The organism is Vibrio sp. JZG10 (assembly GCF_054064075.1).
This window is the reverse complement of record NZ_JBSUGE010000013.1, coordinates 1-193,749: the sequence shown is the minus strand read 5'-3', so window position 1 is coordinate 193,749 and position 193,749 is coordinate 1. Positions and strand designations below refer to the sequence as shown.

163 protein-coding genes, 1 tRNA gene, 1 rRNA gene, 1 other RNA gene, 2 pseudogenes and 2 other annotated features are annotated in these 193,749 nt (G+C 45.1%); of the genes and pseudogenes, 106 read left to right on the top strand and 62 right to left on the bottom strand.

Annotated features, from left to right (window positions below; all coding sequences use genetic code 11):
• Nucleotides 1–105: 105 nt before the first annotated feature.
• The 7 genes from ACWYVB_RS15695 to rpsU form a co-directional block, all read right to left on the bottom strand.
• Entirely contained in the window at nucleotides 106–1,512 is a 1,407-nt protein-coding gene (locus ACWYVB_RS15695; protein ID WP_457529412.1) for a HipA domain-containing protein, read from the bottom strand.
• Nucleotides 1,505–1,840 (bottom strand): helix-turn-helix domain-containing protein, encoded by a 336-nt coding sequence (locus tag ACWYVB_RS15690; protein WP_005395989.1) that lies wholly within the window; start codon nucleotides 1,838–1,840, stop codon nucleotides 1,505–1,507. Before ACWYVB_RS15690 ends, ACWYVB_RS15695 begins: the two co-directional genes overlap by 8 nt.
• 335 nt (nucleotides 1,841–2,175) lie before the next feature.
• A tRNA-Ile gene (locus tag ACWYVB_RS15685) sits at nucleotides 2,176–2,251 on the bottom strand.
• 155 nt (nucleotides 2,252–2,406) lie between these two features.
• On the bottom strand, nucleotides 2,407–4,269 hold the full coding sequence (gene rpoD / locus ACWYVB_RS15680) for an RNA polymerase sigma factor RpoD (protein WP_005395986.1): 1,863 nt from the start codon (nucleotides 4,267–4,269) through the stop codon (nucleotides 2,407–2,409).
• 99 nt (nucleotides 4,270–4,368) lie between these two features.
• The gene (gene dnaG / locus ACWYVB_RS15675; protein WP_005379719.1) at nucleotides 4,369–6,135 is read right to left on the bottom strand and encodes a DNA primase; all 1,767 of its coding nucleotides are present in this window, start codon (nucleotides 6,133–6,135) and stop codon (nucleotides 4,369–4,371) included.
• A gap of 149 nt (nucleotides 6,136–6,284) precedes the next feature.
• A complete protein-coding gene (locus tag ACWYVB_RS15670) occupies nucleotides 6,285–6,728 on the bottom strand; it encodes a GatB/YqeY domain-containing protein (protein WP_005395984.1) in 444 nt (147 codons plus the stop codon).
• Between the two features lie 27 nt (nucleotides 6,729–6,755).
• Nucleotides 6,756–6,971, bottom strand: coding sequence for a 30S ribosomal protein S21 (gene rpsU / locus ACWYVB_RS15665; RefSeq protein WP_001145625.1), 216 nt, complete (start codon nucleotides 6,969–6,971; stop codon nucleotides 6,756–6,758).
• Nucleotides 6,972–7,201: 230 nt separating this feature from the next.
• Between rpsU and tsaD the strand changes: the two genes are divergently transcribed.
• Both tsaD and ACWYVB_RS15655 read left to right on the top strand, forming a co-directional pair.
• Nucleotides 7,202–8,218 (top strand): tRNA (adenosine(37)-N6)-threonylcarbamoyltransferase complex transferase subunit TsaD, encoded by a 1,017-nt coding sequence (gene tsaD / locus ACWYVB_RS15660; RefSeq protein ID WP_031780510.1) that lies wholly within the window; start codon nucleotides 7,202–7,204, stop codon nucleotides 8,216–8,218.
• Between the two features lie 173 nt (nucleotides 8,219–8,391).
• A complete protein-coding gene (locus ACWYVB_RS15655) occupies nucleotides 8,392–9,207 on the top strand; it encodes an alpha/beta fold hydrolase (protein WP_005395980.1) in 816 nt (271 codons plus the stop codon).
• A gap of 34 nt (nucleotides 9,208–9,241) precedes the next feature.
• On the opposite strand, the gene plsY is transcribed toward ACWYVB_RS15655, so the two are convergent.
• Nucleotides 9,242–9,853: a glycerol-3-phosphate 1-O-acyltransferase PlsY gene (gene plsY / locus ACWYVB_RS15650; protein ID WP_005379857.1), complete on the bottom strand. Its 612-nt coding sequence runs from the start codon at nucleotides 9,851–9,853 to the stop codon at nucleotides 9,242–9,244.
• A 250-nt stretch (nucleotides 9,854–10,103) separates the two neighbouring features.
• Here plsY and folB point away from each other — a divergent pair, with 250 nt between their 5' ends.
• Genes folB through ACWYVB_RS15635 form a run of 3 tightly spaced genes read left to right on the top strand, consistent with a single transcriptional unit; the run spans nucleotide 10,104 to nucleotide 11,761 of the window.
• Nucleotides 10,104–10,463, top strand: coding sequence for a bifunctional dihydroneopterin aldolase/7,8-dihydroneopterin epimerase (gene folB / locus ACWYVB_RS15645; RefSeq protein ID WP_005395977.1), 360 nt, complete (start codon nucleotides 10,104–10,106; stop codon nucleotides 10,461–10,463).
• The gene (gene folK / locus ACWYVB_RS15640) at nucleotides 10,460–10,948 is read left to right on the top strand and encodes a 2-amino-4-hydroxy-6-hydroxymethyldihydropteridine diphosphokinase (RefSeq protein WP_005395976.1); all 489 of its coding nucleotides are present in this window, start codon (nucleotides 10,460–10,462) and stop codon (nucleotides 10,946–10,948) included. The genes folB and folK overlap by 4 nt, the downstream gene beginning before the upstream one ends.
• A 9-nt stretch (nucleotides 10,949–10,957) precedes the next feature.
• Nucleotides 10,958–11,761 carry an undecaprenyl-diphosphate phosphatase gene (locus ACWYVB_RS15635; RefSeq protein ID WP_005395974.1) on the top strand — a complete coding sequence of 268 codons (804 nt, stop codon included), beginning with the start codon at nucleotides 10,958–10,960 and terminating at the stop codon, nucleotides 11,759–11,761.
• 218 nt (nucleotides 11,762–11,979) lie between these two features.
• On the opposite strand, the gene ACWYVB_RS15630 is transcribed toward ACWYVB_RS15635, so the two are convergent.
• Nucleotides 11,980–13,200, bottom strand: a complete 1,221-nt coding sequence (locus tag ACWYVB_RS15630; RefSeq protein WP_005395966.1) for a multifunctional CCA addition/repair protein — start codon at nucleotides 13,198–13,200, stop codon at nucleotides 11,980–11,982.
• A 138-nt stretch (nucleotides 13,201–13,338) separates the two neighbouring features.
• Here ACWYVB_RS15630 and ACWYVB_RS15625 point away from each other — a divergent pair, with 138 nt between their 5' ends.
• From ACWYVB_RS15625 to ggt, 3 genes are all read left to right on the top strand, one after another.
• Nucleotides 13,339–14,955: an ExeA family protein gene (locus ACWYVB_RS15625; protein ID WP_005395952.1), complete on the top strand. Its 1,617-nt coding sequence runs from the start codon at nucleotides 13,339–13,341 to the stop codon at nucleotides 14,953–14,955.
• Complete coding sequence (locus tag ACWYVB_RS15620; protein WP_005395951.1) at nucleotides 14,955–15,638, top strand: general secretion pathway protein GspB; 684 nt, start codon at nucleotides 14,955–14,957, stop codon at nucleotides 15,636–15,638. The genes ACWYVB_RS15625 and ACWYVB_RS15620 overlap by 1 nt, the downstream gene beginning before the upstream one ends.
• 279 nt (nucleotides 15,639–15,917) lie before the next feature.
• A complete protein-coding gene (gene ggt / locus ACWYVB_RS15615; RefSeq protein WP_005395950.1) occupies nucleotides 15,918–17,648 on the top strand; it encodes a gamma-glutamyltransferase in 1,731 nt (576 codons plus the stop codon).
• A 91-nt stretch (nucleotides 17,649–17,739) separates the two neighbouring features.
• Here ggt and ACWYVB_RS15610 read toward each other — a convergent pair whose 3' ends face one another.
• The 3 genes from ACWYVB_RS15610 to ACWYVB_RS15600 form a co-directional block, all read right to left on the bottom strand.
• Nucleotides 17,740–18,351, bottom strand: coding sequence for a TIGR04211 family SH3 domain-containing protein (locus tag ACWYVB_RS15610; RefSeq protein ID WP_031780509.1), 612 nt, complete (start codon nucleotides 18,349–18,351; stop codon nucleotides 17,740–17,742).
• 178 nt (nucleotides 18,352–18,529) lie between these two features.
• Nucleotides 18,530–19,789, bottom strand: a complete 1,260-nt coding sequence (locus tag ACWYVB_RS15605; RefSeq protein WP_005395948.1) for an inorganic phosphate transporter — start codon at nucleotides 19,787–19,789, stop codon at nucleotides 18,530–18,532.
• A gap of 131 nt (nucleotides 19,790–19,920) precedes the next feature.
• Nucleotides 19,921–20,601 carry a TIGR00153 family protein gene (locus ACWYVB_RS15600; protein WP_031780508.1) on the bottom strand — a complete coding sequence of 227 codons (681 nt, stop codon included), beginning with the start codon at nucleotides 20,599–20,601 and terminating at the stop codon, nucleotides 19,921–19,923.
• A 212-nt stretch (nucleotides 20,602–20,813) separates the two neighbouring features.
• Here ACWYVB_RS15600 and ACWYVB_RS15595 point away from each other — a divergent pair, with 212 nt between their 5' ends.
• Entirely contained in the window at nucleotides 20,814–22,346 is a 1,533-nt protein-coding gene (locus ACWYVB_RS15595) for a CYTH and CHAD domain-containing protein (RefSeq protein ID WP_005395946.1), read from the top strand.
• A gap of 40 nt (nucleotides 22,347–22,386) precedes the next feature.
• On the opposite strand, the gene ACWYVB_RS15590 is transcribed toward ACWYVB_RS15595, so the two are convergent.
• The gene (locus ACWYVB_RS15590) at nucleotides 22,387–23,160 is read right to left on the bottom strand and encodes a potassium channel family protein (protein WP_317410748.1); all 774 of its coding nucleotides are present in this window, start codon (nucleotides 23,158–23,160) and stop codon (nucleotides 22,387–22,389) included.
• A gap of 105 nt (nucleotides 23,161–23,265) precedes the next feature.
• Here ACWYVB_RS15590 and ACWYVB_RS15585 point away from each other — a divergent pair, with 105 nt between their 5' ends.
• The 3 genes from ACWYVB_RS15585 to hldE all read left to right on the top strand — a co-directional run bounded on the left by ACWYVB_RS15585 (nucleotide 23,266) and on the right by hldE (nucleotide 28,977).
• The gene (locus ACWYVB_RS15585) at nucleotides 23,266–24,522 is read left to right on the top strand and encodes a methyl-accepting chemotaxis protein (RefSeq protein WP_317410747.1); all 1,257 of its coding nucleotides are present in this window, start codon (nucleotides 23,266–23,268) and stop codon (nucleotides 24,520–24,522) included.
• A 113-nt stretch (nucleotides 24,523–24,635) separates the two neighbouring features.
• A complete protein-coding gene (gene glnE, locus ACWYVB_RS15580) occupies nucleotides 24,636–27,479 on the top strand; it encodes a bifunctional [glutamate--ammonia ligase]-adenylyl-L-tyrosine phosphorylase/[glutamate--ammonia-ligase] adenylyltransferase (protein ID WP_457529403.1) in 2,844 nt (947 codons plus the stop codon).
• A 67-nt stretch (nucleotides 27,480–27,546) separates the two neighbouring features.
• Entirely contained in the window at nucleotides 27,547–28,977 is a 1,431-nt protein-coding gene (hldE, locus tag ACWYVB_RS15575; RefSeq protein WP_012842166.1) for a bifunctional D-glycero-beta-D-manno-heptose-7-phosphate kinase/D-glycero-beta-D-manno-heptose 1-phosphate adenylyltransferase HldE, read from the top strand.
• A gap of 178 nt (nucleotides 28,978–29,155) precedes the next feature.
• Here hldE and tolC read toward each other — a convergent pair whose 3' ends face one another.
• A complete protein-coding gene (gene tolC / locus ACWYVB_RS15570; RefSeq protein ID WP_012842165.1) occupies nucleotides 29,156–30,484 on the bottom strand; it encodes an outer membrane channel protein TolC in 1,329 nt (442 codons plus the stop codon).
• A gap of 229 nt (nucleotides 30,485–30,713) precedes the next feature.
• On the opposite strand from tolC, the gene nudF reads away from it, so the two are divergent.
• The 6 genes from nudF to parC all read left to right on the top strand — a co-directional run bounded on the left by nudF (nucleotide 30,714) and on the right by parC (nucleotide 37,723).
• On the top strand, nucleotides 30,714–31,364 hold the full coding sequence (nudF, locus tag ACWYVB_RS15565) for an ADP-ribose diphosphatase (protein ID WP_330944577.1): 651 nt from the start codon (nucleotides 30,714–30,716) through the stop codon (nucleotides 31,362–31,364).
• Entirely contained in the window at nucleotides 31,364–31,807 is a 444-nt protein-coding gene (locus ACWYVB_RS15560; RefSeq protein ID WP_005395930.1) for a DUF1249 family protein, read from the top strand. Before nudF ends, ACWYVB_RS15560 begins: the two co-directional genes overlap by 1 nt.
• Nucleotides 31,808–31,868: 61 nt before the next feature.
• The gene (cpdA, locus tag ACWYVB_RS15555; protein ID WP_005395929.1) at nucleotides 31,869–32,675 is read left to right on the top strand and encodes a 3',5'-cyclic-AMP phosphodiesterase; all 807 of its coding nucleotides are present in this window, start codon (nucleotides 31,869–31,871) and stop codon (nucleotides 32,673–32,675) included.
• Between the two features lie 47 nt (nucleotides 32,676–32,722).
• Complete coding sequence (gene yqiA, locus ACWYVB_RS15550) at nucleotides 32,723–33,307, top strand: esterase YqiA (RefSeq protein WP_457529400.1); 585 nt, start codon at nucleotides 32,723–32,725, stop codon at nucleotides 33,305–33,307.
• A 249-nt stretch (nucleotides 33,308–33,556) separates the two neighbouring features.
• On the top strand, nucleotides 33,557–35,437 hold the full coding sequence (parE, locus tag ACWYVB_RS15545) for a DNA topoisomerase IV subunit B (RefSeq protein WP_005395924.1): 1,881 nt from the start codon (nucleotides 33,557–33,559) through the stop codon (nucleotides 35,435–35,437).
• A gap of 3 nt (nucleotides 35,438–35,440) precedes the next feature.
• Nucleotides 35,441–37,723, top strand: coding sequence for a DNA topoisomerase IV subunit A (gene parC, locus ACWYVB_RS15540; protein ID WP_203346667.1), 2,283 nt, complete (start codon nucleotides 35,441–35,443; stop codon nucleotides 37,721–37,723).
• A 41-nt stretch (nucleotides 37,724–37,764) separates the two neighbouring features.
• Here parC and degS read toward each other — a convergent pair whose 3' ends face one another.
• From degS to zapG, 3 genes are all read right to left on the bottom strand, one after another.
• Nucleotides 37,765–38,829: an outer membrane-stress sensor serine endopeptidase DegS gene (degS, locus tag ACWYVB_RS15535; protein ID WP_046873999.1), complete on the bottom strand. Its 1,065-nt coding sequence runs from the start codon at nucleotides 38,827–38,829 to the stop codon at nucleotides 37,765–37,767.
• Between the two features lie 190 nt (nucleotides 38,830–39,019).
• Nucleotides 39,020–40,387, bottom strand: coding sequence for a Do family serine endopeptidase (locus ACWYVB_RS15530; protein WP_005395920.1), 1,368 nt, complete (start codon nucleotides 40,385–40,387; stop codon nucleotides 39,020–39,022).
• Between the two features lie 203 nt (nucleotides 40,388–40,590).
• Nucleotides 40,591–41,034, bottom strand: a complete 444-nt coding sequence (zapG, locus tag ACWYVB_RS15525; RefSeq protein ID WP_005395919.1) for a Z-ring associated protein ZapG — start codon at nucleotides 41,032–41,034, stop codon at nucleotides 40,591–40,593.
• Between the two features lie 195 nt (nucleotides 41,035–41,229).
• Here zapG and zapE point away from each other — a divergent pair, with 195 nt between their 5' ends.
• From zapE to sspB, 8 genes are all read left to right on the top strand, one after another.
• A complete protein-coding gene (gene zapE, locus ACWYVB_RS15520; RefSeq protein WP_005395918.1) occupies nucleotides 41,230–42,333 on the top strand; it encodes a cell division protein ZapE in 1,104 nt (367 codons plus the stop codon).
• Between the two features lie 250 nt (nucleotides 42,334–42,583).
• Nucleotides 42,584–43,012 carry a 50S ribosomal protein L13 gene (gene rplM / locus ACWYVB_RS15515; protein WP_012842158.1) on the top strand — a complete coding sequence of 143 codons (429 nt, stop codon included), beginning with the start codon at nucleotides 42,584–42,586 and terminating at the stop codon, nucleotides 43,010–43,012.
• A 15-nt stretch (nucleotides 43,013–43,027) separates the two neighbouring features.
• Entirely contained in the window at nucleotides 43,028–43,420 is a 393-nt protein-coding gene (gene rpsI, locus ACWYVB_RS15510) for a 30S ribosomal protein S9 (RefSeq protein ID WP_005372876.1), read from the top strand.
• Between the two features lie 618 nt (nucleotides 43,421–44,038).
• On the top strand, nucleotides 44,039–44,629 hold the full coding sequence (petA, locus tag ACWYVB_RS15505; protein ID WP_005396462.1) for a ubiquinol-cytochrome c reductase iron-sulfur subunit: 591 nt from the start codon (nucleotides 44,039–44,041) through the stop codon (nucleotides 44,627–44,629).
• The gene (locus ACWYVB_RS15500; protein ID WP_005372880.1) at nucleotides 44,629–45,894 is read left to right on the top strand and encodes a cytochrome b; all 1,266 of its coding nucleotides are present in this window, start codon (nucleotides 44,629–44,631) and stop codon (nucleotides 45,892–45,894) included. Before petA ends, ACWYVB_RS15500 begins: the two co-directional genes overlap by 1 nt.
• Nucleotides 45,891–46,628 (top strand): cytochrome c1, encoded by a 738-nt coding sequence (locus ACWYVB_RS15495; protein WP_053808569.1) that lies wholly within the window; start codon nucleotides 45,891–45,893, stop codon nucleotides 46,626–46,628. Before ACWYVB_RS15500 ends, ACWYVB_RS15495 begins: the two co-directional genes overlap by 4 nt.
• Before the next feature lie 96 nt (nucleotides 46,629–46,724).
• Nucleotides 46,725–47,360, top strand: coding sequence for a stringent starvation protein SspA (gene sspA / locus ACWYVB_RS15490; RefSeq protein WP_005372897.1), 636 nt, complete (start codon nucleotides 46,725–46,727; stop codon nucleotides 47,358–47,360).
• 17 nt (nucleotides 47,361–47,377) lie between these two features.
• Entirely contained in the window at nucleotides 47,378–47,863 is a 486-nt protein-coding gene (sspB, locus tag ACWYVB_RS15485; protein WP_031780550.1) for a ClpXP protease specificity-enhancing factor, read from the top strand.
• 70 nt (nucleotides 47,864–47,933) lie between these two features.
• Here sspB and ACWYVB_RS15480 read toward each other — a convergent pair whose 3' ends face one another.
• From ACWYVB_RS15480 to ACWYVB_RS15465, 4 genes are read right to left on the bottom strand one after another with little or no spacing between them, the layout of a single operon-like run.
• Nucleotides 47,934–48,599, bottom strand: coding sequence for a BON domain-containing protein (locus ACWYVB_RS15480; protein WP_005396458.1), 666 nt, complete (start codon nucleotides 48,597–48,599; stop codon nucleotides 47,934–47,936).
• 21 nt (nucleotides 48,600–48,620) lie between these two features.
• Nucleotides 48,621–49,211, bottom strand: a complete 591-nt coding sequence (locus tag ACWYVB_RS15475; protein ID WP_005372901.1) for a phosphoheptose isomerase — start codon at nucleotides 49,209–49,211, stop codon at nucleotides 48,621–48,623.
• A gap of 3 nt (nucleotides 49,212–49,214) precedes the next feature.
• Nucleotides 49,215–49,583: a YraN family protein gene (locus ACWYVB_RS15470; RefSeq protein ID WP_046873997.1), complete on the bottom strand. Its 369-nt coding sequence runs from the start codon at nucleotides 49,581–49,583 to the stop codon at nucleotides 49,215–49,217.
• Nucleotides 49,570–51,381 (bottom strand): penicillin-binding protein activator, encoded by a 1,812-nt coding sequence (locus tag ACWYVB_RS15465; RefSeq protein ID WP_203346665.1) that lies wholly within the window; start codon nucleotides 51,379–51,381, stop codon nucleotides 49,570–49,572. The genes ACWYVB_RS15470 and ACWYVB_RS15465 overlap by 14 nt, the downstream gene beginning before the upstream one ends.
• 68 nt (nucleotides 51,382–51,449) lie before the next feature.
• On the opposite strand from ACWYVB_RS15465, the gene rsmI reads away from it, so the two are divergent.
• From rsmI to lpxC, 16 genes are all read left to right on the top strand, one after another.
• A complete protein-coding gene (gene rsmI, locus ACWYVB_RS15460; protein WP_203346664.1) occupies nucleotides 51,450–52,313 on the top strand; it encodes a 16S rRNA (cytidine(1402)-2'-O)-methyltransferase in 864 nt (287 codons plus the stop codon).
• A gap of 167 nt (nucleotides 52,314–52,480) precedes the next feature.
• Nucleotides 52,481–52,908, top strand: an RNA gene (gene rnpB / locus ACWYVB_RS15455) — RNase P RNA component class A.
• A 229-nt stretch (nucleotides 52,909–53,137) separates the two neighbouring features.
• A complete protein-coding gene (gene rsmH / locus ACWYVB_RS15450) occupies nucleotides 53,138–54,088 on the top strand; it encodes a 16S rRNA (cytosine(1402)-N(4))-methyltransferase RsmH (protein WP_203342982.1) in 951 nt (316 codons plus the stop codon).
• Between the two features lie 5 nt (nucleotides 54,089–54,093).
• A complete protein-coding gene (gene ftsL, locus ACWYVB_RS15445) occupies nucleotides 54,094–54,411 on the top strand; it encodes a cell division protein FtsL (protein ID WP_012842154.1) in 318 nt (105 codons plus the stop codon).
• The gene (locus ACWYVB_RS15440) at nucleotides 54,408–56,201 is read left to right on the top strand and encodes a penicillin-binding transpeptidase domain-containing protein (protein WP_134647748.1); all 1,794 of its coding nucleotides are present in this window, start codon (nucleotides 54,408–54,410) and stop codon (nucleotides 56,199–56,201) included. The genes ftsL and ACWYVB_RS15440 overlap by 4 nt, the downstream gene beginning before the upstream one ends.
• A gap of 62 nt (nucleotides 56,202–56,263) precedes the next feature.
• Nucleotides 56,264–57,745 carry a UDP-N-acetylmuramoyl-L-alanyl-D-glutamate--2,6-diaminopimelate ligase gene (gene murE / locus ACWYVB_RS15435; RefSeq protein ID WP_203346663.1) on the top strand — a complete coding sequence of 494 codons (1,482 nt, stop codon included), beginning with the start codon at nucleotides 56,264–56,266 and terminating at the stop codon, nucleotides 57,743–57,745.
• Nucleotides 57,742–59,106, top strand: coding sequence for a UDP-N-acetylmuramoyl-tripeptide--D-alanyl-D-alanine ligase (locus ACWYVB_RS15430; protein ID WP_104969059.1), 1,365 nt, complete (start codon nucleotides 57,742–57,744; stop codon nucleotides 59,104–59,106). Before murE ends, ACWYVB_RS15430 begins: the two co-directional genes overlap by 4 nt.
• Nucleotides 59,106–60,188, top strand: coding sequence for a phospho-N-acetylmuramoyl-pentapeptide-transferase (mraY, locus tag ACWYVB_RS15425; protein WP_282174567.1), 1,083 nt, complete (start codon nucleotides 59,106–59,108; stop codon nucleotides 60,186–60,188). Before ACWYVB_RS15430 ends, mraY begins: the two co-directional genes overlap by 1 nt.
• Before the next feature lie 39 nt (nucleotides 60,189–60,227).
• Nucleotides 60,228–61,541: a UDP-N-acetylmuramoyl-L-alanine--D-glutamate ligase gene (gene murD / locus ACWYVB_RS15420; protein ID WP_104969060.1), complete on the top strand. Its 1,314-nt coding sequence runs from the start codon at nucleotides 60,228–60,230 to the stop codon at nucleotides 61,539–61,541.
• An 18-nt stretch (nucleotides 61,542–61,559) separates the two neighbouring features.
• A complete protein-coding gene (ftsW, locus tag ACWYVB_RS15415) occupies nucleotides 61,560–62,756 on the top strand; it encodes a cell division protein FtsW (RefSeq protein ID WP_005396444.1) in 1,197 nt (398 codons plus the stop codon).
• A complete protein-coding gene (gene murG / locus ACWYVB_RS15410) occupies nucleotides 62,743–63,810 on the top strand; it encodes an undecaprenyldiphospho-muramoylpentapeptide beta-N-acetylglucosaminyltransferase (protein WP_104969061.1) in 1,068 nt (355 codons plus the stop codon). The genes ftsW and murG overlap by 14 nt, the downstream gene beginning before the upstream one ends.
• Before the next feature lie 22 nt (nucleotides 63,811–63,832).
• Entirely contained in the window at nucleotides 63,833–65,290 is a 1,458-nt protein-coding gene (gene murC, locus ACWYVB_RS15405) for a UDP-N-acetylmuramate--L-alanine ligase (RefSeq protein ID WP_005396442.1), read from the top strand.
• Between the two features lie 192 nt (nucleotides 65,291–65,482).
• Nucleotides 65,483–66,265 (top strand): cell division protein FtsQ/DivIB, encoded by a 783-nt coding sequence (locus tag ACWYVB_RS15400; RefSeq protein WP_005396441.1) that lies wholly within the window; start codon nucleotides 65,483–65,485, stop codon nucleotides 66,263–66,265.
• The gene (ftsA, locus tag ACWYVB_RS15395) at nucleotides 66,258–67,520 is read left to right on the top strand and encodes a cell division protein FtsA (RefSeq protein WP_005396440.1); all 1,263 of its coding nucleotides are present in this window, start codon (nucleotides 66,258–66,260) and stop codon (nucleotides 67,518–67,520) included. Before ACWYVB_RS15400 ends, ftsA begins: the two co-directional genes overlap by 8 nt.
• Before the next feature lie 30 nt (nucleotides 67,521–67,550).
• Nucleotides 67,551–68,789 carry a cell division protein FtsZ gene (gene ftsZ, locus ACWYVB_RS15390; protein WP_005396438.1) on the top strand — a complete coding sequence of 413 codons (1,239 nt, stop codon included), beginning with the start codon at nucleotides 67,551–67,553 and terminating at the stop codon, nucleotides 68,787–68,789.
• Between the two features lie 101 nt (nucleotides 68,790–68,890).
• Nucleotides 68,891–69,808, top strand: a complete 918-nt coding sequence (gene lpxC / locus ACWYVB_RS15385) for a UDP-3-O-acyl-N-acetylglucosamine deacetylase (RefSeq protein ID WP_203346662.1) — start codon at nucleotides 68,891–68,893, stop codon at nucleotides 69,806–69,808.
• Between the two features lie 114 nt (nucleotides 69,809–69,922).
• On the opposite strand, the gene ACWYVB_RS15380 is transcribed toward lpxC, so the two are convergent.
• A complete protein-coding gene (locus ACWYVB_RS15380) occupies nucleotides 69,923–70,381 on the bottom strand; it encodes a DUF721 domain-containing protein (protein ID WP_005396436.1) in 459 nt (152 codons plus the stop codon).
• Nucleotides 70,382–70,789: 408 nt separating this feature from the next.
• On the opposite strand from ACWYVB_RS15380, the gene secA reads away from it, so the two are divergent.
• The 3 genes from secA to dapB all read left to right on the top strand — a co-directional run bounded on the left by secA (nucleotide 70,790) and on the right by dapB (nucleotide 75,004).
• A complete protein-coding gene (gene secA / locus ACWYVB_RS15375) occupies nucleotides 70,790–73,519 on the top strand; it encodes a preprotein translocase subunit SecA (RefSeq protein ID WP_005396435.1) in 2,730 nt (909 codons plus the stop codon).
• A gap of 166 nt (nucleotides 73,520–73,685) precedes the next feature.
• A complete protein-coding gene (gene mutT, locus ACWYVB_RS15370; RefSeq protein ID WP_317410735.1) occupies nucleotides 73,686–74,084 on the top strand; it encodes an 8-oxo-dGTP diphosphatase MutT in 399 nt (132 codons plus the stop codon).
• A gap of 110 nt (nucleotides 74,085–74,194) precedes the next feature.
• Nucleotides 74,195–75,004 carry a 4-hydroxy-tetrahydrodipicolinate reductase gene (gene dapB, locus ACWYVB_RS15365; protein ID WP_006742699.1) on the top strand — a complete coding sequence of 270 codons (810 nt, stop codon included), beginning with the start codon at nucleotides 74,195–74,197 and terminating at the stop codon, nucleotides 75,002–75,004.
• Between the two features lie 8 nt (nucleotides 75,005–75,012).
• Here the strand turns inward: dapB and ACWYVB_RS15360 are convergent, their stop codons facing one another.
• Nucleotides 75,013–75,240 (bottom strand): hypothetical protein, encoded by a 228-nt coding sequence (locus ACWYVB_RS15360; RefSeq protein ID WP_192943671.1) that lies wholly within the window; start codon nucleotides 75,238–75,240, stop codon nucleotides 75,013–75,015.
• A gap of 245 nt (nucleotides 75,241–75,485) precedes the next feature.
• Here ACWYVB_RS15360 and carA point away from each other — a divergent pair, with 245 nt between their 5' ends.
• On the top strand, nucleotides 75,486–76,625 hold the full coding sequence (gene carA, locus ACWYVB_RS15355) for a glutamine-hydrolyzing carbamoyl-phosphate synthase small subunit (RefSeq protein WP_005396428.1): 1,140 nt from the start codon (nucleotides 75,486–75,488) through the stop codon (nucleotides 76,623–76,625).
• A gap of 16 nt (nucleotides 76,626–76,641) precedes the next feature.
• Entirely contained in the window at nucleotides 76,642–79,875 is a 3,234-nt protein-coding gene (carB, locus tag ACWYVB_RS15350) for a carbamoyl-phosphate synthase large subunit (protein WP_203346661.1), read from the top strand.
• 529 nt (nucleotides 79,876–80,404) lie between these two features.
• Here carB and ACWYVB_RS15345 read toward each other — a convergent pair.
• Together ACWYVB_RS15345 and ACWYVB_RS15340 are read right to left on the bottom strand one after the other, a co-directional pair.
• On the bottom strand, nucleotides 80,405–80,827 hold the full coding sequence (locus ACWYVB_RS15345) for a hypothetical protein (protein WP_074192040.1): 423 nt from the start codon (nucleotides 80,825–80,827) through the stop codon (nucleotides 80,405–80,407).
• Nucleotides 80,824–81,615, bottom strand: coding sequence for a hypothetical protein (locus ACWYVB_RS15340; RefSeq protein WP_074192041.1), 792 nt, complete (start codon nucleotides 81,613–81,615; stop codon nucleotides 80,824–80,826). The genes ACWYVB_RS15345 and ACWYVB_RS15340 overlap by 4 nt, the downstream gene beginning before the upstream one ends.
• Before the next feature lie 237 nt (nucleotides 81,616–81,852).
• Here ACWYVB_RS15340 and ACWYVB_RS15335 point away from each other — a divergent pair, with 237 nt between their 5' ends.
• From ACWYVB_RS15335 to ACWYVB_RS15325, 3 genes are all read left to right on the top strand, one after another.
• Nucleotides 81,853–82,632 carry a TSUP family transporter gene (locus tag ACWYVB_RS15335; protein ID WP_203346660.1) on the top strand — a complete coding sequence of 260 codons (780 nt, stop codon included), beginning with the start codon at nucleotides 81,853–81,855 and terminating at the stop codon, nucleotides 82,630–82,632.
• 258 nt (nucleotides 82,633–82,890) lie between these two features.
• Nucleotides 82,891–83,313 carry a hypothetical protein gene (locus tag ACWYVB_RS15330; protein ID WP_203346659.1) on the top strand — a complete coding sequence of 141 codons (423 nt, stop codon included), beginning with the start codon at nucleotides 82,891–82,893 and terminating at the stop codon, nucleotides 83,311–83,313.
• Nucleotides 83,310–83,729 carry a hypothetical protein gene (locus ACWYVB_RS15325; RefSeq protein WP_104969066.1) on the top strand — a complete coding sequence of 140 codons (420 nt, stop codon included), beginning with the start codon at nucleotides 83,310–83,312 and terminating at the stop codon, nucleotides 83,727–83,729. The genes ACWYVB_RS15330 and ACWYVB_RS15325 overlap by 4 nt, the downstream gene beginning before the upstream one ends.
• 32 nt (nucleotides 83,730–83,761) lie before the next feature.
• On the opposite strand, the gene ACWYVB_RS15320 is transcribed toward ACWYVB_RS15325, so the two are convergent.
• The 10 genes from ACWYVB_RS15320 to gltB (ACWYVB_RS15275) all read right to left on the bottom strand — a co-directional run bounded on the left by ACWYVB_RS15320 (nucleotide 83,762) and on the right by gltB (ACWYVB_RS15275) (nucleotide 100,901).
• Complete coding sequence (locus ACWYVB_RS15320; RefSeq protein ID WP_104969067.1) at nucleotides 83,762–84,646, bottom strand: LysR family transcriptional regulator; 885 nt, start codon at nucleotides 84,644–84,646, stop codon at nucleotides 83,762–83,764.
• Nucleotides 84,647–84,775: 129 nt separating this feature from the next.
• A complete protein-coding gene (locus ACWYVB_RS15315; protein ID WP_005387377.1) occupies nucleotides 84,776–85,396 on the bottom strand; it encodes a TRIC cation channel family protein in 621 nt (206 codons plus the stop codon).
• Between the two features lie 69 nt (nucleotides 85,397–85,465).
• Nucleotides 85,466–86,290: a vitamin B12 ABC transporter substrate-binding protein BtuF gene (gene btuF / locus ACWYVB_RS15310; protein ID WP_005396326.1), complete on the bottom strand. Its 825-nt coding sequence runs from the start codon at nucleotides 86,288–86,290 to the stop codon at nucleotides 85,466–85,468.
• The gene (locus ACWYVB_RS15305; RefSeq protein WP_203346658.1) at nucleotides 86,290–87,243 is read right to left on the bottom strand and encodes a cobalamin biosynthesis family protein; all 954 of its coding nucleotides are present in this window, start codon (nucleotides 87,241–87,243) and stop codon (nucleotides 86,290–86,292) included. The genes btuF and ACWYVB_RS15305 overlap by 1 nt, the downstream gene beginning before the upstream one ends.
• Nucleotides 87,244–87,254: 11 nt before the next feature.
• Complete coding sequence (gene mtnN, locus ACWYVB_RS15300) at nucleotides 87,255–87,950, bottom strand: 5'-methylthioadenosine/S-adenosylhomocysteine nucleosidase (RefSeq protein WP_005396324.1); 696 nt, start codon at nucleotides 87,948–87,950, stop codon at nucleotides 87,255–87,257.
• Nucleotides 87,951–88,013: 63 nt separating this feature from the next.
• Nucleotides 88,014–88,442, bottom strand: a complete 429-nt coding sequence (locus tag ACWYVB_RS15295; RefSeq protein ID WP_031780533.1) for a DUF1499 domain-containing protein — start codon at nucleotides 88,440–88,442, stop codon at nucleotides 88,014–88,016.
• A gap of 91 nt (nucleotides 88,443–88,533) precedes the next feature.
• Complete coding sequence (locus ACWYVB_RS15290) at nucleotides 88,534–89,946, bottom strand: FAD-dependent oxidoreductase (protein ID WP_005396322.1); 1,413 nt, start codon at nucleotides 89,944–89,946, stop codon at nucleotides 88,534–88,536.
• 20 nt (nucleotides 89,947–89,966) lie between these two features.
• Nucleotides 89,967–94,430, bottom strand: a complete 4,464-nt coding sequence (gltB, locus tag ACWYVB_RS15285; RefSeq protein WP_005396321.1) for a glutamate synthase large subunit — start codon at nucleotides 94,428–94,430, stop codon at nucleotides 89,967–89,969.
• 451 nt (nucleotides 94,431–94,881) lie between these two features.
• Nucleotides 94,882–96,351: a glutamate synthase subunit beta gene (locus tag ACWYVB_RS15280; RefSeq protein WP_005396320.1), complete on the bottom strand. Its 1,470-nt coding sequence runs from the start codon at nucleotides 96,349–96,351 to the stop codon at nucleotides 94,882–94,884.
• Complete coding sequence (gene gltB, locus ACWYVB_RS15275; RefSeq protein ID WP_203346657.1) at nucleotides 96,351–100,901, bottom strand: glutamate synthase large subunit; 4,551 nt, start codon at nucleotides 100,899–100,901, stop codon at nucleotides 96,351–96,353. Before gltB (ACWYVB_RS15275) ends, ACWYVB_RS15280 begins: the two co-directional genes overlap by 1 nt.
• Before the next feature lie 552 nt (nucleotides 100,902–101,453).
• Between gltB (ACWYVB_RS15275) and ACWYVB_RS15270 the strand changes: the two genes are divergently transcribed.
• The 4 genes from ACWYVB_RS15270 to ACWYVB_RS15255 all read left to right on the top strand — a co-directional run bounded on the left by ACWYVB_RS15270 (nucleotide 101,454) and on the right by ACWYVB_RS15255 (nucleotide 107,243).
• Nucleotides 101,454–102,413 carry a TIGR01212 family radical SAM protein gene (locus tag ACWYVB_RS15270; RefSeq protein ID WP_005396316.1) on the top strand — a complete coding sequence of 320 codons (960 nt, stop codon included), beginning with the start codon at nucleotides 101,454–101,456 and terminating at the stop codon, nucleotides 102,411–102,413.
• Between the two features lie 35 nt (nucleotides 102,414–102,448).
• Nucleotides 102,449–104,197 carry a sensor domain-containing diguanylate cyclase gene (locus ACWYVB_RS15265; protein ID WP_317410734.1) on the top strand — a complete coding sequence of 583 codons (1,749 nt, stop codon included), beginning with the start codon at nucleotides 102,449–102,451 and terminating at the stop codon, nucleotides 104,195–104,197.
• A gap of 240 nt (nucleotides 104,198–104,437) precedes the next feature.
• Nucleotides 104,438–106,792, top strand: a complete 2,355-nt coding sequence (arcB, locus tag ACWYVB_RS15260) for an aerobic respiration two-component sensor histidine kinase ArcB (RefSeq protein WP_457529380.1) — start codon at nucleotides 104,438–104,440, stop codon at nucleotides 106,790–106,792.
• A gap of 1 nt (nucleotide 106,793) precedes the next feature.
• Nucleotides 106,794–107,243, top strand: a complete 450-nt coding sequence (locus ACWYVB_RS15255) for a putative periplasmic lipoprotein (RefSeq protein WP_005396313.1) — start codon at nucleotides 106,794–106,796, stop codon at nucleotides 107,241–107,243.
• A gap of 83 nt (nucleotides 107,244–107,326) precedes the next feature.
• On the opposite strand, the gene arcA is transcribed toward ACWYVB_RS15255, so the two are convergent.
• Nucleotides 107,327–108,043 (bottom strand): two-component system response regulator ArcA, encoded by a 717-nt coding sequence (arcA, locus tag ACWYVB_RS15250; protein WP_005381824.1) that lies wholly within the window; start codon nucleotides 108,041–108,043, stop codon nucleotides 107,327–107,329.
• A 361-nt stretch (nucleotides 108,044–108,404) separates the two neighbouring features.
• Between arcA and ACWYVB_RS15245 the strand changes: the two genes are divergently transcribed.
• Nucleotides 108,405–108,812, top strand: coding sequence for a DUF3293 domain-containing protein (locus ACWYVB_RS15245; protein WP_031780532.1), 408 nt, complete (start codon nucleotides 108,405–108,407; stop codon nucleotides 108,810–108,812).
• A gap of 55 nt (nucleotides 108,813–108,867) precedes the next feature.
• A complete protein-coding gene (locus tag ACWYVB_RS15240) occupies nucleotides 108,868–109,350 on the top strand; it encodes a putative 4-hydroxy-4-methyl-2-oxoglutarate aldolase (protein ID WP_005396309.1) in 483 nt (160 codons plus the stop codon).
• On the opposite strand, the gene ACWYVB_RS15235 is transcribed toward ACWYVB_RS15240, so the two are convergent.
• Nucleotides 109,347–109,817, bottom strand: coding sequence for a ribonuclease regulator (locus ACWYVB_RS15235; RefSeq protein ID WP_192943672.1), 471 nt, complete (start codon nucleotides 109,815–109,817; stop codon nucleotides 109,347–109,349). The two genes, ACWYVB_RS15240 and ACWYVB_RS15235, sit on opposite strands and share 4 nt — an antisense overlap.
• A gap of 425 nt (nucleotides 109,818–110,242) precedes the next feature.
• Between ACWYVB_RS15235 and thrL the strand changes: the two genes are divergently transcribed.
• The 5 genes from thrL to ACWYVB_RS15210 all read left to right on the top strand — a co-directional run bounded on the left by thrL (nucleotide 110,243) and on the right by ACWYVB_RS15210 (nucleotide 115,917).
• On the top strand, nucleotides 110,243–110,320 hold the full coding sequence (gene thrL / locus ACWYVB_RS15230) for a thr operon leader peptide (protein WP_074192076.1): 78 nt from the start codon (nucleotides 110,243–110,245) through the stop codon (nucleotides 110,318–110,320).
• Nucleotides 110,256–110,375: a sequence feature (Thr leader region), on the top strand. Its footprint overlaps the gene before it by 65 nt.
• Nucleotides 110,376–110,428: 53 nt before the next feature.
• Nucleotides 110,429–112,888, top strand: coding sequence for a bifunctional aspartate kinase/homoserine dehydrogenase I (gene thrA, locus ACWYVB_RS15225; protein ID WP_074192050.1), 2,460 nt, complete (start codon nucleotides 110,429–110,431; stop codon nucleotides 112,886–112,888).
• A gap of 20 nt (nucleotides 112,889–112,908) precedes the next feature.
• Complete coding sequence (gene thrB, locus ACWYVB_RS15220; protein ID WP_046873972.1) at nucleotides 112,909–113,865, top strand: homoserine kinase; 957 nt, start codon at nucleotides 112,909–112,911, stop codon at nucleotides 113,863–113,865.
• A complete protein-coding gene (thrC, locus tag ACWYVB_RS15215; RefSeq protein ID WP_301616200.1) occupies nucleotides 113,862–115,142 on the top strand; it encodes a threonine synthase in 1,281 nt (426 codons plus the stop codon). Before thrB ends, thrC begins: the two co-directional genes overlap by 4 nt.
• 115 nt (nucleotides 115,143–115,257) lie before the next feature.
• Entirely contained in the window at nucleotides 115,258–115,917 is a 660-nt protein-coding gene (locus ACWYVB_RS15210) for an NADPH-dependent FMN reductase (RefSeq protein ID WP_203346654.1), read from the top strand.
• A 92-nt stretch (nucleotides 115,918–116,009) separates the two neighbouring features.
• Here the strand turns inward: ACWYVB_RS15210 and grcA are convergent, their stop codons facing one another.
• Nucleotides 116,010–116,387 (bottom strand): autonomous glycyl radical cofactor GrcA, encoded by a 378-nt coding sequence (gene grcA / locus ACWYVB_RS15205; protein ID WP_005381814.1) that lies wholly within the window; start codon nucleotides 116,385–116,387, stop codon nucleotides 116,010–116,012.
• A gap of 326 nt (nucleotides 116,388–116,713) precedes the next feature.
• Here grcA and nfo point away from each other — a divergent pair, with 326 nt between their 5' ends.
• The 3 genes from nfo (at nucleotide 116,714) to ACWYVB_RS15190 (ending at nucleotide 119,229) form a co-directional block, all read left to right on the top strand.
• A complete protein-coding gene (gene nfo / locus ACWYVB_RS15200) occupies nucleotides 116,714–117,601 on the top strand; it encodes a deoxyribonuclease IV (RefSeq protein WP_457529378.1) in 888 nt (295 codons plus the stop codon).
• Between the two features lie 283 nt (nucleotides 117,602–117,884).
• A complete protein-coding gene (gene ung / locus ACWYVB_RS15195) occupies nucleotides 117,885–118,565 on the top strand; it encodes a uracil-DNA glycosylase (RefSeq protein WP_005396298.1) in 681 nt (226 codons plus the stop codon).
• Nucleotides 118,566–118,677: 112 nt separating this feature from the next.
• Nucleotides 118,678–119,229 carry a hemerythrin domain-containing protein gene (locus ACWYVB_RS15190; RefSeq protein ID WP_005396296.1) on the top strand — a complete coding sequence of 184 codons (552 nt, stop codon included), beginning with the start codon at nucleotides 118,678–118,680 and terminating at the stop codon, nucleotides 119,227–119,229.
• A gap of 234 nt (nucleotides 119,230–119,463) precedes the next feature.
• Here ACWYVB_RS15190 and ACWYVB_RS15185 read toward each other — a convergent pair whose 3' ends face one another.
• Complete coding sequence (locus ACWYVB_RS15185) at nucleotides 119,464–119,649, bottom strand: DUF3545 family protein (protein ID WP_005396294.1); 186 nt, start codon at nucleotides 119,647–119,649, stop codon at nucleotides 119,464–119,466.
• Between the two features lie 721 nt (nucleotides 119,650–120,370).
• Here ACWYVB_RS15185 and ACWYVB_RS15180 point away from each other — a divergent pair.
• The 7 genes and pseudogenes from ACWYVB_RS15180 to ACWYVB_RS15150 all read left to right on the top strand — a co-directional run bounded on the left by ACWYVB_RS15180 (nucleotide 120,371) and on the right by ACWYVB_RS15150 (nucleotide 129,474).
• Nucleotides 120,371–121,804 (top strand): alanine/glycine:cation symporter family protein, encoded by a 1,434-nt coding sequence (locus tag ACWYVB_RS15180; protein WP_005396293.1) that lies wholly within the window; start codon nucleotides 120,371–120,373, stop codon nucleotides 121,802–121,804.
• Nucleotides 121,805–121,990: 186 nt separating this feature from the next.
• Entirely contained in the window at nucleotides 121,991–123,217 is a 1,227-nt protein-coding gene (locus ACWYVB_RS15175) for a site-specific integrase (RefSeq protein WP_457529376.1), read from the top strand.
• Nucleotides 123,214–124,959: a hypothetical protein gene (locus ACWYVB_RS15170; protein WP_457529374.1), complete on the top strand. Its 1,746-nt coding sequence runs from the start codon at nucleotides 123,214–123,216 to the stop codon at nucleotides 124,957–124,959. Before ACWYVB_RS15175 ends, ACWYVB_RS15170 begins: the two co-directional genes overlap by 4 nt.
• 2 nt (nucleotides 124,960–124,961) lie before the next feature.
• A complete protein-coding gene (locus ACWYVB_RS15165; protein ID WP_457529372.1) occupies nucleotides 124,962–127,124 on the top strand; it encodes a site-specific integrase in 2,163 nt (720 codons plus the stop codon).
• Nucleotides 127,124–127,531 (top strand): hypothetical protein, encoded by a 408-nt coding sequence (locus ACWYVB_RS15160; RefSeq protein WP_112404662.1) that lies wholly within the window; start codon nucleotides 127,124–127,126, stop codon nucleotides 127,529–127,531. The genes ACWYVB_RS15165 and ACWYVB_RS15160 overlap by 1 nt, the downstream gene beginning before the upstream one ends.
• A 195-nt stretch (nucleotides 127,532–127,726) precedes the next feature.
• Nucleotides 127,727–128,270 (top strand): annotated as a pseudogene (locus ACWYVB_RS15155) (AraC family transcriptional regulator); the annotation flags it as partial.
• A 16-nt stretch (nucleotides 128,271–128,286) separates the two neighbouring features.
• Nucleotides 128,287–129,474 carry a hypothetical protein gene (locus ACWYVB_RS15150; protein WP_257888661.1) on the top strand — a complete coding sequence of 396 codons (1,188 nt, stop codon included), beginning with the start codon at nucleotides 128,287–128,289 and terminating at the stop codon, nucleotides 129,472–129,474.
• Nucleotides 129,475–129,522: 48 nt separating this feature from the next.
• Here the strand turns inward: ACWYVB_RS15150 and ACWYVB_RS15145 are convergent, their stop codons facing one another.
• Complete coding sequence (locus ACWYVB_RS15145) at nucleotides 129,523–129,930, bottom strand: tyrosine-type recombinase/integrase (protein ID WP_412035018.1); 408 nt, start codon at nucleotides 129,928–129,930, stop codon at nucleotides 129,523–129,525.
• On the opposite strand from ACWYVB_RS15145, the pseudogene ACWYVB_RS15140 reads away from it, so the two are divergent.
• A pseudogene (locus ACWYVB_RS15140) lies at nucleotides 129,879–130,187 on the top strand (type I restriction enzyme endonuclease domain-containing protein); the annotation flags it as partial. The gene ACWYVB_RS15145 and the pseudogene ACWYVB_RS15140 overlap by 52 nt on opposite strands.
• Before the next feature lie 426 nt (nucleotides 130,188–130,613).
• Nucleotides 130,614–131,390 carry a peroxide stress protein YaaA gene (gene yaaA / locus ACWYVB_RS15135; protein ID WP_012842137.1) on the top strand — a complete coding sequence of 259 codons (777 nt, stop codon included), beginning with the start codon at nucleotides 130,614–130,616 and terminating at the stop codon, nucleotides 131,388–131,390.
• Between the two features lie 109 nt (nucleotides 131,391–131,499).
• Here the strand turns inward: yaaA and srmB are convergent, their stop codons facing one another.
• Together srmB and ACWYVB_RS15125 are read right to left on the bottom strand one after the other, a co-directional pair.
• A complete protein-coding gene (srmB, locus tag ACWYVB_RS15130; RefSeq protein WP_005396291.1) occupies nucleotides 131,500–132,723 on the bottom strand; it encodes an ATP-dependent RNA helicase SrmB in 1,224 nt (407 codons plus the stop codon).
• A 107-nt stretch (nucleotides 132,724–132,830) separates the two neighbouring features.
• The gene (locus tag ACWYVB_RS15125) at nucleotides 132,831–133,550 is read right to left on the bottom strand and encodes a tRNA1(Val) (adenine(37)-N6)-methyltransferase (protein ID WP_134647773.1); all 720 of its coding nucleotides are present in this window, start codon (nucleotides 133,548–133,550) and stop codon (nucleotides 132,831–132,833) included.
• 329 nt (nucleotides 133,551–133,879) lie between these two features.
• On the opposite strand from ACWYVB_RS15125, the gene brnQ reads away from it, so the two are divergent.
• Nucleotides 133,880–135,190, top strand: coding sequence for a branched-chain amino acid transport system II carrier protein (gene brnQ, locus ACWYVB_RS15120; protein WP_301639815.1), 1,311 nt, complete (start codon nucleotides 133,880–133,882; stop codon nucleotides 135,188–135,190).
• A gap of 85 nt (nucleotides 135,191–135,275) precedes the next feature.
• Here brnQ and fldB read toward each other — a convergent pair whose 3' ends face one another.
• Complete coding sequence (fldB, locus tag ACWYVB_RS15115) at nucleotides 135,276–135,794, bottom strand: flavodoxin FldB (protein ID WP_005397338.1); 519 nt, start codon at nucleotides 135,792–135,794, stop codon at nucleotides 135,276–135,278.
• A 158-nt stretch (nucleotides 135,795–135,952) separates the two neighbouring features.
• Between fldB and xerD the strand changes: the two genes are divergently transcribed.
• The 7 genes from xerD (at nucleotide 135,953) to ACWYVB_RS15080 (ending at nucleotide 144,685) form a co-directional block, all read left to right on the top strand.
• Nucleotides 135,953–136,870 (top strand): site-specific tyrosine recombinase XerD, encoded by a 918-nt coding sequence (gene xerD, locus ACWYVB_RS15110; RefSeq protein WP_005397336.1) that lies wholly within the window; start codon nucleotides 135,953–135,955, stop codon nucleotides 136,868–136,870.
• A 59-nt stretch (nucleotides 136,871–136,929) separates the two neighbouring features.
• On the top strand, nucleotides 136,930–137,718 hold the full coding sequence (gene dsbC, locus ACWYVB_RS15105) for a bifunctional protein-disulfide isomerase/oxidoreductase DsbC (protein WP_301582549.1): 789 nt from the start codon (nucleotides 136,930–136,932) through the stop codon (nucleotides 137,716–137,718).
• 44 nt (nucleotides 137,719–137,762) lie between these two features.
• Nucleotides 137,763–139,502 (top strand): single-stranded-DNA-specific exonuclease RecJ, encoded by a 1,740-nt coding sequence (gene recJ, locus ACWYVB_RS15100; RefSeq protein ID WP_203346651.1) that lies wholly within the window; start codon nucleotides 137,763–137,765, stop codon nucleotides 139,500–139,502.
• 173 nt (nucleotides 139,503–139,675) lie between these two features.
• Nucleotides 139,676–140,774 (top strand): peptide chain release factor 2 gene (prfB, locus tag ACWYVB_RS15095; RefSeq protein ID WP_100068604.1). Its coding sequence is split into 2 segments (ribosomal slippage): nucleotides 139,676–139,750 and nucleotides 139,752–140,774, totalling 1,098 coding nucleotides; the frame shifts between segments, so codons are not numbered across the junction.
• A gap of 34 nt (nucleotides 140,775–140,808) precedes the next feature.
• The gene (gene lysS, locus ACWYVB_RS15090; RefSeq protein WP_005397328.1) at nucleotides 140,809–142,326 is read left to right on the top strand and encodes a lysine--tRNA ligase; all 1,518 of its coding nucleotides are present in this window, start codon (nucleotides 140,809–140,811) and stop codon (nucleotides 142,324–142,326) included.
• 244 nt (nucleotides 142,327–142,570) lie between these two features.
• Nucleotides 142,571–143,905, top strand: coding sequence for a cyclic-di-GMP-binding transcriptional regulator VpsR (gene vpsR / locus ACWYVB_RS15085; protein ID WP_104974479.1), 1,335 nt, complete (start codon nucleotides 142,571–142,573; stop codon nucleotides 143,903–143,905).
• 528 nt (nucleotides 143,906–144,433) lie between these two features.
• Nucleotides 144,434–144,685: a hypothetical protein gene (locus ACWYVB_RS15080; protein ID WP_005397324.1), complete on the top strand. Its 252-nt coding sequence runs from the start codon at nucleotides 144,434–144,436 to the stop codon at nucleotides 144,683–144,685.
• Nucleotides 144,686–144,819: 134 nt separating this feature from the next.
• Here ACWYVB_RS15080 and ACWYVB_RS15075 read toward each other — a convergent pair whose 3' ends face one another.
• Nucleotides 144,820–145,854 (bottom strand): NADP(H)-dependent aldo-keto reductase, encoded by a 1,035-nt coding sequence (locus tag ACWYVB_RS15075; protein ID WP_109168799.1) that lies wholly within the window; start codon nucleotides 145,852–145,854, stop codon nucleotides 144,820–144,822.
• Between the two features lie 154 nt (nucleotides 145,855–146,008).
• Here ACWYVB_RS15075 and ACWYVB_RS15070 point away from each other — a divergent pair, with 154 nt between their 5' ends.
• Nucleotides 146,009–146,320, top strand: a complete 312-nt coding sequence (locus tag ACWYVB_RS15070) for a DUF6482 family protein (protein WP_005397320.1) — start codon at nucleotides 146,009–146,011, stop codon at nucleotides 146,318–146,320.
• Nucleotides 146,321–146,335: 15 nt separating this feature from the next.
• Here ACWYVB_RS15070 and mutH read toward each other — a convergent pair whose 3' ends face one another.
• Nucleotides 146,336–147,016, bottom strand: a complete 681-nt coding sequence (mutH, locus tag ACWYVB_RS15065) for a DNA mismatch repair endonuclease MutH (protein WP_301639813.1) — start codon at nucleotides 147,014–147,016, stop codon at nucleotides 146,336–146,338.
• A 619-nt stretch (nucleotides 147,017–147,635) separates the two neighbouring features.
• Here mutH and rppH point away from each other — a divergent pair.
• The 5 genes from rppH to ACWYVB_RS15040 all read left to right on the top strand — a co-directional run bounded on the left by rppH (nucleotide 147,636) and on the right by ACWYVB_RS15040 (nucleotide 152,974).
• Nucleotides 147,636–148,157, top strand: a complete 522-nt coding sequence (gene rppH / locus ACWYVB_RS15060) for an RNA pyrophosphohydrolase (protein ID WP_005381953.1) — start codon at nucleotides 147,636–147,638, stop codon at nucleotides 148,155–148,157.
• Nucleotides 148,158–148,159: 2 nt separating this feature from the next.
• A complete protein-coding gene (ptsP, locus tag ACWYVB_RS15055) occupies nucleotides 148,160–150,406 on the top strand; it encodes a phosphoenolpyruvate--protein phosphotransferase (protein WP_047009107.1) in 2,247 nt (748 codons plus the stop codon).
• 6 nt (nucleotides 150,407–150,412) lie between these two features.
• Nucleotides 150,413–151,204 carry a sulfite exporter TauE/SafE family protein gene (locus tag ACWYVB_RS15050; protein ID WP_006743341.1) on the top strand — a complete coding sequence of 264 codons (792 nt, stop codon included), beginning with the start codon at nucleotides 150,413–150,415 and terminating at the stop codon, nucleotides 151,202–151,204.
• 87 nt (nucleotides 151,205–151,291) lie between these two features.
• Nucleotides 151,292–152,113 (top strand): prolipoprotein diacylglyceryl transferase, encoded by an 822-nt coding sequence (gene lgt / locus ACWYVB_RS15045; protein WP_005381948.1) that lies wholly within the window; start codon nucleotides 151,292–151,294, stop codon nucleotides 152,111–152,113.
• 9 nt (nucleotides 152,114–152,122) lie between these two features.
• The gene (locus ACWYVB_RS15040) at nucleotides 152,123–152,974 is read left to right on the top strand and encodes a thymidylate synthase (RefSeq protein ID WP_301639811.1); all 852 of its coding nucleotides are present in this window, start codon (nucleotides 152,123–152,125) and stop codon (nucleotides 152,972–152,974) included.
• A 71-nt stretch (nucleotides 152,975–153,045) separates the two neighbouring features.
• On the opposite strand, the gene ACWYVB_RS15035 is transcribed toward ACWYVB_RS15040, so the two are convergent.
• Together ACWYVB_RS15035 and ACWYVB_RS15030 are read right to left on the bottom strand one after the other, a co-directional pair.
• Nucleotides 153,046–154,188 (bottom strand): flavohemoglobin expression-modulating QEGLA motif protein, encoded by a 1,143-nt coding sequence (locus ACWYVB_RS15035; protein WP_301639810.1) that lies wholly within the window; start codon nucleotides 154,186–154,188, stop codon nucleotides 153,046–153,048.
• A gap of 148 nt (nucleotides 154,189–154,336) precedes the next feature.
• Nucleotides 154,337–155,482, bottom strand: a complete 1,146-nt coding sequence (locus ACWYVB_RS15030) for a Na/Pi symporter (protein WP_031780616.1) — start codon at nucleotides 155,480–155,482, stop codon at nucleotides 154,337–154,339.
• 386 nt (nucleotides 155,483–155,868) lie between these two features.
• Between ACWYVB_RS15030 and nhaR the strand changes: the two genes are divergently transcribed.
• Both nhaR and ACWYVB_RS15020 read left to right on the top strand, forming a co-directional pair.
• Nucleotides 155,869–156,759: a transcriptional activator NhaR gene (nhaR, locus tag ACWYVB_RS15025; protein WP_262634220.1), complete on the top strand. Its 891-nt coding sequence runs from the start codon at nucleotides 155,869–155,871 to the stop codon at nucleotides 156,757–156,759.
• A 289-nt stretch (nucleotides 156,760–157,048) separates the two neighbouring features.
• Entirely contained in the window at nucleotides 157,049–157,351 is a 303-nt protein-coding gene (locus ACWYVB_RS15020; protein WP_005397309.1) for an ArsR/SmtB family transcription factor, read from the top strand.
• A gap of 306 nt (nucleotides 157,352–157,657) precedes the next feature.
• Here ACWYVB_RS15020 and rpsT read toward each other — a convergent pair whose 3' ends face one another.
• A complete protein-coding gene (gene rpsT / locus ACWYVB_RS15015) occupies nucleotides 157,658–157,918 on the bottom strand; it encodes a 30S ribosomal protein S20 (RefSeq protein WP_005381938.1) in 261 nt (86 codons plus the stop codon).
• 305 nt (nucleotides 157,919–158,223) lie between these two features.
• Here rpsT and murJ point away from each other — a divergent pair, with 305 nt between their 5' ends.
• The 6 genes from murJ to ispH all read left to right on the top strand — a co-directional run bounded on the left by murJ (nucleotide 158,224) and on the right by ispH (nucleotide 165,845).
• A complete protein-coding gene (gene murJ / locus ACWYVB_RS15010; RefSeq protein WP_046873949.1) occupies nucleotides 158,224–159,786 on the top strand; it encodes a murein biosynthesis integral membrane protein MurJ in 1,563 nt (520 codons plus the stop codon).
• Between the two features lie 70 nt (nucleotides 159,787–159,856).
• Complete coding sequence (ribF, locus tag ACWYVB_RS15005) at nucleotides 159,857–160,792, top strand: bifunctional riboflavin kinase/FAD synthetase (protein WP_046873948.1); 936 nt, start codon at nucleotides 159,857–159,859, stop codon at nucleotides 160,790–160,792.
• A gap of 64 nt (nucleotides 160,793–160,856) precedes the next feature.
• Complete coding sequence (gene ileS, locus ACWYVB_RS15000) at nucleotides 160,857–163,685, top strand: isoleucine--tRNA ligase (RefSeq protein WP_182019269.1); 2,829 nt, start codon at nucleotides 160,857–160,859, stop codon at nucleotides 163,683–163,685.
• Between the two features lie 73 nt (nucleotides 163,686–163,758).
• Nucleotides 163,759–164,268, top strand: a complete 510-nt coding sequence (gene lspA / locus ACWYVB_RS14995; protein WP_005397302.1) for a signal peptidase II — start codon at nucleotides 163,759–163,761, stop codon at nucleotides 164,266–164,268.
• A 156-nt stretch (nucleotides 164,269–164,424) separates the two neighbouring features.
• On the top strand, nucleotides 164,425–164,856 hold the full coding sequence (gene fkpB / locus ACWYVB_RS14990; RefSeq protein ID WP_301639806.1) for an FKBP-type peptidyl-prolyl cis-trans isomerase: 432 nt from the start codon (nucleotides 164,425–164,427) through the stop codon (nucleotides 164,854–164,856).
• 23 nt (nucleotides 164,857–164,879) lie between these two features.
• The gene (gene ispH / locus ACWYVB_RS14985; protein ID WP_047009110.1) at nucleotides 164,880–165,845 is read left to right on the top strand and encodes a 4-hydroxy-3-methylbut-2-enyl diphosphate reductase; all 966 of its coding nucleotides are present in this window, start codon (nucleotides 164,880–164,882) and stop codon (nucleotides 165,843–165,845) included.
• 46 nt (nucleotides 165,846–165,891) lie between these two features.
• On the opposite strand, the gene ACWYVB_RS14980 is transcribed toward ispH, so the two are convergent.
• The 4 genes from ACWYVB_RS14980 to ACWYVB_RS14965 form a co-directional block, all read right to left on the bottom strand.
• Nucleotides 165,892–166,365, bottom strand: a complete 474-nt coding sequence (locus ACWYVB_RS14980; RefSeq protein WP_193447659.1) for an arsenate-mycothiol transferase ArsC — start codon at nucleotides 166,363–166,365, stop codon at nucleotides 165,892–165,894.
• 71 nt (nucleotides 166,366–166,436) lie between these two features.
• On the bottom strand, nucleotides 166,437–167,165 hold the full coding sequence (gene btsR, locus ACWYVB_RS14975; protein ID WP_006743107.1) for a two-component system response regulator BtsR: 729 nt from the start codon (nucleotides 167,163–167,165) through the stop codon (nucleotides 166,437–166,439).
• A 31-nt stretch (nucleotides 167,166–167,196) separates the two neighbouring features.
• The gene (locus ACWYVB_RS14970) at nucleotides 167,197–168,867 is read right to left on the bottom strand and encodes a sensor histidine kinase (RefSeq protein WP_301639805.1); all 1,671 of its coding nucleotides are present in this window, start codon (nucleotides 168,865–168,867) and stop codon (nucleotides 167,197–167,199) included.
• A gap of 193 nt (nucleotides 168,868–169,060) precedes the next feature.
• Nucleotides 169,061–170,545 (bottom strand): carbon starvation CstA family protein, encoded by a 1,485-nt coding sequence (locus tag ACWYVB_RS14965; protein ID WP_005381914.1) that lies wholly within the window; start codon nucleotides 170,543–170,545, stop codon nucleotides 169,061–169,063.
• A 280-nt stretch (nucleotides 170,546–170,825) separates the two neighbouring features.
• On the opposite strand from ACWYVB_RS14965, the gene ACWYVB_RS14960 reads away from it, so the two are divergent.
• Together ACWYVB_RS14960 and ACWYVB_RS14955 are read left to right on the top strand one after the other, a co-directional pair.
• Nucleotides 170,826–171,167 carry a DUF2799 domain-containing protein gene (locus ACWYVB_RS14960; protein ID WP_012842128.1) on the top strand — a complete coding sequence of 114 codons (342 nt, stop codon included), beginning with the start codon at nucleotides 170,826–170,828 and terminating at the stop codon, nucleotides 171,165–171,167.
• A gap of 113 nt (nucleotides 171,168–171,280) precedes the next feature.
• Nucleotides 171,281–171,553 (top strand): hypothetical protein, encoded by a 273-nt coding sequence (locus ACWYVB_RS14955; RefSeq protein WP_005397515.1) that lies wholly within the window; start codon nucleotides 171,281–171,283, stop codon nucleotides 171,551–171,553.
• A gap of 51 nt (nucleotides 171,554–171,604) precedes the next feature.
• On the opposite strand, the gene murQ is transcribed toward ACWYVB_RS14955, so the two are convergent.
• Nucleotides 171,605–172,534, bottom strand: a complete 930-nt coding sequence (gene murQ, locus ACWYVB_RS14950; protein WP_005397513.1) for an N-acetylmuramic acid 6-phosphate etherase — start codon at nucleotides 172,532–172,534, stop codon at nucleotides 171,605–171,607.
• 20 nt (nucleotides 172,535–172,554) lie between these two features.
• Nucleotides 172,555–173,667, bottom strand: a complete 1,113-nt coding sequence (locus ACWYVB_RS14945; protein ID WP_203346644.1) for an anhydro-N-acetylmuramic acid kinase — start codon at nucleotides 173,665–173,667, stop codon at nucleotides 172,555–172,557.
• Nucleotides 173,668–173,766: 99 nt separating this feature from the next.
• Between ACWYVB_RS14945 and nagZ the strand changes: the two genes are divergently transcribed.
• From nagZ to tyrA, 3 genes are all read left to right on the top strand, one after another.
• Nucleotides 173,767–174,750, top strand: coding sequence for a beta-N-acetylhexosaminidase (gene nagZ, locus ACWYVB_RS14940; RefSeq protein WP_457529356.1), 984 nt, complete (start codon nucleotides 173,767–173,769; stop codon nucleotides 174,748–174,750).
• A 207-nt stretch (nucleotides 174,751–174,957) separates the two neighbouring features.
• Nucleotides 174,958–176,034, top strand: a complete 1,077-nt coding sequence (locus tag ACWYVB_RS14935; RefSeq protein ID WP_457529355.1) for a 3-deoxy-7-phosphoheptulonate synthase — start codon at nucleotides 174,958–174,960, stop codon at nucleotides 176,032–176,034.
• 21 nt (nucleotides 176,035–176,055) lie between these two features.
• The gene (tyrA, locus tag ACWYVB_RS14930; RefSeq protein WP_457529353.1) at nucleotides 176,056–177,183 is read left to right on the top strand and encodes a bifunctional chorismate mutase/prephenate dehydrogenase; all 1,128 of its coding nucleotides are present in this window, start codon (nucleotides 176,056–176,058) and stop codon (nucleotides 177,181–177,183) included.
• Between the two features lie 77 nt (nucleotides 177,184–177,260).
• Here tyrA and ACWYVB_RS14925 read toward each other — a convergent pair whose 3' ends face one another.
• The 3 genes from ACWYVB_RS14925 to ettA all read right to left on the bottom strand — a co-directional run bounded on the left by ACWYVB_RS14925 (nucleotide 177,261) and on the right by ettA (nucleotide 180,558).
• The gene (locus tag ACWYVB_RS14925) at nucleotides 177,261–178,262 is read right to left on the bottom strand and encodes a M23 family metallopeptidase (protein ID WP_053808611.1); all 1,002 of its coding nucleotides are present in this window, start codon (nucleotides 178,260–178,262) and stop codon (nucleotides 177,261–177,263) included.
• 28 nt (nucleotides 178,263–178,290) lie between these two features.
• Nucleotides 178,291–178,659, bottom strand: a complete 369-nt coding sequence (locus ACWYVB_RS14920) for a PilZ domain-containing protein (RefSeq protein ID WP_150916465.1) — start codon at nucleotides 178,657–178,659, stop codon at nucleotides 178,291–178,293.
• Between the two features lie 231 nt (nucleotides 178,660–178,890).
• A complete protein-coding gene (gene ettA, locus ACWYVB_RS14915; RefSeq protein WP_005381894.1) occupies nucleotides 178,891–180,558 on the bottom strand; it encodes an energy-dependent translational throttle protein EttA in 1,668 nt (555 codons plus the stop codon).
• A 373-nt stretch (nucleotides 180,559–180,931) separates the two neighbouring features.
• On the opposite strand from ettA, the gene sltY reads away from it, so the two are divergent.
• Both sltY and trpR read left to right on the top strand, forming a co-directional pair.
• Nucleotides 180,932–182,869, top strand: a complete 1,938-nt coding sequence (sltY, locus tag ACWYVB_RS14910; protein WP_457529351.1) for a murein transglycosylase — start codon at nucleotides 180,932–180,934, stop codon at nucleotides 182,867–182,869.
• A gap of 13 nt (nucleotides 182,870–182,882) precedes the next feature.
• Nucleotides 182,883–183,191 (top strand): trp operon repressor, encoded by a 309-nt coding sequence (gene trpR / locus ACWYVB_RS14905; RefSeq protein WP_012842123.1) that lies wholly within the window; start codon nucleotides 182,883–182,885, stop codon nucleotides 183,189–183,191.
• Between the two features lie 109 nt (nucleotides 183,192–183,300).
• On the opposite strand, the gene yjjX is transcribed toward trpR, so the two are convergent.
• The 5 genes from yjjX to bamD form a co-directional block, all read right to left on the bottom strand.
• Complete coding sequence (gene yjjX, locus ACWYVB_RS14900) at nucleotides 183,301–183,834, bottom strand: inosine/xanthosine triphosphatase (protein WP_053808615.1); 534 nt, start codon at nucleotides 183,832–183,834, stop codon at nucleotides 183,301–183,303.
• Nucleotides 183,835–183,858: 24 nt separating this feature from the next.
• Nucleotides 183,859–185,037 (bottom strand): prephenate dehydratase, encoded by a 1,179-nt coding sequence (gene pheA, locus ACWYVB_RS14895; protein WP_005397485.1) that lies wholly within the window; start codon nucleotides 185,035–185,037, stop codon nucleotides 183,859–183,861.
• Nucleotides 185,038–185,049: 12 nt separating this feature from the next.
• Nucleotides 185,050–185,171 (bottom strand) — a sequence feature (Phe leader region).
• Nucleotides 185,172–185,279: 108 nt separating this feature from the next.
• Nucleotides 185,280–185,606: a ribosome hibernation-promoting factor, HPF/YfiA family gene (hpf, locus tag ACWYVB_RS14890; protein WP_005397484.1), complete on the bottom strand. Its 327-nt coding sequence runs from the start codon at nucleotides 185,604–185,606 to the stop codon at nucleotides 185,280–185,282.
• Between the two features lie 325 nt (nucleotides 185,607–185,931).
• Nucleotides 185,932–187,386, bottom strand: a complete 1,455-nt coding sequence (locus ACWYVB_RS14885; protein WP_176319053.1) for an MltF family protein — start codon at nucleotides 187,384–187,386, stop codon at nucleotides 185,932–185,934.
• A gap of 171 nt (nucleotides 187,387–187,557) precedes the next feature.
• Nucleotides 187,558–188,286, bottom strand: a complete 729-nt coding sequence (bamD, locus tag ACWYVB_RS14880; protein ID WP_006743118.1) for an outer membrane protein assembly factor BamD — start codon at nucleotides 188,284–188,286, stop codon at nucleotides 187,558–187,560.
• A 136-nt stretch (nucleotides 188,287–188,422) separates the two neighbouring features.
• Here bamD and rluD point away from each other — a divergent pair, with 136 nt between their 5' ends.
• From rluD to ACWYVB_RS14860, 4 genes are all read left to right on the top strand, one after another.
• Nucleotides 188,423–189,400, top strand: coding sequence for a 23S rRNA pseudouridine(1911/1915/1917) synthase RluD (rluD, locus tag ACWYVB_RS14875; protein ID WP_005385913.1), 978 nt, complete (start codon nucleotides 188,423–188,425; stop codon nucleotides 189,398–189,400).
• 1 nt (nucleotide 189,401) lies between these two features.
• On the top strand, nucleotides 189,402–190,130 hold the full coding sequence (pgeF, locus tag ACWYVB_RS14870) for a peptidoglycan editing factor PgeF (protein ID WP_301639802.1): 729 nt from the start codon (nucleotides 189,402–189,404) through the stop codon (nucleotides 190,128–190,130).
• Between the two features lie 144 nt (nucleotides 190,131–190,274).
• Nucleotides 190,275–192,848 carry an ATP-dependent chaperone ClpB gene (clpB, locus tag ACWYVB_RS14865; protein WP_005397478.1) on the top strand — a complete coding sequence of 858 codons (2,574 nt, stop codon included), beginning with the start codon at nucleotides 190,275–190,277 and terminating at the stop codon, nucleotides 192,846–192,848.
• A 507-nt stretch (nucleotides 192,849–193,355) separates the two neighbouring features.
• A 16S ribosomal RNA gene (locus ACWYVB_RS14860) occupies nucleotides 193,356–193,749 on the top strand; the annotation flags it as partial.

The window sequence follows — 193,749 nt, the reverse complement described above, 5'->3', positions numbered from 1 at the left end:
AGCATGAGAGCTAGACTATAAGAGTACGACAAAGTCGATTGGTACTTATCCCGTCAGGTTCCCTCAGTAATGACAAATTGCTTACTATAGCCCATGCATTAGCCATTAAAGAAGCTCACTCATTTCTGGCACACTGTTGGCTTGCTCTAGCAAGTATTCACACTCTGTTTGGATGAGTGAGACGCATAGTTCTATGTGTTCACGTTCTCGATCCTCGATTCCTTGAGCTTCGGTAAGTTCAATCGCTTCCTTCAGGGTGTTTTTTATAGCACCAACGGTTTCTACCATTATGGAAGCCATTTTGGTGCCTGAATAACCCAGCAGAGCGCCGAATTCAGCTAAATCATAGCTGGTGATAGGGCGTTTGAAGTTACCTTTCGGCGGATTTTGAAAGTCTTCACTTTCCCAATCTCCAATCGACATTGCAAAATATTGAGGGATGCTGGCGGCACGGCCCTCATCAGCAGACAATTTGCCGCTTCGTGAGTTGCGTTTTGCTCCCTCTTGAGCGATGGCTTCTATGTTTACTAAATCATAAAAAGGGGTCAGTTCCAGGCCTTTAGGGGTGACGAAGAAGCTAATATTTTTACCATGGGCATCGTAGTTTAGCGTTGCTAGGTTAAAGAGCATCCATTGGGTAAGCTGTAGGTTGGTGATGACCGTGTCTATGGTTTTGACGCTCAGTAGGCGTGGGAAAGAAACACCATCACGCATATATACGCCATCGCCTTCATCCCCATTCTGACGCTCGTATTTGTAACCTGGAGGTAAGTCAGTTGCCTGACAGCCATCAATCACATGTCTTCGTTGAACGACATCACGAGCCTCGATATAGGCACGATCGAACCGCTCTATTATCAGTGTTCTAGTCTTCCCAATGCGAGTTAAATCAACATTAGCGACGTGCAAACCTGCTAGCTTGGCTAATGTCATGCAAAAGAACTCGTTAACAGCAATACATGGTGCTTTACCGCTTTCAAACTTCAGAATGTAGTTCGAACTTAATTTGCCTTCACCAAACCCCCATTCATCACCGCGCTTAAGTAAGTTTAACTTGTTTTGAACTCCAGCAACCGAAAGGCGAACCTTACCGTCCCAATACACTAATGGCGCTAGATTTCGCTCTAGTCGTTCTATTAGTTCATCATCAGGTACAGATCTAAAGCTGGTTTCCCCAGGTTCTGAGCCTGGAACTCGAAAAGATAGTGCGCCAGATGTTTCCGCACCAAGCTTGCGAATCAGCCCGAACGTGTTGCTTTTGGATATAGTGGTGTTTTGTATCATCTCCTCAAAGGCTTCTCCTTCAGGAAGGAGATTTCTGAGGTAGTTCTCAATACTACGTGGCGAAGCCCGATCATCGAAAGGGATGTGTGGCGAAATCGGGAAACCAGAGTGTTTCCATTCATCTTCATAGATGAATGAGAACTCTGTTTCTGTTCCGACAGGAAGAATCAAACGACCAATTTTGGTATTTGTACCGATAAACACGTCTAACTGTTGTAACTTACTCATACCAACCGTCCTCATTGCTTCTCACGCAGTTTTCAGCTTGGGAGGGTATTTGGCTATGTGGACGAACAAATAGGTTTACATCGATAAGGCGTAACGACAGCCCTAAGATGTCCATGAGGATGAGTACATTGGCAAAGGTGACACTGGTATCGCCTTTTTCTACTTTCATGACTGTTCTACGAGATAAGTTGGCTTTTGAAGCGAGATCATCAATACGCCAGCCTCTATCGGTGCGTTTTGAGCGAATGGCGCTCCCCAGCGTTTCCATACTGAACTCGGTATTCAAATCAGGCATAGGTTGTGCCTTTACCATCTTACCTTTTTTCATAAGTGCCTTTTAATGTACTTTTGTCATTATTGGGTTCGTTTTAATTTATAAGTTCACTATAACTCACTTTTGTTGTGGCTGTATAAGAAATTATCTATAAGTGCAATTTAAGTTACTTATGGTTGGTTTGCGAGTTTAATACCTCTCTTTGTTCTCTATGAGAGAGTTTTATCAGCCAGAACGACATATTTGGCAATAGCGTAGTATTCGGATTAGTATTGGAAGGAGACAGAGAAGAGTGCGTGATCGGGGCTTACCTGACCCATTACCTGACCCAAAATCGTCAGGTACAAAAAAAGGTTAGTAAACACTACGCTTACTAACCTTCTAGAATTTGGTGGCCCCTCCCAGACTTGAACTGGGGACCAATCGATTATGAGTCGACTGCTCTAACCACTGAGCTAAGGGGCCTTAATAGGACAACGATTATAGGGGAAGCGTTGCAAGGTGTCTAGATACCAACTAGGGCAATTGCGCTTAGTTTTTATCCACTTAGCACAGTAGATAATAAAAAAGGTGACCTAAAGTCACCTTTTTTGATTTCTAAAAGCTTGTATGCGCTGCGATTATTCGTCTAGGAAGCTGCGCAGAGTCTCTGAGCGGCTTGGGTGACGAAGTTTACGTAGTGCTTTTGCTTCGATCTGACGGATACGCTCACGAGTAACGTCGAACTGCTTACCAACTTCTTCTAGAGTATGGTCAGTGTTCATGTCAATACCAAAGCGCATACGAAGTACTTTCGCTTCACGTGGCGTTAGACCTGCAAGCACGTCTTTTGTCGCCACTTTAAGGCTAGTTGCAGTTGCAGAATCTAGCGGAAGTTCTAGCGTTGTATCTTCGATAAAATCACCTAGATGCGAATCTTCGTCGTCACCGATTGGTGTCTCCATTGAGATAGGCTCTTTAGCGATTTTCAGAACTTTGCGAATCTTGTCTTCTGGCATCTGCATGCGCTCAGCCAGTTCTTCCGGTAATGGCTCACGACCCATCTCTTGCAGCATTTGACGAGAGATACGGTTTAGCTTGTTGATCGTTTCGATCATGTGTACCGGGATACGAATCGTACGTGCTTGGTCCGCGATTGAACGAGTGATTGCCTGACGGATCCACCACGTTGCGTAAGTCGAGAACTTGTAACCACGACGGTATTCGAACTTATCTACCGCTTTCATCAGACCGATGTTACCTTCCTGGATAAGATCCAAGAACTGTAGGCCACGGTTGGTGTATTTCTTCGCGATAGAAATTACAAGACGCAAGTTCGCTTCAACCATCTCTTTCTTCGCACGGCGAGCTTTTGCTTCACCGATAGACATACGACGGCTGATGTCTTTAATGTTTTGAACGTTCAGAGAAGTCTCTTCTTCAATCATTTTTAGCTTAGCGATTGAGCGACGGATTTCTTCTTCGTTACGTTTGATCTTTTCAGCGTATGGCTTGTCTGAAGCAAGAACTTCATCCAACCAAGCTTCACTTGATTCATTACCAGTGAACAGCGCGATGAATGATTTCTTCGGCATTTTGCCGTATTCAACCACAGACTTCATGATCAGGCGTTCTTGAGTACGAACGCGATCCATAGCGGTACGCAGCTCATTCACTAGGTGATCAAACTGTTTAGGCGTTAGACGAAATTCGCGGAATACGTCTAGCATCATTTCATTAGCAACGGTTGCTTTCGGGCTGTTATAGCCGTACTCGTTGATTGCTAATTGAAGATTTTGATAGGTGCTGCGTAGTTGGTTGAATTTCTCTAGCGCTAACTCTGGATCGATACCTACATCTTCTTCAGAATCATCTGAATCGTCATCGCTATCTTCGTCGTCATCAACGTCTTCATCGTCTTCTTCTTCTAACTGAGATTCAGTCAGTTCAGAACCGATGTGTGTTGCCGTTGGTGCAGCGGTGTCGTCAGCATCTGGGTCTACAAAACCTGAAATAAGGTCAGTAAGACGCAGTTCTTCAGCTTGAACTTTGTCAAATTGCTCAAGAATGTACGGAATCGTACCTGGGTATTCAGCAACAGACGATTGAACTTGGTTAATACCTTCTTCAATACGTTTTGCGATGTCGATTTCGCCTTCGCGAGTTAGAAGTTCGACAGTACCCATTTCACGCATGTACATACGTACTGGGTCTGTGGTACGACCAATCTCACTCTCTACGCTAGACAGTGCAGCGGCTGCAGCTTCGGCTGCATCTTCATCGGTAATATTTGTGTCATCGTTCAGTGCTAAATCATCAGCATCAGGAGCAGTTTCTACTACCTTAATGCCCATGTCGTTGATCATCTGAATGATGTCTTCTACCTGTTCTGAATCTACGATTTCAGCAGGTAGGTGGTCATTTACTTCGGCGTAGGTCAGATAGCCTTGTTCCTTGCCTTTAATAACAAGTGACTTTAGCTGTGACTGCGGATTGTGATCCATAGACGGTATCCAACTTCGTAATCTGGTGAAGGAATCAGTATGCGAAATGCAAACCACTTACTATAACAAATTAAATCGTTGCTGACTAATTAAACAGGGTTACGCTTTTAAATCTAGCATAAGTGCTAGCAGCTCCCTTTTCTCTTCGGCTGATAAACCGACACTTCTTGCTTTGGCCTGCAGGTTTTCAATTTGTTTTTCTACGCACTGGGCAATAATTTTATCCAGTGAGTCTAAAAATATTTCTTCTTGGTTGTCCTCATCGAGTGGAATGTCCCAACTCGCGAGACGAGACAGAAGGGTCTCATTTTGGCTGTTTCGCCAATGCTCTAATAATTGGCCTGTGTTGATATGGGGATGCGCTTGGCATTTATCAAGTACATCAACAAATAAACTTAGACCAGGAATGGGTAAATCTCTAACGCTAGTTAGATCTGGCACCATACTTACGTATTGTGGGTTTTGAATCAGTAACGCGATCACTTCTCGCATCGGCGTTCGCTTGATTTCTTTATGAGGTTGAGGCCTTTTATCCTCTTTACCTTGTTTTGAAATTAGCTGCTGTAGTTGGCGTTCATCAACCAAACCCAAACGGCGGCCAAGCAGTTCTCTCAAGTATAGTCTTAAAGTGCCGCCAGGGACTTTGTCGATGAGAGGAACAGCAAGGGTACTCAGCTTTGCCATGCCTTCTTTCGTGCTCATATCGACTTGCTGAGTCAATGAGCTGAACATGAATTCAGACAAGGGCATCGCATTAGACACTTGTTGTTCAAATGCTTGTTTTCCGTTTTGTCGGATATAAGAGTCGGGATCTTCTCCATCCGGCAAAAACATGAATTTTAACTGGCGACCATCAGTTAGGTAAGGCAATGCATTTTCCATGGCACGCCACGCTGCTTCACGGCCTGCGCGGTCACCGTCGTAACAACATACGACAGTGCTTGTTTGCCTGAATAATACTTGCAAGTGATCGCCCGTTGTAGAGGTACCCAATGAGGCAACGGAATAATCTACGCCATATTGAGCAAGCGCGACAACATCCATATAGCCTTCAACCACTAAAATTTGTGGTGGCTCACGGTACGCTTGTAGTACTTCATAAAGGCCATACAACTCTTTACCTTTATGAAATATCGGGGTTTCAGGTGAGTTGAGATATTTCGGTGTCCCATCACCTAATACTCGACCACCAAAGCCTATCACTCGGCCGCGTCTGTCTCGAATAGGAAACATCACTCGACCACGGAATCGGTCGTAGCGGTTGCCTTTGTCGTTTTCGATCAACATGCCGCCTGTGACGAGCATGTCTTGGTTTTCTTTATTCTGGCCAAAGTTCTTACGAACTAAGTCCCATTCATCAGCCACATAGCCGATGCCAAACTTCTGGACTATTTCACCAGACAGGCCGCGATCTTTTAGATACTCAATCGCCACTTTACTTGCTGGCTGCTTGAGTTGGTTACGATAAAATTGAGCAATGCTGCCCATTAAGTCGTATAGATTACGTTTTTCACTGCTGCTTGCTTGTGGGCCTGACTGGAACGAACCATTACCGCCACTACGTTGTTCGCGAGGAACATCTAAGCCCAAGTATGAAGCGAGTTCTTCAATGGCTTCGACGAATTCTAGCCGGTCGAATTCCATCAAGAAGTCGATGGCATTTCCGTGCGCACCACAACCAAAACAATGGTAGAACTGCTTTTCTTGACTGACGCTGAATGACGGCGTCTTTTCGTTGTGGAACGGGCAGCATGCGCCGTAGTTTTTGCCTTTTTTCTTAAGTTTCACACGTGCGTCGATGATATCGACAATATCAAGTCGAGCTAGAAGGTCATCGATAAAACTGCGAGGGATGTGTCCAGCCATAAAACCTAACAAAAAAAGAAGATGATGAGTGGAGTGAATGCTTTAAAAGAATAAGCGTGTTGCTCACTTATTTCATTCCATTCATCCAGATACAAACAAGCCGTGCGTTCCAAAGGATAGCACGGCTTGCTGCAATTGGGTGGGGTATCTTAAGCCAGTTTAGCGCGAACTAAACCGCTTACTTTACCCATATCTGCGCGCCCTTGAATTTGCGGTTTCAGAACGCCCATTACTTTGCCCATGTCTTGCATGCCAGCTGCGCCAGATTCAGCAATCGCGTTCTCGATAAGAGCCGCTACTTCTTCGTCTGTCAGTGGTTGAGGCATAAAGTCCTCAAGAACGGTAATTTCTGCTTGTTCCGCATCAGCAAGATCTTGACGACCCGCTGCTTCATACTGCGCTACAGAGTCGCGACGTTGTTTAACCATTTTGGTCAATACTGCAAGAATGTCGTCATCGTTCAGAGTGATCTGCTCGTCAACTTCACGTTGCTTGATTGCTGATAGGGCTAAACGAATAGTACCAAGGCGCAATTTGTCCTTGGCTTTCATCGCTAATTTTTGCTCTTCTTTGAGTTGATCAATCAGAGCCATAACTAAATTCCTTTTGGAGCTCAGTTATTAGTACAGGCGAACGCGACGAGCGTTTTCGCGAGCTAGCTTCTTAGCGTGACGCTTTTGAGCTGCTGCTTTAGCGCGTTTGCGAACTGTAGTTGGTTTTTCGTAGTGCTCACGACGACGCACTTCAGAAAGGATACCTGCTTTTTCGCAAGAGCGCTTGAAACGACGTAGAGCAACGTCGAACGGTTCGTTTTCACGTACTTTAACTACTGGCATATGCCTTTCACCTCAGGGGTTATTCGTTAACGCTGGTATTCAACAGACCAAATCACAATTGTTTGGTCTCTTACCAGCTTGATCAAAAATGGTGCGGAATTTTAATCCGATCACAACTACTTTGTAAAGCCTTTTGTCGATTATTGTCTGTACAAAATTTGTTTGCAGCACCAAGGCGAGGTAATATGACGCCCAAATTTCCTCTATACAGAAAGCATACTGAGAAAACCATGCGCATTATCGGTATTGAAACCTCTTGTGACGAGACTGGCATCGCGATTTATGACGATGAAAAAGGTCTGCTGTCACACAAGCTTTACAGCCAAGTAAAACTGCACGCAGATTACGGTGGTGTGGTGCCTGAGTTGGCTTCACGTGACCATGTAAAGAAAACCATTCCTCTTATTAAAGAGGCACTAAAAGAAGCGAACTTAACTTCGAAAGACATTGATGGTGTCGCGTACACCGCGGGGCCGGGTCTCGTTGGTGCACTATTAGTGGGCGCTACTATTGGTCGCAGTATTGCTTATGCTTGGGGAGTGCCAGCGGTACCTGTTCATCATATGGAAGGTCACCTGTTGGCTCCAATGCTGGAAGATAACCCACCGCCATTCCCGTTTGTGGCAGTGTTGGTGTCGGGTGGTCACTCGATGATGGTCGAAGTGAGAGGCATCGGTGAGTACAAAATTTTGGGTGAGTCGATTGATGATGCGGCGGGCGAAGCGTTTGATAAAACAGCGAAGCTAATGGGGTTGGATTACCCAGGCGGCCCGCTGTTGTCTAAACTGGCAGAAAAAGGCACGCCGGGTCGCTTTAAGTTCCCGCGCCCAATGACTGATCGCCCTGGCTTGGATATGAGTTTCTCTGGCCTGAAAACCTTTACAGCAAATACGATTGCTGCGAATGGCGATGACGAGCAAACTCGCGCAGACATCGCTCTGGCATTTGAAGAAGCCGTGTGTGCAACATTGGCGATTAAATGTAAACGCGCGCTTGAGCAAACAGGCATGAAACGTATTGTTATTGCTGGTGGTGTAAGTGCTAACCGTCGTTTACGTGCAGAGTTAGAGAAGCTAGCGAGGAAAGTTGGCGGTGAGGTTTACTACCCACGAACTGAGTTCTGTACGGATAATGGTGCGATGATCGCTTACGCTGGTATGCAGCGTTTGAAGAATGGCGAAGTGGCCGATATGTCGGTAGAGGCTCGTCCACGTTGGCCGATTGACCAACTGACGCCAGTCGCTTAATCAAACTTATGCGGTAGGTTTAATAGATTCACTACGATAAAGGTCTCTGCTCATCAGAGGCCTTTATTTTTAGCTATTCAATGAAAAGCTTCGTTTACACTCTGACTGATGCGAGCAGTTCGGTATCGTTTCAGTGATAGGATAGTGCGGAAGAATAAGAAATGGATATAACAATGAATAAGTTTGAAATTGAAGGTCAGCAACTTGCTTACCTTGATAAAGGTGATGGTCCAGTATTACTGTTTGGTCACAGTTATTTGTGGGATAGCCAAATGTGGGCGCCACAAATTGAAGTTTTAAGCCAGTCATATCGTTGTATTGTGCCAGATTTGTGGGCACATGGTGAGTCAGAAGCAGCCCCTACATCGACAGAGTCATTAGTTGATTATGCACAACATATGTTGGCGTTGATGGATCATTTGGACATTGAAGAGTTTTCGGTGGTGGGCTTATCTGTTGGCGGCATGTGGGGAGCGGAGCTAACGGCTCAAGCACCGCAACGTGTGAAATCACTGGTATTGATGGATACCTTCATTGGCTGGGAGCCAGAAGTTACGTATAAAAAGTACTTTGCAATGCTTGATACTATCAGCCAAGTCCAAGCGGTGCCTGCGCCAATTATTGAAGCCGTTGTGCCGCTGTTCTTTGCCAACAACGTCGATCAGGATAACCCTGAGTTGGTCGCTTCATTCAAACGCAGTTTAGAAAGCCTGAGTGGTGAGCGTGCGGTTGAAGTGGCTCGCATAGGGCGCATGGTGTTTGGTCGCCGTGATGTGATTGAGGATTCGGAAAAATTTGCTCTGCCGACGTTAATTGCAGTGGGCTGTGAAGATAAACCACGTCCAGTTTTTGAATCTTATTTAATGAAAGACTGTATCACAGGCAGTGAGTTGGTGGAGATTCCTCAAGCGGGACACATCAGTTGTTTAGAGCAACCTGAGTTCGTCAACCAAATGTTGTTGAACTTCCTGAATCGAGTTCATGCATAACCAATGCATCCCTCTTTAAACGAAAAACTCGGCATTAAGCCGAGTTTTTTTGTGTCAGTTTCTTTTCGCCGATTTTTGGCTCGTCGCCAGACAAAAGCCGCCGAATATTTTGATGATGCTTAAATACGATTAAGCAACACAGCATAGCAACAGGTAACGTGTATTGCGGTTTAAACATCCAAGTATAAAACGGAGTGACCAAAACCGTGACGAGAGCCGCTAAGGATGAATAGCGGAATAGCGCGGCTACTGACAGCCAAGTTAACATCACTAATCCTGTTAAGTCCAAACCAATCGGAGCGATAGCGCCAAGCGCTGTTGCGACACCTTTTCCGCCTTTAAAGTGGAAAAAGATGGGGTACATGTGGCCCAGACAGGCTGCAATGGCGATGACGCCAAGAATGATAGGGTCGATACCAAGAAAGTATCCGCCCCATACGGGGATGGTGCCTTTGAGCATATCGCACAACAAGACTGAAACAGCGGCTCCTCGTCCGCCAATACGCAATACGTTCGTTGCTCCAGGGTTGTTGGAGCCTACACTGCGTGGATCTGGCAGTTTTAAGAGTCGACAGATCAAAACCGCACTGGAAACCGAACCCAGTAAATAGGCGGCCATTGTCATTATCAGTGCCAGTGCGTCCATAGAAGTCCTTGATGGATTGGAATTTAATGCTCGGTTCCCGCGTAGTTGCTATCATACCTCGAATTCACATAATGCAGAAATCCTCACTGTGATAGAGCTTGCATTATGTGATTTCTTGTATATAAAGATGCTTTCGCAGTTTATACCTAAGTAACATTGTGATGACCCAAGTAAATGTTACTTAGGTATAGAATACTACGATCAAATTACCCCTCACGGGTATCCGACCTCTGTAATAGAAGGACATAAGATGGCTCTGGATAAAGTTTTTATTGAACAATTAGAAGTAATCACCACGATTGGCGTGTACGACTGGGAACAACAAATTAAACAAAAGTTGGTTCTGGATATCGAAATGGCGCACGACAATAAGCCTGCGGGTAAAAGTGATGATGTGCAAGATGCGTTGGATTACTCGCAAGTGAGTGAGGCGGTACTGAGCCATATTGAAAATGGTCGTTTTCTGTTGGTTGAGCGCGTAGCCGAAGAAGTGGCAGAGCTTATCATGCAGCGTTTCTCTGTGCCTTGGGTGAAAATCCGTTTAGCAAAACCTGGTGCAGTGCCACAAGCACGTGCTGTTGGTGTTGTGATTGAGCGAGGTCAAGCATGATCACCACCTATATCGGTGTTGGTACGAATGTAGAAAGAGAGCAACATGCGCTCGCTGCGTATCAGGAGCTGCTACAGCTTGGAGAAAGTCTCCTCGTATCGCCGGTATATGAATGTGAACCTATTGGCTTTAGCAGCCAGAACTTCTACAACTTTGTCGTTGCAATGCGTACCGAGTTGTCATTAGAAGAGTTGAGTCATCAGCTACGTGAGATTGAATTTAAGTGGGGACGCGAAGAAAATGCGCAAAAGTATCAGGATCGAACACTGGATCTCGATATAGTGTTGTTCGGTGAATGCGTCTCCACGAAAAAACCTGAGCTACCTCGCAGTGATATCTACAAATATCCTTTTGTCACAAAGCCTCTGTATGATCTCGAACCTCAATTAGTGATCCCAGGCGATGGACGCACAGTCGCAGATATTTGGCATGCAATGCAGCCAGTCGATTCACTCAAACCTGTTTCTTTTTCATTTTTAATTTGAGTTGTTTACATGAGTTATTTTGAAGCCTTTATTCTGGCTCTGATTCAGGGTCTGACAGAGTTTTTGCCTATTTCGAGCTCTGCCCATTTGATCCTGCCCTCCGCCATTTTGGGATGGGAAGACCAAGGTCTAGCTTTTGATGTTGCTGTTCACGTCGGTACATTAATGGCGGTAGTGATCTATTTTCGCCATGAAGTGATCACTCTGTTCCAGGCATTATTTGCTTCGATCTTTAAAGGAGATCGGAGTAAAGAAGCAAAACTTGCTTGGATGATCGTGATCGCCACGATTCCAGCTTGTGTGTTTGGCTTGTTGATGAAAGACATCATTGAAGTGTATCTACGTAGCGCTTATGTCATCGCGACCACAACGATCGTATTTGGTTTGTTGCTTTGGTGGGTAGACAAAAACGCTAAGTTGCTTGCGGATGAATACCAAACGGGTTGGAAGAAAGCCGTGTTTATCGGTATTGCCCAAGCCTTAGCGATGATTCCTGGAACGTCGCGTTCAGGGGCGACCATTACGGCTGCACTTTACCTCGGCTTTACTCGAGAAGCGGCTGCGCGCTTTTCATTTTTAATGTCGATCCCAATCATTACATTGGCTGGTAGCTACTTAGGTATGAAGCTAGTGACCAGCGGTGAACCTGTCCATATTGGTTTCTTGCTGACTGGTATCATCACATCGTTTATCAGTGCGTACATCTGTATCCACTTCTTCTTAAAGATGATTTCACGTATGGGCATGACACCGTTTGTGATTTACCGTCTGATTCTAGGTTTCGGTTTGTTTGCGTTCTTGCTTAGCGCCTGATAACGCGACGGATTGGCAGCTTGCTTAACCGCAAGCTGCATACCTAAACCACAACGTCATTCTGAACAGCGACGAAGGAGCGAGGTTCAGAACCTTCTCTCCGAGTTTCTTGTAGCGTTGGCCATTTCTAAAACTTCCCTGCGTGCTGATATTAGATTCCTAGTCTCGCTGGAATGACCTGGCATGAATACAATTCGGTTAATTAATCTGAGCTCAGATCACTTATTCAAAGCGACTCTTACCGCTTCAATCCGTCTCTTTTCTTGTTCATCACGTATTGCCGGGCCTTTAAATCCATCCTTAATGATGCTCTGAACATCTACGGCGGCTGCGGCTTGATAAGCGCGGGTAAAAATCTCAGCTTGAGGATAAGGCTTCTCTTCTAATCCTTTTCGACCTGCATGGTCAGCCTGACAGCATATTAAAATATCTTCTAAGCGCTCAGCTTTGCGCCACACATCGAATTTGTTGAGTATTTTTATGATGGTTTGCGGCTTTAACTCGGCTGCGCGATGGATATTGGAGTGCTGTTCGCACACCATCAAGGCTAAATCACGAAACTCATTCGGCACCCGGACACGCTCGCACAGCTTTTTGATCAGTTTTAATCCTGTATGACAATGCATTTTGTGGCTTGGCCATTCGCTCTCTGGTGTCACCCCTTTGCCTAAGTCATGCACTTGAGCGGCAAATCTGACGGGGAGTGAGTCACTCAATCTTGCGGCTTGCTTTGCTACCATCAAAGTATGGGTGCCCGTATCGATTTCTGGATGCCATTTTGCTGGTTGAGGTACGCCAAATAGTGCATCAATTTCAGGTAAAACAACGGTCAATGCACCACAATCTCTTAGAACCGATAAGAAAATATCAGGGCGAGGGGTGGAGAGGGATTTATGCCATTCTTGCCAAACACGCTCGGGAGTCAGTGTGCTCAGCTCCCCAGATTCTGCCATGTGGCGCATTAACTGCATGGTTTCGTCGGCAACCGTAAAGTCTAGATCAGCCAGCTTGGCAGCAAAGCGAGCGACACGTAAAACGCGTAGAGGATCTTCGACAAAGGCGTCTGAGACATGGCGTAGCAGTTTATCGTTGAGATCTTGCTGGCCGCCGTAAGGATCATGGAGTTTACCTGCATCATCCATTGCCATTGCATTAATGGTTAAATCACGACGAATTAAATCTTCTTCTAAGGTGACACTTTGATCAAAGAAACACTCAAAGCCAGTGTAACCAGAGCCTGATTTTCTTTCTGTTCGCGCAAGTGCATGTTCTTCTTTGCTTTTTGGGTGCAAAAATACAGGAAAGTCTTTACCAACGGCGGTGTACCCTTGGGACAACATCGTCTCGGGAGTCGCACCTACGACCACCCAGTCGTTGTCATAACTATCAATTCCGAGCAATTTATCTCGAACTGCGCCACCTACTAAATAAACTTGCACGAATTACCTCTTAATTTATTGATATGCCGTTGGACATTGTAGCAAGCAATGGTACTTTTCTTTACTCCCGAGAGTAGATGCAGCTATGTTTATATTATATCTGACTATTCCCTGGTGGTTTTTTAGCTGGAGAGCCTAATGTATAAGGACTTTTTTGGGTTTGTAGAACAACCATTTTCGATTGTTCCAAACTCGCGTTATTTGTATTTAAGCCAACGTCACAAAGAGGCAATCACGCATCTCCAAGCCGGGTTAGGCGATGGCGGTGGTTTTGCTATGCTTACTGGCGAAGTGGGTACAGGCAAAACGACCGTCGCAAAAGCGATGCTGGCGAATTTAGGTGATAACACCAAAGCGGGTCTGATCCTAAATCCCACGTTTTCGAGTCGAGACTTGCTCGAAGCTATTTGCGATGAATTCAAAATTACTTACCCGCCAGATGCAAACCTCAAACAGCTAAACCAAGTGATTCACAAATACTTGCTGCGTAATTATCGTTCAGGCTGGCAGACATTGCTGGTCATTGATGAGGCTCAACACCTTGCTGCCGACGTTTTAGAGCAGCTACGTTTGTTGACCAACTTGGAAACCGATACCAGAAAACTGCTCAAAGTGTTGTTGGTCGGACAGCCTGAATTACAGCGGTTATTACAAACGACGCAACTACGCCAGCTCGCTCAGCGCATTACTGGGCGTTATCACTTGTTGCCGTTGGATGAAAAAGAGACAGAAGATTACATCGCGTTTCGATTACATACGGCAGGTGGTGACCAGCAACTGTTTAATCGTGCTTCTTGTAAACTCATTGCCAAATACAGTCACGGCATCCCGCGCTTGATTAATCTTATCTGTGATAAATCTCTCAACATCAGTTATCACCAAGGTAATGTGGTGGTGGATAAGCAAACCGTTCAGCAGGCCTGTGAAGAGGTGATGCAGTTTCAGGCAGATATTTATCAGCAAGATAAAAAAGAGCGCCGTACTTTCCGCTGGCCTGCTTGGGGCTCTGTTACGGTGGGTCTTATTGCTGCATTAGGTACGGGGTGGGCGGTCGTGAATTATATGCCAGCTCAAGCAACGTCGGTGTTGGCGCAAGTGACCGCACCAAGAGAGGAGCCAACGCCAATAGTCGTCAACCAACAATTGACAGATGATCAGCGTGACTTATTGTTAGCACAAAAACAGTCGAATCTCGCCGTGAATGATTTGTATCGTTTGTGGGGTTATCAAGCATCGGTTCGCGACAATCTTTGTTTATCAGAACCCCAATCGACCATGCGTTGTGAGCGTAAAATGGCGACCTGGCCGCTGCTGATGCAACAAAATCGCCCTGTGATTTTGGAGTTGAATTATCAAGGTGATGTTGGGTATGTCATTTTGTACGCCGTCGGTAATGACAAAGTCGAAGTGCTCAATGGCAAGCAGCGTCTGCGTCTGCCTATTTCGTGGCTAAAGCCGATGTGGCAAGGCAATATCATTGAACTGTGGCAAGCGCCGTTGAAAGAGACATTACGTTTAGACATGGAAGGCCCAGCGATCGAAGTATTAGACCGATTATTAGCAGAAGCGGTAAGTGAGCCACTGCTTGAAACGTCTATTTTTGATGGTGCGATGAAAGAGCGAGTCGAGTTATTCCAACGTTGGCAAGGTATCGGGGTCGACGGCATTGCAGGTAAGCGGACGCTAGATCGTCTTCAACAAAACGTGCAGCCAGATGCGCCTCAACTGGCACGAATCGAGAAGGAGGACGCATAATGTCAGCCATGAAACATATTGGTTTGTTCTTGTTGCCGATCACCGTTGCTGCAATCGGAGTTGCTTGGTATTTAGATCTCCTTACGCCTCATGCTGAAGCTAGTACTTCCGCCCCTAAGGCTAAGATGGAAGCGGAACAACCGTTCAAAGCATTGGACTATCCTGAAACTACTCAGTTGGCGCAATTGCCAAGAGAGTGGCCAAGTGCAGAGCTGTCTCGTGATTTTGGTACGTTTGCAACATCTGATGAATACGTGAGTAATACAGCAAACAAAGACGAGATAGAAACATCTGTATCAACTCAAGGCACTTCAGTAGTTGAAGAGGACCTAGGTTTGTCTCTGGATGATCTTGACTTGTCCTCATTATCTCCTGATTTGGCGCGAAAGGTCGAAAATGCGTTATCCCGAGATGATGCGCCTTCACCACAAACGGTGCGCGTGAACGATTTAGAGCGCAACGCTCACCAATGGCAAGGGCGTTTACCTGCGCTCAATTTGCAAACTCACATGTACGCCAGTGATGAAAATCGCCGCTGGGTGAAAATTAACAATGTTGAATATCATCAAGGAGACGTTGTTGATGGGCAGGTCACATTAAGAGAAATACAACCGCAAGCGGTGATTGTCGAGTTCCAAGGTGAGCAAATTCGTATCCCAGCGTTGTATGAGTGGAAAGGGTAGCCGTTTTTTATAGTAAATCATCAAGCCAGCGAGGTCATGTCGCTGGCTTTTTTGTTTCTCATAAGGTCTTTTTTTATCTATTTGAATGATGATTTTTAGGGACTCACACAAGCTAAATATAGCTTTTCTCAGTCGTTTAAATTACATCAATATCAGTCATGTATTAGTAGAATGACTCCAGTCAGCGTTGTGTAAAAAAACACCATATTGATGAACTTCGTCATCACGACCTGGTCCACGTTAGACCCCATGAAATAACAGGAGTCTATACAGAGACACATGCGTATTCTGATTTTTTCTTTAAGTGTTGTTGCGTCGTTAAGTTACGCAGCAAAGCCGACCCCTTTCCCTATAACACCAGATAATAACGGACAAGATTTTATGGTCAGCGCGACCAATCCTTACGTGAGCAGCACTGGTTATTCAATATTGAAAGAGGGCGGGAACGCCGTTGATGCCATGGTCGCGATGCAGATGGTGATGTCTGTGGTTGAACCGGATATGACGGGAATTGGAGGCGGTACTTTCGCGCTGTTTTATCAACATGACAAGCAGAAGTTTTTAGCCCTTGATGGGCGAGATGAAGCGCCGTCTAGCGCTCACCCTGAGATGTTTATTGAAAATGGGAAAGCACTCAGCCGCGATGAAATTTTGGGGCCTCGCTCCGTTGCAGTGCCGGGCACCTTACGTCTGCTTTATTCCACTCATGAGCAATACGGCAAATTACCATGGTCTGAGTTGGTTCAACCTGCGATTAAGCTCGCGCGTGATGGGTACGCGATGAACAGCTATACCTGTGATATCGTCGTGCGAGAGCAATCACGTTTGGCTCGCGACCCAGAAATTAAAGCCTTGTATTGGCAAGATGATGAAGTGAAGCCAACAGGGACGTTAATGAAGAACCCTAAAATGGCTGAGACGCTAGAGAAAATAGCTCAGCAAGGCGATCGCTATTTGTATGGTGGTGCACTTGGTCAACATATTGTTGATACGGTGAATCGTCGTATTAACGATCAGCATGAGAAATTGTCGTTAGAGGACTTTAAAAACTATCAGGTGAAATCTCGCGATATTATTGAAAGCGATTATCGAGGCAACAAAATAGTTTCGTTTGGTTACCCGGCCTCTGGTGGTGTGATGGTCGCTCAAAGTCTGAAACTGCTGGAGCAGTACGATATATCTCAGATGGCATTAACTGATGTAGAGCCTTGGCGTTTAATGACCGAGGCGATGCGCTTAGCAAAAGCTGATCGTATTGCGTATGCCGGAGATCCGGATTATGTGGAAGCACCAGTTGAACAATTGTTATCTAAAACCTATTTGGACCAGAGACGTGATTTAATCCCTGATAATGGCACCTCGAAAGAGAATCCAAAAGCCGGACAGATAACGCAAACTCAGTATGCGCAATATCAAGGCTTCGAGAGCAAAGATACAGGGCACATTTCTATTGTTGATAGGGAAGGTAATGCGATTGCTATGACCAGCACCGTTGGCACGGGTATGGGCTCAGGTGTGATGGTCGATGGCGTTATTTTGAACGCGCAGATGGCAAACTTTTCACCTCAGCCAACGGTTAACGGCAAGCCTACGCAAAACTCAATTGAAGCGGGCAAGCGTCCACGTTCGGCTATTACGCCATTAATGGTGATGGACAGTGATGATAACTTGCGTTTGGTTGTCGGTTCACCAGGAAGTTCGCAAATCCCGGGGTATGTACTCAAAACCGTGGTTGGCGTGCTGGATTGGAACTTATCAGCGCAAGAGGCCATTGACTTACCAAACATCCAGTACGGTACCAAGATAGACCGCACCAAGTCTTATGACCCGACTGGCTTGCTGGTGGAAAAGAAAACTTTCGCAGAAATGTTGGTGCCGGAGTTTATGGCGCTTGGTTACCCAGTGCACGTTATTCCAGTGGTAAGCGGTTTGAATGCAATTGAGCTAAAGGATGGCAAGCTTTATGGTGCAACGGATCGCCGTCGAGCCTCGAGTTCAATGGGTGAGTAGTACAGATTCCCGTAGAACTAAGCAAACAAAAAAGCCAGTCGAATATCGACTGGCTTTTGCATTCTTTTTTATAGATAAGAGGGCGAAGGACTTATGCCCAACCCGCAGGTGAACGTTTTCTACGAGGCATGACATGTGGAAGAATCAAACCAAATAGCAAACCTAAACCTGCAACACCGCCGCCATAAGTGAAGTACTTAAGCAGCATGTCGTCTTTTTGTGTATCCAGTTTAGCGCGCAGCTCGCGGTTTTCTGTCTCAACAGAAGTAAGCTGGTCGCTGATCTCAGAGTATTTATTCTCAAGATCGGAAATTTGTTGGTTACGCGTTTCTAGAGAGGTAACAAGACCAGCTTTCTCTGCATCAGAAGTTTTACGAGCGTTAGCAAGCTGCTCTTTCACTTCTGCTAGCTCCTTCTCAATGCGAGGAAGGCGAATTGCCATGCTTTCTTGATTTGTCACAAACTTGCTTTGTACCCAACCAGTACGACCTCGGTCATCACGAACTTGCGTATAGCCAGTATCTCGGTTGGTTTTAATCAGTTGTACTTTAGAACCGGCATTAACACTACCAATAATACGGTAGGTGTTATTTGGACCTGAGTGCATAAAAGTGAAGAGGTCATCAGAAATATAACGGTCTGCTGCTAGGGCCGCTGGCGCTGCTAGCAAAGTAAACAAAACCGTGATGATTAGTTTTTTCACAGTAAATCCCTTAACGATTTTTCTTGGAGACAGCGTTGGCACCGAATGATTGGAGCCGGAAATAGACGAATAGTATGCAGTTTCAAACTTCGGTGCAACAAAGAAGGGAGGCAAAGCCTCCCTTTCTGTGCGTTTGAGTCAATAATGACAAAGCGCTTACATTCTATTGACGAGTGTCTTAAGCGAACATCGCTTGAAGTCCGTAGAAGAATACAACGGCCAATAGTGCACCTGCTGGTAGTGTAACGATCCATGATGCCACGATGTTACGAACCACGCCCAGGTTTAGTGCCGCGATACCACGAGCAAAGCCAACACCGAGAACCGCACCAACCAATGTTTGAGTGGTTGAGATTGGCAGACCAGTACCAGAAGCTAGAACAACAGTACAAGCGGTTGCTAGCTGAGCTGCAAAACCACGGCTAGGAGTTAGCTCAGTGATACCTGTACCAACGGTTGCCATTACTTTGTGACCCAGTGTCGCAAGACCGACCACGATACCAATACCACCAAGAGGTAGAATCCACCAAGCGATGGTGCTTTTCGTGCTGATTTCGCCCATGTGTTCAACAGTCGATACTACAGCTGACAGTGGACCAATGGCGTTTGCAACGTCGTTTGAACCGTGTGCAAATGCCATTGCACAAGCGGTGATAACCATCAGAACGCTGAAGATACCTTCCACGCCAGAAAAGCTGCGGTCTTCTTCGCGATTAGCGAATTTTTTCTGGATGTATACGTAGCCGCCAACCATCACGAGTGCTGAAACTGCTGCTGCCCACATCCAAGCTTCGCCATTGGTTAGGTGAAGACCAACGTGTTTTAGACCTTTTTTGATAGTTACAAGTGCAATCACCATTGTTGTGATGAACATGTAAACAGGAACAAAACGTTTGGCGTTGAATAACGGGTTCTCAGTATCAAAAATCAGACGTTGTGCGCTGACAAAGATAACGTAAGCAAAGAAACCTGAAATCACTGGTGTAATAATCCAGCTACCAACAATGCCTTGAACGCTGCCCCAGTCAACCGCTTCAGTACCTACTGATACGCATGCAAAACCAATGATTGCACCGATGATTGAGTGAGTCGTAGATACTGGCCAGCCCATGTAAGAGGCAAGAAGTAACCATGTACCCGCAGCCAAAAGAGCAGACATCATACCGTAGACAAGAACGTCAGGTTGACTAGCAAATAAAGAAGTTTCGATTACACCTTTACGGATAGTGTCGGTTACTTCACCGCCTGCAAGGTAAGCACCTGCAAATTCGAAGATCATCGCAATGATGATAGCTTGTTTTACGGTTAGCGCTTTTGAACCTACTGATGTACCCATCGCATTAGCAACGTCGTTCGCGCCAATACCAATCGCCATCATGAAACCAAAAATCGCTGCAACAATAATCAGGACAGTGCCGTAGTTCGCAAGGATATCCATCGTAATACCTAGTTGTTTTATAACAAGCGGAACAAAATTTTACGCGCGCCAAACCATAAGACGATGAAAATAGTCATCGTCCCTATGACACGTGTTCATTATGCTCTTCGTTATGTCGTTAACTTTATGTTTTAAGATCGAGATAGCATGACTTCCAAACGAGCACCTACGCGCTGCGCTTGGTCGGCAATACCACCTACCCATTCAAGAATCTTGTACAAGAACATGACATCGATAGGGTTCATGTCAGACTCAATCGCCATCAACTGTTGACGAAGTTCAATCTGCATAGCATCGGTATCATCTTCGATGACATCTAATTGATGAATCATTTCAGCGACGAGCGTCACTTCACGACCTTTGAAGCCGGTTTCTAGCAATTCATCAAGTTCATTGATTACCTTTTGCGCCTGATCGGCCGCATCAAGACAACGTTGAACGTAAGCGAGGAAGTTTGGTTGGAGAGCCTCAGGAATGACAAGTTGACGACCATATACACGGCCAGCAATGTCTTTTGCCAGGTTTGCAAGTTTGTCCTGCTGAGTCAGAAGCTCAAGCATGTCAGTACGGTCTACTGGCATGAACAAACCGCGAGGCAGTTTTAGACGGATTTCACGTTTCAGCACGTCCGCTTCTTTCTCTAGGTGAGAAATTTGTGCACGGATTTCAGATGCTTTTTCCCAGTCACCCTTTGAAGATACTTCAAAGAATTTCACCAAGTGTGAACAACATTCGTTGACACACACAACGTGGCGTTGCAAAGGCTTAATTGGGGACTTTGCAAATAACCCCATAATTGTATTTACTGGCATGGTCATTCAACCTAATAACTATAACCTTAAAAAAACATACACCATTTCTGAGTGCTTGGCGAAATGTTGAACGATGGCTATAAAGGCGCGCATGGTAACGCATTAAATCGCTCATTAAAACTGTTTTAGATCATCATTCCGGCGATATTTCTCTCTTGCCGTGCGAGAAATTACGCAATATCCTGTTTCTATCTGCTTTGAAAGGTATAGCTATGGAAACCGAAATAGAACTGAAGTTTTTTGTTTCTCCTGAATTTTCAGAAACTTTAAAAGAAAAAATTTCTGAGACAAAAGTACTTCAGCATAGTTGTCGTGACTTGGGTAACACCTACTTTGATACCGCCGATAAATGGCTGAGAAAGCACGACATTGGTTTAAGAATTCGCCGTTTTGATGATGTATTCGTCCAAACCGTAAAGACAGCAGGACGCGTCGTCGCAGGCTTACATCAAAGACCAGAATACAATGCTGAGCACACTAGCGACGAGCCTAATCTGTCGCTTCATCCTGTAGACATTTGGCCGCCAGGTAAAGACGCAGCAACGCTGCAATCTGAGCTTATGCCGTTATTCTCGACCAACTTCACACGTGAACAGTGGCTGATTGGCATGCCAGACGGTAGCCAAATAGAAGTGGCGTTTGACCAAGGTATGGTCGTCGCCAAAGGTGAAGATGGGGAAGAGAAACAAGAACCGATTTGCGAAGTTGAACTGGAACTTAAATCGGGCCAAACCGATGCCCTATTTACACTAGCACGTAGCTTTTGCGAGCAAGGTGGCATGCGTTTGGGTAACTTGAGTAAAGCGGCGAAAGGCTATCGACTTGCAAGTGGCTATGCAGGTGATGAAGTAAAATCGTTGGCGCTTGTGGACAGTAGCCCGACGGATACCGTTGAATACTGCTTGATCAACTCTTTAGAACACGCCCTATCTCACTGGCATTATCACGAGCAAATTTATGCTGAGCGTGACAATGTGGAAGCGCTACGTGAAATCAGCAATGCCATTCGTTTTATTCGTCAAACATTGACCATTTTTGGTGGTGTTGTCCCTCGTCGTGCTAGCGCTATCCTGCGCCAAGAGCTCAAATGGTTGGAAGAAGAGCTGAGTTGGTTGGATGAGCACGCGCATCTTGAAGAACTTTTGGATGACAAAGGCAACGTGCTGCGTAAGTTGGATGCGCGTAAGTTCTTGGTCTCTGAGTTGACTCAGCAGTTACAAGAGCTGCCAAGCCGTGAAGAAGTGCTAGGGTTGCTCAATTCCGCGCGTTACACTGGGTTATTGCTGGATCTTAGTCGCTGGATCTTAGCGCGTGGCTGGCAGCCGTTTCTTGATGAAAAAGCGCGCGAAAAAATGGCAAGTAATATCATGCCGTTTTCAGTCACTCAGCTCGATCGCACTTGGGCAGAACTAATGGAAGCTTTCCCTGCAGAGCGCGACCTGACGGCGCAAGAGTACGTTGATCAGCGCTATCGCTTGCTGCGTAACCTCTATACCGGTATTGGTTTCGCGAGTTTGTATAACTCGGATGAGCGTAACAGCTTCCGTTTGCCATGGGCGGATCTGGTGCATGGTATTGATGATCTGCTAATGCTGAACCACTTACTTCCGTTGGTAGATATGTTGGAAGACGCAGAAAAAGAGCAGTTAGAACGCTGGTTGCACCGTCAAGAGCGTTCAATTTTGCATGCAATGGATCAAACCCGAGCGATCAGTGTGGAAGTGCAGCCTTATTGGCGTGAATGATCGTTCTGGTGATAAGGACAAAAAATAGGACCGCATGGTCCTATTTTTTTGTCTCTGTTTTACGTTGTTGTAGCTCTTTTTCCATGAAATCGAGTCGTTCTAGTATTTGCGCTTGTTGGCTTAGGAGATGCTCGAGCATACGTTCTTTATTGATTGAGCTGTGCGTCTGTTGTTTCGTCGGGGCGGTAAGAATAGAGGTGATAAGACCCGAAATCATACCAAAGATCCCCACACCACAAACAATGATGATGACGGCTAAAAACTTTCCTACTGAGGTCACCGGATAATGATCGCCGTAACCAACGGTTGAGATCGTTACGAATACCCACCACAAAGCATCGGCGCCAGTGCGAATATTCGCTTCTGGGTTTTTCGCTTCGATAAACAGCATTGCACTAGAACCGAGCGTAATGAGGATCACCATCAACAGTAATATTGAGGCGACCGTGGTTTCGCGGCGGTTTTCTTTGAGCTGATGCAAAATGAACTTCGACGAGCGCAGTACTAATACCACTCGAAGAATATGAAAGATACGAGCAAAGCGCAGTGGCTCTATTAATGGGATGCTCGCCACGAAATCTATCCAATGACGTTTAAGAAATAACCACCGATCTGTGGACCGGATCAAATCAATGGTGAGCTGTAATAGAAAAATACTACAGATTATGAAATCCAGACCGATAAGAACTTGACGGGTTTCGTGATCGATCGGGAAAAACAACAAGCCAGAGATCACAAATAGTGCCATAAAAGACAATATTAGTGACAACAGGCCCATCGGTCGTGTGCTGTCTTTGATATCATTGTTTTTCATACGAAGCTCGAAATAAATCGCGTAACCACGCTAAACGCGAACATAACTATAAGTAATATAAAGATTATAGATAAAGACTATATAAGACTCGGTGGAGAACTGACAATGGAAAAGCTGGCATTTAAGCCATGGGAAAGGGTCATATCCGACATTCGACTGGTTCCTAAAATGGTCATGTTGATGGTCTTCAGTACTGTCCTGATAGTGGCAAAACAACTGTGGGACGCGAACACCTTTTACGATTCACTTTTAGCGGCGACACAAAACGCGCAAGTTGCCCAACAGCATTACGAAGCATACTTAACGCAAGTTGCTTGGCAAACCGCCTTATTGATTGTGGTTTTTGTCGTGCTCTTATTAGCGGCGGCTAGAGTGATGTTGCGTCAAACACAATATCTGAGCGACGCAATCAAACTGATGGCGAGCAAGAACCTCTCCGTGCCATTTGGTATGGATTGTAAAGATGAATACGGAGACGTGGCACGTGAATTAGAAAAGACACGTCGCCAATTGCACGATGTGATTCAAATGCAAATCAACGCTTCTGATGAGTTATCCACACTCACGGAAGTGATGACGCTGAGCATGTCGGAAACGAAGGAATCGGCGCAAGAAGAGTTTAACGAAATTGACCAACTTGCGACGGCGATGAGTGAAATGTCGTCGACGGTGCAAACCGTCGCAGAACATGCTCAGACGGCGTCTTCTCTTACAGAGCAAGCTTCCGCACAAGCGATTTCTGGTCAACAGTTCTTGCAAAGTACGATGGCGAAAATGAGTGAACTCTCGTCGGACATCGCTTCATCGGCGCAGGCGGTTAACCAGGTCGAAGAACGTGTTGAATCCATTGGTAGTGTTGTGGGTACGATTCAAGGTATCTCTGAACAAACTAACCTGCTTGCACTGAATGCGGCGATTGAAGCGGCGCGAGCTGGCGAGGCGGGTCGTGGTTTTGCGGTGGTTGCAGATGAAGTTCGTAACCTTGCACAACGTACACAACAAGCGACGGTAGAAATTCAAGAGATGATTGCTCAGCTGCAAACCAGTGCAGAATCTGCTGTAGAACTCATGGAGAAAAGCGTAGTGGAAGCGGCCGATGGAAACGAGCTGGTTTCTAATGCTGGATCTGAGCTCGATGGTATTGTTGGGCAAGTGACGCAAATCAATGACATGAACTTCCAAATCGCGACGGCGTCTGGTCAGCAAAGCAGTGTTGCAGAAGAGATGAGTCAAAACCTCACCAATGTACGTGAGCTGGTGGAAGCCTCGGTTGTGGTTATGACAGAGCTGCTAGAAACTTCTGAAATGATGCAAAATAATGCTGGCGAGTTAGACAAGAAGATCAAATCTTTCCAAGTTTAATATTCTATCCAGAACTTTTGATAAAACGCCCACAAACCTTTTGTGGGCGTTTTTATTTGCTTTAAGTCTGGTATAAAGAATGAGTTACCGTGCTTTTCAAACAAGGAAGAAAAATGCAGCTGCCTTCGCCACTGATTTCTATCGCTGAATCTGCCGTACAAAATGCTCAAGAGGCAGGTTATTTTCCCCTTTGGCCAGATGAGATTGCGCAGCAATTTCGCTATGTGGCGGGCTTAAGCCAGTTTATTACCGAGGCCATTCATCGCGATGAAGTTTTAGCCCGTGAGTTGCCAAGCATGTTAGCGCAATCAAGTCGTCAGGAATCTTACCGCTCACGTCTTGCTGCACTGTTGGGACAATGCCCGGATGAGATGTCTGGTCATCGCGTGTTGCGTCAGTTTCGCAACCGAGAAATGGTGTACATTGCGTGGAAGGATTTCACGCATGCATGGTCTCTAGAGACGTCTTTAAGCCACTTATCTGAGTTGGCAGAAGCGATGATTTTTGAAACCTATCAATGGCAATATCAAGTGTGTTGTCAGGAGTGGGGCACGCCAACAAGTGAGGACGGTGAAGTGCAGCCGATGTTAATTATCGGCATGGGGAAACTGGGTGGCGGCGAGTTAAACTTTTCTTCCGATATCGATCTGATTTTCACGTATCCAGAAAACGGTGAGACACAAGGCGCGCGCCGCAGTATTGCCAATGCCCAGTTCTTTACTCGCCTTGGTCAACGCATCATCAAAGCGCTCGACCAACAAACCTTCGATGGCTTCTGTTACCGCGTAGATATGCGTTTGCGTCCGTTTGGTGAGAGTGGTCCATTAGTCATGAGCTATGCGGCACTAGAGGATTACTATCAAGAACAGGGACGTGACTGGGAGCGTTACGCGATGATCAAAGCTCGAGTGATGGGGTGCGAAATGTACCCGCAATACCAAGAGCTACGCCAAATGCTGCGTCCTTTTGTTTTTCGTCGCTATATTGATTTCAGTGCGATTCAGTCTTTGCGTCGGATGAAATCGATGATCAGTAGTGAGGTTCGCCGCCGAGGTTTGAACAACAACATTAAGTTAGGTGCAGGTGGCATCCGAGAAATTGAATTTATCGCCCAAGTTTTTCAATTAATTCGAGGTGGTCGCGAGCCTTCTCTTCGTAATCGAGGGTTGTTGGAAACGCTGCAAGGCATTGAAGAGCTGGCGTTACTCACTTCGCAAGAAGTCAGCAGTCTAGAGGCTGCATACAAGTACTTGCGTCAATTAGAAAACTTGTTGCAAGCGATGGCGGACAAGCAAACCCAGACGTTACCTGATTGCGAAACCGAACGCTTAAAGCTCGCCACCGCGATGCAAATGACCTCTTGGGACCAACTGATTGAGCAAACTCAGCAGCACATGGCGAATGTCCATCAAGTATTTGAGTCGTTAATTGGTGATGATGAAGAAGACGAGGGCACTACGGTTGCTCGTCATTTTCATGAGTTATGGGATATGGCGAACAAACAAGATGTGCTTGAACATATCTTGCAGCAGGATATTCAGGTTGAAGACTTTGCTTCATGCGCGAAAACCATCATCAACTTTAAAACCGATCTGGCTAAAAAAACGTTAGGACCGCGTGGACGAGAAGTGTTAAACCGTTTGATGCCGAAGGTGTTTGATGCGGTGTTTGCTCACCCTGATGCACAGTTTGGTTTACCGCGAGTGCTGCATTTACTGCACAATATCTGCACTCGTACGACTTATCTGGAGTTATTGGATGAGCACCCAGCGGCTTTAGTACAGCTCGTGCGTTTGTGTACCGCAAGCCCAATGATTTCAGAGCAGCTATCTCGGTATCCGATCTTACTCGATGAGTTGATCGACCCTGCACAGTTGTACAATCCAATCCCATTAGACAGTTACCGTACAGAGCTGCGTGATTATCTGGCCCGTATTCCAGAAGATGATATGGAGCAGCAAATGGAAGCGTTGCGCCAGTTTAAGCAAATCTGCATTTTACGTATTGCGGCGGCGGATATTGCTGGTGCATTGCCGGTGATGAAAGTGAGTGATCACTTAACCTATTTGGCGGAAGCTATCGTTGATGCTGTGGTCAGTCAGGCTTGGTTGCAAGTGTCCGAAAAATACGGCGAGCCAACGCATGTGAAAGATCGTGAAGGCAAGGGTTTTGCCGTCATTGGCTATGGCAAAGTCGGTGGCTGGGAACTCGGCTATAACTCCGACTTGGATATCGTCTTCATGCATGACTGCCCAGTCAATGTCTATACAGATGGCAAAAAGGAAATCGACGGTCGTCAGTTCTACCTTCGCCTAGCGCAGCGCATCATTCATATTTTCTCGACTCGCACCGCTTCCGGCATTTTGTACGAAGTCGATACCCGCTTGCGCCCATCTGGCGCGTCAGGTTTGTTGGTTAGCCCAACCGATGCGTTTGACGATTATCAGCATCAAGAAGCCTGGACATGGGAGCATCAAGCACTTGTGCGCGCGCGCTTGATTTACGGCGATGAACCCCTTGCCATTGCATTTCACAATACGCGACATGATGTGTTGTGCAAAGCGCGCGATCGGGCGGAACTGAAAAAAGCCGTTGTCGAAATGAGAGAGAAAATGCGCGGCCATCTTGGGGGGAAAAAGCCCGGCCGTTTTATGCTCAAGCAAGACGTGGGAGGGATTACCGATATCGAATTTCTCGCTCAGTACTTAGTGCTCAACTATAGTCACGATAAGCCGAAATTAACGCGTTGGTGTGATAATGTGCGCATCTTTGAAACACTCATTGCACAAAATGTCATGGACGAAGACCAGGCAATGCAGTTGATACGTGCCTACACGACAATGCGAAACGAAATACACCGAAGAAATCTACTCAATTTAGATGCTGATGTGGTGGAAGATAAGTTTGTTGCCGAAAGGGAGTGGGTAAAACAGGCTTGGAATCAGTGGTTCAGTTAAGACCATATATTTAGCCTCGATAAGGGCTGTGATAAACTCACTTCGATTTAATTTTTGGAGACCAATAATGAAACCAATTCTACCTGATTACAACAGCGCTGGTGTGCTCATCATCGGTGATGTCATGCTAGATCGTTACTGGTATGGCCCAACCGGACGTATTTCTCCTGAAGCGCCGGTTCCTGTTGTAAAAGTAGAAAACAATGAAGAGCGTCCTGGTGGTGCTGCGAACGTTGCGATGAATATCGCATCACTAGGTGGCCATGCTCACATTGTTGGTCTAACAGGGGAAGATGAGCCTGCAAAAGTGCTGACGGAGACGCTGAGCTCACTCAATGTGAAATGCGATTTCGTTGCACTGCCGGATTACCCAACGATTACGAAGCTTCGCGTAATGAGCCGTGGACAACAGCTTATTCGTCTCGACTTCGAAGATAAGTTTGAAAACACGGATTCTGCACCTGTGCTATCGCGTATGGATGCCGCTCTGCCAAACGTTAAAGCCGTGATTATGTCTGACTACGCAAAAGGCTCGTTAGAGCATGTTCAGGCATACATCCAAAAAGCGCGCGCAGCAAACATTCCAGTTTTCATTGACCCTAAAGGTGCGGATTTTGAACGCTACCGTGGCGCAACACTTCTTACGCCAAACATGAAAGAGTTCGAAGATGTCGTTGGCAAAGTAAAATCAGACCAAGAGCTGGTTGAAAAAGCACTTCAGCTTGTTGAAGAGTTTGATTTTGAAGCGCTACTGGTTACGCGTAGTGAAAACGGCATGACGTTGATCCGCCGTGGTCAAGAGCCATTCCACCTTCCGACTCAAGCGAAAGAAGTGTACGACGTGACTGGTGCTGGTGATACGGTGATTTCTGTACTTGCAGCTTCAGTGGCGGCGGGTAAATCCTTCGAAGAAGCGTGTGCACTAGCGAATGCGGCGGCAGGCGTTGTTGTTGGTAAGCTTGGTACCTCGACCTTGTCTGAAATTGAACTAGCAGAAGCGGTACATGGCAGCCAAGACACGGATTACGGTGTGATTTCAGAAAAAGCGCTGATTGAAGCAGTGAAAAAAGCACGTGCACGTGGCGAGAAAGTCGTTATGACAAACGGCTGCTTTGATATTCTTCACGCTGGGCATGTGTCTTACTTAAACCATGCTGCTGAACTTGGTGATCGCCTGATTGTTGCGGTGAATACCGATGAATCAGTGAAGCGTCTTAAAGGGCCTGGTCGTCCTGTGAACCCAACCGATCGCCGCATGGCGGTATTGGCAGGTTTGGGCGCTGTGGATTGGGTAGTACCATTTAGTGAAGATACGCCGCAACGTTTGATCTCGGAAGTTCTGCCAAGCTTGCTAGTAAAAGGTGGTGACTACAAACCAGAAGAGATTGCTGGTGGTAAAGAAGTCATTGCTGCAGGTGGCGAAGTTCGTGTATTGAACTTTGAGGATGGTTGCTCAACCAGTGAAATCATCAATGCAATCAAAGGCGGTAAGGGCTAAGCCTACGATTTGTTGGCATTGAAACGCTATTTGTTTGTAAAAGGTCGCCAAGTGCGGCCTTTTTGATACTTGATGTTCTGAGATACTTTTCGTCTCTTAACTGCAAGCAATAAAAAACGCCAGCTGATAAATCAACTGGCGTTTTTATTTATTGAGAACTGAAGCATTCAGTCAGCAATTATTTTGCTGCTTTCAAACCTGCATCAACGTCTAAGATGTCTTGTTCGCTTAGCGTACCAACGGCTTGGCGTAGCTGAAGAACACTTAAGATGTAGTCGTAACGAGCGTTCGATAGGTTTTTATTCGCATCGTATAGACGACGAGTTGCGTCTAGCACGTCAACGATAGTACGAGTACCCACATCAAAACCTGCTTCTGTTGCTTCTAGTGCAGAGCGCGCAGAAATAACGGCTTGCTCATAAGCACGTAGTGCGCCGATAGAGGCGTTAATGTTGTTGTTTTGTGCGCGAACATCTTTTACTACGCTACGGTATTGTGCTTCAAGATCTTCACTTGCAGCCACGTACGCGTATTCAGCCTGTTTGGTTTGAGAGGTGACGTTACCACCCGTGTATAGCGGCACCGCAAGGTTCACACCGATATTGAAGTTGTCTGTGGTGTTGTCACGAGAGCTATGAGACGTATCACCGTAGTTGTAACCACCGTCTAGAGACAGCGTTGGTAGATGACCAGAACTTGCTAGTGAAATATTGTCACGTGCGATATCTTGAAGAATACGTGAAGATAGCAAGGTCAGGTTTTTGGTTTTTGCTTCGTCAATTAGTGATTCAGCAGGCACGGTCGATGGGCTAGCAGTGAAGCGGCGAGTGTCCAAGATGTTGAGATCTTTGTGCTCTTGACCAGTGATTTCACGTAATGACTCGTAGCTGTTAGTCAGTGCGTTTTCTGCTAACACTTCATCCGCCAGTACTTGGTCGTACTGAGCTTGCGCGTCGTGTACGTCAGTGATCGCAGATAAACCTACTTCAAAACGCTGTTTTGTTTGCTCTAGTTGACGACCCACTGCGGCTTTTTCTGCACGGACGAAGACAAGGTTGTCTTGTGCGCGTAGAACTTCAAAATACGCTTGTGAAACACGAAGAATTAGTGCTTGTTGAGTCGCAGCGTAAGTTGCGTCTGCTTGACGAGCACTTTTCTCAGCGGTATCTAGCGAGATCCAAGATGCGCGGTTGTAAAGTGCTTGTGAAAAGCTAACACCAGCGGTTAGAGCGTTGGCATCGTTTGATACGTCATTGACTAGATTTGAGTCGTATTCAGTATCGCCACGAGTTAAGTTGTAACCTGCTGTTAGGTTAATTTGTGGTAATAGAGCACTACGGCTTGAGGTGATTGCTTCGAAAGCTTGGTCACGTTGTGCTGCTACACTGAGCAATTGTGGATCATTTTGTTTTGCTAAGTCGTAGATTTCAGCCAAAGAGTCTGCGAACGCAGACGTACTCATGCTACCTAGCGCTGCACTGATAAATAGTGGAAGCAATTTTTTCATTTTCTATTCCCGCGGTCAATAGATTGGTTAATTCTCAGTAGTTTAACTCAATTTGCACGATATTTACTCTAAAGTTTGCACTTTTTTACACGTAATTATCCAGTTGTGCAATAAATTTTCACCAAAGACTTAAATTAATTTGTAACTATTGTACAAAAAGTTGAGCCAAGTCCTTTGAGCAAGCGAATAACAATGAGTAAACTACAAGATTCACTCAGAGAGGTGTCGAATGCAACAGTGTGACAAACAACAAAAGGATTTTACTTCGCAAGATGTAAAAGTCATCTCGAAAGAAACCTTATTTGAAGGCTTTTTCAAAATGGTGAAATATCGCTTTCAGCATAAGCTATTTGCTGGAGGTTGGAGCGAGGTTGTCGAACGAGAAATGTTCGAGCGTGGTCATGCTGCAGCGATGCTTCCTTATGATCCAAATACGGATCAAGTGGTTATCATTGAACAGATTCGAGTAGGAGCCTTAGAGCATCAACACCCATGGCAGCTAGAGATTGTCGCGGGTATGATTGACCGTGATGAATCAGCTGAAGCCGTCATTCGCCGAGAAGCTGTCGAAGAGGCGGGGATACAAGTGGGGCGTGTTGCGCCAGTCACCTCTTATTATCCTTCTGCTGGCGGTTGCTCGGAAAAGTTGGACGTATTTGTTGGTGAAGTGGACGCATCTAAAGCGCACGGCATTCATGGTTTAGACTATGAGAATGAAGATATTCGCGTACATGTTTTGAGTCGTGAGCAAGCATATCAATGGGTGAAAGACGGAAAATTTGAAAATGGTGCGTCGATTATTGCGTTGCAATGGTTGCAATTAAACCATCAAGAGTTGAAGTCACAGTGGGGGCACCCCCAAATGGTGGAGAGTAAGTAATGGCACAAGTGGCTGAAAAACAGAGGTATCATGTTGATTTAGCGGGTCTAATGAGAACCTATGAGACCAACTACGCTAAATTGAACGCCTTATTGCCTGCTTCTGCCGAAGTTGGGGATGTACGCTGCTATCAAGCGGCGAACATGGTTTACCAACTGACCGTGAATGAAATCACAAAATACACCACAGTTGTTGAGATATGTCAGAGTGATGAAACGCCAGTGTTTCCTTTACCGACGATGTCTGTCAGGCTTTATCACGATGCGAGAGTAGCCGAAGTATGCTCAAGCGGAGAGTTCTCTCGCATAAAAGCTAAGTATGATTATCCCAACGACCAACTGATGCAGAAAGATGAAAAGCATCAACTAAACACATTCCTCGGTGAATGGCTGACGTTTTGTTTACGAAGTGGTATCAGTAGAACACCACTTGCCTTCAATTGATCGTCACGTCACTAAAGGAAAATAACAAATAACGATATAGTGGACGAATCAGGTTTTCATTTTGCAATCATCTAGTGACAGCATCAAACTTTTACAAATTACGGATACTCATCTGTTTGCTGCCGATGAGGGAAGTTTGCTGAGCGTAAAAACGGCCGATAGCTTTAACGCTGTTGTTGCTGATGTTTTACGCCGCAACGTGACGTTTGATTACATCTTGGCGACAGGGGATATTTCCCAAGACCATAGTGCAGAATCTTACCAGCGCTTTGCCGAAGGCATTGAACCGCTAGAGAAAGACTGCTTTTGGCTGCCTGGTAATCATGACTACAAGCCCAATATGGGCAGTGTATTACCTTCGCAACAAATCAAAGCGGCAGAGCATGTATTGCTTGGCGCGCATTGGCAGTTGGTTCTTTTAGACTCGCAAGTTGTTGGCGTTCCCCACGGACGCTTGAGTGATCAGCAGTTAGCGTTACTCGAAGAAAAGTTAGCAGAACACCCAGAAAGGCACACACTTGTGTTGCTGCATCACCATCCATTATTGGTGGGAAGCGCGTGGCTTGATCAACATACCTTAAAAGATGCCGAAGCGTTCTGGCAGGTTGTCGATCGTTTTGATAACGTGAAAGGCATTCTCTGTGGTCATGTTCATCAAGACATGAATGTGCTTCATAATGGTATTCGAGTGATGGCAACACCCTCGACGTGTGTTCAGTTTAAGCCCAACTCGGATGATTTTGCCCTCGATACGACTTCGCCTGGTTGGCGTGAACTGCAGTTGCACGCTTGTGGTGAGATTACGACCCAAGTGGGCCGACTTCCTGACGGCCAGTTCCAACCAGACTTCTCTTCTAACGGATACTAACGCGCCCGAGCTCTATGTTCGGGCTCGCTTTTTTGTGCGAGATATCTATGAGTAAACCTTCACTTCTTCTGTATATCCATGGTTTTAACAGCTCCCCACTTTCAATGAAAGCCAATGTGATGAGAGCATACTGCGAGCAGCATCGTCCTGATATCAAAGTGATTGTTCCCCAGTTACCTTGTTATCCTCAACAAGCGGCGAAAATGTTGTTGGATATCATCGAACAATATAAAGACGATTATAACATTGGTCTGGTGGGCAGCTCATTAGGCGGCTTTATGTCAACGTGGCTAAATGACAAGTTTGGATTTAAAGCGGTTGTGGTCAACCCCGCGGTTAAGCCCTATGAGTTGTTAGTAGATTATTTGGGTGAGCAAACTAACCCTTATACGCACGAAACCTATACACTTGAAGCTTGTCATATTGACGAGTTAAAAGCTCTTGATGTACAAAGCATCGCGTCGCCATATTCTTTCTGGTTGTTGCAGCAAACAGAAGATGAGGTTTTAGACTATCGACAAGCGGTAGATAAGTTTGCAGACGCTAAGCAAACAGTAGAACAAGGCGGTGATCACAGTTTTGTAGGCTTTGAGCGTTATCCTGCACAGATTATCGAATTTCTAGAACTGTAATTCGAAAGCGATTGGAAAAGGCTCATAGTTTTTATTGATATATCCAACCGTTTCTTGACATGGGCGGTATGCTTTCCGACTATGTTTTGCCAAAAGATCTTAAGGGTCGAGGACCCTGGCTACTTTGTTATGCATCATGTTTACAAGCACTTAGTGATGTGAACAGGGTGGCTTTTTCGTTTCCTGAGTATGGGTTCCCCCATTGGTGATATTCAGGCAACAAGTAAACTTTGAGAATAATTCCGTATTATGACTGAACAATATAATGCTGGTGCCATTGAAGTACTGAATGGCTTAGAGCCAGTACGTCGCCGACCAGGGATGTATACGGATACAGCGCGCCCAAACCATTTGGGCCAAGAAGTTATCGACAACAGTGTCGATGAAGCGCTAGCCGGACATGCCTCAAAAGTACAAGTCATCCTACATGCCGACCAATCACTAGAAGTGATCGATGATGGTCGAGGCATGCCTGTTGATATCCACCCAGAAGAGAAAGTGTCAGGCGTAGAGTTAATCCTATGCAAGCTGCACGCAGGTGGTAAGTTCTCTAACAAAAACTACCAATTCTCTGGTGGTTTGCACGGGGTAGGTATTTCGGTAGTAAACGCGTTGTCAAAACGCGTTGAAGTAACCGTTCGTCGTGATGGCCAAGTGTATGAAATTGCATTTGAGCACGGTGATAAAGTCTCTGACCTGACCGTAACCGGTACATGTGGTCGTCGCAATCGCGGTACCAGCGTGCATTTCTGGCCTGATGCGAAGTACTTCGATTCGGCTAACTTCTCTGTTACGCGCCTAGTCAATAATCTGCGCGCAAAAGCGGTTTTGTGTCCGGGTTTAGAAATTACATTAACCGACAAAGTTAATGGTAAAGACTATAAGTGGTACTACGAAGACGGTCTTAAAGACTATCTTGCGGAAGGCGTAAAAGGCTACCCAGTTATTCCTGAAGAACCATTTACTGGTGAGTTCTTGGCGGATACCGAAGCGGCAAACTGGGCGGTAATTTGGCAGCCAGAAGGTGGTGAGATGATCACCGAAAGCTACGTTAACCTGATCCCAACCGCTCAAGGTGGTACGCACGTTAATGGTCTACGCCAAGGCTTGTTAGAAGCGATGCGCGAATTCTGTGAGTTCCGTAATCTATTACCTCGTGGCGTGAAGCTAACGGGTGATGACGTTTTCGACCGCTGTTCTTACGTGTTGTCGGTTAAAATTCAAGATCCGCAATTTGCAGGCCAGACCAAAGAACGTCTGTCCTCTCGTCAAACTGCGGCATTTGTCTCTGGCGTAGTAAAAGATGCGTTCAGTCTTTGGTTGAACGAAAAGCCTCAGCTAGCAGAGCAATTGGCAGAAGTCTGTATCGCTAATGCGCACCGTCGTATGCGTGCAGCGAAAAAAGTCGTACGTAAGAAAGTGGCGTCCGGCCCGGCACTGCCAGGTAAGTTGACCGACTGTTCAGCACAGGATTTAAGTCGCACTGAAATCTTCTTTGTGGAGGGTGACTCTGCGGGTGGCTCGGCAAAACAGGCACGTGACCGTGAGTTCCAAGCTGTGATGCCACTGCGTGGTAAGATCTTGAACACGTGGGAAGTCTCTGCTGACCAAGTATTAGCATCTCAAGAAGTACACGATATTTCAGTGGCTTTGGGGATTGATCCTGACAGCGATAACCTTGATGGTCTTCGTTACGGTAAGATCTGTATCCTTGCCGATGCGGACTCGGATGGTCTTCACATCGCAACGCTGCTTTGTGCACTGTTCACTCGTCACTTCCGTGCACTGGTTGAAGCGGGCCATATCTATGTGGCGATGCCGCCTCTGTATCGAATCGATTGCGGGAAAGAAGTGTTCTACGCCCTCGATGACGATGAAAAAGATGGCATTTTAGAGCGCTTGTCGAAGAAGAAAGCCAAAATCAACGTGCAACGATTCAAAGGTCTGGGTGAGATGAACCCACTTCAGTTGCGTGAAACCACCATGGATCCGAACACGCGTCGCTTAGTGCAGCTAACCATTGACGACTCTACGGCGACCATGGAAATGATGGACATGCTGCTGGGCAAAAAGCGTGCAGATGACCGTCGTTCTTGGCTACAAAACAACGGCGACTTGGCAGAGGTGTAACGGATGTCTACAGAAATTACCTACGATGGCGTCGAACAGTTGCCAATGCGCAAGTTCACTGAAGACGCTTATCTGAACTACTCGATGTACGTAATCATGGACCGCGCCTTGCCATACATTGGTGATGGCTTAAAGCCGGTTCAACGACGCATCATTTATGCGATGTCAGAGCTTGGTCTCTCTGCATCAGCAAAATACAAAAAATCTGCACGTACCGTTGGTGACGTGCTAGGTAAATACCATCCGCACGGTGATTCAGCGTGTTACGAAGCGATGGTATTGATGGCTCAGCCATTCTCTTACCGCTATCCATTAGTGGATGGTCAAGGTAACTGGGGTGCGCCAGATGACCCGAAATCATTCGCGGCAATGCGTTATACCGAAGCAAAACTGTCTAAGTTTGCTGAAGTGTTGCTGGGCGAACTTGGCCAGGGCACGGTTGAATGGCAACCTAACTTTGATGGCACAATGAAAGAGCCACAAATGTTGCCAGCACGCCTGCCTCATATCCTGCTTAACGGTGTAACCGGTATTGCAGTTGGTATGGCAACAGATATCCCACCGCATAACGTTCGTGAAATCGCAGATGCGACTATTCATTTGATCGACAACCCGAAAGCAGAACTGCCGGACGTGATGCAGTATGTTAAAGGTCCGGATTACCCAACAGAAGCAGAAATCATCTCGCCGCAAGCGGATATTGAGAAGATTTACCGCAACGGTCGCGGCAGCATCAAGATGCGCGCGGTATGGCACAAAGAAGGGTCTGATATCGTTATCACCTCTCTGCCACACCAAGTATCGGGTGCAAAACTGCTTGAGCAAATCGCTAACCAGATGCGTGCGAAGAAGCTACCAATGGTTGACGATCTTCGTGACGAGTCGGATCACGAGAACCCAACGCGTATCGTTGTGGTACCTAAGTCAAACCGCGTCGATTGTGATTTGTTGATGAACCACTTGTTCGCATCAACGGATCTTGAGCGCAGCTACCGCGTTAACTTGAACATGATTGGTTTGGATAATCGTCCTCAAGTTAAAGGTCTGGTGCAAATTCTGTCAGAGTGGATTGAGTTCCGTCGTACGACCGTACGTCGCCGTCTACAACACCGCCTAGACAAAGTCATGGCTCGCTTACACATTTTGGAAGGTTTGTTGGTTGCTTACCTAAACCTAGATGAAGTGATTGAGATCATCCGTACTGAAGATGATCCTAAAGCGGTATTGATGGCACGTTTTGGTATTACCGATATCCAAGCGGATGCGATTCTAGACACCAAACTTCGTCACCTAGCCAAACTAGAAGAGATGAAGATCCGTGGTGAGCAAGACGAACTAGAGAAAGAGCGCGAGAAGCTAGAACAGCTACTCGGTTCTGAGCGTCGTCTAAACACACTACTGAAAAAAGAAATCAAAGCGGATGCTGAGAAATACGGTGATGACCGTCGATCTCCATTGGTTGAGCGTGCAGAAGCAAAAGCGCTTACTGAACGTGATCTTGTTCCAAGCGAACCAATCACGGTTGTGCTTTCTGAGAAAGGTTGGATTCGTCACGCGAAAGGCCATGACGTAGATGCAGAAGGCCTGAACTATAAGTCGGGTGATAAATACTTAGCGCACGCACGAGGTAAGAGTAATCAGCCTGCGGTATTCCTAGGTAGTGACGGTCGAAGTTACTCTCTGGAATCGCACTCGCTGCCTTCTGCTCGTAGTCAAGGTGAGCCGATTACCGGTCGTTTGAATATTACGGCTGGTAGCAGTATTCGCCAAGTGATCATGAGTGAAGAAGAGCAGCTGTGGCTGGTGGGCTCAGATGCAGGTTACGGCTTTGTATGTAAAGGCGCTGACTTGCTGTCTAAAAACCGCAGTGGTAAAGCGCTGGTCACTTTACCGGCTAACTCTGAGGTCATGACGCCAAAAGCGATTGAAGATTTAGATTCTGATGAAATCTTAGCAATCACTAACCAAGGTCGCATGCTGCTGTTCCCAATCAAAGACCTGCCACAACTGGCGAAAGGTAAAGGGAATAAGATCATCAATATTCCTGCTGCTAAAGCAAAAGAGCGAGAAGAAGTACTATCTCACTTAATGTCTTTACCAAAAGGTGCATCGTTAACGCTGTACGCGGGTAAGCGAAAGTTGGGTCTTAAACCGTCTGACCTTGATAACTTCCGTGGCGAACGTGGTCGCCGAGGTGGGTTATTACCAAGAGGTTTGCAGCGAGTCACTCGCATTGAAGTTGAGCTGGATGATTCCGATACGACGGAAGCACCGAGCGATAGCTAGTAACGCACAAATAAAAAATCCCAGCCAATGGCTGGGATTTTTTATGCTTCTTGCTTGTCTTCGGCAATGGTGACTTTCAAGCTCATCTCTTTTCCTTTGCGAATGATGCCGACGTCCACGGTGGTGCCAGGCCGTAAATCGGTGACGATATCCATAACGCTCTGACGCCCTTGCACTTTATTGCCATCAATACTGATAATGATGTCCTGCTTTTGGAAGCCTGCTGCATTGGCTGGACCATTTGGATCAATACCAAGCACGACAATACCACCTATGTGTTCATTTCCAAGTAGGCGAGCAGTGACCGCATTAATGTCTTGGCCGTCGATACCAATATAGCCACGAATCACGCGACCATCAGCGATGATTTTCTGCATGATCTTGCTGGCTAGTGGCGCAGGGATCGCAAAGGAAATACCGTAAGTTTCTAAATCAGTCGCTTGTTGGAAAGAGGCGGTATTGATGCCGACGAGCTCACCTTGTGTGTTCACTAGAGCACCGCCAGAGTTGCCCTCATTGATGGCGGCATCGGTTTGAATGAATGCTTGGCGACCGTCGCTAATCGATGAGCGTCCTGTTGCTGAAATAATGCCGAACGTTGTGGTTTGTCCAAGGTTGTATGGGTTACCGATGGCTAGGACCACATCACCCACTTGTGGCTTGTAATTAGAGTTCAGAGGAATAACAGGTAAATTTGAACCTTCGACACGCAGTACGGCAATGTCTGTGCGTTTATCCGTGCCAACTAGCTGAGCCGCTGCGGCTCTACCGTCTTGTAATGCGACAACAATTTGGTCTGCTTGAGCAACCACATGGTAGTTGGTAATGATGTAGCCTTTCTCACTGACAATGACACCTGAACCCAGACCTTGAGTCGAGAGTTTACTGCGATCATTTTCAACATATTTACGGCTGTAGATGTTTACTACGGCAGGTGCTGCTCTTCGCACCGCCTGATTAAATGTCAACTCAACGGACGCGATATTAACAGGTTGCGGATCTAGCGCGGCAGGAATTACGTTGTGGCGCAAAGATGGTACCGCCAGTAATACCACTGCGGCAGTAGCCAAGCCTAAAAAGACAGAACGTAATAAAAAGCTGAGCATATCCTCTCCATGCATGAGCGCCAAAATGGCATAGAAGATGAAGAATAGCATTACATTGAAAAATAACAAAAGGGCAGCACGGAATCGTGCTGCCCTTTTCATTAGCTATTGAGCGATAAGGAAAAGTATTCGAGGCTTATTACTCGATGCTATGCATCGAAAACCTTATTTCCTATCACTTTGAAAGTGACTAACGAATAACAAGATAAATAGTACGTTCGCCACGCTGAATATTCAGAGCTAATACGCCTTTGTGCTTATCCACGATTGCACGAAGCTCAGCAAGGTTTTTCACGCGCTGACGGTTTACACCGATAATGATGTCCCCTTGTTGTAATTGATATTGAGCAGCCGGAGAGTTATCTGCAACGCTCGATACTTTAACGCCTTGAATTGCATCACTTGGTGTCGTATTGCTTAACTCAGCACCCTTGAGCCCTTCGTGTAATGTTTCGGCTTTGGCTTTCATATTTGTAGATTCGCCAAGCGTTACATCAAAGGTTTTATTCTTACCATCTCGAACTACACCTAACGTGATTTCTTTTCCTGCGCCCAGCGTTGCCACTTTTGCGCGGAGCTCTGAGAAAGTATTAATCGCTTTACCGTTTACCGATACAATTACATCACCGGCTTTCAATCCAGCTTTATCGGCTGCGCTGTCTGGTACGACTTGGCCAATAAAGGCCCCTTTACTTGACTCGTAACCCAATGCATCAGCCAGCTCAGAGGTTACTTCACCGCCCTGTACACCCAACATGCCGCGTTTGACTTCACCAAACTCTAGAATTTGCTCGGTGAGGTTTTTCATCATGTTGGACGGAATCGCAAAGCCAATCCCCACGTTACCGCCGTTAGGGCCTAAAATCGCAGTATTAATACCGATCAGCTCACCATTAAGGTTGACCAATGCACCACCAGAGTTACCGCTGTTAATTGCGGCATCGGTTTGGATGAAGTTTTCGAAGTTTTCAACGTTCAAGCCACTACGGCCTAACGCTGAGACGATGCCCGACGTCACGGTTTGACCGAGTCCGAATGGGTTACCAATCGCAACCGTAAAGTCACCTACGCGAAGTTTATCGGAATCTGCGACTTTAATTTGCGTTAAGTTTTTCGCTTTTTCTAATTTAAGCAACGCAACATCGGCCATCTCATCGCCGCCAACGAGCGTAGCGTCATACTCGCGACCATCATAGAGGCGAACTCGAATCTCATCCGCGCCCTTGATTACGTGGTAGTTAGTGACGATATGCCCTTTTTTCGCATCAATAATGACACCAGAACCTAAACCTCTGAACGGGCGCTCGCGCCTTTGCTCCATCGGAAAGTCCGGTCCAAAGAAGAATTGAAATTGTTCGGGAATACGGCTGGTTTGTACTTGTTTGCCTTCTACAGCAATACTCACAACAGCAGGGGTTACTTTCTCAAGCATGGGCGCCAAGCTAGGTAACTGTTGGCCATCCACATTTAAAGGTAATGCGGCGGTGGCTTGAACTGGCGCAATAATAGAGCCCAAACTCAGAGATAGAACGGTGAGCGCAAGCAGTGGTTTTTTCATCCAATAACTCCTCTTGAAACATGTCTGCCAAAAAGAAATATCCGAACGGTTAGTTCACTTTGTTAATAACTAATATAGGGCCTAGTTCGGATAATCAAAGGGGGAGGCAGTTCACATCCAAGTTAGAGCAAAGGTAATGAGAAAAAGTTCAAAAAAGGGCCGATACAAATGTATCGGCCCTAGAAGGTAGAGGTAAGAGAAGATTATGATGCTTTTGCGGTTACCGCTTCGGGAGCATTAATGATTTCTTTCTCTTGATCCTTTAAAAGACCCGTTGCGCCATTGGCGTAGTCTTTTGGCTGTTCGTTAAACTCTGGTTGATCTTCTGCAATAGCTTCAGAAGACATTGCCGTTTTCTTATCAAACGGGTTGTCTTGCTCTGGCAAGTTTGGCAAAAGCTCAGAAGAGGTCTTAGCCATATGTTGGTACAGCTTGGTGTAATCTTTACCTAGTGTATCCAACATTTCTGCGGTTTGTGCAAAATGATCGACGAGCTCTTGACGTTGTTGCTCTAGTTCAAACTTGGCTGCTTCAAGTTCTTTCTGCACAGACTTTTGTTTCTTGTATTCAGGGGTGGTTAGTCTACTAATGACTACGCCTACGATTGTACCGACCAGCAAACCCACAATGGCATAAATCCAAGGCATAACTGCTCCTTATAGTTGTTTTAACAAGTCTTTTACTACTTAGTTACACGCGGTGCTAGTCCATGTTACTATGGCTTGAACAGCCGATAAAGAAAAATAGCAGTATGTCTTCGGGGACTGATAACTACTTCTCTCTATTCTCAAAGTTGACCCCGAGGTAACCCTTTTCCCAGTACCTCTACACGACTTAATACGATGACACCACTACAACAATATCAAAAAGACATAGCAGAACACGGGTTTCAGCGTGATGAAGCTCAGTATCAAGCGGTCGTTGCATTAGATAAGCTTTACCATGCTATCGTTGAATTTCAGTCAGCGCCTGTGCCCCAGCTTTCCAAATGGCAAAAGCTCATGGGGAAAAAAATCGACATGCCTGAGCCCCCAAAAGGTCTTTACTTTTGGGGAGGAGTCGGACGCGGTAAAACGTACCTCATGGATGCGTTTTTTGATGCTTTACCAACCCAAAGAAAAATGCGCGTACACTTTCACCGCTTCATGTATCGAGTACATGATGAGTTGAAGCTGTTAGGTGATGTCGAAAATCCGCTAGCAAAAGTAGCGGATAAATTCAAAGAAGAAGCGGATGTGGTTTGCTTTGATGAATTTTTTGTCTCTGACATTACGGATGCGATGATCCTTGCGACGTTACTCCAAGAGATGTTCAAGCGGCAGATGATCCTAGTCGCGACTTCAAACATCGAACCGCAGAACTTATATCGTAATGGCTTACAAAGAGCGCGCTTTTTGCCTGCAATTGATATGATTTTGGCACGCTGTGACGTGTTGAATGTTGATAGTGGCGTTGATTATCGCTTAAGAACGCTTGAACAGGCCGAAATATACCATTATCCACTTGATGAACAGGCCAACATTAACCTCAACAAGTATTATCAGCAGCTGACGGGCGAACGTCAGATCGTCGCTCATCAAATCGAAGTTAATCACCGTCAGCTTGAGGTAATTGAAGCGAGTGATGGGGTTCTGCATGCGTCTTTTGCTCAGTTATGCCAAACCGCTCGCAGTCAAAATGACTACATTGAGCTGTCCCGAATTTATCACACGGTATTATTAGCGGACGTTCAACAGATGAACCGAAAAATAGATGACGCTGCGAGGCGTTTTATCGCACTGGTCGATGAGTTTTACGAGCGCAATGTGAAGTTGATTATTTCTGCTGAAGTGCCAATGGAAGACTTATATACTGAGGGGCAGCTCGAGTTTGAATTTAAGCGCTGTTTGTCTCGGCTCACTGAGATGCAAAGTCATGAGTACCTCGCGCGTGAGCATTTGGCCTAAATCTAGTGTGTTCTTAAAAAGTGAAGAAAAAATTAGTGATTTGGCGCAAAAAAAGGTGATTTTTTCTTCGCTCTTCTCTATAATCCTGCGACCCACCGTTACTGCAGACCGGATTATCGAAGTTATTTCGAAATTGAAGGTCGAGAGTACCAACGACTCGAAGGGGTGATGACTGGGCTCTTAGACAGTGTGGGAGCACCAGAACGGTGTTCCTTAAAGTTTAAATTTTAATTAACGGGTTATTATTAGCATGAAAACTTTCGTTGCTAAACCAGAAACTGTAAAACGCGACTGGTACGTTGTAGACGCTGAAGGTAAAACTCTTGGTCGTCTAGCAAGTGAAATTGCATCTCGCCTACGTGGCAAACATAAAGCTGAATACACTCCTCACGTTGACGCTGGTGACTACATCATCGTTATCAACGCTGAGAAAGTTGCTGTAACTGGTAACAAAGCTAAGAACAAAGTGTACTACCGTCACTCTGAGTTCCCAGGTGGTCTAAAATCTATCACTTTTGAAAAGTTGATCGATCGTAAACCTGAGATGGTTCTTGAGCTTGCAGTTAAAGGCATGCTTCCACGTGGTCCTCTAGGCCGTGCTATGTACCGTAAGCTTAAAGTTTACGCAGGCGCTGAGCACAACCATGTTGCTCAACAACCACAAGTACTAGACATCTAATTGGGGATTTCGAAAATGGCAGAGAATCAATACTACGGCACTGGCCGTCGCAAAAGCTCAGCTGCACGTGTTTTTATTAAACCAGGCAGCGGCAACATTGTAGTAAACAAGCGTAACCTTGACGAATACTTCGGTCGTCCAACAGCTCGCATGGTTGTACAACAACCTCTAGAACTTGTTGAACTAACTGAAAAGCTAGACCTTTACGTAACAGTTAAAGGCGGCGGTATTTCTGGTCAAGCTGGTGCTATCCGTCACGGTATCACTCGCGCGCTTATGGAATACGATGAGTCTCTACGTCCTGCTCTACGCGCAGCTGGCTACGTTACTCGTGACGCTCGTTGCGTTGAACGTAAGAAAGTTGGTCTACGTAAAGCACGTCGTCGTCCACAGTTCTCTAAGCGTTAATTTCCTCTTATTGGAAATTCTGCTTTTCAGAGTTACTCTGGAAACTGTGTACCAAAAGCTCGGCTCTATGCCGGGCTTTTTTGTTTTTAAAGAAATAATACCTGCCTATCAATATCAATTTGTATTCACTTATAACTAGGTTCAGAGTAAGGCTTCTTCCTTACCATACGTTATAAGCTTATTTATCTGCTGTGGGTGCCTTTACGTCTTAATATCCCTGCAACATGTTTTAAAATGCCTACTCGTCTTTTTTGCGTATGCGGCGTGCTACAAAAGTGAAAATACAAACAACGTAAGTTGAATGCGCACTAAGAAATATTTTGCTGTGTAATTAACTGAAAACTACCAAGATAAAAGGTTTGAATAGCTTTCAGCAGAACTTCCATGTTGTGCTTTCTTGTTACAAATCACATCAATTTTTTATAATTCTGCCGCTTTTGTGACGACGCGAGCGATTTGCCTCACAAATGTTACAAAAAGGTAGCTTTATCTTGTCAAAAAGTAGGGTTTTCTTTATCATTTCCCTCCAATAAATAGAACTAAATTCATTATTTGTTAGCCATGCTCTTATAAGCGGAATAATAACGATCCAAAGGGAGCAAATGGGAGAATGTTTGGATGAGCAACGCGCCTTTAAATAACGGTCGCAGGCGTTTTCTAACCGCTACAACGGCAGTTGTTGGTGGGTTAGGGGCAGTCGCCGTCGCCGTGCCTTTTATCAAATCATGGAATCCGAGTGCCAAAGCCAAAGCGGCAGGTGCACCGGTGGAAGTGGATATAAGTAAAATTGAACCAGGTCAGCTGGTTCGTGTCGAGTGGCAGGGGAAACCTGTATGGATTGTTCGCCGCACTCAAAGCGTTCTAGATAACTTAAAAACGATCGGCGATAAGCTTCGTGATCCGCAATCTGAAATGGAACAGCAGCCTGAGTACGCTCAGAATGAGTTTCGTTCGATTAAGGAAGAGTTTTTTGTCGCTGTTGGTTTCTGTACTCACCTAGGTTGTTCACCAACCTATCTACCAGACTCTTTCTCAGAGCAGGTCCAGGGCGTAAGATCTGGCTTCTTCTGTCCTTGTCATGGTTCTAAGTTCGATATGGCTGGTCGAGTGTTCCAAGGGGTACCTGCTCCATTGAACCTTGTCGTTCCTAAGCACATGTATTTGAGCGACACCAAGCTCATTGTGGGTGTTGATGAGGGGGATGCATAATGCAAGCAATGTTAGACTGGGTTGAAAAGCGTATTCCTGCAATGAATGCTTATAAAAAGCATTTGTCTGAATACCCAATGCCTAAGAACTTCAACTTTTGGTACCTTTTCGGTTCTCTGGCGATGCTGGTTCTGGTTAACCAAATCCTAACGGGTATTTGGCTAACGATGAACTACGTTCCTTCTGGTGACGGTGCGTTTGCTTCTATCGAGTACATCATGCGTGATGTAGAGTACGGTTGGCTTCTACGTTACATGCACTCAACTGGCGCATCTGCGTTTTTCGTTGTTGTGTACTTGCACATGTTCCGTGGCCTGATCTACGGCTCATACCAAAAACCTCGTGAACTACTGTGGATCTTCGGTATGTTGATCTTCCTCGTTCTAATGGCTGAAGCATTCATGGGTTACCTACTGCCATGGGGTCAGATGTCATACTGGGGTGCGCAGGTAATCATTTCTTTGTTTGGTGCGATTCCTGTTATCGGTGATGATCTAACGCTTTGGATCCGTGGTGACTACATCATCTCTGGTGCAACGTTAAACCGTTTCTTCGCACTACACGTTATTGCACTGCCTATCGTTCTGCTTCTTCTTGTGGTTCTGCACGTATTGGCGTTGCACGAAGTCGGCTCAAACAACCCTGATGGTATCGAAACTAAGCTACCAAAAGGTTCAATGGGCGATGATTACAAGACACAGTTCAAGTTCCACGATTACTACACGAAGAAATACGACATTATCGACTCTATTCCTTTCCACCCATACGGTACGGTTAAGGACTTAGTTGGTGTGGCTGGTTTCTTGTTCTTCTTCTGTTACGTGCTGTTCTTTAACCCAGAAATGGGAGGATACTTCCTTGAACCGCCTAACTTTGAAGCGGCCAACCCACTGAAGACACCAGAGCACATTGCTCCGGTATGGTACTTCACGCCGTTTTACGCAATCTTACGTGCGGTTCCAGACAAACTATTAGGTGTTATCCTAATGGGTGCGTCAATTGCAGTGCTGTTTGTTCTACCTTGGTTGGATCGTTGTAAAGTTCGTTCATACCGTTACCGTAGCAAACTTCATCTGTTGAATATTGTACAGTTCACTATCGCCTTTATCGCTCTGGGTATTTTAGGTGCGTTACCTGCAACACCAACGTACACACTACTATCTCAGATCTTTAGCTTGTGTTACTTCATGTTCTTTGTGTTGCTGTTCTTCTACAGCAAAAATGAAGCAACCAAACCATTACCAGAGAGGGTGACATTCAAATGAAGAAGTGGATTGTAATTCTATTTGCTATGTTGCCATCACTAGCGATGGCAGCGGGGGCTAACGTTCCGCTTGATAAAGCGAATGTTGACCTAACGGATAAAGCTTCGCTACAAAACGGTGCGAAGTTGTTCATGAACTACTGTTTTGCTTGTCACTCAACGCAGTATCAGCGTTATGAGCGTGTAGCAACAGACTTGGAAATTCCAACAGACTTAATGAAAGAAAACCTGATTTTCAATCCTGAAGCGAAAATCGGTGATCTAATGGTCAACGCAATGCCACCGAAGCAAGCGGCAAACTGGTTTGGTGCTCCACCACCAGATCTTACGTTGGTTGCACGAGTTCGTGGTGCTGATTGGTTATACACTTACTTACGCTCTTTCTATGTTGATCCATCTCGTCCATTCGGCGTGAACAACATTGTCTTCCCGAGTGTTGGTATGCCACATGTGCTCGAAGAGTTACAAGGTATCCCGACGCCGATTTACGATACGAAAATCGTAGATGGCGAAGAAGTAAAAGTTGTTGTTGGTACTGAAACAGACGGTACGGGTGAGCTGAGCGAAGGCGAATACGACAAAGCGGTTGGCGACCTAGTGAACTTCTTGGTTTATTCAGGTGACCCAGTGCAACTTGAGCGTCATGCTTTAGGTTGGTGGGTAATGGGCTTCTTAGTGCTTCTAACTATCGTTGTCGTGATGCTCAAGAAAGAGTATTGGCGCGATGTGCATTAATTGTGCTAAAATACCGTGCTAATTCCCAATTTTAATTGATGTACAATGGAGGCTTAGCCTCCATTGTTTTTATTTGTAAGTGTACTGGAGGGCTCCATGGCTGTAGCTGCCAATAAACGTTCTGTGATGACTCTTTTCTCAAGTGCATCAGATTTGTATAGCCATCAGGTTCGCATTGTACTAGCTGAAAAAGGCGTAAGTGTTGAAGTTGAGCTTGTTGACGAAGCAAACCTTCCTGCTGAGCTTGTTGAGCTAAACCCATATAAATCAGTGCCAACTCTTGTTGACCGTGAGCTAGCTCTTTACGATTCAAAAATCATCATGGAGTACTTGGACGAGCGTTTCCCTCATCCACCTCTAATGCCGGTTTACCCTGTTGCTCGTGGCAACAGCCGCTTGATGATGTACCGTATCGAACGCAACTGGTATTCACTCGCTGAAAAAGTGATGAAAGGTAATGCGGAAGAATCAGAAAAAGCACGCACAAAGCTGCGTAATGATCTTCTGACGTTAGCGCCAATTTTTGCTGAATATGAGTACTTCATGAGCGAAGAATTCAGCTTGATCGACTGTTACCTAGCTCCATTATTGTGGCGTCTGCCTCAACTTGGTATCGATCTGGTTGGCCCTGGTTCAAAAGAAATCAAGGTGTACATGAACCGCGTATTTGAACGTGATTCGTTCCTTGCTTCTTTAACTGAAGCTGAACGTGAAATGCGCCTAGTTCGCTAAGCGATTTTAAACACGTTATGGATATTGCAAAAATGACTGCTCGCCGCCCGTATATGCTTCGTGCATTTTACGATTGGCTAGTAGACAATGACTTGACTCCTCACTTGGTGGTGGATGCAACGATGCCGGGCGTACGTGTACCGGTTGAGTTTATTCAAGATGGTCAAATTATTTTGAATATTGCACCACGTGCGGTGGGTAATCTTGAGTTAGGTAATGATGCGATTACCTTCCATGCTCGCTTTAGCGGCCGTCCACACTCAGTAATTGTGCCTGTGTATGCTGTCCAAGCTATTTATGCGCGTGAGAATGGTGCTGGTACTATGTTTGAACCAGAAGAAGCGTACACTCACATCGAAGAAGAAGCGATGACCGAGGAAGAATCATCCCCATCGTTTACAACGGTTAGCGATGAGCCTTCTGAGTTAGCCTCTGATTCGGATGCCGAAGAGGACGATGCTCCTCGACCAAAAGGCAAACCAAGCTTAAGAGTGATTAAATAATAAAAAAGCAGCGTAACGCTGCTTTTTTTCTTTTTAGTGTCTTGACGTGTTTTCAAGTGATGTTTCGCAATTACTCAATCGTAAATGCTTCGACGTTGGCTTCATTTTCCGCGTTTGTCTCACTTTCTATTGTTTGTACACCGTCACTCGGTAAGTCCACTTCAACAGGTTCCATTTCGCCATATTGGAACCCTTTAATGACTTGTTTTACGCCAGAGATATTACGCGCGATTTCTGTCGCTCGCTCGCCTTGCTCTGGTGTGACATAACCAAACAGAAAAACGTCGCCGTCTTCGGTGATCACTTTAACCTTAACGCCATTGAGTTCAGAGTCGGTAAGCAAGGCTGATTTTACTTTGGTTGTGATCCAGCTGTCGTTGCTAATTTGAGTGACAGTGAGTGGCTCTTTTTGTTTGATTTGATTGTGTATGACTTTCACACCACTAACTTCTCGAGCTCTTCGCTCTAAAGCATGGATAAGGTCTTGCGTTGGAGCCTGACCCATAAGAACAACCGTACCGTTATAGGAGCTGGCAACCACACGAACTTCACCTTTAAACGGCGCCTTGTTACCGATCGCCGCAACTTCGAATTCGATGTTGTTGTCCTGCCAAATTTGTTTTGTACTGCGTGTGTCCGTGACAATATTTGCTGTGGTTGCAGCGCCAGCGATAAACAAGCCAGCGCAACCACTTAAACTCAATGCTGTTAATAAGATAACGAGGCTACGTATCATAATTCTGACCCTCAGTCTTGGTTACTCTTCATGAGCAGGGAAAAGCACCTGGTCAATAAGATCACAAAGACAATGGAGTGTTACCATATGTACTTCGTGAATACGTGCAGTGCGGTGTGATGGAATGCGAATTTCGACGTCGTTCTCACCAAGCAGCCCTGCCATCTCACCGCCATCTTTTCCTGTTAGCGCGATAATCGTCATGTCTCGAGTTACGGCCGCTTCCATCGCTTTGATAATATTTTTGCTGTTACCGCTAGTCGACATGGCAAGCAGAATGTCGCCTGGCTGGCCAAACGCTCGTACCTGTTTTGAGAAAATTTCCTGGTAGTGGTAGTCGTTTGCAACAGCGGTCAGGGTTGTATTATCGGCTGTTAAGGCCATTGCAGGTAGGCTAGGGCGCTCAGTTTCAAAACGGTTTAAAAGACAAGAAACAAATTGTTGAGCGTTTGAAGCACTGCCGCCATTACCACAACATAAAATTTTGTTGCCATTGAGCAAGCTTGAGACCATCGCTTGGGCCGCGTGAGTAATGGCATCGGGCAGCGCCTCTGCTGCTGCGATTTGAATTTGAATACTTTCTGTAAAGCTGTCTTTAATGCTGTCTAGCATCGCTTATCCTTCAGAGATTGCGTTTTCTATCCAGTTGATATCTCGCCCATTGTCATGAATAGCGATGACATCAAACCGATAATCGATATTGTGTTTTAAGCGCTTTTGTTGGCTAAGCCAAACTTGTGCAGTTTTGATTAGCTTGCGCCTTTTTGCGTGCGTTACCATTTCTGCTGCTGAGCCAAAGTGATCGTTCTTACGATATTTGACTTCAACAAACACGATAGTTTCACCTTGTTGGAAGATTAAATCAATCTCACCGACCTTGGTCAGGAAATTTTGTTCAATAAAGCGCAAGCCCTGGCGTTGCAAATAGTGCTTCGCCAGAGCTTCATATTGATTTCCGATTTGGCGCTTACTAAAGAGCCCCACGCTCAGCCCAGCTCAATTCACGCTGTACAACACAGTTGTTGTCGATACTTAAAATACCGGTTTGGCCACCGACTGAGTAACCAGGAACGACCTTCATTTGTGGAAGTTCACCGATCAATTTATATGCATCCATACCGAGTGCTTTCAAACGTTTTTCCATGTTAGATTGCTCTGACCAAAGCTCGTTCATTTCAGCGGTCACGCTAGGATCTGGGTCAATCAGCAATGGAATGTCGCTGTAGATGATGCCTGTTAGATCTTCGTATGTCGCGCCGCCACTGTTGCTACGCGAACTAGAGAAGATTTGTGGTGCTTTCGCATCAGGGTTAATCGCTACTTCGATAAACGGCTTGATCAAAGTCAGCTCAGTGCTTCTAGCTACGATATAAACCGCATCAACATCACGACGGCTACGTGGCTGTGTTTCAAGCTTAATTCGCATTAATGATTGCATCTGGGCGATACGCTGCTTGCTCTCTTGCAGGCCAAATACTTCATTGATGTCTTTTTGAAGTTGGCGCTTGTCACCAAAGTAACTTGCTGCGACTTTGTTAGAGCTGTACTTTCGCCATTCTTTGTTGAAAGCCTCAGTTACACGCTCTCCAAAGCTGCCTTTTGGTGCAAGAATAAGAGGGAAGTTGTAGCCTTCGCTGAACAAGTGTTTTGCAGCTTGTGCGGCTTCTTGTTCCGGTGATAATGCCAAGTAGCAAATATTGCTATCTGGTTGCACATCCTCGGGAATATTTAGCGCAAGGGCTGGAATGGTAGGGCCATTTGCTGAGCCATCCATGGTTGTGTGTAACAACTCCACGTTCTCTTTTTCTAGAGGGCCAACAACAAAATCGATGTTTTCATTGATCAAGCGTTGTTTAATTTGGTCAGCGTTATACGCATTGGTGTCAATCACCGTAAGTGTTGCACTAGGATCTCGATTACGATCATTCATCATCGCAAACACAAAACCATCACGAATTAATTGCGCTTGTGGCGAGAACTTACCCGTCAGCGGCAGCAATAAAGCAGTATTGTTTGGCTTCATGATGTCAAGAGAGAGAATGTTTTGAATCTCTTCTGGTGTATAGATAGCAGCAGGGTGCGAAGGGTTTTCGCTTAACCAGCGCTCTAGCGTATTTTTAAGTTGGGACAGGTTGCCCGATAGCGTTTTTGCATAAACAGCCAGCTGCAGCCAGCCGTCTAGAACATCCTCATTCGGTTCTGTTTCTAATGAGGTGAGTTCATATTCTGAGTAGCTGCCAAAGTTCATCCAAATACGGCTAGAGGTTTCCCTCTGCTCTGCTGACGAGGCGTATTGACCAAATGCAACCAGCTGGCGGTTTGCTTCAAACGCTTGGTTAAGGCCTTGATAAGCGTCGGCACGCATCAAGTAATAGTCTTTCCATTGCTCGTTTGGCAATTTCCACCAAGGTTTAAAGTTTAACAATTGCAGCAACTGCGAGTAATTACCTTGCTTTTGCTGTATGGTCGCACGCGCCAGTTGCCACTCCGCTTGCTGAACTTCGGTCAACTGTTGTCGAGCCAGACGTTTGATCAACAGTTCTGCTTGATCAAGCTGGTTCGCTTGAATAGCGGCTTTGGTTGCCATGATCAACCAGTCATTTTGTAAACTGCCTTCCGTGCTATCAGCTTGGATCATATAGTTCTGAACAGACTGAGTAGGCTCAAGTGTTACATCAACGCCATCAGGCTGTCTTGGACCTGAAGAACAGGCGGCGAGCGTAATTGCTAGTGCAACAGGAGTAAGTATGCGTGGTACACTGAGTCTCTTATGGTTAATCATTGCCGTGAGTTCTCTATAATTTTGTACAAAATTGTCTCTATATTAATCGTTGAAGTGATGGTAAACAAATGACAGATAAAAATAAGTTGCCGAATGAGGGGCCAACTCTCTATATCGTACCGACTCCAATCGGAAATTTAGCGGATATCACCCAACGTGCTATCGAAATTCTGTCGACGGTGGACATCATTGCTGCTGAGGATACTCGACATACGGGTAAATTACTGTCTCACTTCAATATTCAAACCAAAACTTTTGCTCTGCATGATCATAATGAGCAGCAAAAAGCACAGGTTTTGGTAGAAAAGCTGCTTTCCGGTCAGTCTATAGCGTTAGTTTCTGACGCTGGTACGCCACTTATCAGCGACCCAGGATACCATTTGGTGACAAAATGTCGTCAAGCGGGCGTTAGAGTTGTGCCGCTTCCTGGTGCTTGCGCGGTCATTACGGCGTTAAGTGCATCAGGCTTGCCATCCGATCGCTTTAGCTTCGAAGGCTTTTTGCCACCGAAAAGCAAAGGCCGTAAGGATAAATTCCTAGAGATTGCTTCGGTAGAGCGTACGTGTATTTTTTACGAGTCACCGCACCGTATTTTGGACTCTCTACAAGACATGTTAGACGTTCTTGGCCCAGATAGAGAAGTCGTGTTGGCGAGGGAACTAACGAAAACCTTTGAAACCATTCAAGGCATGCCATTAGGTGAGTTAATTGAGTGGGTGAAAAGTGACGATAACCAACAGCGTGGTGAAATGGTATTATTGATACATGGTTACCGCGAAACCGCGGACGATTCATTGCCAGATGATGCTTTGCGTACATTAGGGATTTTAACCAAAGAGTTGCCTTTGAAAAAAGCAGCGGCTTTGGTGGCAGAAATTCATAACTTGAAGAAGAATGCGTTGTATAAGTGGGGCTTAGAAAACTTAGACTAAGCACTGCTAACGAGACACATGGTAAAGCGGGTCGATGCGAAAATATCGGCCTTTTTTAGGCGCAATGTTTAATGGTTAGATTAAAAAAACACCACTCAATGCATTCATTTCATCATATCTGTGATCTCACTAGACTCTGAGTGGATAACTCTATACAATCCGCCCTCGGAGTTGACTGGGTAGTCGCTGCTTTACTGATGTCCTTCGGGAGACTGACGTTGAAGTCCTTTGGGAGACTGACGTTGACGTCCTTCGGGAGACTGGTAAAGGGGAGGAAAGTCCGGGCTCCATAGAGCAGGGTGCCAGGTAACGCCTGGGGGGCGTAAGCCTACGACAAGTGCAGCAGAGAGAAGACCGCCGATGGCCCTAGGGCACAGGTAAGGGTGAAAGGGTGCGGTAAGAGCGCACCGGACGACTAGCAATAGTTCGTTGCAGGGTAAACTCCACCCGGAGCAAGACCAAATAGGCCTCCACATTGCGTTGCTCGCGTAAGGAGGCGGGTAGGTTGCTTGAGCCAGTGAGCGATTGCTGGCCTAGACGAATGGCTACCGCCGCGCAAGCGGAACAGAACCCGGCTTATGTGTCGACTCCAACTATTCGAGACCCATCACTACTTTTTGTAGTGATGGGTTTTTTGCATTTTATTGACGCAAACCCTGTCATTACCAATAAACTTGGCGTTAAATCACGTCTGACTTTAGACTTGAGGTGGCGATGATGTGGGAAATCAGTACACTATGGTAGGTTGATCTTTTGCTATAAATATTCAGCATGAGAGAGCAACATATCTTAAAATCGCTTCAAGATCATTCAACGAGAAAGCTATGACCGAAACCTTCCAACATATTTCCGTGTTATTAAATGAATCCATTGATGGCCTAGCTATCAAACCAGACGGTATCTATATCGATGGAACATTTGGCCGTGGCGGTCACAGCCGGACTATTCTATCTAAACTCGGAGAAAACGGCCGACTGTACAGTATCGATCGTGACCCTCAAGCGATAGCTGAAGCAGGCAAAATCAATGATCCTCGCTTCACCATCATTCATGGTCCATTTTCTGGTATTGCTGAGTATGCTAAAGAGTATGACTTGGTTGGCAAAGTTGATGGCGTTCTACTGGATTTAGGTGTTTCTTCTCCGCAGTTAGACGACGCAGAGCGTGGCTTTAGCTTTATGAAAGACGGCCCGCTAGATATGCGTATGGACCCAACATCAGGTACTCCCGTATCTCAATGGCTAATGGAAGCTGACTTAGATGATATTACTTGGGTGATTCGTGAGTTTGGTGAAGACAAACACGCGCGCCGTATTGCCAAAGCGATTGTTGCCTACCGTGAAGACGAAGAAAATGAACCACTGGTACGTACTGGCCAGCTCGCGAAGCTGATCTCAGATGCTGCACCCAAAAGCTTTAAAGAGAAAAAACACCCTGCGACTCGTGCGTTCCAGGCATTTCGTATTTACATCAACAGTGAGTTAGAAGAAATTGATACGGCACTAAAAGGCGCGGCAAGTATTCTGGCTCCTGAAGGTCGTTTATCTGTCATCAGTTTCCACTCTCTGGAAGACCGTATGGTCAAACGTTTTATCCGTAAAGAGAGCAAAGGACCTGAAGTGCCACATGGCATTCCAATGACTGAAGAGCAAATTCGTGCTCTTGGTAGTGCGAATATGAAAGCGGTGAGCAAAGCGATTAAGCCAAGCAAACAAGAAATTGAAATGAACCCTCGTTCGCGCAGCTCTGTGCTAAGAATTGCAGAAAAGCTTTAATTATTATGACGAAACCCACTCCTAACCTTGCTAAGTTGATTGCAACGGATCTTATCACCGTTGGTCGCTGGCCATTACTGTTGTTGCTATTGATCGTGGCATCGGCAATGGGAGTGGTATTTGCTACCCACCATGCGCGTCAAGCGATCACCGAAAAAGATCACACTTTGGTTGAACGAGAGCGTTTAGATAGCGAATGGCGCAACCTGATGTTGGAAGAAACGGCCCTCGCGGAACACAGTCGTGTTCAAGACCTTGCCAAAAAAGAACTTGAAATGAAACGACCTGATGGCGATAAAGAAGTGGTTGTCACGCTCAAATGATTAGAAAGAAAACCAACACGAAACCAAGCAACAAGCGTAAACCTGTCGCGAAAGAAAAAAACGCTTCGGGGGATACGAAAACCGAGAAAAAAGCAGTAAAAGTGGAGGTTGAAGAATCCTTTCTGATTCGTTGGCGCTTCCATCTATTACTGTTTTTTGTCTTTTGTGCATTTGCACTTTTGGTGGCGCGCGTAGCCTATATTCAAATCATTGAACCGGATAACCTGATTAAACAAGGTGACCTACGCTCGGTTCGTGTGAAATCCATCCCTTCTGCACGCGGTATTATTTCGGACCGAAATGGTGAGCCGCTCGCTGTCAGCGTGCCTGTTGAGGCCGTTTGGGCGGATCCCGCGACGATATTTAAAGAAAATGCCTTAAGCCAGACCAAGAGTTGGTATGCATTAGCGGATGTTCTTGGTGTTGACCGACAAGGGTTGATAGACAAGATCAAGCACAATGAAAAGCGCCGCTTTATTTACTTGCAGCGCCAAGTGAGTCCAGCCATGGCGAACTATATTCGTGAGCTAAAGCTGCCTGGTGTGGGTCTTAAGTCAGAATCTCGTCGTTACTATCCTGCCGGTGAGGTTAGTGCTCACTTAGTTGGGGTGACGGGGATTGATGGGCATGGTCTAGAGGGTGTTGAGCGTAGCTACGATGAGTGGCTTACTGGCGCCGCAGGTAAGAAAACCATTCGTAAAGACCGTTATGGTCGCGTCGTAGAAAACATTGCGTGGCAAGACAAGCAAGAAGGTAAGTCACTCCAGTTGACAATCGACCAGCGCCTACAGGCGATTGCTTATCGTGCGATTAAACAAGCTGTTGCGGACCATCGCGCCACGTCAGGCTCCGTTGTTATGTTGGACGTGAAAACCGGCGCCGTATTGGCCATGGTGAATGCGCCTTCCTACAACCCTAACAATCGTAGCGACTGGCAAAGCTATAAAATGCGTAACCGAGTGATCACGGACTCGATGGAGCCAGGCTCTACCATTAAGCCTTTCGTTATTTTAGCCGCCTTAGAAAATGGGGTAGCCGATAAAGATACCATCGTAGATACCGGTAATGGTGTACTTCGTTTAGGTGGTAGCCGAGTAAGAGATGTATCCCGCGTGGGTAAAGCGAGCTTGACCACGATCCTCAAAAAATCGAGTAACATCGGTGTGACGAAGCTGGCAATGCAAATGCCAGTAGAGGCGCTGCTCGGTCTGTACAGCTCTGTGGGCTTTGGTGAGCTTTCTGGTCTGAACCTCGTTGGGGAAGTGACTGGTATCTTCCCGACACGAACACGATGGTCTCCTATTGAACGTGCCACGATTGCGTTTGGTTATGGTCTATCGATAACGCCAATCCAGTTAGCGCATGCCTATGCGACGCTTGGAAATCTCGGCAAATACGAGCCAATCCATATTATCGAAAGCAATGATCATGACATGTCGCGCCAAGTAGTGAGTGCAAAGTACGCACGCCAGGTCTTGGACATGCTGGAAACCGTAACCCAAAAAGGAGGCTCGGCTCGTCGAGCGGCAGTTCCTGGTTATCGAGTGGGAGCCAAAACAGGCACCTCACGTAAAGCGTCTGCAGGTGGATACAGCGATGAGTACATCACTTATACGGCAGGGCTTGCTCCGGTTAGCGATCCGCGAATTGCATTGGTTGTGATCGTAAACGAGCCTCAAGGTGATGATTACTATGGTGGTTCGGTAGCGTCTCCTGTCTTCTCTGAAATCATGAAAGGCGCGCTACAAATACTCAATGTTGCACCAGACGAAAACAAATTCCAGCAGTAAGCTGAGTGGCTTACTGAGCAAACAAAATTAAGAAAACCTGAGCCAAAGCTCGGAGAACAAATATGACTAAAGCCATCAGTATGGACGTGCTGCTTTCCCCTTGGGTGGATTGCCCCAGCTTATCGTCCGTTCTTGTTTCTGAATTGGAGCTCGACAGCCGAAGAGTTCAGCCTGGAACCACGTTTGTTGCGGTGATTGGCCATGTTGTGGATGGGCGTAATTTCATTGCTTCTGCCATTGAGCAAGGCGCCAATGCGGTTCTAGCGCAAGCCTGTGAGGTAAAAGCACACGGCACGGTGGAAATCATCGATGACGTTCCCGTTATTTACCTCGATACGTTGGATCAACGTTTATCTGCAATCGCTGGAAAGCTCTATGCTTACCCAGATATGGATTTGATTGGTGTCACCGGCACCAACGGCAAAACCACCATTACTCAGCTAATTGCACAATGGCTAGAGCTACTTGGCCACAAAGCGGCAGTGATGGGCACGACGGGAAATGGTTTTCTCGACAATTTACAGCAAGCCGCGAATACAACAGGGAATGCTGTAGAAATTCAGAAAACGCTCTCCTCTCTCGCAAATCAACACGCCACATACACCGCGCTAGAAGTCTCTTCTCATGGCTTAACGCAAGGCCGTGTCAAGGCGTTGTCGTTTGCGGCGGGTGTGTTTACTAATCTAAGTCGTGATCACCTAGATTATCATGGCACGATGGAAGAGTACGCCAATGCAAAGCTGGAGTTGTTTACGCAACATCAATGTGAACGTGCCATTATCAATGTCGATGATGAGGTCGGTCATGCATGGGCGACGCAGTTAAGCAATGCGATTGCGGTGTCACTCAAACCGAACACTGAGTTTGAAAGCGCAATTTGGGCGACAGATGTCCGTTACGCGGAGTCGGGGATTACTATCCAATTCGATGGTAAATTTGGCTCAGGTCAATTGCACGTGCCACTGATTGGTGAGTTTAACGCAACCAACTTAATGCTCGCTTTTGCGACTTTATTAAGCTTAGGTAAGGATAAACAAGCGTTACTCGAAACCGCAGGTCAGTTACAACCTGTACTCGGCCGAATGGAGTTATTCCAGACAGAGGACCGTGCCAAAGTCGTGGTCGATTATGCCCATACTCCTGATGCACTAGAAAAAGCACTGCAAGCTTTACGAGTTCACTGTGAGGGGCACCTGTGGGCTATTTTTGGTTGCGGAGGCGATCGCGATGCAGGTAAGCGCCCAATGATGGCGGAAATTGCAGAGCGTCTAGGCGACAGAGTGGTGTTGACTGACGATAACCCACGCAGTGAAGATCCGGTTCAGATTGTAAAAGACATGTTATCCGGGCTGTCAAAACCTGCCGAAGCGATTGTGCAGCATGATCGTTTCAAAGCACTGTCTTATGCGGTTGAGAATGCTTCGCCAAAAGACATCATCTTGTTAGCGGGTAAGGGCCACGAAGATTATCAAATTCGGAATGGCGAAACGATTCATTACTCCGACCGTGAGTCTGCTATGCAGCTTTTAGGATTGTCCTTATGATCAAAGTAACGTTATCTCAAATTGCCAACATCACTCGCGGTGAGCTATTCGGCGATGATCTACTTATCGACGCGGTTTCTACTGACACACGAGCGATTGACAACGGTGCTTTATTTTTTGCGCTGGTGGGTGAGCGCTTTGATGCGCATAACTTTTGCCAACAAGCGGTGGATGCAGGCGCAGGTGCTTTACTCGTACAAAAACATCTAGATGTGAATGTGCCACAAGTCGTGGTGTCGGACACCAAAATGGCACTGGGTGAGTTAGCCTCTTGGGTGCATCAAACTTGCCAAACACCTACCGTAGCCATCACAGGAAGTTGCGGTAAAACGACCGTCAAAGAAATGGTCGCGAGCATTCTGCAATTGAAAGGCAAAGTGCTGTTTACTGCAGGTAACTTCAATAATGATATTGGTGTTCCGTTGACGTTATTGCGCTCACAGCAGGATGACGACTATGCCGTGATTGAGCTTGGTGCTAATCATATCGGTGAAATTGCTTACACAACGCAGTTAGTAAAACCAGATATCGCGTTAGTGAATAATGTAGCCGCCGCGCACCTTGAAGGCTTTGGTTCTATTGATGGCGTGAAACAAGCCAAAGGTGAAATTTACCAAGGTCTTGCTGCAGGTAGTATTGCGATTGTCAATTTAGACAGCAATGGCGAAACAAAGTGGGAAAGCGTGCTGGCGGATAAGGAAGTTATCACCTTCTCACAAAGTAATTCTGCGGCTGATTACTATGCATCAAATATCGTGATGAATGCCGCGGGAGAGGCCAGCTTTAACCTACATATCGCAGCAAGCTCACAAGAAATTGAACTGTCTCTGGGTATTATAGGTCAACACAACGTAGCGAATGCAATCGCAGCTTCTATTATTGCGTTACAAATGGGCGCCACATTAGAAGAGGTTCGCGCTGGCCTTAAACATTTAAACAAAGTGAAAGGTCGCGTCGAGGTTGAAGCGCTGAGCGAAAAAATCAAATTGATTGATGACAGCTACAACGCAAGCGTGCCAGCCATGAAAGCGGCGGTTGACTTATTGGCTGCTTTCCCAGGTCAGCGCTGGCTGATTTTAGGTAATATGGCGGAATTGGGCGAGGAAAGTCTTGCACTTCATCGTCAAGTCGGGGAACATGCTGCCCCACAAAAATTTGAACATGTTCTCACATATGGTGCAGACGCCAAGGTGATCAGTGAGCTTTGCCAAGGCATTCATTTTGAGACGCACCAAGAGATGATTGAATACATCAAGCAGCATCTAGACCAAGCCGTTCCTGAAAACCATACGATTTTGGTGAAAGGAGCGAACGGTGCACGTATGTTTGAAGTCGCTGCTGCTTTGAAGGAGTATTATTAATGATTATTTGGCTTGCCGAGCTGCTACAGCCATACCTGTCTTTTTTCCGATTGTTTGAATACTTGTCTTTTCGAGCAATTCTAAGCGTATTAACCGCTCTGGGTCTGTCATTATGGATGGGACCAATCATGATCAAGCGTTTGCAAATGCTGCAAATTGGTCAGGTAGTACGTAACGAAGGTCCTGAATCTCACTTTAGTAAGCGTGGTACTCCAACGATGGGCGGTATCATGATCTTAGCGGCCATCTCAATCACAATCTTGCTTTGGACTGACTTATCCAACCCATATGTATGGGCGGTATTGACGGTCTTGCTTGGCTACGGTGCAGTCGGATTTGTTGATGATTATCGTAAAGTGGTGCGCAAAAATACCGATGGTTTGATCGCGCGTTGGAAGTACTTCTGGCAGTCGTTGATCGCGTTTGTCGTGGCTTTTGCATTGTACGCTTACGGTAAAGACACTGCAGCCACTCAGCTCGTGGTGCCATTCTTTAAAGACATCATGCCGCAACTTGGTTTGATGTACATTATCCTGACTTACTTTGTGATTGTCGGTACGAGTAACGCGGTTAACCTGACCGATGGTCTAGACGGTTTGGCAATCATGCCAACGGTTCTTGTTGCTGCAGGCTTCGCGGTTATTGCATGGACGACGGGTAACGTTAACTTCTCTGAATACCTTCATATTCCATACTTACCACATGCTTCTGAGTTGGTTGTCGTATGTACAGCAATCGTCGGTGCAGGCCTTGGTTTCTTGTGGTTTAACACGTATCCAGCACAAGTGTTCATGGGTGATGTCGGCTCACTAGCGCTTGGCGGCGCATTAGGCACTATTGCTGTTCTCGTTCGTCAAGAGTTGGTGTTGGTGATCATGGGCGGTGTGTTTGTGATGGAAACGCTGTCGGTAATTCTACAGGTGGGTTCATACAAACTGCGTGGTCAGCGGATCTTCCGTATGGCACCGATTCACCACCACTACGAATTGAAAGGTTGGCCAGAACCGCGCGTAATCGTGCGCTTCTGGATTATTTCTATGGTTCTTGTTCTGATTGGTCTTGCGACATTGAAAGTGCGTTAATCGCACTTTCCAAGAACAAGATTTACAGTGTGATCAAATATGGAACGTTGGCAAAACATACATAGTGTTGTCGTCGTAGGGCTCGGTATTACCGGGCTCTCTGTCGTTAAACACCTAAGAAAAAATCAGCCACAGCTTGTGGTCAAAGTCATTGATACTCGCGTAAACCCTCCGGGAGCAGAGCGCTTGCCGGAAGGTGTTCAACTGCATAGTGGTGGTTGGAATACAGACTGGCTTTCTGACGCTGATCTTATCGTGACCAACCCTGGTATTGCGCTAGCGACACCAGAGATCCAAGCCTTATTAGCAAAAGGCACGACAGTAGTTGGTGATATTGAGTTATTCGCCTGGGCGGTGCAGAAACCAGTGATTGCGATTACGGGCTCAAACGGTAAGAGCACTGTCACCGATCTCACAGGCGTGATGGCCAAGGCCGCGGGTTTGGATGTTGGCGTTGGTGGCAATATCGGCATTCCTGCCTTGGATTTACTAGAACATGACGCAGACCTATATGTGCTTGAACTCTCAAGCTTCCAGTTGGAAACAACGTCAAGCTTAAAGCTCAAAGCCGCTGCGTTTCTGAATCTTTCTGAAGATCATATGGACCGTTATCAAGGCATGTCTGACTATCGACAAGCCAAGTTGCGTATTTTTGATCATGCTGATCTCGCGGTAGTGAACCGTGATGATAAAGAAACCTTCCCAGATGCAGAGGTGCCATTGGTGACATTTGGCAGCGACAATCAGGACTTTGGTCTCGAGGTGGATGGCAACCGTACTTGGCTGCTCGATCACGGTCAACGAGTCGTCGCAAGTGATGAGCTTAAGTTGGTTGGTAAACACAACTTATCCAATGCATTGGTCGTTTTAGCGCTCTTAAAGGCTGCGGGCGTTGATTATCACAACGCATTGAATGCACTTAAAAATTACACGGGACTGACACACCGATGCCAGGTGGTTGCGGATAATCAAGGCGTAAAATGGGTGAATGACTCTAAAGCAACTAATATAGCCAGCACTATGGCTGCGCTATCTGGTTTGGAGTCGACAGGTAAGCTCTACTTGCTCGTTGGTGGTGTTGGCAAAGGTGCTGACTTCTCGCCATTAAAACCGATCTTCGCGACGCTTAACTTGCAACTGTGCTGCTTTGGCGCTGATGGCGATGACTTTATGCCACTGCATGAATCTGCAATACGTTTCGACACCATGGAAGATGTGATTCAACAAGTATCTTCGCAGTTAAAACCAGGCGATATGGTGATGCTGTCTCCTGCATGTGCTAGCTTTGATCAATTCGACAACTTTATGGCAAGAGGTGATGCTTTCGCTGCTCTTGCTCAGAAATATGCATAATTAAAGGTTACACACTTCGTGGGTTTAGGTAACGTTAAACGCAGTATTGGCAATTGGCTCAAGCATCCAGCCCCAGAGGCGATGTTTGATCGTCAGCTAGTGTGGATTGCACTGGGTTTGATGTTGACGGGGTTGGTGATGGTAACCTCTGCATCATTTCCAATCAGCTCTCGATTAACCGAACAGCCGTTCCACTTTATGTTTCGTCATGCGACGTTTCTCGTGCTGGCGTTAGGGACCTCCGCTGTTATTTTGCAAGTGCCTTTGCAAGAGTGGTTTAAGAAAAGCCACTACTTACTTTGGGCTTCTTTCGCACTGTTGATCATCGTGCTCTTGGCGGGTAAGTCGGTTAATGGTGCGTCTCGTTGGATTCCCCTTGGGCTGTTTAACCTTCAGCCAGCAGAGGTCGCGAAGCTATCGCTGTTTATCTTCATGTCTGGTTACTTAGTTCGAAAGCAAGACGAAGTACGACAAACCTTCTTTGGTGGCTTTATGAAGCCAATCATGGTGTTTGCTTTCTTCGCAGTATTGCTACTTGGTCAGCCAGACTTGGGGACGGTCGTCGTAATGTTGGTCACGCTGTTTGGCATGCTGTTTATCGCAGGCGCAAAACTGACTCAGTTTCTCGCGTTGATGGTGGCAGGTATCGGCGCTGTGGTAGGTTTGATTTTAGTCGAGCCATACCGTATGCGACGAGTAACCTCCTTCCTTGACCCGTGGGAAGACCCATTTGGTAGTGGCTATCAGTTGACTCAATCTTTGATGGCGTTTGGTCGTGGTGAATGGTTCGGTCAAGGTCTCGGTAACTCAATTCAAAAACTGGAATATCTACCAGAAGCGCATACCGACTTTGTGTTTGCCGTACTTGCTGAAGAGCTTGGTTTCGTGGGCGTTGTGTTGGTCTTAATGTTGATTTTTAGCTTAGTGCTAAAAGCGGTTTACATAGGCAAGCGTGCGTTTGAAGAAGGCGAAATGTTCGGCGGTTATCTGGCTTTCGGTATAGGTATTTGGTTTGCGTTCCAGACCTTGGTGAACGTTGGTGCTGCAGCTGGTATCGTACCAACCAAAGGTTTAACACTTCCGCTAATCAGTTATGGTGGTTCCAGTCTGATTATTATGTCCGTCGCAGTGTCCATATTGCTGCGTATCGATTACGAATGCCGCTTGAAACGCGAGCAACAACAATCAGAACAACAAACTAATGAAACAAAATAAACGTTTGATGGTGATGGCTGGTGGTACTGGCGGTCACGTATTCCCAGGGTTAGCTGTAGCAAAACAGCTGCAAGAGCAAGGCTGGGAGATCCGTTGGTTAGGCACGGCGGATCGAATGGAAGCGGATTTGGTGCCAAAACATGGCATTGAAATCGATTTTATCAAAGTGAAAGGGTTACGAGGTCAAGGCGTAAAGCGTCTGCTTGCAGCTCCATTTCAAATTATTAATGCCATCATGCAAGCTCGGGCGCACATGAAGCATTGGAAGCCCGATGCCGTGTTAGGTATGGGTGGTTATGTGAGTGGTCCCGGTGGTATTGCGGCTTGGTTGAGCGGTATTCCTGTTGTTCTGCACGAACAAAACGCGGTTGCGGGTTTGACAAACCAATGGCTATCAAAAATTGCTAAGAAAGTCTTTCAGGCCTTTCCTGGCGCGTTCCCTGCTGCTGAGGTAGTTGGTAACCCTGTGCGTGAAGACCTAACAAGATTAGAAGCACCTGCAGAGCGAATGCAAGATCGCCAAGGCCCAATTCGTATTTTGGTGATGGGCGGTAGCCAAGGTGCACGCATTCTTAACCAAACTCTGCCAGAAGTGATGGCAAAGCTGGGCGGTGATTACTGTATTCGTCATCAAGCGGGCAAAGGTTCCGCCGAAGAAGTGAACGCCGCATACCAAGCTAATGGTGTGGTAAATGCAGAAGTCACAGAGTTCATTGACGACGTAGCAGAGGCTTATGCATGGGCTGATCTTTTAGTTTGTCGTTCAGGGGCGTTAACCGTTTCTGAAGTATCAGCGGCAGGCGTAGGGGCTATCTTTGTTCCTTTTATGCATAAAGATCGCCAACAAGCACTGAATGCCGATCATCTAGTAGAATGCGGCGCAGCGAAAATGATTGAACAACCAGATTTAACCGTTGAGTCTTTGACTCAGCAGATCCAACAATTGGATCGCCAAGCTTTACTTACGATGGCTGAGCAAGCGCGTGGCGCTGCTAAATTGAATGCCGACCGAGTTGTCGCACAAGCCATTGTCGCTTTGACCGAAAAGCGTTAACGAATTATTGAGAATAGAATTGATGACAATCCAACATACACAAGACTTAGCTCAGATTCGCGCCATGGTGCCAGAGATGCGCCGCGTGAAATCCATCCACTTCATCGGTATTGGTGGTGCGGGCATGAGCGGCATTGCAGAAGTGCTGTTGAACGAAGGCTACCAAATCACAGGTTCTGACCTATCAGAGAACCCAGTGACAGAGCGTTTAGTATCAAAAGGTGCGACGGTATTTATCGGGCACCAAGCTAGCAATGTTGAAAAAGCCAGTGTGGTTGTGGTTTCAACCGCTATCAACGAAGAAAACCCAGAAGTGATGGCTGCGCGGGAGTTACGTATCCCTATTGTACGTCGTGCTGAGATGCTCGCTGAGTTGATGCGCTTCCGTCATGGTATTGCCGTTGCGGGCACGCACGGTAAAACGACGACGACGGCACTCGTGACACAAATCTATTCTGAAGCAGGCCTTGATCCAACGTTTGTAAACGGCGGCTTGGTGAAAAGCGCTGGTACAAATGCTCGTTTAGGCTCGAGTCGTATTCTAATTGCCGAGGCGGATGAGAGCGACGCGTCATTCCTGCACCTGCAACCAATGGTAAGTATTGTCACCAATATCGAAGCCGATCATATGGATACTTATGGGGGTGACTTTGAAACGTTAAAGCAAACCTTCATTGATTTTCTACACAATCTACCGTTCTACGGCCAAGCTATTGTTTGTATTGATGATCCTGTGGTTCGAGAGTTAATCCCACGTATTAGTCGTCAAGTGATTACTTACGGCTTCTCCGCAGATGCTGACGTACGCATTGAAAACTATCGTCAAGAAGGTCAGCAAGGCAAATTTACGGTAGTACGTAAAGGGCGTGCCAACCTAGATATCACTCTGAACATTCCAGGTCGTCACAATGCACTTAATGCGTCGGCTGCGATTGCAGTGGCTACTGAAGATGACATTGAAGACGATGCAATCCTAAAAGCAATGGCCGGTACGCAAGGCACGGGACGACGTTTTGATCACCTTGGCGAGTTTGATACTGGTAATGGTCATGCCATGTTAGTGGATGATTACGGACACCACCCAACAGAAGTTGATGTGACCATTAATGCTGCGCGAAGCGGTTGGCAAGATAAACGTCTCGTTATGATTTTCCAACCACACCGTTATAGCCGTACTCGTGATCTGTACGATGACTTTGCGAATGTGCTAGAGCAAGTTGATGTATTAATCATGTTGGATGTTTATGCCGCAGGTGAAAAGCCAATTGCAGGAGCTGATGGACGTTCATTGTGTCGCACAATTCGCAGCCGAGGTAAGGTAGATCCGATTTTTGTTCCAGAAATCGAGCAATTACCTTCAGTTTTAGCTAACGTTATACAAGACGGCGACCTAATCTTAACGCAAGGTGCGGGTGATGTTGGTAAAGTGGCGAAACAACTGGCAGGTCTTGAATTAAATATAAACAAGATGCTTGGTTAACACAGATTGTTGGCGCGAAGGAAAGATAAAGACTCAGATCTCGATTTTGCGTCAATATCATTGTGATTTATTGCTATCAGTGTTTGATAGTTTACAAGAGCTCAGTATAATCCCAAGGTTAAAGTCAAGACTTTTACCTCTGCGTAATTATGTGGGTAAAAAGTACACGACAAAAGTCAGGAAACGAAGACGTTGTTGAATATTGCACTGAATGACGAGCGACCAAACACGGATAATAACCGTGGTCGCCAAGAGAAAATCTTGGGTGCGTTATTTTTCGTTGTGGTTGTGACCTTAATTAGTTCTGTTTTGTACTCGGCGATCAGTTGGATGTGGGATGACCAAAGGTTACCTCTCTCCAAAATAGTACTTCAGGGAAAACTGGAGTATGTCCAAGCTGACGATGTGCAGGCTGCATTTAGTCGAATAGATCACATCGGTACATTTATGTCTCAGGATATTGATGTATTACAGCAAAGTGTCGAAGCTCTGCCATGGGTGGCGCATGCCGCAATCCGAAAGCAGTGGCCGGATACAGTAAAAGTTTTTTTGACAGAGCATCAACCTGAAGCCATTTGGAATGGCAACGAACTGTTAGATAAAAACGGGTTTGTTTTTGATGGCGATGTGGCTCTGTTACAAGAAGAAAAAGTGAAACTGTACGGACCCAAAGACAGCGGACCAGAAGTCTTACAGGCTTACCGTGATTTGAGTCCTAAGTTTCAGCAATTGGGTTTAGCGATATCGTCTCTGGTATTAAACGAGCGACGAGCTTGGCAAATCATCCTTGATAACGGTATTCGATTAGAGCTCGGTAAAGAGTCTCTTCTTGAGCGTATAGAGCGATTTTTTAAGCTCTATAACAAGCTTGGCAGTGACACGCAAAGAATCAGTTATATCGATCTTAGGTACGATACAGGAGCCGCAGTTGGTTGGTTTCCTGAACAAGAGTTAGAAGAGAGTACAGATGACTAAGGCCGCTGATGACAACATTATTGTTGGTCTTGATATAGGCACTGCAACCGTATCGGCTCTAGTAGGTGAGGTTCTACCAGACGGTCAAATTAATATTATTGGCGCAGGTAGTAGCCCTTCACGTGGCATGGATAAAGGTGGCGTGAATGACTTGGAGTCGGTTGTAAAATCAGTACAACGTGCAATTGATCAAGCTGAATTGATGGCCGAGTGCCAGATCAGCCGAGTCTTCATTTCGTTGTCTGGTAAGCATATCGCAAGCCGAATTGAAAAAGGTATGGGCACGATTTCAGATGAAGAAGTGTCTCAAGAAGACATGGATCGCGCTATCCATACAGCAAAATCGATTAAAATCGGTGATGAACAGCGAATCCTTCATGTGATTCCGCAAGAGTTCACCATTGATTACCAAGAGGGAATCAAAAATCCGCTTGGCTTATCTGGGGTAAGAATGGAAGTAAGTGTCCACCTTATCTCATGCCATAGTGACATGGCACGCAATATTATTAAGGCGGTAGAACGATGCGGCCTTAAAGTAGAGCAACTCGTATTTTCTGGGCTTGCTGCAAGTAATGCAGTAATCACCGAGGATGAAAGAGAGCTTGGAGTTTGTGTGGTGGATATTGGCGCCGGCACGATGGATGTGGCCATCTGGACTGGCGGTGCGTTACGTCACACAGAAGTATTTTCGTACGCAGGAAATGCTGTAACCAGCGATATTGCTTTTGCTTTTGGTACGCCAGTGAGCGATGCTGAAGAAATAAAAGTCAAATATGGCTGTGCTTTGAGTGAACTGGTCAGTAAGGATGACACGGTTAATGTACCAAGCGTAGGTGGGCGACCATCACGTAGTCTGCAACGTCAAACGTTGTCAGAAGTGATTGAGCCACGCTACTCTGAGCTTATGGGACTGGTTAACCAAACTATTGACTCTGTACAAGCGAAATTGCGCGAAGAGGGTATAAAGCACCATCTAGCTGCGGGAGTTGTACTCACCGGCGGTGCTGCGCAAATGGACGGAGTGATAGAATGTGCGGAACGCGTATTCCGCAATCAAGTAAGGGTCGGCAAACCGCTCGAAGTCAGCGGATTAACTGACTATGTAAAAGAGCCGTACCATTCTACGGCAGTTGGATTACTTCATTACGCAAGAGACATGCAGTCTAGCGACGATAGCGATTATAATGAACCTAAACGCTCATCTGTTACTGGCTTTTTCGATAAATTGCGTAACTGGATACAAAAAGAGTTTTAACCTGAGTTGCAGGATAAACGGAGACAACACATGTTTGAACCGATGATGGAAATGTCTGACGATGCAGTAATCAAGGTCGTTGGGGTTGGTGGCGGCGGTGGTAACGCCGTTGAACACATGGTGCGTGAATCCATCGAAGGTGTGGAATTCATCAGCGTCAACACTGATGCGCAAGCACTTCGTAAGACAAGCGTTGGCAATGTTATTCAGATCGGTGGCGATATCACCAAAGGTCTGGGTGCAGGTGCTAATCCACAGGTTGGCCGTGACGCAGCTCTCGAAGACAGAGATAGAATTAAAGATTCCCTAACTGGCGCCGATATGGTGTTTATCGCAGCTGGTATGGGTGGCGGTACAGGTACTGGCGCAGCACCTGTTATTGCTGAAGTAGCTAAAGAGCTTGGCATTCTAACTGTCGCGGTAGTGACAAAACCGTTCAGCTTTGAAGGCAAAAAGCGTTTGGCGTTCGCTGAGCAAGGTATCGATGAGCTGTCTAAGCACGTTGACTCTTTGATTACGATTCCAAACGAAAAGCTGCTTAAAGTACTTGGCCGTGGTGTCACGCTACTAGAAGCTTTTGCAAGTGCGAACGACGTTCTTAAGAACGCAGTTCAAGGCATTGCAGAGCTAATTACTCGCCCTGGCATGATCAACGTCGACTTTGCGGACGTAAGGACAGTAATGTCTGAAATGGGTCACGCGATGATGGGCAGCGGTATTGCTAAAGGCGAAGATCGTGCTGAAGAAGCGGCTGAAATGGCAATTTCTAGCCCACTTCTGGAAGACATCGATCTAGCGGGCGCTCGTGGTGTTCTTGTCAATATTACTGCAGGTCTGGATATGCGTCTTGACGAGTTTGAGACGGTTGGTAATACAGTGAAAGCATTTGCTTCTGACAATGCAACTGTTGTTATCGGTACTTCTCTAGACCCAGATATGACGGACGAAATCCGCGTAACAGTTGTAGCGACAGGTATTGGCAATGAGAAAAGACCAGATATCACACTAGTTGCGGGTGGTAAAGCGAAAGTGGCTCCGACGCCGCAGGCTCAACCACAACAGCAAGCGGCGGCAACGCAAGCTGAAGAGAAACCGGCACAAACCTTGCAAAATAATCAAGTGCAAGAGAAGCCACAGGTAACTCCTCAGCCTACAAATACAGTTTCTTCTTCTCCAGCATCGTCGAGCCAAAGCTCTGCGGCTCCGAAGCAAGAGAAGGAAAGTGGTTATTTAGATATCCCGGCATTTTTGCGTCGTCAGGCTGATTAATCTTTAATCCATAAATTTGACATGGCTCAAAATTATGGTAGCATTCACGGTCGACGTTACAGACGGCCGTGTTTTGTAGCAAATTTTTGAGAGGCAAGCAGATGATCAGACAACGTACTCTGAAAGAAATAGTGAAAACAACTGGTGTGGGCCTCCACTCTGGTCGTAAAGTCACGCTTACTCTGCGCCCGGCTGCTGCAAATACAGGTATCATTTACCGTCGTACAGATGTAAACCCACCTGTAGATTTTCCAGCTGATCCAGCTTCTGTTCGTGACACCATGCTATGTACTGCTTTGGTAAACGACGAAGGTGTGCGTATTTCAACTGTAGAGCACTTGAATGCGGCACTTGCTGGTATGGGCATCGACAACATTATTGTCGAAGTAGACGCACCTGAAATTCCAATTATGGATGGTAGTGCTAGCCCATTTGTATACTTGCTACAACAAGCAGGTATCGAAACGCAAAATGCGCCAAAACGTTTCATCCGTATTAAAAAGCCAGTTCGTTTTGAAGATGGCGATAAATGGGCAGAGTTTGTACCATTTAACGGCTTCCGCATGGACTTCGAAATTGAATTTAATCACCCTGCAATTGAGTCAGACGAGCAGCGCTTGCTGTTTGATTTCTCCTCAAAAGGCTTCGTTCGTAAAATTTCTCGTGCACGTACGTTTGGCTTTATGCGTGATATCGAATATCTACAGTCTCAAAACCTAGTTTTGGGTGGTAGTTTCGACAATGCTATCGTATTGGATGATTACCGTATTCTTAACGAAGAAGGTCTACGCTTTGAAAATGAGTTTGTGACTCACAAAGTGTTGGATGCGATTGGTGATCTTTACATGTGTGGTCACCCAATCATCGGTGAATTTCGCGCCTTTAAATCGGGTCACGGTTTGAACAACCAACTTCTGCGAGCTGTTCTTGCTGATCAGGAAGCGTGGGAGTGGACTACATTCGAAGAAGAAGTGGGCTCACCAGTAGCATTCGCTGAACCAAATATGGTGCTTGCGTAAATACTCGGCATTAAAATTAATAAAAAACCAGGCTTATGCCTGGTTTTTTGCTATTTGGCTTTAATCTTGGGCTTATTAATAGCATTCGAGCTTTTCAGCATATTGAAATAACGGTTACTTACGGTCTTTCTTTTCTGCCATATCGGCTAATCGCTTTAAACGCTCTTGAATTTTAGGCGGTGCCATGTCGGCAATCGTCATCAATGACTTTGCTGCAGATTCTGTTAATGGTGGACGTTTAGGTCTGTCGTCTTGTTCGAAACGATTTCGGTATAATGATGGATTGATCCTCACTTCAACGCTCATCAGTTTGGCAAAGCCTTGAGTACGAAGTTTATTTAGGATCATGAGGCGATCGTAATCGATCTTCATTTTGATCGCGGCACTAGAAACATCGATCAATAGGTGGCCGTTACGAACATTCGCCACCCGGCAATGATCGGCCGTCCCTTTGGGTAAGATCTCTTGCAAAGCTTGGTTAAGCTGTAAGATTTCTCCAGCATGTTCTTGAATCTGCTTGAACTGTGATTCAGCAATAACATCTTCAGTCGAGGTTGGACGGTGATCACGCATAGGTAAAATCTAATTTTGTTGAGATATCAGCTATTCTAGAGCAGCTTTCTATCAAGGTATAGTTTACATTAACGTCTTTCGCTTCAGTTTTACAATGTAGCAAGGTAAAAAGCAAAGTCTGCTCTGAATAAATTACACATATTGTGGTATGCAATATCGTCTAATCAGTCACCACTTTAAGTAAAAACTTCAGAGTGCTTCAAACAAATACGTCTATTTATGGTTGTATCGATGAAAAATCCTTACACTAAGCCACATTGTTTCGAAACTTAGCCTTGAAATATGGATGTTTGAACTCAATATCTTTGATAAATGATTTATCTCAGTATTCTTAGTTCCAAACTGGCAGAGACTGAAGGCATTATGAGTAGATCGGGAACGGTCTGATTAAAGAGAGATTCACGAAAAATGATAACTAAGCTACTGACAAAAGTGATTGGCAGTCGCAACGACCGAACACTGCGCCGCCTTAGAAAAATTGTAAAAGAAATTAATAACTACGAGCCAACATTCGAAGCTCTAAGTGATGAAGAGTTAAAAGCAAAGACGGTTGAGTTCCGTGAGCGCCTAGAGAAAGGTGAAACTCTTGATAAACTACTTCCTGAAGCTTTTGCTACGGTTCGTGAAGCATCTAAGCGTGTCTACGGCATGCGTCACTTCGACGTTCAGCTTATCGGTGGTATGGTTCTAAATGCGGGTCAAATTGCGGAGATGCGTACAGGTGAAGGTAAAACGCTGACTGCAACGCTTCCAGCTTACTTAAATGCTCTTGCTGGTAAAGGCGTTCACATCGTAACAGTGAACGATTATCTAGCTAAACGTGATGCTGAGACGAACCGCCCTCTATTTGAATTTTTAGGTATGACCGTTGGCGTAAACGTGCCAAACATGCCTCCTCAAGAGAAAAAAGAAGCGTACCAAGCTGACATTCTATACGGAACCAACAATGAATTTGGTTTTGACTACCTTCGTGACAATATGGCTTTCCGTAGCGAAGACCGTGTACAGCGTGATCGCTTCTTTGCTGTTGTCGATGAGGTGGACTCAATCCTAATTGATGAAGCTCGTACTCCTTTGATCATTTCTGGTCCTGCTGAAGATAGCTCTGAGCTATACACTCGAATCAACCTTTTGATCCCGCATCTGAAAAAGCAAGATAAAGAAGACTCTGAAGAATACCGTGGTGATGGTCACTACACTGTTGATGAAAAATCAAAGCAAGTATACCTAACAGAAACGGGTCAAGAATACGTTGAAGAACTGTTGGTGAAAAACGGTCTGATGGAGGAAGGTGATACACTTTACTCTCCGGCTAACATCAGCATGTTGCATCACGTGAATGCTGCTTTGCGTGCTCATGTGTTATTCGAGCGTAACGTTGATTACATTGTTACTGATGAAGGTGAAGTGGTCATCGTTGATGAACACACTGGTCGTACAATGCCAGGTCGTCGTTGGTCTGAAGGTCTTCACCAAGCAGTAGAAGCGAAAGAAGGCGTTAAGATCCAAAACGAAAACCAAACTTTGGCTTCTATTACCTTCCAGAACTACTTCCGTTTATACGAAAAACTGTCAGGTATGACAGGTACAGCGGATACTGAAGCGTTCGAATTCCAGTCTATCTATGGTTTGGAAACGGTGGTTATCCCAACCAACAAGCCGATGATTCGTAACGATATGCCAGATGTGGTTTACCGTACTGAAGCAGAGAAGTTTGCGGCAATCATTGAAGATATTAAAGAGCGTGTTGCCAAAGGGCAGCCAACGCTTGTTGGTACTGTGTCGATTGAAAAGTCAGAACTTCTTTCTAACGCATTGAAGAAGGCTAAGATCAAACACAACGTATTGAACGCGAAATTCCATGAGAAAGAAGCGGAAATTGTTGCTGAAGCGGGCATGCCTGGTGCGGTAACTATCGCGACCAACATGGCCGGTCGTGGTACGGACATTGTGCTTGGCGGTAGCTGGCAATCAAAAGTTGAAGCTTTAGAGAACCCAACTCAAGAGCAAATCGATGCGATTAAAGCAGAGTGGAAAGTGGTGCATGACCAAGTGCTAGAAGCTGGTGGTCTACATATCATCGGTACTGAGCGCCACGAATCTCGCCGTATTGATAACCAGCTACGTGGTCGTTCCGGTCGTCAAGGTGATGCGGGTTCATCGCGCTTCTACCTATCTATGGAAGACTCTTTGCTACGTATTTTCACTTCTGATCGTATGGCGAGCCTTATTCAAAGTGGTATGGAAGAAGGTGAAGCTATTGAATCGAAAATGCTTTCTCGCTCAATTGAAAAAGCACAGCGCAAAGTGGAAGGTCGTAACTTTGATATCCGTAAGCAGCTGCTTGAATACGATGATGTAGCGAACGATCAACGTAAGGTTGTCTACGAACTGCGTGACGAGTTAATGAACGTTGAAGACATCAGCGGCATGATCGAGCAAAACCGTGAAGATGTACTAACCGCGGTTATTGATGAGTACATTCCACCACAGTCACTAGAAGATATGTGGGATGTTGAAGGTCTACAAGAGCGCTTGAAAGCGGACTTCGATCTTGATGCGCCAGTGAAGCAATGGCTTGAAGAAGACGACAAGCTTTACGAAGAAGCATTACGTGAAAAGATCATCAACCTAGCTGTTGAAGTGTACAAAGAGAAAGAGGAAGTGGTGGGTGCACAAGTGCTTCGCAACTTCGAAAAATCGGTCATGCTTCAGACTCTGGATACGCTTTGGAAAGAGCATTTGGCTGCGATGGATCACTTGCGTCAAGGTATCCATTTACGCGGCTACGCACAGAAGAACCCAAAACAAGAATACAAACGTGAGTCGTTTGAACTGTTTGAGGGTCTACTAGAAGCGCTGAAAACAGACGTTATTACTGTTCTATCTCGTGTTCGCGTTCAGCAACAAGAAGAAGTTGAACGTATGGAAGAACAGCGTCGTGCGCAAGCTGAAGAAGCCGCTCGTCGTGCACAAGCGCAACACGCTGCAGCACAAAATCCGCTTTCTGAAGGCGAAGAATCTGAAGAAGGTTCAAATCAACCAATGGTACGTGATGAACGTAAAGTAGGTCGTAATGAACCTTGCCCTTGTGGCAGTGGCAAGAAGTACAAACAGTGCCACGGCAAAATCGACTAATCTGTTAGTCGGATTATTTATCAAAGAGTCGCTTAGGCGACTCTTTTTTTAAATAAATTCTTTGGCTATCAAATTCCATAAGTTTGATAGGTCAGCAAGTTTTTGAGATGTAGAAGCTCGTTGTCACAATAGAAAAGTACAACGGTCTTGAGAGTTAGGAATCCCCATGAAAAGAATTCACATAGTCGCGGCAATTATTTTTAACCAAGACAAATCAAAGATCTTTATTACAAAGCGTCCTGATGATAAGCACAAAGGCGGTTTTTGGGAGTTTCCGGGTGGCAAAGTCGAGCCGGGAGAAAGTATTGAGCTTGCTATTACAAGAGAACTCGAAGAAGAAGTAGGAATTGAAGTTATTGAGCAAGCACCTTTTGAACACTTGGAATACGACTATTCAGACAAATCACTCAAGTTTGATTTTATTACAGTATCTCAATTCAGTAATGAGCCTTACGGTCGAGAAGGTCAAGAAGGATGCTGGGTTGAAATCAGCGAATTGGGCGACTACACCTTTCCTGAAGCGAACGTACCTATCTTGGAGCGTGTTGTAAAAGAGTTTGCTTAAGCTCGATGAACTTGCTTGTGGTAACCACGGTATGTTGTTAGTTTAAACAGATTAAGCGAAACGAGAGAACGAGAGCAAACCTCGTTATCCAGAGAAGGAGAGAAAGCGCAATGGTTCGTATTGCAATCGCAGGAGCAGCTGGCCGAATGGGCCGTAATTTGGTTAAAGCTTCACACCTTAATCCTGAAGCGACAGTGAGCGCGGGATCAGAACGACCTGAGTCTTCACTCGTCGGTGTCGATATTGGTGAACTTTGTGGTGAAGGTAAATTCGATGTGCTCTTAACGGATGATCTTGCTAAAGACGTCGATAATTTTGATGTAATCATCGATTTCACCGCTCCAGTAAGCACATTAGCGAATCTCGAGTTGTGTAAGAAATACGGTAAGAGCATTGTGATTGGGACGACTGGCTTCAGCGATGCAGAGCGTGATCTTATCGATGAAGCAGCCAAGCAAGTGCCTGTTGTGATGGCGCCAAATTATTCTGTAGGCGTAAACCTTGTCTTTAAGCTTCTTGAGAAAGCGGCCAAAGTGATGGGGGATTACTGTGATATCGAGATTGTTGAAGCACACCATCGCCATAAAGTTGATGCCCCCTCTGGTACCGCTATCGGAATGGGAGAAGCTATTGCTGGTGCGATGGGTAATAAGCTGAATGATGTAGCTGTCTATGCCCGAGAAGGCATTACTGGTGAAAGAACAAAAGATGAGATCGGCTTTGCTACGATTCGCGCTGGCGATATCGTCGGTGAGCATACAGCTATGTTTGCTGATATCGGGGAACGAGTGGAAATAACGCACAAAGCGACTGATCGCATGACGTTTGCTAATGGGGCCGTAAAGGCTGCCGTTTGGTTGAGTGCTAAACCTGCGGGCTTTTATACCATGACAGATGTTTTGGGATTGAATGAACTCTAAATACATAATTATTCGCCGGCGCTAGCCGGCTTTTTTATATCTATAGAATTATTTGTAAATAAAATGATTCTGATAGAGAAGATTTTAGCACTTGCTTTTGTTGTGTTTTTGTCTGTTTTGGCTTTGTTTTTGTGTGTAACCGTTAAAAGTGTTCCTGTTTTTGTCTTGGTGAACGTTTGCGTTAAAAACTCATAATTTTTTGTGATCCCTAAAAAGTTCAAATTTGTAAAATTCATTAAACCTCTATCCCTCCCTATGTAATAGCATTCAAAAGTTGTCTTTTTGAGCCTTACTGATTCGAAATGACCTTACTCGCTAGAAACTGATAATTTATTTTTGATTGTAGGTTGACAGGTTTCCAGTCCAACTTTAGAATACCGCCAATTTGTCTGAAATACCTATTTATGTAGATTTTATAGGTAAAGGAAGGCATGTTTGCAGTTTGATTTATTTTTTTTGCATTTTTATTCTGGAGGTTGTCTTGGGTAAATTAGCACTGTTAGTCCTAGAAGATGGGACAGTGTTCCACGGAGTGTCCATAGGGGCAGATGGTATTTCCGTTGGTGAAGTCGTTTTTAATACCTCGATGACGGGGTATCAAGAAATCCTCACTGATCCTTCCTATTCTCAGCAAATCGTCACCCTTACTTATCCTCACATTGGCAATACCGGAACCACTTCCGAAGATGAAGAATCCTCTTCCATTCATGCACAAGGCCTTGTGATTCGCGACCTTCCTCTTATCGCTTCTAACTTCCGTAATGAACAATCCCTCTCTGATTACCTTAAGTCTCAAAATATCGTTGGCATCGCTGATATTGATACGCGAAAGCTCACTCGTATCTTGCGTGAAAAAGGTGCTCAAAACGGTTGTATTGTTGCGGGTAATAACCTAGATGAAGCTTTGGCTCTAGCGAAAGCAAAAGAATTCCCAGGCTTAAAAGGAATGGACCTTGCGAAAGAAGTTACAACGAAAGAAGCGTATCAATGGAAACAAGGTTCGTGGACGCTTGAAGGTGGACTTCCAGAGGCGAAAGATGACAGCGAGCTGCCATACCACGTCGTTGCTTACGACTTCGGCGCAAAACGCAACATCCTGCGAATGTTGGTTGACCGCGGTTGCCGCTTAACGGTTGTTCCTGCTGAAACGTCAGCGGAAGAAGTGCTTGCGATGAACCCGGACGGTGTTTTCCTATCAAATGGCCCTGGTGATCCAGAACCATGTACTTACGCGATTGAAGCGACAAAAGTGTTCCTAGAAAAAGGCTTACCTATCTTCGGTATCTGTTTAGGTCACCAAATCCTTGCGTTAGCGTCAGGTGCACAAACCGTGAAAATGAAGTTTGGTCACCATGGTGCAAACCACCCAGTAAAAGATTTAGACCGTAACGTTGTTATGATCACTTCGCAAAACCACGGCTTTGCGGCAGATGAAGCAACGTTACCGGAAAACTTACGTGCTACTCACGTATCGTTATTTGATGGCTCTTTGCAAGGTATTCACCGCACAGACAAGCCAGCATTTAGCTTCCAAGGTCACCCAGAAGCGAGCCCAGGTCCACATGACGCGGCACCGCTATTTGACCACTTTATCGAACTAATCAAAAAACACAGCGCTTAATTCGGAGTAGTAGATAATGCCAAAACGTACTGACATTCAAAGTATTCTAATTCTTGGTGCTGGTCCGATTGTTATCGGTCAGGCATGTGAGTTTGACTACTCTGGCGCACAAGCCTGTAAAGCACTTCGTGAAGAAGGCTACCGAGTTATTCTGGTTAACTCGAACCCAGCAACGATCATGACAGACCCAGAGATGGCTGATGCGACTTACATCGAGCCAATCCAATGGGAAGTGGTACGCAAGATCATTGAAAAAGAGCGTCCAGATGCAGTTTTGCCAACCATGGGTGGCCAGACTGCACTTAACTGTGCGTTAGACTTAGAGAAACACGGCGTACTAGAAGAATTCGGCGTAGAGATGATCGGCGCAACTGCAGATGCAATCGACAAAGCGGAAGACCGTTCTCGTTTTGATAAAGCGATGAAGTCTATCGGCCTTGAGTGTCCTCGCGCAGATACAGCGAAGAGCATGGAAGAAGCTTACAAAGTTTTAGATATGGTTGGCTTCCCTTGTATCATCCGTCCATCGTTCACCATGGGTGGCACTGGTGGTGGTATCGCGTACAACAAAGAAGAGTTCGAAGAAATCTGTCGTCGCGGTCTGGACTTATCTCCGACCAACGAACTTCTTATCGATGAGTCACTAATCGGTTGGAAAGAGTACGAAATGGAAGTCGTTCGTGACAAAGCGGACAACTGTATCATCGTATGTTCAATCGAAAACTTTGATCCAATGGGTATCCACACGGGTGACTCAATCACAGTAGCACCAGCACAGACACTGACTGACAAAGAATACCAGCTAATGCGTAATGCATCGCTAGCCGTTCTACGTGAAATTGGTGTTGAAACAGGTGGTTCAAACGTACAGTTTGGTATCAACCCGAAAGATGGCCGTATGGTTATCATCGAGATGAACCCACGTGTATCTCGCTCTTCTGCGTTAGCGTCAAAAGCAACAGGTTTCCCAATCGCTAAGATTGCCGCGAAGCTTGCTGTTGGCTTTACTCTGGACGAACTACAAAACGACATCACGGGCGGTGCAACACCAGCATCATTCGAGCCAACTATCGACTACGTCGTAACTAAGATTCCTCGCTTTAACTTCGAGAAATTTTCTGGCGCAAACGACCGTCTGACTACTCAGATGAAATCGGTTGGTGAGGTAATGGCAATTGGTCGTAACCAACAAGAATCTCTTCACAAAGCACTTCGTGGCCTAGAAGTTGGCGCAACTGGTTTTGACGAGATGGTCGATTTAGAAGCACCAGATGCACTGACTAAGATTCGTCACGAACTTAAAGAAGCAGGCGCTGAGCGTATCTGGTACATCGCCGATGCATTCCGAGCTGGCATGTCAGTTGACGGCGTGTTCAACTTGACTCAAATTGACCGTTGGTTCCTGGTTCAAATCGAAGAAATCGTAAAACTCGAAGAGCAAGTCAAGGCGGGCGGCTACGCAGGTTTAACCAAAGAAGTGCTTCGCCAGATGAAACGTAAAGGCTTCTCTGATGCGCGCTTGTCTAAACTGCTTGGTGTCGCTGAAAGTGAAATTCGCCGTGCTCGTGAGCAGTTTGATATTCACCCGGTTTACAAACGTGTGGATACGTGTGCCGCAGAGTTTTCTTCTGACACGGCTTACATGTACTCATCTTACGATGAAGAGTGTGAAGCCAACCCAACAGACAAAGACAAGATCATGGTTCTTGGTGGTGGTCCAAACCGTATCGGCCAAGGCATTGAATTCGACTACTGTTGTGTACACGCATCACTTGCGCTGCGTGAAGACGGTTACGAAACCATTATGGTTAACTGTAACCCAGAAACGGTATCTACTGACTACGATACGTCTGATCGTCTGTACTTCGAACCAGTAACTCTGGAAGATGTACTGTCTATCGCTCGCGTTGAAAAACCAAAAGGTGTAATTGTTCAGTACGGTGGTCAAACGCCACTTAAACTGGCTCGTGCTCTAGAAGCGGCTGGTGTTCCAATCATTGGTACGAGCCCAGATGCTATAGACCGTGCGGAAGACCGTGAACGCTTCCAAGCCGCTGTTGACCGTTTAGGTCTACTTCAGCCAGAAAACGCGACAGTAACAACGATGGAGCAAGCGGTTGAGAAGTCGAAAGAAATTGGCTTCCCATTAGTTGTTCGTCCATCTTATGTACTCGGTGGTCGTGCGATGGAAATCGTATACGACGAGCAAGACCTGCGTCGCTACTTCAATGAAGCAGTAAGCGTATCGAACGAGTCTCCAGTTCTACTAGACCGTTTCTTGGATGATGCAACCGAAGTTGATATTGATGCTATCTGTGACGGTGAACGCGTCGTTATCGGCGGTATCATGGAACACATCGAACAAGCCGGTGTTCACTCTGGTGACTCTGCATGTTCACTGCCTGCATACACGCTAAGTCAGGAAATTCAAGACAAGATGCGTGAGCAAGTTGAGAAGCTGGCGTTCGAACTCGGTGTACGCGGTTTGATGAACACGCAGTTTGCTGTGAAAGACAACGACGTTTACCTAATCGAAGTGAACCCTCGTGCTGCTCGTACGGTACCATTCGTATCGAAAGCGACAGGTGCACCTCTAGCGAAAATCGCTGCACGTGTAATGGCGGGTCAATCTCTAGAGTCACAAGGCTTTACTAAAGAGATTATCCCTCCTTACTACTCAGTGAAAGAAGTGGTTCTGCCGTTCAACAAGTTCCCTGGCGTTGATCCGCTATTGGGCCCAGAAATGCGCTCAACAGGTGAAGTAATGGGCGTTGGCGCAACATTCGCAGAAGCTTACGCGAAAGCAGAGCTAGGTTGTGGTGCAGTTTACCCTGAAGGTGGTCGTGCGCTACTGTCTGTACGTGAAGGCGATAAAGAGCGTGTTGTTGACCTAGCTTCTAAGCTAGTGAAACTGGGTTACCAGTTGGATGCGACACACGGTACTGCTGTAATTCTGGGCGAAGCGGGTATTAACCCACGTTTGGTAAACAAAGTACACGAAGGTCGTCCACACATTCTTGACCGCATCAAGAACAACGAATACACCTACATTGTAAACACGGCTGCTGGTCGTCAAGCGATTGAAGATTCGAAAGTTCTACGCCGCGGTGCACTGGCAGAAAAAGTGAACTACACAACGACACTGAACGCAGCGTTCGCTACATGTATGTCTCACACTGCAGATGCAAAAGCGTCAGTAACTTCGGTTCAAGAGCTACACGCAAAGGTGAAAGCTAGCCTAGAAGCGTAATAGATAAAAATCAGTAAGCCCGAAAAATAGGGCTTATATGACAACCTCATTGCCCGCTCATTTGAGCGGGCTTTTTTATATCTAGGTTTTTCTAAAATGAAGAGTATTAAAATGTGCTAGGAACGATTGGTATGCTTCGCTTTTGAAGATCATCAAGCTAATTATGGCAAGCAATGTTCCTAAAGATGAAGAAATAGTACTACCACTTGCTACAACAAAGTTGATACTGCAGGTAAGAATGATAAAAGAGATAGTGATTAAGTTTATTTTTGCAGCAATACTTAATCCTTTGCTTATTGTCAGGATGTTTGGAATGCATACAACAACAACCGTAATAGCTCCCAATGTAAGAAGGTACGTATCTAGATCAATGTGTTGAGTGAAAGAAAACCAGTCATTCCAAATGCTTAAGCTAATAGTCAGACCAATAGTCAATGCCAAGTATAAACATACACTTATTGAGATGTTCGCTATGCTAATTGAATTTTTTCTCAAATTTTAATTTCTTTTATGTAACATAAATTGAAGTTTATTTTTTGAAAATATAAACCTTATCTTGTAGCCAGGAGTCTTCTTTATCAATTGAAACAGAGTAACCCTGATTTGTTAAGTGTTTTTTAGTGAGAAACACAAATGCACTTGGTGCTATAATTGTTATAATTGAAAAAGAAATTATAACTTTAATGAACATGCCTTCTTTCTTATATGATAATTTTCTTTTTTTTAAAAACACAGTAATTAAAAGAATAAATATAGATATAAATACCCAGCTTCCAAATAACCCATAAAATGATCCCTGAGAAATTTCTATAATACGTTCTTCGTTATATATGTCTTTTATGTTATTTATGGTATCGTTGTAAAAAAAATAAATGCATAACAATCCTAGAGAAAGGAATAACAGTGATGTTAAAAATGTTGATGTTAGATCTAGGTTGTCTTCTTTTTTCATAAAAACATTCCATTTTTTATATATGTAGAACCAATTAAATTTTTTATTCTTGCTTCTTCTTGATTTATTTCATTTTTTATTGATTCATCTAGTTTTTTCTCTAATGTTAATTTGAATTTTTTTGTTATATTATGCTTTTTATCTATATGATTTAATATGCTCCCAATAACCAAGCTTATACCTATAGCTAAAAATAATGGGCCAGAAGTTAGAGCGAAAATAGTAGTAGCTCCAGAAATTCCTTTTACAGCAATTGCAGCAATTGCGGATGAAATTCCTAACTTTAGGATGTCACTAGTTATTGTGCCAAACAAACTCAGTAATGTTGATTTATTCTTTTCCGAAAAGAAGTGTTCCATTGCTCTAAAAGAGCTTACTAGTACGATTGTAATAATTGTTCCACTTTTAATAGACTGGATAGCACTTTTTGGACCTACAGCAAAGTTAGTAATTGTTGGAGTCGGTGCATGAGAACCCAAAGCACTTAACTTTATTCTCAGGGCCGGTGTCCCCGTAAAGACAAAATGTGGTTGGCCAGAATAGTAATTTATATGGACAGGGTTTGTTGCTCCGCTTAGATTATTCGCTAGTTTTGTTAAAAATATAAGATCATCGGCTGTTGTGTAATAGTTTGCAGTATTTTCTAGTTTATTTTTGATAACTTTCCATTTTTCAGTAACACCTTTCCTTTTGATGTTTTTGTTAATTAAGTCATCAAATACGCTTACTGATACTATATGTACTTCTTTGGTATTGCTACTTGAGTCTTGTTGTATTGCAGGGTACATCGTTTTCTCCTTGAAACCATAATTTTATTATGACCTTGCCTACACGGCTGACACAATGAAAATACTATTTCATTCGTATCCTTGAGGCATGTATCTTTTTTTTGTGAAACTAAAATGAAAATTTCACAAAGATGAAAATTAGGAATAGATTGGTGTCTTGACTTTCCATTGGTGGTTTTGTGAATAAGTGCTACCGTTTTTCCTCTTTGATGCCTCTTTAAATAAAAAGGATGTGTAGTGGAAATCACGGTTGAGATTTTGTTGGCTCTATTTTTTGTTGCGACTGCCGCAGGCTTTATTGATGCGATGGCTGGTGGGGGAGGGCTCATTACGCTCCCTGCGCTTTTGGCAGCGGGGTTGAGTCCGACTCAAGCTCTAGCAACCAACAAGTTACAAAGTTCGTTTGGCAGTTTCTCTGCTAGCTGGTATTTCGTGCGTAACGGTATTGTCAGCCTAAAGGAAATGCGTTTCGCGATACTTTGCACTTTTATCGGTGCAGCGATCGGTGCCGAGGCTGTGCAGTTTATTGATACTAGGGTACTCACCAGTTTGATTCCTGTTCTTTTGATTGCCATTTCCCTCTATTTTTTACTCGCGCCAAGTACACGTAAAATAGATGGAGAACCAAAGTTATCTGAAGCGATGTTTGCGCTATGCATTGGTGGTGGGATCGGTTTCTATGATGGCTTTTTTGGCCCTGGGACTGGATCTATTTTTACTGTTTGTTTTGTTGCACTAGGTCACTTTTCTTTGGTCGAAGCCACTGCTAGAACCAAAATCCTCAATTTCACGTCAAACATAGCGGCACTACTCTTTTTTATCTTAGCTGGGTTGCCTGTGTGGAAGCTTGGCTTAACCATGGCAGTTGGCGGTTTTCTTGGTGCTCAGTTAGGGGCGAAGGTCGTGGTAAGTAAAGGGCAAAAATGGATTCGTCCTCTAGTTATTGTGATGTCGATGCTCATGGCAACGAAACTTCTTTGGCAACAACATCAGCAATGGATTTTGTCAGTGTTATAACTCGTTCTCTACGTTTACTCATGAATTATATGTCAAGAAATACTGATATATCTATGATTTCACTATGGCGTGATATCGTACTTAAAATGAAAAAGTAATAAACAATTTTTATTTAATAAAGTTATAATGCTATGCATTTCTATCAATGAGTTTGATGAATAGGTTAGTAAATTTATCCCTAAGTATGAACAGCTTCGATGGAATAGTTTAAAGGGTAAGTTAGAATTTATTGCAAACTACTATGCAGCTGTAGATGATTTGGCGTATTTAGGTAGAGTTGCTGTAGCCTTGTCAGGTAGCGCAGCTCCTACTGCAGTTGAGAAGTATGGTGGTTTTAATCATATTGTAATTAAAGGAACACCTAGTTTACAAAGAAAAGTTATGGCTTTGTCTGGTAAGATTTCGCCACCGATGGCCGTAAGTTTTGCTATAGGCAAAGAAATGGCATTACAGACGGTTAAGCAAGGTGCAATTATTACTGTTATTTTTGTCACATCTTATAAAATGGCTGAGTATTTATTTAAAGAGTCAAATAAAAGAGTATTGGCTAAATTATTCGGAGTTATAGCAAGTGACATTATTAAAGTGGGTTTAGCTGCTTTAGTTGCTAGTATAACATTAAATACGATGGTTTCTGTAGGTGTTGTTGCCAGCTTTAAAAATAGTGGTTTTTCATTATGAAAAATGAAGAAATAGATTATAGCACATTTATTATAGGTTCAATTCTATTTCCTATATGTACATATTTTATGATTTATCTTCCGGTATCTGATTTGTTGGATTTTTTTGGAGCAATTTCATCCGATCAGGAAAGTTTATCCTTAGGTGGTCAGAATATTCAGTTATTTTCATCCGGTTTTTTATTTGCTTTGCTTTCTTATGTTTCTATTTATACTGTTTCTACTAAGAGAAAGCCAAATAAAGAAAAACTTAAAAATCTTTTTAAATTATGTTTTGTTTTATTAGTTTCTAGCTTTTTGTTTTCTTATATGTTTAATGAGTGGCTGCTGTCTTATGCTGAAAGTCATGGATACCATTATTCTGAGGAACTTAGTTCTCGATGGTTTTTAAGTGAGTACTATGTTTTTGTAAAATGACTATGAAATACACTTTTACATTATACTCTACTTCAATTGTCTAGTTGTTGTGATGTCGATGCTAATGGCAACGAAACTTCTTTGGCAACAACATCAGCAATGGATTTTGTCAGTGCTTTAACTCGTTTGCTGCGATATGCGCTGTGGCGCAAGCAGATATGTATTGGTCGAATTAACTGTCCTAGTTCTTCAAAGTCATAGCAGAATTTGGGTGTGATATTAAGTGTCTTCAGGATAGATTTAGGAATTAAAGCGGGAGCCATTCCGCCCAAAGCCAGTTGTGCTGCCGCAGTGTATGAATCCATTTCCATCAAAGGCTCAATTCCGTATTTTGACAAAATAGCTTGTTGGTAAGTGTTGGCAGGATTGGTTAAGTCATTGGTCAAAATGGCTTTGGGTAGTTGCGAAAGTGGGTATCTACTGACGATTGAAAAAGGTTCATCAGCGAGGTGAAGGCTCATTAATCCATGATGAGGCGGTAAATAACCGGCACAGAATCCCAGTGTCGCTTTACCTGATTTGACGTTCTCAATAATGCGTGGTGTATGATTGGTCGATATTCGTATGTACTGGTCATGGGCAAAGCGTTCTGCCATGATCACACTAAGGTATCCAGCGACTAAGGTTTCAGAGCAGTCTATCTTGATCAAAGAAGTATCTTCTATTTCTTGCTGATCATAGATCTGACCTCTTAACTCATTGAACGTTGGCTCGATCGTGTTGATGAGCGCAAGGCCATCGGAGGTCAGCTTTATGTGCCGACCACTTGGCTCAATCAATTTTTTTCCTAACTTCTTCTCTAGATTCGAAATGCGCTTACTCACCGCAGATTGACTAATATAGAGTTGGCTGCCCGTGCGGCTCATGGTTTTTTCTTTACTGAGGACAAGTAACGTCTCAATACCTTCAAGCAACATAATAATTAATGAAAGTTAGGAATGGTTGAAATAATTTAGCGAATTGTACAAGAATTGGCGAATCAAATGAGTATAAATGAGAGGAGCCGACACTCAGTCGACTCCATGACCGAATCATGTAATTTGTGTTTAACGATTAATTGCGAAAGTTGGCAGGGATAGATGCCAACGAATAGCACCGAGACGTATAATGAGCGTTGAGATTACACCAGCGAGTAAAGCCGTTGAGTGGTCATAACCCATGTTTACCGCCATCGTATGGAAGATGCCGCCAATAATACATGCCGTAGCGTAGACTTCACTTCTTAATACCATAGGAACTTCGCGAGCCAGCACGTCTCGTATAATGCCACCTCCACAACCAGTAATGACTCCCATGATCACTGCGACCATCCCTGACGCGTTGTAAGCGAGGGCTTTCTCTACACCTATTCCTACAAATACTGCAAGGCCGATCGCATCACAAACGGGTAATACCCACCATGAGAGTCGCTTGGGTCTTCGAATAACAAGCATGGTTAGTAGACACGTAACAAATATCACCCATAAGTACGTAGTATCTGTTATCCAAAATACAGGAGTGGCACCTAGCGCCATGTCTCGGATTGTTCCGCCACCAATAGCAGTCACACTGCCGAGAACGATAACGCCGAATGGATCCATTTTTAAACGGCCCGCCAGTAACACGCCAGAGATAGCGAAAACAGCGGTACCGAACAAATCGATCATATAAAGCAGCATGGAGTCCATGTTACTTAGTACCTTTATATAGTGTGAGAAAAAATGGGCGGAAATTGTACGGTATTTGCCACGAAATCGTTAGCGTTTTTGACGAACGCTTTTAAAGTGCTCACACACTTCTGTGATCGCATTTAGTGTGCGTGGGGTTGGGCGGTTAATCCAATCTGAGTTTAGAGACCAGATGTGTTTATTTCTAAGTGCGGGAAGCTCATTGCTCCACTCTGCCCACATACCATCATTACTCATTGCGTGACGAGAAGTAAAAATAACCTCTGGTTGGCGAGTGATGACCTGCTCGATGCTGACCTGAGGATAAGGCGCGCTGGATGCTGCGAAAATGTTTTCACCACCGCAAAAAGTAAAGACTTCACTTGGCCAGTTCTTCCCGGCGACAGTGATGATAGGCTTTTCACTCAACTGATAAAAGTAACGAACTTTCTCGTGCGTGTTGTACTTCTCTTTTAGTGTCTTCAGTTGCGTTCTAAAATCTTCAGCGGCCTTTTGTCCTATTTGCGGGGTTTCGCTGTATTGGCTTAGCTGCTCGATATTATTGGCGATATCTTCCAGTGAGCCTGTAGTGGAATAATAGATAGGAATGCCGAACTGTTTAATTTTCTCCAGCTCTTTTGCCGGGTTTCCTGCCGGCCAAGCAATGACTAAATCCGGTTGAAGAGCAATAATGCGCTCTAATTTAATTCCTTGGTAATTAGAGACTCTTTCCAGCTGCTTTGCCTGCTCTGGATAATCACTCATTTCGCTGACAGCAACAAGCTTGTCTCCTAGCCCTGCCGCAAAGGCAATTTCAGTGGCATGCGGAGCTAAACTTACAATGCGTTGCGCTGGTGTTTGGGCGAAGGTCGCTGTCGAAACAAACAGCGTTAATGCGAAGCATAGTTTATTCATCATAACCCTTGATAAATCATTCCTAAAAGCAGACTTTGGATAGCTATCCAAACGAAGACTCGCCAAACGAGCAGCGTATGTATTTGTGAAAGGTGAATAGCCGATGGGGCGATTCGTCCACCGATTTTTGCGCGTTCCGCACGTATACCTTGATAGATAGCAGGGCCGCATAAAGAGAGTTGTAGTTTGTGTCCGATGGTACACAACACCCAGGCGGGCCCGGGTAGTGGCCAAGACTTCGCTTGTTGCTGTACACCAGAAAGCACATTGCTTACGTTCTTTCCTACAGCTAAATGTATGGCAAAGAGACGAAGTGGAATAATATCCAGAGCGGCAACCAGCTGAACGGCAGGTTTACCAAAGGGCAAATATTGGCGTCGGCTAGGGGACCAAACTCGAGCTAACTCTGTGGCTAGTCGATACATTAACGCACCAATACCACCTGCTAGTGCGTACCAAAATAACACACCGATTACGTTGCGGCTGTATCCCATAATCACAGCTTCTGAGCTTGCTTTACCTATGCCGATGATCGAGAGGCTGTCAGTATCGCGATTAAGGTATGGTCTTAGTAATTGTCGGCACTGAGCTTTGTCTTCTCTCGACATACTTGTGACGAGTTGTTTCGTTAAGGCTTCGCTGTTGCGCCAGTTCAAAGCAATGATCAATAGCACTAATTCGTATAAAGGCACTTGCCAAACGAATGGCTCCACGGCAATCAGCAAGCTCAAGCAAGGCAATAGCATCAAGCCCAATGCAAGACTGCCGGAGGTCAGGCTCTGTGAGTAACTGTGATTATTGTTCACTTTGTTGGCGAGCTGCTCAGCTAACTTTCGCCATAAAGTGATGGGATGCGATGAACGGGGGATTGGTAAAAGAAGGTGAAAGAGCAGTGCGCCCCACATAATAAGGAGCGCACCGTTGGCATAAAATGACTGAAAAACTTCTTCCATGAATGAGTCGTTTACTTAATGAGTTCCAGCATTTTGAATACCATTTCAGAAGAGCTTTTTGCTGCTAGCGGTAGGAACTCATCAAAGCTCATTGGTGACTCTTTATCAGCGACATCAGAGATTGCACGCACAACAACAAACGGCGTGTTGAATTGGTGACAAGTTTGAGCGATAGCAGATGCTTCCATTTCTACCGCGATAACGGATGGGAAGTGCTTACGAATAAACTCTTGGCGTTCAGCGGTGCAAACAAATGCATCACCAGTACAGATCAGGCCGCGAACTGCATGAGTGTTTTCCATTTGCGCTAGTGCCTTTTCTGCTAAATCCATTAGCTTTTCATCCGCTTTGAATGCAGCAGGCTGGCCAGCCATTTGGCCAATTTCATAACCAAAAGCGGTCACGTCTGCATCGTGATGACGAACTTCTGTTGAGATAACAACATCACCTAGATTTAGGCTTGAATCGAAGCCACCAGCAGAGCCTGTGTTAATCACAACATCTGGCTGGTATTCATCAAGAAGAATGGTAGTGCCTACTGCAGCTGCAACTTTACCGATACCTGATTGTAGTACGACTACTTCTACATCATTAATTTGACCAGAGAAAAACGTACAACCTGCTTTATTTACGGTTTTGCAGTTTGTGATTGCTTCTTTCAGGATGGTCACTTCTTGTTCCATCGCACCGATGATACCAACTTTCATAACACTCTCTTTCAGTAAATATTTTAGTTGGCCGAGAGTATAGCACTCCCCGTGAGCAGTTTTCTATTTGATGAGCTTAGCTTGAGTGAGCTTTTCTCGTAATTGTTCGGCGCGCTTTCTGTTTACGCCAAAGTCAGAATAGCCCACACGTGACTCTGAGCGAACAATCAGTTTGTCTCCTGCTACTTTTAATTCGAGGTCATCCACGAAGCGCATGATTTTAGATGTGCATTCTATCCGAAGGTAATCACCCTCTTTTACCGCGGTTTTGGCGCCAGGAAGTTGAAGCGCGGCTTGCTCAATGGCATCTAACGTTGCGGACTCAGTGAGCAAAAAAGGTGCTAATTGAAACTTGTCTCTTGAGTCCTGAGTTGAAACGCAATTTGGTTTGTCACCACAAGGTGATTGAGAACGATCTGGCATACTGGTGACTCCTTGGCTGCAGGCTGTAAGGCTGAGTAAAGCGATTGAAAGGAGAGCGGCTTTTTTCATTGTATTTACTCTTATAATTTTGCTTCTAATTATATGGATACAAAAGAAAAAGGATCCAATAATAGGATCCTTTTTGTGATGTTAGCTGTGATTAGACTTCTAGGTAATCAAGAATGCCTTCTGCCGCTTTTCGCCCTTCATCAATGGCGGTTACGACGAGGTCTGAGCCACGGACCGCATCACCGCCAGCGAAGATTTTCGCATTGCTGGTTTGGTACATGAACGCTTGCTCAACAGGTGCCTTGATACGTCCCCATTGGTCTAAATCGACACCATACGGTTCTAACCAGTCCATTTTGTGTGGCTGGAAACCAAATGCCATGATCACGGCATCCGCAGGCAATACATGTTCACTGCCTTCCACTGGTTCTGGTCTGCGACGACCTGCATCATCGGGCTCACCTAAAGCAGTTTTTACCACTTTAACGCCCGATACGTTACCTGAGGCGTCGACCTCCACACCGAGTGGTTGCAGGTTAAACATAAACTTCACGCCTTCCTCTTTAGCGTTTTTCACTTCTCGACGTGAACCTGGCATGTTGGCTTCGTCACGACGATAAGCACAAATCACATTGGAGGCTCCTTGGCGAATAGAGGTTCGTACACAGTCCATTGCGGTATCGCCACCACCAAGCACGACCACTTTCTTTCCTGCCATGTCGATAAAAGGTTGGTTGTTCTCAAGCTCCATGACTTTGTAGGTATTCGAAATTAAAAATGGCAGCGCGTCATACACACCCGGCGCATCCTCATTTTCTAGTCCTGCACGCATGTATTTATAGGTGCCAACGCCTAAGAAAATGGCATCGTACTCATCGATTAGATCTTGCATTTGTACATCTTTACCGACTTCCACGTTCATGCGGAACTCGACGCCCATTTCAGTGAACACACGGCGACGATTTTCCATTACCCCTTTTTCAAGCTTGAACGAAGGGATACCGAAAGTCAGTAGTCCGCCGATTTCTGGGTAGCGGTCAAACACGACTGGCTTAACGCCATTGCGCACTAGGATATCAGCGGCAGCCAAGCCTGCTGGGCCAGCCCCAATGATTGCGACCTTTTTATCGGTCCACTCCACCTTGGACATATCTGGCTTCCAGCCCATTTCAAAGGCTTTGTCGGTAATGTACTTTTCTATATTACCGATGGTGACGGCACCAAAGTCATCATTAAGCGTGCATGAACCTTCACATAGACGGTCTTGAGGACAAACGCGTCCACATACTTCAGGTAAACTATTGGTTTGATGCGATAGTTCAACCGCTTCAAGAATACGTCCCTCATTTGCCAGTTTGAGCCATTGAGGGATGTAGTTGTGTACTGGGCACTTCCATTCACAGTATGGGTTACCGCAATCTAAACAGCGGTCTGCTTGCGCAGTGGCTTGTTGCTTAGTAAACGGCTCGTAGATTTCAACGAACTCGATCTTACGAACTTTGATCGGCTTTTTAGCCGGATCGACACGTTGAACATCGATAAATTGATAAACGTTCTGGCTCATGATTCAAACATCCTCCATGATTACTGGGCTTGAACGCGCAGCTCAGCGGCACTGCGGCTCTGGTGACCAAGTAGCGTGCGAAGATCTGCCGCTTGTGGTTTCACCAAATAGAACTTTGGAATCCATTCATCAAAGTTCGCCAAAATATTTTCTGCGTGGCTCGACCCTGTTTCTTCAAGGTGTTCCGCAATCAGGCCGCGCAAATGCTCTTGGTGGATGTATAGATCGGACAATGAAATGGCTTCGACAGATTCAGTATTGACTCGACCTTCAAAGCTTTGGTTTTCATCCAGAACATAGGCAAAGCCTCCGGTCATACCTGCACCAAAGTTCACGCCTGTTGCACCTAGAATGGCAACAATACCGCCTGTCATGTACTCACAAGCGTTATCTCCCGCACCTTCAATGACGGCAATCGTACCTGAGTTACGTACCCCAAAACGCTCACCCGCTTTACCTGCCGCGAACAGTTTACCGCCCGTTGCGCCGTACAAACACGTGTTACCAATAATGGTGGCTTCATGACACTTGAACGCTGTACCTAAGTGAGGTTTAATGGCGATCTTGCCGCCTGCCATGCCTTTCCCTACGTAGTCATTCGCATCACCTGTGAGGTAAAGCTCTACGCCACCCGCATTCCAAACGCCAAACGACTGGCCGGCAGTGCCGTCAAGATAGATTTTGATAGGGGAAGCCGCCAATCCTTGGTTGCCATAGCGCTTCGCTATTTCGCCAGATAAGCGAGCACCCACAGAACGATCAGTGTTGATGACATTGTAGAAGAAACTTGCTGATTGGCTGTTTTCTACCGCATGCATGGCATCATCAATGATCTTTTGATTGAGCTCAGCTTTATCAAACGGTTTATTTGGTTCCGTCCAAAACAGTGGATGACCTTCAGGCGAGACGGGAGCTTCTAGAATGTTGGATAGATCCAATTTGGTTTGCTTCGCGGTAAAGCCCTCTACTGCTTCAAGTAAATCGGTACGACCAATCAAGTCCGTCAGTTTTTCAACGCCTAGCTCAGAAAGCAGCTCGCGCACTTCTTCTGCCAGTCCGGTGAAGTAGTTCATCACCATTTCAGGTAAGCCTTTGAAGTACTCTTTACGCAGCGTTTCGTCTTGAGTCGCAACCCCTGTTGCACAGTTATTGAGGTGACAAATTCGTAGGAACTTACAACCCATAGCTACCATTGGCGCGGTACCAAAACCGAAGCTTTCTGCACCTAAAATTGCGGCTTTAACTACGTCTAAACCAGTCTTTAGACCACCGTCTACCTGTAGGCGGATCTTATGACGCAGACCATTAGCAACCAGTGCTTGTTGTGTCTCTGCCAACCCCAACTCCCAAGGGCTACCAGCGTATTTTACCGAAGTTAATGGGCTTGCTGCGGTACCACCGTCGTAACCCGAGATGGTAATAAGATCAGCGTAAGCCTTTGCTACGCCCGTTGCGATGGTGCCGACACCTGGCTCGGAGACGAGTTTTACCGAAACCAGCGCATTCGGGTTGACTTGTTTAAGGTCGAAGATCAGCTGGGCCAAATCTTCAATAGAATAAATATCGTGGTGCGGAGGAGGGGAGATGAGAGTCACACCTTGTACCGAATAACGCAGTTTTGCGATTTCTGCGGTGACTTTGTGTCCCGGTAGCTGACCACCTTCACCCGGTTTAGCTCCTTGCGCTACCTTGATTTGTAGTACATCTGCATTAGTAAGGTAATGAGGCGTTACACCAAATCGGCCTGAAGCAATTTGTTTGATACGTGAGTTACGTTCAGTGCCGAAACGGCGAGGATCTTCACCACCTTCACCGGAGTTTGAATAGCCACCAAGACGGTTCATCGCAGTCGCGAGGGCTTCATGCGCTTCAGGGCTAAGTGCGCCAATGGACATGGCCGCAGAGTCGAAGCGTTTGAACAGTTCGGTTTTCGGCTCTATTTGCTCAAGTGGCAGCGGTGAGTCTGATTTTTTCAGCGACATTAAGTCACGCAACATAGCAACAGGGCGTTGATTCACTTGCTTGGCAAAGCTCTGATAGTCGTTACTTTCGCCAGATTTAACGGCTTGTTGCAGCGTGCCGACAACATCCGGGTTGTAAGCATGATATTCACCTCCATGGACGTACTTTAACAAGCCGCCATGATCAATCGATTTGCGTTTCGCCCATGCTTTACGAGATAAGTTTGTAAGATCTTGCTGGAAGTCGTCAAAATTCGCGCCTTCAATTCGAGTTGTGACGCCTTTAAAACACAGATCGACCACATCTTGGCTCAAGCCAACTGCTTCAAATAGTTGTGAGCAGCGGTAAGAGGCGATGGTTGAGATCCCCATTTTCGACATGATCTTGTACAGGCCTTTGTTGATGCCGTATTGGTAGTTTTGCATCACATCGCGATAGTCTTTCTCTAGTGCTTTATCATCAATCAGTTTACCTAACGCTTCATAAGCAAGGTATGGGTAAACCGCAGTGGCACCAAAGCCAAACAAGACGGCAAATTGGTGTGGATCACGCGCCGTTGCGGTTTCGACAACAATGTTGGCATCGCAGCGTAAGTTCGCGTCAATCAGACGAGTTTGAACGGCGCCGACTGCCATTGCTGCCGGAATTGGTAACTTACCTTTGACCAAGGCTCTGTCCGAAAGAACCACTAAAACCGTGCCTTCACGAACGACTTGCTCTGCTTGCTCACACAGATCATCAATGGCTTGTTTAAGATCTTTTTGTTGTGGGTCGTAGTTGATATCGAGAATGGTATTACGGTAATGATCGTCACTCAGCTCTAGTAGTTGCTGCATGTCTGAATAGAGCAGTACTGGAGAATCAAAGGTTACACGATGCGCGTGGCCATCGGTTTCACAGAAGACGTTCATCTCTTGGCCGATGCTGGTCGCCAGCGACATGACGTGTTTCTCACGCAGCGGATCGATTGGTGGGTTGGTGACCTGAGCAAACTTCTGACGGAAGTAATCTGTCACTAAGCGCTCTTTCGAAGAAAGAACCGCCATCGGGGTGTCATCACCCATCGAACCGACGGCTTCTTGCCCCATATCACCGAGGACACGCAATACTTGATCGACTTCTTCATTGCTCATGGCAAACTGCTTTTGATAAGTCTTAAGCAAGTCTTCATCAAAGCTACGCTCACCTACTTGATCTTCAGGCAGCTGAGAGAACGGCGTTAGTTTGCGAACGTTGTTCTCCATCCATTCGCGATAAGGGTGACGAGATTTCAGATCATTATCGATCTCGCTAGATTGCCAAAGCTTACCTTTACGAGTGTCGATGACGAGCAATTCCCCCGGACCTACACGACCTTTTTTGGCAACTTCGTCGGGAGCGTAATTCCAAATCCCCACCTCAGATGCCAGAGTGATCAACTTATCTTTGGTAATTACATAACGCGCAGGACGCAGGCCGTTTCGGTCTAGGTTACAAGCAGCATAACGACCATCGGACAGTACGATACCTGCTGGGCCATCCCATGGTTCCATGTGCTTGGAGTTGAAATCGTAAAACGCCCGCAGATCCGGATCCATATCTGGGTGGTTTTGCCATGCAGGCGGCACAAGCATACGCATGGCACGGAAGATATCCATGCCGCCAGCTAAGAAGAGATCCAGCATATTATCTAAGCTAGAGGAGTCTGAGCCTGTCTCGTTCACAAACGGTGCTGCAGTTTGTAGGTCAGGCAGCAGTGGTGACGAGAACTTGTAAGCACGAGCGCGCGCCCATTGGCGGTTACCTTCAATGGTGTTGATCTCACCGTTATGAGCAAGATAGCGGAACGGCTGAGCCAATGGCCAACGCGGTTGAGTATTGGTAGAAAAACGCTGGTGGAACAGACAGATAGCGGATTCCATGCGTAGATCAGCAAGATCTAGGTAGAAGCGAGGCAAGTCCGCAGGCATGCACAGGCCTTTGTACACCAAAACTTGAGTCGACAAGCTACAGATGTAGAAATCAGGATCTTCGGTGATTTGTTTCTCGATGCGACGGCGTGCGATGTAGAGACGGCGTTCAATGTCACGCTCTCGCCAACCAGCCGGTGCAGAGATAAAGACTTGCTGAATATTTGGAAGCGAGTTAGCCGCAATTGGACCGAGCACTTCTGAATTGGTTGGAACTTCACGCCAACCGGCCACTGTTAGCGTCTCTTGCGCAAGTTCTCTGTTGACGATGTCTTTAGCGAGTTGAGCTTTGACCGGATCTTGGTTGAAGAAAATCATCCCTACGGCGTATTGCTTGCCAAGGTTGAAACCATTTTCTTCGGCAATAAGACGTAAATAGGAATCGGGCTTTTGTAATAGAAGACCACAACCATCACCGGTTTTACCATCGGCGGCAATACCACCACGGTGGGTCATTCGGTCAAGTGCAGAAATTGCTGTACGAACCAGCTTGTGGCTTTGTTCGCCTTCCATATGCGCGATCAAGCCAAATCCACAGTTGTCTTTCTCAAGACTTGGATCATAAAGAGCCATTGCAATTCTCCCTTTGCTTATCCGTCATCCCGACAGATATATCAACACTGCTTACGTTGATAGTGATGACTGAATATGCGTCATCTTTTATGGTTTTATGTATATTTATTCAATAAAAGCTGTGAAATATTTAACATTTTTTGAGTGTTTTATTTTCATCAACTTCACAAGCTATAGCTTATTGTAAAAAAGGTCAAGTTATTAGTGGATAATCACGTGAATATGCGATTTACCATTTAATAAGCTAAAATAGTTTAATGATTTCAAATAGATAGAAAATTGATTGTTACAAAAAAGTAACATTTGATTCTGTGGGAAATAAAAAAGACCAGCATAAAATGCTGGTCAAAATAGAAAGATTGGAAGGAATTGTTTTCTTTCTTTGCTAATAGCCATCGATATCGCTGATGGCTATTTATGGCATTGAAAGAGGGAAGCGTGAATACTTCCGTTAAGCAGAAAGCATCAGTGAATCTGCTTTTGCTTCTAGGTTTGTGCCATCCATTAGGTAGTCATCGATAGCACGAGCACATTCGCGACCTTCGTTGATACAACGAACCACCAAAGATTGGCCTGTTCGCATATCACCAGCAGCAAATACGCCTTCTTGGTTAGTAGCAAAACCTTGAGTTGCTACGTTACCGCGATCATCTAGCGCGATATCCAGTTGAGCAAGCACGCCTGTAGGTTCTGGGTGTAAGAAGCCCATTGCTAGGAATGCCATATCACATGGGATCACTCGCTCGCTGCCTTCGACTTCTTTGAAACTTGGGCGCTCGCCTGGTTTTGCATCTTGCCAAACGATATCAGCAAGACGAAGGCCTGTGACTTCACCTTTGTCATTTCCGATGAACTCCTTGGTCAGGATGTTCCAGTGACGATCGACACCTTCTTCATGAGAAGTCGAAGTACGTAGGATCATTGGGTATTGAGGCCAAGGCATATTGGCTGGGCGCTTCTCTGGTGGGATCGGCATGATTTCCACTTGAGTTACGCTTGCTGCGCCGTGACGGTTTGACGTACCCACACAGTCTGAACCGGTATCACCACCACCAATGACAACCACATGTTTACCTTTTGCGTGAATCTCTTCCGTTTTCAGGTCCATGTTATTTGCACGGCGATTATTTTGACCTAGGAATTCCATTGCGAAGTGAACGCCTTTGAGCTCACGACCAGGAACTGGCAAATCACGTGGAACCGTTGAGCCACCCGTCAGTAGAACCACATCGAATTCTTGACGCAGTTGCTGAGCATTTAAATCAACACCGACGTGTTGATTTACTTTAAACTCAACGCCAGCTTCTGCCATTAGATTGATCTTACGATCAATGACTTCCATGCTCAGTTTAAAATCTGGAATACCGAAACGCAGCAGGCCACCAACTTTCTCGTCTCGCTCGAATACTGTCACAGTATGACCAGCGCTGTTTAGCTGCTCAGCAGCCGCAAGACCCGCTGGTCCAGATCCAATGATCGCTATCGTTTTACCAGTGCGAGAACGTGGCGTTTTTGGCTTGACGTACCCTTCACGATACGCCGTTTCTACGATGGTTTTCTCGATGTTACAGATGGTAATTGGGTCTTGGTTGATGCCAAGTACACAAGCACTTTCACATGGAGCAGGGCAAACACGACCAGTAAACTCAGGGAAGTTATTGGTTGAGCTTAGAATGTTCCATGCTTCTTCCCAGCTATCACGATAAACTGCATCGTTAAACTCTGGGATGATGTTACCGATAGGGCAGCCGTTATGACAAAACGGCACACCACAATCCATACAACGAGACGCTTGAGTATTGATCTTGTCACCAAACTCCTCGTTCAGAACGAACTCTTTGTTGTTCTTAATGCGTTCAGCTGGGTCGATCTTCTGTGGTAGTTCACGACCGTGCTCTAAAAATCCAGTAGGCTTACCCATTATACTGCCTCCGCTTGAGTTTCGTTTCCTTGAGACTGCGCTTCAGCTTTACGCTTTTGAAGCACCGCTTTGTAGTCACGCGGCATCACCTTAACCATAGAGGCTAGGCTTGCTTCAAAGTTGTCTAGGAAAGACTGAGCGACTTCACTTCCTGTGAATTGAACATGCTTAGTTAGCATGTCGAGTAATAGATCTCTGTCTTCTTTCTCGATTGGATCTAGGTCTACTAGCTCTGGGTTCAGTTTTGACTCAAAGTCACCTGATTTATCCCATACGTAAGCCACGCCGCCACTCATACCTGCGGCAAAGTTACGACCTGTTGAACCAAGGATAATTGCTGCACCGCCCGTCATGTATTCACAACCGTGGTCACCGACGCCTTCTACTACTACTTTCGCACCTGAGTTACGAACACAGAAACGTTCACCAGCCATACCGCGAATGAAAGACTCACCCGAAGTAGCACCGTAGAAACACACGTTACCAACCACGATGTTGTCTTCCGCGACAATGCTTGATTTTGCGTCTGGGTAAAGTACTAACGTACCGCCAGATAAGCCTTTACCCCAGTAGTCATTCGCATCGCCTTCCACTTCGAACTTCACGCCTTTAGCGAGAAATGCACCGAATGACTGACCCGCAGAGCCTTTGAACTTCACGTTCATTGGCTGAGGTAGACCCGCATCTTTGTACACTTTCGAGATTTCGTTCGACAACATGGTACCTGCAGAGCGGTCCGTGTTGACGATAGGGAACTCGGCATTCACCGCCTCGCCTTTCTCGAGAGCAGGAATCGCCGCTTGAATCAGCTTACGGTCTAGTACCGATTCCAGATTGTGGTTCTGTTGCGTTTGGTTATGGATACCGTCTGACTCACGTGGTTGTTCAACGTGTAGAACAGGAGACAGATCTAGGTTCTTGTATTTCCAGTGAGAAACGTCTTGGCGAATCTTCAGCTTCTGACCTTGGCCGACCATCTCATCGATAGTGCGGAAGCCAAGTTCAGCCATGATTTCACGTAGACCTTGTGCCATGTATTGGAAGAAGGTTACGACGTCTTCTACGCGGCCATCAAAGCGCTCGCGAAGCGTCCTGTTCTGAGTTGCGATACCAACAGGGCAGGTGTTCTTATGACACTTACGCATCATGATACAACCTTCAACCACCAAGGCTGCGGTTGCCACGCCCCATTCTTCTGCACCAAGTAGTGTTGCCACTGCAAGGTCGCGAGGTGTTTTCATCTGACCATCCGCTTGAACCACGATACGGTTACGTAGACCGTTCTTTAGTAGCGTTTGGTGTGTTTCTGCCAAACCAAGTTCCCAAGGAAGACCAGTATGACGGATTGAAGACATTGGGGATGCACCAGTACCACCGTCGAAACCTGCGATTAGTACAACGTCTGCTTTCGCTTTCGCTACACCGGAAGCGATCGTACCTACGCCAGCTTCCGATACCAGCTTCACGTTTACACGACCCGCGCGGTTCGCGTTCTTCAAATCGTAGATAAGCTGAGCCAAATCTTCGATTGAGTAGATATCGTGGTGTGGTGGTGGCGAGATAAGACCGACGCCCGGAGTTGAGTGACGTGTAGCACCGATCCAGTCATCTACTTTATCGCCTGGTAGCTGACCACCTTCACCTGGTTTCGCACCTTGAGCCATCTTGATTTGTAGCTCATCAGCGTTGGTTAGGTAGTAAGAGGTTACGCCGAAACGACCCGAAGCTACCTGTTTGATTGCAGAGCGTTCCCAATCGCCGTTCTCTTTGCGCTCGAAACGCATTGGGTCTTCACCACCTTCACCAGAGTTCGATTTTGCGCCAAGGCGGTTCATCGCAACAGCCAATGTGGAGTGTGCTTCGTAAGAAATAGAACCGAATGACATTGCACCGGTCGCGAAGCGTTTCACGATGCTTTCAATTGGCTCGACTTCGTCGATAGAGATAGAACCAGCTGGGTTCTTAATGAATTCTAGCTGGCTACGCAGAGTTACCGCGTTGTCACCTTGTTTATCGACTGCTGTCGCGTACTGCTTGAACTGATCGTAGTTCTTGTTGCGCGTAGACTCTTGCAGTAGCGAGATGGTTTCTGGGTTGAAGAGGTGCTTCTCACCTCGCTGTTTCCATTGGTAAACACCACCCACATCCAGCATTTGAATTGGGATTTCGCGTTGTGGGTAACCGATGCGGTGACGAACGAGCACTTCTTTAGCGATATCGTCAAGGGTGAGACCTTGGATACGAGAAACTGTACCTGTGAAGTACTTATCTACCACTGACTTATGAATACCTAAGGCTTCGAAGATTTGCGCACCGTGGTACGACTGCAGGGTTGAGATACCCATCTTCGAGAAGATCTTCAGAAGACCGCCATTGATCGCTTTACGGTAGTTGTTGAACAGATCGCGAGGGTTCGCTTCTGGATCCAGCTTCTTCGTACGCTGAAGCTCAATGATGGTTTCAATCACTAGGTATGGGTTAACGGCGTTGGCACCGTAACCAATTAGCGTTGCAAAGTGGTGCGTTTCACGCGCGTCACCGGTTTCAACCACGATGTCACACTTCGCACGTAGGCCTTTACGGATCAGGTGGTGATGTACTGCGCCAACTGCCAGCATTGCTGGGATAGCGGCGTGGTTTGAGTTCACTGCACGGTCAGTTAACAGGATGATTGAGTAACCATCAATAACCGCATCTTCTGCGTATTGGCAGATACGTTTTAGTGCGCGCTCAAGCTTGCCTTGGTCTTCACTGGCTTGGAATACGATATCCAGTGTCTTCGCCTGAAGATGCTCGTTGTCAATAGCACGCAGTTTCTCAAGCTCAGAGTTCGCCAGAACAGGCGATTCCAATTCTACTTTCTGACAGTGAAGTGGTGTTTCAGTCAGAAGGTTTTGGTCTTTACCCAAGTAAGTGTTCAGCGACATAACCATACGCTCACGGATCGGATCGATCGGTGGGTTAGTTACCTGTGCGAACAGTTGCTTGAAGTAGTTTGAAAGATGTTGAGACTGATGAGATAGAACCGCAAGAGGCCAGTCTGCACCCATGGCTGATAATGGCTCTTTCGCATCATTCGCCATTGGAACGATGATTTCGTTCACTTCTTCAGTACTTACGCCAAACGCTTGTTGGCGGTGTAGAAGATGTTCTGGCTTAGGTTGGCTGAATTGGTTGCTCGCATCTGGCAGCTTCTTCAAGCTCAGTAGGTTTTCTTCTACCCACTTTTCGTAAGGCTGCGCTGTTGCGATGGTGTCTTTCACTTCTTCATCAGAGATGATGCGACCTTGCTCTAAGTCTGCAACGAAGATGCGACCTGGTTGTAGACGACCGCGGAACTCAACGTTCTCTGGCTCAATATCCACAACACCAGATTCTGATGCCATTACTAGGAAGTTATCTTTGGTCACTGTGTAGCGAGAAGGGCGCAGACCGTTACGGTCGAGTGTCGCACCAACTTGAACACCATCAGTAAAACATACTGAAGCCGGACCATCCCATGGTTCCATGATGTTCGCGTGGTACTGATAGAACGCGCGACGCTTAGGATCCATGTTTTTGTTTTCTTGCCATGCTTCCGGGATCATCATCATCAATGCGTGCGGCAGGCTGCGACCAGAAAGAACTAGGAGCTCAAGTGCCATATCAAAGTTAGATGAATCCGAACTGCCTTCCTGACAAATAGGAAGCAGCATGTCGATTTCAGCCTGGGTAAATAGATCGGATTCAATGATCGCCTCACGGGCTTTCATCCAGTTCAAGTTACCTCGAACTGTATTGATTTCACCGTTGTGGGCAATGTAACGGAAAGGTTGTGCAAGACGCCATTTCGGGAAGGTGTTGGTAGAGAAGCGAGAGTGTACCAGTGCCAGTGCGGTCACCATGGTCGGGTTTTGCAGATCAAGGAAGTACTGAGGGACTTGCTCGGTCGTTAACTGACCTTTGTACACCAATGTCTTGTAAGACATTGAGTTAATGTAGAAGTCATCACCAATGTTCGAAACGCTCTCTAGGCAAACACGTACAGTGTAGTTACGAAGTACGTACAGTTTGCGCTCTAGCTCTTCAGGTGTGATACCTGGACCACCAGAGATAAACACATGCTCAAACTGAGGTTCTGTGCTTAGCGGGTCGGCACCGATCATCGAGTTATCGGTTGGCAAAACGCGGTAGCCAATAACTTCAAGGTCTAGACGCTGAGCATTGCGTTCTAGAATGTCACGGCATTGTTCGCGTTTGTATTCGTCTTTCGGGAAAAGTACGACACCCACACCATACTTTTCAAATGAAGGTAGTTTAATGCCGAGCTTAACGGCCTCTTCTAATAGGAATTCATGAGGTTTTTGTAGCAAGATACCCGCACCATCACCGCTGCATGGATCACAACCTTGACCACCACGGTGCTCCATGCGAGCTAGCATATCCAATGCTTGAGTCACTACTTCATGAGATTTACGGTTTTTAAGGTGAGCAACAAAACCGATACCACACGCGTCATGCTCCAATTCAGGAGTATATAGACCCTGTGGATTTTGCTCTCTATCTACCATAGATACATCCTTCCAGTTCAATGTCGACGCAAAAGCACCAGGCAGGCAAATGCCACCTAGACCATTGATTACGTCTTGTCCTTTATATTTATTATCGCCACCGATCTAGGTTGACCGATCTTGATTCCTTTCCGTATCTCGCAGGAAAAGTTTTGCGAGAAAAACAATCCTTGGTGGTATCCCTTTATTTATTGCCACTATTTAGTGATTTATATAGGTAGGAGTGGGATAACACCGACAAATCCCGCAGTGTACTTTGTAATAAAAGTCACAAAAATAACGGGGTTGTGTAAGTATCCTACAATTTTGTCACTTCAGAATGCAATGAAAAAGTCGACGTTGTGACCCAATTTTTTCGTTTAATTATGCATTTTTAGTTTAACATTTACGCAACATGAACGTTTTTTATCTGTATTTATGCAGGTTTATTGATTTTGAGCCGTATGAGGTTTGTTTGAATTGACTAGTATTGTGTGTTTTTTCTTGCAGGGATGTAATTTATTTACACAGATCGTAGTGAGATTGATTACGGTTCATTGTTGGTGAGAATTTATGCAGTTACATGAGTTGGTCAATACAATCGGCCAAGATCTTCAGCGTCGATACGGTGAAAAAGTCCATAAACTAACGTTGCACGGTGGATTTAGTTGCCCTAACCGAGATGGCACGATTGGTCGGGGAGGATGTACTTTTTGTAATGTGGCTTCGTTTGCGGATGAAGAAGTACAGATAAAAAGTATTCACGATCAGTTGAAAGATCGTGCGGGCGAAATTCATCGAGCGAAGAAGTATCTCGCTTATTTTCAGGCTTACACAAGTACTTATGCGGAAGTGCAAGTGCTGAAAAATATGTATGAAGAAGCACTAAAAGCGGCTGATATTGTGGGATTGTGTGTCGGGACTCGTCCAGATTGCGTGCCTGATGCCGTATTAGATTTACTGTCTGACTATGTAAAGCAAGGTTATGAAATTTGGCTAGAGTTAGGGCTTCAAACCGCTAATAACGACACCCTTAAGCGCATCAATCGCGGTCATGATTTCGAATGTTATGCCGAGATCACCAAGCGTGCGCGTGCGCTAGGTATTAAAGTCTGCACTCATTTAATTGTTGGATTACCGAAAGAAAGCCGCGACGATAACATTGAGACGCTGCAAAAAGTGTTAGCCGTGGGCACGGATGGCATCAAGTTACATGGTCTTCATATCGTGGAAGGCAGCACCATGGCGAAAGCGTGGCGTGCAGGACGATTAGAGGCGCCAGAGCTAGAAGAGTATGTCGCAATTGCCAGTGAGATGATTCGTATGACGCCACCAGACGTGATTTACCATCGGGTTTCATCAGCAGCTCGTAGACCTACCTTGTTATCGCCACTGTGGTGTGAAAACCGCTGGCTGGCGATGACTGAAATTGGTCGATCCCTCAGTGAACATGGTGCTCAAGGAAGCCTAACGGGAAACGCTTTTATCTATACTAAACCGGAATTAATAGCAGATCGCTCAATAAATAACTGATATATTTTAACCAGTTTTCTTTAAAAGTTTAAACGATGGATCAGTTACTCAATTGGCTTTGGGATGGTCAAGGCGGTTATGGCTATGTCGTCTTGTTATTAATTGCTAGCGTGTGCGCGTTAGCACTGATCTATTTGCACTTTCAAACATCACTTAAGCAACTCGTAACGGATTCACCCTATCCAGTCATAGTGCTGGATACTGGCCATGCTCAGATCTTGTTATCTAACCAAGCTGCGATGCAATTATTAGGTATTCGCTCTCTAGGCACGGGATATTTGTATCCCGCTTTATTCGATATTCGTGAGCTTGAGTCGTTTCTAGACAGTGTCTCTAGCCGTCATTTTAGCCAGCAGGTATTTGATTGGCGCTTATCTGAAAGCGAATCTATCAAGGTGGAGTTGTCAGGAAGAAAGAGTTTGCTGCGCAATCACCGTGTTTGGATCATCTACGCGCAGCCCTATCAATCCACTCATCAAGAGCAGCAACAAGAGCTTGCGCAATTAACGATTGCTCGTTCGGCACTAGACTCACTCTCTGAGTTAATTTGTACCCAAGATCGCCAAGGGAATTTATTAACGACGAACCGAGCATTTGATCAATTTTGGGAAGGGCGAAGGGAAGAAGCCTGCGCATCAAAGGTTTCCATGGGTGAGGCTAGCAGAAAGAGTGAGCGCAAGTGGACGACGGATCCACAAGGTCGCAGTTGCTTATTGGAAGTGAATCAAAATTCCCTTGTGTCACCGAGTGGTGAGCTGATCGGTACATTATCCATTAGTCATGATGTGACCGAGTGGCACAAAATGCAGCAGAACCTGAGAGATGAAATGGAGCGCCGTAAAGATACAGAAGTTGCGTTGGCGCAAAGGGATACCATCTTACAGACTATTCTTGACGCTAGCCCTGACTCTATCGGTATCTTCAATGAGAATATGGTCTATCAAGCGTGTAATAAACCGTTCGTTAATGCATTAGGTATTTCAGACGTGTCTGATTTGATCGGTAAGCGCCTTCAAGATGTCATTCCTGAAGAGATGTACGCTCGCTTAGCTGCTAGTGATTTAGATGCATTGCGTCAGTCAGAACCTGTCCGATACATAGATAAAGTCGTTAGCAGTGATGGCAAAAGTACGTGGTTTGATGTGGTGAAATCGCCCTTTAAAGATAAAGCTTCAGGAACGAATGGTGTGCTGATCATGGCGCGTGATATTTCTGAACGTTACCTTGCCGAACAAAAGTTGGAGAGAGCTAATTTAGAGTTAGAAAAGTTGAGCTTTATGGATAGCTTAACTCAGGTATCGAACCGACGCCGCTTCGATGAACAACTGCAGGTACTATGGTACCACCATGCCCGCGAAAAGCTGCCGCTCACTATCATGTTGTGTGACATCGACTTTTTCAAAGATTACAACGACTGTTACGGCCATCAGCAAGGTGATGAAGCATTGGTCAGTGTTGCTACCGTATTCACAAAAGTCATCAATCGCTCTTCTGATTGTGTTGCGCGTTATGGTGGTGAGGAGTTTGGTTTTATCCTGCCGAATACCACAACGGAAGGCGCGAGCAATGTAGCGCAGCGTATTCATGAACAAATTCGGCAACTCGATATGGAGTACGACAGCTCAGAAGCTTCGGAACGTCTCACGGTCAGTATCGGTCTTGTCTCTTATATTCCTCAACATGGTGATGAACCGGAAATGGGTATTGCCATGGCTGACAGTGCGCTATACCAAGCCAAAGCGGATGGACGTAATCGCACCTGTATTCACCCAAGTTCTTGCTAACGCTTTGTGACCGCTTGCTCTAAGTTGATAGCTGATTGTTTAAATCGCCGTATTAAACACGTTAAACTTACCGAAGCCTGTGCGTTCGTTGGTTAACTTATCTTTTTATCTTGTTTAGCAAGCGCAGTTCGCACTACGTATTTTTTACTAATCACACAGACCTAAATTGCGTTAGGCCGAATATGTCTGCTCGTTTTTATCATTGAAGGGCAACATCTAGCCAGCACCATGGAGTAGTTAATGAAACCCATGAAAAATCTCGCCCAGTATTATGTCGACTTGCTAGTTAAACTGGGGATTGTTCGTTTCTCGATTTTGCTGGCCCTTGCGCTGGTGGCATTAGCCGTTGTGGTGCAGGTGGGGATTACTTTAGCTCTCAAGGGGCGAGTCGATGATATCGACATTGTCCGTTCGGTGTTTTTTGGTCTCTTGATTACACCTTGGGCGGTTTATTTTCTTTCTGTTGTTGTTGATCAGCTAGAAGAGTCTCGCCAGCGTTTAACCAAGTTGGTGTCCAAACTAAAAGACATGCGCTCGCGAGACCAAGAACTGAATTATCAACTGCAACAAAACATCGAAAAGCTCAACCAAGAAATTGAAGAGCGCATTAAAGCAGAAGAAGCTCGTGAAGAAGCAATGCAAGATCTCGAAAACGAGGTGTTCCAACGAGAGCGTACTCAGTTAGAGCTGGCGGAACGCACTGCACTACTGCGTTCATTTATTGATGCCTCGCCAGACTTAATTTACTACCGCAATGCCGATGGTGTGTTCTCCGGTTGTAACCGGGCAATGGAAGAGCTAACAGGCAAGAAAGAGCACCAGTTAGTCGGATTAAGCCCTTGGGATGTGTATAGCAAAGAAATCGCTGAGCACATCGTTGATACTGACCAAAAGGTCTTCGCCGATAATCAAGCCATCACTTACGAGCAGTGGCTAGAGTATCCTGATGGACGCAAACATTACTTTGAACTGCGTAAAGTGCCGTTTTACAGCAAAGATGGTCGTCACCTTGGCTTGGTGGGCTTTGGCCGTGATATCACTGAACGTAAACGTCATGAAGAGTCGTTAGAGAAAGCAAGCCGTGATAAAACCACTTTTATCTCAACCATCAGTCATGAACTGCGAACGCCACTAAATGGCATTGTGGGTTTAAGTCGCATGCTTCTCGATAGTCCGTTGACAGAAGAGCAGCGCAAACACATGCAGACCATCAATGTGAGTGCGATTACGCTAGGGAACATCTTCAACGATATTATCGATATGGATAAGTTTGATCGCCGCAAGCTAGAACTATTACCTGCGCCACTTAACTTCGAAGACTTCGTCGCTGAGATTGAAAGCATCTCTGCTTTGATGGCGGAGCAAAAAGGGCTGCGCTTTGACTTAGAACGTTTGAGTGATTTACCAAAAGCAATTGAAGTGGATGCGACCCGTTTGCGTCAGGTAATTTGGAACTTGGTCAGCAACGCAATGAAGTTTACCAAAGAAGGTGGCGTTGTGATGACAGTGAGCGCGGATGTCGAAGACGATTTTGCCACCATTATTATGGAAGTGGAAGACACAGGTATTGGCATACCAGAAGACGAGCTCGATAAAATCTTTGCCATGTATTACCAAGTGAAATCAGGTAAAGACAACCTACATGCTGTCGGGACTGGTATAGGCCTGGCGGTATCAAAACAGCTGATCAATATGATGGATGGTGACATTACTGTCGCCAGTGAGGAAGGTTTTGGTAGTACTTTTACCGTATCGATTCACGTTCCTATTGTGGAACTCGAAGAGCCAGTCATTGATGCAAAACGCGATAATGTGCATCTCAACATCTTTATGGTCGAAGACATTGAGCTTAACGTCACTGTTGCCAAATCGTTGCTTGAGAGCTTAGGGCACTCCGTTACCGTGGCGATGACGGGACAAGAAGCGCTCGTGAACTTTGTGCCAGAAAAATATGACTTGGCGTTGTTGGATATTCAGCTACCTGATATGACGGGGTTTGATGTCGCAAATTATTATCGCGAGCATTATAACAATCTGCCTCCATTGGTCGCCCTAACAGCTAATGTGATGAAAGATCGTCGTGAATATTTAGATAACGGTATGGATGATGCCATCAGCAAACCGCTTGCTGTGAATGCCATTCAGTCTGTAATTGATAAGTTCTTCGCGCATCAGGTAGAGCCGCAAGAGCAACCTGAGAGCATTCCAGAAACAGTGGAAGAGCCGACTCCTTCTCCTGTGATTGAGACACACTTGCTCGATATGGATATGTTAGAGTCTTACGTCGACATTGTTGGTGCCAAGCCGGTCTACGACAGCATAAAAATGTTTGAAGACATGATGCCAGACTATATTGATGTCTTAGACTCAAACATGACGGCGAAAGATCAAGATGGGATTGTTTCTGAAGCGCATAAAATTAAAGGCGCTGCAGGTTCGATTGGCCTCAAACGTATCCAAAGTGTGGCGCAGAAAGCGGAATCTCCCGATATGCCAGCATGGTGGGAAAACATTTCAGACTGGGTTGAAGAGATCAAAAATGAATACCAAAACGATATTCAAGTCCTCAAAAGTTGGTTGGAACAAAGGAAATAACATGAAAAAAATCGCACCGTTGGCGTTGGTTGTAGCATTGATGGCAGGCTGCAGTTCCGTTCCAAGTGTGAACTGGCAACAAAACAGTCAGATTACGATTAACCAGGTGAATGTCGAGCTCAAAAGTAACTTATGGGTGAACCTGATGCCGACTGTTGGGGAAGTACAAGAGCAAAGCATTCAAGGATCACTTTACCTTGAAGGAGACCAGTTACTCCCAGCCAACCTGACTGCCGAAGCGCTTATCATCAAGCAAGGGGAAAAAGAGTGGTGGGTGGATGAAGACTCTTTAGAAACTCGAACTCATAGTGAGAGCCAATGGGAAGTAGCCTTCACGTCTCAGGTAGACGCGGACACAGAAAAATCGGTTGATATCGCGGTACTTTTAGACGACGCAGGTAAACAGCGCTGGTTAGTGGAAAAATACGTGAAGATTAATAAGGTTTATTAGATTCAGTGATTGTTCGTTAATTGCTAAACCCAAAATAAAAGGGCTTGCTCAATGAGCAAGCCCTTTGCGTATTAGCGATTCAATTAGTCTTCTAGATCGCCACAGAAGCGGTAACCTTCGCCGTGGATAGTCGCGATGATTTCAGGAGTACCTGAAACAGACTCAAAGTGTTTACGAATACGACGAATCGTTACGTCTACAGTACGGTCATGCGGCTTAAGTTCACGGCCAGTCATCTTCTTAAGAAGATCGGCACGAGTTTGAATCTTACCTGGGTTCTCACAGAAGTGCAGTAGAGCTCGGAACTCAGAGCGAGGGAGCTTGTAGCTATCACCAGCAGGGCTTACTAGAGAGCGGCTGTTGATGTCCAGTACCCAACCATTGAATTCATACTTTTCTACTGAGCGTTTCTCTTCTTGCACCGCGTTAGAGCTCATTGAGCGGCTAAGTAGGTTGCGAGCACGAATAGTCAGTTCACGTGGGTTGAATGGTTTAGTGATGTAGTCATCTGCACCAATCTCAAGACCTAGGATCTTGTCCACTTCATTGTCACGGCCTGTCAGGAACATTAAAGCAATGTTCGCTTGTTCGCGTAGTTCACGCGCTAACAGAAGGCCATTCTTGCCTGGAAGATTAATGTCCATAATAACCAAGTTGACTGAGTTGTCAGACAACACTTGGTGCATCTCTTCACCGTCACTGGCTTCAAAAACAGCGTATCCCTCTGCTTCAAAAATACTCTTAAGAGTGTTACGAGTTACTTGCTCATCTTCAACGATAAGAATCTGCGGGGTTTGCATTGGCGGTACCTAAATTTGTGACAAAATTGTGCTAATAGAATAAATTCTAGGCAAAAATATAACATACAGGTAATGTGATTTTGATAATAAATCAAGTTGATCAAAAAAACACTTCTTTCAGTTATCCGCCCTCCATGGAATTTTGCCAACTCACCAGTATCCAATGGCGACGTTTATTCTAAAGGGCTTGTTTACCTTTCATTTCCTGCTTTCTGTGGGGCCTGAAACGTAAACACCCTAAGATATGGAGCGGATTTTATATTGTTAACAGCATGCTAACAATGCTCAAATGTTAATTCCATTCAGTTTGTTGATTTATATCAATTGATGAAATGTAACTGTTATTAATCGTTTAAGACTTATGATAGAAAAAAGTAATACGAACATAGACGCATCGTTATGGAATGCTTATTCAGAATCTTTTTTCAGATTCGAGGCCGAGTGGTGCGTTTCAAACTACGCTGTGATAACCGCTTGGAACCCATACAGTAATTTGCGGTCCAAAGAAGAGAACTGCATAAGCAATCAAGCATTAGAAACACTGCTACAGCACGTTAATTACGCGCCTATCACAGTAGGTGACAGCTCTTTTACATGGTATGAGGAAAGCTTTGCCGTCGAGTTATCACCAGAGGCGGCGGTCGCATTGGCGAATGACTTTCAGCAAAACGCGATTTACTACGTCATTGATGATCAACTTTACCTTATTGCGTGCTCACAGCCGAAAGTGTTGCATAAGTTAGGCTCCCTTAAGCCTCGACTCGTATAGGAAAGGATACTACTCACTGAAGCACTGCTTGGGTGAGAAAATTCACGGAGGAAATATGAGAGACATTACACCCGATATTTGTGACCAATTTGAAGACCAAGTTACCCTGCTTACTTTGCCACTGCAGAACTTTGGTCAACGCACCGCTTTTTACGGAGAAATTGTCACAGTGCGTTGCTATCACGACAACTCAAAAGTACGTGAAGTACTGGGCGAAGATGGGACGGGGAAAGTATTGATTGTTGACGGACATGGTTCGTGTCAGAAAGCATTGCTTGGCGATCAATTAGCAATACTCGGAATAGAAAATGGGTGGGAAGGCATTATTGTCTATGGTGCAATACGCGACGTAGCACAAATATCTCAGATGGACATTGGTGTGCAAGCACTTGGTACCAATCCGTTTAAGACAGAGAAGCGAGGTATGGGAGAGGTCAATGTGACCTTAACGATGCAAAACCAAATCGTGCAGCCGAAGCATTATGTGTACGCTGATTGGAATGGTGTGTTGATTTCAAAGCAAAAATTAGATTTCTAAAAACGAAAGCCTAAACCTACCTCAATACCTTGTTGCCAATCTTGGTAATCAAGAGTCGCGTGAAAATCCAGTTTATCGGTGATTTTTACGCGACTTGAGACTTCAGCTGCGAGGCTGCTGTCTTCTTGGCGAATACCTTCCGTAGTCTCATTCTTGTAAGAGCGAACCGTACTTTTTAGTGTGACACGATCATTGAAGTGATAGCTGATCCCACTCAAAAAACCGCTTTGGTTTTGGGTTGGAGAGTTGTTGACTCGTGCACCGACGTAAACGTCTACGGAGTCAAAGAGTTCGTACGCATAACCCGTGTCGATATTCCAAACATCGAAACTGTCAGATTGATAGCTGTCGCTGGAAATAAATAGTTTATGAGGAGAAGGGGATGTTTTGCCTGGAAGAGGCGGAAGCTCGTTTGCTAGACAAACGCCAGGCACAAAAAACAGCAACAGAAAAAGCCCTCTTTTCATGCTCACCACTCCTTGTGTCAACTTTTTTATTAGTATGTGCCCAAAGCTTCTCACTATTAAAGCATAGAATATGAAAGCTAGCTCACCTATTTTCTAAATAATTCGATCCTGTGAACATAGGTCACAGTTAAGTTGTTGTTAAGTGTCAACAACTCCCTTTCATAATTTGATCTTACGCTTTATGACGAAGATCAGACTAGTTATGGAGTAAAAAGTGAGACTGATGACGATGGGATGAGCCCCCTACAAAAATAAGCGACAGATTTCCTAACGAGCAATAACATCCAATTAGCTTTAAATATCAATAAGATTGCTTAGCAGAAATCGCTGTAAGACTGAAAAACAAACAATTTTTTGTTGACTATGAATCGGAAACTCGGTAAACGTAGAGTTAAGCAAACACAATTAACGTTGAATATTTATTTATGCCATCTAACAGCCTAGTAGTAATGACCACGACCATTATTATTACCGACACGACACATGTTGGGGCAGGCTGCTGAGCGAAAGAAATTCACAAAAAAGGCCTGTATCCAACAAGATACAGGCCTTTTTTTATGCTTTTTTATCCAGAATTTAGACAAGTTTGAGAAGATATACCGGAGGAAGGGATGCGAGTATTGAAGTTTGGCGGTTCATCACTAGCTGATGCAGATCGCTTTTTAAGAGCGGCAGACATCATTGCCAATAACGCTCAACAAGAAGAAGTGGCGGTTGTTCTTTCAGCCCCAGGTAAAACAACAAATAAGTTGGTTGCGGTCATTGAAGGCGCGTTGCGCAATGGTGAAGCAGAGCTGCAAATAAAAGAGTTGGATGAATCGTTTAAAACGCTATTCACTCAAATCCAAGCAGTACTACCCAATATTGATGGCTCAGCTTTCGATAACCAAGTGAAAACCTCGCTATCTCAATTACGTCAATTTGTTCACGGCATCAATCTATTAGGTATGTGCCCAAACAACGTAAATGCGCGCATTATCAGTAAAGGTGAGCGTGTTTCCATTCAGTTGATGAAAGCTGTCTTGGAGGCGAAGGGACAACAAGCGAGCTTGATCGATCCTGTCGAGTATCTGTATGCCCAAGGTGATCATCTTGAAGCTATGGTTGATGTGGATATTTCAACGCAAAACTTCCGTCAAAACCCCCTTCCTCAGGGCCACGTGAACATTATGCCGGGCTTTACAGCTGGCAACGAAAAAGGAGAGCTTGTCACGCTGGGTCGTAATGGCTCTGACTACTCGGCAGCGGTTCTTGCAGCTTGCTTACGCGCAGACTGCTGTGAAATCTGGACCGACGTTGATGGTGTATACAACTGTGACCCACGTTTAGTCGAAGATGCTCGCCTACTTAAATCACTAAGCTACCAAGAAGCGATGGAGCTTTCTTATTTTGGTGCTTCCGTTCTGCACCCGAAAACCATCGCCCCTATTGCTCAATTCCACATTCCATGTCTGATCAAAAACAGCTTTAACCCTCAAGGTGCAGGTACTCTTATCGGCCAAGATACTGGTGAAGATAATCTTGCGATCAAAGGTATTACAACACTTAACGACCTAACCATGGTTAACGTATCAGGCCCTGGTATGAAAGGCATGGTAGGCATGGCGAGCCGTGTATTCGGTGCGATGTCGTCTGCTGGTGTATCTATTGTTCTGATCACTCAGTCTTCTTCTGAATACAGCATCAGCTTCTGTATTGAGGCTGAAGATAAAGCGAAAGCGCAGCAAGTGCTGGCAGATGCGTTCGAGCTAGAACTGAAAGATGGCTTACTAGAACCGGTCGAGTTTATTGATAATGTTTCAATCATTACGCTTGTTGGTGACGGTATGCGCACATCGCGTGGTGTGGCTTCTCGCTTCTTCTCTTCTCTTGCTGAAGTGAACGTGAATATCGTGGCGATAGCACAAGGCTCATCAGAACGTGCGATTTCTGCCGTTATTCCAGAAGACAAAATTTCTGAGGCGATCAAAGCGTGTCACGAAAACCTATTCAACTCGAAACACTTCCTCGATGTGTTCGTTGTTGGTGTTGGTGGTGTGGGTGGCGAGCTGGTGGATCAGATCGAACGCCAACAAGTCAAACTTGCTGAGAAAGGCATTGTGATTCGAGTTTGTGGTTTAGCAAACAGTAAAGGTCTTTTGCTTGATAGCGAAGGCTTGCCGCTCGAGCACTGGCGTGATCGTATGTCAGCAGCAACAGAAGAGTTCAGCCTAGCGCGTCTGATTTCTTTGGTACAACGCAATCATATTATCAACCCAGTATTGGTTGATTGTACTTCCAGTGAAGACATTGCTAAACAATACGCCGACTTCCTAGCGGCAGGTTTTCATGTTGTAACACCAAACAAAAAAGCAAACACAGCAAGCATGGCGTACTACCATCAGCTTCGCGATGTGGCTCGTAGCTCCCGTCGTAAATTGATGTATGAAACAACCGTAGGTGCAGGCCTACCGGTTATTGAAAACCTGCAAAACCTAATTTCTGCAGGCGATGAACTGGAGCGTTTCAGCGGTATTCTTTCCGGTTCTCTTTCTTATATTTTCGGTAAGTTAGATGAGGGAATGAGCTTAAGTGAAGCGACGAATATCGCAAAAGAAAATGGCTTTACTGAACCAGATCCTCGTGATGATCTGTCTGGTATGGATGTCGCGCGTAAGTTGTTGATCCTAGCTCGTGAAGCGGGCATGTCACTAGAGCTTGAAGACGTTGTTGTTGACCAAGCGCTACCGCCAGGCTTTGATGATTCAGGCAGTGTTGATGAGTTTATGGCGCGTCTCCCAGAAGCGGACGCTTACTTCAAAGAGTTATCGGCTAAAGCAGCAGAAGAAGGCAAAGTACTGCGTTACGTTGGTGAAATTAACGAGGGCAAGTGCACAGTAAGCATCGCTGCGGTGGATGAAAACGATCCGATGTATAAAATCAAAGACGGTGAAAACGCACTGGCATTTTACAGCCGTTACTACCAGCCAATCCCACTTGTGTTGCGTGGCTATGGCGCAGGTACTGAGGTAACGGCTGCGGGTGTATTCTCTGACGTGATGCGTACTTTAGGTTGGAAACTAGGGGTATAACAAGAATGAGTTCAAGTGATATGGATGTAGTGGTTTATGCCCCAGCATCAATTGGTAATGTAAGTGTTGGTTTTGATGTGTTGGGGGCGGCGGTGTCCCCAGTGGATGGGACCTTGCTAGGTGACAGAGTGCAAGTTAAGGCAGGGACTGAGCCGTTCAGTCTGAAAACTGCGGGTCATTTTGTTTCTAAGTTGCCTACAGAGCCAAAAGAAAACATCGTTTACGATTGTTGGCTGGTGTTTTCTCGCGAGCTAGATAAAAAAGGTGTTGAGCTAAAACCACTTGAAATGACGCTAGAAAAGAACATGCCAATCGGCTCAGGTTTAGGCTCAAGTGCATGTTCTATCGTGGCGGCGCTGGATGCCTTAAACCGATTCCATGGTCAACCGCTGAATGAGACTGAGCTGCTAGCACTGATGGGGGAAATGGAAGGCAAAATCTCTGGTGGTATTCACTACGATAACGTCGCGCCGTGTTACCTTGGTGGTGTTCAGTTGATGCTTGAAGAGCTTGGTATCATCAGTCAAGAAGTGCCTTGTTTTGATGATTGGTACTGGGTCATGGCGTATCCGGGAATCAAAGTATCAACAGCAGAAGCGCGTGAGATCCTACCATCTCAATACCGCCGACAAGATATCATCGCTCATGGTCGTCACCTTGCGGGCTTTATTCATGCGTGTCATTCTGGTCAGCCAGAACTTGCTGCAAAAATGATCAAAGACGTGATCGCAGAACCGTATCGTGAGAAACTGCTTCCGGGCTTTGCGAATGCACGTCAATACGCTGCATCAGCAGGTGCGTTAGCAACCGGTATTTCTGGCAGTGGTCCAACACTGTTCAGTATTTGCAAAGAGAAAGATGTCGCTGAGCGAGTTGCTCGCTGGTTAGAACAGAACTACGTACAAAACGAAGAAGGATTCGTCCACGTTTGTCGTCTAGATAAGCAGGGTTCGAAAGTAACAGGAAGTGAGCTATGAAGCTTTACAATATAAAAGAAAATGATGAACAAGTTTCCTTTGGCCAAGCCGTTCGCCAAGGGTTAGGCCGTAACCAAGGTCTATTTTTCCCATCGGAATTACCAAAGTTTGAAGACGTTGATGCGCTACTGGCAGAAGACTTTGTTTCTCGTAGCACTAAGATTTTATCAGCGTTTATCGGTGATGAGCTGGCGGAAGAGCAAGTCAACGCGCTTGTGGACGCAGCGTTCCAATTCCCTGCGCCAATCAATCAAGTCAAAGACGGTGTTTACGCGTTAGAGCTTTTCCATGGTCCAACGCTGGCATTTAAAGATTTTGGCGGTCGCTTTATGGCGCAATCTCTTGCGGCGGTATCGGACGGTGGCAAGATCACTATTCTGACTGCGACTTCTGGCGATACTGGCGCAGCCGTTGCACACGCTTTCTATGGTATGGAAGACATCAACGTTGTGATTCTTTACCCGAAAGGCAAGATCAGCCCACTGCAAGAGAAGCTATTCTGTACGCTAGGCAAGAACATTCACACTGTCGCGATCGATGGCGACTTCGATGCGTGCCAGGCACTGGTTAAGCAAGCTTTCGATGATTCCGCACTGCGTGAAGAGATCGGCCTGAACTCTGCAAACTCAATCAACATCAGCCGTTTGATGGCGCAAATCTGTTACTACTTTGAAGCAGCTGCGCAAATGAGCAAACAAGAGCGTGAAAACCTAGTTGTGTCTGTACCAAGTGGTAACTTTGGTAACCTAACTGCTGGTCTACTGGCAAAAGCGCTGGGTCTGCCGATCAAACGCTTTATCGCTGCAACTAACGCTAATGACACGGTTCCGCGCTACCTAGAAACAGGTAAGTGGGAGCCAAAACCAACGGTTGCAACGACATCGAACGCAATGGATGTAAGTCAACCGAACAACTGGCCGCGTATTGAAGAGCTCTGCCGAGTGAAAGAGTGGGGCCTAGAGACACTAGGTAAAGGCGCGGTTTCAGATGAGCAAAGCGCACAATCTGTGAAAGACTTGTACTCATTGGGCTACTTATGTGAACCGCACGGTGCGATTGCTTACCGCGTTCTTGAAGAGCAACTGCAAGAAGGTGAAACCGGTCTGTTCCTATGTACTGCTCACCCTGCGAAGTTCAAAGAAGTGGTGGATGATATTCTAGAATCAGACATCGACCTTCCTGCGCCACTAGCGAAGCACGCTGCGATGGAGTTGCTATCGGAAGATCTCGACGCAGACTTTGATGCATTGAAACAAGTACTGCGCCGCGTACAGTAATTATTAAAATGATGAACGACGAAAGGTGAATGAGCAATCATTCGCCTTTTTTATTGTCGGTAAGTCTCGACTCTCTTTATGATTGAGAAATGAACTTAAAGATGGAAATAGAAGCATGCATTTTTTGATTTTTCTAGGCTCAGTAAGGGACAGCACACCGCCACGACCAGCCCGCTTGGGCATGCGAGTGAGTAGAGCTTGTGAAACGTTGTTTAAGAATCAGTATTCGCAACATACCGTCGAAATCATTGACCCATTGAACTACGACTTTGACGACGTGTTTAAGCCTGAGTTTGCTTACCATCGCGCTAAAGTGCCAGCCCACTTGAGAGAACTGGCAGACAAAATTAAAAGTGCCGATGGGTACGTGATGGTCAGTCCGGAATATAACCATTCGATGAGTCCTGCCTTGGCTAATATGCTTAACCATTTTGGTAGTTCGCTGTTTTCTTATAAGCCAAGTGCTATCGTGACCTATTCTGCTGGACAATGGGGTGGTGTTCGAGCTGCAGTGTCGATGCGTACCTTCTTATCTGAACTTGGATGTTTACCTGTCTCGGCGATGATTCACATTCCGAAAGCGCAAGAAGTGTTTGACGAACAGGGTGTCGTTGCGGATGAATTGCAGCAGACGCAGTGGGACAGCTATATGAATCGCGCAATACATCAACTCATTTGGTGGGCAGAAGGCGCTTCACAACAAAGAGAAAGGCTTGACCCAACCTCACTGGCTGAAGTGTTTAAGAAGGATCCGTCACAGAGAAATGCTCCGTAAAGGAACAGAACGGTTAGATGCATGGAAAAACAAAAAAAGCTTGGCCATTGAGACCAAGCTTTTTAAATGTGAGTAAGTCGATTTTATTGAGATTATAGCGTCTCAGTAAAAGTACGAGCGATGACATCACGTTGTTGCTCTGGAGTTAGCGAGTTGAAACGTACTGCGTAACCAGAAACACGGATTGTTAGCTGTGGGTATTTCTCTGGGTGTGCAACTGCATCTTCTAGTGTTTCGCGTTTAAGCACGTTCACGTTTAGGTGTTGACCGCCTTCGATGCGAGGAGCTGTTTCGATTGCTACTTCACGGCTTTCGTATTCACCTAGATCGCTGATTGCGATAACTTGGTCTGCTTCGTAGCCAGCAGTTGCAGCAACACAACGAGCTTCATTTTTTTCGCTATCTAATAGCCAGATAGAGTTTAGTAGGTCGTCGTTTGCCGCTTTTGTAATTTGGATACCTTGGATCATCACTATCTCCTAGACCACTTACGTGGTGATTATTGGTGTTAATTTTCGAATTTTCGTTGAGCTGAGTATTATATAGCTAATATCCACTATTTTAATATTGATTTAAGTCAAAAAACAACCAAAAACATTATTTTTATTAAGGTGATTTTGTTGAGTTAAATCAATAAAACCTTTGAAAACAAACTAATTACAATTTATTTGATAATATAAAAAATATTTAATAACTCATTTTGTTGTAAATTTACTACAAATTGAGCTTAAAGTTTAAACTGATTAACGCAACTATCTGTATTTAGGTAGCAATACTGAAAGTCTAAAGTGATTAAATGACAAACATGAAAAACAAGCTTGGGAATAAACTCATTGGTGCACATGTCTCTGCTGCTGGTGGGGTCGACCAAGCGCCGTTGAGAGCTCGCGAAATTGGCGCGAATGCGTTCGCACTATTTACAAAAAACCAACGCCAGTGGGTGGCGAAGCCTTTAGAAGCAAAAACCATCAGTGCGTTTAAAGCGAACTGTAAAATGCTGGGTTTCGGCGCAGAACATATTCTTCCCCATGACTCTTATCTAATTAACTTAGGTGCACCAGAAGCGAATAAGTTGGATAAGTCACGCGCTGCATTCATCGATGAGATGGAGCGTTGTAATCAATTGGGTTTAACGTTGCTGAACTTTCACCCTGGGAGCCACTTAAAGAAAGTTTCTGAACAGGAGTGCTTAGCGACGATCGCTGAGTCGATCAATCTTGCGCACAAAGCGGTGCCGAATGTGATCGCGGTAATCGAGAATACGGCTGGTCAGGGTACAAACCTAGGTTGGAAGTTTGAGCATCTTGCTGAAATCATCGATCAAGTGGAAAACAAAGAACGTGTTGGTGTATGTCTCGATACTTGTCACACGTTTACCGCCGGTTACGATCTGCGTACTAAAGAGGATTGTGAGCATACCTTTGCTGAATTCGACCGTATTGTTGGGATGCACTATTTAAGAGCAATGCATCTAAATGATTCAAAAGTTGCGTTTGCCAGCAAAGTGGATCGCCACCACTCTTTAGGCAAAGGAGAGATCGGGTGGGATTGTTTTGAGTACATCGCGAAAGACCCTCGATTTGATGGTATCCCTCTGATTTTAGAAACAATTGATCCGGATATTTGGCAGCAAGAGATCAACACGTTGCGTCAATTCCATTTAGCGGCGATAGATAACCAATGATGTGAGCGCAGAGTTGGCACCTTTCTTTCTTAGCCACTTAAGTCAATTGGAATTAAGAAAGAAGGATGCCACTATGTCTCGACCACTCTCTTTTGCTTCTTACGCATATAGCCGCCGCGTGCTTCGTTTGCCGATGCCTAATCGTCACATTACCGGACAGGGGCATTTTCGAACGCCACAGAAGCATTAGTCTTTTTTTACTGTTCTCAAGTTCGTGGTAAGTTTTTGTTTGTTTGGGTTTCGCTCGTTAGAATAGAAGCAAAATTTAGGACAGGAACTTTCCATGAATCAGTCACCCACTTGGCACGATGTGATCGGCGAAGAGAAAAAACAGAGCTACTTTGTAGATACTTTGAATTTTGTAGAAGCAGAACGCGCCGCAGGCAAAGCGATTTTTCCGCCAGCGAAAGATGTCTTTAACGCGTTTCGATTTACCGAGTTTAACGATGTTAAAGTAGTGATTCTGGGGCAGGACCCATACCATGGCCCAAATCAGGCACATGGTTTGTGCTTTTCTGTTCTTCCTGGAATCAAAACACCACCATCACTCGTTAATATGTATAAAGAGCTGGCTCAAGATATTGAAGGGTTCCAAATCCCTCAGCATGGATTCTTACAAAGCTGGGCAGAGCAAGGTGTATTGTTGCTCAATACAGTATTGACGGTTGAGCAAGGTAAAGCGCATTCACATTCAAAAACGGGGTGGGAAACGTTCACTGACCGAGTGATTGAAGCGATAAACCAGCATCAGGAAGGCGTGGTGTTTTTATTGTGGGGCTCTCACGCTCAGAAGAAAGGGCGCTTTATTGATCGCAATAAACATCATGTGTTAGCCGCACCACATCCATCACCACTCTCAGCACACCGAGGTTTTTTTGGTTGTAAGCATTTCTCTCAAGCAAACCAGTTACTTGCCTCGCAAGGAAAAGCACCAATCAACTGGCATTTGCCATTAACTGTATAAAAGAAGAGACAGCGATAATGCTACCATTATCGCTGTTTTTTTGAGCACGCTCGAGGCTGATGGCAAATTTCTCATGTACACTTATTAAAAGTAGGTGTTAAGGAGAGACGCTATGATGATCGAAAGAATTCGACGCGAACACGGCTATATGGTTCGTCTGTTGGCGATACTGCGCCATAAACTTAATGAGATAAAAGAAGAACGTGCGATCAACTACGCATTAGTAAGCGAGATAGTTGATTACCTCTCTAATCATTCAGAAAAAGTTCACCATCCGAAAGAAGATATTCTCTATCACCACTTTCTTGAGCACTATGGTAAGCAACAGACCATGGAAAACTTAGAGAAAGAACATCAAGAGTTAGCAAGTAAAACCAAAGAGTTTGCTTCCTTGATAGAGATGATCCTGCAGGATGCAGTTGTGCCTCAAGACATGTTTGTGGCCCACCTAGAGGACTTCATTGAATCACAAAGACGCCACTTGGAGTTAGAGGAGCGAAAAATCCTGCCTCTCATTGAGGAGTTATTCACTACCGAAGATTGGCAGCATGTTGAAAGCTTATGGAGCGTCAGTGAAGATGACCCAGTTTTTGGTGACACTATTGCCGATCGTTATAAACAGTTAGCTGAACGTGTGCGTCAAAGTGATGCTGAGTATGTTTAAGTGTGTGCGATAAAACCTGAGCGAGCGAAAGTATCACTCGGGTTTGTTAGCTGCATTTCTTATTTATTGAGAATTGGACGTAAATTTATCGTTTGCGCTTCTCGACCAAAAGACGGGAAAATTCCTATTGAGTAATAACGGTACTCATACTCAAATCCTGGCGCTTAAACTCAAGTCGTTTACGGTTACTGTAAACAAAAACAAAAGGCACCCTTAAGGTGCCTTTTGTTTGAATTAGAGTTTAATGTCTTCCAAGTTGTAGTCGGTACAGGCATCAAGTTCGCGTAGCTCTTTAAGCAAATTGCGCCTGTCGTTCATCTCTTCTATTTCACGCCACTTTCGCTTTACTGGTTTGGCACGAGATTTGGTTGTTGAGGTAGTATCCAGATTAAAAATGTCATCTAGTTGAAAGCCTTCCATAAGCCACCTTTACCTTTCTTAAGCTAAACTGTTGTAACCAGTCCTTGTGGAGTTTTTTAAGTACCACAATAGCCGTGAGAATAACCATGATATATTTCGCATTTGTGTCGGTAGCATGACATTTTCGTGCAAAAATATTCTCAAAATCACACTTTTCATGGCAATGTTGTGGCTAAAAAATGCACAAACGATCTCAAGAAAACGATTAAATAGAGAGATTTTCAATGTTAATTCGATTTGGCGAGTGGGGGGACAGTGCAAAGGTCAAAGTTGCATAAAACCAGTTTGATGAAATAGTGTTCAATTAGATGGTAAGGCACTAGAGCAAATTTATGTAACACCTTGTGAATACTAGCTTGGTCTTAATTATATGGGTCTCCGTTCTGTTTGGTAGGCGATAATTATTTATGTTGGCATTTGGTAATTGAAATGTTGCGGTTTATGGGTGTTAAGTCTTCCATTTATGTTATTTTTTGGTGACTTTATAGTGAAAAATAACAATGTTATTATCATGATTGCATATTGATTTTTGCGCTCCTAGGTTGCATTATCCGCCCGTCAAAAAATACGCTGGTACGTAAAATGGATGCATGAAGCGACGTTTACGATTCTAGATTGCCCATAAACATTACTTAAAAAGCTAAGCACACTTTGACACTTAGCAGGCAATTTGGTGGATGGCTTGGACGCATAGACCGGCGCAACTCACTTTGAGGTACACATGACAGACTTAATCAATTTGATGAACGATCTCCTTTGGGGTTCGATTCTGGTTTATCTTCTTGTTGGTGTTGGTATTTACTTCACCGTTCGATTAGGGTTCATTCAGTTCCGCCATTTCGGCCACATGTTCTCTGTTCTTAAGAACAGTCGTAAAGCAGACAAAGCTGGTATTTCTTCTTTCCAAGCGCTTTGTACTAGTCTTGCTGCACGTGTTGGTACAGGTAACATGGCGGGCGTTGCAGTTGCATTGACTGCAGGTGGTCCTGGCGCGATCTTCTGGATGTGGCTGATCGCAATGCTTGGTATGGCAACGTCGTTTGCAGAGAGTACTCTGGCGCAGCTATACAAAACCAAAGATGATGATGGCAACTACCGTGGTGGTCCTGCCTACTACATGGAAAAAGGCCTGGGCATGCGTTGGATGGGCGTATTGTTCTCAGTTTTCCTAATCATCGCTTTTGGTTTGGTATTCAACGCTGTACAAGCTAACTCAATTGCAAATGCAATGAGCACCGCATTTGGTTGGAGTGACCTGTACGTTGGTATCGCGGTTGTAGTACTGTCTGCGATTGTAATTTTCGGTGGTATCAAGCGTATCGCAAAAGTCGCAGAGATGATCGTTCCGATCATGGCGCTGCTTTACTTGGCTCTAGCACTGTTCATCATGTTCTCTAATCTAGAGAAGCTACCTGATGTATTAATGCTTATCTTTAAGAGCGCATTTGGTCTGCAAGAAGCGGCGGCTGGTGGTCTTGGCTACGCGATTGCACAGGCAATGATTAACGGTATTAAACGCGGTCTATTCTCGAACGAAGCGGGTATGGGTTCTGCGCCAAACGCGGCGGCTTCAGCAACGCCTTACCCACCACACCCTGCATCTCAAGGTTATGTTCAGATGCTAGGTGTATTTATGGATACGATCGTTATCTGTTCAGCGACAGTGGCTATCATCCTGATGTCAGGTGAGTATGTCGGTCAAGCAACAGAAGTGACGGGTATCGAGCTAACTCAGCGTGCATTGAGCTCGCAAGTTGGTGATTGGGGTGGCATCTTTGTTGCCGTGGCAATCTTCTTCTTTGCATTTACATCAATCATCGCGAACTACTCGTACGCTGAAACGAACCTAATCTTCCTAGAGCACAACCATAAGGCGGGCCTAAGCATTTTCCGCGTTGTTGTTCTTGGTATGGTGATGTTTGGTGCACTTGCTTCGCTCCCAGTCGTATGGTCACTTGCTGATGTTTCGATGGGGCTGATGGCGATAGTCAACTTGGTGGCAATCATCTTGCTATCTGGCATCGTGATTAAGCTAGCAAAAGATTACAACCGCCAACTTGGTGAAGGTAAAGTACCAACGTTTGATGCGAATGACTTCCCTGAGCTGAAATCTCAGCTTGAAGAAGGCATTTGGTACAACGATAAAAAAGACTAAGTGAGCTATCACTCATAGTTGAAAGCTATTAGTACGATGTAAAAAGCCATGCAGACAATGCATGGCTTTTTTTACAGCCAACATATCTAAATAGTTGTTTGACATAGATAACAGTATCTATGTTTTTATTTGATTAATTTAGATTGATAGTCTAACTTTAATTTAGATGTTTTGATTGGGTATTGTATGGAACACTTTTACCACCTTGTAGCAACAAGTCGATCAATAGAAATTGGTGACATTGAGTTAGAAGATTCGCAAAACTCATCAGACTTTACTGTGAGTAAGCCTATGAGCTTTGATGGCGTTAACCTGTTATTTTCTTCTGATGGTGAGCCTGAGTTCTATGCCAATGCGTTTATTATGAGCCGTCGCATTGTCGAAGGAGTTAAAGATACTGAGCCAACTTCGTATGCTCTGCTTCGCTTTTTTCGTTATTTAGGGAAGAACAATCTCAATTGGAATGATGAGGATGAAGAACTTGAGCGTTACCCCATTTATCTCTTCAGAAACTATTTAGATAAACAGATTGCTAAAGGAAACATGCGCCGAAGTGTTGGGGCATCGACTTTATCTGTTATTCGAAGATTCTATGTATTTTGCTTGCGCCACGGTTATGTGGAAAATCTTCCATTTGAGGTGCATGGTCATAATAAATACGGTCAAATGCTGACGGACATCACCATTAAGAGTCCTAAGCAAGAGACCGACCTTACCCCTATGAATGACTTGGACATCAAGCATATTCGAGATAACTGGCATCGAGCAGGAATTTCAGGCGAGTTTCGGTTGTTGGTAGCGACTGCAATTAATTCTGGTCTAAGAGCGATTGAGGTTGCTGATATAAAACCTCGCCACTTCAAAGTCCCCAAGGGCTTTAAGGGTAAAACTTACACCGATATCAATATTGGCCCTTCTCATGGGTGTTATACCAAATACAGTAAAGACCGCACGATTTCGATGCCTGTTTGGTTAATGGAGCAAGTAACTCAATACTGTGAAAGTGAGCGGTACAAGGAGCGTAAACGGCTCTACTTTTTCAACACAGGTGATGAAGATGCGCCTGTATTTATTACAAAGGAAGGGAACCGTTTCAAAGAAGAGGGACAACGGTCAAATTCCATTGATACGCTTTGGGGACGGTTAAGAAATGCGATTAAGGAAAACTGTAACCCTCACTTCGACCACGATTTCCATGATACGAGAGCGACCTATGCGGCTAATAAGCTCGACCTCTTACTCAATATACCTGAATTGAGCACGACACAGGCACTGAAACTACTGAAAGATGAACTTGGACACAAGGACTTGTCTGTGACCATGCGTTATTTAACGCATTGGGAAGGCAACCCAACCAAGAACCAAGTGCCTGAGTTAATGATGGCGTTATTGGAAGAGGAACACATCATATGACGGAGAACTTCGACTCAGATAAGCCTGATAATGTTCGTACCTATCGCTCTATTCCGACCGATGAAATGCAATCAGACAACCCACTGTCCAAGATTCATCAATGGAAATATATCTGGGTATCAAGTACTGGGGTAAACTGCACATGTGACTTCAAAGAGTGGCTGCAATACAGCACCAAGGGGCATGTTTCTCTGCTGATTTCTAAGTTTGAACAATCAGGTTGGGCAGAGTCGAGTAAGGTACGAAACTTTACGTCTATTGGTAATATTTTAAAGCATAGCTTCAACAGCCAACCCCAAAAGCGTAAGTCTAAGGTCGAGTTTTCACCAGAAACGTGTGTGAACTATATTCAGGCTTCTTGGCTGTCTCAGCGAACAACAGGTGTCGGACTGCATGGCAGGCCGATTAAAGCCAAGACTTTGGGGTGGATGGCTTCAGTCTATAACTCAATCCTAAAGAAGTTTGGTTTTGGACAGATACCCAAAGCGAGTCGAAATCTTGATACCGCGAGTGGATCGTTAGATTCCAATAACTACACCAAAAAAGAGTTAAAGCGCATCGCTCGTGCTCTGTTGTCGGATAGGAAATTACTCTACAAAGAGTATTTGAATGAGGCTGCCAGCGAATATTATCGTGAAATTGCTTTTAATAAGCTGATTTCCAATGCGCTATTTCTCTATGTCTATTACACAGCCGCAGGGCAAGCAGAGGCGCTGAATACCTTTGTGGTAGAAGATGGTTGGAGTGTTGATGCTGTCGGTGGTAACCGAATCTCGGTAAAAGGCTTGAAAACCCGAGGATACAAAGAAGAGTCTCGCTCTTTCACTCCAAGGGCGGTATCTAAAACTTTTTTTGAAGAACACTTCGAATTGTCGAAGCTGAATGCTGTCGATTTGGGTCTGGATAAGCATTATCTCTTTAGACGACGCAATGGTAAGAAGCCAACGAATAACAATCTCGACCTATACATTTCAAGTCTAATGAGACGCTCCGTTTTACTGCAAACAATGAAAGCGGCAAATCCAGATTTTTCCTTAACCTGTGAGCGTTTGAAGTCATCCATTAAGCAGTACGCAGAAGAAAAACTAGGGCGACAAGGCTCAATGGAGAGCAATCGTAATTCATCTGAAAGCACATGGAATAATTCAGATTACAGCAAGAACTCAAAAGCAGTCGCACATCGTGAATTGGCTTTTGGAGCCGCCACACTCTTTGCCTTGGGCTGTAACCCAACTGGAGGGGTTACAGCAGCGATAGCAACAACGAAGGCGCAACGTTGTGAAGTTCTGTCTAGCGAAGAAGCCGATGCGCTTAGAGCGTCTTCTAGCGTGCCTGTGGACGATATTGCCAACGGCGGGGTATGTAAAGGTGAAGATGTTCCGCAAAAACGTGAGTTTCAAAAAAGCAATCTAGAGACTGGATTGTTAGATGATGACGATGTGAAAAATACCGCTTGTGGTTATGTCATCAAATGCTTCATATGCAGAAACTTTGCAGTCGTTGATGAGGTTCATGACATTTGGCGTTTGCTGTCGTTTGAGCTTCGTCTCAATGAGGCGGTAGCAGCCCATAAAAGCCTTGATCACTTCATCAAGAATTTCAGTGAGGTGAAGTCAGCGATTCGAGATATAAAGAAACGCTTCAAGAAAAGAAACCTCAAGGCAGCGGAAAAATACCTAGAGCGCCAAGGTTGCCACCCTCTTTGGGATGAAGATTCTATTCAAGATATTTTTAAGGGGTAAGTATGTACAGCATTAGCCATGACCACGCGCTGTTTGAAAAATACGCTTTGCCTAACAATGAAGCTTACCCTATGCCGACTGCGAAAACCGTAGTCAGCGTTAAGCGGGACGGCAGTCCTGCCTCTTACTTTGAGGATGATAACTGGGATTATAATGACCTGTTCAATACCAAGAAAGAGAATAAATCGAACTACACTCTAACGTTCCAAGCCAAGAAGCATAACCCCAAACTGCTTTTAGAGTTTAAGCAGCGAATGTATTGGTTGATATGGGGCGGCAAAGAAACCTTACTGAGTATGGAGGGGAAAACCTTTAGGAAGCTGGAGCATATAAGGATGATACAGGTATGGAACGACTTGCTATTACGAGTTTTTGCCAATACGTCTATCAACGCTTTTTCTTATATTTCAAATGACATTGTATTTTCGCAACTCAAAGAGTCACTACGTGGAGGGGGTGAAGAAAGTATTATCAGAAAACTGGACGCTCTCAATGTACTCACACAGGTTAACCTACACTTCCCTGAGAACGTTAGGTTTCAAATTCCCTACCAAGAGGGAGAGACAGGCAGAAAGGTTGCCAAGAAATATGCCGCTCATGGTAAAGGGCATTATCCTACTGTCATCCCCGTTATTTACGAGCAATACCTTTCTCGTTTAATTCAGGATGTGGAGTCTGCTTACCGAGACTTTTTGGGCGGGCGAGACCTCGAAGCGGATGTCGAGGCAGAGTATCGTTCATTACAGACTGAGCATGATATCGAACAAGAAATCGAAACTCTGTATCAGGAACTCATGGTCGATATTGAGGTTGAGGAAAAAGCAAAAAGCAAAGGCATTTCCCCTCAAGAGGTGCTTGATGACTATCGAGATAAAGCTAAGGTCGAGGTTAAGTCTACCTATCGCAATAAGGCCCATAGATGCGTTATTGATGTCTATAAAAAAGATAATGTCTTGTTAGATGTAAAAGCGTATGCCCAATCAAAAGGGTTGACTGAAAATCAAGCCACAGGTGCTTTTAGAATGATTGAAGTGGCGTGTTTTAGCGCTTGTTCGGCATTCACTGGAATGAGGATGAGTGAATTAACCCAGATTGATGGTGACTCATACAAAGAGATTGACATTGATGGGGTGAAGCTTTGCACAATGCGCTCTTGGACGGATAAGTTAGAAAAGCTAAGTCGTGAGGATGCGTGGGCGTGTGCGCCAATTTGTGAGAAGGCGTTATTAATACTCACTGTGCTCAATGATAAATATCGTTCTGTTTCTGGTGATATTCATCTCTCCCCACGCTTTTCGTTCAAAGGTGAAGGTAAGGGATGGACAGGCGAGACTATTCATCGTCAGTTAAAAGATGTTCAACTCAATACCCATAATTTACGTGTACTTTTTTACGATTACAGCCTTCATATCGATATTCGTTACCTTCCAGAAGAGATGGATGAGGTTTTTAACCTGTTAAATCCTATCGTCCACAAGAAGCTTAACCCGATACAGAAAAATGAGCGTGGAGAGCTGTACTGGCGTTTTAGTACCCACTCTTTAAGACGGACATTTGCTCATTTTGTGGTTGGTCATGGATTGGTTTCATTAGCCTCGTTGAAGCATCAATTTAAGCATATACACCTTGCAATGACGGCTATTTATGCGAGTCATTCTGAGGTTCTAACGCTATTAGGCATTCAAAATCCAGCCCAAATTAAAGAGCAGATCCAAAAGCAAGAAATAGAGTCTCACGCTGAGTACCTTAAGGATATGATTGAGCATCCAGAAGAACAATCTGGTGGCTTCATGATATCCATGAGCGGTGAGCCTATGGTGGTTGGTGACTCTAGGTTTAATCAGTTGGTTGAAGACACCAAAGGCGCAAACAAATCGACAGGGTTCGGTACTTGTTTTTCTGGTGTCTCATGTAGCATGGGGCATTTGTTTGAGCCATCTAAATGCGTCGGCAGGGACTGTGAGAACCTGAATGTAAACAAGGCTGAAGCTAATAACTGGGTCGTAAGGCGGGAGAGATGTATTGATAAAATTGAAAAAATGAAAGAAATGGGGATGTTCAATCGTAGCTCACTAGCCACGCAATTAAGTGATATTCGAACAGCCGAAAAAGTGATGGCTGACCACAACATTCAATTTGAAAAGTATCGAGTGGAGGCTCTGTAATGGCGACGGTTGCAACAAAGCTAGAGAATGCATTAAAGGCTCTTTTGAAGGAAGGAAAAAAAATCAGCCCTTATGCTGTCGAAAGGCGAGCAGGTGTTTCTAATGGTTCATTGAAGAATCATATTGTTCTGCTTGAGAAAGTGTTGGCGGAAAAAGAGAAGTACGCCACCGACCCAACTAATGTAGGGGTTGTAAAGGCTGAAGCTAATAAAGCTAAAGCAAAGGTTTCAAAGGATAAGTACCAAGAGATTTTGGATAAAAACGAAAAGCTTCGAGCTGAGAACGAGCAGTTCAAAGGTGAGCTGAAGGTAATGGCGGATAAAGTCGCTCAGATGACTTGGGAGTTGCACCGCTACAAAACCAAAACACGCAAAGACTCAACAAACGTACATAACTTGAAAGCATAAATTGAAGGGGCTAGGTCTAGGTTGTGGCATAGCTTGGTCTGTCACGTTTATGTCCATCTTCGTTTCAGCGTTGTCTGGCTGAAACGTTTTTTGCCCCATTGTGAGCTACGTGAACAATCTGCTTGACCTAATTTTTATAATGAGTGAAAGTTGCTGGAAATACCTGTTATTGTCTTTTGCTAACTTGTTGTTGATATGAAAACTAGTTTAAGTATTCGCACTTACACAAAGCGCTTTAGTCGCCATGTTCACGATAGCTATCATCAACTGATACTGCCTATTCAAGGTAATATTCATATTGATATGGATGGTTTCTTGGGTAAGGTGAATGCGTGGTGATCCTAAAAGGTGTAGCACATGGATTTAATGCTGATGAAGCAGCACGATTCATTGTAGCTGATCTTGATGATCTGCCTTCGCATTTGATCAGTGAGGAACTAGCTGTTTTTTCGATCTCTCCCCCTTTGTTGAGCTTTATTCACTTTGTTGAAAAGCAACTTGAATATCAGGTGGATAGTGCAATTGAAGCATCTATGGTAAGTATCTTCACCTTATTGCTGGGACAGCAAGAGTTGTCTCGAACTAACGATCCACGGATTCGAGCGTGCAGGTGATGATCAGTGAACGGTTAGCCGAGCCTCTTACCATTCAGTCGCTTGCTAAGATTGCGTATCTTAGTCCAAGTCAGTTCAAGAAGCTCTTCAAAGAAAACGTAGGGATGAGTGTACTCAAATACATCTATAAAAAGGGTAGAAATGAAAATTAAATTATATGCACTGGCGTTAGTGGCGGCGCTTTCTGGCTGTTACGATGACGAAGATTACACATCAAAGCCACCAGCTGAAGTTGAAACTGGCAACGACACATGTCAAATCAGTGAAGATGGTTCGCTTGCATGTGACGGAGGATATTCATGGTGGAATGATCCACTAGTGCAAAGAGATGGTGACTTGCTGGCGTTCTCAGGCGTATCTGTCGATGAAGAAAAAAGCACGCAGTGGGTTTCCATTTACAACACAAAAACAAAGGCAATAAATACGAAAGTTTTCGATAAAATTTACCTGCCAGATGAACACAACACGCCAGCAATAAAGCGCATTAGCGATTACTGGTTGGTTTCTGTTATGGGTCATAATGAGCCAAGGACGAGCGTGGGGAAAAAGATTTTTATCTACAAGCTAGATGATGATCTAAACGTCATCGATAAAGATGTATTTAAATGGGAAAGCCCACTCTCATACACGCAAATATTAAGTGATGGGAATGATCTTTATTTTGGTATGCGTGATATGCACAAAGGCTGGGGCGTTGTTAATCTAAATGATGACAATGGCCTAATCCCATTTAAGATGACGAGCTTGCTATACCCTATCATGCACATTAGTGACGGCGTGATTAATATGGTGTCAAGCTACCACCCAAAAAGAACGGTGCAAGATTTGGAACTGGCACACATTGAAACAGCAAGTGGAATTAATCGAGTAAGAACCGATCACATTTACAGTCCCGTTGATTCTCAGCGACTACTGAACGCGAAATTTGACTCTTATGGCAATGGCTGTGCGGTTTATTCAGAAATTAATGACGGTCACGAGTGGGAGCTTAGCCTGGTAACTTTTGAGAATGGTAAATTTACTAGCAACGAGTACATGGGAAATTATGTTGGCGTTCTCGGTTACAAAGACAACTCGGACTTTAATGGAAAATATGTCTTAGGCGCGGATATTGTTGATTGCAAGACGGTCGTAGTTGCCACTGAATCAAATAATGGCAATTACGAAATCGTGAGAAAAAACATTTACGGCGACGAGGATGTTTTATTTACTTCAAATAAATTACTGTACCGACCAATCGTTGAGGGTAACGTCGTAATGTTTAATGAAGCGGATTACTGGTTTGATTACACGGATTATAAAACCACTCAGCACATTAAGTTTTTTTAACCAAAGAGAAAAGCCCCGTTAATTCGGGGCTTTTTGTTTGTTACCTTGTCACAACTCGTAACTGTATAGCTCGGAAATTTCATCAGACTGTATGCACAAATAGTCTAACGTCTGCTGTTCTGTACTATGCCCGAAAGCAGTCATTAACAAAGGGAGCGGTGTCTGATTTTCCTTTCTTTGCCAGTAACCCCACGTCTTTCTTAGCGTGTGACTGCCATAGTTGCCCTCCAGCCCTGCTCTATTACACCAATCCTTAACCATATTGTTAAGCGTAGGAACCATTAGAGCGCCACCTTTACGGCTTACAAAAAGCGGAGCGTCACCATCTAAACCAGAATGCTCTATCCATTTTTGTAGCGCATCGACCACGGAGTTGAGAAGTGGACCCCAATGGTTGGAGACTTCTGATGGAAAAGCTAGGGCTTTCCACTGATGAAATTGCGTTTTACCGTGCATTGGTCACCAACGAGGCATCTGTGCGCACCTTGGGCGATGACAACTTGCGCCAACTCGCCATTGAACTCACGCACCAACTGCGTAAATCCGCTACTGTAGATTGGCAGAAACGAGAAAGCGTGCGTGCACGGATGCGCAACCTTGTACGCCGTTTATTGCGTCGCTGGAAATATCCACCTGATGCGGCTGAAGAGGCGATTAAGCTGGTTCTGGATCAAGCAGAAGTGCTGGCTGATGGATGGTATGCAGCAGCATAATTTTAATATAGGCAAGAGGTGAAACCTCGCCTTTTGCATATTTATTTATCATTGACTTCCACTTTAGTGGGAGTATCGGTTCGGTCAGAATACATTAAGTAATGAATAGAGAGTTTTTTAGAGTATCGACTCTAACTGATTTTTGTCCAAAAGTGAGCTAGGAAGCAACAGAACCAGATATCCTCAGAAAGACTTCCTAATGGCAAAAACTTAGATAAACTGTAAAACAGAGTTGCAAAAGAAACCGATCTAATTTTTTCCGTTTATGAATAAGATAAATGCAAAAAGTTAGATTTTAGAGGGAAAAGTTAGATATTTTTTGTGTAACCCTTGTGCGTAAAGGGATTCCTAACTTTTTTATCTAACTTTATGTTAAGGGTGTTTTTTTGTACCCTATTAAAAAACAGAATTAGAGAAGGGAAAGTCATGCTTATCGTAGTTTCTCCAGCGAAGACTCTTGATTACGAGTCTCCGTTAGCGACAGAAAAATTTACTCAACCTGAGTTGGTCGAATACTCAAAAGAGCTTATCGATGTTTGCCGCAAACTGACTCCTGCTGATGTTGCCTCTTTAATGAAAGTGAGCGACAAGATTGCCGATTTGAATGTCGGGCGATTTCAAGAGTGGAGTGAAACGTTTACCACAGAAAACTCACGACAAGCGATCCTAGCGTTTAAAGGTGATGTTTACACAGGACTAGACGCCGAAACCTTATCTGAGGCGGACTTCGAATATGCTCAAGATCATCTGCGTATGCTATCGGGTCTTTATGGTTTACTAAAACCACTTGATTTGATGCAGCCATACCGTCTTGAAATGGGTACCAAGCTTGCAAACGACAAAGGTACGAACTTGTACCAGTTTTGGGGCAATGTGATTACGGACAAGCTTAACGAAGCGATTTCTGCTCAAGGTGATAATGTGCTTATCAACCTTGCATCAAATGAATACTTTAAAGCGGTGAAGCCAAAAAACTTAGATGCGCAAGTGATCACGCCAGTATTCAAAGATTGTAAGAATGGCCAATACAAGGTCATCAGCTTCTACGCGAAGAAAGCGCGCGGCATGATGGCGCGCTACATCATAGAAAACCGTATTGAGAGCGTGGCAGACCTGACTAAGTTTGATACGGCGGGTTACTACTTTGTTGAAGATGAATCGACACCAACAGAGTTAGTATTTAAACGCGAAGAGCAAAACTAAAACTGATTGAGACGCAGTCTACGTTAATCTCTATCAGTACAAACGAAAAAGGGTTGGCAGTGCCAACCCTTTGTTATGTTTTAGCTTGGGCTATTTCGCCCCAATAAGATTACTTCTTCTTAGCGGTTTTCTTTTTCGCTGGCTTCTTCTTGTCTTCTTTTTTCTTTTTCTTCTTAAACACAGGTTTTTTGTGTTTCGGACGCATCTCTTTCACGAAACGCTCTTTGATGTCTTCTTTCACGTAACGTGCAACGCGATCCATCATTGGTTGGTCGTGTGCTTCTACGATTGAGATAGCGTTACCTTTCTTACCAGCACGAGCCGTACGGCCAATACGGTGAAGGTAGACATCAGCCGTACGTGGCATGTCGTAGTTAATAACGTGTGACACATCCGGAAGGTCGATACCACGCGCAGCAACATCCGTCGCGAGCAGCACGTTCACAGTACCATCGCGGAAGCGAGAAATCGCATTGTTACGACGATCTTGAGGCATTTCACCTTGAATCCAAGAACATGGAATCTGTGCGCTCTCAAGCTGCGCTCGTAGCTCCGCCAAACGCTCACGTGTCTTCAAGAAGACAATGGTGCGTTCTGCTTGCTGAGTAATAATGTGTTTTAGTAATTCAAGCTTGTGTTCTGCATCATCAGCACGGTGGTACCACTGAGCAATCTTCTTACGTTCACGCAGTGGCGATTTTGCATCAATCTCTGCAGGGTCATTCAACAGATCAGCGGTAAAGCCTTCTACGCCTTTACCCTCTAGTGTTGCTGAGAATAGAAGGGTTTGTTTACGCCAGCGGCACTCGTTAGATAGGCGATCAACAGTAGGAGCAAAACCCATGTCTAGCATACGGTCTGCTTCATCCAGAATTAACCATTCAATCGCACGGCAATCAAAACGCTCTGCATCAATGTATTCTTTTAAACGGCCAGGCGTTGCAACCACAATGTCTTGTGTTGTCGCAAGGATATCGGCGTGCTCTTGGTATTGAACACCACCTGTGATGGTGAAAATGTTCAGTTTAGTGTTTTTTGCCAAAGCTCGTGCTTGATCAGCGATTTGCATCGCCAATTCGCGCGTCGGCGTTAGGATCAAAATACGCGCAGGTCCAGGCTTGCGACGAGGGAAGTCTTGCAAGTATTGCAATGCAGGCAGGACGAAGGCTGCCGTTTTACCAGTACCTGTTGGCGCTGACGCTAAAATGTCACGACCATCCAACGCTTGTGGAATCGCTTCTGCCTGAATTTTTGTTGGGCGTTCGTAACCCATCTCTTCAATGGCTTCAAGTAGGTTTTGGTCTAGATCAAGTTCAGCAAAGGTTCTGATCACAATGAGTTCTCCACAAGCAAAGCTTGGTTAATGGTTCGCCACAACAGCATAGAATACAAAAAGGTCGCACATTATAAAGTGATTGGTGATAAGGATCACATGTTATTTCACATCTTAAGATAAAACTCGCGGGTTAATTGGACGAAATCGTCACTGTAACCGTCATGCGAATGAATTATTAAATGTGATTCTTGAGTATCGCAAGGCTGCTTCGCCAGTTCAAATAACAGTCGATGTACCGGTTTCTTTTCTGATGGCTGTACACGACAGACTCGCGATAGATGCCAACCTTGGTGTAATGCTAGTTCAATAAACCGTTCGCCTTCGGTGATTGGTAACACAAAATTAGCTTTCCCTTGTTCATCAAGCAACTGATAGCAACGTTGTAGCAATGCGTTGTGGCGTAGCGTATCAGTGTGCCTCGCGGTTGCACGTTGACTGTGTTTCGATTGCTCGCCGCTATTGAAGTAGGGCGGATTACAAATGATACGTTGGAATGGATGCGTCGGCGTAAAGTCTAGTACGTCAGAATGATGCACACTCACACGAGCTGACCAAGGCGACTGAACCACATTTTTTTGCGCAGCTTCAATGGCTGTTAATTCAATATCGACCGCGGTTACTTGAGCTTCTGTAAAGCGTTGGGCACACATCAGGGCAAGCAACCCGGTGCCAGTGCCAATATCGAGAATTTGAGCGTTGTTCGGGCTTTGAATCCAAGCACCAAGCATGACCCCATCAGTGCTGACGGGCATACCACTCTCGCCGCCCTCAATACAAAATTGCTTAAAATTGAAGCCTTTAGTTTTCAGTTTTTTGCTCTTCATGATTGTTTTATGTTTGCTCAATAATTAAGTGAATTTCTCTATTGTTTCTTAATTGTATAGATTGTTGTTTTGTTGGTTATTAAATTGTATTGTTAATTGATCGAGATAAAGAACTGGTCTGTTATTTAGATCTGGTTATATCCACTGCTTTTAAGTTTGAAAACTAAATTAATATGGTGTTTTTTTCTTAAAGGTTGCCAAATGATGAGTCTTTCGTCATTATGCGGCGAAAATTTTATAGATTGAACCACGTTACTTATTGACTTTAGGTATACAAAAAGTGGTCTAAGCATACACAACATTCATTAATTAAAAGACAAGGGTTATCTGTGAAGCAGACGTTAAAACTAACAGATATTATCGCAGTAGGCTTTATGCTATTTGCGTTCTTTTTAGGTGCGGGCAATATCATCTTTCCACCTCTAGCGGGTCAGCTAGCCGGTGAAAACTTAATGCCAGCGATGTTTGGTTTCTTGCTAACAGCGGTAGGTCTACCTCTTATTACTATCGTTGCTATTGCTGTTGCTGGTGGTTCTTGGGATCACTTAACGCAAGACCTTCCGAAAAAAGCAGCGGTTATTATGGCTGCGTTGATCTTCATCATCATCGGTCCTGCATTTGCTGCGCCTCGTACTGGCCTAGTGGCTTACGAGATGGCGGTGAAACCTTTCTTCCTTGAAGCGTCACAAACGCATCTCACTGCATTTTCAGTGATCTTCTTTATTGCGGCGATGATGTTCTCATGGTTCCAAGGCCGTCTTATCGACTTGATTGGTAAAGTGCTGACTCCAGCGCTGTTTGTCGGTTTGATCATTCTTGCTGTCGCGGTATTTATTGATCCTCAAGGTGACATGCTGGGCGCGCACGGTGAGTACTTAACGCAACCACTGACCAAAGGCTTCCTAGAAGGCTACAACACAATGGATACGTTCGCGTCATTGATGTTTGGCATGCTGATGGTTGATGCACTGCGCGGTAAAGGCATTACTGAGCGTTCTGCAACGACTAAATATCTGATCTATGCAGGTTGTATTGCCGCTGCTGGTCTTGCGTTTGTTTACATCTCACTATTCTACTTGGGCGCGACGAGTGCAACTGTTGCTGCTGGTGCAGATAACGGTGGTCTGGTACTTAGCCAATACGTTCAAGCGCTGTTTGGTCCATACGGTCAAATCGTTCTGTCTGTCATTGTATTACTAGCGTGTTTGACAACGGCTATTGGCTTGATTTCTGCGTGTTCAGACTTCTTCAGCTCGAAAACGCCACTGTCATACAAGCAATGGGTACTTATTAACGGTTCTGTTTGTGCGTTGGTTGCGAATGTCGGCCTTGCACAACTGATTTCTCTGTCAGTGCCAGTATTGTTTGCGCTGTACCCTGTGGCGATTGCGTTGGTTGCACTAACATTTGTACGCAGCAAACTGCCAAATCCACGTTTTGCTTACCGCGCGGTACTGCTTGTATCTCTGCTGTTTGCGTTGGTTGATGCGGCAAAAGTATCGGGTGTTGATGTTTCTGCGTTTAACATGTTGCCACTATTCGAAGTGGGCATGGGTTGGGTGCTTCCAACATTTACGGCTATCGTGTGCATGTTCTTCATCGCGAAACCTCGTCCAGAGCTAGCACAAGAAACAGCGTAATAACTTCGCACTATCAAGATATTAAAAAGCCCGATGAATTACTTCATCGGGCTTTTTATTTTTTATCTTTGAAGCGTTCACACTATTAAAGTGTGTCGTGGAACTCCACAAGAACTTGTTCACACCATTTTTCGATGCGCTCATCACTCAGTTCGTACTGCGAGTCTTCATCTAACGCTAGTCCAACAAACTTGCTGCCATCTTCAATCAGTGCTTTCGATGCTTCAAATTCGTAGCCTTCATTTGGCCAGTAACCGATAAAGGTTGCGCCGGTCGCTTGTAATTCATCGTGAAGTAAGCCCATCGCGTCCAAATACCACTCACCGTAGCCTTCTTGGTCACCCAGACCAAACAGCGCGACAACTTTACCTTTTAATGGTGTTGTTGCGATGTCTTGCCAAATCGCGTTCCAATCTTCTTGAATTTCACCAAAGTCCCAAGTTGAGATGCCAAGGAGTAGTAAGTCGTAGTCTGCCATTAGTGATAACGGTGTCTCTTTCACATTGTGAATGTCGACAAGGTCTTCACCAATAATGGTACGAATTTTCTCTGCTGCCATTTCGGTGTAGCAGGTCGTTGAGCCGTAAAAGAGTCCGATTTTCATTATATTCATCGTTATTTGTGTTGCTGTTGTGGAAGATTCTAACCATAAATTGAGGAAGATTGCAGCGAATATCCTAAGCGGGATGATTTTTTTATGGTATTGGATCGGTAGGTGCCTTAATCTAAGTACTGTAAATATAAACAGATAAGGAAGCGTTCATGACGGCACAACAGCCTGTCAATCAACAAGATTTTTCGCTTGTTGAGCAATTCTTAGATGCGATGTGGATGGAGCGTGGGCTATCAGAGAACACGCTGGCTTCCTATCGAAATGATTTGATGAAGCTGCTCACGTGGATGGAGAAACATCGCTACCGTCTTGATTTCATTAGTTTGTCTGGCTTGCAAGAATACCAAAGCTACCTTGTAGACTTGGATTACAAGCAGACGTCCCGTGCGCGTATGTTGTCGGCAATTCGCCGTTTATTCCAATATCTGCATCGTGAGAAAGTACGTGCTGATGATCCGAGTGCGCTCTTGGTCAGTCCTAAACTGCCACAACGCTTGCCCAAAGATATTAGTGAAGAGCAAGTGGACGCCTTGCTCGAAGCGCCAGACCCGAATGATCCTGTGGAATTGCGGGATAAAGCGATGCTGGAACTACTGTATGCGACTGGTTTGCGTGTGACGGAATTGGTCAGTTTAACTATGGAAAACATTAGTTTGCGTCAAGGAGTTGTACGTGTCACAGGTAAAGGCGGTAAAGAGCGCTTAGTGCCAATGGGGGAGAACGCGGTAGATTGGATCGAGACGTTTATTCAACAAGGGCGCCCTGCGTTACTTGGTGATACATCATCTGATATTGTTTTTCCTAGTAAACGCGCAAGGCAAATGACTCGTCAGACGTTTTGGCACCGTATTAAGTACTATGCTTTGATAGCAGGGATTGACACTGAACAGCTGTCGCCGCACGTACTGCGTCATGCCTTTGCCACGCATTTATTGAACTATGGCGCAGATCTCAGGGTCGTACAGATGCTATTAGGACATAGTGACTTATCGACCACGCAAATTTATACTCACGTGGCGACTGAACGATTGAAGCAGATCCACAGTCAACACCACCCAAGAGCATAACAATGGTTAGATTCATCCATGTCTTCTTGGAAAAACGATTTTATATTAAGGTGAATTTCATGAGCGTATTACGCCGACTAACTCTGCTGACTTTACCATTTTTTGTTACCGCGTGTGGTGCAGAAGAAAGTCAGGCTAAAACGGACACTCCTGCACAGCAAGTGGCACCAGCTGCGCAAAGCAGTTTTGATGAAGCAGCATTAAAAACTAAGTTCTCAAAGCTTGGTTTATCTATCGTTGATATTCAGCCATCAGAAGTTGCTGGTTTATTGGAAATCCAAACTAATGGTGGGATCTTGTTTGCTTCAAATGATGGTAGCCATTTTATCGCCGGTACGCTTTATGCTATCAATGACGATGGTAGTTACAAAGATGTCATTGCAGAGCGCCAAGCGCCGCTTAATGCGGAGAAAATCGCGCAGTTTTCCGATAGCGTGATTGAATACAAAGCCGACGATGAAAAATATGCTGTGACGGTATTTACTGATATCACTTGTGGTTACTGTGTGCGTCTGCACAGCCAAATGCAAGGCTATAACGATCTAGGCATTACAGTGCGTTACATGGCTTACCCTCGCCAAGGTGCTACTGGCCCAGTAGCAGAGCAAATGGCAACGATTTGGTGTGCTGAAGATCCAAAGTCGGCAATGCACAACGCGAAAGTGAATCGTACGTTTGATAACCCTGCGAAAGACTTAAAACAGTGTAAAGAAACCATCCAATCACATTACAATCTAGGTCGCCAATTGGGAATTTCTGGTACGCCAGCGATCTTCTTACCGAATGGCGAAATGGTTGGCGGTTACCTACCACCTGCAGAGCTATTGAAACGTTTAAAGCAACAATAATCCTTTAGGAGCAGAGCCGGCAAAGTCGCCGGCTCTTTTCAAGCATGATAGAAATTCAACGACGTCCTGAACCTGATCTTTCCCTTCTTCCTGATTCCATTCCTCCGATTCTCAAACGTATCTACATCAACCGTGGGATTACGGATCCTGCGCAACTAGAAACGTCAGCTCGTGGTTTGCATTCTTACCAAAAACTCGGGGGGATTGAGCAAGCTGTCGAGCTTTTGTTTCAGGCAATAAAAGAACAAAAACGCATCATCGTTGTCGGTGATTTTGACGCTGATGGCGCGACGAGCTCTGCATTGTCGGTGCTCGCTCTGCGTATGCTTGGTAGTCACAATGTGGACTACCTAGTACCGAATCGTTTTGAAGACGGTTATGGGTTAAGCCCAGAAGTCGTTGACCAGGCATTAGAGCTTGGCGCTGAGATGATCATGACGGTAGATAACGGTGTGTCATCAATCGAAGGCGTGCGTTACGCAAAAGAAAACGGCATTACCGTGCTCGTTACCGATCACCACTTACCGGGACAAGTGTTGCCTGATGTGGATGCAATGGTGAACCCAAACCTTGAGAGCTGTCATTTTCCGTCTAAAGCGCTCGCTGGTGTCGGGGTCGCGTTTTATCTCATGATGGCACTATGCGTTCATATGCGAAAACACAATTGGTTTGCAGCACAGGGGATGCAAGAGCCTAAGTTGATGGAACTGATTGACCTTGTTGCACTGGGTACCGTCGCCGATGTCGTGCCATTGGATGAAAACAACCGCATTCTTGTACACCAAGGCTTGCAACGTATTCGTGCGGGCAAAGCGCGCCCTGGCATTCAAGCATTGATTGAGGTCGCGAAGCGTGATGCGCGTCGTTTGGTGGCGTCCGATTTTGGTTTTGCTTTAGGTCCTCGTATCAATGCTGCTGGTCGCCTTGATGACATGTCATTTGGTGTTGAACTGTTGATGTGTAACAACATTCACGCCGCTCGTCGTATGGCAAGTGAACTGGATGGTTTGAACCAAACTCGTAAAGAGATTGAAGAAGGCATGAAGCAAGAAGCGATGGCTTTCTGCGAACGTCTTCAGTTTGGTGAAGGCAGTGAGCTTCCTTACGGATTAGCCTTGTTCCAACGTGATTGGCACCAAGGTGTGATTGGTATTTTGGCCTCGCGCATCAAAGAGAAGTTTCACCGTCCAGTCATCGCATTTGCTGATGGCGGAGAAGGGACAATTAAGGGCTCGTGTCGTTCTATTCCGGGGTTACACATGCGTGATGCGTTGGATTTCATCGACACGCAAAACCCAGGTTTGATCATCAAATTTGGTGGTCACGCGATGGCGGCAGGCTTAACAATTAAAGAGCAGGATTTCGAACGTTTCAGCCGTTTATTTGATGAAGTGGTAAAAAAGGAACTCGATGAAGCTGCGCTAAAAGGCGTGATCATGTCAGATGGTGAACTTAAGCCTGAAGAATTCTCTATGCATGTCGCTGAACAGCTACGGTCTGGTGGCCCTTTTGGACAAGCCTTCCCTGAACCAATCTTTGATGGTGAGTTTAAAGTGTTGCATCAAAAGCTGGTGGGTGAGAAGCATCTTAAATTAATGTTAGAGCCGCTTTACAAAGGTCACCCTACCAATGTGATGATCGATGGCATTGCATTTAATGTCGATTTGCGTCGCTGGCCGGATGCATCAGTTAAAACGGTACGTTTAGCTTACAAATTGGATGTGAATGAATTTCGTGGGAATCAATCACTGCAATTGATGATCGATCATATCGAAGCTAAGTAATATTTAGATTAACCTTTCTTATAGAGTACGGTTGCCCCTAAGAGGGTGTAAAATTTTATGACCGTGCTCTCTCTAACCGCAATCTGATTTCTCATCCGAAATTTTCCTGTATCTCGGTCACATTTTTCAGTAGAATTTCTCGGTTAAATTCTATTCTAAAATGTTGAGTAAACATGTTTGAAATCAATCCAATTAAAAACCGTCTGCAGGACGTGTCTCAGCGCACAAATGTCCTGAGGGGGTATCTTTGACTATGACGCGAAGAAAGAGCGTCTAGAAGAAGTCAACGCAGAGCTTGAACAACCTGATGTATGGAATGAACCTGAACGTGCACAAGCACTGGGTAAAGAGCGTGCATCGCTAGAAGCGGTTGTTGAAACTATTGATCAACTAGAGCAAGGTGTAGAAGACGTAGAAGGTCTTCTTGAGCTGGCTGTAGAAGAAGAAGATCAAGAAACATTTGACGAAATCGAACCAGAACTTGCTGAGTTGGAAGAGAAGCTAGAAAAGCTTGAATTCCGTCGTATGTTCTCGGGCGACCATGATAGTTCAGATTGCTACATCGATTTGCAAGCTGGCTCTGGTGGTACGGAAGCACAAGACTGGACCAACATGCTGCTGCGTATGTACCTACGCTGGGCAGAGGCGAAGGGCTTCAAAGCTGAAGTGATTGAAGTCTCTGAAGGTGAAGTCGCGGGTCTTAAGTCGGCAACAGTTCGCATCTCTGGTGAGTATGCCTACGGTTGGTTGCGCACTGAAACGGGCGTTCATCGTCTTGTTCGTAAATCTCCGTTCGATTCAGGCGGCCGTCGCCATACGTCATTTGCGTCTGCGTTCATCTATCCAGAGATTGATGAAAACATCGATATCGACATTAATCCTTCTGACCTACGCATCGACGTTTACCGTGCGTCAGGCGCAGGTGGTCAGCACGTCAACACCACAGAATCTGCGGTACGTATTACGCACGTACCAACGAACACCGTGGTTCAGTGTCAGAATGACCGTTCTCAACATAAGAACAAAGATCAGGCAATGAAACAGCTTCGAGCGAAGCTATTTGAGCTTGAATTGCAAAAGCAAAACGCGGAAAAACAAGCTAATGAAGACGCTAAGTCTGACATTGGCTGGGGTAGCCAGATCCGTTCTTACGTATTGGATGACTCACGTATTAAGGACCTCCGTACGGGCATTGAAAACCGTAATACTCAAGCGGTTCTTGATGGCGATCTGGACAAATTTATTGAAGCTAGCCTGAAATCAGGCCTATAAAGCTTTTCACCGACAAAAACAGGATACATCGAAAATGACTGATGCTGTTCAAAACGAAACTGTACTAGAAGAAAATAAGCTGATTGCTGAACGCCGCGCTAAACTGGATGAAATCCGAAAGAGCTGCAAAGCAAACGGCCACCCAAACGACTTCCGTCGTGACGCACTAGCGGGCGACCTTCAAAAAGAGTTCGGTGAAAAGACGAAGGAAGAGCTAGAAGAGCTTAACCACGTGGTTGCAATTGCTGGCCGTATTATGGCTAAGCGTGGTCCATTCCTAGTAATTCAAGAAACATCTGGCCGTATCCAAGCTTATGCTGCTAAAGACGTACAAAAAGAGCTAAAAGAGAAATACCAAGGTCTTGATATCGGTGACATCATCGGTGTTAAAGGTGCGCTGCACAAATCTGGTAAGGGTGACCTGTACGTGAACATGGAAGAATACGAGTTGCTAACTAAAGCACTTCGTCCACTTCCTGAGAAGTTCCACGGTCTTACTGACCAAGAAATGCGTTACCGTCAGCGTTACGTTGATCTGATTGTGAACGAAGATTCACGTAAAGCATTTATTGTACGTTCTAAAGTGATGTCTGCAATTCGTAACTTCATGATCTCAAAACAGTTCATGGAAGTAGAAACGCCGATGATGCACGTGATCCCTGGTGGTGCAAGTGCACGCCCATTCATCACGCATCACAACGCGCTAGACATGCCAATGTACCTACGTATTGCACCTGAGCTATACCTGAAGCGTCTAGTGGTTGGTGGCTTCGATCGCGTATTCGAAATTAACCGTAACTTCCGTAACGAAGGTCTTTCTCCACGTCATAACCCTGAATTCACTATGATGGAATTCTACATGGCGTACGCGGATTACAAAGATCTGATGGACTTTACTGAAGAACTACTAAGCTCGGTAGCGCAAGAAGTTCTAGGTTCAACATCAATGCCTTACGGTGATGAAACGGTTGAATTTGGTGGCACTTACACTCGTATGAGCATGTTTGAAGCAATCAAGCAGTACAACCCAGATCACGCGCAAATCCAAGCGCTAACCGAAGAAGATCTACAAAACCGTGAACTGATGGTTTCTATCGCGAAATCAGTACATGTTGAAGTAGAAGACTTCTGGACGTGTGGTCAGCTTCTAGAAGAAATCTTCGGTGAAACAGCAGAACCTAAGCTAATGCAGCCAACGTTCATCACTGGCTACCCAGCGGACATCTCTCCACTGGCTCGCCGTAGCGATGACAACCCGTTCTTTACAGACCGCTTTGAATTTTTCATCGGCGGTCGTGAAGTAGCGAATGGCTTCTCAGAGCTTAACGATGCAGAAGATCAAGATGCGCGCTTTAAAGCACAGGTTGAAGCTAAAGAGTCTGGTGACGACGAAGCCATGTTCTACGATGCAGATTACATCACTGCACTAGAGCACGGCCTACCACCAACGGCAGGCCAAGGTATCGGTATCGACCGTCTGGTTATGCTACTGACTAACACGCACACTATCCGTGACGTGATCCTATTCCCAGCAATGCGCCCACAAGCGTAATTTGGCAGGATGATCAAAAAAACCACCTTCGGGTGGTTTTTTTATGCCTTTTAGTTAAATAAGTTCAAGTTGTTGCATTTGCTTTTTAATAGGATATGCAAATAAACATTCGCCAAATATCAATCTATTGCATAGTCTTAATACTGAGACAGACGTGGGGGCGCGGAGTCTCGATAATGTTACCCGCTCGCAAAGATAGGTTTGTGGCGCAAAATTTCTATTAACAATGAAAAAGGGTTAGAGAATGGCTGGGCAGTTTAAGATGGATTCCATCCCGGGATCGCTTGTGGTAGTTGGCGGTACTTATGAGCCTTGGTTATCAGTACTTGAGCAAGTGGGCTGGAAGTGTCACCAAGTGGGTGACTTACGCAAAGCTAATACGTTGTTAGAGGATATTGGTCCATGTATCGGTATTGTCGATCTCAGCCATGACGAATTCAGCTTGAACGGTTTGGCGAACTTAGTCAGTTCTCACAAACACGTGCGTTGGTTAGCGTTTATTCGTGAATCTCAGCTTGGCACTGACACCATATGCCAGTTCATTGTTAACTTTTGTATCGACTTTTTCACTGCGCCAATCCCGGATGCCCAGCTTTTAAGCACGATTGGTCACCAGCTTGGTATGCTCAAGTTGGAGAAAAAAGTTTGGCCTAGTTTTGGTAGCAGCTTAGATATGGGGCTGATAGGTGAATCTATCCCGATGAAGCGTTTACGCGATCAAGTAAAGCGAATCGGTCCGACGGACGTCAGTATTCTGATTTCTGGGGAAAGTGGTACAGGTAAAGAAGCGGTTGCTCGCGCTATCCACAAAGTCTCTTCACGTTCTCATAAACCGTTTATGGCAATTAACTGTCGCGCACTCAATGAGCAACGTTTCCAAGCGGAAGTGTTTGGCATTAACGCCGATGAAGATATGGAAGCATGCCTGCTCGAACAAGCGGATGGCGGTACGGTGCTGTTTAATGACATTCTTACTATCTCAAAAGAGCAGCAAATGAATCTGCTGAGATTCTTGCAAGAAGGCACCATTGATACCAAAGATGGTGTAAAAGCGGTCAATGTGCGCATCCTTGCGGCTAACTCGTCAGATGTAGAAAAAGCCTTGATTGACGGAGATTTTAATGAAGAGCTTTATCACTACATTAACGTATTACGCATTAATGTCCCGAGCTTAAAAGAGCGCGCGAGCGATATTTCTTTGTTAGCGCGCTACTACTTACAAGAGTTTTCTAAAGAGTATAACTCGCAAGCAAAAAGCTTTTCTGAGGATGCACTCAAGGCTCTGACACGTTATTTCTGGCCAGGTAACGTACGTGAGTTGATGAACCAAGTGAAACGAGCGGTTCTGATGTCTGACAGCGTAATGATTGAAGAGCATCACCTAGATTTGCCTCAGCGTAATGACTCAAAGCGTAGTTTGAAATCGATTCGTGAGAAGAGTGAGCGTGACGCGTTACTGGTTGTTTTGGAATCTCATTCTGGTCAAGTTTCGAATGCGGCGAAGGAGCTTGGTGTTTCACGCGCGACCATGTATCGACTACTGAACAAACATAATTTGATTTCCGATCAAGCCATGTAATTTGTTCTTTCTGAAGTTAAATTGGTGAATGAATATCAGTGAAGGAGCGGCTACAAAGCCGCTCTTTTTGTTTTGTATTCAGTTTGATTTATAAAATCCGTAATTTCATATATTCCCTAGGTGAATATGTTATATAGAAAAGTATATGAAACTGAATTGCGGTGTATTGGTTTGTTTTTAATCAAAAAGACAAAAAATGTTTGATATATATTCATCAAAGCTTACAATTTAACCGTAACTCAATGAGTTATACCTTTCATAAACGGATTAATTTTTAGCTAGGAGGCGCAAGATGAAACATTACGTTGTTAACACCACTGCTTGCGCTGATCGTATGCCTATCGCTCCGATGACTCTTAAGTCGGATGATACCAATACCACTGGCTCACAAGATAAAAATTAATCCGTAACCTATCTTATTTATTACTAGGCTGCGGAAAAGTAGCGGCTTAGTATAAACAGAACACCTCTGTTCATTTTACGCACTATTTTTCCCAGTCGAATACATCGATAATCGGAGAAAATATTATGCGTCACTCTATTTACCTACAACTGGCAACTTTGCTATTGAAAGCAGACCTTAAACGCGAAGAAAAGCAATGGCAGCGAACCATACGCCGCACTGCTCATGATGTTCCATGGACGAATGTTCATCTATTGAGGGATATTGGTTTAGATAGCGATGGTCGTTCCACACGCGCCAATGTTCCGGATGCAGTAAAAGTTGAACGTCGAGTTCGTCACCTTCGTCGAGTTTTAACGTCGCGAATAATGACGTAATCGTTAGCGTGTTGGACTGACTAAGTTGCTATCGAGTCATTCAACACGCTTAACGTGCGATATGAAGTCATACTTCATTTGATAAACAGCTGACCTTGAAGGTCAGCTGTTTTCGTTTGAGGGGAGCTTTACTGTTAAGGGCATGGATTCGAGTAGGTTGTACCAATTGCTTGAATCTCAGTCAGGAGCTCATCGCTTAGTTTTAGATCGATACTGTCGATGTTGGCTTTTAATTGGTCGAGGTTGGTCGCGCCGATAATATTAGATGCTACAAATGGGCGCTGATTGACAAATGCAAGTGCCATTTGTGCAGGATCCAAACCATGCTCTTGGGCTAAATTGACGTAAGCTTCGGTCGCTTTAACACCTTGTGGAGTGAAGTAGCGCGCAAAACGCTCCCACTTAGTGCATCGAGCGCCTTCAGGTTTTGCCCCGTTTAGGTATTTACCACTCAGGCAGCCAAATGCCAAAGGAGAGTAAGCAAGTAACTGAACGCCTTCGTAATGGCTGATTTCAGACAAGCCAACTTCGAAGCTGCGGTTCAATAAGTTATATGGGTTTTGAATGGAGACAATTCTTGGCAAATCGTGTTTCTCTGCCAAACGCAGTAGCGACATCACACCCCACGGCGTCTCGTTTGATACGCCGATATAGCGTACTTTGCCTGCATTCACTAATTCTGTAAGCGCTTCCAATGTTTCAATTAACGTGACTTCTTCTTGTTTGTCAGGGTATGGGTAGTTGAGTTGACCAAAGCAGTTAGTTTGACGTTGAGGCCAATGTAATTGGTATAAATCGACATAATCCGTTTGCAGGCGGTTAAGGCTGTCATCAATTGCTGTATGGATGTGGCGACGATTAAGGCTCATGTTGTCTCGGATGTGAGGGACACCACGAGGGCCAGCCACTTTTGTTGCCAGCACAACTTTTTCACGTTTGCCGCTCTTTGCTAACCAATTACCGATGTATTGCTCGGTGAGTCCTTGCGTTTCCGCTTTGGGAGGTACAGGGTACATCTCTGCGGTATCAATGAAATTCACCCCATGATCAAGGGCAAAGTCGAGCTGTTCAAAGGCGTCCTTTTCTGTATTTTGCTCGCCAAACGTCATGGTTCCGAGGCAGATTTTACTGATCTCAAGTGATGAGTGCGGTAGTTTTGTGTATTGCATATCACGTCCTTGAAGAGTTACCGACTAAATAAGTGATTCCAATATAGGGGATTTTTAACCGCTATCGCAAATGATTTACGTATAAAGGAAGACCAAACTCGAAAGCTATACATTGCCTAACTACACTTAAATGATCGTGTGAAGGAGGTACGTTATGCAGAAGCATCAATTGGACATGTGGTTACACGGTCCCCATAAAGATACTTATAAAACTCCCAAAGTATTTGTGATTGGGTGTTCTGATGTCTCTGACTATTTGTTAGCAGTGGAGTACAAGCATCAACTTGAGCCAATTAAAGACGGTGAAGATCCGATACATTTCGGTTCGCTAGATTTGGTGAAAGAAGAGCTGCTGAGGTTAGGGGTAGATAAAGCGTACTTAAGGCTGCACAATGCGTATGACGAATGTGGCACTGAAGAGGCAGCCTCGTACTGTGATATCGAGTTATCGCTCGTGACGCACTAAATGGCGGAAACAACATTACTTAGATTGCGTGTTGATGTAGTGCTTGAGTAAGATCTGTTCAGTAAACTGTGTTCTGAGGTAAAAACCTCGGGGCAGAGTTTTTATCGGTTTGCCATTTGAGCTATATGCTTCGGTGAGGGCTTTTGCATTCGCGGCTTTAGGGCGAAGATGCAGCGCTTCTCCGTGTCTGGCGGAAATTTGATCAAATTTCCCCAAGACGATCATCTCCATTAGCTCTTCCCAGTCGTTTCGTAAAATACGCTCTTCGTCGTCGTCTGGTGACCAAATCAGTGGGCTACCAACACGTCTTTCTGCAAGTGGAATTTCTCGTTCCCCTTCCACTGGTACCCAAAGCACACGAGACAGCTTGTTGCGTACGTGGCTTGTTTCCCATGTAAGACCATGAACACCTGTGAGAGGAGCCACCGAAACAAAGGTTGTTTCCAATGGTTTGCCAGAGTAACTGATCGGAATACTTTTCAACTCGATCCCTAGTTTTGCGAAATCTTGTTGAGGTTTACTGCCAGCCGGAGCGCCCAAGTGCCATTCGAGTAATTGACCCACCCAACCTTTATCACGTTTTAAGTTTTCAGGAACAATCATATTCGCCTCGGCGGCCAGCTCTGCAAAGCTAAGTCCTGCCATATCATGAGCGCGTTCCAATAGCTCTGCTTCTGTTTGTGGTTCTGGTTTCATAGTCACAAGGTGGTATTACAAAACATATAGTTTATCAAACTCCGGCCAAATCTACTGTTTAAGATTTCACCGAGGCGGTGTAAGAACGATCAATTCATAACTTATCCACAGGTAGAGGAGGTGTTGATAAGATCCTGACGAGGTCTGTATGAATAAACAGGGGCTAAAATGCATTTTTAGGGTTGATTTTGTTGTAATTATCTAAACGAAGAGCAGGTGAGTGTGGATAAATAGCCGGTTGGTGGATCTTTGACCGATCTGGGTTTGGTGAAAAGATCATCAAGAAACTGAAGATCGATTTATCGCTATTTTTTAAAATAAAGACTTTTTTATCAATATTTTATGTTTGTTTTTCTGTTTCTTTATTTGTTTTGCTTGTGATGGGGTTGAACAGAATTATTCATTTTAATTGAATTCTTCACAAAGTTATTCACAGAAAAGGTGAGTAAATGTGGGCAATGTCTCACTCTTGTGTTGATAAGGTATGATTTGATTAAAAGATATCCAAATATGGTGAAAAGGTAATAAATCTTGCTCATATCACATCAGTAAGTTTGCTAGTAATGGGGATATGTGGAAAAATCACGGTAATAAAAAATTTATTCATAGAGGTTAGCCAGTGATAGATGGCGATGGTTACCGACTTAATGTTGGTATTGTGATATGTAATAACCATGGTCAGGTCTTCTGGGCTAAACGATACGGGCAACACTCATGGCAATTTCCACAAGGTGGAATTGACGAAGGTGAAACTCCTGAACAAGCCATGTTCAGGGAGTTATATGAAGAAGTCGGTTTAACGAAAAAAGACGTTAAGATCATTGCAACAAGTCGTCATTGGTTAAGATATAAGCTACCAAAACGATTGGTGCGTTGGGACTCCAAGCCTGTTTGTATCGGCCAAAAACAGAAATGGTTTCTGCTGAGATTAGAATGCGATGAATCTCGTATTAATATGCAACGCGGAAAATCCCCTGAATTTGATGGTTGGCGCTGGGTGAGTTATTGGTATCCAGTTAGGCAAGTTGTTTCTTTCAAGCGAGATGTTTATCGACGAGCGATGAAAGAGTTTGCATCCTTAGCCATGCCTTTTCGAGAGAGAAAAGCGAAAGGGAAAAGAAAAAAGCAACGTAGAGGATAATCATGCTCAGTCAGCTAAGGGAAATAGTTGAGAAAGTCTCCAGGGTCGATGATGTGCATCTGGCACTCGATATATTGGTGAAAGAGACTTGTGCTGCCCTTCGCACTGAGTGCTGTACTATCTATCTTGCTAATGAAGAAATGCAGCGCCTTGAGTTAATGGCAACTCAAGGCCTTATTTTTGAAGGTGATAGTATTCATATCAACTTCAATGAAGGCTTGGTTGGGTTGGTTAAACGAAGCGCAGAGCCACTCAACCTTGCCGAAGCCTCAAAACATCCCGAGTTTAAATTCTTCCCTCAACTCGGCGAACAGATTTACCACTCCTTTTTAGCCACTCCAATCATTCATCGAAAACAAGTTTTAGGTGTGTTGGTGATCCAGCAAAAAACACCGCGCTTGTTCAGTGAAATGGAAGAGTCGTTTCTTGTCACGTTGTCCGCTCAGCTAGCAGTGCTTATTGCGCATGCGCAGAACCTTGGGCATTGGCAGTTGGCATCTAAACCCACGGTATTAAAAGGTTTGCCTGCATCTACTGGTGTCGCGATTGGAGAGTTTTGGTTCGACAATACCCAACCGAGTTTATCGGATGTTTTCCCATCGTCCACGTTAGATAAGGAACGTGAGCACGAGACATTGCTGGTGGCCATAGAGCGAGCGTTAAATGACTTTCGCCGTATGCGGAAAAAACTGGACAGTGAAATCAACAAAGATGCGCTGGCGATCTTCGATCTGTTTACTCACTTACTGAATGATCCGATGCTTCGCGGTGATTTGAAGAAGCAGATTGAAAAAGGAGATAGGGCAGACTGGGCGTTACGCCAAGTTGTAGAATCATACTCGAATCGATTTGCCAGAATGTCGGATGTATACATGCGTGAAAGAGCGCAAGATATCCGAGAGTTAGGGCAAAGGCTGCTCTATTTTCTGCACAACAGTGAGCAAGAAAATTCTGCAATTGATCGTCCCATTATTTTGGTGGCGAACGAACTCACTGCCACCTTGCTCGCTTCTGTACCTAAAGAGTTTTTGTTAGCCGTCGTATCATTAGAGGGAGGCGCAAACTCTCACGCTGCCATTTTATCTCGAGCTCTTGGGGTCCCTGCAGTCATGGGCGCCAACATTAATCCGGATGTGGTGAATGGCAAACTCGGGATAGTCGACGGCTATACGGGTGAGATCTTCTTAGAGCCAAACCGCCAGTTGTTGCGAGAGTATCGCAGTTTAGTAAGTGAAGAGTCTGAATTGTTTGCCATGGTAAACAAGGACCTCGCACTCCCTGCGGTTACGCAAGATAATCACCATATCGAAATTATGCTGAATGCAGGACTCAGTGCAGACAGTAATATTGCCATCAATACAGGTGTTGATGGTGTTGGGTTGTACCGAACTGAGATTGCATTTTTACTTCAGCATCACTTTCCGTCGGAAGATGAGCAGTATCATCAATACCAAGCGATACTCAACAGTTATCCGAATCAACGAGTGGTGATGCGCACTTTGGATATTGGTGGTGACAAACCTTTGCCATATTTGCCCATCGAAGAAGATAATCCGTTTTTAGGCTGGCGTGGCATTCGTTTTACATTGGATCACCCAGATATTTTCTTGATCCAGCTGCGTGCAATGTTAAGGGCGAGTGCAGAAAGCGGAAACTTAAGTATCTTATTGCCAATGGTGTCAGGGGTAAAAGAGCTAGACGATGCCATTAGCTTGATTAATCAAGCTCACAGCGAAGCCGTGTTGCTTGATGATAGAATTCAGTTCCCACAAGTTGGGGTCATGATCGAAGTGCCATCAATGGTGTATTTATTGCCAACGATTGCTCACCGTGTTGATTTTGTTTCTGTCGGGACAAACGATTTAACCCAGTATTTATTAGCAGTTGATAGGAACAATTCCCGCGTCGCGGATGTCTATGAATCTATGCATCCTGCGGTACTGCTAGCGCTTAAGCAAATCCATGACGTGTGCGATAAGTATCAGGTGCCAGTGTGTATTTGTGGTGAGTTAGCTGGCGACCCATTTGGCGCTCTTCTCTTACTTGGGTTAGGGTATACCAGTTTGAGTATGAACACCTCCAACGTGGCTAAGGTGAAATATTTGATTCGTCATAGCCAACAAGAAGAATTAGAAAAATTAGCGGAGCAAGCAATGACAAAGTCCTACGGGGAGGACATTCATCAAATGATGCATGACTTCTTCATCCAACAGGGTTTTGCGGGCTTTATCCGTGCAGGTAAAAAGTAGGAAATCGTGACCGTCTCTTTATTTTTGTTATTGTTGGCGCTAGGCGCTTTTGTGGGTGTGATGGCGGGGTTACTCGGTATCGGTGGTGGTTTGATTGTTGTTCCTGCCTTGTTGTATTTGCTTCCTCTTGCTGGAATCTCTCCAGAAATGAGTATGCACATGGCCCTAGCCACTTCGTTAGCGAGTATTATTGTCACGTCAGGCTCATCGGCGATGAATCACCTTAAGCTCGGCAATGTCGATATGTTCGTCGTAAAATGGTTGATGCCAGGTGTGGTTATAGGTGGTTTTGTCGGTGCCAATATTGCTGAGTGGATCCCTACGCACTACTTGCCGAAAGTATTTGGTGTCATTGTTCTTTGCCTGTCAGTACAAATGTTCCGTTCCATTAAAGTTACGAGCAGTAAACCTATGCCGAGCAGCCCGGTGACCGTTGCGTATGGCACGGGGATTGGCGTTGTATCAAGCCTTGCTGGTATTGGTGGTGGTTCACTATCGGTCCCATTTTTAAATAAACACGGGATAGAAATGCGTAAAGCGGTGGGTTCATCTTCCGTTTGTGGTTGCGTGATTGCTATTTCTGGTATGATCGGTTTCATCTTACATGGCTATAAAGTGGAAGGCTTACCTTCATACAGTATTGGCTATGTTTATCTTCCAGCATTATTAGCTATTGCCATGGCCTCGATGCTCACAACAAAAGTGGGTGCGAAGCTGGCAACTAACCTTCCAACTGCGGTATTAAAAAAGATATTCGCGGTGTTCTTAATGTTTGTAGCAGCGACCATGCTGCTCTAAGTTTGTACCCAAGTCATTCTCGCTGAACCAAGCATCTAGAGGTTACTTGGGTATATTTATTTTGTTGTGATAAGAAGAGAATGATTTATGTCTCAGGGATATATTGAATTTCCCAATATTGATCCGGTTTTAATCTCTATTGGTCCTGTTTCGGTTCGTTGGTACGGTTTGATGTACCTTGTGGGCTTTATGTTCGCTCTATGGTTGGCGAACCGACGTGCGGATAAGCCGGGAAGTGGTTGGACACGAGAACAGGTTTCTGATTTGTTGTTCGCAGGCTTCCTTGGCGTGGTGATTGGTGGCCGTGTTGGCTACGTGCTTTTCTACAATTTTGAGCTTTTCCTGGCTGACCCTTTGTATTTGTTTAAAGTGTGGACCGGTGGTATGTCTTTCCACGGTGGCTTACTGGGTGTGATTACCGCGATGTTCTGGTATGCACACAAAAACGGGCGAACGTTCTTCGGCGTTGCCGACTTTATCGCGCCGCTTGTGCCATTTGGTTTGGGTATGGGGCGTTTAGGTAACTTCATGAACAGCGAATTGTGGGGCCGAGTAACGGATGTGCCTTGGGCGATCGTTTTCCCAAATGGTGGTCCACTGCCACGTCATCCATCGCAGCTTTATGAAATGGCGCTTGAAGGTATCGTACTTTTCTTCATCTTGAATTGGTTCATCAAGAAACCTCGTCCTCTAGGTTCTGTTTCAGGGCTATTTTTAGCTGGATATGGTACATTCCGCTTCCTAGTTGAGTACGTGCGCGAACCAGACGCTCATTTGGGTTTATTCGGTGGCTTTATTTCCATGGGACAGATTCTATCCCTGCCAATGGTGGTTATCGGTGTCCTAATGATGGTTTGGGCATACAAACGTGGTCATTACAAAGACGAGTTACCACAAAAGACGAAGTAAGGTATTGGTGTGAAACAGTATTTATATTTGTGTCAACGCATCGTTGACCAAGGTGTTTGGGTTGAAAATGAGCGTACAGGCAAGCGCTGTCTGACCGTAATCAACGCGGATTTAACCTACGATGTTGCGAACAATCAATTTCCGTTGGTAACCACACGTAAAAGTTTTTGGAAAGCGGCCGTTGCAGAGCTACTAGGGTACATTCGTGGTTACGATAATGCGGAAGATTTTCGTAAGCTGGGCACGAAAACCTGGGATGCCAATGCCAACCTAAATGATGCTTGGTTAAATAATCCATACCGTAAAGGTGAAGACGACATGGGCCGTGTCTACGGTGTCCAGGGGCGCGCATGGGCGAAGCCTGATGGCGGGCATGTTGACCAATTACGCAAGATAGTGGATGACTTAACGCGTGGTGTTGATGATCGCGGTGAAATCTTGAACTTCTACAACCCGGGTGAATTCCACATGGGGTGCTTGCGTCCTTGCATGTATAGCCACCATTTTTCATTGCTGGATGATACGCTTTACCTAAACAGTACTCAGCGTTCGTGTGATGTACCGCTTGGCTTAAACTTCAATATGGTTCAAGTTTACGTGTTCTTGGCGATCATGGCGCAAATCACGGGCAAGAAACCTGGTCAGGCATTTCATAAGATTGTGAATGCGCACATTTATGAAGATCAGCTTGAACTGATGCGTGATGTTCAGTTGAAACGTGAACCATTAAAAGCGCCGACGTTCCACATCAATCCAGAGATTAAATCTCTAGAAGATCTGGAAACATGGGTCACACTGGATGATTTTTGGGTTGAAGGATACGAGCATCACGACCCTATTCGTTACCCATTCTCAGTGTAACCAGTGTTGTTCTTCAAGATATGAAAAAAGCTCCGAATGGAGCTTTTTTGCTTTTTCGTACTTTGAAGATATTACTTGAGTGCGCTGACAATATAGCGGTGAATAGGGTTGGTCTGCTTCGGTGTAGACAGTGCCGGGCTAATAAACTTGGGTTGGGTGAATATTTGTTTGCTCACTAATGAGCGGATAAGCTCAAAATACTTCAGTTCTGTTTTCCCACATAGCAACAATGAAAAGTCATTGCCCAGTTTATCGTAGGCATTGAGCACCTCTCGGAACCCTCTGAGGTACAAGTAATCCTTCGTCAAACCGCCTCCTCGATACACACGAGCAGTCGTTGTAAATGCTTGAAGGTCAGACGTTTTATACTGTTCTTTTAATAGCATGAACGTATGGCGGAAATCGCGATCCTTGATCATCGACTCTACCGCCAGAACTCGTAAGGCTAAGGTTCTTAGGCGTTTGATACTGAAATGTCCTGACAGATATTCACACAATATAGCCAGCCCTTCTTGGGTGTTGGTATTGGCTGGGCACCCTAAGCTCAGGACCTTTAGCGGTTGTTGACGACCATTAAGCGTAGTAAGAAGGTGTACACCCATTTCATGATGTGCGAGAGCCTCTAACTCATCGGTCGTGATGTATGCTGCGTGGTTAATTTTGACTCGAGACCCCGAAACGAGTGCGTTTGCTAACATCCCATCCAACACCTGTATTTCACACTCATATCCATTACGTTGAGCAAAGTTTTGCATGAAGTGTGCTATCGCACGGCTATCATGCTGCGGCTTGCTCTCTTCTTCCGTGGGAAGGTGTAAAATGAAATGGGCGTTGGCAATATCTTTGGCGCTCGGCTCTCCGTAATAGCGCAAGGAGTTATAAAGAAACTCTTGTGTACCGATAGTATTCACTTGATCCAATTTATCTGCGTAAGACTGAATCACATCCGCGTACAACTTTTGTAATTGGGTGTCTTGAATATTCTCTAAAGGCAGTTCATACAGACGTCGCTTTGCGCTGTGAGTATCTAGATTGGTAGTTGAGTATTGGAAGTTAGGCTCTTGAGAGTATTTGTTCTTAATAAAGCGCTCTCTTTCCTGAGCATAATTGAGAGGATTCACGCTACTGAGGATATCAATATCAGCAACCAGTTGAGTTAGGTTTTCGTCTATTGCGAGTAGCTGATCAGAAATAGTGCCATTAAGCTGCGTCATGTTGTCGACTCCAAATGAGGTAGCCCAGCATAAGTATGCTGGTATGGCTCAAATTATCACCAGACAACGAATTTGAACAGGGTCATTAACGCAAAAAAGGCCCCACAATGTGGAGCCTAAACAATAAGCGATGGTATGTAAGTTATTGTTATGTCGTTAGGGCTAAGATCGCGCCTGGTAAAATAACGAATACAGACATTAGGTAGCCACCGACAACAGCTTTGTTCTTGATAGCCATTTCAGAAATCATCTCAGCGCCTTTCACTGGAATTTCACGTAGGAACGGAATACCAAAGATAAACAGCGTTGCCATGATATTAAATACTAGGTGTACCAGAGCGATTTGAAGCGCGAATACCGCAAACTCACCCGATACGGCTGTTGCTGCTAGTAGCGCCGTAATACAAGTACCAATGTTTGCACCTAGCGTGAATGGGTAAATATCACGAACTTTAAGAACGCCTGTACCCACAAGTGGAACCATCAAGCTAGTTGTTGTTGATGAAGATTGTACCAACACAGTCACGATTGAACCCGATACAATACCGTGAATAGGGCCACGACCAATCGCGTTTTTCAAAATTTCACGTGCGCGGCCAACCATTAGGCTCTTCATTAGCTTACCCATTACCGTAATTGCAACGAAGATTGTCGCAATACCCAAAACGATAAGCATGATGCCACCAACAGTATCACCGAATGTTGAAAGTGGCTCTTTGATTGCACCCACAACTGGTTTTGTTATTGGCTTAATGAAGTTGAAGCCTTTAATGCTCATATCGCCAGTAGCAAGTAGTGGAGAAACAAGCCAATGAGAAACTTTCTCTAAAATGCCGAACATCATTTCCAACGGAAGGAAAATAGCAACAGCAAGTAAGTTGAAGAAGTCGTGAATAGTTGCGCTTGCAAATGCACGTTTGAACTCTTCTTTACAACGTACGTGACCAAGAGAAACAAGCGTATTAGTCACTGTGGTACCAATATTGGCACCCATCACCATCGGAATCGCGGTTTCTACTGGTAAGCCACCTGCAACCAAACCTACAATAATAGACGTTACAGTACTTGAGGACTGAATTAAGGCTGTTGCCACCAAGCCGATCATTAGACCTGCAACAGGGTGAGCGGCAAACTCAAATAGCACCTTAGCTTGATCGCCAGTTGCCCATTTGAAGCCACTACCAACCATAGATACTGCTAGAAGAAGCAGATACAACATGAATGCCAAGTTAGCCCAGCGTAACCAACGAGCAGTGCTCGAAATTGGCGCCACTGTTGAAGTAGCTTGGTTCATCATAATTTTCTCCGTTGACCTTTCAGTTCATTTTTCGGTCTGTAGTTGAAACTGCGGGCGATGTTAGAGAACAAATATTTCAGTAATATTACAGATTTCTTGCTGTGAGTAATTTTTATTGTTCTTTTTGATACTGGTGTGAGCAGGGAAAATTGATGGTTTTTAACCCTTTGAATTTAATGAATAAATCTGACTTTTGTTTTGTGTGGTTTTTGCGTTTTCTTTAGAAAGAAAATGCGCCTCAGTTCAACTTTTATGACAGTGTTAATTTTATATATTCGGTAAAACTTATGTTTTTGTAATGTATTGTATGGTTTTGTCGAGTTTATTGTTTGTCTCTGTCACATTTGGTATAAAAAGCATCACTTTCTTTTCGGGACTTGATCATGTCACATCTAAACTACAACCATCTATATTATTTCTGGATGGTGTGCAAACAGGGCTCTGTAACTAAAGCGGCCGATGCGCTTTTCCTAACACCGCAAACCGTGACAGGGCAGATTAAAGCGCTTGAAGAACGCATGAAAGGAAAGTTAACCAAACGAAATGGTCGTACAGTTGAGCCAACTGAGTTAGGGCAACTTGTTTTTAAGTACGCCGACCGAATGTTTGGTTTGAGTTATGAGATGTTAGATATCGTCAATTACAGTCAGCACTCGAACATTCTGTTTGAAGTTGGCGTAGCCGATGCGTTATCTAAGCGCTTGGTCAGTAAAGTACTAATGACGACTGTCCCGGAAGATAGCAGTATTCATTTACGCTGTTATGAGTCAACCCACGAATTGCTACTTGAACGACTGTCTCAGCACAAGCTGGATATGATCCTCTCGGATTGTCCCGTTGACTCAACTCAAAGCCCTGGCCTTTATAGCAAAAAGCTAGGTGAGAGCAGTATGAGCTTTTTCGCCTCTTCTGAAATTGAAAATGTGCGTTTTCCTGAGATTCTGGAACAGAAAAAGCTTTTGATTCCTGCAAGCCGAACAGCAATGGGGCGTAAGGTTATTCAGTGGTTTGATCGTCAAGGTCTTCAGCCTAATGTGTTGGGAGAATTTGATGATGTCGCGTTGATGAAGGCTTTCGCACGGTACCACGATGATGTGATTTTCTTAGCGCCGACCGTATACATGTCGGAGATTGAGGACGACCGAAATCTACAGCTAATTGGTCATGTCGATGGGTTAAAAGAAGAGTACTACGTGATTTTTGCGGAACGAATGATCCAACACCCAGCGGTAAAAAATGTTTGTGATGCTGATTTCAGTCAAATGTTTGAGTAAACCCGTATCGTTGCGCAAATAAATAGATTACTATCAATAAAAATATAATTCTAAATAATACCTAAGTAACTCAAGATACTTGTTTTAGTGAGCAAAACTATTAATTATTGATGGCGCATCAATTCTCCACTTTGGTGGATAATATTGGTGTATCACTAACAACTAAATTAGAGGTTCTAATAATGAAGACTCTGGAAGTGTATCTTGATTTTCTTAGATATATAAATCAGTGCAACACAACAAGCTGGCCAGGGTTGGAATAAGTAAGTTGTAGCTAGAGGTCCAACACATGAATCTACAAGAAATGGAGCAGAACTCCGCAAAAGCCGTCGTGTTGCTCAAAGCGATGGCAAACGAGAGACGCCTACAAATCCTTTGTATGCTGCATAACCAAGAGCTGTCCGTGGGAGAGCTGTGTGCAAAGTTAGAGCTAAGCCAGTCGGCATTATCTCAGCATCTTGCTTGGCTTCGCCGTGATGAGCTAGTCACGACAAGGAAAGAAGCACAAACCGTGTACTACACATTAAAGAGTGATGAAGTGAAAGCGTTAATAAAAACACTGCATAGTCTTTATTGTGCTGAAAGCGCTTAGCGTTAATTACATATACCTAATATATCGTTCATTTTAGGCTGTGAATCTAACTCGTTGGAATATTTGAGAGTGGCGTTAAACTTTTGATGGTAGAGTTGCTGCGCATCGACCAATTTGCTTTGTTCTCAAGTGTTTTATTGGTGCTTTCCAGTTTGAGCTTTATAAGGTAAATAAGCTGATGCCTTTGAATAGGCGTGCAGAAAAAAGAAAAGCTGGCATTGCCAGCTTTTTTATTAAGAAAATTTTGTAGATATAAAAAAACCGACACAAGGTCGGTTTTTTCTTCACTGTAAAACCAGGACTCTATTAAAGAGCTTTGATTTGTGCAGCGAAACGAGACTTATGGCGAGCTGCTTTATTCTTGTGAATAAGGCCTTTAGTTGCCATGCGGTCTAGGATAGGTGTAACTACAGCGAATGCAGCAGTTGCAGCTTCTTTGTCGCCTGCTTCGATAGCAGCAACAGTTTTCTTCATGTAAGTACGCATCATTGAGCGACGGCTAGCATTGTGCTGACGACGTTTCTCAGCTTGGATAGCGCGCTTCTTAGCAGATTTACTATTTGCCAAGGGTCTAACTCCCAAAAACTTAGTTCTGTGACAATTTAAGGGCGAGGAATATCCCTCATTTGCGCTTAAATGTCAAATGATTTGTGCAAAAACCGATCTAAGCCAAAACAAATTTTGGTAAGAGAGGTTATCGCGGTTAAGATGGCGGGGATTCTAACAGCATTTTTATACCAATGCTAATAATTATCCGCGAAAGGCACACTTATTCCTTACAACCCGCGGATAGATTTTTGACGTCTATTTACAGCACCTGTCAGAGAAACAGTATAGGGTTAGCTGTCTTATGGTGATATTCCGAGGTTACAGTGAGTAAACGACTACTCAAGTCTGGCATGATCGTCAGTGCTATGACATTTATTTCCCGCGTTCTTGGCCTAGTTCGTGATGTTGTAGTGGCAAATTTAATGGGGGCAGGAGCAAGCGCAGACGTCTTTTTCTTCGCCAATAAAATTCCTAATTTTTTACGACGTTTGTTTGCTGAAGGGGCTTTTTCCCAAGCGTTTGTACCTGTTTTAACGGAAAGCCATGCTCAAGGCGACATGGATAAAACTCGGGAACTGATTGCTAGAGCGGCGGGTACGTTAGGGGTGATAGTCTCTATTGTTACCATTTTAGGTGTCCTAGGCTCCGGCGTGGTCACTGCAGTGTTTGGTTTTGGTTGGTTCCTTGACTGGATGCATGGTGGCCCGGCTGCAGCAAAGTTTGAGCTTGCTAGCGTGATGCTCAAAATCACCTTTCCCTATTTATGGTTCATTACCTTCGTCGCTCTATCGGGCGCTATCCTCAATACATTAGGTAAATTTGCTGTCTCCTCCTTTACCCCTGTTTTCCTCAATGTGATGATTATTTTGGCGGCGTGGTTTATCTCGCCGCAAATGGAAATGCCAGAAATAGGGCTTTCCATTGGTGTTTTCTTAGGTGGTTTGGTCCAGTTCTTATTCCAAATTCCCTTCCTTATTAAAGCTGGCGTCATGGTTAAGCCAAAATGGGGCTGGCGCGATCCGGGTGTGGTAAAAATCCGTACTTTGATGATCCCCGCTTTATTTGGTGTATCGGTCAGTCAGATTAACCTGTTGTTTGATACGTTCATCGCCAGTTTTTTGCAAACCGGTTCGATCAGCTGGCTGTATTACTCAGACCGTTTATTGGAATTTCCTTTAGGTCTGTTTGGTATTGCGATTGCGACTGTGATTTTACCCGCGCTTTCACGTAAACACGTTGACGCACAAAGTGAAGGCTTCGCGCAAACCATGGATTGGGGGGTGCGCATGGTGATCTTGCTTGGCCTTCCTGCAATGCTTGGTCTGATGGTACTGGCAAAACCTATGCTCATGGTTCTGTTTATGCGAGGTGAATTTTCTCCTCAAGACGTACATCAAGCATCATTGTCGCTCTTTGCCTACGCTTCAGGTTTGTTGAACTTCATGTTGATCAAGGTGCTCGCGCCAGGTTATTACTCGCGTCAAGATACTAAAACGCCAGTAAAGTACGGCATCATTGCGATGGTGACCAACATGGTGTTTAACGCAATTTTTGCGTACTTTTATGGTTACGTTGGTTTGGCTATTGCGACGGCACTTTCGGCGTTTGTGAATATGGCATTGCTGTATCGTGGTCTACATATCGCAGGGGTATACCAAATCACCAAACGAACCGTCTTCTTTATTATACGTTTGGTTATTGCAGGTGCGGCGATGGTGGCTGCGATCTTATGGCAATTGGAAGACATGTCAGTGTGGCTAGATTGGAGCTTTGCTCACCGCAGCGGTGTACTAGGAATGTTGATCGGTCTAGGAGCTGTGGTTTACCTAGTGGTTCTATTTTTAACGGGTGCACGCTTAAAAGACCTAAAAGCTGGGACAGACTAAGGGTGATTAGTATATAATCCGTCAGTTTCACACAGTGTAAAGTAAAAACAGAGGCAGAAAGCAGTATCCAATGGAACTGATTAGAGGCATTCACAATATCACCCCGCGACATCATGGTTGCGTGCTGACTATTGGCAATTTCGATGGTGTCCATAAAGGCCATCAACAAGTATTGCAGCAAGTGTCTGAGCAAGCGGACAGGCTATCATTGCCTTCTGTTGTGATGACCTTTGAACCTCAGCCGATGGAGCTGTTTGCCAAAGATAAGGCACCTGCACGGTTGACGCGATTACGCGATAAGTTCGTGCAATTGAGTAAGCTCGATATTGATCGCTTGCTCTGCGTCAATTTCAATCGTCATTTTGCAAGTTTAACCGCGGAAGAATTTATCCGTGACTTGTTGGTCGAGCGTTTGGGTGTTAAGTTTCTTGTCGTTGGTGATGATTTCTGCTTTGGCAAAGGCCGAACTGGCAACTTTGCAATGCTGCAGGAAGCAGGGGAAAAGTACGGTTTTGATGTCGTGAGTACCCAGAGCTTTTGTTTACAACAATTACGTGTCAGCAGTACGGCTATCCGTCAAGCGCTGGCGCGTGACGATTTGCATTCCGCGCAACAGATGCTGGGAAGAAACTACAGCATCAGCGGTCGTGTTTCTCATGGAAGAAAGCTGGGAAGAACGATAGGTTTTCCTACTGCGAATATTCCTTTGAAACGCTGTGTTTCTCCGGTTTCCGGAGTCTATGTTGTTCAAGCGCTTGGCTTAGGAAATAAGCCAATTGGCGGTGTTGCTAATATTGGTCAAAGACCGACTGTCAATGGCGTTCGCCAGCAGTTAGAAGTACACTTATTCGACTTTCATGCCAATTTATATGGCAAGCAACTAGAAGTGGAACTTTTGCATAAACTTCGAGATGAGCAAAAGTTTGAGTCGTTTGAAGCACTTAAACAACAAATCGAATTGGATGCTGAAGCAGCAAGGGTGTGGCTGCGTCAGCTTAAGCGTTGAGCGGTTTATTCCACCGTTCAACATAATGTCTAATTTTCGCCCAATATAACGGAATTAAGAATCGATGAGTGAGTATAAAGATACCCTGAACTTACCTGAAACAGGGTTTCCAATGCGCGGCAATCTGGCCAATCGTGAGCCAGAAATGCTTAAGCGTTGGTACAAAGAAGATCTTTACGGTGAAATCCGTAAAGCTAAGAAAGGCAAAAAGTCATTCGTATTGCACGATGGCCCTCCTTACGCAAATGGTGACATTCATATTGGTCACGCACTAAACAAGATTCTTAAAGACATTATTATTAAATCCAAAACACTTTCAGGTTTTGACGCACCTTACATTCCTGGTTGGGACTGCCACGGTCTACCTATTGAATTAATGGTAGAGAAAAAAGTAGGCAAGCCAGGCCAAAAAGTGACGGCAGCAGAATTCCGCGAGAAATGTCGCGAATACGCTGCAGGTCAGGTTGAAGGTCAGAAAGAGAGCTTCAAACGCCTTGGTATCATGGGTGAGTGGGACAAGCCATACCGCACTATGGATTTCGCAACTGAAGCGAACATTATTCGTGCTCTTGGTAAGATCGCAAGTAATGGTCACCTGCTAAAAGGTTTCAAACCTGTTCACTGGTGTACAGACTGTGGTTCTGCTCTTGCTGAAGCGGAAGTAGAATACAAAGATAAAGTATCGCCATCTATCGACGTTCGTTTTAAAGCGGCTGACGAAGCGGCACTGTTGTCTAAGTTTGAGCTGACTGAAGGTCATGAAGGTAAAGGCGATATCTCTATTGTCATCTGGACGACAACTCCTTGGACGCTTCCCGCGAACCGTGCTGTGTGTCTACGTGATGACCTTGAGTATGTACTTATCCAAGTCGAAGGCGAGCAACCTGAACGTATCATCGTTGCAGCTGAACTAGCGAAAGACGTTATGGACCGTGCGGGTATCGAGCACTTCCACAACCTTGGCTTTGCTAAAGGTGCGGAGCTTGAGCTTTCTCAATTCCAACACCCATTCTACGATTTCACTGTACCGGCGATCCTGGGTGATCACGTTACGACTGATTCAGGTACTGGCGTTGTTCACACTGCACCGGGTCACGGTCAAGAAGACTTTGCGGTTGGTAACAAGTACAACCTAGAAGTAGCGAACCCAGTTGGCTCAAACGGTGTTTACCTTCCAGACACTGAGCTATTTGCTGGTCAGCACGTATTTAAAGCGAACGATGCAGTAGTAGAAGTACTAAAAGAAAAAGGTGCACTACTACACCACCACGCTTACGAGCACAGCTACCCACACTGTTGGCGTCATAAGACTCCAATCATCTTCCGTGCTACACCTCAATGGTTCGTTTCTATGGACCAAGCTGGCCTACGTGCTAAAGCATTAGAGTCAATCAAGAACGTAGAGTGGATGCCTGAGTGGGGTCAAAGCCGCATCGAAGGTATGATCGAAGGTCGCCCTGAGTGGTGTATCTCTCGTCAACGTACTTGGGGTGTGCCAATTGCTCTGTTTGTTCATAAAGAAACAGCAGAGCTTCATCCAAACACGCTAGAGCTGATCGAGAAAGTCGCTAAGCTGGTTGAAGAGAAAGGCATCCAAGCATGGTGGGATGTAGATGCCGCTGAACTACTAGGTGCTGACGCTGACCAATACGAAAAAGTACTAGATACGCTAGACGTATGGTTCGATTCAGGTGTCACTCACTTCTCCGTTGTTGATGCTCGTGAAGAATACAACGGCAACAGTGCAGACCTATACCTAGAAGGTTCTGACCAACACCGTGGTTGGTTCCAGTCTTCTCTAATTTCATCTATCGCGATGAAAGACGAAGCGCCTTACAAACAAGTACTGACACACGGTTTCGTGGTTGATGGTCAGGGTCGTAAGATGTCTAAATCTATCGGTAACGTGGTTGCGCCAAAAGACGTAACTAACAAGCTAGGTGCTGACATTCTTCGTCTATGGGTTGCTTCAACAGACTACACCGGTGAAGTTGCGGTTTCGGATGAAATCCTAAAACGTAGCGCAGATGCTTACCGTCGTATCCGTAACACAGCGCGTTTCTTCCTTGCTAACCTAAGCGGCTTCAACCCTGAAACAGACATCGTTCCTGTTGAAGAGATGGTTGCGCTAGATCGCTGGGCAGTTGGTCGTGCGCTAGCAGCACAAGAAGAGATTGTTAAAGCATACGAAGAGTACAACACACACGGTGTGACTCAGCGTCTAATGCAATTCTGTTCGATCGAAATGGGCTCTTTCTACCTAGACGTGATTAAAGACCGTCAGTACACAGCAAAACGTGGCGGCAACGCTCAACGTAGCTGTCAGACTGCGCTTTACTACATTGTTGAAGCGCTAGTTCGTTGGATGGCGCCAATCATGTCGTTCACTGCAGATGAAATCTGGAACGAAATGCCAGGCGAGCGCGACAAGTTCGTATTCACTGGTGAGTGGTTCGACGGTCTATTCGGCCTTGCTGAAGGTGAAGAGCTGAACAATGAATTCTGGGCTGAGATCCAAGCGGTTCGTGGTGCAGTAAACAAACTTCTAGAAGATGCGCGTAAAGAGAAAACCATCGGTGGTGCACTACAAGCTGAAGTGACTCTATTTGCTGATGACGCTTTAGCGGCGAAGATCAACAAACTTGAAGATGAACTGCGCTTTGTTCTACTAACCTCTGCGGCGAAAGTTAAGCCTCTAGGTGAGAAGACTGATGCAGCACAAGCCACGGATATCGAAGGCTTGTTTGTTGAAGTAGCAGCAGCTGAAGGCGAGAAGTGTGATCGTTGTTGGCACCACACGCCAGACGTAGGCACAATTGAAGGTCACGAGAAAATCTGTGGTCGTTGTGTGTCTAACGTAGAAGGCGAAGGTGAAGTACGTAAATTCGCGTAATTGCCTAGAACGACTGAACTTTTTTTAAAATTAACAGCCCCAGTATTTACTGGGGCTGTTTGTAGGTAAAGTAATGAGTGAAAAAGCACTGTCTTTAAAGCAATCTGGTATTCGCTGGTTATGGTTAGCGGTGGTTATCTTTTTAGCTGATATTGGCATTAAGTATGTTGTAATGAACAACATGGGATATGGCTGGGCAAACCGCATAGAAATTTTGCCATTCTTTAATCTTTTGTACGTGCATAACTATGGCGCTGCTTTTAGCTTTTTGAGTGATCAAGCGGGCTGGCAACGTTGGTTATTTACAGGTATTGCTTTTATCGTTACAGGTCTTTTGACTTACTGGATGAGCAAACTACCAGCGAAAGAGAAATGGAATAATATTGCTTATGCCATGATTATTGGTGGCGCAGTAGGCAACGTATTCGACCGAGTAATACATGGGTTTGTCGTGGATTATTTGGACTTTTTCTGGGGTAATTATCACTGGCCAGCGTTCAACCTTGCAGACATGGCGATCTGTATTGGTGCCGCGATGATTATTCTTGACGGCTTTCGAAAGAAAGACGAGGCGAAAGCCTAAGTAGTGGCAGTGTATATTGTGAAAAGTTGAATAACCCTAAGCGTCGCCCGTTGATTCGAGCGACGCTTTTTATTATGTTGGAGCGCCAATCAGCATATCAATGTATAAAAAGACCAAGCTGACAGCGTAATAACCCAAGAACAAGGAAGCAGTAACGTGACAACAATAACCAATGAATCTGTAGTAACCCTTCACTTTACGATTAAAATGAAAGATGGATCGGTTGCGGATAGTACTCATAACATGGGTAAACCAGCGAAATTTGTTATGGGTGATGGCAGCTTGAGTGAAAACTTTGAGCAGTGCTTGATAGGCCTCGAAACAGGCGTACAAAAAGCGATTGAGTTAAAAGCAGAAGACGCGTTTGGCATGCCAAACCCAGACCATGTACACCATATGGATCGCACTAAGTTTGTAGGTGATGCAGAAGTAGAAGTGGGTACAATCATGGCGTTCAGTGGTCCTGATGGTATGGAAATCCCGGGCATTATTACAGAGATTGCTGGCGATTCAGTCACTGTGGACTTCAACCATCCTCTAGCGGGACAAGACGTGACTTTCGAAGTTGAAATTTTGTCAGTAGAATAGCGAACCCAATAAAGATAATTTCCATGAGCAATGAAATGAAAATCCTATTAGCTAACCCACGCGGCTTTTGTGCTGGTGTAGACCGTGCGATTAGCATCGTAGAGCGTGCGCTAGAGATGTATCAGCCACCGATTTATGTTCGTCATGAGGTGGTGCATAACCGTTTTGTGGTTGAAGGGCTAAAACAACGTGGCGCTGTCTTCGTTGAAGAGCTGCATGAAGTGCCAGACAACAACATTGTGATTTTTTCTGCTCATGGTGTATCGCAGGCGGTTCGTCAGGAAGCCAAGCAGCGAGATTTGACCGTATTTGACGCGACGTGCCCGTTGGTAACCAAAGTGCATATGGAAGTAGCGCGAGCAAGCCGCCGCAATATGGAAGTGGTTCTGATTGGTCACGCAGGTCACCCTGAAGTGGAAGGCACAATGGGGCAGTACGCGAGTGAAACCGGTGGTATGTACTTGGTTGAAACCCCGGCCGATGTTGAGAAACTGAAGTCGATTGTGAAAGATCCATCCGATCTTCATTACGTAAGCCAAACGACACTTTCTGTAGATGAAACTGCCGATGTTATCGAAGAGCTACGCCGCGTCTTCCCAGATATCCAAGGACCACGTAAAGACGATATCTGTTACGCGACACAAAACCGCCAAGATGCCGTACGTGAATTAGCGGGTGACGTAGATGTGATGGTTGTTGTGGGTTCAAAAAACTCATCAAACTCTACACGTCTTAAAGAGCTAGCTGAAAAGCTAGGGACACCTGGCTACTTAACCGACTGTCCGGAAGATATCAAACCTGAATGGTTCGAAGGCAAAACAAAGGTCGGCGTGACTGCGGGGGCATCTGCTCCGGAAGAGCTCGTTAATCAGATTCTAGAGCGAATCAAAGAACTCGTCGGTGCCGAAGCGGTCGATGAAGTGCTTGGTCGTGAAGAGAATATGTTCTTTGAAGTACCCAAAGAACTGCAAATCAAGCAAGTGGATTAATCTCCATTTATCGAATATTAAAAAGACGATCCGCGGGTCGTCTTTTTTACATCTCTCTCAGTTCATTTAGGTAATCACGAATCTGGTCTTTCCCTAAACCATCGATAATCATATCGGACATCTTCGTGATTCTTCGCTCAAGCGACTGAGCAACTCTTTCGCAATGTGCGTACACCTCTTCATCAGAACCTTCAGTCGGAAAGGCATCGACTTGCCAGTTTACTCGAACGCCACCCGCAAGCCACTGAGGAGCTGCCTCTTGATGTAAAGAGTCACAGAGAATAATAACGATGTCAGGAAGAAACTGAGTTCGCTCTTCCCATGAGTGGGTGTGGATATGTGGAATGGGAAGTTGGTGGTCATCTAAATATTTTTGCACCACCGGGTGAACTGTGCCTGTGGGATGAGAGCCACCGCTGGCGACACTAAAATCTGCTGGCAGGATATGGGTTGCGATCGACTCAGCGAGCACACTTCGTCCAGCATTGTGCTTACATATGAACAAAACTTTATACATCATCGCCTCGTCTTTTCGGAGCGTCTTATTTATACGCTAGCGGAAACTCAGCGGTGATGTGTGAACTTTTTGTGTTAGTGGCTAATGCCCAGCATCTCTTTGAGCACTTTAAGGTAGCGGCGGCTTACTGGTATCTCAAAGCCAGTTTTGGTGATGATTTCTGCTAATCCGTTTTCGAGTAATTTGATTTCGCTGATGGCCTTAATGCTGACTAAGTATTGGCGATGACAGCGTACCAGTGGGGTTTTCTCTTCTAGCGTTTTTAATGTTAGTTGAGTGCTCGCGGCTTGGCTGGTGGAACGTACATGCACGCCGCTGATGTCACTGTATGCACATTCTACCGTGTCGGTGGCCATGATGACGATACGGTTGTGCCCGATGCACGGAATCTGATCTAAAGTGTCGGGCGTAATAGCAGACAGCTGTTGAGTTAGGGCGGATTGACTAATGACTTTATTTAGCCGTTTGACCGTTTTGGTTAAACGGCATGGGTCGACAGGTTTGAGCAAGTAATCAAAGGCGTTGTCTTCAAACGCTTGAATTGCATACTGGTCGTAAGCCGTGACAAAAACCACATAAGGCATGGTTTCTGGATCAAGCATTCCAAGTAGTTCAATCCCAGTGACTTGAGGCATTTGGATATCGAGAAACACCACATCAGGTTTGAGCTCATTGATTTTTTTTAGACCAAGGATCGCGTTTGAGGCATTGCCCACCACTTCAACTTGTCCTGTTTCATCCAATAACTCTGTCAGCTCTTCACGAGCAAACTGTTCATCATCAATGACGAGTGCGGTTAACATCCAACATTACCTTTATTGCTTCAGCGTGCTTTTATGATTTTGGGGGAATGATAAAGCTCATTTTAGTAAATTGATGTGGCTCGCACGTAATTTTTAGCGATGCATCACGCCCAAATTGATTAGTGAGACGTTTGTCGACAATTTCTAAACCTAGCCCGGAGTGGTTTTCTTTTGGCGGTTCAAAACTACCTGCATTGTCTTCGACAGTAATCAAGTGACCTTGTGGGTGTGCTTCGCTGTATATATGAACTTTACCACCTTCAAGCATGTTTGAAATGCCGTGCTTAATGGCATTCTCAACCAAAGGCTGGAGTGTAAAGCTTGGCAATTTGATGTCCAGCAATTCAGACTGAATATCGATTTCAACCTCTAAGCGGTCCGTAAAGCGGGCTTTCTCGATGCTCAAGTACGAGTTCACATGCGCTAGCTCTTCTTTTAGCGTCACGGTATTAATGTTTTGCTTTAAATTGCTACGGAAAAAGTGCGATAAATTTTGGATCAACTCACGTGCTTTATCAGGATCACGACGAGTAATCGCACTAATGGTATTGAGTGCATTAAACAAAAAGTGTGGATTCACCTGAGCGTGAAGCAGTTTGATTTCTGCTTGAGCGAGTAAGGCTTGTTGTTGTTGGTAGTCGCCATACAAGATTTGGCTAGAGAGAAGCTGAGCTATCCCTTCCGCCATTGACATGTTGGCCGTAGAGAACAATTTACGCTTCGGTTCATACAGCTTAATGGTACCAATGACCTCTTTCCCTGCACGCAGTGGGATGATCAGAGCAGACCCGAGCTTGCAATCTTTTGCAATGGAGCATTGGTATGGACGCTCCGCGCCATCAAGATAAATGATGTCGTTTTTCTCCATGGAGTCTAATGTGCTTTGCGATGAAATCGGCGTGTTCGGTTTATGGTGATCATCGCCAATGCCCACAAACGCCAAGATTTTTTCTTGGTCGGTAATCGCGACAGCGCCCACTTTGGTTTCTTCATAAATAATACGCGCGATTTTCTCAGCGTTTTCGGTGTTGAAGCCGTTGCTTAGAATTCCCACTGAGCGATCAGCAATGGTGAGTGCTCGACGCGAAAACGTCGCAGAAAACTTTTCAAAGATCGCTTTTCTGTCTTGCAGGATACTCATGAACAATGCCGCACCAAATGAGTTCGCGATGATCATCGGTGCTGCAATGGCAGACACCAGTTCATAGGCTTGATCAAAGGGTTTAGCGACGGCGAGCAGCAAAATCATTTGCACCACTTCTGCAACAAACGTGACGCTGAATACGACGCTTGGATTAAACAGCAATGCGCCTTTATTTCGCTTGATAAGGTAAACGTGGAGCAAGCCACCAATTACACCTTCGGCGGTGGTTGAAATTGCGCAGGCGAGGTCAGTAAAGCCACCAAGAGAGTATCGATGGATGCCACCAGTAAATCCGACGGCGAAACCCACCACTGGGCCACCAAACAGCCCGCCCATGACCGCGCCGATCGCGCGAGTATTGGCAATAGCGTCGTTGATATGAAGACCGAAATAGGTGCCGAGAATACAAAAGCCAGAGAAGAGTACGTAACAAATTAGGCGGTGGCTTAAGCGCGAAGAAATACTCAGCAAAGGTAAGATGATTGGCGTTTTACTTAGCATGTAAGCCAAAACTAAGTAAACACACATCTGTTGTAAAAGGGAAACGACCAGTTCCATAGTGAACCTAACCTAGAATCAATGTTGTTATTGTATACCTAAGTCACTTCAAGATGCTTGGCTCAGATAAATAAAGACAGCTTAATACATGGCGCTGCGCTCCGAGTTCTGAATCTTAAAGTGACTTGGGTATAAAACAAAAAGAGCCTGCAATTGGCAGGCTCTTATCTTAGTCACTCGGATGCGACGAGTATTACGCTGTTTCTGATACGGCTTGTGGTTTCTCTTCGTCAGCCAGTTCAGTTTCACCTTTACCCTTAGAGGTTTTGATAACGTAACCAGTCACTGCTAGGGCAAACACAATACCGACGATAGTTGATAGTTGCATTGGCAGGCCAAAACCTAGCGAGCTGTTGTTTAAGATGAACGTGACACATACCGTGGTCATGAAGATAGCAGGGATAGTAGTAATCCAGTGCAGCTTGTTGTGACGTAGTAGGTAAGCTGACGCAGTCCAAAGCATCATTACTGCTGTTGTTTGGTTAGCAAAACCGAAGTAGCGCCAGATAATGCCGAAGTCTACTTGAGTTAAGATACCGCCGATAACGAACAGTGGAAGTGCCATCAGTAGGCGGTTACGTAGCGTCTTTTGTTCCATGTTGAAGTATTCAGCAAGGATCAGACGGCTTGAACGGAATGCTGTATCGCCAGACGTAATTGGTAGGATAACCACACCTAGGAACGCAAGGATACCACCGAACACACCAAGCAGACCAAATGATGCGCTGTATACCACGTTACCAGGGCCACCGTTTTTCACAGCTTCTGATAGTGCGTCTAGAGAGCCGAAGAAAGACAGAGCGATAGCACACCAGATTAGCGCGATAACACCTTCACCAATCATTGCTCCGTAGAAGACGAAACGACCGTTTTTCTCGTTTTCCATACAACGCGCCATCAGTGGAGACTGAGTCGCGTGGAAGCCAGAGATCGCGCCACATGCGATAGTGATGAACAGTGCTGGCCATAGTGGCATATCATTTGGGTTAAGGTTCGAGAACATGTCTGAAACTTGGAAGTCACCCATTACTGTGTGTTCGCTAGAAAACGCAACGGCTGTCATTAGACCAACAGACATAAAGATAAGTAGAGCGCCAAACAGTGGGTAGAAGCGGCCAATGATTTTATCGACAGGAACAATCGTCGCAATGATGTAGTAAGCGAAGATAGCGATAACCATAGTCGTCATGCTTACGCTCAAGCTTGTTTGATCATTGATGAGGTTAGTAATCATGCCTGCAGGAGCAGAAACGAACACTACGCCAACAAGAAGCAGTAGGACAATGGCAAAAATATTCATAAAGTGTTTTGCGCCATTACCTAGGTAGCGACCTGTGATAGTAGGTACAGATGCGCCGCCGTTACGCACTGAAAGCATGCCAGAGAAGTAATCGTGTACTGCGCCAGCAAAAATACAACCGACAACAATCCAAAGCATTGCCGCTGGACCGTATAGTGCACCCATGATTGGGCCGAAAATTGGACCAACACCAGCGATGTTAAGTAGCTGAACTAGATAAACTTTCTTTGTTGACATTGGAACGAAGTCAACACCGTCCGATTTGGTGTGAGCAGGCGTTTGGCGTTTTTCATTGATGCCGAAAATCTTCTCGACGAAAGCGCCGTAGATGAAGTATCCGCCGATTAGGGCTGCGACACAGGTTAGAAACCACATCATAGCAATTGTCCTTGGTCTTAGTTGGGTAGGGTAATTTTTTAATCTCAGGATGCATGTTATGCGTCACTTGTGTTAAATGCATTCGGTTAGTAGATGAGTGGTCGAATAGAGCACTGAGTGGTCGATATGCTGCTTGAGCGGTTTTTAAAAATGGCGAACGGTTGATTGCAGTAGTGAGCGGCTGATTCGAGGCGTCAGTGGTTTAATCTGCAAGCTAAGCGGCAAACGCCAATAATTAGTGGTAAGCTTATTTTTGAAAACAATTACTTAAGGAAGAACCATGAAAAAGGCAACGTTAGGTTTGGCGCTGGCTTTACTTGCAGGATGCGCTGCAACGACGGAAGATCTTGCCAAGTCAGGAGATTGGCATCAGATCGGATATCAAGATGGTGTAGCCGGACACACATCACGCACGATGAGCGAGCTGCGTGAGTTGGGTAGCGTTAAGCAAAGTGACTACGACCAAGGTTATTTAGAGGGTCTACGTGAATACTGTAACCCTGCTTTTGCGTATCAAATGGGGTTATCTGGTCAGTATTATGAAGGGGTTTGTGAGGGTACTGAGCAAGCACAAAAATTCCGTATGGAATGGCAGCGTGGCTGGAATGAGTACTCAAATTAATAGTCAATAAAGCCGCTGTGATACCGTCCGCATAACATAATTGTGGCAAAACTCCTATTATTAAACTGTGTGCATATTGCTTGATAGTGAGCACAGAAAAAAGGAATCACATTATGTCAACGCAAATGGCTGGTGGCTGGAGTCCATTTCATGAACTCACAGCAGAGGATAAAGAAGTATTTGCTAAAGGTATCGAGGGGTTTGTCGGTGTCAAATACTCCCCTTTGGTTGTGGCTACTCAAGTCGTAGCCGGACAAAACTATGCGTTTTTCTGTAATGCAGAAGTTGTCTACCCTGGAGCACAACCATACCCAGCAATGGTTCATATGTTCAGCGACCTTGAAGGTAAAGTCGGTATTACTCACATTGAACGATTGAACTACTAAATTAAGCCATAAAAGGCGCCTGACTTTTAAATAAGTGAGGCGCTTTATTGATTAAGGTTGATTCGCTTGATCGATCACGACTTTTCTTAAATATCCTTGTTTGGCTTTCAGTTGCTCAGTCGCGCTTTCTTTATCCAGCCCGGTTAAAATCATCAAAATCGCTAACTTGGCGTCGTAGTCCGTTTCTTTGAGCGCAGTTTTAGCCTCTTGGTTAGTACAATCTGTTGCTTGCATAACAATACGAGCCGCTCTTGCAACTAGCTTTGCATTCGTCGCTTTCACATCTACCATTAAGTTCTGATAACTTTTGCCTAGGCGAATCATGCTTGCAGTAGTGAGCATGTTCAGGACGAGCTTTTGCGCCGTCCCTGATTTTAAGCGAGTGGATCCCGTTAACGCTTCAGGTCCAACAACGGGGCTGATCGCAATATCGGCAATATCTGCAATCGGAGAGTCAGGGTTACAAGATAGTGCTACAGTGGTGGCACCAAGTTCGTTCGCATACTCTAAGCCACCAATCACATATGGTGTTCGTCCACTTGCCGCAATACCAACGACGACATCGCGTTGTGTTAGTGCATTCTCTTTGAGATCTTGCTCGCCTAGTGCAGGATCGTCCTCTGCCCCTTCTTTCGCGCGGAATATGGCCTCTTTTCCACCCGCAATAATACCAACGACCATCTCTGGATCCGTGCCAAAAGTTGGTGGGCATTCTGAAGCGTCCAAGACGCCGAGCCGACCACTGGTGCCTGCACCGATGTAAAACAACCGACCTCCGACCTTAAATGCTTCCGTGATCTTATCAACGGCTTGAGCGATCTCTGGTAGCACTTTCTCGACCGCAATTGGGACGAGTTTATCTTGTTGGTTTAAACGCTGCACAATATCGAATGAAGGAAGAAGATCGATATCCATTGTTTCAGGATTTCGACCTTCAGAGACGAGGTGAGAAAGAGCCGCAATAAGCGCGTCATTTGTCATAGTAATTTAAGCCTTCGTGATTAATTTTTTGAGTAGAGTACGCCAAGTGAAGCGAGACGACTTGCCCCTGTGACTTCCGGTAAATTGCTAGGGAGGCTATGAATATAGCGCTGTGCGAGCCAAGCAAATGCCATGGCTTCCATGTAGTCACCATCAACGCCTTTTTCTGCCGTTGTCGCAACGTGCCATTGTGGCAATAACTTAGTCAATCGCTGCATTAAAAGTGGGTTTCTTGCTCCACCGCCACAGACCAATAGTTGAGGCGTGATGCCATGAGAAAACTTGTCGACTTCGTTGGCAATGGTAATCGCAGAATATTCGCAGAGTGTGCGCTGTACGTCTTCGGTTGGTAAATTGTAATGAGCCAGTTGCTGATGCAGCCAGTCAATATTGAACAGTTCTCGCCCGGTACTTTTAGGTGCTGGCATGGCGAGGTAAGCTTCTTTAAGTAATTGAGTCAACAAAGTAGCGTTTACCGTTCCTTTCAGTGCAAATTGTGCATCTTTGTCGAAGCTTTGCCCAGTGTGCAGAGCACACCACGCGTCCATCAACATGTTGCCCGGACCTGTGTCATAGCCAATGACTGGTTGCTCGGGATGCAGTACAGAGATGTTGGCAATGCCACCGATGTTCAGCACGACGGTGGTGGAATCTTGCATGGCAAAGATACTTTTATGAAAAGCGGGAACCAGCGGTGCACCTTGACCACCTAGCGCCATATCTTTACGTCGAAAATCTGCAACCGTATCAATCCCTGTTTTCACTGCGATGATGTTGGCATCACCCAACTGAGTGGTAAAGGGTAACTCTCCAGTAGGTTGGTGGAATACCGTTTGACCGTGATTACCAATCGCACGAATTTGTTCCGCGACGCAGCCAGACTTATTGAGCAGTTGTAAAACGGCGTCAGCGAAGAGGTGGCCAAGTTGGTGATCCAATTCACCTATGGCTTTTAAATTTGTGGCTTGACCGGTACAAACAGATAACAGCATTTCTTTCAGTGCTGTGGGCATTGGGTAATCGTCGTGCGCAACCAGACGAACGTGCTCATCACTTATTTCAACCAGAGCGGTATCAACGCCGTCCATACTCGTTCCAGACATCACACCAATGTACAGTTCGTTAAATTTCATAGCCGATCTCGTCAATTCTTCATTCACTTATTGTAAAGCAAATCTGAAGCGAATAACCTCATCGAATACGAGATATTCAGCCGATTTTGAGGAGAAAACATGGGACCGTTATGGGTTGACGTCGCGGGTTATGAACTGACCGCTGAAGACAAAGAAATTCTGGAACATCCTACGGTTGGTGGCTTAATTCTATTTGCTCGCAACTATCATGATAGTGAACAGCTTCAAGCACTTACTCAATCAATCCGCAGGGCAGCCAAGCGCCCGATTTTGATCGGTGTGGATCAAGAAGGGGGGCGAGTACAACGCTTCCGTGAAGGTTTCTCGTTGATCCCTGCAGCCGAAGAATACGCCAAACATCAAAATGGTGAAGAGTTAGCACGTATGGGCGGTTGGCTAATGGCAGCGGAGTTGATAGCACACGACATTGATTTAAGCTTTGCACCCGTGCTCGATAAAGGTCATCAATGTAAAGCGATCGGTAACCGAGCATTTGGCGAAGATGCCGATACCATTCTTCGATTTAGCACCGCTTACATGCAGGGCATGAAGAGCGTTGGAATGGCAACAACAGGCAAACACTTCCCGGGTCACGGTGGTGTGATTGCTGACTCACACTTAGAAACGCCATACGACGAGCGCAGCGACATTTTTGAACAAGACATGGCTATCTTTAAAACGCAAATTGATGCCGGTATTTTAGATGCCATGATGCCTGCTCACGTGATTTTTCCGAACTACGACTCTCAGCCAGCGAGTGGTTCAGAATACTGGTTGAAACAGGTTTTGCGACAGCAACTCGGTTTTAAAGGCTTGGTTTTCTCCGATGATCTGACGATGGAAGGCGCTGCAATCATGGGTAGTCCTGCCGAGCGTGGGGTTAAAGCCTTGAAAGCCGGTTGCGATATGCTATTGATGTGTAATAAGCGTGAAGCACACATTGAGGTGTTGGATAACTTGCCAGTATCAACAGTGCCACTGGCGGATGCGTTACTGAAAAAACAGTCGTTTTCTCTAAGCGATCTCAAGTTATCTCAAGAGTGGAAAGCGGCGAGTGAAGCGATGAAACGCTTGACCAGCTAAACCTCTTGTAAACGATTCAAAACACCGATTAGAAGCCAAAGTTAATTATACTTTGGCTTTTTATTTGTCTGTAAATAATAATTTACACCAAATGTTTTTTATTGTGTACGCTTGTTTTTCTTTTTTAGCCTGTTATCTTGTCGTTAAAGCTTAGTTGTCTCACCAAGGATTTGGTTGGGTGTAAAAATAAATATACAGGTTAGAGTTATGCAGAAAAGTGAGTTGAGCAATATTAATATTAGCGAAGAGCAGGTTCTTATTACCCCAGAGGAGCTAAAAACCAAGCTTCCTTTGAGTGAAAAAGCGCGCCGCTTTATTCAAGAGTCTCGCCAAACTATCGCTAATATTATTCATAAAAAGGATCATCGCCTGCTGGTTGTATGTGGTCCATGTTCTATCCACGACGTGGAAGCGGCGAAGGATTACGCAAAACGTCTTAAAGCGCTCTCTGAACAACTAAGTGACCAACTGTATATTGTTATGCGTGTTTACTTTGAAAAACCACGCACCACGGTCGGCTGGAAAGGGCTGATTAACGATCCGCACCTCGATGGCAGCTTCGATATTGAACATGGTCTGCATGTTGGACGCGAACTGCTAGTGGAATTGGCAGAGATGGAAATCCCGCTCGCTACTGAAGCTCTGGACCCAATTAGTCCACAATACTTGGCGGATACTTTTAGTTGGGCTGCGATCGGCGCACGTACTACGGAGTCACAAACTCACCGTGAAATGGCAAGTGGCCTGTCTATGCCAATCGGTTTTAAAAATGGCACGGATGGTAGTTTGGCAACCGCAATCAATGCGATGCAAGCTGCGTCTTCTAGCCACCGTTTTATGGGGATCAACCGTGAGGGACAAGTAGCGCTATTGACCACTCAGGGTAATGCTAATGGACATGTGATCTTACGTGGCGGCAAGCAAACTAACTACGACTCAGTGTCAGTTACTGAGTGTGAGCAAGAAATGGCGAAATCTGGCCTTGATGCATCATTAATGGTGGATTGTAGTCACGCCAACTCACGTAAAGATTACCGTCGCCAGCCATTAGTCGCAGAAGATGTTATTCACCAAATCCGTGAAGGTAATAAGTCCATTATCGGCCTTATGATTGAAAGCCATATCAATGAAGGAAATCAATCTTCTGACTTATCTCTTGAAGAGATGAAATACGGTGTATCTATCACTGACGCATGTATCAATTGGGATTCAACTGAGGCACTATTACGTCATGCACATGAAGAGCTAGTGCCTTTCTTAGAAAATCGTCTAAAGGCTAATTAATACAGGATTTAAGGAACATCAATGGCAGTTGAACTTAACGCATTACGCGATCAGATTGATGCAGTCGACAAGCAAATGTTGGAGCTATTAGCTCAGCGTTTGGCGCTCGTAGAGAAAGTTGGGGAAGTAAAAAGCGAACATGGTTTGCCTATTTATGCCCCTGATCGTGAAGCGGCGATGCTGGCTTCTCGCCGAGCAGAAGCTGAGAAAATAGGAATTCCTCCACAGCTTATTGAAGATATTCTGCGTCGTACCATGCGTGAGTCTTATGCCAGTGAAAAAGACTCCGGTTTTAAGTGTTTGAACCCTGAATTACGCTCAGTGGTCATTATTGGTGGTAATGGCCAGTTAGGCGGCCTGTTTGGGCGTATGTTTAAGTTATCTGGTTATCAAGTCAAAGTGCTTGGTAGCAAAGACTGGGATCGTGCGGATGACATCCTAAAAGATGCGGGCCTGGTGGTGGTTACTGTGCCAATTCACCTAACAGAAGGTGTGATTGAAAAGCTAGGTAATCTGCCACAAGACTGTATTCTGTGTGACCTGACTTCTATAAAATCTAAGCCACTGCAAGCAATGTTGAATGTGCACCAAGGACCGGTGGTTGGTTTACACCCAATGTTTGGCCCAGATGTGCCGAGCCTTGCCAAGCAGGTGATTGTGTACTGTGATGGGCGTGGAAATGATCAATACCAATGGTTGCTGCAACAGTTTGGTATTTGGGGCGCGAGCTTGTGCCAGATTGATGCGCAAGAGCACGATCATGGCATGACGTTAATCCAAGCGCTGCGTCACTTCACCTCATTTGCTTACGGCATGCATCTAAGCAAAGAGAACCCGAACATTGAGCAACTGTTAAAGTTGAGCTCACCAATCTACCGCCTGGAGTTGGCGATGGTAGGGCGTCTGTTTGGTCAGGATCCAAACCTCTACGGTGACATTATTCTCTCATCGCAAGAAAACATCGACATGATTAAGCGATTCCACCAACGCTTCGGCGAAGCACTTGCGATTTTGGATAGCAAAGATAAAGCCAAATTTGTCGAAAGCTTTGAGCAGGTGAGTGAGTGGTTTGGTGATTATTCACAACAATTTATGAATGAGAGCCAAAACTTACTCAAACAGGCGAATGATAATATTCATCGCGGTTAATCGCTGGTTATCTATCCGTGTGGAGCCCGAAACGAAAAGAGCAGCTTACGCTGCTCTTTTTTGTGTCGAGAGATAAATCAGTTAGTCGCGGTATTGCTGGTATCTTCACTTGATACTGTATTGATACTGGTGTCGCGATAGGGGGAGTTGGTTAAATTGACTTGCAGACGCACGACATTATCAATCAATTGAACTAAAGGGCCCCATTTCACTTTTTTCTCTTTTTCAAATACATAATTGAAGTTTTCAGGTGTCCATTCCATCAAGTATTGAGGGTTGAGTGCTCGCCCGAGAAAGCGCACCTCGTAATGCAGGTGCGGGCCAGTGGAATTACCTGAACTACCACATTGAGCAATCACATCGCCTTTACTGACAAATTGGCCGCTTTTCACTTTAAAGCGTTGTAAGTGAGCAAAGGAGCTCATAAAGCCAAATGAATGACGAATAGTGACATAGTTGCCATAGCCACGATTACTCGGGCGAACGGTTTCCACCACTCCGTCTGCAGGTGCGAGGATTTCTTCTCCTCGTTTACAGGTAAGATCGATACCAGTATGAACGTGTCGTTTACCTGAAATAGGATTAATGCGACTGCCGTAGGAAGAAGAAATACGTTGGTATGTCACTGGGCTATCATTTGGAATCAAACGAAACATGGTTGCTCGAACCGCGGAATCGATAGCTGCTGCATCAATTCGCTCTTCTAACGCCATGTTGTTTTCATCGATTATCAGCTCTTCGTCAGCGAGACCTAGAACCGATTCGACGTCGAATACCCGTTTTCCTAATAGCTGAATTTGATTGTTTTTATCGGTCAATGACTGAGAAAGCGAGTGGTTGGTATCAAGCTGCTCTTCATAAAGAGCGGTGATTTCGGCCTTTTCACTTTCTAGTTTGGCGATGGTTTGTGTTAGTTCGTCTTTATTGTGTATCTGCTGTTGATTGAGATACCACGCGCCACCAACGACGGCGGGTAATGCCAATACCGAAGCAAATACTGCTAGGACCGAACTGCGGCCCAAATAGAACTGCTGATCGCCGTCTTTCGTCGGGATCTGCATGATGATTTTTTTAGACATAGTTATTGTTACTTAAATAGGCGTTCATTTATTTTTCTCCTAAATCAGAGAGATGTTCTAACTCTCGGTTCAGAAGGTCGTTATTGCCTACATTCAATTCTATAAATCGTTTTAGTTGGCTAATGCTCTCGATGTCTATCTTGATGATCTTTAACCTAATCTCACACTTAGAAATATCCACAATTTGCGCTTTTAACGTAATCACTTGTTCGGATTGATCAAATGAAAAAGTCACATGGGCTGGAAGGGCTGGATCCAAAGCCTCAGTCTCTTCCACTTTCATGAGTAAACCATGTAAGGAAAGATCTTGAATCCTAGCTTCAATTGCCAAGTCACGTTGTTCTACCTTCGCTGGCGCTTGATGGAGAATGCGTGAAAAGCGTCGTCTCTCTGCCATGTGCATTTTCTCGTCATGTCTTCAAACAGAATTGAATAGTATATCAATGTGAACAAAAAATGTTCGATTGCTGTTTGAAAAGTGTCGAGGTCGCTACAGAGTGACGTAAGTGCAATGTCATGTTCTTAACGAACGAGACGGGCTAATGAGCTCTTTTTTATAACAAAGAAAACAAAGGCCGCTATGATAGCGGCCTTTGTACAAATTACAATCAAACTTTGCGGGTTGCGATTACTTCGCAATACGCTTGTATTTGATGCGGTGTGGTTCTGCGGCTTCAGGGCCCAACGTTTTCTTCAACCAGTCCATGTACTCGGTGTAGTTACCTTCGTAGAAGTTAACTTGGCCTTCGTCACGGTAGTCAATGATGTGGGTCGCGATACGGTCAAGGAACCAACGGTCGTGCGAGATAACCATTGCACAACCAGGGAACTCTAGTAGTGCTTCTTCTAGGGCACGCAGTGTTTCAACGTCAAGGTCGTTGGTCGGTTCGTCGAGTAGTAACACGTTACCGCCCGCTTTAAGCAGTTTCGCAAGGTGGACACGGTTACGCTCACCACCTGATAGCTCACCAATGATTTTTTGTTGGTCGCTGCCTTTAAAGTTAAAGCGTGAACAGTACGCGCGAGCAGGGATTTCGAAGTTGTTGATCTTAATGATATCTGCGCCTTCAGAAATCTCTTGGAATACGGTTTTAGAATCGTCCATGCTGTCACGGAACTGATCGACCGATGCAAGTTTCACAGTGTCGCCCATTTCAATTGTGCCTGAATCTGGTTGTTCAGTACCACTTAACATCTTGAATAGGGTAGATTTACCTGCGCCGTTCGCACCGATGATACCAACAATCGCACCTTTAGGGATGCTGAATGATAGGTCATCAATTAGAACACGGCCGTCAAATGACTTCGTTAGGTTCTTCACTTCAATAACTTTATCACCTAGACGCTCACCTGGCGGGATAAACAGTTCATTGGTTTCGTTACGTTTTTGGTGATCAGAGCTTTGCAGTTCTTCAAAGCGTGCCATACGTGCTTTTGATTTCGCTTGACGACCTTTAGGGTTTTTACGTACCCACTCAAGTTCTTTCTCGATGGTTTTTTGACGAGCGCTTTCTTGAGACGCTTCTTGTTGTAGACGAGCGTCTTTTTGCTCCAACCATGAGGTGTAGTTACCTTCCCATGGGATACCTTCACCACGGTCAAGCTCTAAGATCCAACCCGCGGCGTTATCTAGGAAGTAACGGTCGTGGGTGATAGCGACTACAGTACCTGTGTAATCCACTAAGAAGCGCTCTAGCCAAGCGACAGATTCTGCATCTAGGTGGTTGGTAGGCTCATCAAGCAGCAGCATGTCTGGCTTAGAAAGTAGCAGGCGACAAATAGCGACACGGCGGCGTTCACCACCTGATAGGTGCGCAATTTTTTGGTCCCATTCAGGTAAACGAAGTGCGTTTGCAGCTCGCTCAAGTGCGTTTTCTAGGTTGTGACCATCTTTCGCTTGAATCAGAGCTTCAAGTTCGCCTTGCTCTTTTGCAAGTGCGTCGAAGTCTGCATCTGGTTCTGCGTAAGCCGCATAGACCGCATCCAAACGTTTCAGTGCGTCAGCAACGTCAGCAACCGCTTCTTCAACAACTTCACGAACGGTTTTTGATTCGTCTAATACTGGCTCCTGAGGTAGGTAGCCTACGTTTAGACCAGGTTGTGGACGCGCTTCACCGTCGATATCCGTGTCGATACCTGCCATGATACGTAGCAGTGTGGATTTACCTGCACCGTTCAGACCTAAAACACCGATTTTCGCACCAGGGAAGAAGCTCAGAGAGATGTCTTTAAGAATTTGACGCTTAGGTGGCACAATCTTGCTCACCCGCGACATGGTATATACGTATTCAGCCATTGCCGATCGTTCCTAAATTAACTGTCATTCAAACCCATCATTTTATACCAAGTGCTTTGTTTTTGTTACCGCATTGCAAGAATTTCCCTTTCGAATGGATTTCTTATTTTGAGCTGACCGGAAACTTACACGGTTAGGGTATACACTTTTGTTATTCTTTATAAATGACGAAGTGCTTTCTGCACAAGTTAGGAACTCCTTGTCTCCATCGTCTTAAAAGTTTCACGAGTACAATTTTTAATACACTAAGTTGCTTTACATGGACATCTGCATTCTGTGTAAATAGATGCATGTGTGAAAATTGCCTTAACATCACATGAACGCTAACAAAACGAGGCTTTGGGGCAGTATATGTCTGGGGAAAATGACACAAATGAGATTCAACGTATCTGAATTGGCTAAAAACGTATGCTGTGCAGCCGCGCTGTGTGCGATGAGTTTGAGTGCTAATGCCGCGCTGAGCTTGGAAAAGCAGCGTGAAGTTTATGAGCAAGCTCAAGATTTATTAGATAAAAATGACATCGACGGATACCTTTCGATCCGTCCTAAAATTTCTGACTATCCACTGACGCCTTATGTGGACTACCGAACATTTATTAGACAGTTACCGGAAAAATCGCCACAGCAGGTGAACGAATTTATTTCGGAGTACGAGTCGTTTCCTTTTTCTCGTCGTGTTCGCGCTCCATACCTCAACCATCTTTATAAGCAAAAAGATTGGAAAACCATTACTGAGTTTCAAAAAGTCATTCCAAGTGGCGAGCGTTACCAATGTATTTTCTACGTGGCTCAGTTAGAGCAAGGTAAGAAAGTCGCCGCGTTTAAAGGGGCTGAGCATATGTGGTTGCGTGGCAGAAGTATTGCCGATGAGTGCGATCCATTATTCGCAGCATGGGACAAGGCAGGTGAACGTACTGATGAATTGATCCTCCAGCGTATGCTACTGGCGTTTGATGCTCGTAATGGCAGTTTGATGAGTTACTTACTTAAACTGCCTAAATCCTCGCAGGCAAGGCAACAAGCGAAAGAAATGAAGGCGTTGTTTGATAACCCTTCAAGCGTTGCGGAGTTCGCGAAGAAAAAACCGGCTAATGATTTTAATCGAGCGCAAAGCGAATATGCGTTGGAAAAGCTAGCTCGCATGAATACCAGTCAAGCGCAGAGTGCGTATGATACCGTCATTAAAGGGCAGAAGTTTTCTCCAGAAAAGGCGCAAGCCCTGGCTGACTATATCGCATTTCGATTGACCCGTACTGAGTCTGAGTCACTATCTAAGTGGCGCGATGATAAAACGAAAACCAGCCAGTACTTACCGCTCATTGAAACTCGCATTCGCTTAGCGATTCAGAACGCGGATTGGAAGGGCGTACAAGAGTGGATTGCCGTTCTCAATAAAGAAGAGCAAGCGTCGCTTCGCTGGCAATACTGGCTTGGACGAAGTGAAATTGCGTTAGGTGATGACATCGCAGGGAAACAGCGTTTAGCGACTTTGGTCGGGCAGCGAAACTTTTATAGTGTGGCAGCCGCTAATGCGATTGGACAATCAATCAAATACCCTACGCATACGGTTAAGTTTGATAAGCGAGTGGTTCAACCCTATCAAGACTCGTTAGTTCGTATTGAAGAGTTGATCGCGACGGACAAAATTGCAGCAGCGAAAAGTGAATGGGCACATTTATTGCGCCGCGTAGGGAAAGATGAAAAGGCGATGTTGGCGGCTTATGCGTCTTCTAAGCGTTGGCATAACCTAACGGTGACCGCGAGTATTCAAGCGCAGATGTGGGATAATATCGAACTGAGGTTCCCGATTGCGCATCGCTGGTGGTTTAACTTTTATGCAAAAAAACACAACATAGATCCCGTGACGATGATGTCCCTAGCTCGACAGGAAAGTGCGTTGGATGTCGAAGCCCGTTCTCCAGTTGGTGCTCGTGGTCTTATGCAGATCATGCCCGCAACAGCAAAGTACACAGCACGTAAATATAAGTTGAGTTATCAAGGTACGCAGGACCTCTACAATGTGGGCAAAAATATCGAAATTGGTAGCCATTATTTGCAAGGCTTATTAGAGGATTACGATAATAATCGTATTTTTGCTCTTGCTGCTTATAATGCAGGTCCTAACAGAGTAAAAACGTGGCGAGAGCGTACCCAAGGAAAAGTGGATGCTTATGCCTTTATTGAGGCAATTCCATTTAGAGAGACACGCGGTTATGTACAAAACATCCTGATGTTTGAAACATATTACCGTGATCTTTTGGGTATCGATGGCGCGTTCTTGAATCAACATGAGATCAATACCAAGTATTGAGTGAGGTAACTTGATGTCGCACGAACCCGAGTACAAAGACTGGCAACAGATTATTGAGCTAATTCGAACTAGCATGGACAGTGAGCAAGATGACATGCTGTTAACCATGCTGATGTCACGTGATGAGAGAGAATCATTAATATCACGCGTTAATATTATTAACGAGCTTCTTAAAGGAGAATTATCTCAACGTCAGATCAGCCAGATGCTTGGCGTGGGTATTGCCACTATTACTCGTGGTTCTAACGAGTTAAAGTCTAAATCTGATGAAGAGAAAGACAAACTCAAGGTTTTGTTAGAGCAAGTTGCGGTATCTAAGTAGCCAGTGATTCCAATTCGCCTTTAGGTATCGGTATCACAAGTGGTTAAGATAACGTGTTAAAAAGGGCGGAAATATCCGCCCTTTTTCGTACCTAGCGAATGGGGGAGCGTTATAAATTTGAAGGGAAGTGCTCAGGGTTTGTGAATGGAATCAGAGCCAGAATCAAGGCTTGATGGTAAACCGAACTTCGAGTCAGCTGGTTTTGGGTGAGCAGGCTGATGGCACCACCTTTCTGTTTGATGTTCTCGGTACCAAACACCTCATCCATGACATCTCCCAGCTCATTCGCATGCTTGAGTTTGTCCAATACTTTAGGCGGCAGCATTAAGCTCGCAGAGCGAGATTCACCACGGTGAGTATTCGACTCAATCACCATCCACGCAAACGTCACGTTTGTTTCAATTCCCGCTTCAAGTCCGACATAGTAATCCGCGTTTGGCATCTCTACTTTTGCGTTTTTAACGCGGTTTAGTGCACCGCGATGAGTTTCTTCATCAGTCATAGGTTGATCTGCGACTTCACTAGGTACACTGACGCCGACGAAGTTGAACTCTTGGTGCGGAAATGCACTGTTAAATGCACTTTGAACGGCATTAATTTTAGCTGGGTTTAGCGATGCGATTACGACTTTTTGGGTTGCCATGATCTTTTTACTCACTGGTGTCTATTAACTCAATTTTACTTGGGTAGGCTTTACGTTCTCACTAGGGTAACAGCCTAATACTTTCAAGTGTTTAGTTATTTTTGTTAGCTCTTCTAGTGCCTGTTGCATTTCTGTCGAAGCAAGATGAGATTCCAAGTCTACGTAGAACATCTCTTCCCATGGGTTCCCCATAATTGGACGTGATTCTAGCTTGGTCATATTGATGCCGTAACGTTGCAGCACTAATAGTGTTTCAACCAATGAGCCAGCCTCTTGGGAGGTCGACATGATCAAGGTAGTTTTTGCTGGAATCTGAGTTGAAACCTCAACTGGTTTGCGAGCAACCACGATAAAACGAGTATGGTTCTCAGTTTGGTTTGCAATGTTGCCTTGAATTGCTTGCAAGCCGTATAGCTTACCGCTTGATGCATTACCAATTGCAGCAACATCATCACGATCCATCTCTTGAACTTTCTGCATTGCATCTGCCGTGCTGGCGCAAGACTCCAGTTTTACACCTTTCATACGGCTTAAAAACTCACTGCACTGTTGGTGTGGCTGAGGATGTGAATACAGCGTTTTAATGTTTTCCAGACGAATGTCTTTTTTCGCAACCAAGCAGTGCTCGATTGGTTGAGTTAGCTCTCCAACGATGTACAGCGTCGTGTGTTGTAGTAGGTCGTACACTTCATTAATAGAGCCTGAACTGGTGTTTTCGATAGGCAGAACACCATAATCAGCATGGCCCGATTCTACTGTTTGAGTCACTTCTTTGAAGTGTTCGCAGTTGAGCTCGATAAGTTCTGTATTTTTACGGCTGAAGTATTCGCGGCTTGCCAAGTGCGAGTAAGAGCCTTTGGCTCCTAAGAAAGCGACGCGAGCAAGTGGCTTACGACTTTGTTGCGGGTTAACGAGGTTTTGCAGGTAACTTTGCTGAAGAAGCACAGAGTCTTCAATGATGGTATGGAATAGTTTAGTGATGTACTGCGCGTCGAGTTCGTATTTATCTCGGCCATTAGAAATCAGCTTAACTAATAGTTGTTGTTCTCGAACGGCATCACGAACGGGTTTTGAGGTTTGTACTTTGCTTTTGGCTACTTCAATGCTGAGTTTACGGCGCTCAGACAATAAGCTGAGAAGTTGGTCATCCAGCTCATTCAAGCGCAAACGAATTTCTTCGAGGGAAATAGGTTGGTCAGTCATCAATTCTTTCCTTATAAAAAAGCCTCCCGATTTGGGAGGCTTTCTGTTTGTTTTTGACTTTTCTTTCACAAACGAGTTCGCCTCTCCGACTATGGGAGGAAAAAGAAGTCAAAAATAAACAGTGAGGTTAAATGCATAAATAGTGCTTAATTTATGAGTGTTTAAACACAATAAGCAAGGCAGGGGAGAGCGTCAAGCAAAAAAATAGCGCCTTTCGGCGCTATTTCCTCAATCTGGTCAGTTTACTCTTCTTCTTCCACTAGCTCAGGCTTATTTGCACGTCGAGCTTCAGGTTTGTGGGTCAGCTTGTTCAATTGTCGTTCTAGTTTTTGCTCCACTTCGTTGATAGCTGCGTAAAGATCTTCGTGAGTTGCTGAGGCAATGAGCTGGCCTTTAGGAACTTTAATAACCGCTTCGAATTTCTTCTGTTTGTTTGGTTCCTCACTGAAAGTTGCTTGGCAACCAATTAGGTCTACTTGCCATTTCTCCAGTTTTTTAAACTTGCTCTCAATATGAGCTCGGATTGCAGAGGTGATTTCGATGTTTTTGCCAGTGATATTCATTGTCATAAGTGTTTTTCCTCTGTTGCATCCCTCATGGGTTGAGTTCAGATTACCGCTTTAAGCATAAAAAAATGTGACTCAGATCATTATTTTGTTCGGGTTTTTTATGATGAAAAATGAATGTGATCTCACTCAAGATCTGCTGAGATTTATCGTGAAATTGCTTGTTATCGGTTAGTAAATCCGTAGATTGGATAGAGTACTCAGCTGAAAACGTCTTCGTTTTTAGGGAAGTTTTACGGCCTAATATTAGAGGTGGTTAAAATTTAACTATACGTAAAGTGTGATGACAGTCACTGAGTCTCTCAGACGAATTTATTTACAAAGCCGCTTATTGTACAAGCGGCTTTTTTGTGTCTGGCGTTTGACTGACTTTTCGTAGCGGTATCATGAAGAAGGGATCCTTTGGAGCCAGTGATACCCGCTCTAGACTTTTGACCTGGTCCAAACTTTCTAGCTGTTTGTATATAACGTAATAGCGATTAATGCTTGTGACGTACCCAACCGTTGAGCTTAAACTTTTCCGCATAACGACTTCCACGTTATTGAACCAAATATTAGGATCGTAGCCTTGCTGGGCTGCACGTTTACGAATTCGTTCTACATTCCCGGGGCCAGCATTGTAAGCCGCTAAGGTAAAGTAGAGTTTATTTTCCGCCGTAATAGCAGGATCACTGAAGTACTGTTTACGCAAAAATGCTAAATACTTCACGCCAGCATGAATATTGTTTTCTAGCTGCCGAACGTTTTTGATATTGATATTAGGGTCTCGAGCCGTGCTGGGTAGAACTTGCATTATGCCGACTGCACCTCGACTTCCAACGAGGTCGTTATTAAAGCCGGACTCTTTATAAGCGACGGCTGCGATCAGTAGATAGTCGATATCGTACTTCTCACCATAGCGTGAAAACAACGTAGCAAGCTTTTCTAGTTGAGCAATTTTGTTGGGGTTAAGGGCTTTGTTTAGCCAACCTGTGTTATCGATGTATTTTCCGTAAATGACGTTACCGAGCAGTGTCCCAGAACGAGATTTCTGAATAAACTTGTTCACGACGGCTTTCAAACTTGGGCTGTTTTCCCGCATTGCCCAAGCGATTTTACCATTTTCACGAATAGGGATTTCTGGGTGAGCTCGAATATCATCCATCACCTTCAGCCAAAGTTTGGCTTTATGACTATCGAGAACAATGGCTTTGACGTAGCCGTTATTGAGCATCCCAACCAGTTCGTAGTCTTGCAGTGTTTCTTCAATAAAATGTACGACAACGGGTGGCAAGCCTTTTTTATTTAGCTTCTTATTTAGTGCTTGAATACTCTCAAAGTAGCTAGAACTGGCACGTACCCAAACCTCTTTGCCGCTCAGTTGCTCAATGTTAGTCATGGCTGGTGTGCTTTTGTTCGTGACTATCCACTCGTCAATACCAGTAAGAATGGGTGAACTAAAATCGACTTTCTGTTTACGTGTGTTGGTAATGGTCAGATTGGCGACGACTAGATCACCGGAGCCATTTTCTAAGGCTGGCAGAAGTTGGTCACGGGCTAGAGGAATAATTTGTACGTTAAGTTTCGGTTTGAGCTTACGAAGGTCTTTTTCGAAATGCGCCAGGAGTTCTGCACCTATTCCTTTTGGTGTACCGCCCTCAATGTAATAGAAGCCTAGATCAGCAGAAACGAGGACACGTAAAACATTCTTCTCTTTAATAACATCGAGATCCCCAGTGTAAGGAGGTTGCTTGAGTGGTGATATTTGCAGTGCGCAAACGGAAGCAGACAATAAGAGCAGCATAACTGCGCATAGCTTAGGTATCGTCACGTTCACATCCTTTTATAAAGGGGAGGGGAACTTTAAGCATATGTAGAGCCCCGTAGATCATCAAGCAAGGGCAGAACACGCTATTGCGGGTAATAAAAAACCGCCACGGTAAAAACGGTGGCGGTTTAGTTTGAAGCGGCTCAGTTACTTCACAGGGTTGAGCTCGATAAGCTTTTCAGTTCTTGCTACGGCGTCTTCCAAACCGAGTTGCTTGTAGGCCTCTAGCTGGATAGTCAGTGACTTACGTGCCGCTTCTGTGTCTGGGAATGCTTTTTGTAGCTCTTGACTGCGATTAATTGCAGCTACCCAGGCTTCACGGCGGAGGTAGAAGTCAGCCGTCGCTAAGTCATAGTTCGCTAGGCGGTTTTTCAGCGCAACCATGCGTTTTTGTGAATCTTCTGCGTATGGACTGTTCGGGTAGCGTTGAAGCAGCTTTTTGAAGTCATCAAACGCTTTTTTTACTGGCTCAGGATCGCGATCGCTTCGATCTACGCTGAACAGATCATGCATAAAGTTACGATCTTGCGCCATATGGCTTAGGCCGCGCATGTAAAGTACCCAGTCCATTTTTTCATGGGTCGGGTTTAAACGCATAAAGCGAGAAATGGTTGCCAAGCCCAAAGCAAGGTCGTCGTTTTTGTAGTACGCATAGATTAGGTCAAGCTGCACCTGTTCTGAGTAGGCACCGAATGGGTAACGTGAGTCTAATGCTTCCAGTTTCTCAATTGCAGAAAGCCAATTACCACTTTGAAGAGAAATCTGTGCGTCTGCATACAGTTCCGAAGGCGGCACATCAGGAACGATTTCTTCTTTGCTTGCACATCCAAACAGAAGGGATACCGCTAAAAGGCCTGTTAAAGTCTGACGTTTCATATCAGGAGTCTGTTCCTTGAATCTAAATATTTCTTAAGCTGCCGTTACTTTCTTTCCAGTAACAGATACAATGACGTAATAGTCTATTTTTTCACAGTCGTGAGCATTAGTCTCACAGTTTTTAAAAAAGTTCGATATGGCTCAGCAGATTGTATTAACAAATACCGTAAAAGATAGCCAGTTAGGTCAACGTTTAGACCAAGCTATCGCCGAATTATTCGCGGACTTCTCTCGCTCGCGCCTGAAAGAGTGGCTGCTTGATGGGAAAGTTCAAGTTAATGGTGAAGTTGTCACCAAACCTCGCACCAAAGTAATGGGTGGCGAGGAAATTACATTGCAAGCCGAGTTAGAAGATGAAGAACGCTGGGAAGCGCAAGATATCCCGCTAGATATCGTTTTTGAAGATGACGATATTATCGTTATCAATAAGCCTCGTGACTTTGTGGTTCACCCAGGTGCCGGTACGCCAGATGGTACGGTGCTTAATGCGTTGTTGCATCATTACCCTGATATCGCAGAAGTGCCTCGTGCTGGCATTGTGCACCGTCTGGATAAAGACACAACGGGTCTGATGGTGGTGGCGAAAACCGTTCCTGCACAAACTCGTCTGGTTCGCGCACTGCAAAAACGTAATATTACTCGAGAGTACGAAGCGATCGCTATTGGTCGTATGACAGCGGGCGGTAAAGTGGACCAACCTATTGGTCGTCATTCTACCAAGCGCACGCTTATGGCGGTAGCACCAATGGGTAAACCAGCGGTAACGCACTACCGTGTCGCTGAACGTTTCCGCGAACACACACGTATCCGTCTGCGTCTTGAAACGGGTCGTACGCACCAGATCCGTGTGCACATGTCTTACCTTCAGCATCCGCTGCTCGGTGATATTGCATATGGTGGACGTGCTCGCATCCCGACAGGTGCTTCTGAAGAGCTAACGGCAATGATCCGTGGCTTTGACCGCCAAGCATTGCACGCCGTAATGCTACGCTTTGAACATCCAATTACGGGAGAAGTACTTGAGTTCCATGCCCCTGTGCCTGATGACATGGTGGCGATGACTGAAGCGCTTCGTCAAGATACGGAAGAGCACGGTTTACCGGAAGAGTTCTAAGATGAAGACAATCATTCCGAATTGGCGTGCGCCTAAAAATGTCAAAGCTTTTGCCTCAACACGCATAGGCGGTTTTTCGAAAGGCCCTTATCAAGGGCTAAATTTAGGTACTCACGTTGGGGATGATTTGTCTTTAGTAGAGAAGAACCGAGCTTGGTTGGCGCAGCAGGCGAACATGCCAAATGCGCCAATCTGGTTAAACCAAACACATTCGACCGTTGTGGCTCAAGCAAATGAACCAACAACACAAGTGCTTGATGCGGACGGTGTATTTACTTCGTCAAGCCATGTTATTTGTTCAGCGATGACCGCCGATTGTCTACCTGTATTATTGACGAATACACAAGGCACGCAGGTAGCCGCCGTTCATGCAGGTTGGCGCGGCTTAGCAAATGGTATTGTCGAAAATGCATTAGCGTTATTTTCAGGTGAAGTGATAGCGTGGCTTGGCCCTGCCATTGGCCCTCAAGCTTTTGAAGTTGGTGAGGATGTTCTGCAAGCTTTTGTTGATTTTGACTCACAGGCGCATCAAGCTTTTATGCCACGAGAGGCTAAAGGTAAATGGTTGGCTGATATGTCAAAGCTGGCAACGCAACGTCTAAATCGAGCTGGTGTGACACAAGTGTTTGACTCTGGACTTTGTACTTACCAAGATAAAGCCTCTTTTTATTCGTATCGCCGTGATGGTAAAACTGGTCGGCAAGCCACCTTTATTTGGATTGAAGATTAGTTATAAGCACTAAAGTGCCAAGATGCATAGTGCTATTTTTGCAAAGCTATCTTTATTCATTCACTCCCTTGAAATTCCTCCTCTGAGTATCCATCTTTCTAACTGTCAAAAGAATTTCCTTTAGTTGAGGTTAGGAAGGTAGATATGCGTCTTGATCGATTCACAAGTAAGTTTCAAATCGCTATCTCTGATGCTCAATCACTAGCGTTAGGGCGCGATCATCAATATATCGAGCCAGTTCACCTAATGGTGGCTTTGCTTGACCAAAATGGCAGTCCAATTCGTCCATTGCTTACTATGCTGGATGTGGACGTAACGCATTTACGCTCTAAATTGAGTGAAATGCTAGATCGATTACCAAAAGTCAGTGGCATCGGTGGAGATGTACAGCTCTCTAGTTCGATGGGCACGTTGTTTAACCTGTGTGACAAAGTGGCGCAAAAGCGTCAAGACTCCTATATCTCGTCTGAAATCTTCCTGCTTGCTGCTTTAGAAGATCGCGGACCATTGGGGCAATTACTCAAAGAGATCGGTTTAACAGAGCAAAAAGTTAGCCAAGCAATCGAAAAGATCAGAGGTGGTCAAAAGGTTAATGATCCGAATGCAGAAGAGCTTCGCCAAGCATTGGAAAAGTTCACCATTGACCTGACCGAGCGAGCAGAACAGGGCAAACTGGATCCGGTTATTGGCCGTGATGATGAAATTCGCCGTACCATCCAAGTATTGCAGCGCCGTACTAAAAACAACCCTGTGATCATCGGTGAACCTGGCGTAGGTAAGACCGCAATTGTTGAAGGCTTAGCGCAGCGCATAGTTAACAATGAAGTGCCAGAAGGTTTGCGTGGTCGCCGCGTGCTGTCATTAGATATGGGCGCACTGGTTGCTGGTGCTAAGTACCGTGGTGAATTTGAAGAGCGCTTGAAGTCGGTATTGAATGAACTCGCAAAAGAAGAAGGTAATGTCATTCTGTTTATCGACGAGCTCCACACTATGGTTGGTGCGGGTAAAGGTGAAGGCTCAATGGATGCGGGGAACATGCTCAAACCTGCATTAGCCCGTGGTGAACTGCACTGTGTTGGCGCAACAACACTGGATGAATATCGTCAGTACATCGAAAAAGATGCGGCGTTAGAACGTCGTTTCCAAAAAGTGCTGGTGGATGAGCCGACCGTTGAGGATACCGTGGCGATTTTACGTGGCTTGAAGGAGCGTTATGAGCTTCATCATCACGTTGAAATTACTGACCCAGCGATTGTTGCAGCGGCGAGTTTGTCACATCGTTATGTTTCTGACCGTCAGCTGCCAGATAAAGCGATCGACTTAATCGACGAAGCGGCTTCAAGTATTCGTTTACAAATTGACTCTAAGCCAGAGTCATTAGATAAGCTTGAACGTAAAATCATCCAACTTAAGATTGAGCAACAGGCGCTTAGTAACGAGCACGACGAAGCGAGTGAAAAGCGTTTGAAAGCGCTTAATGAAGAACTCAATGAAAAAGAACGTGAGTACGCTGAACTAGAAGAGGTTTGGAATACAGAAAAAGCCGCACTTTCTGGCACTCAACATATTAAGTCTGAGCTTGAACAAGCTCGTATGGACATGGAGTTTGCTCGCCGAGCTGGTGATCTAAACCGCATGTCGGAACTTCAATATGGTCGTATTCCTGAACTTGAGAAGCAGTTAGATCTTGCAACCCAAGCGGAAATGCAGGAAATGACACTATTGCGTAATAAAGTAACCGACAACGAGATTGCAGAAGTACTTTCTAAGCAAACTGGCATCCCAGTATCCAAGATGCTAGAAGCGGAAAAAGAGAAACTACTTCGTATGGAAGACGTACTGCATAATCGTGTGGTAGGGCAAAGCGAAGCGGTCTCTGTTGTATCGAATGCCATTCGTCGTAGTCGAGCTGGGCTTTCTGATCCAAACCGACCAATTGGCTCCTTCTTATTCTTAGGTCCAACTGGTGTAGGTAAAACAGAGCTTTGTAAGACACTTGCGAGCTTTATGTTCGACAGCGAAGATGCGATGGTCCGTATCGACATGTCTGAGTTCATGGAGAAACACTCAGTGGCAAGATTGGTTGGTGCGCCTCCAGGCTATGTCGGATATGAAGAGGGGGGTTACTTAACGGAAGCGGTTCGTCGCAAGCCGTATTCGGTAATTTTGTTAGATGAAGTAGAGAAAGCGCATCCGGATGTATTTAACATTCTGCTGCAAGTTCTCGATGATGGGCGTTTAACGGATGGTCAAGGTCGTACTGTTGACTTCCGTAATACGGTTGTGATCATGACATCGAACTTGGGTTCATCTCGTATCCAAGAGAATTTCGCAACATTAGACTATCAAGGTATCAAGAGTGAAGTAATGGATGTGGTTAGCAAACACTTCCGTCCTGAGTTCTTGAACCGTGTTGACGAAATCGTGGTGTTCCATCCACTTGGTCAAGAGCACATCAAGTCCATCGCTTCTATTCAATTAGAACGTTTGGCGAAACGACTAGAAGAAAAAGGATATCAACTAGAGGTTTCTGACAAAGCACTCGATTTGATCGCTCAAGTTGGTTTCGACCCTGTATATGGTGCGCGTCCTTTAAAACGCGCAATTCAACAGAATGTCGAGAACCCATTAGCCAAATCGATTCTTTCTGGTGAAATTGTTCCAGACAAGAAAGTGCAGCTAATCGTTACTAATGACCAAATTCGTGCCCATCAGTAATTGCACGGATACAATAAGAAATGAGATGAAAATCACATTCAAGGGGCCATTTGGCCCCTTTTCTATAATATTTTAGAGCCTCTTGCCTGTTTTCTGTACGAATGAACTAAAAAGGTGAGTTTTTTTTAAAAATGCACTTGTGTTCCTTAATGAACGCCCTATAATGCGCCTCCGTTGTCAAGGGAAAGCAAGTTAAGCGACGTCTAGACAACAAGGCCAGTGAGTTAAGAATTAACTCGCAGATAAATAACTTAAAAAAGTGTTTGACACGATAAGTTATCTAGCTAAAATGGCCGTCCACTTTGAAGAGAAGTTCAAAGTGTGCTCTTTAAAAATATAGACCTATCAATCTGTGTGGGCACTCGTTGATGATAATCCAATTAGAAGCTTCGGCTTCAAATTAGGTTTCAATGAAACGAAGTGACCATTGAATCTTCGGATTCAGCACAGTCAATTCAAACATTACTTTATGTAATGTTCAGTATTCATTGAGCCGAACAAAATCTTAAATTGAAGAGTTTGATCATGGCTCAGATTGAACGCTGGCGGCAGGCCTAACACATGCAAGTCGAGCGGAAACGAGTTATCTGAACCTTCGGGGAACGATAACGGCGTCGAGCGGCGGACGGGTGAGTAATGCCTAGGAAATTGCCCTGATGTGGGGGATAACCATTGGAAACGATGGCTAATACCGCATGATGCCTACGGGCCAAAGAGGGGGACCTTCGGGCCTCTCGCGTCAGGATATGCCTAGGTGGGATTAGCTAGTTGGTGAGGTAAGGGCTCACCAAGGCGACGATCCCTAGCTGGTCTGAGAGGATGATCAGCCACACTGGAACTGAGACACGGTCCAGACTCCTACGGGAGGCAGCAGTGGGGAATATTGCACAATGGGCGCAAG

Excerpts from the sequence above, each read along its gene's own strand:
- ACWYVB_RS15070 (WP_005397320.1), top strand. The coding sequence starts at position 146,009 with ATGCAGAAGCATCAATTGGACATGTGGTTACACGGTCCCCATAAAGAT.
- thrB (WP_046873972.1), top strand. The coding sequence starts at position 112,909 with ATGGATGTAGTGGTTTATGCCCCAGCATCAATTGGTAATGTAAGTGTT.
- sspA (WP_005372897.1), top strand. The coding sequence starts at position 46,725 with ATGGCTGTAGCTGCCAATAAACGTTCTGTGATGACTCTTTTCTCAAGT.
- ftsL (WP_012842154.1), top strand. The coding sequence starts at position 54,094 with ATGACGAAACCCACTCCTAACCTTGCTAAGTTGATTGCAACGGATCTT.
- murE (WP_203346663.1), top strand. The coding sequence starts at position 56,264 with ATGACTAAAGCCATCAGTATGGACGTGCTGCTTTCCCCTTGGGTGGAT.
- ACWYVB_RS14960 (WP_012842128.1), top strand. The coding sequence starts at position 170,826 with ATGAAAAAGGCAACGTTAGGTTTGGCGCTGGCTTTACTTGCAGGATGC.
- zapG (WP_005395919.1), bottom strand. The coding sequence starts at position 41,034 with ATGCCTTGGATTTATGCCATTGTGGGTTTGCTGGTCGGTACAATCGTA.
- ACWYVB_RS14970 (WP_301639805.1), bottom strand. The coding sequence starts at position 168,867 with ATGGAACTGGTCGTTTCCCTTTTACAACAGATGTGTGTTTACTTAGTT.
- ACWYVB_RS15255 (WP_005396313.1), top strand. The coding sequence starts at position 106,794 with ATGAAAAAAATCGCACCGTTGGCGTTGGTTGTAGCATTGATGGCAGGC.
- thrA (WP_074192050.1), top strand. The coding sequence starts at position 110,429 with ATGCGAGTATTGAAGTTTGGCGGTTCATCACTAGCTGATGCAGATCGC.
- hldE (WP_012842166.1), top strand. The coding sequence starts at position 27,547 with ATGAAACCAATTCTACCTGATTACAACAGCGCTGGTGTGCTCATCATC.
- ACWYVB_RS15320 (WP_104969067.1), bottom strand. The coding sequence starts at position 84,646 with ATGTTGCTTGAAGGTATTGAGACGTTACTTGTCCTCAGTAAAGAAAAA.
- ACWYVB_RS15625 (WP_005395952.1), top strand. The coding sequence starts at position 13,339 with ATGTATAAGGACTTTTTTGGGTTTGTAGAACAACCATTTTCGATTGTT.
- sspB (WP_031780550.1), top strand. The coding sequence starts at position 47,378 with ATGGATATTGCAAAAATGACTGCTCGCCGCCCGTATATGCTTCGTGCA.
- secA (WP_005396435.1), top strand. The coding sequence starts at position 70,790 with ATGATAACTAAGCTACTGACAAAAGTGATTGGCAGTCGCAACGACCGA.
- yaaA (WP_012842137.1), top strand. The coding sequence starts at position 130,614 with ATGCTTATCGTAGTTTCTCCAGCGAAGACTCTTGATTACGAGTCTCCG.
- recJ (WP_203346651.1), top strand. The coding sequence starts at position 137,763 with ATGATAGAAATTCAACGACGTCCTGAACCTGATCTTTCCCTTCTTCCT.
- ACWYVB_RS15605 (WP_005395948.1), bottom strand. The coding sequence starts at position 19,789 with ATGGATATCCTTGCGAACTACGGCACTGTCCTGATTATTGTTGCAGCG.
- petA (WP_005396462.1), top strand. The coding sequence starts at position 44,039 with ATGAGCAACGCGCCTTTAAATAACGGTCGCAGGCGTTTTCTAACCGCT.
- gltB (WP_203346657.1), bottom strand. The coding sequence starts at position 100,901 with ATGGTAGATAGAGAGCAAAATCCACAGGGTCTATATACTCCTGAATTG.
- hpf (WP_005397484.1), bottom strand. The coding sequence starts at position 185,606 with ATGACAATGAATATCACTGGCAAAAACATCGAAATCACCTCTGCAATC.
- ACWYVB_RS15360 (WP_192943671.1), bottom strand. The coding sequence starts at position 75,240 with ATGAATTTTACAAATTTGAACTTTTTAGGGATCACAAAAAATTATGAG.
- btuF (WP_005396326.1), bottom strand. The coding sequence starts at position 86,290 with ATGAATAAACTATGCTTCGCATTAACGCTGTTTGTTTCGACAGCGACC.
- tyrA (WP_457529353.1), top strand. The coding sequence starts at position 176,056 with ATGGCAGTTGAACTTAACGCATTACGCGATCAGATTGATGCAGTCGAC.
- nagZ (WP_457529356.1), top strand. The coding sequence starts at position 173,767 with ATGGGACCGTTATGGGTTGACGTCGCGGGTTATGAACTGACCGCTGAA.
- ileS (WP_182019269.1), top strand. The coding sequence starts at position 160,857 with ATGAGTGAGTATAAAGATACCCTGAACTTACCTGAAACAGGGTTTCCA.
- ACWYVB_RS15020 (WP_005397309.1), top strand. The coding sequence starts at position 157,049 with ATGAATCTACAAGAAATGGAGCAGAACTCCGCAAAAGCCGTCGTGTTG.
- ACWYVB_RS15620 (WP_005395951.1), top strand. The coding sequence starts at position 14,955 with ATGTCAGCCATGAAACATATTGGTTTGTTCTTGTTGCCGATCACCGTT.
- ACWYVB_RS14925 (WP_053808611.1), bottom strand. The coding sequence starts at position 178,262 with ATGTCTAAAAAAATCATCATGCAGATCCCGACGAAAGACGGCGATCAG.
- ACWYVB_RS15210 (WP_203346654.1), top strand. The coding sequence starts at position 115,258 with ATGCATTTTTTGATTTTTCTAGGCTCAGTAAGGGACAGCACACCGCCA.
- nhaR (WP_262634220.1), top strand. The coding sequence starts at position 155,869 with ATGTCACATCTAAACTACAACCATCTATATTATTTCTGGATGGTGTGC.
- vpsR (WP_104974479.1), top strand. The coding sequence starts at position 142,571 with ATGGCTGGGCAGTTTAAGATGGATTCCATCCCGGGATCGCTTGTGGTA.
- ACWYVB_RS15560 (WP_005395930.1), top strand. The coding sequence starts at position 31,364 with ATGGCACAAGTGGCTGAAAAACAGAGGTATCATGTTGATTTAGCGGGT.
- thrL (WP_074192076.1), top strand. The coding sequence starts at position 110,243 with ATGCCATCTAACAGCCTAGTAGTAATGACCACGACCATTATTATTACC.
- ACWYVB_RS15280 (WP_005396320.1), bottom strand. The coding sequence starts at position 96,351 with ATGGGTAAGCCTACTGGATTTTTAGAGCACGGTCGTGAACTACCACAG.
- ACWYVB_RS15145 (WP_412035018.1), bottom strand. The coding sequence starts at position 129,930 with ATGCACGGTAAAACGCAATTTCATCAGTGGAAAGCCCTAGCTTTTCCA.
- ACWYVB_RS14955 (WP_005397515.1), top strand. The coding sequence starts at position 171,281 with ATGTCAACGCAAATGGCTGGTGGCTGGAGTCCATTTCATGAACTCACA.
- ggt (WP_005395950.1), top strand. The coding sequence starts at position 15,918 with ATGCGTATTCTGATTTTTTCTTTAAGTGTTGTTGCGTCGTTAAGTTAC.
- ftsA (WP_005396440.1), top strand. The coding sequence starts at position 66,258 with ATGACTAAGGCCGCTGATGACAACATTATTGTTGGTCTTGATATAGGC.
- arcB (WP_457529380.1), top strand. The coding sequence starts at position 104,438 with ATGAAACCCATGAAAAATCTCGCCCAGTATTATGTCGACTTGCTAGTT.
- ACWYVB_RS15345 (WP_074192040.1), bottom strand. The coding sequence starts at position 80,827 with ATGAAAAAAGAAGACAACCTAGATCTAACATCAACATTTTTAACATCA.
- ACWYVB_RS15585 (WP_317410747.1), top strand. The coding sequence starts at position 23,266 with ATGGAAAAGCTGGCATTTAAGCCATGGGAAAGGGTCATATCCGACATT.
- folK (WP_005395976.1), top strand. The coding sequence starts at position 10,460 with ATGATCACCACCTATATCGGTGTTGGTACGAATGTAGAAAGAGAGCAA.
- ACWYVB_RS15635 (WP_005395974.1), top strand. The coding sequence starts at position 10,958 with ATGAGTTATTTTGAAGCCTTTATTCTGGCTCTGATTCAGGGTCTGACA.
- dsbC (WP_301582549.1), top strand. The coding sequence starts at position 136,930 with ATGAGCGTATTACGCCGACTAACTCTGCTGACTTTACCATTTTTTGTT.
- ACWYVB_RS15175 (WP_457529376.1), top strand. The coding sequence starts at position 121,991 with ATGGAACACTTTTACCACCTTGTAGCAACAAGTCGATCAATAGAAATT.
- ACWYVB_RS15380 (WP_005396436.1), bottom strand. The coding sequence starts at position 70,381 with ATGCGTGATCACCGTCCAACCTCGACTGAAGATGTTATTGCTGAATCA.
- ispH (WP_047009110.1), top strand. The coding sequence starts at position 164,880 with ATGAGCAATGAAATGAAAATCCTATTAGCTAACCCACGCGGCTTTTGT.
- ung (WP_005396298.1), top strand. The coding sequence starts at position 117,885 with ATGAATCAGTCACCCACTTGGCACGATGTGATCGGCGAAGAGAAAAAA.
- rpsU (WP_001145625.1), bottom strand. The coding sequence starts at position 6,971 with ATGCCAGTAGTTAAAGTACGTGAAAACGAACCGTTCGACGTTGCTCTA.
- ACWYVB_RS15185 (WP_005396294.1), bottom strand. The coding sequence starts at position 119,649 with ATGGAAGGCTTTCAACTAGATGACATTTTTAATCTGGATACTACCTCA.
- ACWYVB_RS14945 (WP_203346644.1), bottom strand. The coding sequence starts at position 173,667 with ATGAAATTTAACGAACTGTACATTGGTGTGATGTCTGGAACGAGTATG.
- lgt (WP_005381948.1), top strand. The coding sequence starts at position 151,292 with ATGTCTCAGGGATATATTGAATTTCCCAATATTGATCCGGTTTTAATC.
- ACWYVB_RS15150 (WP_257888661.1), top strand. The coding sequence starts at position 128,287 with ATGAAAATTAAATTATATGCACTGGCGTTAGTGGCGGCGCTTTCTGGC.
- degS (WP_046873999.1), bottom strand. The coding sequence starts at position 38,829 with ATGCTCAGCTTTTTATTACGTTCTGTCTTTTTAGGCTTGGCTACTGCC.
- sltY (WP_457529351.1), top strand. The coding sequence starts at position 180,932 with ATGAGATTCAACGTATCTGAATTGGCTAAAAACGTATGCTGTGCAGCC.
- dnaG (WP_005379719.1), bottom strand. The coding sequence starts at position 6,135 with ATGGCTGGACACATCCCTCGCAGTTTTATCGATGACCTTCTAGCTCGA.
- lpxC (WP_203346662.1), top strand. The coding sequence starts at position 68,891 with ATGATCAGACAACGTACTCTGAAAGAAATAGTGAAAACAACTGGTGTG.
- ACWYVB_RS15480 (WP_005396458.1), bottom strand. The coding sequence starts at position 48,599 with ATGATACGTAGCCTCGTTATCTTATTAACAGCATTGAGTTTAAGTGGT.
- ACWYVB_RS15315 (WP_005387377.1), bottom strand. The coding sequence starts at position 85,396 with ATGGACTCCATGCTGCTTTATATGATCGATTTGTTCGGTACCGCTGTT.
- ACWYVB_RS15165 (WP_457529372.1), top strand. The coding sequence starts at position 124,962 with ATGTACAGCATTAGCCATGACCACGCGCTGTTTGAAAAATACGCTTTG.
- parE (WP_005395924.1), top strand. The coding sequence starts at position 33,557 with ATGACTGAACAATATAATGCTGGTGCCATTGAAGTACTGAATGGCTTA.
- yqiA (WP_457529400.1), top strand. The coding sequence starts at position 32,723 with ATGAGTAAACCTTCACTTCTTCTGTATATCCATGGTTTTAACAGCTCC.
- yjjX (WP_053808615.1), bottom strand. The coding sequence starts at position 183,834 with ATGGCAACCCAAAAAGTCGTAATCGCATCGCTAAACCCAGCTAAAATT.
- nudF (WP_330944577.1), top strand. The coding sequence starts at position 30,714 with ATGCAACAGTGTGACAAACAACAAAAGGATTTTACTTCGCAAGATGTA.
- mraY (WP_282174567.1), top strand. The coding sequence starts at position 59,106 with ATGATTATTTGGCTTGCCGAGCTGCTACAGCCATACCTGTCTTTTTTC.
- ACWYVB_RS15235 (WP_192943672.1), bottom strand. The coding sequence starts at position 109,817 with ATGAAAAGAGGGCTTTTTCTGTTGCTGTTTTTTGTGCCTGGCGTTTGT.
- ACWYVB_RS15590 (WP_317410748.1), bottom strand. The coding sequence starts at position 23,160 with ATGAAAAACAATGATATCAAAGACAGCACACGACCGATGGGCCTGTTG.
- ribF (WP_046873948.1), top strand. The coding sequence starts at position 159,857 with ATGGAACTGATTAGAGGCATTCACAATATCACCCCGCGACATCATGGT.
- ACWYVB_RS15655 (WP_005395980.1), top strand. The coding sequence starts at position 8,392 with ATGAATAAGTTTGAAATTGAAGGTCAGCAACTTGCTTACCTTGATAAA.
- ACWYVB_RS15240 (WP_005396309.1), top strand. The coding sequence starts at position 108,868 with ATGAGAGACATTACACCCGATATTTGTGACCAATTTGAAGACCAAGTT.
- btsR (WP_006743107.1), bottom strand. The coding sequence starts at position 167,165 with ATGTTAACCGCACTCGTCATTGATGATGAACAGTTTGCTCGTGAAGAG.
- parC (WP_203346667.1), top strand. The coding sequence starts at position 35,441 with ATGTCTACAGAAATTACCTACGATGGCGTCGAACAGTTGCCAATGCGC.
- ACWYVB_RS15690 (WP_005395989.1), bottom strand. The coding sequence starts at position 1,840 with ATGAAAAAAGGTAAGATGGTAAAGGCACAACCTATGCCTGATTTGAAT.
- carB (WP_203346661.1), top strand. The coding sequence starts at position 76,642 with ATGCCAAAACGTACTGACATTCAAAGTATTCTAATTCTTGGTGCTGGT.
- arcA (WP_005381824.1), bottom strand. The coding sequence starts at position 108,043 with ATGCAAACCCCGCAGATTCTTATCGTTGAAGATGAGCAAGTAACTCGT.
- ACWYVB_RS15295 (WP_031780533.1), bottom strand. The coding sequence starts at position 88,442 with ATGAAAAAAGCCGCTCTCCTTTCAATCGCTTTACTCAGCCTTACAGCC.
- ACWYVB_RS15475 (WP_005372901.1), bottom strand. The coding sequence starts at position 49,211 with ATGCTAGACAGCATTAAAGACAGCTTTACAGAAAGTATTCAAATTCAA.
- lspA (WP_005397302.1), top strand. The coding sequence starts at position 163,759 with ATGAGTGAAAAAGCACTGTCTTTAAAGCAATCTGGTATTCGCTGGTTA.
- ACWYVB_RS15075 (WP_109168799.1), bottom strand. The coding sequence starts at position 145,854 with ATGCAATACACAAAACTACCGCACTCATCACTTGAGATCAGTAAAATC.
- trpR (WP_012842123.1), top strand. The coding sequence starts at position 182,883 with ATGTCGCACGAACCCGAGTACAAAGACTGGCAACAGATTATTGAGCTA.
- ACWYVB_RS15180 (WP_005396293.1), top strand. The coding sequence starts at position 120,371 with ATGACAGACTTAATCAATTTGATGAACGATCTCCTTTGGGGTTCGATT.
- thrC (WP_301616200.1), top strand. The coding sequence starts at position 113,862 with ATGAAGCTTTACAATATAAAAGAAAATGATGAACAAGTTTCCTTTGGC.
- pgeF (WP_301639802.1), top strand. The coding sequence starts at position 189,402 with ATGAAGACAATCATTCCGAATTGGCGTGCGCCTAAAAATGTCAAAGCT.
- ftsZ (WP_005396438.1), top strand. The coding sequence starts at position 67,551 with ATGTTTGAACCGATGATGGAAATGTCTGACGATGCAGTAATCAAGGTC.
- mutH (WP_301639813.1), bottom strand. The coding sequence starts at position 147,016 with ATGAAACCAGAACCACAAACAGAAGCAGAGCTATTGGAACGCGCTCAT.
- folB (WP_005395977.1), top strand. The coding sequence starts at position 10,104 with ATGGCTCTGGATAAAGTTTTTATTGAACAATTAGAAGTAATCACCACG.
- fldB (WP_005397338.1), bottom strand. The coding sequence starts at position 135,794 with ATGAAAATCGGACTCTTTTACGGCTCAACGACCTGCTACACCGAAATG.
- ACWYVB_RS15695 (WP_457529412.1), bottom strand. The coding sequence starts at position 1,512 with ATGAGTAAGTTACAACAGTTAGACGTGTTTATCGGTACAAATACCAAA.
- plsY (WP_005379857.1), bottom strand. The coding sequence starts at position 9,853 with ATGGACGCACTGGCACTGATAATGACAATGGCCGCCTATTTACTGGGT.
- pheA (WP_005397485.1), bottom strand. The coding sequence starts at position 185,037 with ATGACTGACCAACCTATTTCCCTCGAAGAAATTCGTTTGCGCTTGAAT.
- ACWYVB_RS14980 (WP_193447659.1), bottom strand. The coding sequence starts at position 166,365 with ATGATGTATAAAGTTTTGTTCATATGTAAGCACAATGCTGGACGAAGT.
- rpsI (WP_005372876.1), top strand. The coding sequence starts at position 43,028 with ATGGCAGAGAATCAATACTACGGCACTGGCCGTCGCAAAAGCTCAGCT.
- murC (WP_005396442.1), top strand. The coding sequence starts at position 63,833 with ATGACAATCCAACATACACAAGACTTAGCTCAGATTCGCGCCATGGTG.
- ptsP (WP_047009107.1), top strand. The coding sequence starts at position 148,160 with ATGCTCAGTCAGCTAAGGGAAATAGTTGAGAAAGTCTCCAGGGTCGAT.
- ACWYVB_RS15030 (WP_031780616.1), bottom strand. The coding sequence starts at position 155,482 with ATGAACCAAGCTACTTCAACAGTGGCGCCAATTTCGAGCACTGCTCGT.
- nfo (WP_457529378.1), top strand. The coding sequence starts at position 116,714 with ATGACAAACATGAAAAACAAGCTTGGGAATAAACTCATTGGTGCACAT.
- xerD (WP_005397336.1), top strand. The coding sequence starts at position 135,953 with ATGACGGCACAACAGCCTGTCAATCAACAAGATTTTTCGCTTGTTGAG.
- rpoD (WP_005395986.1), bottom strand. The coding sequence starts at position 4,269 with ATGGATCACAATCCGCAGTCACAGCTAAAGTCACTTGTTATTAAAGGC.
- ettA (WP_005381894.1), bottom strand. The coding sequence starts at position 180,558 with ATGGCTGAATACGTATATACCATGTCGCGGGTGAGCAAGATTGTGCCA.
- ACWYVB_RS15305 (WP_203346658.1), bottom strand. The coding sequence starts at position 87,243 with ATGGAAGAAGTTTTTCAGTCATTTTATGCCAACGGTGCGCTCCTTATT.
- ACWYVB_RS15600 (WP_031780508.1), bottom strand. The coding sequence starts at position 20,601 with ATGCCAGTAAATACAATTATGGGGTTATTTGCAAAGTCCCCAATTAAG.
- clpB (WP_005397478.1), top strand. The coding sequence starts at position 190,275 with ATGCGTCTTGATCGATTCACAAGTAAGTTTCAAATCGCTATCTCTGAT.
- ACWYVB_RS14885 (WP_176319053.1), bottom strand. The coding sequence starts at position 187,386 with ATGCTGCTCTTATTGTCTGCTTCCGTTTGCGCACTGCAAATATCACCA.
- ACWYVB_RS14935 (WP_457529355.1), top strand. The coding sequence starts at position 174,958 with ATGCAGAAAAGTGAGTTGAGCAATATTAATATTAGCGAAGAGCAGGTT.
- dapB (WP_006742699.1), top strand. The coding sequence starts at position 74,195 with ATGGTTCGTATTGCAATCGCAGGAGCAGCTGGCCGAATGGGCCGTAAT.
- gltB (WP_005396321.1), bottom strand. The coding sequence starts at position 94,430 with ATGGCTCTTTATGATCCAAGTCTTGAGAAAGACAACTGTGGATTTGGC.
- ACWYVB_RS15265 (WP_317410734.1), top strand. The coding sequence starts at position 102,449 with ATGGATCAGTTACTCAATTGGCTTTGGGATGGTCAAGGCGGTTATGGC.
- ACWYVB_RS15270 (WP_005396316.1), top strand. The coding sequence starts at position 101,454 with ATGCAGTTACATGAGTTGGTCAATACAATCGGCCAAGATCTTCAGCGT.
- ACWYVB_RS15440 (WP_134647748.1), top strand. The coding sequence starts at position 54,408 with ATGATTAGAAAGAAAACCAACACGAAACCAAGCAACAAGCGTAAACCT.
- ACWYVB_RS15340 (WP_074192041.1), bottom strand. The coding sequence starts at position 81,615 with ATGTACCCTGCAATACAACAAGACTCAAGTAGCAATACCAAAGAAGTA.
- ACWYVB_RS15325 (WP_104969066.1), top strand. The coding sequence starts at position 83,310 with ATGAAAAATGAAGAAATAGATTATAGCACATTTATTATAGGTTCAATT.
- ACWYVB_RS15290 (WP_005396322.1), bottom strand. The coding sequence starts at position 89,946 with ATGAGCCAGAACGTTTATCAATTTATCGATGTTCAACGTGTCGATCCG.
- bamD (WP_006743118.1), bottom strand. The coding sequence starts at position 188,286 with ATGAAACGTCAGACTTTAACAGGCCTTTTAGCGGTATCCCTTCTGTTT.
- murQ (WP_005397513.1), bottom strand. The coding sequence starts at position 172,534 with ATGACAAATGACGCGCTTATTGCGGCTCTTTCTCACCTCGTCTCTGAA.
- murD (WP_104969060.1), top strand. The coding sequence starts at position 60,228 with ATGGAACGTTGGCAAAACATACATAGTGTTGTCGTCGTAGGGCTCGGT.
- ACWYVB_RS15170 (WP_457529374.1), top strand. The coding sequence starts at position 123,214 with ATGACGGAGAACTTCGACTCAGATAAGCCTGATAATGTTCGTACCTAT.
- ACWYVB_RS15035 (WP_301639810.1), bottom strand. The coding sequence starts at position 154,188 with ATGACGCAGCTTAATGGCACTATTTCTGATCAGCTACTCGCAATAGAC.
- tolC (WP_012842165.1), bottom strand. The coding sequence starts at position 30,484 with ATGAAAAAATTGCTTCCACTATTTATCAGTGCAGCGCTAGGTAGCATG.
- ACWYVB_RS15245 (WP_031780532.1), top strand. The coding sequence starts at position 108,405 with ATGATAGAAAAAAGTAATACGAACATAGACGCATCGTTATGGAATGCT.
- rplM (WP_012842158.1), top strand. The coding sequence starts at position 42,584 with ATGAAAACTTTCGTTGCTAAACCAGAAACTGTAAAACGCGACTGGTAC.
- ACWYVB_RS15500 (WP_005372880.1), top strand. The coding sequence starts at position 44,629 with ATGCAAGCAATGTTAGACTGGGTTGAAAAGCGTATTCCTGCAATGAAT.
- ACWYVB_RS15125 (WP_134647773.1), bottom strand. The coding sequence starts at position 133,550 with ATGAAGAGCAAAAAACTGAAAACTAAAGGCTTCAATTTTAAGCAATTT.
- ACWYVB_RS15430 (WP_104969059.1), top strand. The coding sequence starts at position 57,742 with ATGATCAAAGTAACGTTATCTCAAATTGCCAACATCACTCGCGGTGAG.
- ACWYVB_RS15530 (WP_005395920.1), bottom strand. The coding sequence starts at position 40,387 with ATGAAAAAACCACTGCTTGCGCTCACCGTTCTATCTCTGAGTTTGGGC.
- ACWYVB_RS14920 (WP_150916465.1), bottom strand. The coding sequence starts at position 178,659 with ATGGCAGAGAGACGACGCTTTTCACGCATTCTCCATCAAGCGCCAGCG.
- tsaD (WP_031780510.1), top strand. The coding sequence starts at position 7,202 with ATGCGCATTATCGGTATTGAAACCTCTTGTGACGAGACTGGCATCGCG.
- mtnN (WP_005396324.1), bottom strand. The coding sequence starts at position 87,950 with ATGAAAGTTGGTATCATCGGTGCGATGGAACAAGAAGTGACCATCCTG.
- rsmI (WP_203346664.1), top strand. The coding sequence starts at position 51,450 with ATGACAGATAAAAATAAGTTGCCGAATGAGGGGCCAACTCTCTATATC.
- grcA (WP_005381814.1), bottom strand. The coding sequence starts at position 116,387 with ATGATCCAAGGTATCCAAATTACAAAAGCGGCAAACGACGACCTACTA.
- ACWYVB_RS15495 (WP_053808569.1), top strand. The coding sequence starts at position 45,891 with ATGAAGAAGTGGATTGTAATTCTATTTGCTATGTTGCCATCACTAGCG.
- mutT (WP_317410735.1), top strand. The coding sequence starts at position 73,686 with ATGAAAAGAATTCACATAGTCGCGGCAATTATTTTTAACCAAGACAAA.
- ACWYVB_RS15080 (WP_005397324.1), top strand. The coding sequence starts at position 144,434 with ATGCGTCACTCTATTTACCTACAACTGGCAACTTTGCTATTGAAAGCA.
- rluD (WP_005385913.1), top strand. The coding sequence starts at position 188,423 with ATGGCTCAGCAGATTGTATTAACAAATACCGTAAAAGATAGCCAGTTA.
- ACWYVB_RS15160 (WP_112404662.1), top strand. The coding sequence starts at position 127,124 with ATGGCGACGGTTGCAACAAAGCTAGAGAATGCATTAAAGGCTCTTTTG.
- murG (WP_104969061.1), top strand. The coding sequence starts at position 62,743 with ATGAAACAAAATAAACGTTTGATGGTGATGGCTGGTGGTACTGGCGGT.
- rsmH (WP_203342982.1), top strand. The coding sequence starts at position 53,138 with ATGACCGAAACCTTCCAACATATTTCCGTGTTATTAAATGAATCCATT.
- ACWYVB_RS15595 (WP_005395946.1), top strand. The coding sequence starts at position 20,814 with ATGGAAACCGAAATAGAACTGAAGTTTTTTGTTTCTCCTGAATTTTCA.
- lysS (WP_005397328.1), top strand. The coding sequence starts at position 140,809 with ATGACTGATGCTGTTCAAAACGAAACTGTACTAGAAGAAAATAAGCTG.
- ACWYVB_RS15190 (WP_005396296.1), top strand. The coding sequence starts at position 118,678 with ATGATGATCGAAAGAATTCGACGCGAACACGGCTATATGGTTCGTCTG.
- glnE (WP_457529403.1), top strand. The coding sequence starts at position 24,636 with ATGCAGCTGCCTTCGCCACTGATTTCTATCGCTGAATCTGCCGTACAA.
- zapE (WP_005395918.1), top strand. The coding sequence starts at position 41,230 with ATGACACCACTACAACAATATCAAAAAGACATAGCAGAACACGGGTTT.
- ACWYVB_RS15465 (WP_203346665.1), bottom strand. The coding sequence starts at position 51,381 with ATGATTAACCATAAGAGACTCAGTGTACCACGCATACTTACTCCTGTT.
- ACWYVB_RS14965 (WP_005381914.1), bottom strand. The coding sequence starts at position 170,545 with ATGATGTGGTTTCTAACCTGTGTCGCAGCCCTAATCGGCGGATACTTC.
- ACWYVB_RS15670 (WP_005395984.1), bottom strand. The coding sequence starts at position 6,728 with ATGGCTCTGATTGATCAACTCAAAGAAGAGCAAAAATTAGCGATGAAA.